We start from the raw sequence: 169,257 nt of genomic DNA, 5'->3' as shown, positions 1-169,257 counted from the left end.
ACATTTGATAATTTAAGTAATCAAGGACCGAAGTCCCTGGCACCTTCATCAAACGCCCACACTTATCGACTGTTAATTTTTAAAGAACTGTATTCGGTACTGCCTTGCTGTGTTCTGCGAATCGTTTTGTTCGTCAGCAGCAGAGAGATGAGATTATGCAGTGTTTCGCGATACTCGTCAACCTCTTTTTTGTTGCATCTCACTGCGCATATTGCACTTACGACACACCAACATTTTGGTTCAGTTGGTCTTTCGCAGTGCTCACTGCAGCGGGAGCCGAATTATAGCGAACCCCGGCGCGGGTAGGCAAGTGTCTTTTTGCGCCAGGGTTCGCCTGCGCTGCGGCTTACTCGGTCAGCGTCAGGTTCATGTAGTTGGGGTCGGCCTTGATCTTCTCCTGGGTGAAGGGCAGGATCGGCCACTCCTTGCGTGAGAAGGAACCCAGCTGGTCGGTGTAGTACGGGGAGCGCGGGTTGGTCGACTGGCCATAGGTAAGCACTGCCTGCGCGAGCGGACCGGTCTCGTCGAAGCCGACGGTCTGGATGTAGCTCTGTCCCCAGTGCACACCGTTGTAGCCGGTGGCGGTAAGACCGCCGCGCATGGTCAGCGAGTTGTAGGAGCCATCGATGTTGCCGATGCCGCCGTGCAGTGCGTAGCGCTTGCCGTTGCGGGTCTCGGTCTGGTAGTCGCCGAGGGCGCCGTCGAGCGGAATGCCGAACGACTGCAGCTTGAGCGCCGCATTCTTCAAGGCGGTCAACATCGCCGGCAGCGCGGCCTGCGCCACGCCATGCGGCGTGTTCACCGGGTCAGCCGGATTGAACGGTACCGCCCACTTGTTCGGAATGGCGGCGGCTGCCACCCAGAACTCGCGGAACAGCACTGCGCCGCGGCTGTCGACGTTGACCTTGCGGTCCCAGGCGCCGAGCGCCGCGCAGGCCTGCAGCAGTACCTGGTCGCTGCCGGCCGAACAGGCAGGCAGCAGTTCCGGCAGAACGAGTTCGGCGGCATGGACGCGGTTCGCATAGGCCAGGGTTTGCAGTTCCTGCAGTCCCATCTTCTTGCCCTGGGCGACCAGTTCCTCGATCTGCTTGAAGCCGATCCGCGTGCGCAAGTGCTGCTCGACGCCGACGCGGCCATACAGTGGCGAGAAGCCGAGCGGCGGCGCCCCCGTCAACAAGGCTGCCGGGTTGGTCAGCCAGTAGCTGTCGTTCGAGTTGGCGACGTAGTCGGTACGCAGCATCGACGGCGCATTGGCAGGCGAGAAAATGCCCGCCGGAGCGTTCGCGTCCTGGCCCCAGGCGCAACTGCTGCGCGAGCCATCGAACATCAAGGCCGCCTGCAGCAGCAGGCAGCCGTTGGCAAACTTGGTCGTTTCCATGTGCGGCACCACGCTGGCGTCGGCGAACAGCGCATTGCCGGCGCGGTCGGCCGCTACCGTGTTGACCCAGGGCAGGCCGATCACGGCGTCGAGCGAGGCCTTGATGCCTTGCACGCTGGCGGCCTTGCCGATGCCGAGCCATTGCTCGAGCATGCGGGTGTTGTGGCGGTTCGGGTCGGCCAGCACATAGGCATTGGTCGCGGTCCAGGTCATGCCCGCTTCCGGCCTGACGATCACGGCGCCCTGCTGGCTGAACCAGAAGGTCTTGCTGCGCCGTGCCAGCGTGCCGTCCGGCTGCAGTACGTCGACCGCCACCGTTTTCGAGCTCATCTTGACCGGCTTGCCGTCGTACAGGTAGATAGTGCCGCTGGCATCGCCCGGATCGAGCGCCAGGCGGAAGGTCGTGAAGTGGACCGCGGTGGTGACCGTATGGCTCCAGGCGATGTCCTTGTTAAAGCCGATGACGATCGCCGGAATGCCGCCGATGATGACGCCCATCGCATCGTAGCGGCCGGGCACGGTCAGGTGGGCCTGGTAAAAGCGGTCGGACGAGGTCCATGGATAGTGCGGATTGCCGAACAGCAGGCCACGGCCGTTGGCCGACAGATCCTTGCCGACCGCCAGCGCATTGCTGCCGATGCCCTGGCGATTGAATTTATCCAGCTGGGCCAGCAGGGATGACGGGTCGAGTTTTGCCTTGCCACCGCGCGCTGCGAGAACGCTGGCGACGCCGGGCGCCCGGCCGGCGGCCACGAAGTCTTTCGAGAACACCTGCCCCGATGCATGCAGGGCTTTTTCGGCCATGATCAAGTACATGTCGTCGACCGTGATCGTGCGCACCCACTTGGCGCCGTTGCAGGCGGCCGGATACTGTCCGACAAAGTTGGTCACATAGCGGTTGTAGCCTTCGACATAGCCTTCGACCAGCTCGCGCGGCTCGGCGCCGCCGGCGGCGTAGTTGGCGCGTAACTGGCTGATGTCGAGATAGCCCTTGAAGAAGAAATCGCTGTCTTCGTTCTTGAGGTCCATGAAACCGCTGGCGGCGCCGTATTCATCGCCTGTACGCGCCGGCGCCTTGGCCTCGCCGCCAAAGAATTGCGAGCGCTCGCCGCGTACGGTCAGTACGGTGTCGGCGAACATGCACAGGTTGTCCTGGGCGTAGGCATAGGCCAGTCCATAGCCGAGGCTGCGGAAATCGTTGGCGCGCACGTGGGGCACACCGTAGGTGGTGCGGGCGACGTCGACATTGATCCGGGACGCGGTAGCGATCGGCGGGGGTGGCGCGGCCGGGGTGACTGGGTCGTCCGAATCGCTGCTGCAGCCGGCCAGGACGACCAGGCAGCTAGCGGCGATACCCGCTGACAACGAAAGAGATGGGGATAGGCGGCGCTGTGGGGCGCCAGGCTGACGTTTCATGTTTAACGCTTTCTGCGGCCAGGCCGCTTGCGAGATGAAAAACGAATGAATTATTGACGCAGAGACACAGTGTCACTGCCTATCAGCATTTATTTCAACCTAGCGAGGTTGATGGGTTGTTCCACCTTACACCCGTGCCCGCTTTATTTCGCAACAAGAGCTGCAACAGCCATGGGCCGCACGGGCCTGGTCTTCATGCCGGCCGCGGCCATGGCGGCGCGCAACGCAGCGATACGCGCATCCATGGCGGGGTGCGAGGCGAAATAATGGGAGCCGGGGATGCCGCTCCCTTGCTTCTCGCGCAGCGCGCTGAAAAATTCGGTCGCGCCGCCGACATGCCCGTAGCGGCAATCGAGCACCCGCAGCGCCAGCGCGTCCGCCGCCGACTCGCGCGCACGCGAATAGCTGCTCTCGCCGATCTGCTGGGCCGGCGCCAGTACGCCGGCCAGTGCCGAATTGTCGCCCGTGACCAGGGCCGCCAGGCCGTACAGCACGATGCCCCTGCCCAGCGCACGCAGGTGGTCGCGGTGGGCAAGGTGTGCCAGCTCGTGCGCAAGCACGAAGGCCAGTCCGTTTTCCGACTTGACGTGATCGAGCAGCCCGGAAAACACATAGATGGTCCCGCCCGGCACCACCACCGCGTTCGGCGTGTCTGAATTGCTGAGGCGGACCTGCGCCGGCCCCACCAGGGCGATACAGGGGCGCAGACTGTCGACCAGCGCTTGCAGCTGCGCCTGACGCTGAATGTTGCCCTGAGACTGTCCCTCATAGGCCGGCATGTTGGCCGAGATAATCCGCGTCAGCGTCGCTTCGGCGCCCGGCTCCATCCGGTCGACGACGGCATCGACGAGCAGGCCCAGCAGCAAAAACCCGAGCATCGCCAGCGTCGCCAGCGCACCCAGAATCAGCATGAAATCCTTGAGAGGATGCTCCTGAGCGATGTTGTTATTTCGTTCCGGCAGCGAGGGCGTGTAGCGCATCTTCTGGCAGATGGGTGAAATACAGCGCCGTGCCATAGGCGAGCACTTCCACTGCGCTGATGTTGCCGCTGGACGTATCCGACAGCGGCGAGGTTTCCAGGCGCAGGTTGACGATCTCGTGCGCGCCGCGGCAGTTTTCCTTCAGCCGCAGCACGGCCTCCCGCTTGGCACGGTCGAGCAAGCTTTCGTGTGACTTGACCGGACCGCCGATGACGGTACGCAGTGCGGCTGCGGCGCGCTTGAAATAATCCGCCGCAACGACCGTTGCGCCGGTGACGAGCTCGCAGCGCCTGACTTCGCCCTCCGTGACAGGAAAGCGCCCCGCCGTCGTCGGCAAGTGCAACCAGGCCTGTTCGCGCGCGTGGATCGACCGGTAGTGGTGCTTCTCGGCGATCTGGCCAAAGACAAAGCCGAGGACGATCGGCACGCCCCAGACCAGCAGGAGAAAATAGGTGTCCATCTCAGCTGTGCACGGTCACCGCAGTGCCGTAGACATAAATTTCGGCGGCGCCGGCCGCGACCGACGAGGTCGAGAAGCGCACGTTGACAATGGCGTTCGCGCCCATCTGCTGCGCCTGGGCCTGCATGCGCTCGATCGCCTCCGTGCGCGACTCTTCCAGCAGTTCGGTGTAGCCGCGCAGCTCACCGCCGACGATGTTCTTCAGGCCAGCCATGATGTCGCGGCCGACATGCTTGGCGCGCACGGTACTGCCCGAAACGACGCCATGGCTGGCCGTGATCGTCATGCCCGGAACGGTTTCGATATTAGTCATGAACATGATGGCTTTCCTGTGATTGCCGAAGTAGCGGCTGAACGCATGCATTCTAAGCATGTTTCTTTGCTAATTGCAATTTGGAAAGCATAATCAAGGACCAGAACGACAGGCGAAAAAAAACCCCCGACCCGCACTATGCGCGATCTTGAGCGCGCATAGGCTGGTGGGGGTTTTTCTCTACTACATATAACTAGCCTGACGATAACCTACTTTCACACTGGTTGCAGCACTATCATCGGCGCAAAGTCGTTTCACGGTCCTGTTCGGGATGGGAAGGGGTGGGACCGACTTGCTATGGTCATCAGGCATAACTTGCTGGGAGGCTGTTCCACAACTGGGCAACAGATCCCTGAATTCCAAGGCCGCATTCTAACAGGCAAGTTCCCACGGCGCCAGCACTGATTGCAGCGCCAGCAGCGGCCAGCGCGTAAAATGCTTCCTTTGCCGATCCGCTCAGTACTCTGACACGCCTCCATGACCATCCTGCTGTCCACCCTCAACGCCCGCTATACCCACGCTTCGCTGGGGCTGCGCTACCTGCTGGCGAACATGGGGCCGCTGGCGCCCGAGACGCGCATCCAGGAATTTGTCATCGGCGCCAAGACCGCCGACCTGGTCGAGCGCCTGCTGCTGCACAGCCCGCGCATCGTCGGCTTCGGTGTGTATATATGGAATGTCGAGGAAACGACCAAACTCGTCGCCATGCTCAAGCGGGTCGCGCCCGAAGTCATCGTCGTGCTGGGCGGCCCCGAAGTATCGTACGAGACCAACGAACAGCCGATCGCGAAACTGGCCGACTACGTCGTCACCGGCTGGGGCGACGTGAGCTTCCCGCAGCTGTGCGCCGCCATCCTCGACGGACCGAAGCCGCTGATGAAGACGCACGCCGGGGTCCAGCCTCCGATGGCCGAGATCACCCTGCCCTATTCTTACTATAGCGATGAAGACATCGCCCACCGCACCCTGTACGTGGAAGCCTCGCGCGGCTGCCCCTTCAAATGCGAATTCTGCCTGTCGTCGCTGGATAAGACCGCCTGGCCCTTCCCGCTCGACGCTTTTCTGGCCCAGCTGGAAAGCCTGCACGCTCGCGGTGCGCGCCTGTTCAAGTTCGTCGACCGCACCTTCAACCTGAATGTGAAGACCAGCCAGCGGATCATGCAGTTTTTCCTGGATAAGCTGGAGGCCAACCCGGACGATCCGGTCTACGCCCACTTCGAACTCGTGCCCGACCACCTGCCGGACGCGCTGAAGGACACCATCGCCCGCTTCCCGCCGGGCGCGCTGCAGTTCGAGATCGGCATCCAGAGTTTCAATCCCGAAGTGCAGGCGCTGGTCAGCCGCAGGCAGGATAACGCCAAGGCTGCCGACAACATCCGCTGGCTGTGCCAGCACTCGCAGGCCCACCTGCACGTCGACCTGATCGCCGGCCTGCCCGGCGAGGACATCGCCAGTTTTGCGCGCGGCTTCGACCAGTTGGTGGGCCTGGGCGCGCACGAGATCCAGTTCGGCATCCTGAAGCGCCTGCGCGGCACGCCCATCATCCGCCATACCGAGCCGTACGCGATGGTCTACGACCCGGCTCCGCCCTACACCGTGCTGGCAACGAGCCTGATCGACTTCGCGTCGATGCAGCGCCTGGTGCGTTTCGCCCGCTACTGGGACCTGGTGGCCAACTCGGGGCGCTTCGCCCATACCCTGCCCGAGCTCCTGGGCGTGCGCCCGTTCGAAAACTTCATGGCCTTCTCGAACTGGATCTATACCAGGACCGATGCTACGCACCGCATCGCCCTCGAGAAGCTGGCGAAACTCGTCGTCGAGTGGCTGCAGGTCACCGGCATGGAGCGCGAGCGGGCGGCTGCGCTGGTGGCGAGCGACTATGCAGGCGGCATGGACCAGGGCAGGATAAAGGACAAGGAAAAGCCCTCGGCGACGGCGGCTGTGGCCGCGCCTTCCCGTCAACTTCGTCACCTTGCGGCCTGAGCACGCTAGGACTGCCCATGGCAGAGTCGGCCGATTCCTTTTACACTGCAACAATGCAGATTGAAAATACGCCAACATTGACGATTCACCCTTCCGCCGGCGGCGGGGCGCAATCTGTCATGGCAAGCGGCGTCTGGCAGGTGCACGCGCTCAGCCAGAAAGGCCAGCTCAAGGGCATCAATCGCCTGCTGGCGGGGCTGAAGAACAAGTCGCAGCTGGAATGGGACCTGACCGGCGTGGCCAGCATCGACCACATCGGCGCCCAGCTGTTGTGGAACGCCTGGGGCAAGAAGCGCCCGCCCAGGCTGCAGCTCGACCCGCTCCAGGAAGAATTATTTGCCCGTATCGAGAAGGCCAGCCGCCATAACCTGAAGCGCCATCGCGTCAGCCCGCTGAACTGGATCATCGTCCTCGGACGCGGCTTGCTCAGCTTTTTCGAGCACCTGCACGGCTTCGTCGAACTGATCGGGCGCCTGATCCAGGACCTGGGCCGCTTCATCCGCCGCCCGAACACCGGCCCCTGGCGCGAGATCTCGGCCAACATCTATCACTCCGGTTTCCAGGCGCTGGGCATCACGGCGCTGGTCGGCTTCCTGATCGGCGTGGTGCTCTCCTTCCTGTCGGCCCAGCAGCTGCGCCAGTTCGGCGGCGACATCTACCTGGTCGACATCCTCGGCATGGCCGTCATCCGCGAACTGGGTCCGCTGTTGGCGGCGATCCTGGTCGCAGGCCGCTCGGGCTCGTCGATTACCGCGCAGCTGGGCGTGATGCGGGTCAACGAGGAACTCGACGCCATGCTGGTGATGGGGATTTCGCACGGCTACCGGCTGATCATGCCGAAGGTGATCGCGCTGGCGATCGCGATGCCGCTGCTGGTGGTCTGGACCGACGCCATGGCCCTGATCGGCGGCGCCTCCTCGGCCAAGATCGAGCTCGGCATGTCCTTCCGCTACTTCCTGCAAAAGCTGCCGGATGCGGTACCGCTGGCGAACTACACGATCGGCCTCTTGAAAGGCATGACCTTCGGCGTCCTGATCGCACTGGTGTCCTGCCACTTCGGCCTGCGCATCAAGCCGAATACCGAAAGCCTGGGACGCGGTACCACCACCTCGGTGGTGACCTCGATCACCGTCGTGATCCTGGCCGACGCCGTGTTCGCGATCGTCTTCAGCGGGGTGGGTTTCCAATGACGGAGAATCAACGCTCCAGCGAGCGCGCACCCCAGCAGCTCAACGCCAGGCCGGAAGAAGACGTCGGCCCGCCGGTGGTTGAAATCCGCAACCTGTGGACCAAATTCGGCAAGACGGTAATTCACCAGGACCTGAACCTGGAAATCTACGCGGGCGAGATCCTGTCGATCGTCGGCGGCTCCGGCACCGGCAAGACCGTGCTGCTGCGGCAGATGCTGGGCCTGGAAAGGCCTTCGCGCGGCTGCGTCCGCGTGTTTGGCGAGGACATCAGCGAGGCCGGCCCCGAGCAGCTGCAGCGCATGCGCAACCACTGGGGCATGCTGTTCCAGCAGGGCGCGCTGTATTCGGCGCTGACCGTGTTCGACAATGTCGCCCAGCCGATGCGCGAACTGCGCGCGCTGCCCGAGGACGTGATCCGCGACGCCGTGCTGCTGAAAATGGATATGGTCGGGCTGGGCGCGGAACACGCGAACAAGATGCCGTCGGACCTGTCGGGCGGCATGATCAAGCGCGCGGCCCTGGCGCGCGCGCTGGCGCTGGAACCGCGTTTGCTGTTCCTGGACGAGCCGACCGCGGGCCTCGACCCCGACGCATCGGATGCGTTCGTCACGCTGATCCAGGCCCTGCACCGGGAACTGAAACTGACCGTGGTGATGGTCACCCACGACCTCGATACGCTGTTTGCGCTGTCGTCGCGCATCGCGGTCCTGGCCGACAAACACGTGCTGGCGGTCGGTCCGTCGCGCGACGTGCTGCGGGTGAACCATCCGTTCATCAAACAATTCTTCCTCGGCGGACGCGGTCAGCGGGCACTCGAAGTGCTCGATGAACGAGATGAGGCCTCTGAGGAAGCTGTTCGCGAGGAACCAAAGGAATAACATGGAAAACCGATCTTATGCCCTGATGACAGGCGTCTTCACGATTGCCTTGCTGGTTGCCACCGTGCTGGCCGGCCTCTGGCTGAACCGCGACAAGACCGAGCGCTCGCCCTATGAAATCGTCACCACCCAGTCGATTCCGGGCCTGAACCCGCAGGCCACCGTGCGCTACCGCGGCCTGGAAGTGGGCCGCGTCGAAGAGATCATCTTCGACCCGAAGGTCACCGGCCAGATCCTGATCAGCCTGTCGATCGAAGAAGGCTCGCCAATCACGACCACCACCTTCGCTTCGCTCGGCTACCAGGGCGTGACCGGTATCGCCTTCATCCAGCTCGACGACGACCGCACCGGCTCGCCGCTGCTGAAAACCGAGCCGCAGCAGGTCGGCCGCATTCCGCTGCGCCCGGGCCTGCTCGACCAGCTCGAAAAACGCGGCGTCGCCATCCTCGACCGCACCGAGCAGATCACCACGCGCATCAACAACCTGATGAGCGACGAAAACCAGGCAAAGATGATCGGCGCTTTTGATAACATCAGCAAGGCGGCCGAGGCCTACGGCAAGATCCCCGAGCAGCTCGGCCCGACGATCGACCGGCTGCCGGCGCTGGCGAACAAGGTCGACCAGAGCTTGACCTCCTTCGACACCTTTGCCAGCAGCGCCACCACCACCGTGCGCAATTACGACCGCCTGGCGACCGGCCTGCAGGCGCCGGACGGCCCGATCAACCGCCTGAACGAGGCCATCGGTTCGCTCCAGGGCGTCACCAGCGACCTGGAAGCGGAAACCCTGCCGCACCTGGTGCGCATGACCGACGAAGCGCGCACTGCCCTGCGCTCGGTGCGGCGCACTTCCGACGCCATCGGCGACCGCCCGCAAAGCATCCTGTTCGGCGGCCCCAACACGCAACCCGGCCCCGGCGAACCGGGCTTCGTCGCCCCGACCAAATGAGGACTGACCTGACCATGACCATGCCCCGCATCCTCGGCGCCGCCGCCCTTGTCCTCGCCGTCGCCGGCTGTTCTTCCACCGGCAAGGCGCCCGAAAATACGGCCTTCGATTTCGGCCCCCTCGGCGCACCCGTGGCCGCGGCCGCGCAGGCGCCGCGTCCCGCGCTTGCCGCCATCGTCGTGATGGACGCCACCGGCTCGCCCGCTTTCGAAAACGAGCGCATGGTCTACCGCCTGAACTACGACGATCCGCTGCAGGCGCGTACCTATGCCTATGCCCGCTGGGCCGCCAATCCGCTGCTGCTGGTGACCCAGCGCGTGAAATCGCGCCTGGCCCAGTCCGGCATCAAGGTACTCTCCGCAACCGACTCGAACACGAACGTGCCGGTGCTGCGGATCGAGATCGACGACTTCTCGCACAGCTTCGCCAGCGCCGCCCAGAGCGAAGGCGTGGTCGTGCTGCGCGCCTCGGTCTTCAACAGTCACTCTCTGCTCGACCAGAAAACCTTCAGCCGCGCCACTAGCGCGACCAGCGCGGACGCGCCTGGCGGCGCGCGTGCGCTGGCCGCCAGCACCGACGCCGCGACCGCCGACATCACTGCCTGGCTGGCCGGTATCGATACCCGCAAGCGATGACCGCACTTGAGCAGGAGATGGACGACAAGGAGATGAACGATACGCCGGTACCGAGCCAGGAGCGGCGCCGGCGCGGCTCGCCCATCTCGCGCGCGGCGCTGCTGGCCTACCTGCTCCTGATCGTCTACGCCAGCTGGTTCCCCTTTACCGGCTGGCGCAGCAACGGCCTGCCGCTGCTGTCGTTCATGAACCTGATCAAGCAGCGCTACTGGACCGGCTTCGACGTAGTGGTGAATATCGTCGGCTACGTGCCGCTCGGCGTGCTGCTGGTGCTGGCGCTGTATCCGCTGGTGCGCGGCGTGCGGGCGGCGCTGCTGGCGGCGATCATCGGCTTCCTGGTCTCGGGCACGATGGAAGCGGTGCAGAACTTCCTGCCCAGCCGCGTTCCCTCGAACCTCGACCTGCTGACCAATTCGGCGGGTGCGTTCATCGGCGCCTGCCTCGGCCCGCTGCTGGCGCGCGGCCTGCTCCTCGAAGGCCGCCTGAACCGGCTGCGCCAGCGCTGGTTCGCGCCGCATGCCAGCCAGGGACTGGTGCTGCTGGCGATGTGGCCGCTGGCCCAGATCTACCCGCAAAGCTTCCTGTTCGGGCATGGCCAGGTGCTGCCGATCGTCTCAGGCTGGCTGTCGAAACTGTTCGACGAAGACATCGACCTGGTCGCCATGCTGCGCCCGGGACCGGCCATGGGCGTCGAACAGTACTGGCTGTCGGAAACCATCATCACCGCTTGCGGGATGACCGGGGCCGCGCTGACCCTGCTCTGCCTGACGCGCAGGAACGCGCCGCGCTTTACGCTGGTGCTGGTGATGGTCGGCGCCGCGCTGTTCATGAAGGCCCTGGCCAGTTCGCTCCTGTTCCGGCCCGATAACGCCTTCGTCTGGATCACGCCCGGCGCAGAAGGCGGCTTCCTGATCGGGCTCATCATGCTGGCGGGCCTGGCGTTCGCGCCGCAACTGGCGCAGCGCCGGCTGGCGGTGGTGACCCTGATCCTGTCGCTGATCGTGGTCAACACGATTCCCGCGAATCCGTATTTCACGCTGACGCTGCAGGGTTGGGTCCAGGGAAAATTCCTGAACTTCAATGGCGCGGCCCAGTTCCTGTCGCTGATGTGGCCATTCTTCGCGCTGTGGTTCCTGCTGCTGCCCTCACACAAACTCAATCGCAGTTAAGATTGCGGCTGGCGCCAGACGCTTCTCCAGATAGGACTGACATGACCGACGAGAACAAACCTTTCTATGAACACCACGTGTTCTTCTGCATGAACGTGCGCGAGGGCTTCCAATGCCGCGAAAGCTGCGGCAAGGCGGGCGCCGAAGCAGCCAAGAAGCATGCGAAAAAGCGCATCAAGGCGCTCGATCTGAGCGCGCCCGGCAAGGTACGCATCAACGAGGCCGGCTGCATGGAGCGCTGCGAAGAAGGCCCGGTCCTGGTCGTCTACCCGCAAGGCACCTGGTACACCTATGTCGATACGAGCGACATCGACGACATCATCGACACGCATATCCTCGGCGGCCAGATCGTCGAACGGCTGAAAATCTGATCCCTGTCTCTCCAATTCGCTGAACTACATGAACAAGTTTTCAAAACGTTTTATCCTCGACGGCCCTGCGGGCAAGATGGAATGCATGCTCGACCTGCCGGAAGCGGCCCCGCGCGGCATCGCCCTGGTCGCCCACCCGCACCCGCTGTACGGCGGCACGATGGAAAACAAGGTGACGCAGACGCTGGCGCGCACTTTCGTTACGCTCGGCTATGCAACGGCGCGCTTCAATTTCCGCGGCGTCGGCCAGTCCGAGGGCGTGCATGACCGCGGCCACGGCGAAGTCGACGACATGGCCTTCATGATGGCCCACATGCAGGAACAGTATCCGGGCCTGCCGGTAGCGCTGTCGGGCTTTTCCTTCGGTACCTTTGTCCAGGCCCAGTTGCATGCGCGCCTGGTCAATAAGGGCCAGCCGCAGGCCATCGAGCGCATGGTGCTGGTCGGTTGTGCGGCCGGCAAGTGGCCGATGCCGCACGTGCCCGAGGACACGATCCTGATCCATGGCGAGCTTGACGATACGATCACCCTGCAGATGGTGTTCGACTGGGCGCGGCCGCAGGACATCCCGGTGATCGTGATTCCGGGCGCGGACCATTTCTTCCACAAGCGCCTCAATCCGATCAAAAATCTTGTCGTGCAGATGTGGCGGCGTGACAATTGAGAGCAGTGCTGGCCTATAATTAGCCACTTCTTTCAATTCATGCCGGTGAGCAATGCTCTCTGCAAGGTCCCGGCGTCCGCACCACCCTATTGACTCAACACTTTGCTCCCATGAAAAAACTGATTGCGGCCGTCGCCGCCAGCTTGCTGATGATGTCAGCGAGCGCGCAAACCGTGCCGGCCCCCCAGATTGCCGCCAAGTCGTGGCTGCTGCTCGACGCCACCAGCGGCCAGGTCATCGCCGCCCAGGACCCGAACCTGCGCATCGAGCCGGCATCGCTCTCGAAAATCATGACCGCCTACGTGACCTTCCAGGCCATCCGCGACAAGAAACTGGCCCTGAACACGCTGGTCAACGTCTCGCCACGTGCCTGGAAGGTCGATTCGAGCAGCTCGAAGATGTTCATCGACCCGGCCACCCCGGTCAGCGTGGACGACCTGCTGCACGGCCTGATGGTGCAGTCGGGTAACGACGCCGCCGTCGCCCTGGCCGAAGCCGTCGCCGGCGACGAAGGCACGTTTGTCGTGCTGATGAACCGCGAAGCCCAGCGCATGGGCCTGAAAAATACCCGCTTCGCCAATCCGCACGGCCTGCCGAGCCCGGACAATTTCTCGACTGCGAACGACCTGGCGCGCCTGGCGCAAAACGTGATCCGCGACTTCCCCGAGTTTTACAAGATCGATTCGGTCAAGCAGTTCACCTATAACAAGATCACCCAGCAGAACCGCAACCGCCTGCTCTGGCTCGATCCGACCGTGGACGGCATGAAGACCGGCCACACCGAATCGTCCGGCTACAGCATGATCGCCTCGGCACGCCGCCCGAACGGCGCCAGCGGCCAGCGCCGCCTGATTTCGGTGTTGTCCGGCGCCAGCTCCGATGGCGTGCGTACCCAGGAAAGCCAGAAGCTCCTGAACTGGGGCTTCCAGAACTTCGACACCGTCAAGCTGTACTCGAAGGGCCAGCCGATCGCCACGCCGGAAGTGTGGAAAGGCTCACAGCCGAACGTCAAGATCGGCTTTACCAACGACATCCTGGTGACGGTGCCGAAAGGCGTCGCCGGCAAGCTGAAACCTGTGCTCGAGCGCAAGGACCCGCTGGTGGCCCCGCTCGCCCGCAACGGCCGCGTCGGCACGCTGCGCATGATGGTCGACAACAAGCCGCTGCTGGTGCTGCCGGTCGTCGCCCTGGAAGAAGTGCAGGAAGCCAGCATTTTCGGGCGCGCCTGGGATTCGATGCGCTTGATGATCAAGTAAGTTTTTGCTGTCGCTGTCGTAGACAATGCCCGCCCGGTCCGCCCGGCGGGCATTTTTTGTTTAACCAAGGTGCGCCGCTATAATGCACAGTCTCCAACCGCACGAAACTCCCACCGATGATCCAGCCCGCCGCCCTGTCCTGCCCCCGCATCGCCACCCGCAAGGATGGCCTCGAACTGTCGCGCGTGGTTGCCGGCATGTGGCGGCTCGGCGAATGGAACATGCCGGTGCAGGCGCGCGTGGCGTTTATCGAGGAATGCATCGCGCTGGGCGTGACGAGTTTCGACCATGCCGACATCTACGGCAACTACGGCGTCGAGGCCCTGTTCGGCGAGGCGCTGCGCGCCCAGCCTTCGCTGCGCGCGCGCATCGAACTGGTCAGCAAGTGCGGCATCAAGCTGGTGTCGCCGCAGCGCCCCGGCCACACGATCCAGCACTACGACACCAGCGCCACCCACATCCTCGCGTCCGTCGACAACTCGCTGCGCGCGCTGCAGACCGGCCACCTCGACCTGCTGCTGATCCATCGTCCGGATCCGCTGATGGATTTCGACGAGGTCGCCGAAGCCTTCACCCGTCTCCAGCGCGAAGGCAAGGTGCGCCATGTCGGCGTGTCGAATTTCACGCGCCACCAGTTCGAGTCCCTGAATCGGCGGGTGCCGCTGGCCACCAACCAGGTCGAATTTTCTCCTCTGTGCACGGCGCCGATGTTCGACGAAACCTTCGACGGCCTGCAAGACCTCGGCATCGCGCCGATGGTCTGGTCGCCGCTCGGCGGCGGGCGCCTGTTTACCGGCGATGATGCCCACACCGTGCAGCTGCGCGCCTGCATCGAAGCCGTTGCCGAACGCATCGGGCAACCGTTTGCCAGCGTCGTGTTTGCCTGGATCATGGCGCTCCCGAGCCGGCCATTGCCGATCACCGGCAGCGGCAAGATCGCCTCGGTCGCCGCGGCGGTAGCCGCCACCGGCTTCACGCTCGAGCGCAGTGACTGGTTCGCCATCCTGCGCGCGGCGCGCGGCCACGGCGTCGCCTGAGGACACCATGGCGGAGCCGGTCAAGATCGTCGAGGGAAGTGCGCTGACGGCGCTGCAGAAGAAGGATTTGATGAACCGCCTGGCGCGCATCGAGGGCCAGTTGCGCGGGGTGCAGAAACTGATCGCGCTGGCGGCCGAGCCGGCGGACTGCGAAGCGGTCGCCCAGCAAATGGCGGCGGCGCGCAAGGCGCTCGACCGCTCGTTCGTGCAACTGCTGACGGCCACGGTCGTTACCCATAGCGAAGGCGCCGCAGACCTGGAAGGCGCGCGCGCCGTGGCTACCCGGCTGGCCGCGCTGCTCGACAAGTTCGCTTAAAGCTTTTCTTCGTCGTCGGAATACACCAAAGGCGGCGCCACGCCGCGCCAGCCGTTCAGCCATGCCAGGTTCAGCAGCAGTGTTGCGCCGATGTACAGCAGGAAGAACAACACGAAAAAGCGTGCCTGCAACATGATCAGGAGCAGGACAGCAGCACCAATCACGATTAAGATGCCTTTGGTCAGCTTTTGCTTGCTGCTAGGAAATCTCACCGTCGAGACCATCAGGGTACCTACCGCCACCATCAGCGCCATGATGGCAAAGGCGCCGGGAATACTGCGGATCGGATCGGGCCAGGCCACCACCACGGCAGCGACGCAGGCGGCGCCGGCGGTAATCGGCATGCCGACGAAATAGCGTGGATCGGTACGCCCGACCGAGACGTTGAAGCGCGCCAGGCGCAGTGCGCCGCAGGTGACGAAGATGAAGCAGGCCAGGCCGCCCATGCGCACGATGGTTGGGTGCGCGGCGCCGAGTTGGGCGAAGCCGTAGCAATACAGCAGCAGGCCGGGCGCGCAGCCGAAGTTCATGACATCGGCAATCGAATCGAGCTGCATGCCGAACTCGGACTGGGTGTTGGTGGCGCGGGCGACGAAACCGTCGAGCGCGTCGAACACGCCGGCCAGCACCAGCAGGATGGCGGCAAGCCGGAAGTCGCCGGGTGCGCCCACTTGCGCGTTGTCGACCGTGATGACGATGCTGCCGAAGCCGCAGGCGATCGACAGCAGCGTCACGAAACTCGGCAGGGCAAATTTGGCGCGCGCAAGGCGTGCGGACTGTGGAGATCGGTTCAATGCGTATCCGGTCAAATAGAGGTTGATCCTATTCTACAGGGCGCGCGGCCGGGATCGCGCACGCTGCTCGACGTCATGCGGGCGGGTTTTGTCCTAGAATGTGCCACTTTGGCTTTATTTAAGAATCAGGAGTACCGGAAATGAGCGACTTGCTGCGCGTGAGGATGATACTGGCGGGATGCGTGACTGCCCTGGCGCTGGCGGGTTGCGGTGGTGGTGGTGGCGGTGGCGATGAAACGAGCACGCCGACGCCGCCCCCGTCCGGGAATATCCCCCCGCCGGCGCAGCCGGTCATTCCCGCGCCGCTGCCGACACCGGTCATGCCCACGCCAGCCGCGCCCGGCTCACCTGTCCTGACCGGCAACATCGCCTTTGATGGACGCGAGTGGATCAATTTCCGTCGTACTCAAGTCGGCATGTCGACGCTGGCGCGCAATGCCCTGATCGACAATGCGGCCCAGGGCCACTCCGAATACCAGCGCATCAACAACACCATCACGCATGACCAGACGCCCGGCCGCCAGGGATTTACCGGCGCCACCCTGGCCGACCGGCTGCAGACGGCGGGTTATATCTTCAATACCCGCAACAGCCGTGCCTTCGGCGAAGTGATTTCCGCCACCAACAACGGCTCGGGTCACTACATGGCCGAGGAATTGATCACGGCGATCTATCACCGCTTCGTGATCTTCGAACCGGTATTCAAGGACATCGGCACCGGCGCGGCGACGACGAGTGCGGGCTATAACTACTTCACCGCCAATTTCACCGCCAACGACGGCTATGGGACGGGCCTGGCGCGCGGCCAAGTCGCGGTGTGGCCATTCGGCGGCCAGACCGCCGTGCCGCGCAACTTCTTCAGCGACACCGAGCAGCCCGACCCGGTGCCCAACCAGAACGAAGTCGGCTATCCAATCAGCGTGCACGCCAACATCGACGCCGCCATCATCGTGACCAGCTTTACCGTGCGTCCGCGTGGCGGCGCCGACATGCAGGTACGGCTGCTGACCCATGCGAACGACACCCACACCGGGCTCTCCTCGGCGGCGATCGTGCCGCTCGCGCGCCTGGCTCCAAACACGGTGTATGAAGTCAGCTTCGCCGGCACCGCCGGCGGCGTGCCGGTGACGCGCAGCTGGTCGTTCACGACCCTGTGACAGGCCGCGGCCCGTCCGGCGCCGTGTCGGTCATCGATGTCGAAGCCGGCGTCGAGCGCCTGATGGGCAACCGGGCAATCTACCTGCGCGCGCTGGCGCGCTTTCGCCTTGATTACCGCCATGCCGGCGCCGACCTGCGCGCCGCGCTCGCCAGCGGCGACATGGCGCGCGCGCAGCGCCTGGCGCATACGCTCAAGGGTGCGGCCGGGATGATCGAGGCGGGCGCCCTGTCCGCGGCCACGCTGGCGCTCGAGCAGGCCCTGCGCGGCGGCGAAGACGCCGTCGAGCCCCTGTTCCCGAGGGTCGATCAGGCCCTATCCGGGCTACTGCATGCACTCGATGGCATGGCGCCTGCGCTTGAGGACGTGGCGGTGGCGGCCGGCCCGGATTCGCGGACCAGGCTGCGCGCGCTGCTCGACATCGGCGATGGCGCCGCGGTCGACCTGGTCGCGGCGGCGCGCGCCGAACTGGCGGCGGAACTCGGGGAGCGGGAATATGACGTCTTGCGCGCGGCGGTGCTGGGCTTCGATTATGAACGCGCACTGGAACTGCTGGACCGGCCCGGGACGGCCGGGGAATAAGACAAGCAGCTAAGCTTGCTTACTTGGTAAATTCGGCTTCTTCGTCGAAAGCATCCGTACAATCCTTGCCGCAGAAGCGGCGCACGCTGTCCACCGGCTTTTCGCAATACCAGCACGAGCCCTTTGGCGGCAGGCTGAGCCGAGAGGGCCGCGTTTGCACAACGGTCCCGGCTGAAGCCATTGGCTCGGAGCCAGAACTGTCGCTCATCACACTGTTTTGTATCGTTTCCAAGGTCGCCTCCAACCACAGCACATCAATCCGTAAAGCAATATTACTGTGCGGAACGTCTCAAGACATGAGGCAACTCAATCAGAAGCCCGATGTCCGGCAGCGCTGCCACAGCCGTTCCTGATGCCCCAGTGTGCACTCAACCCGGCGCTGCCGCAACGTCGTTGTTGCCGACCTTTTCACGCTGCGGCAAGCATGCAACACCTCGCCTGACAGCAGCGATGAGCGTGTCGAAGCTGCCTCATTCAGCGCACTGGCGCGGGTTCCAGTGACACGCGCAAGCCATCTGCGGTAGTTGCGATCCGGGTCGGCACGTACTGCACGCCGGCATAGCGCAGCTCTTCCATGCGGAAGCTGTAGACGGGAATGTCGAGCAGGGCCCGGTCGAGCAGGCCGTTGGCGGCGCGCTCCAGCTGGCGCTGCACCGACGGGTCGATGCCGCTGACGGCAAAGCGTTCGATGCGCGGCTCGGTGAGATACACGCCGCTGCGCGCCTGGTCGATGCTGAGGCGGCCCGAGAAAGCCAGCGTGCCGGCAAGCGGGTTGCGCAGGAAAGATTGCGCGACGCTCGCGTCCACCGTCAGCGACACCCGGTCGCCAGGCAGTACATTCAACTGCGGACGCGACAGGCGCACGTCGAACAGCTGCAACAAGCGGTGGTCCAGCGGAAAGCGGCGGTCAAGCCCGGCTTGCAGCTTGTACAGCGGCAGGTCCACCTCGCGCGGACCGAGGATGCTGGCGCAGGATGCCAGCAAGGCGGCGCCGGAAATGGCCGCCAGGGCGACCAGCAGCTTGCGCCGCGCCTGCATGTTTTTCTCGAGCATGATTACTCCTCTGTTTGCTTACGAAGAGCCTAGCATGTCGGTGCAGGCGGATGGGTTCCTTCTTACTTCGTCACCACCACCGACGTGCTCGACACGTTGCCGGCAGCATCCCTGGCGACTGCCTTGATCGTGTGCGTGCCCTTGGCGACTTTCTGGGTGTTCCATTTGAACGACAGGCTGGCGCCATTGTTACTGGCGGCCAGGACGCCATCGATATACAGCTGGTTGATGATCCCGGCCGCACCGCTGTTGTCCGCCGATTGCACCATGATCGTGACCGTGCCGCTGATGCGTCCACCCACCGGACTGGTGATCTGGACCGTCGGCGCGGTGACATCGAGGGTCGGCGCAGGCGCCGGAGCGGGCTGGCTGATGGCAGTGCCCGCCTCATAGGAGCCGATGTCGAGCGCGCCGCTGACTGGCCGGGCATCGCTCAAGGCGCGATGTTTGTAATGGGCCAGCGGGACCAGCGACACCCCGGTGATCGACGATCCGGGATTGGTGCCGGCGTCGACCATCGGTGAACCAGCAGCCGGACGCAGATCGTAATTGGCGCGGTCGACAAAGGCCGGCGCCAGCGAGCGGTAATTGCTCCTGTCGATGGCCGCAGCCTGCGTACTCAGAGCCCCCACACCGGCGACCAGGTTGTTCTGGATGAGGACAGGGGTCGTGACGCCGCTGCCGACCATCACGAAGGTGCCGCGGGAACCGTCGTCGTTGAGGAAGGTATTGTTCACGACATACAGGTTCTGGCCAGGATTGGTCGCCCCCTCTTCGCCATACGCCAGCATCGCCGGATTCTGGTTAACAGCGGGTTGCTGGATGATGTTGCCGATCACGATAGCATTGCCGGCGTTGGGCAAATCGACTTCATAGCTCGGCTGTCCGCTGGCAGTCGTATTCGCCTGCCCGGCCGGCGTGCTGGAGAAGCGGTTGTAGGCAATCGTATTGGTCTGCGCGCGTGACTTCAGGTTGTGACCGATGTTCGCGTCATGCGAGTAGTTGTAGCGAAAAGTCAGGCTGCGCGCATTACCGATATAGATATTGTGCGAATAACCGTCGCCATGGCCATTGAAACCGAATTCGGAACGCTCGATCAGAATGTCCGACGCGGTATTCACCCCAGAGAGGATGCCGTTCTCGTTATTGTGCAAGAAGCTCGAGCGCAGCGTGAAGCCGGTGCCTTCCAGGCGCAGTGCCGCGCCATTCCGGTCGGCCACGCGCGCGCCGAACATTTCGACGTTCTCGATCGTGATGCCATTACCGATCACCACCCAGGTTCCTTTGCCCATGGCATTGGCGCCGCCCGCATCGATCTTCGGACGGCCATTCACGCCGCGGATCACGAGGTTATGGGCATAAATGCCGCAGACGTCGCCCACATAGGCAGTGGCGGCATCGATTTCGATGAGGTCACCGGCGGCAGCGGCGGCGAACGCCTTGCAGGGCGTGGCGAAGGCCTTGCCGTTACCGACCGTCAGGGTAGCGGCCGAGGAAACGCTGGCGACGGCGGAGCACAGCAGCACGCCGGCAGAGATGGCGGAGCGTACTGCGGACGAGGAAATCGACAAACGGCGAATCGTGGGCATCGTTGCTCCTGAGCTGATCAAAAATCGAGCCCGGATCTTCCCACGGATAAATTGATTGTCTACGGAAAAGTAAATCTTCGATAACGACAAAATGTCGGCCCGTTGTCCGAACCCAACAATTCAAATAGAAAATTTACCAAAAGTAAGACTACTTCGATACAGAATCTTGAGAGCGGGCTAAAAATCGTTAAGAGACAAGCACTTAGATATAGCAACAGATGTGCTGTGTACCTACCTGTGTACCAAAAAATCTGGCCAAAGAAGAACCGTAGTGTCTCCCAAGCGACGTTCGCTCCCATTGGATGCAACCCGGGCGAGTCGCCTTGCTTTGTCCGGCGCCAACCACATGCGGCGGCTCTAGACTTTGCACTACGCGGCCTGCTCGGGCATGTCGGGTAGTAGCTGTCGGAATCCGGCGTCGACCGGAGGACAACCAAATCGCAGGATCAAATCTGTTTTACCCTCCGGGGCATCATGTGGTCGCGACTTGGACGTGGCTGATCGATGTTGCTACTGCTAGGCCATTCTTCCAAGCCGTTACGTGACCCCTATCTCTACTATTGATAATGTATTTTATCAAGAGTAGAAACCGCTAGCGTTGTCAGCATCGAGCGACTCGAGTCGACGGCTGATTCATTTAGGTTTTAGCCGGCACTCGGCTGACTGCACAATCTCATTAAACGGCCAGCCTATGAACTTGTTGCAAGTTCTGCTACGCCTGGCCGCGGATATTGAACGCTCCCTCTGATCGTTGGTACTGTCGATCGCTAACCCCAGGCAGCGTCCGCTACCGACCCGAAGCGGACCTCATGCGCAGGTCAGATGCGGGTCAGCCAACGTTTCATTCGACTGCGAAGACATACCAAAACCACAAGCCAGAATAAGAAGGTCAGCAGGAAATCTACTTTTCTTATTTGATCGTCCCCTGTGAATCCCAAGATCAGCGAGACTGAACCACCGGGTGAAAGACCACGATTATCGACTAAGTACGCCAAAGGCCAGCCGGCCGCAACGAAAGTGCAACCAGCCTGGCAGTCTTCGCTCCCTAGAATCACTGCGTTCACTTCGCGCGGCACCAGACTGGAAAGCAGGGTCGCCAAAAGGGCTACCAAACAGTACACGATAGTTTTCTTCATTGTTCTCCGGCGACAATTGGAAGCGTTCTACCGTAAAAGGCCCCTTCTGGCCGGTTCAGACTTTCGGTAGCGTCCGTTTACGACCCAAAGCAGTCGTCAATGCGCTCTTTGGCCAAACTCCACTGCCACCGCTTCCATCGAACGCCCTTATTGCCATCATCTAAAAGCGATCCAAACCTGCGAAAAAAATGATGAAGTGGCTTTTCGTGAGGATTAATATATTGATCTAGTGTAATATTAGTTGAAAATATTTAAAAGGCCTAAAGTGTCAATTACAATTAACACACTCGCACCTTACGCTAGCTTCGTGGTGGCATATTCGACTAAAGCCGTGCCAGACTATAAATTGCTTCAAAGAAACCTTCGAGGATTCTTTCCTACAGCCTTGGGGCGCTTCAAGATCACCAATCTAAAAACGTCTGCCTATCCCGGGATTGCCTCAACTTTCGCGCTTCATGCAAAGGAGAAGCGGAAGGCTACTTGGGGAGGGGGTAATCAGGTGGAAGATCAGCTGAACCACCTAGTCTCATATTTTGCGCTTGAGCGCTTTGTCTTAATTTATATTAGCGATGCCGAGTTGAAGTCAGATGTGTATGACGCATTATTCGACGGTAGGCTCACCAACTGGCAACCTGCTGACGAGCGTGTGCTTGTCAACGCGTACATTACGGGAAGCACCCTTAAGACCCTTTGGCTTGGCGGTACACATCGGAATGTGTCAGTTCGTCCGAGCAGTAAGGTTATTAGTGGCCAAGACCTAGCGGATGCCATTGACCCGTTTGGTGACTCCACATTCGTGGCCGGAGCCGTTCGTTCGTCTAAGGCTGGGGTTAGCCTGAAGAGGAGTGGGGTATGGTTTCGACCAACTAAAGACTGGCAGGATTTTTCTGATATTTCAAAGACCGTCCTCGATTTGCTCATCGCGACTCAAACAAATATTGCGACACTATCGTCAGCAGTACATTGGGGACTTGCTACTCGAGTATTCGATTTTATTGACGTTGGGCCCGCGTACGACATTGAATGGGCGGATCCAGACACACTCAAGGGGAAAAATCGCTCCCGTAAGCTAGAGCAGCTAAGGCATCGCTTTGAAATCGAGATATCTTCTACAACGGTCGCTAACAAAGATGTCTCCGTGTTAGTGACTGAAGTTTCAAGTGGCGCGAGCTGTAACCTAGTCCTTCAGCCAGACTTCAATGCGGGGCGATTAGCGGTGGCGTTCTCGGGTACGTATCCTACACAGTTTACGGACCTTGTCGTGGGCATTACAGCAGACCCCGAACTGATAAGGGTGTACTACGATACTTGGCATACGATATCGGGCGCGAGCCTATGCTTGGCTACGGTTCAAGACCGTCCGTTCACCTTAGATTTTTGCGACTTCAATCGTGGCACTGGATACCATGTAGATCGAGAAAAACCGCCAGGAAAGTCGGTTCCTATTGCAAATATCCTTACAGCTGCCGATCTGAGCTTGTTCAAGTGGGTATTTAAAGATGGACTAGGGCAGCTCGGATTGTCGCAACCGACGCCTGGGCGTTGTTGGCTTTATTGTGATGACGGTGCCGGCGAGGTTGCGGACTTTATTCATATTGAACTTCCCTTGAATCCGGCAACGCAAAAACCAAAAATCGCGCTCATTCATGTGAAAGGCGCTAATAGCCGTAAGGCGACGCGGAGGATATCTGCCGGGGCGTATGAGGTTGTGACCGCGCAAGCAATGAAGAATCTTAGGCGCATGAGTTCCATTAGCATAATTCCTGATTTGACTGCGAGTGTTCGGAAGCATGGAGGAGTGAGAGTATGGGATCGGCCATGGAGCGTTGGCTTAACCTCTTCCTCTGCAGTTGGGAATGCCATGCTTGCGGCGCTGGCGAATATCACCGCAGACTGCGAATATCAGGTAATTGTTGTTCAACCTCACGTCTTGAAGAGCAAATATTTGACTGCAACCGGTCTCGCTGTGAACACGCCTTCGGTTCAACTGCGCAGCTTACTGTACGGAGCACATTTAATGGCGCAGGCAGCAGGCGCAAAATTTCGCGTAATCTCCGATCAACGTTAGATACCAAGATTTAGCACTTCCGCTTGTCAACCCTGTTGCGTGAAAACCACCTTTATAGGTGGTCCGCTTTTGGCCGGTTGCAGACCTATGGCAGCGTCTGATACGACCCGAAGCAGACGTGGTAACTAACTCATTTTTGCGAATAGAGACGATCCAAGCCCAGCTATTGCTTGGTATCGAGAGGCTCTTCGAGGTGTGCGAATCTTGAGAACTCCACGAGTAAAGTGCTGCCTCTTTCAAACAAAAGTTCGTGCACAAAGAGGCCGTTTGTTCCGAGTCGAATCTCATGCGTCAGTAAATCGCCATGCGCGGTATGACTATAGCGTGGCTCACCGGGCCTAGCGGGTGAGTCAAAAGAATATCGCTCAACTCCCGAGTACGTGAGATGAATAATTCGGTCGTGGTACGGCCCGAGAAGGGACAGCTTAACCTCGAGTTTTCTTATCTCGTTCCTACTGCCCGACGCAACTTCACGAACGGTCAGCGACTCAAGCCATGCGTCATGAAGCGACGAGGTGGAAGAGAGATCAAAATGACGCGAATCTGACGCAAAATCGTAGATGTGATCTGGAAGGTCACGCCTAATGGTCTGCAAGTACTCGAGATAGCGCGAGTAATCAATTCCCTCTACCTTGTCGTTAAGAATGTATTTCATCAGTCCTTGAGGCTATCGATTTCTACGTCCGCTCCTGGCCGATAGCGGACGTATTGTAGCGTCCGATTACGACACGAAGTAGCGATTCAATCCTTCAATTATTTTTCAACATACCACTGAATTTCGCTCGGCCCGCCGTAAGTGGAAAAATGGTTCTTGGCAGCTTCTAACGATGAGAAGTGAGGGCTAGTCGTACACACGTCTGTGGCCCTAAATTTCCAAAAGAACACGTCCCCACTCTCTGAAATTGCGTAGTCGATGTAATCTTCGTTGATAGTGCCAGCAACAGCGATCTCGATCGCCTCAATATCAGCGGAACTGTAGTCCCATGTTCGTTGCAATAAACGAACGCTGTACTGGTCTACTCCCTGATACGACCAAGTACCCTCGGCTAACAGACGATCTGCAAGAATAGTTGCTTCCCAATCGTTGCTAAACCTGGGCTGAAAGTTCATGTTTAACCTTCACCGGTGAAAACAAGGTCGAGACATCCTAAGTATGTTTTTTTTCTACGTCCGCTTCTGGCCGGGAGCAGGCATGGTGTAGGTCAAGCAACGCGCTAAAGCGGCATTTCACTTTGGCTAGCCGAGAGCCGTGGTTCTCGAAAATGGGTCGTGTACGGAAGTTATGCCGTTCGAAATTATTCGAAGTACTTCCAATCTCTGGGGTAGATCGGTAAAAGCTTCCCATCACTCAAAATGAAGGTTTGCATTTGTTCCCCCACGTACCCCCCCATCCGATTTTTTGCATTGTACTTGCAATGCGATAAGTAACCATATTTTGGTTCGTAGAGGTAATCCGCCCAGCCCTTGCGTGGCTCAGTACAAGCAATCATTGCCGAATAAGGATCGAAGAACCCAAATTCATTTCGCAGCAAATTTTCGAAATTAGCTCGACTTATTATAGGCCCGAAGTCCGCACGCCTCATCTCATATAATCCAGGCGGGGCAGTGCAAGCACTTATGGCAATACTCAGTAAAACGATTCCAGCTGTCGATCGCCAATTATAAATACGATAACTACGTTTCATTCTAGAAAAAGTATTCATTTTTTCCATTTTTGTTGAGGCGACTATTTAGGATCTTAATATTTAAATTTGACGTAGGGATGTTTTTCACATCTGAATTTGAAAGTAGAGCATTGATTGACGATGTTGCATACTCATTCCCGTCGTCTTTTACTATTTTCTTTGCCTTGACCCAAAGTTTTAAATCTTCTACCGTAAACGGATCAGGAAGTTGACCGTTCTCTACAGCTTCATGGACTTGTTTGATTAGAGGCATGGTCTTTCCTTAAGATTTCCGTGTTCGCCGCCACATGCTGCATTACGTTTTATTTTAGCTGACCGCGGACCTTTTGTACCGCCCGCTTACTACCAAATATGGTCATTGCATCGCTGACCAAGACTAGCGATTAACTAACTACAGCTGCAGACGATCAAGAAGCGGTAAGTCTACCCGAGTTGTTGCTAGATGGGAAAGTTTAGTCTCCAGGTTTCAGGCGGGCTGAAGGTCCGCTCCCGACCTATTGCGTTGAAAAACTCCGCTTAAGCTCGCGATCTTCGCGACCTGTCCCTGTCTAACCGGTCACGGACAGGGAGGCTGCGATGATGGGACGCCAGGCAACGAAGCGGGAGCTATTCGTGTCAGTCAGTCTAGACGAATATGTTCCCGAAGACCACTTGTTGAGGGCGGTAGACCGCTACCTCGACCTCAGCGAATTTCGCGCAAATCTCGCTGATTCATACAGCCATACCGGCCGGCCATCGATCGATCCCGAACTGATGGCCCGCATGCTGCTCATTGGCTATTGCTACGGGATCCGATCGGAACGTCGGCTGTGCGAAGAAGTCAGCATGAACCTGGCGTACCGCTGGTTCTGTCGCCTCGGCCTGAAAGACAAGGTGCCGGATCACTCGAGCTTTTCCAAGAATCGTCATGGCCGCTTCCGCGATCATGACGCCTTTCGCCAGTTGTTCGATTCCGTACTTCGACGCTGCATGGCCGAGGGTCTAGTACAAGGCGAGGGTTTTGCGACCGACGCCAGCATGATCAAAGCCGACGCGCAGCGACAACGTTCTTGCCCAGGTAATGCTGATATCGATTGGGGCAATCTGGAGCAGGCAAGCCGGCCTGTGCACGAGTATTTGGCCGCGTTGGAACAGGCTAATCCGGTGCCGCCTGCCCCGAAAAGGATCTCTCTGACTGACCCGGCATCGACCTGGACTGCCGCCGCCGGTCCGGCTATTTTTGCTTACTCGACAAATTACCTGATCGATCTGAAAGCGGGACTGATCGTCGACGTCGAGGCGTCGGCCGTGAACAAAATGGCCGAAGTCGAAGCGACCAAAATCATGATCGATCGCGTCGAAGAAAAGTTTGCTATCAAGCCTCAACGACTGGTGGGCGATACGAACTACGGTGTCGCTGCAATGCTGGGGTGGCTGGTCGATAAAAAGAAGATCGCCCTGCACGTTCCGGTATGGGATAAATCCCAGCACCACGACGGTACATTTAGCCGTAGCGATTTCATCTTCGATGGCAAAAACAACCGCTATATTTGCCCTGCCAGCAAGTATCTCCAGCCGCCTCGTCGTGGTGAGCCGAAAACACCATTTCGCTATCGGGCCAGCTTGAACGACTGTCGGGTTTGCGGCCTGAAACCAAAATACTGTCCCAACATGGTCGCCCGCAAGATCGACCGCAGTCCGCACGAACCCGCCCGCGATATCGCGCGTGCTATCGGCAAAACCGAGGCATATCGCCAGTCACGCCGGGAACGAAAGAAGGTTGAAATGCTGTTTTCCCACCTAAAACGCATTCTTAAACTGGGTCAATTACGCTTGCGTGGCCCCAGCGGCGCCCATGATGAGTTTCTGCTAGCAGCCACAGCCCAAAATCTTCGGCGAATGGCCAAAAAGCTGCTTTCAACCAAACAAAACATGCAACTAATGATCAGTTGAGCGGACCCGGCATTGCCTACGTCACGAATCTTTCCTGTACAGTTAATTCATCAGGACTGATCTTGCCTACAAGTTTTTCAACGCAATAGGTCGATAGCGGACGTGTAGCTCGCAGCAAGCAGCCTAAAGTTCTTGTCAAGCTTAAGGCTCCCACCGCTACAAACCATCGCAGTAAATAACTTCCCTTGACGTTAACAAGGCGGCCTCGGCGTTACAACTTTGGGCCTTGCCAGCAGCGGAGCCTAGGGCAGTCGGTTTTACGATACGCATCACGCTCGCGCGCGAGACGTCGTAGTCCCGAGCCAAGGCGCTGATCGACTCGCCTGTCTTGAATCTTGAAACCATCGCCGCGCGCTGCTCATCCGTCGTACTCGTTGGGCGTCCCAGGGCCTTGCCTTCAGCCTTCGCCCGGGCCAAGCCGGATTGGGTACGCTCGACCAGCAAATCACGCTCCATCTCAGCCATTGCCGCCAGCATGGTCAGCATTAACTTGCCGGCGGAGGACGTCAGGTCCAGTTTGCCTAGCTGCAGGACGATGACCTCGATGCGGCGCGCGGCCAGCATGTTGATCGTGGCGCCGACGTCCTGGGCATCCCGGCCGAGGCGATCGAGCTTCGACACCACAAGGGTCTCGCCGTCGCGGATCTTGTCGAGCAGGATGCGGAACTGGGCCCGCTGCAGCGCCGGCACCTTGCCGCTCACACCTTCGTCAGCAAACCAGTAGGCGACGTCGTAACCGGCGCGCTCCAGCTCGAGACGCTGGTTCTCGCTCTGCTGCTCTTTAGTGCTGACTCGACCGTATCCGAAAATTGCCATCTGGCTCTCCGCGTCTGTCCATTAGTGTCCAATAACGTTCAGTTTACATATGAACATGTGCAAAAGCCAGCAGCATATTTTGTGAACACCTCTCACCTATCGGCGGCAGACGTGTTCATAAACGGTCGATTGTGAACAGGTGGAAGAGACACCAATCCGTTTGATAACAGGCCAGATTCCTCACTGCAGTCAACGTGCTGGGAGTTGTGGGAGGCCAGCAAATACCTAGAGAAGCACCCCCAACGTCTCGGGACATGCTCTTTTGGTGGCGCTGCGCCCCTGCCTGAGGGATATAGGGGGTAGCCGTGGACACGATTTACTCGAGAGGCTGCCGGATTTTGGGTTTAAATAATCGACCTAAATTAAGAACCACGCGCAAATTCAACTATGATTATGGGTGTCAGAAAAACTTGGAACCTGAATGCCCCAATTTACAATCCCCTCACTCGGCACTTACGAATTTGACCGGTACCCGGACGAATGTCCTCTTTGCCATAAGCATGTGCACGCAACACTCAAGTTAGTGCAACTTATCGGCACCCCTGGACAATACGGCGCACGAGCAGAGATAGAGACGGTCTTCCTATGCCCAAACGATGACTGCAAGAGATACTTCCTGGCCTACTATAAGGAGTCGCGTAGCAACCACGATTATGGCAACCAGGAATTCAGGTTTAACGGCGCTGCCCCGTGGCTGCCAACGAAACCAATTGTCTTTGAGGGAATCAAGACGCTATCTCCGAGCTTCTACAAGATCTACGTACAGGCTACCGAAGCCGACATGCGGAAGCTCGACCAAGTCGCAGGAGTAGGATATCGCAAGGCTTTGGAGTTTCTGATAAAAGACTACTGCATTTCAAAGCGCCCCGAAGACGCAGATCGTATCAAAGCCTCGAAGCTTGGAGGCTGCATAAAAACCTATGTAAGCGATCAGAATATCAAGGATTGTGCAGAACTTGCCACATGGCTGGGCAACGACGAGACCCACTACGTCCGCGCTTGGGAGGACAAGGACATCAACGATCTGAAGGCTTTGCTGGGGCTGACTATGTCCTGGATTGAGACGAGTATCAAGACGGATCAATATCGTGAATCCATGTCGAACAGAGGAAAGTAGTCCTCTGCTTCCGGACCCTGCATCGCCAACTGGGGCGTGCAGGGGGCAACCCGCATTGGTATCGATTCGAAGGACAAACCGATTTTGCAATAAAATAATTCAAAATCGCAAGTATTCGCTGTATTGTGACAATTCAGCAACTTCCTACAGTCCTCCATGCCGACATTAAAAGTAACCTGCCCATCTTGCGGCAAGGCTGATGGCCTCCCACTGGTGTACGGGGATTACAACCTGCTGCCTGATGATGTTCGTTCACAGGTAGATCATGGACAGGTCCTCTGTGGTGGCGATTCCATCTCGATTGGTAACGATGGTCGACCAATGACCATGGCCTGCCCTGCTTGTGCCTGGGAGTGGCGTTGCTAAGGATGGCAAGTTAGAAGGAACAATCTTTTCTTTCCAACCTACCTAGACCGGAGTGATCTCCAGCCGGCTCGTGGGATTGGTCATCAGTTCGGCTGGGCAATCTGTAGTGGGACCTTTGGAGAAGCCGCCCGAGAGGCCCCGGAGAAGCCATCAATGGTGATCCGATCAGTTATCCAGCAGCAGTCTATTGGAGAGCCCTGGTGCGCACGAACGACCATCGCAACCTACAGCAGCTGCAGGTCTATTACAACGAGAGCGTTATAGATATTGCTGCGCGGCTCGATTAAAAAAAATAAATTAATTGCAGGACTAGGGAAGGGAATCATTTTGAAAGAGTATATTTCTAAGAATTTGTTTTTTTTGATTTTGACTGCAGCTGTTATTCTGTTGCTCATAGCATTTACCACCGGGTCAATTCCAAGCGAAAATCGATCCACGGTTTTAACCTCGTTACTCTCGACATTTATTGGTGCGAGCTTTGCATTCCATTTGAATACAGCGAAAGAGCGCCGAAAGGATGACGAGTCACGCATCGCTGCTCTGAGGATAGCGCTATTTATCCTCGCGCAGCAACAAAATTCAATTGTCGGCTTCTGGCAGATATTGCGGTCGTGGAAAGATCGTAAGGATAAGGGTTTAAACATGCGACCCATGATGGCGCCTGGTCAGTCGCATTTAAGGCAAGACTTAAATAAGCTCTCTTTCATGCTCGCCGATGAGCCGGCGTTATTGCTTGAGCTTTCTGTCGAGGACGATCGCTTTGCACAAGCTTTGACGGCTATTCAACAACATATGAAATTTCATGTAGAGGAGGTTCAACCTATCTTCGAAAAGATGCAACTAAATAATAAGTCACTAACAATCGACGAAATATGCAACGCGATGGGAGCGCGTATTTTTGAAACTGCTAGAGTATTAGCTGACAATGTTATTCAACACGTTGAAGAAACCAAATATAGCCTTGGTGCTATTGCACCAAAATTATTCGGCTACGCAAAAAAAGAATTCCCGAACGATAAATTCGTGAAAGTCAGCTTTGATCCAGAATCCTCAGAATGAATATGATAGGTTGCACAAGGAGACACCATGTTCATCACAAATAACCAGCACCCATGCATAGAGTTCAGCCCAGATCATGGTCAGCGGTCCCTACCCTCGTCCACTACTTTAGCGACAGGGCCAAACCTTTCAAGTCGGTCCTGCCGCCGCTGATCGAGGGCGCGGGAGGGGGCCAGGAGCGGGTGTTAATTGTTGGTCGCCCCTGAGCGAGGTGCTGGACGAGACGATCAGAATCCACCGCGAGCCGGACTGGCCTGACCAAGTCGTCGTTGATGAAAAGCACCGCGCTTTCTTCGAGGCCGTGAAGCAGTCGCTCGTAGTGGCGCTTGCGAAGATCGATCAAATCGAATTCGCGATCTTAGATGATCAGGACGGATGCTGATTCTAACCACAAACTTCAAACCACATATCTAAGCGATAAAACTTAATGTCATCATATCGAATCGGCATGCGTTACGAGCGTCTACTGATGCTTGCAGCACCAATCTCTTTAGCATGTATTCTGCTGGCTTTCGTCGCTTCGGCCTCGGATCTTGGCACGGCGAAACGACGATCTACGTGCCAGCAACTCGCGGCCCAACTGGTAGAAAAGAATCAGGTTGATCTACAACGAGAATACGACAAAAAACAGGTTATTGGAAAGACGATGTATTTTAATGAGTACTCGTCTGCACTAAGCATGCTTATGATTGAGCCGCGAGTCTACCAAGACTGCGACGATGATATTGCAAAAGTTGGCATCCATGAAGATATCTCGCCTAAAGACCTAGCTGCCAAACTAAAGAAACAGGCCACAGAAACAATCGAAACTTTCGAAAAGTCTCCGATTCGCTCCTATGGCGTAGAGATTCCCGAAAAGGCTACCATTTCCTTGTTTGGCACGCAAATAAAAATGGGGATCACGACGTCAATCCAAGTACTGCAGGTGGCACTTATACCAATATTGGTCTTGTGGCTGGGCAGTTTATACAACACACGCTATCGCGAAACGTCTCTAATTGATACAGCTGCTCAAATTTCAGACCTATATCCTCATTCTATTAACGTTTATGCCGTTGGCAGTCTTCCAAGCTTGCGGAAGAAGAGCTGGACAAATTATTATTGGAAGAAAACGATTCCATTTCTTCCAACCTTCTATCGAATCTTTATTCTTTCAATACTCATCCTACCCTCAACGGTGACTTATTCCATCAGTTTATACTTTTTAGCAGAGGGATTTGAGTGGTCGAAGATGGTACCTGCAGTTGTTGTGGCATGGTACACACTGATAAATCTCGGACTCGAAACTTTCCCTTGGCATTCAAGCAAAATTTTCCCTCCGCCAAGGTCCATGCAACGATCAGAGTGATTGATACACGCTGGCAAGCCAGACGCGATTGACTTTCTCGATGGTGCGCCGGCCGTCCAAGATAGCCGTATCTTCCGCTAAGCTATCACTATGATTAGCAAAGTCAGTTGAATTCTGTGCGTGGCTTGTCTAGTTCGGGCATCAGGCCGGTAAAAAGCTCATTCTCATGACAGTCAACGGACGGACATCACGTTGCTCAGTATTCAGGCGGGCGTTTTAACACGGGGGTTGCAACCAGCTGCCACAAGCCTAAGTAACGAAATCTATTTATAGTCCTACGGCTTGAATCGGATGCGTGACACAAAGCGTGATACATGTTGTGATACACTTGAGTTTCGGTCGCCAGAAAACCCATAGATATCAGTAACTTAGAAATGCCTCGGAGCTTGTTATGTTCCGGCTCCGGGCACCAATATTCATCCAAGTTTCGCTGATGACGGTGCAAATCCAATAGTTCCGCAATTCTGAGTTAATTCCGCAAAAGGTGCGGCGATCAGCTTCGCCGCATCAACATTACTGACCCCTCCTGGCGTACGCCGCACTGCTCTCCCCGCTCTCAGCCCCCCTAAAAAGCACCTCGTCGCCGTGCATCGTCACTAGTATCGCGCCGACGAGGACTCGGATGATCCGCTCCTGACGTGAGTTACCGTGCAGCGACATTCTGACCTCAGGCCCCCGCCGCACATTGAGAGCGTGAGCGCGCCGCTCGCGCCTTGGTCGGACTGAATATCCCGGTCGTGCTTGCGACGTATCGCTCCGATATTAACGATGAAGCACCTTGATCCAGTCGAGGAATGACCGAAGTCCGATTGGTATCCTACCTTGGCGTAATCGACTCGGAGAGTCGGGCAGGATAGGTGAAGTAGGCCCACCCGCGTAGCGTGTTGTCCTCCTTCCCTCCCCTTATTCGCACTCCGTGCTCAACGGGAATCCTGCTCTGCGAGGCCAGCCGGCTGCGCCGGCCAAAAGGGAGGTGATGATGAAAAGCCTGACACGGAAGGACAGCCCTGCCATCAAGGTCTACTGCATGCCGGAGGAGCGTGCGCAGTTGCAGGCCAAGGCTGCGGCCGCGCGTCATAGCGTGTCGAGCTACCTGCTGAATGTCGCGCTGGGCTACGGGGTCCGCTCCGCGCAGGACCACCGGCATGTTGAAGAATTCATTCGCGTCCACGGAGACCTCGGCCGTTTTGCCGGACTGTTCAAGCTATGGCTGACCAATGACGAGCGCACTGCGGTTGTCGGCGAATCGACCATCCGTGCTGTGCTGGAAAAAATCGAGGCGACACGGGACGAGCTGCGCGACGTGATCCGCGCGTTGGTGACGCCCGGTACCGGCCCCGACGAATTTTAGCGGCAAAATTCTCAGGCCTGATCATGATCGCCAAGCACATCCCCATGCATGCGGTGAAGAAGAGCGGCTTCGCCAGCCTGGTGCGCTACCTGACAGATACACAGGGCAAGCAGGAGCGGACGGGCGACATCAGGGTGAGCAACTGCATCGGCGACGACGTCGAAATGGCGACACTGGAAGTCCTGAATACGCAAGCGATGAACACGCGATCGCGGGCCGATAAAACCTACCATCTGATCGTCAGCTTCCGCTATGGAGAGGAACCTGAGGCTTCCCACCTGGCGTCGATCGAAGAGCGGATCTGCGATGCGCTTGGCTTCAGCGAACATCAGCGGGTCAGCGCGGTACACCACGACACCGACAACCGCCACCTGCACATTGCCATCAACAAGATTCACCCGACGCGCTTCACGATCCACGAGCCGTTCCACGCTTACCGGGCACTCGCCCGCGCGTGCGAAACGATCGAGGACGAATTTGGCCTGCGCAAGGATAACCACGTGCCGCACAAGGTGGGCGCAGAAAACCGTGCCGCGGACATGGAGCACTATGCCGGCATCGAAAGCCTGCTCGGGTGGATTCAGCGTGGATGCAAGGCGCAGATGCAGCAGGCGCAGTCGTGGGAGCAGCTGCATGCCGTCCTGTCCGCGAGTGGGCTGTGCCTGCACCCGCGCGCCAATGGCCTTGTGATTACTGCGGAAGACAGAACCACGATCAAGGCCAGCTCGGCGGGCCGTGAATTTTCCAAGCCAAAGCTGGAGCAGCGCTTCGGTCCCTTCCAGGCAGCACCGGAACAGGTGGCCGCACGGAAGCCTAAACGCCAATATGAAAAGCGCCCACTCAGCCTTCGAGCAGATACGGAGAAGCTTTTTGCTCAGTATGAGGCGGCACAGGTGCGGGCGAAGGAGGCTCGGGCGCGTGAATGGGAACGGCTACATATGCGCAAGGAGCGGAGGATCGAGGCGGCTTTGCGCAACGTTCGCTTGAAGCGCGCCACGCTGAAGCTCGCCAAAATGCCTCGTGACACCAAGAAGTTGATGTATCGCGCACTTACCAGCGCCCTGCGTGACGAGATCTCGGAAATCAAGCGCGAGTCCAGGCAGGAGCGCCTGAGCATCAGCCAGAAATGCCGGCAGTGCCAGTGGCTGGACTGGTTACGTCACCAGGCAGGAGCGGGTAACCCGGATGCACTTGCTAAGCTTCGCCGGCACAAGCCTACACGCGACCGAGCCGGCGATGGTATCAACGGCACTGTGCATCTTCCGTCGTCCGCTTCTCGTTGTCGCCACGACGGCGTGACCAGACAGGGAACGATCATCTACCGGGCCGGCGCAAGTGCGGTCAGGGATGAGGGGAATGCAATCCGTGTTTCGCGCGGCGCGGAACAAGACGCGATCGAAGTGGCCTTTCGGATGGCAATCGAACGATTCGGCAAGACGATCAACGTCCAGGGTTCTGACGCTTTCAAGGAACAAATCGTTATCGCAGCCGTTACCGCACACCTGCCGATTGTGTTTGACGACCTGGCGCTCGAACAACGCCGTCTGCAGCTCGCTGAACCAACCGCTACTCGAGCAAATCCGCCCTACGACGCCGGCATTCGCTCACCTGCCGCACGTGGCAGTGAAAGACCTGGACCGACGGCAGCTCGAGACGTCCATCCGCCGAATCCACGCGTTCCACAGAAAGGAAAAAGTACAGCGCCTGCTCGCAGCCGTCGATGATGCAGACTACGCACAGTCGTGTTGACTACGGCATGCTTTGAAAACGAGGCTGCCGGCTGATTTCAAACTGCCACCAAGAACGCGGCATGGCGCCCATTAGCAAGCGCCAGCCAAAGGCTCATGCAGCGTGAAAAATCGGCGTCACACTTCCGCTCTCAATCTGTGCCTGCACGAAGTCAGCCCACGCCTGAAGTATGGTGCGTCGTTGTTGTGCGTACTCCGCGCGGTTGTACACCCCTTTGATGCCAAGGATTTTGTGGGCGAGGGCCCGTTCGATGGCATCGGACGGATGACCCATTTCGTGCAGGTGTGTCGAGGCTGTGCGACGGAAATCATGGAGGACGAAATGCTGGACGTCGATCGACAGCGCGCGTACCGCTTGATTCAACGTACTACTGCTGATCGGTCGATCGGACGCCCCACGTGAACTGGGGAACACGTATTCCGATCCGCCGGCATAAGTCATGAGCTCCTTCAGCATGTCCATGGCCTGGCGCGAGAGATACACGCGATGTGGCTTGTCCTTCTTCATGCGCTCGGCCGGGATGTCCCAGATTGCTTCATCAAGATTGAACTCCGCCCACTTGGCTTCCGTGAGCTCCGTCTTCCGAACCATCGAAATGAGCAGGAGGTTCAAGGCGAGTTTGAGCGTACGGCGAATGTCCGAGGCGTAGATCGTCCTGAGCACAAGACCTATCTCCCACGCCTCGAGGACCCGGGTCCGGCTCGCCTCGGTGGCAATGAAGCGCGCGACCAGGGCTTGGGCCGGGTTAGTGTCTGCCAGCTGGCGCGCGATCGCAAAATCATACATGCGGCGGACTGCATTTCGCGTCAACAGCGCCATTTTTGGCGATCCCCTCGCCTTGATCTTGTCACACAAGGCCAGGATGTCCGCCGGCTTGACTTGAGTGAGGGGCATGTGGCCCAAGGCTGGAAACACGTCTTTCGTCATCAGGCGACGCAGTGTGGTGACATAGCTCGTCGACTTGCCTTCGACCTGCTCCTCAAGCCACTGTCCTCCAAAAGTCGCCACCGTGTTCCCCATCGCCGCCTTCGCCACCTGGGCGGCGCGCCTCGGAGAGTCGTTGCGGACAACCATCCCCGCCCACTGATCGCGACGTGCGCGTGCCTCGGCGAGACCTATTTGCGGATACGGGCCAATGGTGAGTGTGGGCTGACGCACGCCATGGAGCTGATACCGGTAACGCCAGATCTTGGAACCAGACGGCATCACCTCAAGCAGCAGTCCACCGAAGTCACTGACCCGGTAGCGCTCTGCTTTAGGCTTCAGTGCCTTGATCTTGGTATCGGTCAGGACGGCAGCTTGACGAGGCATGGGACACCTTTTAGGTACACACTCAGCAGCGTTTTTTCGCTCTGTGTACCTAACTGTGTACCTAAAACCGTCGGCTGTCTATGGAAGCCCCCGGACGAGCCCGGACTTCAGGTTGACATTTCTCATAGGAGAACCCAAAAAATTCCGGACGAGCCTGGACGTTTATGGATGAGCTCTCATTTGCCGATACAAAAGCGGCTGAAAATCACCCCCAGTAAATCGTCCGGCGTGAACGCGCCCGTAATGCTCGACAGCTGATCCTGCGCCAGGCGCAGTTCTTCGGCGAACAAGTCGAGCGACTGGTCATCCTGGGCCGCGTGCTGCGACGCCATGTCGAGATGCTGGCGCGCGCCGCGCAGGGCGATCAGGTGGCGCTCGCGCGCCAGGTAGAGCGACTCGCCGGTCTGCTGCCAGCCGGCGATGCGCAGCAATTCGCCGCGCAGCAGGTCGATGCCCAGCCCTTCGTTGGCCGACAGGTAGATATGGGTCGCGTCCGCCGCGCCCTCGACCGCGGCGCGGTGCCCGGACAGATCGATCTTGTTCCAGATGCGCACCACCGGCACGCCTTCCGGGAAAGCCGCGACGATGGTTTCATCGGCCGCGCTCGGCCCCAGGCTGGCGTCCAGCAGGTGCAGGATCACGTCGGCCTTGCCGACTTCGCCCCAGGTGCGCTCTATGCCGATCCGTTCGACCACGTCGATGCCCTCGTCGATCGCGCGGATGCCCGCGGTATCGATGATATTCAAGGGAATGCCTTCGATCTGGATCGTCTCGCTGACCTTGTCGCGCGTGGTGCCGGCAATCGGCGTGACGATCGCCACTTCCGCCCCCGCCAGCGCATTGAGCAAGGACGATTTACCGACGTTCGGCTGCCCGACCAGCACCACGTTCAGGCCCTCGCGCAACAAGGCGCCCTGCGCCGCCTGGCGGAACACGTGCTGGAGCGAATCGATGATGCCGTTCAATTGGCCGCGCGCATTCGATTTCTCGAGAAAATCGATTTCCTCTTCCGGAAAATCGAGCGTCGCCTCGACCAGCATGCGCAAGTTGATCGTCTGCTCGACCAGCCGGTGCACCACCTGCGAGAAGGCGCCCGACAGCGACTGCGAAGCCGAGCGCGCCGCCGCTTCGGTGGACGCGTCGATCAGGTCGGCCACGGCTTCGGCCTGGGCCAGGTCGAGCTTGTCGTTCAAATAGGCGCGGCGCGTGAATTCGCCGGGGTCGGCCAGGCGCAGGCCCGCGTCCGCACCCGCTTCCAGCACCCGCGCCAGCAGCATCTGCAGCACCACCGGCCCGCCGTGGCCGTGCAGTTCCAGCACGTCTTCGCCCGTGTACGAATGCGGCCCCGGGAAATACAGAGCCAGGCCCTGGTCGATGACGCTGCCGTCGCCTGATGTGAACGGGAGATAGGTGGCGTGCCGCGGCGCGAGCGTGGCGCCGGGGAACAGGGTGTCGATCAGGGCGCCGAGCGACTTGCCCGAGGCGCGCACGACGCCAATGCCGCCGCGTCCTGGTGCGGTGGCAATCGCGGCGATGGGAGAGGTAGTTAGCTTCATGGGGAAAATTGTAGATGATAAAAAAAGCCCGTGGGGTGCACGGGCTTCTTGTCGGGCGCGGTACGCTTACTTTTTGACAGTCTCGTACTTTTTCGTGATCACCCACTGCTGCGCGATCGACACCAGGTTATTGACCACCCAATACAGCACCAGACCCGACGGGAAGAACACGAACATGACCGAGAACGCCAGCGGCATGAACAGCATCATCTTCGCCTGCATCGGGTCGGCCGGTTGCGGGCTCAGCTTTTGCGTGATGAACATCGAGCCGGCGTACAGGACCGGCAGGATGAACCACGGGTCAGGCTGGGTCAGGTCGGTGATCCAGCCGATCCACGGCGCGCCGCGCATCTCGACCGAAGCCTGCAGCACATAGTACAGGGCCAGGAACACCGGCATCTGCACCAGGATCGGCAGGCAGCCGCCCAGCGGGTTGATCTTCTCGGCCTTGTACAGCTCCATCGTTGCCTGTTGCATCTTGACCGGGTCGGCTTTGTAGCGTTCGCGGATCGCCTGCATCTTCGGGGTCACCACGCGCATCTTCGCCATGCTGCGGTAGCCGGCGGCCGACAGCGGGAAGAAGGCCAGCTTGATCAGGATCGTGAAGGCGATAATGGTCCAGCCCCAGTTGCCCAGCAGCTCATGGATCTGGTCCATGACCCAGAACAGCGGCTTGGAGATGATCGCGAACATGCCGTAGTCCTTGACCAGTTCCAGGCCCGGGGTGATGGTTTCCAGGCGCTTCTCGTCCTGCGGGCCCGAATACAGGCGCGCCGTGTTCGAGACGGTTGCGCCCGGAGCGACGGTGCCCAGCGGCTGGACCGTGCCGATCGCGTACAGGTTGGTGGCCAGCTTCTTGGTGAAGATTTCACGCGGCGTGCTCTCGGTCGGGATGAAAGCCGACACGAAGAAGTGCTCCGACACCGCAATCCAGCCGCCGTTCGCCTTGGTGGCGTGTTCAGCCTGGCCTTTTTCGATATCGGCGAAACTCAGCTTCTTGTACTTGTCTTCCGGCGTCCACAGGGTCGGGCCGATGGCCACGCTTGGCATGAACCACGAACCACCCGGCGCCGGGTTGCCGTCGTGCTGCAGCTGCAGGTAGAGCGACGGCTGCACCGGCGCGGCGGTCAGGTTCGTCACGTCGTGGCGCACGTCGACGACGTAGTCGCCGCGTTTGAAGGTCAGCGTCTTGGTCAGCTTCACGCCGCCCTGCTCGGCTTCCAGCACGACCTGCACCGAATTGTTGCCGTCGAGCGTACGCACGCCAGGACGCGCCACGAAGGGCGTGTTGTGGTTCGGCAGCACGCCGGCTGGCGTCGTACCGATCAGGCCGGTCTGGCCGAGGTAGACGTTGTTGCCCGACACGTCGAACAGGACCTGGTTCTTGGTCTTGTCGTACTGGTCCGGATACTTCAGCAGCTCGAGGCGGCGGATCACGCCGCCGACGGTGTCGATCTCGGCCTTGACGACGTCGGTGCTGACGACGATGCGCTCGGCGCGCACCGCAACGGGCGCAGCCGGCATGCCGGGAGCGGCGGGCACGGCGCCCGGCACGGCGCCAGCTCCCACCGCGGGGGCAGGAACACCGGCGGTGCCGTTCGCGAGGCTGGCCGGCGCGATGGCCGGCGCGGTGGCAACCTTGGCCGGCGGCGGCGCCGGCGAGAACATCGACTGCTTACCGTTCGACACCATCCAGTTGTTCCACAGGATGACTAGCGAGACGGAAAAGACAATCCACAGAATGGTACGTTTGTTGATTTCCATTGAGGTATTGATCAGGAGTGGTTGCAACCGCAAGCGGCTGAGGGTGAATGCTTGTGCCCCTTGGGCGGCACGGGGTCGACACCACCGGCGTTCCATGGGTGGCAGCGGCCGAGGCGGCGCGCGGCCAGCCAGCTGCCGCGCAACGCACCATGGGTCTGGAGCGCCTCGATGGCATAGCTGGAACAAGACGGGTAAAAGCGGCAATTCTGTCCGAGCATCGGTGACAGCACGAGCCGGTAGGCGCGCAGGATCAGGATGAGGACATTTTTCATGGCGTTGCCGGCGCAGCAGGTGCAGCAGGTGCAGCAGACCCGGCCGCAGCCCGCGGACGCTGCGCAGATGGACGCTGTGATTCGATCAGGCGCGACAGTTCCGCGTGCAGCAGGCGTTTGAGCGCGCTGTTGGTCGCCGGACCGGCCTTGGTATTGACCGGACGCGCCAGGCGCACGATGCAATCGACGGCCTGGATGGCGTTCGTGCGGAACAGCTCGCGACAGATGCGCTTGATCGTATTGCGGGTGACGGCGCGCGGCGCGAAGCGCTTGGCCGCGACAATGCCCAGCCGCGCATGGGGCAGCGGGCTGGGCCGTGTGTACAACACGAAATGCGCGGATTTTTGCGCCGGCCGCAAACGAAAAACGGATGAGAATTCATCCGTTTTGAGAATGCGCCGAGCGCGCGCGAAGTCGTGCGAACCTTCGCCTGTCATGGCTGACCGCGGTCGATCAGGCACTACTGGCTTAGACAGCCAGACGCTTGCGGCCCTTGGCGCGGCGTGCGTTCAGAACCTGGCGGCCACCACGGGTAGCCATGCGTGCGCGGAAGCCGTGCGTGCGCTTGCGACGAACGACGGAAGGTTGGTAAGTACGTTTCATGGTGGTCTCGCTTAAAGCAAAATAGGATGCAAAATCGGGTCTGACATCGTTCGTCAGGAATCGGCGCAATGACAGTTCGCCGTTGTTGAGCCAGCGTCACGCCACAGCATTATCCGTGCATATCTACGCCATCAATGGACTGGCTGACAGGCAGGCGGACAGGGAACCCTGAATTAGACTCTATTTGCCCTGCCAGTGTCAAGGCGGCTGTTGTTTCTCCCCAGATTTTTAAGCTGGGATAACTCCGTCTTTATCCCCAGCCCGGGCGGCAAAATCTGGCGCTACCTGTGGATAACTTGAGCGAAGACGGGTAAAATAGCGTGTTACGTATCACGAAGCCGCACTCATGGAAAATTTTTGGCAGACCGCCTCAGCGCAGCTCGAACTCGAGCTGACGCCGCAGCAATACAGCGCATGGATCAAATCGCTCGTCGTCCTCGATTACGAAGACGGCAAGCTGCGCATTGCCGCGCCCAACCGCTTCAAGCTCGACTGGGTGAAGTCGCAGTTCGCCAACCGCATCACCGCGCTTGCCTGCCAGTACTGGGAAGCCCCGGTCGAAGTCCAGTTCGTGCTCGACCCGCGCCTGAACGTCAAAAAGCCGGACGCCGTGCGTCCTGCCCCGGCCAACACGCCGATGCCGGGCGAGCTGCGCGCCTCGCCGCACTCGATCGAGCCGCAGCCGAACCTGAACATCGCCAACTCGCCGAAACGCGAGCAGAGCCGCATCAATCCGGACCTGACTTTTGACAGTTTCGTGACCGGTAAGGCCAACCAGCTGGCGCGCGCCGCCGCCATCCAGGTCGCCAACAACCCGGGCGTGTCCTACAACCCGCTGTTCTTCTACGGCGGCGTCGGCCTCGGTAAGACCCACCTGATCCACGCGATCGGCAACCAGGTGATGGTCGACCAGCCAAACGCGCGCATCCGCTACATCCACGCCGAGCAGTACGTGCGCGACGTCGTCACCGCCTACCAGAGAAAAGGCTTCGACGACTTCAAGCACTACTACCACTCGCTCGACATGCTGTTGATCGACGATATTCAATTCTTTGGGGGCAAGAGCCGCACCCAGGAAGAGTTCTTCTATGCCTTCGAGGCGCTGATCGCCGCGAAAAAGCAGATCATCATCACGTCCGACACCTACCCGAAAGAGATCACCGGCATGGATGACCGCCTGATCTCGCGCTTCGACTCCGGCCTGACGGTCGCGATCGAACCGCCGGAACTGGAAATGCGCGTCGCGATTCTGCTGAAGAAGGCGCAATCCGAAGACGTGACGCTGTCGGACGATGTCGCCTTCTTTGTCGCCAAGCACTTGCGCTCGAACGTGCGCGAGCTGGAAGGCGCGCTGCGCAAGATCCTGGCCTACTCGCGTTTCCACGGCAAGGACATCACGATCGATGTCGTCAAGGAAGCCCTGAAGGATTTGCTGTCGGTGCAGAACCGTCAGATTTCGGTGGAAAACATCCAGAAGACGGTCGCCGATTTCTTCAACATCAAGGTGGCCGACATGTACTCGAAGCGGCGCCCGGCCAACATCGCCCGCCCGCGCCAGATCGCGATGTACCTGGCCAAGGAACTGACGCAAAAGAGCCTGCCGGAAATCGGCGAGCTGTTCGGCGGCCGCGACCACACCACGGTGCTGCACGCGGTGCGCAAGATCGCCGGCGACCGCCAGAAAAACCCCGAGTGCAACCACGAGCTGCACGTGCTGGAACAGACGCTGAAGGGCTGACCCGGGGCTGACCGGGGCTGCTCATCCGGCATAGCTGAGCCGGAGCTGGCATTTCGCCATGCTAAGCGGCAGAATAGTGCTTTAGAAATACTTTCATCTATTAAACCTTTCGAGGAACAATATGCAATTGGTCAAAACCACCCGAGACACACTTCTCCGGCCACTGCAGATCGTGAGCGGTATTGTCGAGCGTCGGCACACTATGCCGATTCTGGCCAATATCCTCATCCGCAAGGACGGCGAGAGCGTCTCCTTCCTGTCGACCGACACCGAAGTGCAGATCACGACGCTGGCCAACATCGGTTCCGGCGACGACATCACCGGCACCACGGTGGCCGCACGCAAGCTGCTCGACATCCTGCGCGCGCTGCCGGAATCGGGCGACGTCACGATGACGCTGGCAAACAAACGCCTGACCGTACAAAGCGGCAAGTCGCGCTTCGCGCTGCAGACGCTGGCGGCCGAGGAATTTCCGACCGTCTCCGTGGCCGACACCTACAACGCCACCGTCACGCTGCCGCAAAAAACGCTGAAGCACCTGTTTAATATGGTGCACTTCGCGATGGCCCAGCAAGACATCCGCTACTACCTGAACGGCCTGCTGCTGGTGCTGGACGGTAACAAGGTGATTGCCGTTGCTACCGACGGCCACCGCCTGGCTTTCTGCCAGGTACAGGCAGAACAGGAATTCGAGCGCCAGGAAGTCATCATCCCGCGCAAGACCATCATCGAACTGCAGCGCCTGCTGGAAGAAAGCGACGAGACCGTGCGCCTCGACATCGCCGCGTCGCAGGTAAAACTGACCTTTGCCGATATCGAGCTGGTGTCGAAACTGGTCGAGGGTAAATTCCCTGACTACACCCGCGTGATCCCGAAGGGCTATAAGAACGACTTCACGATCAGCCGCGACGAGTTGCTGCGCTCGCTGCAGCGCGCCGCGATCATGACCAGCGACAAGTTCAAGGGTGTGCGCTGCGTTATCACCCCCGGCAGCATGAAGATCAGCTCGACCAACGCCGACCAGGAAGAAGCGGTCGAAGAACTCGAAATCGACTACGGCGGTGACCAGATCGACATCGGCTTCAATGTCACCTACCTGCTCGACGTGCTGAACAACCTGAAATGCGACCAGATCAACATCGCCCTGGGCGACTCGAATTCGTCGGCCCTGATCTCGATTCCGGAAAATGGCGATTTTAAATATGTCGTCATGCCGATGCGGATTTAAGCAAGCGATCCGCAACCGGTAAGTCAGTCTGAATACACAGTTTTTTGAGAAAGTAGTCCATGTCCGATAACGCCAACAACATGCCCTCATCGCCGATGCAGTCGGACGATTACGGCGCTGCCTCGATTCAAATTCTGGAAGGCCTGGAAGCGGTTCGCAAGCGCCCGGGCATGTACATTGGCGACACCTCGGACGGCACCGGCCTGCACCACCTCGTGTTCGAGGTGCTCGATAACTCCATCGACGAGTCGCTGGCCGGCTACTGCACCGAAATCCATGTGACGATCCACGCCGACAATTCGATCTCGATCGTCGACAACGGCCGCGGCATTCCGACCGGCGTCAAGATGGACGACAAGCACGAGCCGAAACGCTCGGCGACCGAAATCGCCCTGACCGAACTGCACGCCGGCGGCAAATTCAACCAGAACTCGTACAAGGTTTCTGGCGGCCTGCACGGCGTGGGCGTGTCCTGCGTGAATGCACTGTCAAAACTGCTGGTCGTGACCGTGCGCCAGAAGGGCAAAGTGCACCAGATGGAATTCGTGCGCGGCGTGCCGCAAAACCGCGAAATCGAAATCGTCGACGGCTTCGAGGTCTCGCCGATGAAGGTGGTCGGCGAAAGCGACAAGCGCGGCACCGAAGTGCACTTCTGGGCCGACGAGGAAATTTTCACGCACGTCGAATTCCACTACGAGATCCTGTCGAAGCGGATCCGCGAGCTGTCCTTCCTGAACAACGGCGTCAACATTCGCCTGTCCGACCACCGCAACGGCAAGGAAGAAATCTTTGCCTTCGAAGGCGGCACCCGCGGCTTCGTCGAATACATCAACAAGACCAAGACCGTCCTGCACCCGACCGTGTTCCAGGCCACCGGCGAGCGCCAGTCCGACCAGAACACGAATATCGCGGTCGACGTATCGATGCAGTGGAACGACGCCTACAACGAGCAGGTGCTGTGCTTTACGAACAACATCCCGCAGCGGGACGGCGGCACCCACCTGACCGGTCTACGTGCGGCAATGACGCGCGTGATCAACAAATACATCGACGAGCACGATTTCGCGAAAAAGGCGAAAGTCGAAATCTCGGGCGACGACATGCGCGAAGGCCTGACCTGCGTGCTGTCCGTCAAAGTGCCGGAGCCAAAATTCTCGTCGCAGACCAAGGACAAGCTGGTGTCCTCGGAAGTGCGCGGCCCGGTCGAGGAAATCGTTGCGAAAACGCTCACAGACTTCCTGAACGAAAAGCCGAACGACGCCAAGATCATCTGCGGCAAGATCGTGGAAGCGGCCCGTGCCCGTGAAGCGGCACGCAAAGCGCGCGACCTGACGCGCCGCAAGGGCATCATGGACGGCCTCGGCCTGTCCTCGAAACTGGCGGACTGCCAGGAACGCGACCCGGCGCTGGCCGAACTGTACATCGTCGAGGGTGACTCGGCAGGCGGTTCCGCCAAGCAGGGCCGCGACCGCAAGTTCCAGGCCATCCTGCCGCTGCGCGGCAAGGTGCTGAACGTGGAAAAGGCGCGTTTCGAAAAGATGCTGTCGTCGGAGCAGATCACGACCCTGATCGCGACCCTCGGCACCTCGATCGGCCCGGACGAATTCAACGTCGACAAGCTGCGCTACCACCGCATCATCATCATGACCGACGCCGACGTCGACGGCGCCCACATCCGCACCCTGCTGCTGACCCTGTTCTACCGCCAGATGCCGCAACTGGTCGAGCGCGGCCACATCTACATCGCCCAGCCGCCGCTGTACAAGGTAAAGGCTGGCCGCGACGAGCGCTACCTGAAGGACGACGTCGAGGAAGCGAGCTACATGATGATGGTGGCGCTGAACGGCGCCTCACTGATCCCGCGCGAAGGCGTCGAGCCGATCAACGGTGAAGCGCTGGCCGAACTGGTACGCCAGTACAACCTGGCCAACGCCATCATGATGCGCCTGACCCGTGTGATCGACCGCGCCGCGCTGACCGCCATCATGAGCGGCGTCACGCTCGACATGATGACGATCGAGAACGCCGAGATCTCCGCCAAGGCGATGGAAGCGGCGATCAACGACCCGGCCGTACGCGTGGTCGTGCGCTCGGACGAACTGTCGGAAAAGCACGCCCTGCGCATCGAACGCATGCGCCACGGTAATATCTACGTGACCTCCATCGACGCCGACTTCGTCCTCAGCAACGACTACGCCGTGCTGGCCAACGCCGCCGCCACCTTCCAGGGCCTGATGGGCGAAGGCGCCATCATGCGCCGCGGCGAAGGCGAGAAGATGAAGGAATTCGCCGTCCGCGAATTCCACGAAGCGATGATCTGGCTGCGCGAAGAAGCCGAGCGCGGCGTCTCCAAACAGCGCTACAAGGGTCTGGGAGAGATGAACCCGGAGCAGCTGTGGGAAACCACGATGGATCCGAAAGTACGCCGCCTGCTGCGCGTGCAGATCGAAGACGCGATTGCCGCGGACCAGATCTTCACGACGCTGATGGGGGACGACGTGGAGCCGCGCAGGAACTTTATTGAGTCGAATGCGTTGAGGGCCGGGAACATCGACGTTTAAGTCGCCTCGCTCAATCAAAAAAGCCAAGCGTCGAGCTTGGCTTTTTTTTCAGCTGTCCTGTTCAGGAATCGACCGCACGACCAGGAATTGGTAGGCCATCGCGCCGAGGAAAGCGATGCCCGCGCCTGTCAGCAGGGCCGGTACAAACGACCAGGTCTGCGCAATAAAACCGGTAAGGATTGGCGCCAGCGCGCCGCCGATAAAGCCGCCGAAATTCTGAATTGCACCCAGTGACGCAATCCGGCTGCGCGGCGCCACCACGGTGACGAGCGACCAGGAGCAGGCCGAGGCAGCGTTGGCGAGGAAAATCACCATCGAGATGCAAGCGATGGCGAGCGTATTGCTCTCGACCAGGGCCGCCGGAATCGTGAACGCCACCATGCCCAGCATGGCCGCGACGACTGCCCTGCGCCGGCCGGTCAGCGGCGACTTTGAATTCCGCGCCACGCGATCCGACGCCCAGCCGGCAATCAGGGCGCCGGCGAAGCCGCAGGCAAAGGGAATCGAAGCGGCCAACCCCGCATAGGCAATGTCCATATTGCGCTCGGTGCGCAGATAACCCGGCAGCCAGGTCAGATACACCCAGTTCAGGTAGACCGACCCGGAAAAACCGAACAGCATTCCCCAGGTAGCGCGGTGCCGGAACAGGGCGCGCCAGGACGCGAAGGTCGTCTTTGGCGCTGGCTCTGCTGATTGTCCTGCGTCGAGGTAGGCAATCTCGGCTTCCGACATCTTCTCGCGCACCGGATCGCGATACAAGGCAACCCAGATCACTGCCGCGACCAGGCCCATCGCGCCAGTGACAAAGAAAGCCCAGTGCCAGCTCGTCGCGGCGATCAGGGGCGAGAGCAGCAAGGGCGCGAGCGCCACGCCCAGCGGCGACGCCGAATTGTAGACACCCGTCGGCGTGCCCCGTGCATGCAGCGGAAACCAGTTGCTGACAACCCGCGCCGCCGCCGGAAACTGCGGCGCCTCGCCAATCCCGAGCACGATGCGCGCGATCACGAACCAGCCGAAGGTCGAGACCAGTCCGCCGGCTGCCTGGGCCAGCGACCAGACCACTAGGCCCATGCCAAGCAGCCAGCGCGGGCCGATCTTGTCGACCAGGGCGCCGACCGGCAGCTGGCAGAGCGCATAGCTCCAGGAGAAGGCGGACAAGAGCAGGCCCATCTGACCGAGCGAGAGGCCGAGGTCTGCGCGGATGAACTCGTTGGCAACGGCAAGGGTGGCGCGGTCGAGGTAATTGATGACGCCGGTCAGTACTAGGAGCACGAGGGCCAGGTTTTGACGGCGGCGGATGTTAGGAGGGGTTGGGGCGTAGGTAGCGTTCATTGCAGGATGCTACCAAAGGTGCGTTGCTAGGTCGAAAGATATTCTTGTTGCTGCGTCCTGGTCTTCGTCACGCCAGTCCAAGCCGACTAGCAATTGCGATACTTGTCTCTTTAGACGGCGATAGTGACCTGAAACGTATCTCGTAATCAAATTCGAAAGATATTGAACAGATATTGAACAAAAAGTAGACTCAAGTGCTTCCCTAGCACTGGCTACGACATGTCCACTCCCCAAGAACTTCCTAGTACAAGCGCAGCCTCCTGGAGCAATGAGGAATTGATGAGCGCTGTGGAAGCTTACTTGCTCATGCTTCGCCTGGAACTCAAGGGTGAGCCATACAGCAAGGCGGAGGTTAACCGTCAACTACGGGATGGTCCACTCGCAAGCCGGACTAAAGCGTCGGTCGAATTCCGGATGCAGAATATTTCGGCGGCACTTTACGAGCTAAAAATGCCTTACATTGCTGGCTACCTCCCGGCCCGGAATATCGGCAGCGCCGTAAAGGAGAAAATGGTTGAGTTGCTACGTCAGACCGACATCGAATTTTTGACGACATACGTGCCTACGGCTGAACATGACTCCTTATCGGCGAAAGTTTCTTCGTTACGCAAGCTTGCGTTTCTCAAAATGCCAGCAGGCTCTAAGCATCCTCAGTTAGCCGTCAAGACAACGTCCAGCTTCGTGCGCGACCCAGCCGTCAAGGCGTGGGTTCTGGAAACCGCTAACGGGACTTGCGAGGGGTGCAACAGCCCCGCCCCATTCATCGGCAACGACGGATTACCCTACCTCGAGGTGCATCACGTGATGCCTCTCGCAAGCCACGGTTCGGATACCCCGACAAACGCAGTAGCCTTGTGCCCGAACTGCCACCGGCGCTGCGATTACGCCAATGACAGCGACGAATTTAAGCTGCGCTTGTACGAGAATATTCCTAGGCTACGTCTTGAGGTACCCGAGCCGATCGATGCCGGCACTTACGAGTCGATTGGCGCCGCTGAGACCTAGTCCTTCCGATTTCCAGCCCTTCCCGGCCGGCCAACGCTAACAACGCTTTCCGACGCCCTTTGTAGATTCTCTACTGAATACCGACTACCAGGCCTCGCAGCCCAGCAGGTCAACAACCACTATTGTCCCGACATGTCACCAGTATTGGCGGCAGATGTGGAAATTGGTGAGTTTTCCTGTGGTAACCTATTGCAACCATGTAAATGATTAGCCGGCCACGACGTGCCTCTCTTGGCGTTCTGTAGCGCCAGCGATGCTCTCCCGGTCCTGGCCCTGCCCCGACCAATGAAATTCGAATCCAAACTCAAACTCGCCGCAGCCGCCATCATCCTGGTCATGTCCACCGTGGCCGCCCTGCCGATGTTCGTGAATCACCAGGTAACGAACGTGATGGCCGAGCTGCGCAGCGCGTCGAACGTCGAGCGGCTGCAACTGACGCTGCTGGAACTCTTGCTCAACGCCGAGACCGCCCAGCGCGGTTTCATCATCACCGGCGACGAACGCTTCCTCGATCCCTACCACTCGGCGGTCAACGGGATTCCGGGCACCCAGGAAGAGCTGCGCCGGGAAATGACCAGTCCGCAGCAAATCGCGCGCGCGGCAGCGATCGAGGCGGCCACGCACACCAAGATGCAGGGGATCACGCACACCATCGCACTGCGCCGCCAGCAGGGTTTCGAGTCGGCCGCGGCGTTTATCGTCGCCGGTACCGGCAAGGCGCAGATGGACCTGCTGCGCAACCTGATCGGCAAAGAACTCGCGATCTACTCGCAGCAGCGCGTTGCGCTGGGCGACCGCTTGCTGGCCACGTCGAATTCGGCGGCCAACGCCAGCCTGGTGGCGACGCTGACGAATATCCTGTTCCTGGGCGGGGTGCTGATCGCCGCCTCGCGCGTGCTGCGCCAGCGCGACGCAGCCGAGCACAAGGCGAAGGGTGCGGCGGAGCAGGCGCGCGTGACGAGCGAACGTTTTTCAATGCAGAACGAGTTGCTGTTCCGCAGCGCCGAGCTGATGCACTCGCTCGAACTGGCAGAGACCATCGACGAATCGGCCGGGGTGATTGCCAGCTACCTGCCGCGCCTGCTGCCGAATCTGGCGGGCAGCCTGTACCTGTACAACAATTCGCGCGATGTGCTGGAACGCAAGGCGGGCTGGGGCGATGTCGAGGACGAGCCTGTCACCATCGAGGCGCTCGACTGCTGGGCCTTGCGGCGCGGTAGCCCGCACCAGTTTGGGGACGGGCAAGGCCTGGCTTGCCGGCATGCCGGCGAAAGTCAGGCTGACCGCCTGTGCCTGCCGCTGGTAACGCAGGGCGAGGTGATCGGTTGCCTGACGGTGACGGGACCTGCCCTGCTCGAACCGGGCGACGACCGCCGTGCCTGGATCGGCCAGCTTGCCGAGCAGCTGGGACTGGCGCTGAGCAATGTGCGGCTGCGCGTGTCGCTGCGCCAGCAGTCGATCGTCGATCCGCTCACGCAGCTCTACAACCGGCGCTACCTCGACGAAGTGCTTAAGCGCGAGCTGGCGCGTTCCGACCGCAAGGGCGCGCCGCTGAGCGTGCTGGTGCTCGACCTGGACCATTTCAAGCGCATCAACGACAGTTTCGGTCACGAAGCCGGCGACGCCGTCCTGCGCACGGTGGCACAGACGCTGCGCGAGAACATCCGGTCCTGCGACGTGGCTTGCCGCATGGGAGGCGAAGAAATGGTCGTGCTGCTGCCGGAATGCGGGATCGACCACGCGCTCAAACGCGCCGATGCGCTGCGTGTGGCGATTGCCGCCTGCGAGGTGCTGCACGACGGCCAGCGTATCGCGGCGACGGCCTCGATCGGGGTGGCTTCGTATCCGCAGCACGGCGGCGACGTGCGTGTCCTGGTGCATGCGGCCGACCTGGCGCTGTATCAGGCCAAGCACGAAGGGCGCAACTGCGTGCGCGCGGCGAAACAGGCGACGAATGGGCTGCTTCGCACGGCGTCGATACCGGGCGACGAGGTCGGCTACATCTAGGCAGGCGCAGTTACAGGATGAAGCGGTCCAGCCCCACGATCGCCGACACCGCCAGCGACGCCACCAGATAGCACAGGACCTGGTCCTTCCAGGTCAGCCCCAGGCGCTTGCTGCCTTTATACGCCAGCAGGATCAATCCTCCCGCCACCAGCACCGGCAAGGTCCACATGCCGAGGCCGAAATACATGCTCAGGCGCGCTTCGTCGTTCGGATGCATGACGCTCACCAGCCCCGCCACCAGTCTCATGAAGGCTGCCACATACAGGAATGCGAACGCTTTTTTCGAACCGCTACGCATGACCACAACATAGGCGACGATGCCCTGGACGATGGTCACCAGTGGCCCGGCGGCATCGGCCAGCGCGCGTTGCCAGTCCGCCGTGGCAGACAGATAGGTCACCGCGTTCAGGCCAAAACGCATCTCGAGGCCGAGCGCCGCCCCCATCAGCCAGTGGCCGCCTTCATGGATCAGGTTGGAAATAAGGAAAACGAGAACGAGCCAGAGGTAGAAGCGGGCCTTGAGTTTCATGAGCTAGCGGGTTGGAACGGCGGTGGATGAGAGTTGCGCTTGGAATGCCGTTCCAATGTACTGCTATTTTTGAAACTTTTCCAGTCCGCAATACACCAACTGCTTGCCGCCCCTACATCCGGTCCAGCAACTGCAACGCCGCCCGATCACTCATCACCAGCACCAGTTTCAACCTTGCCCGCGTCATCCCCACGAACAGTTTGCGCAGCACGACCTCACTCATGTCCTCGAAATCGATCTCGGTGAAAATCAGCGCCGGCGCCGATTGCCCCTTGAAGCGATACACCGATTCGGCCAGCAGTCCGCCGTCGCGGAACACCGGGTTGCCGAATAAATCGTAGTCGCCCGTGAACGATTTCAGGGTGTGGGCGTCGCTCAGCTTGTCGAGGTTCAGGATGGCCGAGCGCTCGCGTCCGCGGAACGAGCAGATCGCGATGTCGTGGCGGCCGAAACCGGCGGCCAGGCAGGACGTGACCGCGCGCCGGGTCTGGGCCAGCATCGCCTCGACGTCGCCTTCCGGATAGGTCATTTCCTCGATGTCGCCGCCTTTGAACGGGCTGCCCGCTTCCACCGGTTCGCGTGCGGCGCCGATCGATTTGAGCATTTGCACGATCTGGCGCGGGCTGCGGTAGTTGGTGTCGGAATGCAGTTTGACCCAGCCGGGGAGCGGCACCATCTGGCGGCCGTACAGGTTCTGGTCCGGGTCTTCGAGCCAGATGGCGCGTCCGTTTTCCTTCAGCATGCCGAGCACGATGTCACGCCAGGCGAGGGAAAAATCCTGGCCTTCGTCGACGATCAGCACGTCGAACTGCCAGGTTTCCGGCACGGTCACTTCGGCCAGCGCCTTTTCGATGTCGTTCCAGACCTCGGGCGAGGAATAGTCGGGCGTCACGTCCTGGGCGCGCATCCAGGCGTCGCACAGCATGTGGAAGGTGGAGACGCGCCCGCCCGGCGGCGCCAGGCGCTCGATGTGGTCGGCCAGCGGCCGGTTGAAGCAGACATATAAAGGACGCAGGCCGGCGTCGATCGCCGCCTGGTATTCGGCCAGCGCGAGTTGCGTCTTGCCGCTGCCGGCGGTGCCGACCACGCGCAGGCGGAAGGGTTCGAATTCGAGCCGGCGCGCCCAGGTAGCCAGGCCGCCCGAGAGGCGCGTCACCATCTTCGTGGCCGAGCCGATCATCGAGCTGGGGTCGGGGCGCAGGTTCAGGGTGTCGCCGAGAAAGCGCGCGACCTTGTCGAAGTCGTCGGTTTTATCCGTGACCGGCAGCGCCTCGCGGATGATTTTCGCGAGCCGCCCCTTGTTCGTGGCGTCGACGATGTGGCGCGGATCGATACCGGCCAGGTTCGGGTCGCGCACCGTGTAGTCGGGGGCGTACAGCAGGTAGTCGATCGACAGCTCTCCCTGGTAGCGCCTTGTCAGGCCCTCGATCGTGTGCAGGATGTGGGCGCGGATCTTGCGCGGCTTGCCCTGGAAGTTTTTGAATAAGCCATCGCGGCTTTCGTTGAGAAAGCCGGCCACCTGCTCGATCAGCAGCATGCGCCCGTTGGGGGCGACGATGATGAAGTCGACCTCGCCGTAGACCGAGAAACCTGCCTCGACGTTCGTCCAGTGGACGCCGTGGTAGATGTGGTAAGGCGTGTCGGAAAGACGCTGCTCGAGGAAGGCGAGCGTTTCGATTTCGCGCGTTGCATTTCCGGTGACGGACATCTCGCGCCAGCCGGCAGGATGGATTTGGGCCATGGGTTCGGAAATGCAGATAAAAGGATGACAATATTGTAAGGCCGATCAGGCCTGGCAAACACACTATTGATTCCTGTCGCTGAAAACTGTTGAGTTTCCATTGATGCTAGACTGCTCGCGCCACTTATCAGCCAGCTTCCATGCGCGAATCCGACTCTTCCCTGTTCAACGTCCTCACCTCGAGTGCGATCGTGACCGCCTCCTGCGTGCTGGGGCTGCTGTACTTCGGCCGCGACGTGCTCGAGCCGCTGGCGCTGGCGACAATTTTAAGCCTGATGCTGGCGCCGCTGATTCGCAGCCTGCGCCGTGTCGGGCTCGGGCGTTTGCCGGCGACCCTGGTGTCGGTGCTGCTGGCCGGCACCTGCGTGGTCGGCGCCGGCACCATCCTGGCCTTCCAGCTGGTTGAGGTGACGCGCGACCTGCCGCAATACCGCAAGGCGATCCGCTCGAAGATCGAGCGCGTGCGCGAAATCACCGAGCGCCCGTTCGCGCGACTGGAGGCTGAACTGAGCGCCGTGGCGCCGCAATCGCCGCTGACGCCCCTGCCCCCGGTCACGGTCAAGCGCGGCACCCTGAGCACCAGCGCGAACCAGCCCCTGCCGGTTGAAATCCGCGCGCCGCGTCCGACCACGCGCGACACGCTGGCGCGCCTGTTCTCCGCCACCTGGGGACCAGTCGGCGAGGCCGGCCTGGTGCTGGTGCTGCTGGTGTTTATTTTGCTGGAACACGAGTCCCTGCGCGACCGGGTGATCCGGCTGGCCGGCCAGGCCGAAATCAGCCGCACCGTGCGCGCCCTGTCCGACGCCACGCGCGGCGTGTCGCGCTTTTTCCTGTCGCAATTCATCATCAACCTGACCTTCGGGGCGCTGACCGGGGTGCTGCTGTGGGCCTTCGGCGTGCCGCATGCGGCATTGTGGGGTGCGCTGTCCGGCCTGCTGCGCTTCGTGCCCTACCTCGGCATCATGGTGGCGGGCGTGCTGATCGCCATTTTTGTCGCCGCCATCGATCCCGGCTGGACCCTGGCGCTGACCTGCCTGGCGATGTTCGTGTCGCTGGAACTGGTGGTGGCACACGTGGTCGAGCCGAAGGTGTACGGGCACAGTTCCGGCCTGTCGCCGCTGGCCGTGATCGTGTCGGCCCTGTTCTGGGGCGCGATGTGGGGCCCGGTCGGGCTGCTGCTGTCCACGCCGCTGACGCTGTGCCTGGTGGTGGCGGGGCGCCACGTGCGGGCGCTGGAGCCGATCACGATCCTGCTGGGCGACGTGCCGAACGTGAACGCGGCGCAGCGCTTTTACCAGCGCGTGCTGGGCGGCGAGCGCCACGCCATCATTTCCGATGCCAAGTCCTACCTGGGCCGCCACAGCTTTGCGCGCTATTGCGACCAGATCCTGCTGCCCGGCATCGCGCTGGCGGCCACCGAAGGCCGCAGCGGACAGATCGACGCCGGCCAGGAAGCGCGCATCCGCACCACCATCGCCGACGTCGCCGCCACGCTGACGCCGATTTCTGGGGCGCCGCCAAGCCGCAGGAAGGGGCGCGTGTCGCTGCTCGACGCGAATGTCGGCGCCCACCTGCGCAAGATGCGCGAGGAACGCCTGGGACGCTGGCAGGGCTCGCTCGACGTGCCCTCGCATTCGGTCGTGCTGTGCGCCGGCCTGGGCACCGAGCGCGACGACCTGCTGTGCGAATTGCTGGTGCGTTCCCTGCGCGAGCTCGGCGTCGATGCGCGCAGCGTGGTGCTGGGCCCGGACCAGGACAATCCCGGTCCTGACAAGGCCGACCTCGTCTCGACCGTGTTCCTCAGCTATCCGGTCGAAGCCACCCTCGAGCAATGGCAGCGCGTGGCCGACGAACTGCGCGCCGGGCTGCCGAATGCGCTCCTGGTCACGATTCGCCTGCCCTTCGGCGAGGCGGCAGCCAACCAGACGGCGGTGCAGGAACACGTCGACATGGTGCTGCGCTCGTTCGAGGAAAGCCTGGCCTTCGTGGTGCCCGAACGCACCGCCCAGAAGTGATGCCGGCGCCTCTGCACGCTTGTGCTGCATGCCCCGGCTCCGCTACCCTGCAAGCATGACTTATCGCCTCGCCATTTTCGACTTCGACGGCACGCTGGCCGACTCGTTCCCGTTTTTCCTCAGCGTGTTCAACGAGATTGCCGACCAGCTCGGCTTTCGCCGCATCGACCCGACCGAGGTGGAACACCTGCGCCATGCCGGCACGCGCGACATGATGCGCCATATCGGCATGCCGGCCTGGAAGCTGCCGCTGGCGGCGGCCAGTTTCAAGAAGCTGATGAGCCAGAACACGCACCGGATCCCGCTGTTTCCGCAGGTCGACCACGCCCTGCGCGAACTGGCGCACGGCGCCGTGAAACTGACGATCGTGTCCTCGAACTCGGAGCACAACGTGCGCCGCGTGCTGGGGCCCGACCTGGCCGCCCTGATCAGCCAGTACGAATGCGGCGCCTCGATCTTCGGCAAGACCGCGCGCATCCGCAAGGTATTGCAGCGCGCCGCCGTTGCCCCGGGCGCCGCGCTCTACGTCGGAGACCAGGCGCTCGATGCACAAGCGGCGCGCAAGGCCGGCGTCGCCTTTGCTGCCGTGCACTGGGGATATGCGCCGATCGAAGCCCTGCGCAAGCTGGCGCCGGAACACGAATTCGATTTGCCGGCCTCGCTGGTGGCGATTGCAACTTTACAGGCGAAGCGCGCGCAACCCTGAACCGGTCTTAGCCCTTCACGCACACAATCTGCTTCAAAGTGTGCACCACCTCCACCAGTTCGCTCTGGGCCCGCATGACGGCTTCGATGTCTTTATACGCCATCGGGATTTCGTCGATCACGCCTTCGTCCTTGCGCGACTCGACGCCCTCGGTGGCGCGCTCCATGTCGGCGCGCGTAAAGCGGCGCTTGGCCTCTGTGCGGCTCATGGTGCGGCCGGCGCCGTGGCTGCAGCTGTTGAAACTCTCGGGATTGCCCTTGCCGCGCACGATGAAACTCTTCGCGCCCATCGAGCCGGGAATGATGCCCAGCTCGCCCGCGCGCGCCGAGACCGCGCCCTTGCGGGTGATCATCACGTCGCGGCCGAAATGGCGTTCCTGCTGCACATAGTTGTGGTGGCAATTGACGGCTTCGACATGGGTGTCGAAGGGCTTGGTGATCACGCTGCGCACCGCGCGGATCAGGTTCTGCATCATCACTTCGCGGTTCACCAGCGCGAACTTCTGGGCCCAGCCGACAGCTTCGACGTAATCCTTGTAGTGCTGGGTGCCCTCCTCGAGATAGGCAAGATCCGCGTCGGGCAGGTTGATCATGTGGCGGCGCATGTCCTGCTTGGCCAGTTCGATGAAATGGGTGCCGATGGCATTGCCGACTCCGCGCGAGCCGGAGTGCAGCATCAGCCAGACCGCCCCTTCCTCGTCGAGGCAGATTTCGACGAAATGGTTGCCGCTGCCGAGGGTGCCGAGGTGCTTGTAGTTGTTGGTGCCGCGCAGCTTGGGCCATTTGCGGCACAGGGCGTCGAACTCGTCCTTCAGCCTGGCCCAGCCGGCGTCCACGGGCGGCGGCGGGTTGTCCCAGGAGCCGATGTCGCGCCCCTTCGCGTTGCGCGTTTTCGGCGACATGCCGTGCGGGATCGCCTGTTCGATGGCGCTGCGCAGCTTGGCCAGGCTGTCGGGCAGGTCCTGCGCGCGCAGCGTGGTCTTGGCGGCCATCATGCCGCAGCCGATATCGACCCCGACCGCCGCCGGGATCACCGCGCCGAGCGTCGGGATGACGCTGCCGATGGTCGAGCCTTTGCCGAGATGCACGTCCGGCATGACGGCGACGTGGTGGTAGATGAAGGGCATCTGCGCCAGCTTGGCGAGCTGCTCCCTGGCAGCGGCTTCGACGGGCACACCGCGGGTCCACATTTTGACGGGCTTGGCTTTATCGGCGCCGAGCAATTCGTAATCTGGCTGTTTCATCGTGATCTGCTTGAAGCGGCAACGGGTTCATCATCGCCGAATTTGCAAAACGGCGCAGTCCGGGAGGTGTCGGCGTGTTTAGTTGCACGGCGATAAAGGCGCGCTCTATACTCGGGCATGCGAAAATTTATTCTCCTGGCCCCGCTCCTGCTGGCCGGCTGCATCGACGGCTCGGCCACCTATTACATCGACGGCAACCAGCACGCCATTTCAGTGCGCGCGATGCAGGAATATTTCTGGAGCGATGCGGTGACGATCGACGTGCTCGCGGCGCGCATGCCGGATTGCCAGCGCCGCATCGCGCTGGGCACATTGCCGGCTGCAAGCCTGGAGCTGGAACTGTTCGCGTCCGGCGACAACGAGTACACGCTGCGCGCCGGCGACCAGGCCTGGCGCGTCGAAACGCAGGGATGCAGCCAGCTGGAAGCGCCCGAGCAGGTGACCGGGCAGCCGCTCGGCCTGTTCCACCTGGACGACGACAAGAAGTTGATTTTCGAAGCGGCCGCCGACGCGCCAAAGACCTGACTAGGGCCGCAGCCAGCCGCGTGCAATCGGCGCCGCCAGCACGCGCCGGTAGACATGCTGCATCAACCCCGCCAGGGCGCCCGCCACCGCCTGCCCGCTGCGGCTATTGGCCAGCACGGCCGCCACGCCCGACACGATCAAGGCGCACACCATGTCCAGCGGCCAATGCACACCGAGGAAGACGCGCGCCCAGCACACCAGCACCGACAGCGCCAGCAAGCCCTGGCCCAGGCGCTGCGCCTCGCGCAACCGGCACAGCATGAGTGCGATTGCCACCGACAACATGCTGGTCGCGTGGTCGCTCGGGAAGGAACTGTCCGGCGCGTGCTCCAGATAGGTCTGGCCGATGCCGACGACAAAGGGTCGCGGGTAATCCCACACCAGGCCGATGATCTTGCTCATCGTGAGGGCGATGACGGCGGCCAGCAAGGCGCGCACGGCCGCCTCGCGCTGCCCTGCCACACCATTGGTCCACATCAGCACCAGGCCAACGGGCATGATCATGATCACCCACTCGGCGGCGAAGCTGGCGCCGTGCAGCTGCCAGCCCGACAGATCGGGCCCGGCGTTGATGAGCGAAAACAGGGAGTGGTTGAGGGCGTCGAACATGGCTGAAATAAGCGAATGGCTGTATCTCAGCTTATTTCGGACAATTGATTCGCATGCATTGAAATCGCAACGGTCGGTAACATTGCAGTTGCCCCCAGACCGATGTCTGCTTAAGCGCACAGGTAGGTGCGCTGTCGGCGCCTCTCCCTGCAGACTTTCACTGCGGCCGCATCAGCCGATGCAGTTGCTCGATCTCCTTGTCGCGCCCGAGCTTGTCGAGCGTGTGCTCGAGCAGCGTGCGCTCGCCGTCACGCACCATCGTCCATTGGGTGAAATATTCGTGCACGGTGCGCCAGGGAGGAAACTCGCGCGGCAAACTGCGCCAGGCCGAGCCCGTGTGCAGGAAATACAGCACCGCGCAGTAGACGTCGTACAGGTCGTGCTTGCGCGGACGCGTTTTGCGGCGCGCCGCTTCGAGCATGTCGCGGACGAGATTGAACTGCTCGCGTGGAATGTCACTGGGAAATTCGGGCCTGGTCATGTCGTTCGCCCCAAAATATCTTTGAGGCGAAGTTTATGAACAGGTTCCCGGCGGGCGCGCGTGCGCCCTGTAAATCAGTCGCTTAGTCGCGCGCGAGCGCTAGGAATTCGGTGCGCAGCGCCAAATTCGGCTGCAGTTCGCCCAGCATGCACGAAGTAATCGTTTCCTCGCCCTGGGTGCGGATCCCGCGGCTTTCCATGCACATGTGGCGGCACTTGACGACGACGCCGACGGCCTTCGGTTCCAGCACTTCCATCAGCGCATTGGCGATCTGCATCGTCATGCGTTCCTGCACTTGCAGGCGCTTGGAAAAAATGTCGACCAGGCGGGTCAGTTTCGACAGTCCGACAATTTTTCCGTTCGGCAGGTAGCCGACCGTGGCCTTGCCGAAGAAGGGCGCCAGGTGGTGCTCGCAATGGCTGTAGACCGGGATGCCGCGCACCACGATCAGTTCGTTGTATTGCTCGGCGCCATCCTCGAAAGCCTTCAGCACTTCGACCGGGTTCTGGTCGTAACCCGAGGTCCAGTGCTTCCAGGCTTTGGTCACGCGCGCCGGCGTTTCATGCAAACCCGGGCGGTCAGGATCTTCACCCAGGCTGGTCAGCAAACGACGCCAGTCGTGTTCGGTGAATGCTTCTTTATCGGACATGGGAACCTTAAAAATGCGGCTAAAAATGCGATTGCCGCCAGTATATAGAAAATGCGCGGAAGCGCCCTGTCGCTGCCATTTTCTTGAGCAAACCGGACTCATCCGCCACACCCTTGCGCTAGCGTGAACAAACGACCCTGATAAATGGAGGCGGCCTATGTTCGGAAGCTCGGTATTGGAAGTGGCAATCGGATTGACGTTCTGTTACGGGACGGTGGCGCTGATCGTCGCCACCGTGCAGGAAGCGCTGGCGGCGGCCTTCCGGCTGCGTGCCAACACGCTGCTGGCGGGTATCAAAAGCATGCTCAACGATCCGCGTTTCGAGGCGCTGGCGCAAGCCGTTTATGCCCACCCGCTCGTCAATCCGCACAGCGACGGCAGCCGCGTCGACGAGCGCCACCTGGCGGCGCGGCCCTCCTACGTTGAACCGGCGCATTTCGCGATGGCCCTGATCGACAGCATCCAGACCATCCCGGGCGACTTCGCGCGCCTGCGGGCCGATATCGATGCGGTCGAAGATCCCCAGGTGCGGCTGGCGCTGCAAGCCCTGCATGCGCGTGCCGGCGGCGACCTAGAACGCTTCCAGCGCTCGCTGGCAAGCTGGTTCGACAATGCCATGCAGCGCGTCTCGGGCAGCTACAAACGCAAGCAGCTGCTGATCTCCTTCCTGCTGGCGCTGCTGCTGGCCATCCTGTTCAACATCGACAGCATCGCCCTGTTCCAGGCCCTGTGGCAGCAGCCGCAGCTGGCGGCCCACATCAGTGCGGCGCCGGGCGCGATCGACGCCCAGGCGCTGCAGCAACTGCTGGCGCTGCCAATCGGCTGGACCAGCTTTCCGCCGGTGCTGGGCACCGCTTTTGCGCTGCAGGCGGCCGGCTGGTGCGTGACCGCGGCCACCACCCTGTTCGGTGCGCCGTTCTGGTTCGACCTGCTGCAGCGCGCGGTGCAGTTGCGCAGCACGGGCACCCGCCCGAGCGATGCCGACCATCCACCGGCGCTGCCTGCCGCCGCCGTCAAGCCGGCCGAGGTGCGTACGGCGCCCGCCGCCTAGCTTGAACCTGGCCGGTACGCGTCGACCAGCACGCTCGACACCGAGATGTGCGGCACGCGTTCCGGCCACTCGTCATTCGGCCCGAACCAGCGGGCTTCGGCAATCTCGGCCGGATCGACGCGAATCTCGCCGCCCGCGTAGTCCGCGGTAAAGGCGATCATCAAGGAATGCGGGAAGGGCCATGACTGGCTCGCGAAATACTGCAAATTGGTCACCCGCAGCCCGACTTCCTCGTAGACCTCGCGGTGGACCGCTTCCTCGATCGATTCGCCCGCTTCCAGGAAGCCCGCCAGCGGCGTGAAGCGCTTCGCCGCCGACGCCACGTGCATCGCCAGCAGCACGCTGTCTCCCTTGCGGATCAGCACCATCATCGCCGGCGAGATGCGCGGGTAGGCCAGGTGCCCGCAGCTGCCGCATTTGAAACTGCGTTCGTGCCCCACCCGCGTCATCGGCTGGGCGCAGGCGCCGCAGAAGCGGTGGGTGCGCGCCCATTCCGCGATCTGCGCCGCGCGCCCGGCCAGGCCCGACATGGTGTCGTCGAACTCCCCGAAAAACAGCGAACGCAGGCCGCGCCAGGCGTAACCGGCCGGCACCGCCTCGTCCTCGCGCCAGCCGGCCTGGCAATAGCGCTCGCCCAGCAAACCGAGCGGCTGCAGCTTGCCTGGATCGAGGTCGAGCGCAGCAAGCGTGGCCGCGTCCGGCAGCGCCGCGTCGTGCTCGCGCACCAGCAGGCGGCCGCCATGGAACAGGAAAGTCAAGGGGTCGGGGTGAGGCTGGGGCGCCATCAGCGGCGTGAAGGTCGGGGGCGTATGCAGCATGTGGGGTCGCGAAGGAAAGGTCGGTAGACCATCATACCGCGAGCCAGCGCCATGCGCCGGCAAGCTCGGCTTCAGACCGCAAACGACCCGCCAAGTTTCGCAATTTTCCCCTTTCCCCGACCTACATCAGCCGCATGCGCCAGCCCGAACTATTCACTCTGCATGACGCTCCAAGTGCTGACTGGATCGCCCTGTCGCGTGAATAAAAACCGAGGAAAAATCGATGAACGACGCACCGGAGCTGCCCGCATGATCCATGCCTACCCCGGCCGCGCCAGCGTGCTGCCCGGCGAGCAGCTGGTGCTGCATGTCGCCACCGACAGCTGGCGCTTCCGCGTCCACTTCTACCGCTGGCGCGATGGTTTCGAGCTACTCCACAGCTCGCCGTGGCTGCCGGGCGAACGCGCACGCGAACGTGGCGCCGGCGACGACTGGGGCTGGCCCGCCTACCCATTTCCGGTACCGGCGGCCTGGTCTTCCAGCGTCGTCATCGCCCACTTCGAGGAAGCCGCAGGCAAGCGTCCGCTCTCGCTCGCTCTCGACTCCGCCAGCGCCTTGTTCGTCGTACGCGGGCAACCTGCCGATGCCTGGCGCGGCGGCATGCTCTACAAGCTGCCGCTGGCTACCTACCATGCCTATAATTTCAGCGGCGGCGGCTGCTACCACTGGAATCCTTCCCCCTCCAGCGAAGCGCGCGGCGCCCGGGTCTCGCTGCGCCGGCCCGGCGGCGGCATCGGCGGCCCGACCTGGGGCGCACCCGACCATTACGACGCCACCTCGGCGCGCCAGACCTTCGCCCACTGGGACGGCCGTTTCATCCGCTGGCTGGCGCGCCAGGGTTATACCCCGGAGTTCTGCACCGACCTCGACATCCATGCCGACCCGGCCCTGCTGCTGCGCTACCGACTGCTGATCTCGGCCGGCCACGACGCATACTGGACCGGGCCCACGCGCGACGCGGTCGAAGACTTCGTCGCCGCCGGCGGCAACCTCGCCTTCTTCGCGGCCAGGCTGTGTTGGTGGCGGGTGCACCCCGTCGACGATGGCCATGCGCTCGTGTGCCACCAGGGCGGGCCGCGTGGCGCTGCTGACCTCTGGTGGCCGGCCCACGGCGCGGGCCGGCCCGAAGACCGCCTGCTCGGGGGCAGTTACCGCCATGGCGGCAGCTGGTGGGTTGGCGCCCGCCACACGGCGGGCTTCATCGTCCAGCAGCCGGACCATTGGGTATTCGACGGCACGGGCCTGGCGCGTGGCGACGCTTTCGGCGCCGACACCTGGCCGCCGCTGGCCGGCTACGCATGCGATGGCGCACCCCTCGATGCTTTTGACCGCGCCAGCGGCGCCGCCACCCTGTCGGCCTGGGCTGACGAAAGCGGCACCCCCGACAGTTACCAGCTGCTCGCCGCCTGCCCGCTCGACCGGCGCTGGCAGGAATTGCCGCCGCGCGAGCGCCACGCCGCCGGTGAAGGCGTGCATGCCGCCACGCTCGGCCTGTTCGAACGCAGCGGTACCGTGTTTTGCGCCGGGACCACCGATTGGGCGCAGGTGCTGGCGGACGGACGCGACCGCAGGGTCGAACGCATCACCCGTAATGTGCTGGACCGCTTATTGCGGCATTGAAAACCCAACGGAGGTAACGGTGTCCCGGCGTCCACTGCTGCATCGACTCGAGGTCGAATCCCTGATCGTGTTTCGCGCGCTGCACCTGGGCGACATGCTGTGTGCGGTGCCCGCCCTGCGCGCCCTGCGCGCGTCCCTGCCGCGAGCGCGCATCACGCTGGTCGGCCTGCCGTGGGCGCGCCAGTTCGCCAAACGCTTTCACGCGTATATCGACGACTTCGCCGCCTTTCCCGGCCATCCGATGCTGCCGGAGCAGTCGATGCGCCACGAGGAACTCACGCCCTTCTACGCCCGCCTGTGCACGCGCCGCGCCACGGTGGCGCTGCAATTGCACGGCAACGGCGCCGTCACCAACGACATCGTGGCCGGTTTCGGCGCCCGTGCAATGGCCGGCTATTCCAATGGCGAGGCGGTGAACACGGAACGCACCGTCCTGTTCCCATGGCCGAAAGTGGGCGCCGAATCGGACCGCCTGCTGCAGCTGGTCGAGCGCCTCGGCGCCCGCGCGGCCGGCGACCATCTCGAGTTTCCGCTGGCGCAGGACGACCGCAAGGAGCTCGAGGCGAGCGGCATTGCCGCCAACCTGGCGCCCGGCAGCTACATCTGCGTGCACCCCGGCGCCCGCAAGCGCGACAAATGCTGGCCGGCGCAACGCTTTGCCGAGGTGGCGGACCGGCTGGCCGCCGAATTCGGCGTGGAGGTCGTCCTCACCGGCTCGGCCGACGAAGCCGAGCTCGCCAACGAAGTCGCCGGCCACATGCAGGCGCCGGCCGTGAATGCGGCGGCGCCGATCTCGCTCGGGGCGATGGCCGCGCTCATGAAGAACGCGCGCCTGCTGGTCTGCAACGACACCGGCGTGTCCCATATCGCCGCGGGCCTGCGCCTGAAAAGCGTGGTCATCTTCAGCAAGGCCGACATCGCGCGCTGGGCCCCGCTCGACCGCGACAAGCACCGCTGCATCTGGGACCCCGACGCCCAGCGCTCGGCCGCCGTCTTGCAGCATGCGCGCGCCCTCCTTGCCGGCACCGATCCGGGACGCCAGCGCACGGCGGGAATGTGGCCATATTGGTAGGCGACCATGCGGCTTTGTCTTCTCCGCGCCACAGTAAACGAGGAAAGCGGTGGCGCCGATTGCGGGTCAGGCGCCGCCGCCTCCTCGGGTGTACACTTTATTCAAGCGCAAAACAAAAGCAGTCTTTTTCCCCACCCGGTTCCACCCCTATCATGCGCAGCTTTGACACCCCGAGCGCGCCCTATCCGCGTCCGCAGATGGTGCGCCAGCAGTGGGCCAGCCTCGACGGCTGGTGGGAGTTCGACTTCGACGACGCCAACCTCGGCCTGGCCGGGCGCTGGTTCGACGGCCGCGAACTGCCCCAGCGGATCCTGGTGCCCTTCCCCTACCAATCCCGCACGTCCGGCATCGGCAGCCGCGAGATCCACGAAGTCATGTGGTACAGCCGAAGTTTCGAGGTCCCCGAAGGCTGGGACAGCGGCGCCCTGCTGCTGCATTTCGGCGCCGTCGATTACCGCGCCGACGTCTGGGTCAATGGCCGCGTGGCGGGCCGCAACCGCGGCGGCCACGTACCCTTCTCCTTCGACATCGCGCCCTACCTGCGGCGCGGCCAGAACCGCGTCACGGTGCGCGTCGAAGACCGCCAGGATCCCTACCAGCCGCGCGGCAAGCAGTCCGCCTCGGGCACGCCGGTGCGCATCTATTACTACTGCACCAGCGGCATCTGGCAAAACGTCTGGCTCGAACCGGTGCCGGCCCTGCGCATCGATTACCTGCGCGTGCTCGAGGCCCACCCGGACGGCACCCTGGCGCTGGCGGTGCACCTGCACGGCCCCTTCAACGACTGGGAGGCAGAGCTCGAGGTGTTCGACGATCTCGACTCGCGCCAGGTCTGCGCCGGCACCCGTACCAGCAGCCGCGCCGCCAGCCTCGAACTGCGCACCAGCATCCCTGAACCAAGACCATGGTCGCCGAACGCGCCGCACCTGTACGGCCTGCGGGTAAGGCTGCTGCACCGCGGCCAGCTGGTCGACAGCGTCGAGTCCTATGTCGGCCTGCGCTCGATCGAACTGAAGGACGGCTGGTTCCACCTGAACGGCAAGCGCACCTTCCTGCTGATGGCGCTCGACCAGGGTTACTGGCCCGATACCCTGCTGGCCGCGCCTTCGGACGAGGCCCTGCGCGAGGACGTGGCCTGGGCCAAGCGCTTCGGCTTCAACGGCGTGCGCAAGCACCAGAAGATCGAACACGAGCGCTGGCTCTACTGGTGCGACCGGCTCGGCCTGATGGTGTGGGAAGAAATGCCGAACGCGCGCTCCTGGTCGGAAGAATCCGAAGAGCGCCTCGAAATCGAATGGCTGCGCGCCGTCATGCGCGATGCCAACCACCCGGCCATCGTGGCCTGGGTGCCGGTGGTGGAAAGTTTTGGTTTTCCCGAACTCATCCGCCACCCGCACCAGCACGATTTCCTGGAACGGATGGTGTCGCGCACCCGCCTGGTCGACTCCACCCGCCCCGTGATCGACAACGACGGCTGGCAGCATACCGACGTGACCGACGTCTGCACCATCCACGATTATTCGCATCCGGTCGAAGCGCTGCTGGAACGCTATGCCAGCACGCGCCTGACCGGCCTGCCGCCCGAAACCGGCTGGCACAAGGCCAAGGCGCTGTTCCTGCCGGGCGCCCAGTACCGCGGCCAGCCGATCGTGTTTTCCGAAGTCGGCGGCTATCTGCTGGCGCCCGAAGGCCCGGAGCGGCGGCGCGACCGCCTGTACGATTCCTACGGCAACGTGAAAAACGACGACGAACTGGCGCAGCGCTATCGCACGCTGATGGAGGGACTGGCCTCGCTGCCCTTCCTCGCCGGGCTGTGCTATACCCAGCTGACCGACGTCGAGCACGAGCAGAACGGCATCCTGACGATCGACCGGGTGCCGCGCCTGCCGCCCGAACAGGTCGCGGACCTGCACCGGCAACTCTGGCCCGACATCTAGAGCACCAGCAAGCACACTCGCCGCTTCTCAAAAGATTGCAGATCGTCCAGAATAGCCCTACATTGAAGAATGGAGCTTATGGACAAGATCTCGTCGCTGGTCGGCCGCTACTCGTTTCGCGCCCGGGTGTTCTTCAATGGGGTCTTTTGCGACGCCAACGCGTTTGCCGAAGACACGTCGTCGGGCCAGCTGCACCTGGTGCGCCGCGGCTCCGTCATCTTCCGCCAGGAAGGTGTGCTTCCCTTGCGGGTCGATACGCCGGCGATGGTGTTTTATCCGCGCGGCAGCCCCCACCTGCTCGAGATTCCCGAAGGCGCCAGCGCCGAGCTGCTGTGCGCCCACATCTGTTTCGAGGACGGCGGCGCCAATCCGCTGGCGCGCGCGCTGCCGGAATGCCTGTACCTGCCCCTCTCGAGCGTGCCTGCGCTTGAACACACCCTCGAGCTGCTGTTCGCCGAGGCTTCCTGCGCCCACCAGGGCCGCGAGGTGATCCTTGACCGCCTGTGTGACGTCCTGATGATCCAGGTGCTGCGCCACGAATTCGAGCACGGCACGCTGTCGATCGGCTTGCTGGCCGGGCTCGCGGACCGCCAGCTGGCGCCGGCGCTGGGCGCGATCCACGAACGCCCGCACGAACCATGGCAAATCGAGACGCTCGCGCGCGAAGCCTGCATGTCGCGCGCGCGCTTTACCGAGCATTTCAGGAACGTGGTGGGCATGCCGCCGGGCGAATACCTGACCCGCTGGCGCATCGGCCTGGCCCAGGACTTGCTGCGCAAGGGCATGCCGGTCAAAGTAGTCAGCGCCCAGGCCGGCTATACGAGCGCACCGGCGTTTACCCGGGCGTTTACCGGCATGGTGGGCGCGTCGCCGCGCCAGTGGCTGAAAGAAGTGCCGGGCTGAGCCGCTTATTTCAATAGCCGGGTACGGCTGGCAACCAGGGCGATCACCAGCGCCAGGGCGCCGACATACCCGATTGCCATCTGCATGCCGACCTGGTGGGCGATGGCGCCGATCACCGGCGGGCCCATCAGGGTGCCGCTGTAGGCCATGCTGGCGACACCGGCCAGCGCCACCGGACCCAGGGCGCCGGCTGCGCTGAACACGAACGGGAACAGCAGCGACAGGCCCAGGCCGGCGACCGCGAAGCCGCCCAGTGCGCACACCGCGTTCGGCGACAGCACCGCGAAGAACAGGCCGGCGGCGGCCAGCAGCGCGCCGCTGCTCACCAGGCGCCGGGCGCCGAAGCGGACCTTCAGCTTGTCGCCCACCAGGCGCGATACCAGCATGGTGGCCGAAAAACAGGTCAGGCCGAGCGGCGCCATGCCGGCGCTGACATCGAAATGCTCTTTCAAGAACACGCCGCTCCAGTCGGCGATGCTGCCTTCCGACATCGACCCGAGGAAGCCCAACAGGCCCAGCAGCGCCACCGGACCGCGCGGCAGTGCAAACTTCTTCTTTTCGACCTGTTCGACCTCGTCGGCCTCGATCATCTGGCAGGCGCCCCACAGCACCACGGCCAGCGGACCGGCCAGCATGAGGAAGTGGGCGGCGGGCGCAATCTTGAGGCTGGCCATCAGGCTGCCCAGGGTGGCGCCAACCAGGCCGCCGGCGCAGGCCAGGCCGTGCAGCATCGACATTTCCGACTTGCCGCTGTCCTTTTCGCGCTTCGCCGCTGCCGCATTCATCGCCACATCGTAGACGCTGGCGGTGATGCCGAGCATCAGCACGGCCATCATCAGGCGCGACACGCTGGGCGCCATGCCGATCGACACCAGCACGCCCAGCAGGGCCAGGCCCGCCATCAGGAGCGACTTGCGCGCACCGAACCTGCCCATCAGGAAGGACGAGACCGGGAAGGACAGCAAGGCGCCGACGCCGCCGCACAGCAGCACCATCGACAGGGCCGAGTGCGACACCTGCACGCGCTCGGCAAGGGCGGGAATGCGGCCGGCCCACGAGCCCATCACCAGGCCAAACAGGGCGAACAGCAGCGGCAGGGCCGTGTTCTGGACGTGGACGACAACCAGGCGACGCGACGAAGAGACCGGGGTGGGGACAGCGGTAACAGAAGTGTGCATTTCTAATGAATTAATAAAATTGGCGCCTCAAAAAGCAAACGCCAACCTAGAAAACAGTTGGCGTCAGGAAGCTGATGGGCGGCAATTTTACGCAAGCGAAATGCGGGTTTCAATTGCCCTGTGGAAAATACGTATGCACGTTGCGTGAGAATCACAGTCAAAAAATCATGTGTCCGGTAAGGCTCTAACGGGCCGGCAATCGCCTGCCTGGCCGCTTCGGTTGCGCCACCTCACCATCGACGCGCCGCGCTCGCGGTAGCGTTAAAGCTTCCAATAGGAAACTTTTTGAGGAGATTGCGATGTCTCGTGCGTACTGGCCATTTCTCGTAACCAGCCTGCTGGCCGCCGCCGTCCAGGCAGCGCCCTACCCGAACGTGTATGGCGCGCCGCCGGAAGTGCTGCGCGGCGCCGACTGGTACCGGCAGTGCCTGCGCGTGGCAGGGCAAAAACCGCCGCGCGAGCAGCAGAACGCCACGCGCGCCGCCGGCGGCGAACGCTGCGACGCCGGCGCCCTGTATTACGACGCGCTCAATTCGCCGGAGTCAAACCGCGCCGACTGGGACAAAGTGCGTCGCTGCGCGGTGCGCACGGATGCCCACGGCGTGTTGATGATGCTGTACGCGAATGGCGCCGGCATGACGCCGAACTTCGACCTGGCGCTGAAATACGCCTGCAGCATCCAGAGTCCGGTCAACGAAATGAAGGCGCGCGTGCAGCATGTCCGGCGCCGCGCAAGCGGCGAGGACCGCGCCACGCTCGATGTCTGCGACGACGTCGTCAGCGCCGACATGCGCGGGCAGTGCGCTGCCGTGCGCGAGCGCCAGCGCGACAAGTCGCGCGCCGCCCAGCTGGCCACGATCGCGCGCGGCTGGAGCGAGAAGGAGCAGCTGGGCCTGGACATGGCGATGAAGGCCGCCCAGTATTTCGCCCAGCACCGCGTCGATTACGAAACCGACACCGGCAGCGGCGCCGCCCGCTCGCTGCAGCTCGATACCAAGGCGGCCGAGCTCGATACCTTCAGCGCCGACGTCCTCGATGCCGAAGCGGGCAAGGCGCCGCGCTTTTCGGAAGGCGAGTTCGCCGCCTTGGAGGACAAGATGAACGAGACCTACCGCCGCTTCATGCTGACCCGCCCCGCCAGCATTTCCTACCTCGGCACGATCCGCAAGACCGGCGTCGAGAAGACCCAGCGCGCCTGGCTCGCTTACCGCGACGCGATGGAACTGTTCGGGTCGATCCGCCATCCGCAGGTGCCGGGTTCCGGCTGGCGCGCCCTCCTCACCGCACGTCGCATCAAGCAGCTGACCGAACTCGATAACGCCGCCGCCGGGCGCTGATCGACACGTTTGCGGTAGGATATGCGCTCTGCATAGGGAGGAAACAACCATGAGCGCCAACCTGTTCGACATTCCGCTGCGCCGCCTCGAGGGCCAGCAAGCCACGCTCGGCGATTACCGCGGCAAGGTCCTACTGATCGTCAACGTCGCATCGCAATGCGGCCTCACGCCGCAGTACGCCGGCCTCGAAAAACTGTTCGAGAAATATGAAGAGCGCGGCCTGGTTGTCCTCGGCTTCCCCTGCAACGACTTCGGCGCCCAGGAGCCGGGCGACGAGGCCGAGATCGCCGACTTTTGCCAGCGTAACTACGGCGTGCGCTTTCCCATGTTCCAGAAACTCGAAGTCAACCGCGAGGCACGCCACCCGCTGTATCGCGAACTCGTCGCCGCCCAGCCGCAGGCGCGCCAGCTCGAGGGCAGCAGTTTCGCCGACAAGCTGGCTCAGCATGGCCTCTCCCCGAAGCACCCGTCGGACGTGATGTGGAATTTCGAGAAATTCCTGGTCGGCCGCGACGGCCAAGTGAGCGCCCGCTTCGCACCCGACGTCAAGCCCGACGATCCGGCGCTGGTGGCGGCGATCGAAGAGGCGCTGAGTTGACTGATGTTCAACGGTGGTGACATGATGGGATAGTTTTCGGTGCTGACGATGTCTCAGCACTACCCAATCACAGGAGAACGGTCATGTCGTATGTCGATGGTTTTGTTGTTCCCGTCCCCACCGCCAAGCTCGACGCGTATTGGGACATGTCCAGGAAATGCGCCGCGATCTGGCGCGAGTACGGTGCGCTCGAGTACCGCGAGTGCGTCGCCGACGATGTCAAACCCGGCAAACTGACCTCGTTTCCCCAGAGCGTGAACCTGGAAGAAGGGGAAGTCGTCGTGTTTTCGTGGATCGTCTACGAGTCGCGCGCCAAGCGTGACGAGGTCAACGACAAAGTCATGCAGGATCCGCGCATGGCGGAATTCATGAAGAACGAGAACATGCCCTTCGACGGCAAGCGCCTGATCTGGGGCGGGTTCCAGATGGTGCTCGACCTGTAGGCAGCCGGGCCCGCTGGCAAGCGCAAAAAAAGGCCTGCACTCGAATCGAGTGCAGGCCTTTTCGCTATGCAGGTCGCGCAAGCGGTCAGAACGGAATGTCGTCATCCATATCCGAGAAGTTCGGCGCCGGGCGCTGTGGCTGCGGACGGGCTGCCGGGGCCGCTGGCGCCTGGCGTGGGGCTGGACGCTGCTGTTGCTGCTGCGGCTCGTAGCCGCCGCCGTCATCCATGCCGCCGCCGTCGCCGCCCATGCCGGTACGGCCGCCGAGCATCTGCATGTTCTCGGCGACGATGTCGGTTGCGTAGCGCTCGATGCCGTCCTTGTCCGTGTACTTGCGGGTCTGCAGGCGGCCCTCCACATAGACCGACGAGCCCTTTTTCAGGTACTGACCGACGATCTCGGCCAGGCGGCCGAAGAACGAAATGCGGTGCCATTCGGTCAGCTCTTTCTGCTCGCCGGTGTTCTTGTCCTTCGACTTGAACGAGGTGGCGACCGCGATGTTCGCGATGGCGTCGCCGCTCGGCATGTAGCGGATTTCCGGATCGCGGCCGAGGTTACCGACGATGATGACCTTGTTAACTGATGCCATGGTGTGACTCCTTCAGGTGGTGTGAGCCCTGGCTCTGCACATGACTAAGCGCCAGGGAACTGTGGTGATTCAACACGCTATTATGAGGCTGAGCGGCGTGCGAGAAAAGCGTTTTTGATGGGTCAAAAAAGCACGTTTCCGCTGCCTTAAATGTGGGCAGTCAGCGTAAATTCCAGTCAGCCAAGCCCCTCAAGCACACATTTTCCAGATTTATTTACATGTCCTGAACAGTTTGTCATTGAACGGCGCCCGATGCAGCCCACATAGTGTCGGACGCTGCATCCCAGGACATGACAGGCTGGCATCGCTGGTACGGAAACCACTGGATAAATGTACAGCCGCAACAAAAACGCGTTAAACTAGTCGATTCCCCTGATTTTCTTGCTCACCGCGACAGTATCGTGCGCGGATCCGCACAAACTTATTGAAAGCCTGCCAACCTTAATGGAAGAAATTCGAATTCGTGGTGCCCGCACGCACAACCTCAAGAACATCAATCTTGACCTGCCGCGCAACAAGCTGATCGTCATCACGGGCCTGTCGGGCTCCGGCAAATCCTCGCTTGCCTTCGATACCCTGTATGCCGAAGGCCAGCGCCGTTACGTCGAGTCGCTGTCGGCCTATGCGCGCCAGTTCCTGCAGCTGATGGAAAAGCCGGACGTCGACCTGATCGAAGGCCTGTCGCCGGCGATCTCCATCGAGCAGAAGGCGACCTCGCACAATCCGCGCTCAACGGTGGGCACCGTCACCGAAATCCACGATTACCTGCGCCTGCTGTACGCCCGCGTCGGTACGCCGTACTGCCCGCAGCACCCGCACGAGCCGCTGGCCGCGCAAACCGTGTCGCAGATGGTCGATGCCGTGCTCGCCATGCCGGAAGGCACGAAGCTGATGATCCTGGCGCCGGTCGTGGCCGGCCGCAAGGGCGAGCACTCCGACCTGTTCGCGGCAATGCAGGCCCAGGGTTTCGTGCGCTTCCGGGTCCAGAGCGGCGTTGCTGCGGCCCGCATCGTCGAGATCGACGACCTGCCGAAACTGAAAAAGACCGAAAAGCACTCGATCGACGTCGTGATCGACCGCATCAAGGTCAATCCCGAGATCAAGCAGCGCGTCGCCGAAAGCTTCGAAACCGCCCTGCGCCTGGCCGATGGCCGCGCCGTCGCCTTCGAGATGGACAGCGAGCAGGCAACCGTGTTCTCGAACAAGTTTGCGTGCAACGTCTGCGGCTATTCGCTGCAGGAACTCGAGCCGCGCCTGTTCTCGTTCAACAACCCGATGGGCGCCTGCCAGGAATGCGACGGCCTCGGCCACATCGAGTTCTTCGATCCGAAGCGGGTCGTCGCCTTCCCCAACCTGTCGCTGGCCTCCGGCGCGGTGAAGGGCTGGGACCGCCGTAACCAGTTTTATTTCACGATGCTGTCGAACCTGGCTTCGCACTACGAGTTCGACCTCGACACGCCTTTCGAGCAGCTCCCGAAAGAGGCGCAGGACGCGGTGCTGTTCGGCTCCGGTAAATCGTCGATCCCATTCACCTATGTGAACGAGCGCGGGCGCACCGTGATCCGCGAGCACAGTTTCGAGGGCGTGGTGAACAACCTGCAGCGCCGTTACCGCGAATCGGACTCGATGGCGGTGAAGGAAGAACTGGCGAAATTCATCAACGAAAAGAAGTGTCCTTCCTGCGACGGCGCGCGCCTGCGCACCGAAGCGCGTTTCGTGAAAATCGGCCAGGGTGCGCAGCAGCGCGCGATTTATGAAGTGTCCGATAAACCCTTGCGCGACACGCTGGAGTTTTTCGAGACCCTGGTGCTGACCGGCGCCAAGAAGGACATCGCCGAGCGCGTGATCAAGGAAATCATCGCGCGCCTGAAATTCCTGAACAACGTCGGCCTCGATTACCTGTCGCTCGACCGCAGCGCCGACACGCTCTCGGGCGGCGAAGCGCAGCGCATCCGCCTGGCCTCGCAGATCGGTTCCGGCCTGACCGGCGTCATGTACGTGCTGGATGAGCCCTCGATCGGCCTGCACCAGCGCGACAACGACCGCCTGATCGGCACCCTGAAGCATTTGCGCGACATCGGCAACAGCGTGCTCGTGGTCGAGCACGATGAAGACGCGATCCGCACCGCCGACTACATCGTTGACATGGGTCCGGGCGCGGGCGTGCACGGCGGCCAGATCATCGCCGAAGGCACGCTCGAGCAGATCATGGCGAACGAGCATTCGATCACCGCCCAGTACCTGGACGGACGGCGCAAGATCGTGGTGCCGAAGAAGCGCACGCCGGCCAACCCCGAGCGCCAGCTCCTGATCACTAATGCCACCGGCAACAATCTGAAAGGCGAAACCCTGCGCCTGCCGGTGGGCCTGATGACCTGCATCACGGGCGTCTCGGGTTCCGGCAAGTCGACGCTGATCAACGACACGCTGTACCCGGCCCTGTCGCGCCACCTGTACGGCTCGCAGACGGAACCGGCGCCGCATGACGCGATCTATGGCCTGGAACACTTCGACAAGGTTATTTCGGTCGACCAGGCGCCGATCGGCCGCACCCCGCGCTCGAACCCGGCCACCTACACCGGCCTGTTCACGCCGATCCGCGACCTGTTTTCGACCGTGCCGACGGCCAAGGAACGCGGCTACTCCGCCGGACGCTTCTCGTTCAACGTCAAGGGCGGCCGCTGCGAAGCCTGCCAGGGCGATGGCGTGATCAAGGTCGAGATGCACTTCCTGCCGGACGTGTACGTGCCCTGCGATGTCTGCCACGGCAAGCGCTACAACCGCGAAACCCTGGAAGTGCACTACAAGGGCAAGAGCATCACCGAAGTGCTGGAGATGACGGTCGAGGACGCGCACGTGTTCTTCAAGCCGGTGCCGGTGATCGCACGCAAGCTGCAAACCCTGCTCGACGTCGGCCTCGGCTACATCAAGCTGGGCCAGAGCGCCACCACCCTGTCGGGCGGCGAGGCGCAGCGCGTAAAACTGTCGCTGGAACTGTCCAAGCGCGACACCGGCCGCACCCTGTACATCCTCGACGAGCCGACCACCGGCCTGCACTTCGCCGACATCGACCTGCTGCTGAAAGTCATCCACCGCCTGCGCGACCAGGGCAATACGCTGGCGATCATCGAGCACAACCTCGACGTGGTCAAGACGGCGGACTGGGTAGTCGACCTGGGACCGGAAGGCGGCGCCGGCGGCGGCCGGATCGTCGCCACCGGTACCCCGGAACAAGTGGCCGACAATCCGGAAAGCGTGACGGGCAAGTATTTAAAACCCTTGCTGGCGCTGCAAGCGGGCGCTTGAATAAGAAAAAGGGCAGTGCCACACGGCACTGCCCTTTTTCATGCGGACCGCAACATCGCGGCCGCCCTCCTCAGAAACTTGTTGCTTACTGCGCCAGCTGCTGCTCGAGCTTCTGCTTGGTCGCCACCAGCTCTTGCGGCAGGTGGTGCGCCAGCTTCTCGAACAGCTCGGTGTGCAGCTTGATCTCTTCGCGCCAGGCGTCCTGGTCGATCGAGGTGATCTGCTTGAACTGCTCTTCGCTGAAGTCGATGCCTTCCCAGTTCAGGTCGCTGTAGTTCGGCGAGGTGCCGAACAGGTGCTCGGTGCCGCCCTTGGCTTCGCCCTTGGTACGGTCGAGGATCCACTTCAGCACGCGCATGTTGTCGCCGTAGCCTGGCCACACGAACTGGCCGGCGTCGTCGGTACGGAACCAGTTGACGCAGAAGATCTTCGGCAATGCCTGCGGATTCTTTTCGCCGACTTTACGGCCCAGGTCGAGCCAGTGCTGGAAGTAGTCGCTCATGTTGTAGCCGATGAACGGCAGCATCGCGAACGGGTCACGGCGCACGACGCCCATCTGGCCGGCAGCGGCGGCGGTGGTTTCCGAACCCATGGCGGCAGCCATGTAGACGCCTTCGTTCCAGTCGCGCGCTTCGGTGACGAGCGGCACGGTGGTCGAGCGGCGGCCGCCGAAGATGAAGGCCGAGATCGGCACGCCGGCCGGGTCGTCCCAGGCCGGATCGATCACCGGGTTCTGGGTCGCGGCGACGGTAAAGCGCGCGTTCGGGTGGGCCGCCTTGGTGCCGGAGGCCGGGGTCCAGTCCTTGCCCTGCCAGTCGATCAGGTGGGCAGGCGCTTCTTTTGTCATGCCTTCCCACCAGACGTCGCCGTCATCGGTCAGCGCGACGTTGGTGAAGATGACGTTTTCGCGCAGCGAGGACATGCAGTTCGAATTGGTCTTGTCGTTGGTGCCCGGGGCCACGCCGAAATAACCCGCTTCCGGGTTGATCGCGACCAGGCGGCCATCGGCGCCCGGCTTGATCCAGGCGATGTCGTCGCCGATGGTGGTGACTTTCCAGCCATTGAACGAGGCTGGCGGGATCAGCATGGCGAAGTTGGTCTTGCCGCAGGCCGAAGGGAAGGCCGCCGCGACGTACTGCTTGTCGCCTTGCGGCGACTCGACGCCCAGGATCAGCATGTGTTCGGCCAGCCAGCCGGTGCCGCCCTGTTGCGCTTCCTGGTAACCCATGTTCGAGGCGATGCGGAGAGCAAAGCACTTCTTGCCCAGCAGCGCGTTGCCGCCGTAGCCCGAACCGAAGGACCAGATTTCGCGGGTTTCCGGATAGTGGACGATGTATTTGGTGTTGTTGCACGGCCAGGCGACGTCCTGCTCGCCGGCGGCCAGCGGCTTGCCGACGCTGTGCACGCAAGGCACGTAGTCGCCATCTTCGCCCAGCACGTCGTACACGGCGCGCCCCATGCGCGTCATGATGCGCATGTTGACGGCGACATAAGGCGAATCGGACAGCTCGATGCCGATGTGGGCGATCGGCGAACCCAGCGGGCCCATCGAGAACGGCACCACGTACATGGTGCGCCCCTGCATGCAGCCGTCGAACAGGCCGTTCAGCGTCGTGCGCATCTCGGCCGGGTCGGTCCAGTTGTTCGTCGGGCCGGCCTGTTCGGGCGTGGCCGAGCAGATATAGGTGCGATCTTCGACGCGGGCCACGTCTGACGGGTCGGACTGGGCCAGGTAGGAATTCGGGCGCAGTTCCGGGTTCAGGCGCTTCATCGTGCCGGCCTCGACCATGAGGGCGCACAGGCGGTCGTACTCTTCCTCGGAGCCGTCGCACCAGTAGATGGCGTCAGGCTTGGTCAGGGTGGCGATCTCCGCGACCCAATTGATGAGTTTCTGGTGCTTGATGTAAGCGGGGACGTTCAAAGCGGCGACGCCGCCCATCACGGGCTGGTTCATGGTACCTCCAACAATTAAGAATTCTGTCTGGTCCCGGGCATGGCAGGATCACCGTCTGCCCGGGACTGCGCTGCAGAATCCCTGGCTCTCTGTGGAGCGGCGTTACGGCGGTCATGTCGACGGCCTCGCTGGCGAGGCGCCATGGAACGAAATGCTACTGGGTCGGTGCTACTCGGTCTGTTATACACTTTGGTGGTGTCAAACCCTTAATATTCGGGCGATTGTACACCTGCCAAACCGGGATTCAAGCGCTTCAGACTGAAAAATGTAGGAAATATAGTTGACTAATGTAGTCGGCTACTCGGATTCCGAGGGAACCCGTTATTCTTTTACGTGCTCATCAATAACTTCGCTCAACTTCGATGAAAATAGCCATTCTCGACGATTACCAGAACGCCGTACCGGCCCTCGACTGTTACAAAATATTGGACGGCCACGAGGTCAAAGTGTTCACCAATTCCGCGCGCGGACTGGGGCAGCTGGCGATCCGTCTCGCGCCTTTCGAGGCGCTGGTCCTGATCCGCGAGCGCACCGCCTTCCCGGCCGCGCTCCTGAACAAGCTGCCGAATTTAAGGCTGATCTCGCAGACGGGCAAGGTGAGCGGCCACATCGACGTGGCGGCGGCATCGGCTCGCGGCATCGCGATTGCCGAAGGGATCGGTTCGCCGATCGCACCGGCCGAACTCACCTGGGCCTTGATCATGGCGGCCAGCCGCAAGATCGTGCCGTATGCAAACAATCTAAAAGACGGACTGTGGCAGATGGCCTCGACCAATCCCGGGCTCAACGGCCTGGGACGGTCGCTCAGCGGGCGCACCCTGGCAATCTGGAGTTATGGAAAAATCGGCAAGATGGTGGCCGGCTACGGCAAGGCCTTCGGAATGCGGGTGCTGGTCTGGGGCAGCGAGGCCAGCCGCCAGGCGGCGCTGGCCGATGGCTTCGAGGCGGCGCCCTCGCGCACAGCCTTCTTCGAGCAGGCCGACGTGCTGAGCCTGCACCTGCGGCTGAGCGACAGCACCCGCGGCGGCGTCACCGCAAGCGACCTGGCGCGCATGGAGCCGGACGCGCTGTTCGTCAATACCAGCCGCGCCGAACTGGTGGAGGCCGACGCATTGGCCGGCGCGCTGCAGGCCGGCCGGCCGGGCATGGCGGCGCTCGACGTGTTCGCGGACGAACCGCTGGCGCCAACAGATGCCCTGCTGCGCCTGCCGACCGTGCTGGCGACGCCGCACCTGGGGTATGTCGAGCAGGACAGTTACGAAATTTATTTCCGGGCGGCGTTCGAGAACGTGGTGAATTTTGCTGCGGGCAAGCCGACGAACATGTTGAATCCGGACGCGCTAATCAACGCAGCTCCGGCTCGCCCGTCAGATTGATGCGCCGCGCCGGCATGACGTGCGAGCGCGTCCACAATCCGGCCCAGCCGGGCGGCCAGCCGATGGCCGGCCCGGCATACGGCGGCAAGCCGGCGCGCACCGCCACCACGGGCACCGGCGGCGCCTCGATCAGTCCGCCACCAGCCGGGCGTTCGGTGTTCAGACTGTACATATAGCCTGGCAGCAGCGCGTCGCAGACCCCGGCAAACCAATCGGTGTGATCTTCGTCGCGTCCGAGCGCCTGGGCCAGGCCTTGCGGGTCGAATTTGGCGAGCGCGTGGATCAGCTCTTCGGTCGTGGCGCCGGGCAGGTCTCCCCAGCCCATCACCGGATTGTTGTTGTACTCGGCGCCCGAGCCGTACCAGCCCTCGCGCCAGGAGCGCTGCATCCAGTTGCGCTGCCCGGTAAACAGGTGCCAGCGCCAGTGCAGGCCGGAGGGCTTGGGCCAGGAATACAAGTAAAGCTTCTGGTAGCCGGCCTGGTGCAGCGCGCGCACCGCGGCCATCAGGCGCGCATGCGGCATGCGGTCGGGCGGCGTGCGCCGGAACAGGATCGGCTCGCCGTCGGCGTGCTGGACTTCGTCGGTGGACAGGTTGAGGTCGAGCGTGCGCGCTTCGTTGCCGAAACGGGCGGAGATCCAGCCAGTCAGCAGGTTGACGTGGGTAATGACGCCATAACCGCGATGACGGTGGAAGATAACAGTGCCTGGAGCTACGGGTTTCATGGAAGCAGTCTACTCATCCGATCCGGATGATTCTAGCGCAGTCACATATGGATACACTACCGATTGCGGCTATCATGAGCCACCTTTTTTTACTGCGTGTATAAACCGACATGACCCTGCGACTCATCGCCACCGGCGGCACCTTCGACAAACACTATAACGAACTGACGGGCGTGCTCGGCTTCGCCGACAGCCATTTGCCGGCCGTCATCGGCCGCGCGCGCATGACCATTCCGGTCGAGCTGCAACTGCTGCCCCTGCTCGATTCGCTCGACATGCAGGACGCCGACCGCCAGCGCGTGCTGGAAGCCTGCCAGGCGGCCACCGAGACGGCGATCGTCATCGTCCACGGCACCGACACCATGCCCGACACCGCCGCCGTCCTCGGCGCGGCCGCGCTCGGCAAGACGATCGTGCTGACCGGCGCCATGATTCCCTACGAGATCGCCAATTCGGACGCCCTCTTCAACCTCGGCTTCGCCTGCGGCGTCGCGCAGACCCTGCCGCCCGGCGTGTACGTGGGCATGAACGGCCAGGCCTTTGCCTGGGACAACGTGACCAAGAACCGCGCCGCCGGCGTGTTCCAGCCCTTGTAAAAGCAAAACGGACCCGTCAGGGTCCGTTGGCGGGGGCCAAGCTTGCTTACGCCTTCGCTTCCCCACCCAGTGCATCGACCAGGTCGGCCAGCATCTTCGCCAGTTCGCCCGTCATCAGCATGATGTCGTTGTCAAAACGCTCGTCGTCGCTGTTGGTGACGGTTTCGCCTTCCTTGATGACGTCGAGCGGCTTGATGCCCTTGATCGCCAGGGTTTCGGTGAGCACGAAGGACACGCGGCTGTTCCAGGTCATGGCCAGGCGGGTGCACTGCTTGCCGGCGGCGATGTGGCGGCGGATGTCTTCCGGATCGAGCGAGTGCTTCACGTAACGCACGGCGGCGCGGCTTTCGCCGGTGGCGCGCAGTTCGGTGTCCTGGTCGATCGTGAAGTTGTACGGCGCTTCATCCGCTTCCAGCCAGCCGGTCATGACGGCGACGGGCGAACTTTGCACGCGCAGCGACTCGAGCGGCATGCGGTCGACGGCTTTCAGCAGCAGCTTGATGACTTCGTCGGCTTTGGCCGGGCTGGCGGCATCGACCACCAGCCAGCCATTGACCGGGTCGATCCAGGTCCAGGTGTTGCTGCGGATCGTGAATGCGCGCGGCAGCAATTCTTCGGCCACGCGCTCCTTCAGTTCCTTCATCGCCTTTTTGCCCGGCGGGAAGCCCTGCTGCTCTTCCATCTCGGCCGCTTTGGCCTTGGCCACCTGGGTGATCACCGAGCCCGGCAGCAGCTTCTTTTCCGTGCCCAGCATCAGCAGCATCTGCTTGTTGACGACGTGCACCAGGCCGCCGTTCGGACGCGGCGTATCCCAGCCCTGACGCTGCAGTTCGTTGCTGTTGGCCGGCGTAAAGGCCAGGGGCGCGAGCGCCGCTTCCATTTGTTCAGGCGTAAAGGCCCACGGTGCGGGCAGGCGGTAGATCTGGAGATTCTTGAACCACATAGTTGCTTTCTCTTGTCTCGGTATTGCAGGGGAACGACATTCTACACGCTGATGCCGACGTATTTTCGGGTGGCAACAGCCGCTTTTTTAATGTGTTGCGTGTTCGTCAAACAGGCCCAGCTGCTCGACGTGTTCGGTGTCGCCCAGGCGCACGCCAACGCCCAGCAGGCGCACCGGGCGGCTGGCGCGCAGCCAGCCGGTTTCCATCAGCCGGGCGAAGGTCGGCAGGTGCGGCGCATGGCCCACGCACTCGACCGTCGTCTGCTGGAAGTCGGAAAATTTGATTTTCACGAATAACTTGTTGATGAATTTTTCCGCATCGTTGCGTTTGATCCGGCCCAGCAGGTGTTCCACCAGCTCGGGCAGCAGCGCCACGCAGGCCGCCAGGTCCGGCACGTCGACCGTGTACGTTTCCTCGGTGCTGATCGATTTTCTCTCGCGCTCGGGACTGACCTCGCGCTTGTCGATGCCGCGGCACAGGTCGTGCAGGCGCGCGCCAAAACTGCCGAAGTGGTGCTGCAGCTCCTGCATGCTCCAGCCGCGCAGGTCGAGACAGGTCTGCGCGCCCAGTTTATTCAGTTTCGCCGCGGTGACCTTGCCGACGCCATGCAGTTTTTTCACCGGCAGGCCGGAGACAAAGGCATCGACTTCTTCCGGGCGCACCAGGAACAGGCCGTCGGGCTTGTTCCAGTCGCTGGCGATTTTTGCCACAAACTTGTTCGGCGCCACGCCGGCCGAAGCGGTAATGCCGACGGTCTCGACGATGCGGCGCCGGATTTCCTGCGCGATCAGGGTCGCGCTGCCCTTGCAATGCGGCGAATTCGAGACGTCGAGATAGGCTTCGTCGAGCGACAGCGGTTCGACCAGGTCGGTGTAGTCGCTGTAGATCTGCATGATCTGGGTTGAAGCGATCCGGTATTTTTCCATCGCCGGCGGAATCACGATCAGCTCCGGGCACAGCTTCATGGCCTGGGCCGTGGCCATCGCCGAGTGGATGCCGAACACGCGCGCCTCGTAATTGCAGGTGGCCACCACGCCGCGCTGGTCGGCCCGGCCGCCGACGGCGAGCGGACGTCCGCGCAAGGACGGATCGTCGCGCATCTCGACCGACGCGTAGAAGCAGTCGCAATCGCAATGGATGATTTTACGTGCGGGCTCGTTCACTCTGGCGGAGGTGGCGGCGCTGGGGGCCGACTACTGTAATTCCGTACAGTATCTCGTCAATTGGAATTTGGTGCAAGGATTCCGTGACCGGATAAAAAAGAAGCGCGGCAAGCCGCGCTTCTTTCATCCTACGACTGCAGCAGCAATTACCAGCTCAGTTTCAGGCTGTACTTGCCGCTGGTGGCGCCGGTGCCGCCGCTGTAGTAACGCACGCGCACATAACGTGGCGAGGTGGCCGTGGTCGTGTTCGACACCGAAGCGGTGTCGGTCGCGCCCGCGCCGTTCTGGCTGGTGGCCAACTGGGTGCCCGCACTGTTATAGATGTACAGGTCGTAGTCGTTGGTGGTCGAACCCTGGGTCAGCGTTGCAGTCAGGGTCTTGCCGGCCGGGACCTGCACCACGAAGTAGTCGGTGTCGGTGGTGGTGCCGAGGTTGCCGTTGACCGTGGTGCCGCTGGTGCCGACGCCATTCGCGGTCGAGATCGTGTTGTTCGCTTCGACTTCCGAAGCCGTCGGGCCCGGGGCTGCCCCGGTGGCAGAGGCCACTGCAGCAGTTGCGTCGACGATACCGGTGCCGCAAGTCGTGCAGGTGCCAGGGAAGGCACGCGCCGTGCTCTTGAGCTTCGACTCGATTTCATCCGGGGTCAGCGCCGCATTACGGGCCAGCATCAGTGCAGCCACGCCGGCGACGTGTGGGGTCGCCATCGAGGTGCCCTGGTAGCCGGCGTAGTTGTCGGCGCCAGGGGTGCTGGTGCCGGCATTGAGCGTCGACAGGATGTAGCCGTTGGCGTCGCCGCCCGGGGCTGCGACGTCGACCACGGTGCCGTAGTTCGAGTACGGTGCGCGGGCGCCGTTGCGGTTGGTGGCGGCCACGGTCACGACGCCGGCGCAGTTGGCCGGGTTCGAGTTGCTGGCGTTCATGTTCTCGTTACCGGCGGCGACGATGACGACGGTGCCGCGCGAACGGGCGCTGTTGATCGCGTTCTGGGTGGTGGTGCCGCAGGCGCCGCCGCCGCCGAGCGACATGTTGATGACTTGCGCACGGGCTGCGATGTTCGGCACGCCGGTGACAGCGCCGCCCGAGGACCAGACGATCGAGTCGGCGATGTCGGAGGTGTAGCCGCCGCACTTGCCGAGCACGCGCACCGGCACGATCTTGGCGCCGTAGGCAACGCCGGCCACGCCGACGCCGTTGTTCGTCGCAGCGGCAATGGTGCCGGCCACGTGGGTGCCGTGCCAGCTCGAGCCCGATGCCGGGTCGCCGGCGGCGCACTCGTTGGCGGCGGTCCAGTCGCCCGGATCGGAAGCGTCGCTGTCGCGCCCGCCGCCGTCATTGGCGATCGTGGTGTCGGTAATGAAGTCGTAACCGGCCAGGATCTGGCCGGACAGGTCGGCGTGTGGACGGATACCGGTGTCGATGACGGCAACGCGCACGCCCGTGCCGGTCGAGCTGTCCCAGGCTGCCGGCAGGCGCAGGCCACCGGTGGCTTCGAAGTAGTGCCACTGCTGGGTGTACATCGGATCGGTCGGGGTGGCCATCTTGCGCAGGATGCGGTCAGGCTCGGCATATTCGACGGAAGCGTCGCGCGCCATCAGTTCCGCGGCCAGCGCCTCGGCTTCCTTCACCGACACCTTGCGGTCGATCTTCAGCACATGGGCGCCGGTGGCGGTGGTGCGCAGCGCCTTGAGCGTCCTGCCGAACTGCTGGCCGGCGCGGTCGGCGACCGACTGGCGCGCGGCGGTCATGGCCGGCGTGCCCTGGCCCTTGAACACGGCAGAGCCCGCATCCTTGTATTTCACGATCAGGCGGTCGGTATCGGGATTGATGGTAGTGGCGGCCTGGGCGGAACCCAGGGTGCCAACAGCGATGGAAACTGCGACTGCGACTTTCAACAAACTCGGGTGAATCGAATGCGTCGACTTCATTTTTATTGCCCTTTGTTGTGTAGTTTTCCGTCAAGGCGATATGCCTCGTTTTATGGTCACCGGTGTCTTACGTCGGCGTGCCCTCGACTGGCGGCTCAGAAAATGTACTGCGGAGAAAACATGCACGCTGGACATTTCTAATCGTGTGAGGCTTTTTAGCAACGTTTTCTATGGATTAATTAATGAAAACCTCTTTTATTTTGCAACTCATCCATTTCGCCAAATTAAGGCCAGCTTGTATTCATTATCATCGTCGCAACAATGATGACTTCGGGTTGCAGGCGGCGGCTGCGCCTGTTGACTGGAAGTCACTGCCGCCCAAGCGCTCATGAGCCGTTGCGCATATTTTTTCGGGAAACCCTTGCATATTCGCGAACCCATACGCTATGATTCGGGCCTCTTCAGACGCGATGACAAGCGTTGGATGACACTGAATACGGTGAGCCGGGCGCTTAGCTCAGTTGGTAGAGCGGATCCCTTACACGGATTAGGTCGGGAGTTCGAGCCTCTCAGCGCCCACCAGCATTCAGTAGTATCGAAGAATCGATCAGTAACAACGGAGCGGTAGTTCAGTTGGTTAGAATACCGGCCTGTCACGCCGGGGGTCGCGGGTTCGAGTCCCGTCCGCTCCGCCAGCATTAAAGTAAAAAGGTCCGACTTGTCGGGCCTTTTTGCTTTTCGCGATAAAGAGTGCTCCCCCTGCGGGGAGCACGGATTGGGACGAGAAGGGATTCCCCTGCAAGGGAATCCGCGGCCCGCGGGACGTGGGCGAGTCCCGTCCGCTCCGCCAGCATTAAAGCAAAAAGGTCCGACTTGTCGGGCCTTTTTGCTTTTTCAGATTCCTCTCCTGAATCCTACCGTCGAGCACCCTGCCCGGAAATCGCGTAAGCTCGCAGGCCGCGCAACCTGGAATACCCGTCCCCATGCAGCAAAACCGCGACCTCCCGCCCGTCATCGATACCAACGCCCTTGGCGTGCAGCTCTTCGAGAGCAGCCCCGACTGCGTGAAAGTGCTCAGCAGCGAAGGCAAGGTGCTGGCGATGAACCAGAACGGCATGTGCGCCATGGAGATCGACGACTTCAGCCTCTTTGCCGGCGCGGCATGGCGCTCGTTCTGGCCGCAGCAAAGCCAGGCGGCAATCGACGCGGCGATCACGCTGGCCCAGGCCGGCGGCACCGGCCATGTACAAGCCTTCTGCCCGACCGCCAAGGGTTCGCCGCGCTGGTGGGAAGTCGTCGTTACCGCGGTCCACGGCGACGACGGCCGGGTCCAGAACCTGCTGGCGGTGTCGCGCGATGTCAGCGCGCAGGTCGAAACCGAGGCGCAGCGCGAGCGTTTGCTCAAGGAAGTGCAAGCCGCCAATGCGCGCATGCTCGACATCTTCCGCCAGGCGCCGGCCTTCATGTGCGTACTGAATGGCCCGGACCATGTTTTCGAGCTGATCAACGAACGCTACCTGCAACTGGTCGGCAACCGCGACCTGGTGGGCCAGCCCATACGCCAGGCGCTGCCGGAAGTCGCCGGCCAGGGTTTCTTCGAACTGCTGGACGAGGTTTACCGCACCGGCGAGCCCTTCGTCGGGTCCGACATGGCCGTCATGCTCCAGCGCCATGCGGGTGCGCCGCTGGAACAGCGCTTCATCGACCTGGTCTATATGGCCTTGCGCGATGCCGACGGCGCGATCACGGGCCTGCTCGCCCATGGCGTCGACCAGACCGACCGCAAGCGCGCCGAGATGAAACTGTTCGACAGCCGCGAGCGCTTCGCCAAACTGGTCGCCCAGGCCGCCACCGGCGTCGTCGAGATGGATCCGCAGGGCCGCATCAGCCTCGTCAACCAGAAGTATTGCGACATGCTCGGCTATACCGAGGCCGAGCTGACCGGCATGAGCGTGATCGATGTCACGGCACCCGACGAGGTCGCGGCGACCGTGGAAGCGCTGGCCAGGCTGCGCCAGGGCGGACCCGGCTTCGTCATCGACAAGCATTACCTGCACAAGGACGGCCGCGCGATCCCGGCCACGTCCAGCATCAATGCGCTGCGCGGTCCGGCCGGTGAATACCAGGGCCTGGTGGCGATCGTGCTCGACACGACCGAAAGCCGACGCTCCGCCGAAAGCCTGCGCGCCAGCGAGGAACGCTACCGCACCCTGTTCGAGTCGATGGACCAGGGCTTCGCCATCATCGAGATGATCTTCGACGACAAGGAACAGCCGCTCGACTACCGTTTCCTCGAAATGAACGCCATGTTCGAGCGTCACACCGGCCTGGTCGATGCAAACGGCAAGACCGCACGAGAGGTGGCTCCGGGGCTCGACAGCTTCTGGTTCGATACTTACGGCCGGGTTGCCCTGACCGGCGAAGCGGTCCGCTTCGAGAACGAAGCGGCGGCAATGGGGCGCTGGTTCGACGTCTACGCCACCCGCCTCGGCGGATCCGGCAGCCGCAAGGTGGCGCTGCTGTTTTCCGACATCACGGCGCGCAAGCGCAATGACGAGCAGTTGCGCCGGCTGGCGGCCGACCTGTCGGATGCGGACCGCCGCAAGACCGAATTCCTGGCCACGCTGGCGCACGAACTGCGCAACCCGCTGGCGCCGATCCGCAACGGCCTCGGCGTCATGCGCATGACCGGCCACGGCGGAGGCCAGGGCGCCGCCACGCTGTCCAGGGTGCGCGAAATGATGGAGCGCCAGGTCGGTCATATGGTGCGCCTGATCGACGACCTGCTCGACGTGGCCCGCATCAGCGGCGGCAAGCTCGAACTCAAGCGCGAACGGGCCGACCTCACCACACTGCTGTCAAGCGCCGTGGAAACGAGCATGTCGCTGGTCGAAGCCGGCGAGCACCGCCTCGACATCGAGATGCCCGACGGCCCCTTGATGGTGGACGCCGATGTCACCCGGATCGCCCAGGTCGTCTCGAACCTGCTCAACAATGCAGCCAAGTACACCCCGAACGGCGGCCGCATCGTGCTGTCGCTGCGCCAGGATGGCGACACGGCGGTCATCGCGGTCGCCGACAACGGCGTCGGCCTGCCGGCCGACTCGCTGAAAAGCATTTTCGACATGTTCAAGCAGGTCGACCGCCACATCGAACGGGCCCAGGGAGGTCTCGGCATCGGGCTGTCGCTGGTGCGCCGCCTGGTCGAGATGCACGGCGGCTCGGTGACGGCCTCGAGTCCAGGGGCGGGCCAGGGCAGCAGCTTCGAGGTCAGGCTGCCGCTGGCGACTGGTGAACCGGGGGATGCGGAAAACGACGGGGCAGTGGATGCCGGCGCCGCGGGACAGCCAGAGGGCGTGCGCGTGCTGGTGGTGGACGACAATGTGGACGCCGCGCTCACCCTGTCGATGATCCTCGAAGTCAGCGGCCACACGACGCGGGTGGCCCACGACGGCCGCGCGGCGCTGGTGGCGGCCAAGGAATTCATGCCGCAGGTCGCCTTCCTCGATATCGGCATGCCCGGCCTGAACGGCTACGAAACCGCCAGCGCCCTGCGCCGCACGCCCGGACTCGAAGGCATGCTGCTGGTGGCCCTGACCGGTTGGGGAACCGACAGCGACCGCCAGCGCTCGAGCGAAGCGGGTTTTGACCATCACCTCACCAAACCGGCCCAGCTGCAAGCCGTGCAGGACCTGATCCTGAACCGCGCCGCCTGACCAGCCAGGCGCGCGCTAAGCGCGGCGCAGGCCGGTATCGGCCTCGACCCGGTTGCGCCCCGCATGCTTGGCCTGGTACAGCGCACGGTCGGCGCGCGCCAGTGCCGAAGCCAGGTCTTCCTCGGGGTCGATCACGACCAGGCCGATGCTGACCGTCATCGTGTAGCGGTTGCCGCAGGTGAGCAAGCGCGTCTCCATCACCTCATGGCGCAGGCGCTCGGCCGCGCCCTGGGCGCCGGCCAGGTCGGTGCCCGGCAAGACCAGCGCGAATTCCTCGCCGCCCAGACGCCCCAGGATGTCATGGCCGCGCAGCGTATCGCTGCAGGTGGTGGAAAACTTGATGAGCGCCTCGTCGCCGGTGGCATGGCCGAAGCGGTCGTTGATCTGCTTGAAATGGTCGATATCGAGCATCAGCAGCGCGATCGGCTGCACCTGGCGCAAAGCCAGCAGGCGCGCGGCATCGGCCTGCGCGAAAAAGGCGCGGCGGTTCAATAAGCCGGTCAGGTCGTCGGTGGTGGCCAGGCGTTCCATGCGCGCATCGTCGCGCTCCTTGCTCATCAGCAGGAAACCAAAACCGTTCACGATCAGCAGCATGTAGCCGGCAATATAGGCCAGCCCCTGCAACCAGGGCGCCGACCCGGCATCGAGCATCTCGACAAGGCCCCACAGCGTGAGCACGCCTCCGAAAAGAAGATCGTTGCCGCCAATCACACGTTGCAGCGCAGTCGCCCCCGGCAGCCGCGGGTGCAGCAGCACGGCGCCGACCAGGAAGGACCCGACGCCCAGGGCGGTGGACACGCCGGCGATCAGCTGCGCGTGGGCGAAGCCCGCCAGTGGCGAAGCGCAGGCCAGCAGCACGCCGAGGCCGGCCCCCGGGACCAGATAGGGGCGCAGCCGCGGGTAGCCGAAAAAGGCGGCGTAGGCCGCCACTTCGAGGCTCAGGCCTACGGCCCAGCCGGCCGATTCGATCACCGCCAGCACCGGCATGCCGTCGTCCGGACGGGCGCAGGCCAGCAACTGGGTAGCGCTGAAGACCAGGCGCGCCCACATCCAGGTGCGCAGCCCCGGAGTCGGCATGGTGCCGCGCATGTAAGCGGCCATCAGCACGGCAAACGACAGGTTGCCGATGCCAAGTACCAGCATGTAGGTATGGAGTTCGATTACCACGTATTCCCTGTGTACCCTGACGAACTGTCAACAAATATTTCCTAATGGAATTATATTACACGGTTTATTTTCAGGCAGGAGGCGCGATCGTCCGTTTTAGTACTGGTAAAGACAACCGATATTACACTGGCTTGCCTTACCGATAATGTTACGTCGTTCTTGAACAACAACAACAGAAAAAAGGCCAGCCCGTGCACGTTGCAGGGGCTGGCCTTCGTGTTTCCGCGGGCATCGGCCGCTTATTTGTGTTTGACCTTCGCCTTGGACTTGATGGTCGACAGGATCGACGGCCGCACGCCGGCAGGCGCCGCCGCGGCAGGAGCGCGCTCGACATTGCGGCGGGTCGACGCCGCCATGGATGGCATCTGCTTCGGCACGGGCAAGCCGCCCGGGCGCTTGCGCTCGGCGCCGGGAAGCGGCGCCGGCCGGCCGGCGTTGCGGGCGCCGGTCTCGCGCACGCCCGCGTCCGGGGTATCCTCGGACGGATGCCAGGCCGGCACCAGGTGGCGTTCGCCATTGCCGATCAGGTCTCCCCGGCCCATGCGCACCAGGGTCTCGCGCAGGATCGGCCAGTTGGCCGGGTGGTGGTAGCGCAGGAAGGCTTTATGGGCCTTGCGCATCTTGCCGCTGCGCGCCGTTTCCACGACTTCCGAATCGTCCGTGACTTTTTTCAACGGGTTCTTGCGGGTGTGGTACATCGTCGTCGCCATCGCCATCGGCGTCGGCGTGAAGGTCTGCACCTGGTCGAGTTTGAAGTTGTTCTTCTTGAGCCACAGCGCCAGGTTCAGCATGTCCTCTTCGGTGCTGCCCGGGTGGGCCGCGATGAAGTAAGGGATCAGGTACTGCTTCTTGCCGGCCTCGATCGAATACTTCTCGAACATGCGCTTGAACTCGTCGTAGGCGCCGATACCCGGCTTCATCATCTTCGAGAGCGTGCCGGACTCGGTATGCTCGGGCGCGATCTTCAGCAGGCCGCCCACGTGGTGGGTTACCAGTTCCTTCACGTATTCCGGCGAGCGCACCGCCAGGTCGTAGCGCAGGCCCGAGCCGATCAGGATTTTCTTGACGCCCGGGATGGCCCGCGCCTTGCGGTACAGCTGGATCAGCTTGCTGTGGTCGGTGCCGAGGTTGCTGCAAATCGTCGGATACACGCAGGACAGGCGGCGGCAGGATTCCTCGATGCTTTTTTCCTTGCAGGCCAGGCGGTACATGTTCGCCGTCGGCCCGCCGAGGTCGGTGATGGTGCCGGAAAAATTCTTGGTCGTGTCGCGGATCAGTTCAATCTCGCGCAGGATCGATGGCTCCGAGCGGCTCTGGATGATGCGCCCTTCGTGCTCGGTGATCGAACAGAAGGTGCAGCCGCCGAAGCAGCCGCGCATGATGTTGACCGAATAGCGGATCATTTCCCAGGCCGGGATGTGGGCCTTGCCGTAGCTCGGGTGCGGATTGCGCGCGTACGGCAAGTCGTACACGTTGTCCATCTCGTCCATGGCGAGCGGCAGCGGCGGCGCGTTCAGCCAGACGTCGCGGTCGCCGTGGTTCTGCACCAGCGCGCGCGCATTGCCCGGGTTCGACTCGAGGTGGAACACGCGCGACGCGTGCGCATACATCACCGGGTCGGCGCTGACGGTCTCGAAACTCGGCAGGCGCACCACGGTTTTCAAGGCCTTTTCGCGGGCGGCGGCTTGCCGCTCTTCGCGCGACAGGATGAAGACGGGTTTGGCCACAGGCTCCGGCGCGGCATTGTCGAGCGCGCAGGCGGTCGGGTCTTCCAGCGCCATCGCGTAGGGGTTGGTCTGCTTGTCGATGCGGCCCGGCACGTCCACGCGCGTGGAATTGTGCTCCGACCATTCGGCATCCGGCAGCCAGCCCGGCTGCACCAGGAAGGCGGTGCCGCGAATGTCGCGGATTTCCTTGATCGATTCGCCGGCGGCGATACGGCGCGTGACGTCGACCAGCGCGCGTTCGGCGTTACCGAAGATCAGCAAATCGGCTTTCGATTCGAACAGCACCGAGCGCCGTACCTTGTCCGACCAGTAATCGTAGTGGGCGATGCGGCGCAGCGAGGCTTCGATCGAACCGATCACGACCGGCACGCCCGGGTAGGCTTCGCGCACGCGCTGGGCATACACCGTCACCGCGCGGTCCGGCCGTTTATTCGGCTCGGCGTTCGGCGTATAGGCGTCGTCGGAACGGATTTTACGGTCGGCCGTGTAGCGGTTGACCATCGAGTCCATGTTGCCGGCGGTGATGCCCCAGTACAGGTTCGGCTTGCCGAGCGCGCGGAAGGGCTCGGCCGATTGCCAGTCCGGCTGGCTGATGATGCCGACCCGGTAGCCCTGCGCCTCGAGCAGGCGCCCGACCAGCGCCATGCCGAAGCTCGGATGGTCGATGTAGGCGTCGCCGGTCACCAGGATGACGTCGCACGAGTCCCAGCCCAGCGCATCCATTTCGGCGCGGGTCATCGGGAGGAAGGGCGCGGTCGCTGCGCGGCTGGAGCGTTTTGGAACGCTCGCAAAGAGATTGGCTGGGGTCATTGGCCGATATTCTACCGGAAAACGCTTTCCGGCGCTGTTCCCGGCACGGAAAATGGCTTATCTATCAATGACTTGTGGTTGAGCAGTCTTTCAACATAGGGCCTGAGAAAGCGCTCAGGGCAAGGCGCGGCGGCGAACACAGTACGCTAGTACGGCGAGACGCTGCAACGCCGCCATGAGCGCTTTGTCAGGTGCTATATGCCCATGCTGGCCAAGATATTGCCGAGCTGCTTGAGCGCCGCCGACACCGTCGGGTGGCGCACGTCGAAACGGGCGCTCAACTCCTGGGTGCGCGAGGCGAGACCATAGGTATTGGCGTCGAGGTCGGCTTCCTCGCGGCGCTCGAGCACCTGCTTGATGTCGCCGTCGAGCTGGCGCAGCAGCATTTGCAGTTCTTCGTCGACCTCGCCGGTGTCGGCGAGGCTGCGATGCAGGGTTTTGAGGTGCGCCTTCAGGTTCGAATCGTTTTCGTTCAGCATGTCGTCTCTCTCAAAGTGGGTCGCTCGTTGTTGTAAAGCGGGTGCCGAGGTACAACTGCTCGACCTGCTCGCGCGCCCATGGGGTGCGACGCAAGAATTTCAGGCTCGACTTGATGCTTGGGTCCTTCTGGAAACAATTAATCTCGACCCGCCGGCCGAGTCCCTCCCAGCCGTAGTGCTCGACAAGGCGGGTTAACAGGGATTCTAAAGTAATACCTTCGAGGGATTGAGCACGCATTGCCGGTTTGTTTCGCTAGTGGAGTCAGGGGCAGTGTATACGACGCGAAAAAAAGCGTGGAGTCAGGACTCCACCCTACGGACTGTAGGGTGGGGTCCCGACCCCACGCAGTATACCTTCCAGTCAATCGCGAAAAATTACTGGCCCGTCAAGCCACGACGCTCCAGCAGCGGCTTGACCTGCGCATTACGCCCGCTGAAACCACGGTACATCTGCATCGCGTCCATCGTGCCGCCGCGCGAGAGCAGGGTCTTGCGGAAGTGGTCGCCGTTCTTGCGGGTCAGGCCGCCGTTTTCCTTGAACCAGTTGACGGTGTCGGCGTCCAGCTTCTCGGCCCACAGGTAGCCGTAATAGCCGGCCGAGTAGCCGCCCGAGAAGGTGTGCGAGAAATAGGTCGTCCGGTAGCGCGGCGGCACCATCGCGAAGTCCACGCCTGCCTTCTTGAGTGCTTCAGCCTCGAAGGCGAGCACGTCGGTCGGGATCTGGTTCGGCGCCAGCTGGTGCCAGGCCTGGTCCAGCAGCGAGGCCGCCAGGTACTCGGTGGTGCGGAAGCCTTCGTTGAATTGCTGCGCGGCCTGTACCTTGTCGAGCAGTTCCTTCGGCATCGGCGCGCCGGTCTGGTAGTGTTTCGCGTAGTTGGCCAGCACTTCCGGCCAGGTCATCCACATCTCGTTCACTTGCGACGGGAACTCGACATAGTCGCGCGGCGTGCGTGTCAGGCGCGGGTATTTCACGTCCGAGAACATGCTGTGCAGCGCATGGCCGAACTCGTGGAAGGTCGTGCGTACTTCGTCGTAGGTGAGCAGGGTCGGCTCGCCCGCCGCCGGCTTCGGGATGTTCAGGTTGTTGGCGATCACCGGTCGCGTGCCCAGCAGTTTGCTCTGTCCGACCCAGGCGTTGGCCCAGGCGCCGCCACGCTTGGTCGAGCGCGCGTAGGGGTCGAGGGTGAAGATCGCCAGCTGCTTGCCGCCGACATCGAACACGTCGAACACCCGCACGTCGGCGTCGTAGGTCGGCAAGTCCTTGCGTTCCTTGAAGGTGATGCCGAATTCCTTGGTCGCAGCAAAAAACACGCCGTCGACCAGCACGCGGTTCAGCTCGAAGTAAGGCTTCAGTTGCGTCTCGTCGAACGCGTAACGCTCCTTGCGCACCTTGTCGCTGTAGAAGGCCCAGTCATGGGCGGCGGCCTGGAAGCCGCCCTTCTCGGCATCGATCGCTTTCTGGATCTCGGCCGCTTCGCGGCGGGCATTGGTCACGGCCGGCTTGGCGAATTCGGCCAGCAGGCTGTTGACGGCGCCCGTGTTCTTCGCGGTCTGGTCTTCCAGGTTGTAGGCGGCGAAGTTCGGATAGCCGAGCAGCGCGGCGCGTTCGGCGCGCAGCTTCGCGATCTGCAGCACTTCGTCGCGGTTGTCGAATTCACCGCCGCGCGAACCGCGTCCGAGCGATGCGGCCAGCAGCTTTTCGCGGGTGGCGCGGTTGGTCAGGACCGACAGGCCCGCCTGCTGGGTCGTGTTCACGACCGGGATCACGAACTTGCCGTCCATGCCGCGCTTCTTCGCTTCGGCCGCCGCCACGTCGATCTGCTTGTCCGACATGCCGGCCAGCTCGGCGCGGGTGTTCACTACCAGCGCCGAGGCATTCGCTTCCTTCAGCACGTTCTGGGCGAACTGGGTCGACAGGGCCGCCATCTGGCTGTTCATGCTCTTGAGTTTCTGCTTGTCGGCGTCGGACAGTTTGGCGCCGGCGCGCACAAAGTCGGTGTGGTAGCGCTCGATCAGATACTGCGATTCCGCGTCCAGGCCCAGCTTGATGCGCTTGTCGTACAGCGCCTTGATGCGGGCATACAGTTTCGGGTTCAGGCGGATCGCATCGCCGTGGGCCGACAGCTTCGGCGCCAGGTCCTTGTCGAGGGCGATCAGGGTGTCGTTCGTGTACGAACCGGTCAGGGTGCCGAAGGCGCTGCCGACGCGATTCAGGAGGCGGCCCGAACGCTCCATGGCGACGATGGTGTTCTCGAAAGTCGGCGCCGCCTTGTTGTTCGCGATCGTTTCCATCTCGGCTGCCTGCTGGCGCATGCCTTCGGCATAGGCCGGCGCGAAATGCTCGTTCCTGATCTTGTCCCAGGCCGGGTAGTTGAACGGCAGCGTGCTGACTTTCGCGAACGGGTTCGACGCGTCGAAAGGCATGGCCGCCTGGGCTTGCGCGGCTGGCATGGCTGGTGAGGCTGGCTGGGCCTGGGCCAGGCTGGCCATGGCGACGCCGACGGCGACGAGCAGGAGATGGGAACGGTTCATAGTGTCTCTTTTATTCAGTATGCATACATAAAAACGCGGACCTGATGTTGCCAGGTCCGCGCGCTTGAAACATCGATCAGTTCGCCGTCAAACCACGGCGTTCCAGCAGCGGCCCGATCACCGGATCGCGGCCGCGGAAAGAGCGGTACATCTCGGTGGCGTCCATGGTGCCGCCTTTCGACAATACCATCTTGCGGAAGCGGTCGCCTGCCTTGCGGTTCAGGCCACCGTTTTCCTTGAACCACTCGCCGGCGTCGGCATCGAGGCGCTCGGCCCACAGATAGCTGTAGTAACCGGCCGAGTAGCCGCCCGAGAACGCGTGCGAGAAGTAGGTCGAGCTGTAGCGCGGCGGGACCGGGCCGACGGCCAGGCCGGCATCCTTCAGGGCCTGCGCTTCAAACGCCTTGACATCGAGCGGGATGTCTTTCGAGCCGAGCTGGTGCCATTTCTGGTCGAGGGCGGCAGCGGCCAGGTATTCGGTCGTGCGATAACCCTCGTTGAACTTCTGCGATGCGCGCAGCTTGTCCAGCAGTTCCTTCGGCATCGGCGCGCCGGTCTGGTAGTGCTTGGCATAATTGGCCAGCACTTCAGGCCAGGCCATCCACATTTCGTAGACCTGCGACGGCAGTTCAACGTAATCGCGCGGCACGCTGGTACCCGAGAAGCGCGGGTATTTCACGTCCGAGAACCAGCCGTGGGTGGCGTGGCCAAATTCGTGGAAGGTGGTGCGCACTTCGTCCCAGGTCAGCAGGGTCGGCTCGCCGGCGGCCGGCTTGGCCAGGTTCAGGTTGTTGGTGATGACCGGCTTGTGGCCGAGCAGTTTGCTCTGGCTGACCAGGGCGCCCATCCAGGCGCCGCCGCGTTTGTTCGGACGCGCATACGGGTCGAAAGTGAAGATGGCCAGGTGCTTGCCGTCTTGTTCGAAGACGTCGAACACGCGCACGTCCGGATCGTAGACCGGCAGGTCCTTGCGTTCCTTGAAGGTGATGCCCCACAGCTGGTTGGCCGCGAAGAAGGTGCCGTTCAGGACGTTGTTCAGTTCGAAATACGGCTTGAGCTGGTTGGCGTCGAAGGCGTACTTGGCGGTGCGCACCTTGTCGCTGTAAAAATTCCAGTCGTGGGCGGCGACCTTGAAGCCACCTTTTTCGGCATCGATCAACGCCTGGATCTCGGCCGCTTCCTTGTTCACGTTGCGCACGGCCGGCACGGTGAGGTCGGCCAGCAGCTTGTTGACGGCGCCCGTGTTCTTCGCGGTCTGGTCTTCCAGCGAATAGGCGGCGTGGCTGTCGTAGCCGAGCAGCTCGGCGCGTTCGGCACGCAGGCGCGCCAGCTTCAGCACGGCGTCGCGGTTGTCGAACTCGCCGCCGCGCGAGCCGCGGATCATCGAGATGTTCAGCAGCTTTTCGCGGGTGGCGCGGTTGCTCAAGATCGACAGCGGCGCCTGCTGGGTGGTGTTTACGACCGGGATCACGAACTTGCCCGGCAAACCGCGCTTGGTCGCCTCGACGGCGGCCGCTTCGATGGCTTTTTCCGGCAGGCCGGCCAGTTCGGCGCGGGTGTCGACGACGAATGCCGATGCATTCACTTCCTTCAGCACGTTCTGGCTGAAGGCGGTCTGGAGGGTGGCGAGCTGGCTGTTATAGGCGCGCAGCTTGTCCTTGTCGGCGCTTGATAACCTGGCGCCGGCGCGCACGAAGTCCTTGTTGTAGCGCTCGATCAGGAATTTGGACTCGGCGTCCAGGTTCAGCTTGTTGCGCTTGTCGTAGATGGCCTTGATGCGCGCGTACAGTTTCGGATTGAGGCGGATGGCGTCGTTGTGCGCCGCCAGTTTCGGCGACATTTCCTTGTCCAGGGCCTGCAGGGTGTCGTTGGTATAGGAACCGATCAGGGTGCCGAAGGCTGCCTGTACGCGGTTCATCAACTGGCCCGAACGCTCCATCGCGACGATGGTGTTGTCAAAGGTCGGCGCCGCCTTGTTGTTGGCGATCGCTTCGACTTCCGCCGCTTCCTGGCGCATTGCCTCGGCAAAGGCCGGCGCAAAGTGCTCGTTCCGGATCTTGTCGAAATGCGGGTAACCGTATTGCAGGGTGCTCGGCTTGGCGAACGGGTTCGATGCTTCGAGCATCGAGGCGGGCTGGGCGTAAGCGAGGTTGGCGACTGCGACGCTCGCTGCGATCAGCAGCATGTGGGGACGATTCATGAAGTCTCTTTGTAGTGTGTTGCAAAAACACGCGGGCTTGGGACCCGCGTCTAGAAAATTAGTTGCCAGTCAGTCCGCGCCGCTCGAGCAGCGGCTCGATCACCGGATCGCGCCCGCGGAAATTGCGGAACAAGTCCATCGCCTCGGCGGTGCCGCCGCGCGAGAGCAGGGTCTTGCGGAAATGGTCGCCGTTCTTGCGCGACAGGCCGCCATTGGTCGTAAACCACTGGACCGTATCGGCGTCCAGTTTTTCGCTCCACAGATAGGCGTAATAGCCGGCCGAGTAGCCGCCGTTCATCGAGTGCGAGAAATAGGTCGTGCGATAGCGCGGCGGCACCGGTGCGAAGTCGACGCCGGCCTCTTTCAGGGCTGTCGCTTCAAACGCCAGGACGTCAGTCGGGATCTGCGCCGGGGTCAGCTGGTGCCAGCGCTGGTCGATCAGCGAGGCGGCCAGGTATTCGCTGGTCATGAAGCCCTGGTTGAATTTTTTCGAGGCGACGACTTTATCGAGCAGCGCTTTCGGCATCGGCGCGCCGGTCTTGTGGTGCTTGGCGTAATTGGCCAGCACTTCCGGCCAGATCGCCCACATTTCGTTGACCTGCGACGGATACTCGACGAAGTCGCGCGGCACGTTGGTGCCCGAAAAATAAGGGTATTTCACGTTCGAGAACATGCCGTGCAGCGCGTGGCCGAACTCGTGGAACATGGTGCGCACTTCGTCGTAGGTCAGCAAGCTCGGCTCGCCGGCAGCCGGCTTCGGGATGTTCTGGTGGTTGCCCACCACCGGCAGGCGGCCCAGCAGACTCGATTGCGACACGTATTCGTTCATCCAGGCGCCGCCCTGCTTGTTGCCGCGTGCGTAAGGGTCGAACAGGAAGATCGCCAGCTGCTTGCCGCCGACGTCGAACACGTCGAACACGCGCACATCGGGGTCGTAGGTCGGCAAGTCCTTGCGCTCCTTGAAGGTGATGCCGTATTCCTTGGTCGCCGCGAAAAACACGCCATTCACCAGCACGTTGTTCAGTTCAAAATACGGGCGCAGCTGGTTTTCGTCGAAGTTGTACTCGGCGGCGCGCACCTTGTCGGTATAAAAGGCCCAGTCGTGGGCGGCGATCTGGAAGCCGCCCTTCTGGGCATCGACGATCTTCTGCATCGCCGCCGCTTCCTTGCGCGCGTTGCCGATGGCCGGCTTGGCCAGTTCGGCCAGCAGTTTGTTCACGGCGGCCGGGTTCTTCGCCGTTTCCAGTTCCTGCGAATAGGCCGCGTAGTTCGGGTAGCCGAGCAGGACGGCGCGTTCGGCGCGCAGCTTTGCCAGCGCGAGGACCAGCTTGCGCGTGTCGAATTCGCCGCCACGGCTACCGCGGTTCATCGACGCGGCCTGCAGGCGCTCGCGCACCGATCGGTTGGTCAAGCTGGCCAGCGGCGGCTGGATCGTGGTGTTGGCGAGCGTCAGCACGAACTTGCCGTCCATGCCGCGTTTCTTCGCTTCCGCGGCGGCGGCGGTGATCTCGGCCTCCGACAGGCCGGCCAGCTCGGCGCGGGTATTGACCACCAGCGCCGACGCATTCGCTTCTTTCAGCACGCGCTGCGAGAAGTCCGATTGCAGCGAGGCGATCTGGCCGTTGTAGCCCTTCAGCTTTTCCTTGTCCGCATTCGACAGCTTGGCGCCGGCGCGCACGAAGTCCTTGTAGTAGCGCTCGAGCAGGTACTTCGATTCCGCATCCAGCCCCAGCTTGTCGCGCCGGGCGTGCAGGGTTTCGACGCGCTTGAACAGCTTCGGGTTCAGGTAGATCGCGTCGTTGTGCGCCGCCAGCTTGGGCGACATCTCGCGGTCGATCGCGTCCAGGCGGTCATTCGTATTTGCGGTCTGCAGGTTCGAGAACACGGCCGCCACGCGACCCAGCATCTGGCCCGAGCGCTCCATCGCGACGATGGTATTGTCGAAGGTCGGCGCCTTGGGATTGTTCGCGATGCTTTCCGCTTCGCGCAGCTCTTCGCGCATGCCGGCGGCGTAGGCCGGCAGGAAGTGCTCGTCCTTGATCTTGTCGAAGGCGGGGTAATGGAGCGGCAGCGCGCTTGGCCTGGCGAAGGGGTTCGATGCGTCGAGCACCATGGCCTTGCCCGCGCTGGCGGGTGCGGCGGCAGGGGCAGCAGCAGGGGTAGCTGAGGCCGTGCCGGCGAAGGCCAGGCTGGCGGCGATGATGAGCATTTGTGGACGTGTCATGGTCTCTCTCATGGACTCGAAAGGCTGCCCGCGGGATGGCCGCCGGCAGGTGCGCGCCAGATGATATCAGGCTTATCGCTGGGTCGGCACGCGGAAACAATGGCATACAATTTTGTATAGACAGGCGGATCTTTGATGGTCGCGCGCGGAAAACCATGCCAGCGTGTTGTCGCTGGTGCTCACACCTGGCTTGCGCTCGGTGCCGGCATCGACCAGCACGATGCGGTGGCAAGCTGCCCGTCGATTTTTCTTACAGACACGTCACTCAAAGCTTTTAACTAATCGCAGCATCTTGAAATTAAGGAAGATTTATTTTGGGCACATTTTTTGCTAAGGGCATCAACGCTGTAGCGCATCAGAAATGATCATGCGGCAGCAAGGCAAACCCGGCCAACCGGCCAAGAATGTTATCCAAAATTAAAAGGAAATAATGTGAAAAACCGTTTCATGTCGGCTGTCGTTCTCGCTGGTGCAAGCCTGTTCGCCGCCCTGCCGGCGCAGGCGATTCCGATCACGTATGACCTGGTGGATGTGCGCTTCTCGGACGGCACGGCCGCGACCGGGTCGTTCGTGTACGACGCCGACACCAAGTTTGGCGATGCCATCAACATCACCACCATGGCAGGCGCGATCCCTGCCTTTACCTACACCGCAGCCAACAGCCTGGTGGCAACCAACGGCTTCGATTCGAATTACATCATTTTTTTCCCGTCTGAAATCGTTCGCTATTTCAAGCTGGCATTCACCCAAGAACTGAGCAATGCAGGTGGCACCCGCGCGCTTGACCTGAGCAGCAGCCTGGAATGCAATAACTGCAACCCCTTCCGGTTCGTGGTCTCCGGCTCAGTGAGGGCGCAGGCCGCCGAAGTGCCTGAGCCAGGCAGCATCGCCCTGCTGTTCGCAGGTGCCGCCGGCTTCGCAGCTCTGCGTCGTCGTCGCCCCCGCCAATCGTAAGGACAGCGCCGGCAGCAGCTTACGCGGGTAATGTATTTGTGGAAGAAGACCATGCAGGCATCTGTCCGTTCGATGTCACGGATGGCTTGCGGCCGGTGCTGCGGATTGGAACTGAAATGATGCAGAGCAGCCTGGCTTTGAATCCGATGCTTCCCTACGGAAGCGTCGGATTTACCAGGACCGCCCGCTATCCAGACAGGAAGTCTGGATGGAGTTGCTGCTTAAAGTACTTTGCGTCCGCTGATCACGCGGATCAGGATGACGACGACGGCGATGACCAGCAGGATGTGAATCAGTCCGCCTGCCGAGAAGGAGGTGACCATACCGAGCAGCCACAGGATGACGAGGATAATAGCGATGGTATATAGCATGATGAGCTTTCTAATGAGGTTGGGCCGGACTGCAGGGAAAGACCTAGTGTTCCCGGCCTGTCCATGGAAACCATCTTGCTCCTGAAATAGAGGGCCATCGGTGCGTTGCCGAACGGAACACTTGTTTTTGTAATAATTTTTTAGCGCCATGCACGTGCTAGCATGGGCGTCTCTCCTCTGCCTACCCTCCATGCTCCCCCTCTTGCGCCCTTCATATGACGCCATCGTTGTCGGCAGCGGCCCGGGCGGCGCCAGCGTGGCGCGCGAGCTGGCCAGGTCCGGCATGCGGGTGCTGGTGCTGGAACAGGGCGGCGCCGAACCCTTGCAAGGCACCCTCAGCCAGATGGCGGCGATTGCCGCCGCCCCCGGCAAGGGCGCCTTTTTCCATCGCGACGCGTCGCTGCTGGTGGCCGGCATCACCGCCGGCGGCAGCTCGGCCATCAATTTTGCCACTGCCGCGCCGCCGCCGCAGGCCATGTTCGACCGCTACGGCATCGACCTGGCGCCGGCCCTGGCCGCCTTGCGCGCCGAACTGCCGATGGCGCCCCTGCCCGACAGCCTGATCGGGCCGATGGCCGCGCGCATGATGACGGCGGCGCGCGCCATGGGACTCGACTGGCAAAAGCTCGACAAGATGATCCGGCCCGAGGCCTGCCGCAGCGGCTGCTGGCGCTGCGTCTACGGCTGCCCCTTCGGCGCCAAGTGGACCGCGCGCGATTTCCTGGACGAGGCTTGCCGGCTGGGTGCGCAGCTGGCCGACCGGGCGCGCGTGCTGCGGGTGCTGGTGAAAGACGGGCGCGCCGCCGGCGTCGAACTGGAAGCCGGCGGCAAGCTGCGTACCGTAGCGGCGCCGCTGGTGGTGCTGGCTGGCGGCGGCCTGGGCAGCCCGCGCCTGCTGTACAGCTCAGGCCTGGGGCCGCGCCACGCTTCCTTCTTCAGCGATCCGGTGGTCGCCGTGATGGGCAGCGTGGACCAACTCGATGGCGGGGCCGAGGTGCCGATGGCGGGCGGGCTCTCGCTGCACGACGAGGGCATCGCGCTGGCCGACCTGACCTTGCCGCAGCCGATGTACGCGGCCTTTGCGGCGCAGGTCGGCCGGGTCGACCGCCTGTTCGCGCACCGCCGCACCCTGTCGATGATGGTCAAGATCCGCGACGAGATCGGCGGCAAGGTGGGCCCGCGCTGGGCCGACAAATCCTTGCAGGCGAGCGACCGCAGCAAGCTGGCGCGCGGCGTCCAGCTGGCCAGGGCGATCCTGCGCGAGGCCGGCGCCCATCACCTCTTCAAATCCTGGCATTTCGCGGCGCATCCGGGCGGCAGCGTGCGCATCGGCGCCGGGGTCGACGCCGATTTGCAGACGAGCACGCCGGGTCTGTACGTGTGCGATGCGTCGGTGATTCCCGAGCCCTGGGGCTTGCCGCCGACCCTGACCCTGCTGTGCCTGGGCAAGCGGCTCGGTGGCATGCTCGCTGCCTGATCAGGCGATCGACCCGAGTATCCCTTGTAGTTGCGTTATCTCGACCGGCTTGACCAGGTGATGGTCGAAACCGGCAGCCTTGCTCAGGATTTTATCGTGCGCTTGACCGTAACCGGTCAGGGCAATCATCAAGGCCGAGGCATGGCCCGGCAAATGACGCAGTTGCCTGGCGAGTTCATGTCCATCGATGATGGGCAGCCCGATATCCAGGATAAACACGTCGGTGGCAAGCGTCGATGCAGCGAGCGCCGCCAGCGCTGCCTGCGCATCGAAATACACGGTCGCCACATGCCCGCAGGCGCGCATGAGTGCCGCCAGCAGCTCGGCCGCATCCTCATTGTCGTCGACGATCACGACGTTCAGGGAGCGGTGCGCCGTTGCCTGCGCCTCGCCTGCCGCGTCGACGACAGGGGACGCTGGTGACGACAAGGGCAGGCCAACCGTCACCGTCGTCCCTTTCCCCGATCCGGCGCTGCTTGCCTGGACCGTGCCCCCGTGCAGGGTGACGATACTTTTGACCAGCGCCAGGCCCAGGCCCAGGCCGCCCTGCGACCGGTCCGGCGTGCGTTCGGCCTGGCTGAACAAATCGAAGATATGCGGCAGCAGCGCCGGATCGATGCCGCTGCCATTGTCCGACACCGAGATGATGGCCTGGCCCGGACCGACCTCGATCGCCACCGAGATCAAGCCATGCTGCGGCGTGTATTTGGCCGCGTTATTCAGCAGGTTCGAGACCACCTGGATCAGCCGCGTGCGGTCGCCATTGACCCAGGCCGACGCTGCCGCCGCGCGAGTATTGAGGACATGGCTGCGCGATTCGATCAGGGGCCTGGCTTGCTCGACGGCTGCGGCCAGCACGGTCTTCAGGTCGATCGCTTCCCGCTCGAGCTGGACCAGGCCGCGCGTGACACGCGACACGTCCAGCAGGTCGTCCACCAGTTCGGTCATGTGACGCACTTGCCGGACGATGATTTCGCCGGCCCGCGCCACTTGCACGCTGCTGCTGTTCGGCAGCAGCAGCAGCTGCGCGGCCGTGCTGATCGGCGCCAGCGGGTTGCGCAGTTCATGGGCGAGCATGGCCAGGAATTCGTCCTTGCGCCGGTTCGCTTCGGTCAACTCGTGCTCGGCATTCATGCGAGTGGTCTGGTCGACCATGATTCCGCGCACCGAGCTTGCATTGCCGGCCTCGTCGCATATCACCCTGCCCTTGGACTCGATCCAGATCGAACGGCCATCGTCGGGCCGGACGCGCCGCGTCAGCAGGCTGAATTCGGCACGGTCGGCGATGGCGCGATCCACGGCCTCTTTCAGCTTCTGGACATCATCCGGATGCACCGAGGCCCAGCCCTCGGATGCATCGCCCGTGGAATAGCCGAGCACCTCCATCGAGTTATCGGAATACTTGGCATGGCCTGTGTGCAGGTCCCATTCCCAGACCACCATGCGCCCTGCCGCCAGGCCATCGGCCAGCCATTGCTCGGTTTTGTGCAGGGCTTCCCTGATCGCGTGCAGCGACGACACATCGGTATTCGTCCCGAACCACTGCATGATCTCGCCATTCGCATTCTTCAATGGCGCCACCATGGTCAGGAAAGGTTTGTAACTGCCGTCCTTGCCCTTGATTGGAAACGTCATTTCGAAGGGGCTGCCGAGCTCCAGCGATTGCGTCCACAGCCTCAGCACACCGGGCAGGACAGCCGGATGATGCACGGCCTGCCATCCCCAGCCCGCCATGTCGCGCTCGACGGTGCCGGTATATTCATACCAGCGGTCGTTGTACCAGGTGATATGCCCGTCCGCGTTCGCCATCCAGGCCAGCTGGGGAATCGTATTGGCCAGCTGCTGCAGTCTGAGTTCGCTTTCCTCGAGCGCGCGTTTGCTCTGGACCAGGCTGGTGACATCGAAACCCTCGGCGAAGATGCCCTGGATATCACCGGCTTCGTTGCGGATGGGCTGATACACGAAACTGATGAAGTAATGCCGCGCAGGCTTGCCTGGGCCGCCGTCGACGCTGACGGGGACCGCCTCCCCCGTAAACACTTCGCCGGTTCGATATACCTGGTCCAGGAGTTCAAGCAAGCCTTGTTCGACGAACTCGGGCAAGGCTTCGCGTGCCTTGCGCCCGACCAGCTCGCGGTCACCGGCGAAAGCGCGGTAGTTTCGATTCGCCGACACGAACACGTGCTCGGGACCCTGGACCACGGCGACCATGCCTGGCGACTCGTTGAACAGGATGTGCAGGCGCCGGCTCTCTTCGGCCTGGGCGCGTTCGTCGATGATGCGCTGGGTCGTCTCGAACAGGTCGCACAGAATCCCGTTGACCACGCCATTTTCATGCAGGGGCGTGTAGGAAAAGCTGATCCAGGCGGTTTGCCCGGCGTCGCGTTCCAGCTTGAACGGCACGTTCTCGAGAAAGAAAGACTCGCCCTTCCATGCGCGTTCGACCAGGGGCTGGACGTCCAGCCAGACCTCGGCCCAGATCAGCGCCATCGGCTTGCCGAGCGCCGCCGGATGCTTGGCGCCCAGGATGGGAAGGTAGGCGTCGTTATACAGGAGGCTCAGGTCGGGACCCCAGACCAGGAATTTTGGCGTGGGCGAACTGAGCATGACGTCGACAAGCATGCGCAGGGTTGCGGGCCATGCGTCGACTGGGCCGAGGGTGGTCGACGCCCAGTCATGCTCGGCGATGTGGCGAGCGACGGGCGTGCGCGCGACAGGAAATGTGTGTGTGGGGACCAAGGGACTACCGCTCAAGGGAAGAGCATTGAAGTCTACCTGAGCGTTATCAAAAGAATCAACCTTCAATAATGCGGCGGCCGGTCGTTGCCCGGATTCTGCCCGGCTTCCTGCAGGCCGCGCAGGTGCTCGGCCAGCTTGTGCACCATGGTTTCGAGCTGGTCGATGCGGCGCGCCTGCTGGTAGACGGTCGTGTTCAGGGAATCGACCAGGTCTTCCTGCTGCGCCAGCTTGATTTCGATATCGACAAAACGGTCTTCGTGTTCCACGGTGTTTCCCTGCATGAACGAGGCCGGCATTATGACATCAGCTTGCCGACGTCCGGCTTCGGGGTATTCAGTAAAGCCTTCAGGCTGGCCAGGCGGTCCTTCGGCGTGATGACTTCAGACTCCATCGGCGCAGCCGTGCCCTCGTCGAGCGCCATTTCCTTGATGAAGCGCGACGGGTCGCAATGCACCAGTTCCCCCGCGCGTTTCCTCTTCTTGCACCAGGTCACCTGCAGCGTGCGCTGGGCACGCGTGATGCCGACGTACATCAGGCGCCGCTCTTCCTGGATGCGCGCCGCGATCTTTTCGATCGGGTCGTCGGCGTCGCCCTTGTGCGGCAGGATGCCCTCTTCCACGCCGACCAGGTAGACGTGCGGATATTCCAGGCCTTTCGAGGCATGCAGGGTCGACATGCGTACCGCGTCCTGCTCCTCGTCCTTGCCTTCCAACATCGACATCAGCGCCACCATCTGCGTCAGTTCCAGCAGGTTCTTTTCTTCGCCGGTGCCGTCGCGCCCGCCGTTGCCGCGTTCCTTCAGCCAGTTAATAAACTCCATCACGTTCTGCCACTTGCTCTGGGCCGCGCGGTCGTCGAAGTTTTCGTACAGGTAGTGCTCGTAGTTCATTTCCTTCATCATGTCGTCGAGCAGATCGGCCGCATTCTGTCCGCTCCCGGACGGCCCCGGACGGCTGGCGCGCGACTCGAGTTCATTGATGAAGTGGCAGAAATCGCGCAGCGGATGCAACTGGCGATCCTGCAGCTTTGCCTCGATGCCGCCTTTCAGCGCCGCCTCGAACAGCGAGCAATTCCACTGCTTGGAAAATTCCCCCAGCGCTTCGAGGGTGTTCATGCCGACCCCGCGTTTCGGCGTGGTGACGGCGCGAATGAAGGCCGGGTCGTCGCCCTCGTTGGCGATCAGGCGCAGGTAGGCGATGATGTCCTTGATTTCGGCCTTGTCGAAAAAGCTCTGGCCGCCGGAAATCGTGTACGGAATGCGCTCCTTGCGCAGCGCCTGCTCGATGATGCGCGCCTGGTGATTACCCCGGTACAGGATCGCGAAATCCGCCCACTTGTTCTTGCGCTGGAAGTGGTCCGACGAAATCATCATCGCCACCTGGTCGGCTTCCTGCTCGTCGCTCTGCATGCCCAGCACCTTGATCGGCTCGCCCAGGCCGTGTTCCGACCACAGCGCCTTTTCAAAGATCTTCGGGTTGTTGCCGATGACCGCATTGGCCGCCTGCAGGATGCGCGTGGTCGAGCGGTAGTTCTGCTCGAGTTTCACGAGACGCAGGTCCGGAAAGTCGGTCTGCAGGGTCTTCAGGTTTTCGACCGAAGCGCCGCGCCAGGCATAAATCGCCTGGTCGTCATCGCCGACGGCGGTGAACATCGGCTTCTTGCCGATGCCCGTCACCAGGAGCTTGACCAGTTCGTACTGGCAGGTATTCGTGTCCTGGTACTCGTCCATCAGCAGGTAGCGCAGTTTTCTTTGCCAGCGGTCGCGGATCGACTCGTTGTTGCGGAACAGTTCAACCGGCAGGCGGATCAAATCGTCGAAGTCGACTGCCTGGTAAGCGGCCAGGGTTGCCACATAGCTGCGGTAGATGCGGCCGGCCTGGGCCTCGTCCTCGTCTTTCGCGGCTTTGATGGCGTCTTCCGGGTCGACCAGGCCGTTCTTCCACAGCGAAATGGCGTTCTGGATGCGGCGGATTTCCTGCTTGTCGGTCGTCAGGCCAAGGTCGGACACGATGGTGTAGCAGTCGTCGCTGTCCATGATCGAAAAGCGGTCCTTCAAACCGACGCCGGCCGCGTCCTGGCGCAGGATTTTCACGCCCAGGGAGTGGAAGGTGGAAACGGTCAATTGCTTGGCCTGCTTGGGCTGTTTCAGCAATTTGGCGATGCGCTCCTGCATCTCGAGCGCCGCCTTGTTGGTAAACGTCAGCGCGGCGATGGTGCGCGGATCGTAGCCGCGTTCCTCGATCATGTAGGCGATCTTTTGCGTGATCACCCGCGTCTTGCCCGAGCCGGCGCCGGCCAGCACCAGGCAAGGGCCGTCGAGGTAGAGCACGGCTTCGCTTTGCGGCCCGTTCAGGCCGAACTTTGGTGCTGTGGACATGGGAAATATTCTTGAAGACAGCCGAGCATTGTAGCGAAGCCCCTCGGGCTGCGCGCTACAATGTTCAGCATGAAAAAATTGCTTGTTTTGCTGCTGGCATGGACGCTGGCATGCACCTTGACCTTGCCTGCCGCCGCACGCCCCCTGCTGGTCGCTGCTGCCAGCGATCTGGGCTATTGTATCGACGAACTCGTCGGCGCGTACCGGAAAACGGCGCCCGATGTCGAGCTCAAGGTGTCGCTTGGTGCGTCTGGCAACTTTTTTGCACAAATTCGCAACGGTGCGCCCTTCGGCGTATTTTTGTCCGCCGACATGGATTACCCGCGCCAGCTCGCCAGGCTCGGCGCGGCCGACGGCGCCACCTTGAGCCCGTACGCGATTGGCCGCATCGCCCTCTGGTCGACTGACCCGCGGATCGACCCGGCGCGCGGATTGGCTGCACTGGTACGCGACGAGCGGGTGCTGCGCGTGGCGATCGCCAACCCGGTCACGGCGCCGTATGGCCGCGCCGCCAAAGCCGCACTCGAACGCGACGGGCTGTGGGCGGCGGTGCAGCCGAAACTGGTGGTCGGCGAAAACATCGCCCAGACCGCGCAATTCGTCCAGACCGGCAACGCCCAGCTCGGCATCGTGTCGTACTCGACGCTGCACGCGACAAAACTGAAAGGCGTCGGCCGCCATGCGCTGCTTGCGCACGACAAGCTGGCGCCGATCGAACAGGGCGCCATCGTCACCAAAGCCGGGGCGGATCACCCGCATGCGGCGCGCTTCCTGCGCTTCCTGGCGTCGAACGAAGCCCGGGCGATCCTGGCGCGTCATGGTTTTGAGCTGCCCCCGGCACCGTCCATGGGCGCGGCCCGATGATCGACTGGCAGTTCCCGGCCGAGCTATGGGACGCCATCGGCCTGACCCTGCGCCTGGCCGCCGTGACCTCGATCGTGCTGCTGATCATCGGCATCCCGCTGGCCAACTGGCTGAACAACAGCAAGATGCGCGGCATCATTTTTGTCGAAACCCTGGTCAGCCTGCCGATCGTGCTGCCGCCCACCGTGATCGGCTTTTATTTGCTGATGCTGATGGCGCCGCAGCAGCCGGTCGGGGCGGCCTGGATGAATGTGTTCGGCCACCCGCTGCCGTTTTCCTTTGCCGGGCTGGTGGCCGGTTCCGTGCTCTACAGCCTGCCGTTTGCGGTACAGCCCTTCCAGGCCGCGTTTCGCGGCGTCGGGCGCGAGCTGGTGCAGTCGGCGCTGGCGCTGGGATTGACCAGGCGGCAAACCTTCTGGGCGATCGTCATGCCGCTGTCAAAACACGGCATCCTGACGGGCGTGTCGCTCAGCTTTGCGCACACGATGGGCGAGTTCGGGGTCGTATTGATGCTGGGCGGGAACATCCCGGGGCAGACACGGGTGGCCTCGATCGCCCTTTATGATGAAGCACAGAAGTTGAATTACGGCGCGGCGCACGCATATGCATTGGTATTGCTGGCGATTTCCTTCGCCATCCTGATCGGTATTGCATTTTTACAGCGCAGGCAGAACGCGATCCTGCTGTCGAACTAGAACATTTTACGAGTACGAGAACCAATGATATTTGAACACCTGATCGAAATTAACGACCCGCTCAACCCGTTGCTGCACACGATCACGCGCGAGCAGCTCTGGCGCGGCCTGGTGGTGCGCGCCGAAGCGCCGAAGCTGTTCATCCCCCACCTGGACGAGTGCACCATCGGCGAACGCGACAGCGGCGTCTTCAAGCGCACCCTGCGCTACGGCGACCTGGTCATCGAAGACACGGTCGTGCTGACCCCGCTGCAGGAAGTGCGTTTCGACGTCCCGGCCCAGGGAGATATCAGCGCCTCGAGCCTGAGCATGAAGATCGAAGCGCCCGACGAGTTCCAGCTGTTCGTGCGTTTCTGCTACGACGACCGCATGGCCGAAGCGACCGATTCCGCCAACAAGATGTACGAAGAATTCAAGAAGTCGGCCTACCAGGAAGCCGATATCGACACCGTGCGCATCGTGCGCCAGATGGCCGAGCAGGGGAAACTGGATGCGAGTTATTTGAACTGAGTTGAACTAAGTTCCCGGCTCCGAATCGGCCGCATCGGTCTGGCTGTCCCCTTTCGCCAGGTCGTGCGCCAGGTCGCGCAGCGCGGTGCGTACGCCTTCTTCGATCACCGGATGGTAGAAGGGCATGTCCAGCATCTGCGGCACCGTCAGGTGCGCTTGCACGGCCCAGGCCAGCAGGTGGGCGATGTGCTCGCCGCGCGGCGCGATCATCTCGGCGCCGAGGAAACGGCAGCTGCCGTACTCGGCGTACACGCGCAGCATGCCCTTGTTCTGCAACATCACCCGGCTGCGGCCCTGGTTCTCGAACGATACCTTGCCGATCGCGAACTTCGGCCGGCCGCCTTCGCACAGGTCGCGGTAGCTTTTACCGAGCGTGGCGATGTTCGGCTCGGTGAAGGCGACTCCCAGCATCGTGCGGCGCAGGCCCGGCCGCACGTCCGGATAGCGCCCCGCATTGTCGCCGGCGATCTTGCCGTGGTCGGCCGCCTCGGCCAGCAGTGGCAGCTCGTTGTTGGCGTCGCCCGCGATAAAAATGTGGCTGCTGCCGCACTGCATGGTGCGGCTGTCGAAGGCGGGCACCCCGTTCTCCTGCAATTGAACGCCGGTTTCCTCCAGCCCCAGGCCGTCCACGTTCGGCCTGCGCCCGGTGGCCACCAGCACATACTGGAAGCGCTCGCTCGTTTCCTTGCCGAGCGCGTCGCGCGTCGTCAGCAGGACCTCGTCGCCCTGCTCGCCCTTACATTGCTGTTCTGCGCGCACGACTTCGGTCTGGAAGCGCAGGTCGAGCTCCTCGCTCAGGGTGCGCCTGGCCGCGAGCAGCACCTCGGGGTCGCTCAGCTGGGCGACGCTGCCGCCGCGCGCGAACAGGCTCACGCGCACGCCCAGGCGACTGAGCGCCTGCCCCAGTTCCAGCCCGATCACGCCGGTGCCGATCACGGCCACCGAACGCGGTAGATCGTCCCAGTAAAACACGTCGTCGCTGGTGACGATGCCGGGGCCGACGTTTTGCAGCTGCGGCAACACCACCGGGGAGGAACCGGTGGCGATCACGATGCGGGCCGCTTCGATCTCGGTATGCTCGTCGATGCGCAAGGTATGCGGGCCGGTAAAGCGGGCGCGGCCACGGATGCGGTCCGTTTCCGGAAAACCCTCGACGCTTTCCAGGACAAAGCCGACAAAACGGTCGCGCTCACGCCGCACGCGCTCCATCACGGCGCGGCCGTCGATGCGCTTTTCGCCCGGATGCACACCGAAGCCTGGCGCCAGGTCGAGCATATGGGCGGCGTCGGCGGCGGCGATCAGGAGCTTGCTCGGCATGCAGCCGACGCGGGCGCAGGTAGTGCCGTAGGGTCCGCTTTCGATGACGACCGTGCGCGCGCCCTGGGCGACGGCGGCGCGGTAGGCCGACATCCCGGCGGTGCCGGTGCCGATGACGGCGACGTCGACTGTTAATTTGTTCATCACTCTCTCCAGCGGATTCATGACGGAACAATACGCGATTTTTCCGAAGCTGGCCGGCAACTGGCCAGCAGCCAGAATTTCGGAATATGAAATCTGCATATTTTTGCTGACATTTGACCATATTCGCGCCAGACTAGTCCGACATGTATTTACAGTCAAAGACCAGCCGGTCTTGCCTGTGGACTAGTTGCCTCTCTTATTTCGGGTAGCGCCTTGCCTTGACCGGCGCCGCGCTACCGCTTGCGCTTGCTGCAGGACGTTTTAAGGAGCTGTCATGCCATTCCCGTCGCTTTCGAGAACGCCAGGCCGGTCAATGCTCCTTGTGCTTGCCGCACTGCTCCCCGTTTTATCCGGATGCGGCCGCGGCGCAGCGAACGCCCCGGAGACCGCCCCGCCGCCGGCGGTATCGGTGGCGCCGGTGGTCCAGCGCGAGGTGCAGGAATTCGACGAGTTCACGGCCAGGCTGGAAGCGCCCGATACGGTCGAGGTGCGCTCGCGCGTGGCCGGCATGCTCACCAAGGTGCATTTCCGGGAAGGACAGCTGGTCAAGCGCGGCGATCCGCTGTTCACGGTCGATCCACGCACCTTCGCGGCCGACGTGGCGCGCGCCGATGCGCAGCGCGCAGCGGCCCGCACCCAGGTCGAGCTGAACCGCAGCGAACTGGCGCGCGCCGAAAAGCTGGTGGCCATCAAGGGTGTCAGTGCCCAGGAAATCGACCAGCTGCGCTCGGCGCTCCATACCGCCGCCTCGAATGCCAGGGCGGCCGAGGCGGCACTCGCGCAGGCCCGGCTGAACCTGGAATTCTCGCGCATCACGGCGCCGGTTTCCGGCCGCACCTCGCGCGCCAACGTAACCGCAGGCAACCTGGTGGGCGTGGCCGATCCGGTCCTGACCACGGTGGTGTCAAGCGACAAGGTGTACGCCTATTTCGACGCCAGCGAAGCGGTCTACCTGAAATACATGCGCGCCGCGCGCGAGGGCACCCGCCCTTCGTCGCGCGAGACGCCCAACCTGGTGCGGCTGGGCCTGGCCAACGAGGAAGGCTATCCGCACGCGGGCAAGATGGACTTTGTCGACAACCGCTTGAATCCGAATACCGCGTCGATCCGCGGCCGCGCCGTGTTCGACAACCGCGACGGCCTGTTTACTCCGGGCCTGTTCGCACGCATCAAGCTGGTCGGCAGCGGCAACTATGTGGCCAGGCTGGTCCCGGACCGCGCCATCAGCACCGACCAGACGCGCAAGGTCGTGCTGGTGGTGGGGAAGAACAACATCGTCGAGCAGCGCGAAGTCAGGACCGGCGCCGTGTTCGACGGCATGCGCGCGGTGACCGGCGTTAATCCGGGCGAGATGGTGATCGTCGACGGTTTGCTGCGCGCCTTCCCCGGCGCGCCCGTCACGCCGCAGGTGGTGAACATCGACGCCCAGGGCCGGCCACTGCCGCCGTCCGCGCCCGCCGCGCCCGCCGTGGCCAGGAACTAGGAGCGCCGATGGACATCTCGCGCTTTTTCATCGACCGCCCGCGCTTCGCCACGGTCCTGTCGGCCTTCATTTTCCTGACCGGCCTGCTGGCGATCTTCCAGCTCCCGATCTCGGAGTATCCCGAAGTGGCGCCGCCCCAGGTCGTGGTGCGCGCCCAGTTCCCGGGCGCCAATCCGCGCGTGATTTCGGAAACGGTCGCGGCGCCGCTCGAAGAGCAGATCAACGGCCTGCAGAACATGCTGTACTTCGAAAGCCAGGCAACCGCCGACGGCAGCATGACCCTGACCGTCACCTTCCGCGTCGGCACGGTGCCCGAGGACGCGGAAACGGCGGTGCAGAACCGCATCAACCGCGCCCTGCCGCGCCTGCCCGACATCGTGCGCCAGATCGGCGTGACGACCGAGAAGCAGGCCCCCAACCTGACCATGGTGGTGCACATGGTCAGCCCGGACAACAGCCGCGACGCGCTCTACCTGCGCAACTACGCCAACCTGAACGTGCGCGACAACCTGCTGCGCGTGCCCGGCATGGGCTCGGTGATCCTGTTCGGCGCCGGCGACTATGCCATGCGCATCTGGCTCAACCCGCCGGCACTGGCGGCGCGCGGCATGACCGCGGCCGACGTGATTGGCGCCGTGCGCGAGCAGAACGCCCAGGTCGCGGCCGGCGTGGTCGGTTCGCCGCCGACGCCTGAGGATACCGATTTCCAGCTGCAGGTCAACGCCCAGGGACGGCTGGCGCGCGAAGAGGATTTCGCCGACGTCATCGTGCGCAGCGACCCGGCCACCGGCGCCGTGGTGCGCGTGCGCGACGTCGGCCGGGTCGAGATGAGCGCCAACTCGTATTCGCTGCGCAGCCTGCTCAACAACAAGGAGGCGGCGGCGATTGCCATCTTCCAGTCGCCCGGCTCGAACGCGCTGCAGCTGTCGCAGGACGTGCGCGCCACCATGGAGCAGGCCAGGGCTTCCTTCCCAAAAGGGGTGTCCTACAACATCGTGTACGACCCCACCCGTTTCGTTCAGACCTCGATCGAAAAAGTGGTCAGCACCCTGGTCGAGGCGGTACTCCTGGTGGTGCTGGTGGTGATCGTCTTCCTGCAGACCTGGCGCGCTTCGGTGATCCCGCTGCTGGCAGTGCCGGTCTCGATCGTCGGCACCTTCGGCATGCTGCTGTTGCTGGGCTACTCGATCAATACGCTGACCCTGTTCGGCCTGGTGCTGGCGATCGGCATCGTGGTCGACGACGCCATCGTGGTGGTCGAGAACGTGGAGCGCAACATCCAGAAAGGCCTGACGCCGCACGAGGCCACCGTGAAAGCGATGCGTGAAGTCAGCGGACCGATCGTGGCGATCGCGCTGGTGCTGTGCGCCGTGTTCGTTCCGCTGACCTTCGTGCCCGGCCTGTCGGGCCAGTTCTACAAGCAGTTCGCGGCCACCATCGCCATCTCGACGGTGATCTCGGCGATCAACTCGCTGACCCTGTCGCCGGCGCTGGCGGCGTTGCTGCTGCGTCCCCATGACGCACCGAAGGACAAGGTGATGCTGGTGATGGACCGGCTGTTCGGCCGCTTCTTTCACTGGTTTAACTGCTTCTTCCAGCGCCGCAGCAAGCAGTATGGCAACGGCGTCACCGCCCTGCTGGCGCACAAGTCGCGCGCCATGCTGGTGTACGTCGTGCTGGCGGGCCTGACCGTCCTGCTGTTTGCGCGCACCCCGACCGGCTTCGTGCCGGCGCCGGACAAGCAGTACCTGATCGGCATCGCCCAACTGCCTGCCGGCGCCTCGCTGGCCCGCACCGAAAAAGTCATCCGCGACATGTCCGACATCGCCCTGAAGGTGCCCGGCATCGTCGATTCGATCGCTTTCCCGGGCCTGTCGATCGCCGGCTTCTCGGCCGCGCCGAACGAAGGCATCGTGTTCTTCGGGCTGGCGCCGTTCGAGCAGCGCACGGCTGCTGCGCTGTCGAAGGATGCCATCCTGGGGCGCGTCAACGGCGAGATCCAGGCCATCCAGGGCGCCCGCATGTTCGTCGTTCCGCCTCCGGCCGTGGACGGCCTGGGCAGCGCCGGCGGCTTCAAGCTGCAGATCCAGGACCGCGGCGGCCTGGGCGAGCAGGCGCTGTACGGCGCCGCCTGGGGCCTGCTCGGGCCCATCTACGGCAACCCGAACTCCACCATCGGCACGCCGTACTCCACGTACGACATCAACGTTCCCCAGCTGTTCGCCGACGTCGACCGCACCAAGGCCAAGCAGATGGGCGTGCCGCTGCAGGCCATCTACGATACCTTGCAGATCAACCTCGGCTCGCTGTACGTGAACGACTTCACCCGCTTCGGCAAGACCTACCAGGTGGTGGTGCAGGCCGACTCGCCGTTCCGCTCCCAGGCCGACAGCATCGCCCGCCTCGAGACCCGCAACGCCGCCGGACAAATGGTGCCGCTCGGCTCGGTGATGCAGGTGACGCCCACCTTCGGCCCGACCCGGGTCACCCGCTACAACGGCTTTCCCGCGGCCGACATCAACGGCGCGCCCAAGGCCGGCTTTTCGAGCGGCGAAGCGGAAGCCGAGATCGAGCAGCTGGTGCGCGCACTGCCGCGCGGCATGTCCTACGAGTGGACCGACCTCAGCTACCAAGACCGGCTGACCCGCTCGGTGACGCTGCCGGGGCTGGGCGTCGAAGTGCCGACCCTGGCGGCGGTGCTGCTGCTGTCGGTGGTGCTGGTGGTGCTGGTGCTCACAGCCCAGTACGAAAGCTGGTCGCTGCCGCTGGCCATCATCATGATCGTCCCGATGTGCATCCTATCGGCGCTGCTGGGCGTGCGGATCTCGAGCCTGCCGCCCTTCCACCAGACCGGCGACCTGAACCTGTTCACCCAGGTGGCGCTGGTGGTGCTGGTCGGCCTGGCCTGCAAGAACGCGATCCTGATCGTGGAATTCGCCAAGGAGCTCGAGGAGCGCGGCATGGCGATACGCGACGCCATCATCGAAGCCTGCCATCTGCGGCTGCGCCCGATCCTGATGACCTCGATCGCCTTCTGCGCCGGGGTGCTGCCGCTGATCCTCGGCAGCGGCGCCGGCGCCGAGATGCGCCGTTCGATGGGCATCGCGGTCTTCTCGGGCATGGTCGGCGTCACCCTGTTCGGCATTTTCCTGACCCCGGTGTTTTACTCGCTGCTGCGCGCCGGCACCGAAAAGCACCGCGCCCATGCCGCCGCCGTGCGGCACGAGATCGATGCCGCTGCCCACCCTTTCCACCCCGGTATCGACGATGCCGCACCAGGCAGGGAGCAGGCATGAGCGTGTCCCTGCGCATCGGGCGCGCCGGCGCCGTGACGCTCGGCGCGCTGGCGCTGGCCGCCTGTTCGCAGGCGCCCAGGCTGGCCCTGTTTTCGCCCCCCGCCCAGGAGCGCTTCGTGCATGCCCCGCAGGACGCGCAGTCGACCGAACCGGTCGGCGCGTTCTGGAACGGCTTTCGCGATCCGCTGCTCGACGACCTGGTGCGGCGCGCGCTCGCCGCCAACACCGATGTGCGCAGCGCCGCGGCCAGCCTGCGCGAAGCGCGCGCCATCAGCCGCGGCGCCGACGCCAACCTGCTGCCCAGCGCCGGCCTGGCGCTGGGCGCCGCGCGGGTACGTGCCCAGGACGACCTGGGGCTGACTTCCACCCGCAGCAACTACGCGGCCAACCTTGACCTGCTGTGGGAAGCCGACCTGTTCGGCGGCCTGGGCGATGCCCGCCGCGCCGCCCGCGCCGGCGTGCGCGCCGGCGCCGAGGCGGTGCGCGCGGCGCGCGTCAGCGTGGTGGCCGAAGTGGCGCGCAACTACTTCGAACTGCGCGGCCTGCAGCAGCAGCTGCGCGTGGCGCTGGCCTCGCTCGACACCCAGCAGCAGGCGCTGCGCCTGGTGGAGGCGCGCCTGGACGCCGGCCGCGGCACCGCGCTCGACACCGAGCGCGCCCGCGCACTGGTGCAGTCGACGGCGGCCAATGTGCCGGCCCTGGAAGCGTCCCTGATCCGCACCAGGCACCGCATCGCCGTGCTGTGCGGCCAGCCGCCGTCCACGCTCGACGCCGCGCTGGCGCTTGAACAGCCGCTGCCCGGGCTGCAGGCGTTCGCCCTGTCGGCAATCGGCTCGCCGGCCTCGCTGCTGCGGCGCCGTCCCGACATCCTGGCGGCCGAGGCCCAGGCCGCCGCCGCCGCGGCCCAGGCCGGCGTGGCGCGCAGCGCGCTGTTCCCGCGCGTGATCCTGGGCGGCACCCTCGGCCAGAACGCGTCGCGCCTGGGCGCCCTGGGCGACGGCGCCTCGTATGTCTACAACCTGGGCGCGCAGCTGACCTGGAACCTGCTCGACTTCGGCCGCATCCGGGCCCAGGTCGCGGCCGCCGACGCCCGCAACGAAGCAGCCATGATCGCCTACGAGCGCACCGTGCTGGCAGCGCTCGAGGAAACCGAGGGCGCGCTGGCCGCCTACACCCGCAGCCAGCGCCAGGCCGGCCTGCTGTTCGACGCTGCGCGCGCGTCGGAACAGGCGGCGCTGATCGCACGCGAGCGCTTCGCAGTCGGGTCCACCGATTTCCTGACGGTGCTCGATGCCGAGCGCGAGCTGCTGGCCGCGCGCGAGCGCCTGGCGCAATCGCAGACCGGCGCCGCCACCACCCTGGTGGCGGTGTACAAGGCGCTCGGCGGAGACTTTATAGCCCCCGGCGCGCCGGCCGGGCTCAGCGCTCCGTCTGGTTGACTTCGAAACTGTAGGGCACCTGGATCAGGGTATCGGCCGGAATCCCGGCCGGATGCGGATAGCGCGCCAGCGCGCGGTCGGCCACGCTGCCCAGTGCGGCCGCGAAACTGTCGCCCGCCCCCTGTGTCTTGCGGGCGCGCAGCTTATCGGCCCTGGCCCTGCCCAGGAGTTCGTATTCGCGCGATGCGCCGCGCTGCAGCTCGATGCGCGGCACACCAGGGAGGAAGCGCAGCGTGACGTCGCCGCCAATGCCGAGGCCAAGCGCCAGTTCCGGGTATTTCACCTCGGAGGACATGGTCGAGAGGACGCCGGCCACATAATTGCAGTAGGCGAGCCGCTCTTTTGGCCAGGCGGACAGTTCCGCGACAAAGCGGCCGGGATCGGCGGCGGCTTCGTTCGACACGGCGCAGGCCCGCACCACAAACCTGCGCGACTTCCCGGCCCACCAGAGCGCTGCGGCCATGTCCGGGCCGTTGACCGGATCCGCGTAACCGGCGGCCAGGCGCGCAGCCCCGTCAAGTTCACCGGCGTCCTGCGCCTGCACGTAGAAGCCCACCGCACGGTCCCAGTCGCGCTTGACGCAGATGCCGTTCTCGTACATCGATCCGGCCAGCAAGGACATTGCCGGATAGGCGTCTTCCAGGCCGCTGTTGAGCCGCTTGACGGCAGTCGGGCAGTCGCGGGCGGCGATGCTGGCGCGGACGGCGCCGACAGCCATGTTGCCGGCAGGGCTGCCGGCAAACGCCGCAGGCGCTGCCGCCAGCAGGAGGAGCAGGGAAGCGGTCATCGATGCGCGCACGGCAGGCCTTCGGGTGGGGTGAAGTAAGGACAGGACTTTAGCAGAGCGCAGGACGGGAATTCTCTCCATTCTTCACACTTGCAAAAGATCAGATATCGAGCGGATCCACTTCCAGCGACCAGCGCACGCGCGACTTCATCGCGCGCAGCAGGGCCAGCCACTCTTTCAAAAAAGCCTGCAGCGCCGGGCGCGAGTTCGATTCGACCAGCAACTGGGCGCGGTCGACGTTGTACACGCGCGTCATCGTCATCGGGATCGGATCGTTGATGGTGATCGCTTCGCTCGGCAGGCGCATCTCGAGCTTGATATCGCGTGCTTCTTCGAGGAAGGCGATGGCGGTCGCCAGCTCCGGCGCTTCCGCGCGCAGCAGCGCCTGGTACATGTAGGGCGGCAGCGCGGCCTGGTGGCGCTCTTCGAGCAGGTTCATGGCGAAGCGGTCGTAGTCGTGGCGCACCACGGCCGAATACAGCGGATGCGCGGCATAGCGGGTCTGGATCAGGACTTCCGAAGCCAGCCCGGCGCGCCCCGCCCTGCCCGCCACCTGCATCAACTGCGCGAACAGGCGCTCGCTGGCCCGATAGTCCTGCGAGAACAAGGCGGTGTCCGGATTCAGGATGCCGACCAGGGTCAGCTTCTTGAAATCGTGGCCCTTGGCGACCATCTGGGTGCCGATCAGGATGTCGACCTCGCCGCGGTGGACGGTGTCGAAGGCTTCCTGGGCGCTGCCCTTTTTGCGGGTCGAGTCGGCGTCGATGCGCAGGATGCGCGCCTCGGGGAACATCGCGGACAAGCCTTCCTCGAAGCGCTGGGTGCCGCGTCCGAGCGGTTGCAGGTCGACGTTGCCGCAAGTCGGGCAGTGGCGCGGGATGCGCAGCTCCAGGCTGCAGTGGTGGCAGCGCAGCCGGTGTTCGGGCTTGTGCAGCACCATGAACGAGGTGCAGCGGGTGCAGTTGCTGATCCAGCCGCAGGATTCGCAGGTGATCACGGGCGCATAGCCGCGCCGGTTCAGGAACAGCAGCGACTGCTCGCCGCGGTCCAGGCGCAGGCGCAGGGCCGCCATCAGGCCGGCGGTCAGGCCTTCCTTCGGCTTGTCGCGCTCCATGTCGATCACGCGCACGGTCGGCAGCACGGCGTCGCGCACGGCGCGCTCGCGCAGCTGCAACAGATCGTAGCGGCCGGTCTGGGCGTGGTGCCAGCTTTCCAGCGACGGCGTGGCCGACCCCAGCACGATCGGGATCGCCAGCTGGCGCGCCCGCCAGACGGCCAGGTCGCGCGCGGAATAGCGCAAGCCTTCCTGCTGCTTGTACGAAGGGTCGTGTTCTTCGTCGATGACGATCAGCTGCAGGTGCGGTAGCGAGGCCAGGATCGCCAGGCGCGTGCCCAGCACGATGCGCGCCTGGCCCTGGTGCGCGGCCAGCCAGTGCAGCATGCGTTCGCCTTCGGACAGGCTGCTGTGCAGGGTAGCAAGCAGCAAGCCGGGGAAGCGCGTGCGGATGTTGCCCTCGAGCTGGGGCGTCAGGTTGATCTCGGGGACCAGGATCAGGATCTGCGCTTGCGGATCGCGCGCCAGCACCTGGGCGCAGGCCTGCAGGTAGACCTCGGTCTTGCCGCTGCCGGTAACGCCGTAGAGCAGCGCCGGCGTGAAGCCGACGGCGCCGCCGATGGCGTCGGCCGCCGCTTGCTGTTCAGGGTTCAGGGGCGGCATGCCGAGCGGCGCCGGGTCGCCGGGCGGCGCCAGCTTCGCCATTTTTTTCAATGCGCGGTCGAGGGCGACGGTGGTTGGCAGGCGCAGGTTTTTCGGCAGGCCGGGCAGCGCCACCTCGCCCAGCGGACGCTGGTAATAGTCGGCCGCGAAGCTCGCCAGCGCCAGCCATTGCGGCAGCAAAGGCGGCAGCTGGCTGCGCACGGCGATCGCGTTTTTCAGTTTGTCGGCGGGGACGTCGCTGTCGGCGGCAATGGCGACGATCAGGCCGACGACCTCGCGGCGCCCGAAACTGACCAATGCCAGCTGGCCCACCTGCGGTGCAGCATCGGCTTCGTGCGGCCAGCCGTAGTCGAAAACGCTATTGAGCGGCGTGTCGAGCGCGATTTGAAGAATGCAGTACGACAATCTTGACCTTATACCCGAGGCTGTGGACAACTTTGTGGAGAATGAAGCGCTTGACCCATGCAGAAGTTTACGTTAAGTCAAATCCGCCCTCTTCCCATGAAAACTGGGGAAAAATAAATCACGCAAATTCAATGACTTAGCACCATCAAAGTAGTCCACAGTAACTAGCTTCCTGAACTGCAACGATTGTGTATAACTGTGTTTTTGCTTGCTGTAAATAGCCGACCGCTGTGAAGATTTAAACAATTATCTCCGATGCATACGGTAAGTGCTTGTCGGTGCAGGAGATTTTACTGATGACCTGTCCAGCCTGTTGATAACTTTGTGAACAAAGGTGAACAAGCTATCATTTCTGTGACGTAAAACTTGCTGCCAGACGGTTATTTATCCTGCATAAGCCAGATTAAATCGAATGTATTCAATGGCTTAGCAAGTTCGCAGGAATACTGTTCATGAGCACAGGCTGAAAAACCATAGTTTTACAACATGTGAACAAGTGTGATTTTTGTGCAGTGCGAATGCTGTCAAAGCGGTTCAGCGCCAGGCCTGCGCTTGCCGGACCGGCGCTGAGGGAATGCATTTTCAGGCGCCGCCGGCGCGCTGGCGGCGGCTGAAGTTGTGCACTGCTTCCACCATCGCCGTCACCGACTCCGGCGGAGTGAATTGCGAAATGCCGTGGCCGAGGTTGAACACGTGGCCGGAACCGTTCGATGGCGTCCCGTAGGCAGCGAGCGAGCGCTCGACTTCGGCGCGAATCTGCTCGGGGGCCGCGAACAGGATGGCCGGATCGAGGTTGCCCTGCAAGGCGACACGGTCCCCCACCAGCGCGCGGGCGCGGCCCAGGTTCACGGTCCAGTCCAGGCCGAGCGCATCGGCGCCGCAATTCGCCATTTCGTCGAGCCAGATGCCGCCGCCCTTGGTGAACACGATGGCCGGGATGCGCACGCCGTCTTTTTCGCGCTTCAGCTGGGCCAGGACCCGCTCCATGTAGCGCAGCGAGAATTCCTGGTAGGCGCCATCGGCCAGCGCACCGCCCCAGGAATCGAAGATCATCACCGCCTGGGCGCCGGCGTCGATCTGCGCGTTCAGGTACTGGGCGACGGCGGTCGCGTTGATGTCGAGGATGCGGTGCATCAGGTCCGGGCGCGCGTACAGCATCTTCTTGATGGTGTGGAATTCACGCGAGCCTTGTCCCTCGACCATGTAGCAGGCCAGGGTCCACGGGCTGCCGGAAAAGCCGATCAGCGGTACGCGGCCATTGATCTCGGTGCGGATCTGGGTGACGGCTTTGAACACATAGTCGAGCGAGTCCATGTCGGGCACCTGCAGCGCCATGACCTCCGCTTCCGTGCGCAGCGGGCGCTCGAACTTCGGACCTTCGCCATCGGCGAAGTACAGGCCCAGGCCCATCGCATCGGGCACGGTCAGGATGTCGGAGAACAGGATCGAGGCATCGAGCGCGAAGCGGTCGAGCGGCTGCAGCGTCACTTCGGTGGCATAGTCCGGGTTCTTGGCCAGGCCCAGGAAGGAACCGGCGCGGGCGCGCGTGGCGCGGTACTCCGGCAGGTAACGCCCCGCCTGCCGCATCAGCCACACCGGTGTGTACTCGGTCGGCTGGCGCAGCAGCGCGCGCAGGAAAGTATCGTTCTTGAGCGGGGCAAATTGTGGCATGGCTGGCAATAGTGGCTGCGGAGGACGGCTATTATCGCATCCTCCGCAGCTGGCGGGCAGTGGCGCGCGGCGCTAGCCGAGCACGTCGGCCCAGATGTGGCGGGCCCATGCCTCGGCGTCGCCGCCTTCCTGGGCCGAAGGGCGCTCGGACAGGAAACTGGCGCCCTGCGCCTGCATCCCCTGTTTTGCCGGATCGTAGCGGTACAGCGTCGAGATGCGCATTGCCTGCCGGTCGTCGATGAAGCTGTAGCAGGTGTTGGCAAAGGCCGGCAAGGGGTCGGGCGCCTCTCCCCGCATCAGGTCGACAATGGCGCGCGCACAGATCTTCGCCTGGGCATTGGCCATGTGCGCCGATTTGGGCAGGTTCGATTCGATGGCGTCCCCAATCACGTGCACACGCGGCAGCACCCGCGATTCATACGTGATGAAATCGACATCGCACCAGCGCCCCTCGCTGTTGGCCAGGCCGCAATCGAGCGCGATCCTGCCTGCACGCTGCGGCGCAATGATGTTCAGAACATCGGACCGGACCGTATCGAAGGCGGTGCTGACGGTGTTGGTCGCCACGTCCACTGCCTGCAACTCGCTGCCCGGCAGGTAGTCGATCATGCCCGGGTACAGATCGCGCCATGCGCGCTCGAACAGGGCGCGTTTCGAGGTAATCACGGGATTGGCATCGAGCACCACGACCTTCGAGCGGGGTTTGTATGTTTTCAGGTAGAACGCGGCCAGGCAGGTGCGTTCATAAGGCGCAGGCGGGCAGCGATATGGCTGCGCCGGAACGGCGATGGTGAACACGCCGCCATCGCGCATCGCTTCGAGCTGGCGGCGCAGGATGCGCGTTTGCGGCCCCGCCTTCCAGGCATGGGGAATCCGTTGCTGGGCGCCGGCCAGCCCGGGCAAGGCGTCGAAGATGAAATCGATGCCGGGGGCGAGGATCAGGCGGTCGTAAGCCAGTTTTTTACCGTCGACCAGGATGCGCGACCGGTCCGCATCGATTGCCGTCACGCTGCCGCGCATGAATTTGACGCCATGGTTGTGCAGCAGCCGATCATAGCCAAACGTGATGTGTTCGAGCCTTTTTTGGCCGCCGATCACCCGGTTGCTGACCGGGCAGGAGACAAAATCGGCGTTCCGGTCGACCAGGATGACCTCGATGCGCCCGCCGCTGAACGATCGCACATACCTGGCCGCCGTCGCGCCGCCAAAGCCGGCGCCGACAACCACGACCCGGCCAGGGGAGGCCTGACGCGGTTTGCCGAAGGCCGCCATCGAGACCAGGGCCGATCCGGCCAGCGCCATTTCGAGCACATCGCGCCTGCGCATCGGCTTTACTCCCATTCCAGGACCGGGTACAGCAGGTTGACGTTGCGCCGGTTGACGGCGTCGAACAACTGCCAGTGCGCCCGCTCGGAGGCGGCCGCGGTCGCCATGGTCTCCGTCATGCCGGCGCCCTGCCGGATGCTGGCGCGCACGTCGCGCAGCAGAGTCGTCAGGTAGCTGCGCTGCCTGGCCAGCGCGCCATGTTTGTCGCGGGTGACGGGGCCGTGCCCGGGGATGGTCGCGCGCGCCTTGATGGTGCGTAGAGCATCGATCGCGGCGAGCCAGCCCTGGACATCGCCATCGATCGACGGCGTGCGCTCGATGAAGAGCAGGTCGCCGGTCCACAGCGTGCCGCTGGCGGTATCGAACACGCTCAGGTCGTGGTTCGTATGGGCGTTCGGCCAGGCCGTCAATTCCAGCTGCCGCTTGCCGAGATCGAGGACCAGGCGCTGACTGACGGTTGCGGTCGGTGCGATCAGCCTGCTTTTTTCAGCGCCGCTGCCCAGTTGCTGTTTCAGGTTGCGCAGGTACAGGTCGCCGCGCGCGGCCATCGCCTGCGCCAGCCCGGCATGCCCGATGAATTGCGGCGGCGTACCGGAATCCATGAACGCGGCATTGCCGAAGACGTGATCGGGATGTCCATGCGTATTGATCACGTAGCGAATCGGCAGCCGGGTGATCCTGCGCAGCGCGTCCTTCAAGGCCATGCCGACGGCATAGGAGCCGCCCGTATCGATCACCGCGACGGCATCACGACCGACCACGAAGCCGATGTTGGCGATATCGCCATCGTAGCCCTCGTCGAAATCCTTGTGCTGCCCGATGTGCACATACACGCCCGGTGCAAGCTGCTGGAGGTGCAGCGGCGCTGCAGCGGCCTGCGCGGCTGCGCTGACGACGATCAGCCAGGCCACACGCAGCAGCGACCACATCTAACCTCCGACCTTGAGCGACTGGCGGAAGGTGGCGCCCTGGTTGTCGCGGATGACGACGTGCAGGGCGCCGGGCTGGTCGGCCAGGAAGCCGAACTGCAGCGAGGGATTTTCGCTGACGCCGATCGAGGTGTCCGCGGTCATGACCGGTTTGCCGTTATACGTGACGTCGATCTTGTCGATGAACCAGGCCGGCCGGAAGCCGTTCGTGTTCAGGTCACGCTGCAAGCCGGTGTACATCGGATGCTTGATCAGGAGCCGGGCCTGGTTGACGTCCCCGCGTTTGAATGGCCCGTCCAGCGCGATTTTCATCTTGCCGGCCGCCGCCGCCGTCTCCGCGTTGTCGCCGAGTGCGGGGCCGCCGCAACCGCCGGACGCCTTGACGGTCGTGGCGTTGACATACAGCTTGCCATCGTTCGATTCGGCCACGACGTGCACCGGCGACTCGGCGTCGAAGCGGATCCGGGTGGCCACTTCGGCCTTGCCGCTCTGCGGCTGGAAGTGAAACACCGCCGTCACGGGCACCGGATTGGCGTCGACGATGACGGTGACCTTTTTGATGTAGCGGCTTGCCGTCATCGGATGGTCGATGCTGAACGCGAAAGGCACCTGGTCGCCGGCGGCGGCGCGCGCGGGCGCGGTCAAGCGGATAAAAGGCGCCGCCTCGAGTTGTTTGCCAGGGAAGTAGGCAGCCTGCAAGGCCGCCCAGGATGGATTGTCCTCCTGGGCGAACGATGGCGGCGGCAAGGCTGACAAAGCCAGCATGGCCAGGCTCAGGAAAACGGACGCACAGCGCGCGCCCTGCAGACGAGTTTTCATCAAATCAACCTTTAGCCAGGAGTGGAGTCGATGTCACGATAACTATACCCCTGAAATCTTTTGTATGAATCGTATTTCACGGAGCACCCGACTGCGGCGTGCATGCGCAAACCGTCTTGTCGCAGGGTAGGCACGGGTCGGCGCATTCCGCTGGACCGGGCTCAAGCTGCTGCCTAAGGTGGAAGCTTCCACGCACGGGAGTTTCCATGCGCGTCCACCTGTCTTCCCTTCTTCTTGCCTGCTGCCTGGCCGGCCCGGCACACGCCGCCGATACCGTCGCCGCGGGCGCCCGCGCGGCCGATGTGGCGGCGATCCACGCCATCGTCGAGCAGTTCAAGACCGCCATCATCAAACGTGACGGCAAGACCCTCGGCAGCCTGTTCCTGCAAGACCACGACAGCTGGCTGTCGGTGGCCGACGAGGCGGTCTGGGCGAAGATCAAGGCCCGCTATCCGAAGGCACGCAAAGTGACGCCGTCGAGCTGGAAGAAGTTCGCCGAATTCATCCAGACGTCAGACAAGCCGATCGAAGAACGTTTTTATAACGTGCGCGTCGACACCAATGGTGCGGTCGCCTCGGTGTGGTTCGATTTCGATTTTCTCGAAGACGGCAAGGTGACCAACCGCGGCAGCGAGAGCTGGCAGATGGTGCGTGCGGAAAATGGCTGGAAGATCAGCTCGATGCTGTATTCGATGGGCGACTGAGGCGATAGAATAGCAACATACCAATTCGAAAAGCCAGCGTGAGAGTCGAAACGCCCCTGCTCGTCCCCGTGCTGGCCGCATTGCCGGTCGCCGCCTGCATGGCCATCCTCGGGCTGCCCGTCTTCGGCTACGAACATGCGGCGGCCTTCCGCAGCCTGTTCTTCGTCGCCTGCCTGGTATGGCTGGTTCCGCTGGCGCTGCTGCAGCGCGCCATGTGGCGCCGCGATTGGCCCTGGGTGCGCATGGCGCTGGTGCTGCTGGCGGCCAGCTATGCCATGTCGATCCTGAACGCCGTGCTGGGACAGCGCCTGGGGATCGCGCTCGGGCTGCAAAAGCACTACCGCTGGGATGAACTGGCCGAGGGCCTGGACGGCTGCTGGCTGGCCCTGATCGCGTTTTGCGCGGTGCATGCGGTGGCGGCCTACTACCTGTCGCTGCAGCAGGTGCGTTTGCATCTGGCCCAGGCCCAGGCCGCGGCGCGCGACGCCGAGCTGCGCGCGCTGCGCCTGCAGGTCAATCCGCACTTCCTGTTCAATTCCCTGAACGCGATCTCGGCGCTGGTCTCAAGCCAGTCGAACCGCGAGGCCAACCGCATGCTCGGCTGCGTGTCCGACTTCCTGCGCGCCACCCTCGCGCACGACGGCCGCCACGAGCATTCGCTGGCGGAAGAACTGGCCCTGCTCGACGCCTACCTGAAGATCGAACAGGCACGCCTCGGCGAACGCCTGTGCTTGAGCATGAAAGCCGGTCCCGGCCTGCTGGATAACGTGGTGCCCTACCTGATGCTGCAGCCCTTGGTCGAGAACGCGATCCGGCATGGCATCGCGCCGCTGTCGGCCCCCGGCCGGCTCGACATCCGTCTCGAGCGTGCCGGGGACCGCCTGCTGGTCGAGGTGCTGAACGACGGTCAGCAGCCGGCGCAGCCGGGATGCGGTATCGGCCTGCTCAACGTGAGGGAGCGTCTGCGCCATCTGTACGGCGACGAGCAGGCGGTCGAGGCGGGATGGACGCCGGACGGCCGCTTCGGCGTGCGCATCGCCATGCCCTTACGCAGCATGGAGGCGGCGGCATGACGATCCGGGTCGTCATCGTCGACGACGAACCGCTGGCCAGGCTGGCGGTCAAGCTGAGGCTGGCGCGGCGCGGCGGCTTCGCGCTGGTGGGCGAGTTCGGCGACGGCGACAGCGCTTACGCCGGTATCCTGGCGCTGCGGCCCGACCTGGTGTTCGTCGACGTCCAGATGCCGGGCAAGACCGGGCTCGAGCTGCTGGCCGCGCTGCCGCCGGCGCAGCGGCCGATGGCGATTCTGCTGACCGCCTACGACAGCTTCGCCGTGCAGGCGTTCGACCTGGCCGCGCTGGATTACCTGCTGAAACCGGTCGATGACGACCGCCTGGACGAAGCGCTGGACCGCGCGCAGCAGGCCTTTCCGTATCGCGCCCACGGCCGCACGCTGCCACCAGCGCCGCCGACGCTGCGCAGCTTCAGCGTGCGTGTCGGCGCGCGCACGGTGCTGGTGCCGGTTGCACAAGTCGAGCGCATCGAGGCCGATGGCGACTACGCCACCCTGCATGCCAACGGCAAGACCTGGCTGGTGCGCGAGCGCCTGCACAACCTGGCCATGCAGCTCGATCCGCGCCAGTTCCACCGCGTGCACCGCTCGACCATCGTACGGCTGGACATGGTCGCCGAGCTGCGCTCGCTGACCAACCGCGACGCCCTGCTGCGCCTGCATGACGGCAGCCTGCTGCGCGCCAGCCGCACCTATATGCCCGCGCTGGCGGAAGCACTCCAGCAGCTCGACAAGAAATCGGCATGACGCAGCTTCAAGCCACATCCGCCCGCTTCGCCGGGTTCGACATACCGGATCGAGGGCCAGGCGTCAGCATGCTGCGCTTCATAAATTCCCGGTCAATTGCGGTTGTGCGGTAGCGTCTGCTTCCCACAACGCAAAACGCCCGCTGTACTGCAGCGGGCGTTTTCACTTCTCACTAGCGGCAGGCTTACTTGCGGGCGCGCTGACGCGAACGTGCCAGACCGAGGCCGGCCAGCGCCACGCCGATGAGTGCCAGCGAACCAGGTTCTGGCACGTCGACTGGATTGCAGGTCGGGTCAGTCGGTGAGCAGGCAGCACGTGCGGCGGTGCCGATGAACAGCTGCTCGAAACCGTTGTTCAGATCACGGCCATAAGGTACTCCGTTGCCGCCGGTGCAATTGCCTGCTGCCGTGGCCGGATCGCAGCCGAGGCGCAGGTCCATATGCAGGGTATAGCCGGCCAGTTGTTCGGTCGACAAGCTATTGAACAGGCTGTCGAGTTGGCCATTGAGCTCAGGGAAAAGAATTGCGTAAGCAACATCTTCCGCACCCAGATTGTGGTTGACCGGTGCACCGGCACCAGGGGTCGCACAGTTGACAGGCGCACCAGCGATGTAGCAGATCGAGCCGCCCGACAGGACGTAGTCGGTATTGGCGTTGGTGCCGGCGATCGGGCCCGACCCGTCCGAGGTGTAAGTCGTCACATCGCCCATGAACGTACCGCCACCGCCCTGGGTGAACAAGTTGTAGGCCGAGTTGTTATTCGACAGTTCATACAGGCCAATCTGTTCACCGAGGTTGTTGGTGATCGTAAGCAGCGTCCAGGCGGCCAGGCTCTGCGTTGCACCCTGCGCAAGGTTGGTCTGATTGTTATTGAAGAAGAAGACCAGCTGATCGTTCAGCAGGAAGTTTTTCAGCGACGCCAGCGATGCATCCCAGGTGTTCACGCCATTGAAGGCGACGCTGCCGTTGGTGCCGTTATTGGGCGATACTGCCGTCGAGAAATAATTCGAACCACTGACGCCGTTTGGCGTGGCATATGCATTGTCCATGCCAGCGACATTCGTCGTCAGGCCAGCACCGTTGGAGCCGGTCGCAATGACGATCAAGTCCTTGATGGATCCTGGCGTCGAGCTGACATTGAATTGGCAGTTATTTTTATTTTCGCAACCCAAGGCCGCGGTTGGCAAGGAGTACGATTGCGCATCGCCATACTGAACATAGCGCTGTCCAGCAAGATCGACGATCGGATCCGCATTCGCGGTGCCGACGACGGTGACAGCAACCAAGGCTACGGCGAGCGTACTGAGGCAGTTTGAAACGGTCTTTTTCACGATGTCCCCTTTGAAATATGATTTGTAGTCAATGTGATTACCTACACCGTTAAGCATAAAACGTGCCATAGCTTAGCGAAATCAACAAAATCAACTACTTGGCATGCTATTTCACAATAATTTACATTTAACAAATACTATTAATGTAAAGAAATTCGATATGATTTTTGTGCAAGTTTCTGGTGTCGTGATTCTGAGTCTCGTGCTCGGCAGAAGTCTCGCCGATCAGGCATTCAAAATCGCCGCCGAGCAGACCGGCAAGGATTCGAGATCCAGGGGTAAATATTGTCTTGAAGGGCGATCGCACCCGCTGCAGCACGAATGCGATGCCACTCTGCCCGCTTACTTCCCGATCAGCACCGGCTCGCCAAAGCCCAGTTCCTTCATCCGCGGCAGCTGCGTCTTCGCATCACCCACCACCAGCCACACCATTTTCGACGGATCCAGGTATTTCTGCGACAAGGCCTGCACTTGCGGCAGCGTCATCGCCTTGACGATCCCTTCGCGTTCCTTGACGTAGTCGGCGCGCCAGCCGTATTTGCTGATGTTGTCGAGCATGCCCAGTTTGGCGCCGGCGGTCTCGAAGGCGCGCGCATTGCTCTTGACCAGGAAGTTCTTGGTCGTTTCCAGGTCGGCTGCCGAATAGCTCGAGCCGTAGTCCGCCAGGATCTGTTTGACCAGTTGGGTGGATTCGAGCGTGACGTTGCTGCGCACACCGCTGGCAATCACGAAGGGTCCGGCGCTCTTGCTGCCCGAGAAATTCGAATTGATGCCGTAGGTGTAGCCTTTACCTTCACGCAATTGCTGGGTCAGGCGCGACGCAAAGCCGCCGCCGCCCAGAATGTAATTGGTGACGGTAGCCGGGTAGTAATCCGCATCGGTGACCGGCAAGGCACGGTAGCCGACCTGGATCACCGATTGCTTGGCATCCGGCACATCGACAAAATACACGCGGGCAGGCGTCGGGGCGCTCACCGCCAGCGGGGCTGGCAGCGTGACGGCTTTCGCCTTCCACTCGCGCTCCAGCCCGGCCAGCGAACGCGCGACGGCCGCTTTCGGCAGCGGGCCGATCAAGTGCATGCGGGCGTTCGATGGCGACAGGTTGGCGCCGTAATATGCCTTCAGGTCCTCGATGCCGATCGCATTCACGGTCTCCGTCGTGCCGAGGATGTTGCGCGAGCGCGGATCTTCTTTTGCGTAGACCAGCTTGGCGAAATTGATGGCGGCCAGCGCGTTCGGGTCGGCGTCCTGCTGGCGAATCTGGCTCAGCACGCTTTGCTTGATGAGGGCAAATTCCTTCTCGTCCCAGCGCGGTTGCAACAGGATTTCCTGCACCAGGTCCAGGGTCGCCTGGTAGTTGCGCGCCAAGGTGGTCACGCTGATGCGCACGTCCTCGGCACGGGCCGCGACATTGATCGTCGCGCCCAGTTGCAGGATCGCTTCTTCCAGCTCTTGCGGGGTCTTCTTGGCGGTACCTTGCGTCATCATGCGCGCCATCAGGTTGGCGACGCCCACCTTGTCGAGCTTGTCGAGCAGCAGGCCGCCGTCGATCGCGATGTCGAACTGCACCAGCGGCACTTCGGCGTTTTCGATACCCAGCACGCGCATGCCGTTGGAAAGCTGGGTGTCCCACACCGGCGGCACCTTCAGCGCCGGGGTCGGCCCGTAGCCGGGTTCCTTGCTGCGGTCGAAACTGGAGGCGGTTCTGGTATAGGCCGCATCGGCGCTGGCGTCGACTGCCGTTTCCGCGCCCTGCACCACTTTTTCTTCGACGACTTCGGCCTTGGCCGAGCCGCTCAGGGCCAGCGCCAGCTTGCCTTTCGGGACGAAACTGGTCGCGACATACGGCTTGCCCTTGATATACGTGTCGTACACGCGGCGCACGTCGGCCGGGGTCACCGCCATCGTCTTCTTGACGCCTTCGGTCACATAGCCCGGATTGCCGGTCAAATAATTGTATTCGGCCAGCAGCGCCGATTTGCCCAGCACGCTGGACACCGTGTTGTAGAAGCGGGTCTCGAGGCCGGCCTTGATGCGGTTCAGGTCCTTCTCGGCGATGCCTTCTTTTTCGAATTTGACGAAGGCCTTGTCGACTTCGGCGGCTACCGCATCCAGCGGCTTGTTTTCGAAGGCACGGATGCGCAGCATGAACTGGCCCGCCAGTTCCGAGGTCTGGTTACCGATTTGCACGTTCGGCGCCAGCTTGCTGTCTTCCACCAGCACCTTGTAGAAAGGCGCGCGCTTGGTCTGCGACAGGTATTCGGCCAGCACTTCGAGCGCATACGAGTCCGGGTGCAGGTCGGGAACCGTTGGCCAGGCCATGGTCAGTTCGGGCAGTTTCGCGAAATTGTCTTCGTGGGCCAGTTTCACCGTTTGCTTGACCACGCCGGGGCGCTTGGCCATCGGCTTGATGGTCTCGCCACGCTTGATCTCGGAAAAATATTTTTCGACCCATTTGCGCGCTTGCACCGGATCGAAGTCGCCGGCCAGCACCAGGGTCACGTTGTTCGGCACGTACCAGAGACGGAAGAATTCCTTGACGTCGTCGAGCTGGGCATTCTGCAAGTCGTCCAGGGAACCGATGACTTGCCAGTTGTATGGATGGTCAACCGGATACAGGGCCTTGTTGATGACGTAACGGGTGTGGCCGTAGGGCGCGTTGTCCACGCCCTGGCGCTTCTCGTTCTTGACGACCTGTTTTTCCTTGGCCAGGACCGGATCGGTGACGGTATTGATGAACCAGCCGAGCTTGTCCGCTTCGGCCCAGATCATTTTTTCCAGCGCATCCTTCGGCACCGTCTGCAGGTAGTTGGTGCGGTCCTGCGAGGTCGAGCCATTGGCGCCGGAGCCGCCGATGCGCGCCGTCATCTTGTCGAGGCCGCCCTTGCCGAGGTTTTCCGATTCCAGGAACAGCAGGTGTTCGAACAGGTGGGCAAAGCCGGTGCGGCCGGCTTTTTCACGGCTCGAGCCCACGTGCGCGGTGAGGTTGACGGCTACCACAGGATCGGAGCGGTCGATATGGAAGATCACTTCCAGGCCATTGGGCAGCGTGAACTTCTGGAAGTCCACTTTCAGGGCCGCCTTCGGCGCCGAGGTTTTCGGCACGGCGGCCTGGGCCGGCACCAGTGCGGTCGAGGTGAAAGCGGCGGCGACCAACAGGGTCAGGGGAAGAATCTTCATGCAATCAGGTCCTCGGAATGGAAAAAGAGGCGCCATAAAGCGCCTGGGGCTGCTGGATAGTATTGTAATTTCTTGATTGCTACAACGTCGACCAGGGTCCGGCAGGGGGCGTGGTAGGTATGCGGTGTGGCAGGAGAATGGCGGCGATCGCATTCGGGCCGTGGCGCTGCTGAATAGTGTCGCGCAAGCTGAGGCTTAAATCAGACATCTTAAGCGTTAGCTCAGCAATGAGCCCTACACTTCCAGGCTACTCAGGGATTGGGAAGGTGCCACATGCACTCTCGTAGGGATCGGCTCGCAGCGCAAAAAGTCCAGGTCGCCCTGGTATTCCAGAAGATGCTGGGCAAGGATGAGGCGCGTGCCTATCTCATCGAGAACAATTTTGCGGAAGCGAGTATCGACAGAATCCTGAATGGCGACGCGACGCGCAAGCGTGCAATCCCCGTTCGCAACGCAGGAAGCGTGACCCTGCGCGGCAAGGCGCCAGTGCCGCCCGGCGTACTGGCGCCCATCGATCAGCAGTGGCGTGACAGCAAGCGCCGGGCTGCGATTAAATGTGATTGACCTTCGGGGTCTTCGCTTGGCCACGGGCCTGCCTGTCGGGACATACGCGGCCTGAAGCGACCCTCTCCCTGACGACTTACTCCTTCGGCGGATTACCCGTGTACAACTCGTCATCCTCCGTGGTGTACTGCTCCCACAAGTCCATGACGAAATCCTCCAGCCACCAGAAGAGGCTGAAGAGCGCGAAGATGATGTATACCCAGAACCACACCTTGTCCGGATACGGCGTGCTGTAGGCCAGAAAATACTTTTCGACTGCAAACGAGATGCCATAGGCAGAGACCACCCCGCCAAGCCGGAAATTGCGCTTTTCGTCGGGGCTGAACTGGTGGCGCTTGAAGTAGGCCAGGGCCTTTTTGTAACGCATCATGCATTTCTCTCCAAGCCGCTTAATAGCTGATGCTGATCGCGTTCAGCATGCCCACGGCGATCGACAGCGTCGCCAGCAGGATTGCAGGGGCGACCTTGCGTTCGCGGATGCAATTACCGCAGCCATTCATCTTGTGCAGGATCTGGAACAGGATCATCTGCACCACGCCGGTGATGGCCGCCCATTTCGCCATCTCGACCAGGCTGTGGGTGTAGAAGATCGCGGCCATCAGCGGGAAAATGAAGCCGAGGATGGCGCCCGAGAAAGCGACCGACGCGGCGACGTTGCCTTCGCGGACCTCGCGGAACTCGTTATAGGGCGTCGTGACCGAATAGATGACCATGAAGGCGGTGAGCAGGGCGACTGCCGTGAGCAGATAGCCAATGAAATTGATGAAGCCTGGATCGATGGTGTAGCCGGACATGTTGTTTCCTTTTATTCGAAGTAGTGTGGAACGAAGTTGCTCATATTGGTTGTAATCGGGTTGGCATCCTCGCGGATGCACATGCCCGCTGCCGCATCGCCTACCACCCAGGCGCCGATGACGGGATAGAAGCCATCGTGTTGTTTCAGTTCGATGAGCTGCTGCAGGATGTAACCTTCCGCGCCGTACTCCTGCTCCTGGCCCCTGGCGATCTCCTTGCCGTCCCGCAGCAGGGAAATGTTGGCGCCTTCGCGCGAGAAGAGGGGCTTGCGCGCGTACGACCTGAAGCCGGCGGGAAGGATCTCGTGCTCGAAGTAGGCCGGAAGCAGCAGGCGGTGGCCCGGATACAGCTTCCAGAGGATGGGCAGGATGGCTTTGGTCGAGAACATCGCTTTCCACAAGGGCTCTACGAGCTGCGTGTTCGTGTTCAGCAGGTGCACGCCGAAGTCTTCGCGCATCATCCATTCGAGCGGATAGAGCTTGAAGAGGATGTCGATCTGCTGATCGTCCTGGTCGACGAAATAGCCCGTACTGTGGTCAAAGCCGAGGCCTTCGGTGAAGACGTGCTTGACATCGAAACCCGCCTGCACCGCGGTGTCCATCAGGTAGTGCACGCAGATCCAGTCTTCCTCGTTATCCGAAACCGAGGCGAAGTGGATACGCCGCGGCAGCGGACCGGTCGGACGGCGCTTCGTGACGACCGTGTTCCATTGCGCCACCAGCTTGTCGTGCAGGGAGTTGTACTGGTCGGCGTGGGGCTTGACGTCTTCCAGCCAGTCCCATTGCGACACGGCGCTCTCGAGCAGCGATGTCGGCGTATCGGCATTGAACTCCAACATCTTCGGCCAGCCCTCGCCATCGAAGGCAAAGTCGAAACGGCCATACAGCGTCGGATCCTCGTTGCGCCACGACGCAGCGACAGTATCGTGGAACCGGGGCGGAATGCCGAGCGAGCCGAGCAGGCGATTGTTCACCACATACTCGCCCGCCTCTTCCAGCATGTGCAGCAACTCGTTGGTAGCCGACTCGATGCGGCCTACCTGCAGGCTGGTAAATTTGTATGCCGCCGATTCTTTCCAGTAGTTGTCCCACGCGTGGAAGGACAGGCCGCGCGATTCCAGCCGCAGCGCCTTGTTGGCGCGCTCGTCCAGCTTGACTCGTTGCATGCCTAGCCTCCGAAGGAGCCACGGCTGCGGCCGCCGCCGAAGCCGCCGCGAGCAATGGACGGGGAACGGTAGGACGACACGTCATTGCGGGTGACGATGGTGCTGCGCCCTGGCGCGATTGCCGCTGCGCCGGAAGCGTCGGCCCGGTGGCTGTTGTATGCGCCGTAGCTGCTTGGCACGGCGCGGGCGCGGCCCTTGCGGTCGATGAGGTAAGGCGTGCGCTTGCCGTGGCTATAAAAATAGCGGGGACCAAAATAGACGCCGCCGCTACGCTCGCACTCATCGTCGTCCCAGTCACGCTCGCACTCTTGCATCGTCGAGTACGCATCCTGGCGCGTCTCTGCTACTTGTTGCTGGGGCTGCTCGTCAGCGACATCGGGCGTGCAAGCGCTCAGGAGCGCAGTCGACCCGAGCAGAAGAAGCGGTACCGCTTTCGATTTTTTCATTTTTTTTATGGGATTAAGAAGTCCTGAAGCTGAGCTGCTTCTGCTTCGGCGGGTCGCCAGCCACTTTCGACACCGCCTACCTGGCCGAGGTAGGCCAGGGATTCATTGAGAATAAAATTGTGATCGACATCCTCCGGCTCGATCACTCCCTCCGAGGGATGCAGCAACATCCACTTGATCGATGCGACGATCGTCGCGACGACCTGCATCGATGTCGCGTTGTTATACGGCGCCAGCGATTTGGCTTGCTCGACAGTCAGGGTCGAACCATACCAATAGGCGCCGCTATCGTGGATCAGCAGCGCACCGAGTTCGTCCTGTCCAGTCACAGGATTTTGCATGACCGTTTTCTCGACTGCGCCCGGATTCTCGGTCTTGCTCCTGAGGCGATCGATCATCGCCATGGCTTTCTCGCATGGCCGGTATGCGTAATAGACGGTGGGGCAATACTTGGGTTCGCGCAGCGTCAGCATCGCTGCAATGGAGTGCGCCTCGTGGTGCGACACGAGATGCGCTTCCTGCTCACCGGCCGAGGGGACCCAGGAGCGGACCCTGGTATCCAATCCGGTCCTTCCGGGCATATAGACGCTGCCGGGGCCATCGAAGCTCATCACGTCATTGCGCGGCCCTTCATGCGATCCCCATCCCATTTCGACAGGCTGGTGACAAAGCTCTGCAATGAAACCATCCACCGACCAGGTATTCACAAAGGTATTAGCGGGGTAGCGCAGCCGATCGTCCTGGGTATCGCATTCGGCGATCTGCACCGTGGTGACGCCAAGGTCCATTGCCAGCGTCGCGTAATTGCCGTGAAACGCGGCGCCTTTAATCAGCGCGAGCTCCTCCAGACCCTTTTTCACGAAATGCGTGATCAGGCCGGGATTCGCACCATTCGCCACCAGGGCAGTCGCCTGCCCCTTCCCCCGCAAACGCAACGCCTGCTGTCGCAACGCGTAATTAGTCAACTCCCCGGCTTGATATCCGCCCTCCCAGGGTTCCAGGCAGGTATCGAGGTACATCACCCGATTCTCGCGGCACCATGTCATCAGAGCGAGCGATGACACATTCACGGACACGTTGATCAGCAGGTCGCCAGGACCAAGGGCCGCTGCGAGAACATCCTGGAAGTTATCCGCTTTTAATGGATGCAGTGTGAACAGCACGCCGTATTGCCGCGCCACGTCGACGCCGCGATTATCGGCAGCAAATGCGCGAATCGACGCCAGTTCCGGGAAATGACGACGCAACATGGGGGTCAGCGCCTGGCCAATGCTTCCATATCCAATCAGGACTATTTTCAATTTCCATTACCAATCGATTGCCACCTTAAGGCCTAAAGCCAGCCAATTCTCTCAAGGTGTTAATTCCACCCGTCATTTTTTCTTTCCAAAGTTTATCTTTGAATTTAAGTGTCGGCAATATTTACACTTGCGGTCGTTGTAAATATAGCGAAATGCAATATTCATAGGCAGCATTAACGATGGCACGATTTATGCAATGTCGATTAAATGCGGCGATTTCGTCAATTCCAGGCAGAAGTCTCTGCAAGGGAGACGGTGATACTGCCGATAATTGATTTTTTTGACACATAAAAATTACCCAGGAGATGCATCATGGTTCATTGTGCTGTCCGTCGTAGCAATTTTCGGTTCCTACTCGCCGCTGTCAGTTGTCCTCTCCTGGCCGTGCTGGCCACCTTGCCGGCGCATGCTTCGAGCCACCGCGAAGCACCATTTGTCGCAACCCAGCCGAAGATCGACGGTACCGATCTGTATGCTTTCAATAGCTATGAGCAAGGCCGTTCAGAATATGTCACGTTAATCGCTAACTATCAGCCCCTGCAGGATCCGTTCGGTGGCCCGAATTATTTCAAGATGGATCCAAACGCCATCTATGAAATTCACATCGATAACAACGGCGACGCAAAAGAAGACCTGACCTTTCAATTCCGCTTCCAGAACGTCTTCAACCGGATCGCGCTGCCCATCGGCGACCAGAGCGTTCCCATCCCGCTGACGCAGGCGGGTCAGGTCGAGGGACCGAATTCGCCGGCCCTGAACGTCAACGAGCGCTTCACCGTGACACTGATCCGCGGCGACCGGCGCAGCGGCCAGGCGGCGACCTTGTCGCGGGTGGGTACCGGGGGCACGACTTTCGACAAGCCGGTCGACAACATTGGCACCAAGACCATTCCGGAATATGCGGCCTATGCGAACCAGCATATCTATTCGGTTGCGATTCCCGGTTGCTTGATTCCGGGCCGCGTCTTCGCCGGACAGCGGCGCGAAGGCTTCGCCGTCAACCTCGGAACCATTTTCGACCTGATCAACGCGCCGCTGTCGGTGATTACCGATCCGGCTTTGATCAACGCGGCGCCGAATCCGCTGGCAAACAAGAACATCACCTCGCTTGCGGTCGAGGTTCACAAGAGCTGCCTGTTGTCCACGACGACATCCGATCCGGTCATCGGCACCTGGACCACCTCCAGCATCCGCCAGAGCCAGCTGGTCAATGCAAATCCGCCGTCCGGGCATCAAACCACGATCAGCTATGGTGGCGCTTTCGTGCAAGTGTCGCGGCTCGGCATGCCGCTCGTGAACGAAGTGATCATCGGCCTGCCCGAGAAGGACCGCTTCAATGGCGCGCTGCCGCAAAACGATGGCCAGTTCGCCACCTATGTCACCAATCCGACACTGCCAAGGCTGGTCGAGATTGCCATGGGACTGACTGCCGGTAGCGCTGCGCCGCGCAACCTCCCGCGCCTGGATCTGGTCAACACCTTCCTGACCGGCATTGCAGGCGTGAATCGACCGCTGAACCCGGTGCCGTCCGAAATGCTGCGCTTGAACACGGCAATTCCCGCCGTAGCCTTTCCCCAGCAAAACCGGCTGGGTATCGTCGGCAACATGCTCGCGGGCGGCTCGGACAATGCCGGCTATCCAAACGGCCGCCGGCCCAAGGATGACGTGGTAGATATTTCCCTGATCGCGGCGATGGGTGGCCTGTGCCTGGCAAACGGGAATAACAATGCCCTCGGCTTCGGCGCCGCATGCAACCCTTCCGCCGTGCCTTTGGGTGCGACCGCTCTCCGGCTACATGACGCTGTCGACCAGGCGGTACAGCCCTTCCTGTCGGGCTTCCCTTACCTGAACACGCCCCTTCCCGGCGCTCAATAAAATCCACTACGGAGTCTCATATGAAATTATGCATTCGATCATTGGCAGCGGCACTGGTTCTTGGCGCGAGCCAGGTTGCCGGGGCCGCCGTAATCAACTTTAACGATCCCGCCCTCATCGACATCGACAACGACACCGGCCGCGCCACCTACCGTGAAAGCGGCTTCGCCCTCACCGGCGAGGCAGGCGGCTTCCTGACGATCGACGGGCTGGGCGCCGCGATGACGAGCGCCCTGGTACTGATCAATGGCAATACGGTCAGCCTCATGGCAGACGCTGGAGGCGAGTTCAGCTTTTCACGCCTGTTGGCGGGACGCCTGGATGCCCAAACCGCGGCAATGCTCAGCATCACCGGCATCTTCGGCGATGGCAGGCAGCTCAACACCATGTATGCGCTATCGGACCTGTCCAGCCTGTCGGTGCCGACCTGGCGCGGGCTGACGGCACTGCGCTTCATGGCCACCGGCGACCTGGTGATCGATGACATCGGGGTCGATGTCGCCGCCACCGACGTGCCGGAACCGGCATCGGCTGCGATGCTGCTGCTGGGTATGGGAGCGCTGCTCGGGGCACGCAGCGCGGCGGCCGCGCGGCTGCGGCGCAGGAAAGCGCAGGTCGGCATCTCGTAGCCCGCCAGCTGGCGGAGCTGCAGTCGATCTCGTTCATCGCCAGATCGACGGCGTTTCGCCGGCTCGGGTCCGATTCCCCAAGGCCAGCGGGCCTTGGCGGCGCAATTCTGATGCGCCCGCATAACCTGGAGTATGAAAATGCTAGACAGCGTCTCATCGGGACAGACCTACGAACCAAATCGCTTGCTTGACGCTTTGATGCAGAAGATGCACTTGAAAAACGACGCTGCCCTGTCCCGTATGCTCGAAGTGGCTGCGCCGGTCATCAGCAAAATTCGCCACCACCATTTGCCGGTCAGCTCCTCGCTCTTGATCCGCATGCATGAGGCTACCGGCCTGACTGTCGGCGACCTGCGCTTCCTGATGGGGGATCGTCGCCGCAAGTATCGCCTGTCGGACGCACAGGGACGGCCAAAGTCAGCAGTTGGTGCGGGCGTCGTCCACCAATAGCCTGCAGGCGAATAATCGACCGGGCCACCGCCGCGCGGGATAGGGCCGGCGGCGGTATCGTGGACGCCGTCCCGCAGCGCGGCTTCTGCTGCGCTTTTGAAAAACGTCGGGGATAACAGGACGCCAATTGTCGGCGCCCTTTACAGCTCAACAATAAAAAGAGCGCTCGCGCTGTGACTAACTAACTGATTGTTCAGTAGTTCGGGGTTTCGGCACGCGATTTGCTTAGGCAATCAATGCACGCCACGCCTGCGTGCCAATGACAACATATTGGAGAGAATGCACATCGCTTGCAGCATGCGCCGTTCGGGCGCGACCATCCTTGCAGCTTTCGCACTCGGCGGCCTGAGTTTGCCCGCTTGCGCCACCACCATCCTGTTTGTCGGCAACAGCTTCACTTACGGCGATCCGGCCGGCGCCCGGCCACCGACTGTCCAAGCCTATCGGCCGGGCACGGTGACCGACCTGAATGGCTCGAACATCGGCGGCGTGCCGGCGCTGTTCAAGGCGATGACGCTGCAGGCGGGCCTGAACTACGACGTGAGCCTGGAGACCCAGCCCGGTTCCGGCCTCGATTTTCACTATAACAACCGGTTCAACACCATCGTCAAACCCTGGGACATCGTGCTGCTCCAGAGTTTCAGTACGCTGGACGCGGCCCGGCCGGGCAATCCCGAGACGCTGATCCGGTATTCGGGCCTGCTCGCCAATGCCTTCCTCGCGCAAAACCCGAACGTCGACGTGCGCCTGACCGCGACATGGTCGCGCGCCGACCTGACCTACCGGAACACGACCAGCCCCTGGTATGGCGCATCGATCTACAAGATGGCCCAGGATGTGCGCGCGGGCTACAACGCGGCCGATGCCGCGTCGAACATCATCGGCGACGTGATTCCGGTGGGTGAGGCCTGGAACCGGGCAATCGCGGGCGGTCTCGCCGACGCCAATCCGTATGACGGCATCGGCGCCGGCCAGATCAATCTGTGGGCGCCCGACGCTTACCATGGCAGCAACTACGGTTATTACCTGGAAGCGCTCACCATCTTCGGTAACGTTACCGGACTCGACCCGCGTTCGCTGGGCGGCACCGACTACACTGCGCGCGACCTCGGCATCACCCCCGAGATCGCACGAGCCCTGCAGGCGTTCGCGGCAGCGCAGCTGGAGGCCGAAGAAGTGCCGGAACCGGGCACGCTGGCCATGTTCGCCACGCTGGCCGGACTGATGGTCGCGGTGCGCCGCCGCCATGCGGGCATGGATGGCGGGAGCCGGCGCAAGGGGCTGATGTCGTTTCCTCGTGATGCAATGCCGGTGCAGGCCGGCATTCACGGCAGGCGCACCATGCAGCACGCGCCTGCGCGACTCTGCCTCTCCTGCCGCGCTCTTATAATGGCGTTCCACCTTCTTGGACCACGACGCCATGACCCAGCCGAACCGCAAACAGGCCGCTCCCTGCGGCACCTGGACTTCCCCGATCAGCGCCGCCCTGGTGGCGGCCGGCGCCACGCCGCTGTCGCAGGTCGCCCTCGACGGGCTTGATGTGCTGTGGCTGGCCGGGCGCGCCAGCGAAGCCGGGCGCACCACGCTGCAGCGCCTGCACAAGGATGCCGATACGGGTGATGTCGCGGAACTCACGCCGGCTCCCTTCAACGTGCGTTCGCGCGTGCACGAATACGGCGGCGGCGCGTATGCGGTCGACAAGGGCACGGTCTGGTTCTCGCATTTCGCGGACAATCACCTCTACCAGGTCGAGGCCGGTGGCGAACCGGTCATGATCACGAAGGAAGAGGCGGTGCGCTATGCCGACTTCGTGCCCGACCGTCCAAGGAATCGCCTGGTCGCGGTGCGCGAAGACCACCTGGCCGGCGAAGCCCATCCGGTTAACACGATCTGCGCGGTCGGTTTCGATGGCAGCGAGACCATCCTGGTCGACGGCAACGATTTTTATGCGGCGCCGCGCCTGTCGCCGGACGGGCGGCGCCTGGCCTGGCTGTGCTGGGACCACCCGCGCATGCCGTGGCAGGGCACCGAGCTGTGGGTGGCCGACGTGCTCGATGACGGCACCCTGGTCGACGGCCGCCTGATCGCCGGCGGCATGGACGAATCGATCTGCCAGCCCGAATGGTCGCCGGGCGGCCTGCTGCACTTCGTGTCCGACCGCAGCGGCTGGTGGAATTTGTACCGCTTCGACGATGGCGTCGTGCATCCGCTGTGCCCGCGCGAAGCGGAATTCGGCGGGCCGCACTGGACCTTCGGCGGTTCGCTCTACGGCTTCCGCTCGGATGAGGAAATCGTCTGCACCTATATCGAGGACGGCGTCAGCCGCCTGGCACGCTTGTCGACCCAGGGCTGCACTCTCACCCCGATCGACACGCCCTACGAGGAAATCCGCGAGCTGCGCGTCTCGTCCCAGACAGTTGCCGTGCTGGCCGGCTCGCCCACGATCGCGCTCGAGCTGGCGCTGATCGACCCGGAGTCGGGACAGCGCAGCGTGCTGGCGCAGTCGAGCGTCGACCTGCCGGACGTTGGCTACCTGTCGGTGCCGCGCAGCATCCGCTACCGCAGCGCCAACGGGCGCACGGCCTATGCTTTCCACTACGCGCCGGCAAACAAGGATGTCGAAGCGCTGCCGGGCGAACTGCCGCCGCTGATCGTGATCGGCCACGGCGGCCCGACCAGCATGGCGGCCAGCACCCTGAAACTCGCCACCCAGTTCTGGACCAGCCGCGGCTTCGCCGTGCTCGACGTGAACTATGGCGGCAGCACCGGTTTCGGGCGTGCCTACCGCGACCTGCTCAAGGGCCAGTGGGGCGTCATCGATGTCGAGGATTGCGTGGCCGGCGCACGGCACCTGGCGGAAACCGGATTGGCCGATCCGCAGCGCCTCCTGATTCGCGGCAGCAGCGCCGGCGGCCTGACCACCCTGTGCGCCCTCACCTTCCACGACGTTTTCAAGGCCGGCGCCAGCTATTACGGCGTGTCCGACCTGGCCGGGCTGGACGCCGATTCGCACAAGTTCGAGTCGCACTACACCGATTACCTGATCGCGCCGAAACCGCAGTCCGAGCAGCTCTACCGCGAACGCTCGCCGATCCACCACACCGATGCGTTAAGCCGCCCGATGATCTTCTTCCAGGGGCTCGACGACAAGGTGGTGCCGCCGCAGCAGTCGGAAACCATGGTCGACGCCCTGCGCGCGCGCAGCGTGCCGGTGGCTTACATCACCCTGGAGGGCGAAGGCCACGGCTTCCGCAAGGCCGACAGCGTCGTGCGCACCCTGGAGGCGGAACTCGCCTTTTACCTGCGCGTGTTCGGTATTCCACTGCCGGCCGGGCTGCCTTCCCTGGACATCGAGAATCTCGCTGCATGACCGAAACGCAGTTGCCCGACACCTTCGCTGCCTGCACGGCGCACCAGAAGCTGATCCTCGGCGTGCTGGCCCTGGCCGGCGAGCCCTTCGGCCGCACGCGCCTGCGGGAACACCTCGAGCCGCTCGGCGAATTCACGTCGGAAGACGCCTTGACGGACGAGCTGGCGCTGTTGCGCGAGCGCGGGCTGGTGGCCGAACTGGCCTCGCGCGGCACGGTCGTCGCGCCAGGGGCGGCCTGGCCGGCGCTCGACTATCTGCTGCGCAGTGGCCGCTTCACCGAGCTGCGCGAAGTCTTCGAGATGGCCAGCCCGCTGCGGCGCGACTGGCAGGGCCATCCCGTGCTGCGCAGCTACCGCCAGGGCCTGTCCCTGCTGCGCATGGCGCTGGCCGGCGGCGACGGCCCGAAGACGGTGGCGCCGCTGCTGGGCGCCTGCCTGCGCTGCCACGAAGCGGCCTACCTGCACCCGCTGGTCGAGATCTGCGCGCGTCCCTTCGAGCCGGGCCTGGTCGAGCGCATCAACCCGGCGCTGCGCGACGACGTGCTGGCGGTCCTGGTCGAGCATGCCCAGCGCGAGCCGCTCGTCGCGCCCGCCATCCGTGCGTATGCCGAAAGCCATGTCGCCCAGGGTGGCGCGGCAATGGCGCTGCGCGTGGCGCTGGCCGAGCACCTGGTCCTGTGCGGGCGCCTGGACGATGCCGAGGCCCTGCTGTTTGACATCGACGATTCGACCGCCCTGTTCTTTCGCAGCGTGCTGCTGCTGCGCGAGCACCTCGACGAAGCGCTGGCCGGCTTCGACGCCGCCCTGAAACTGCTGCGCCGCGAGACCGGCAGGAGAAAAGCCGTCTTCGGCGGCATCGGCGGCCACCTGTATGTCGCCGCCCTGCTGCGCCGCGCCGACCCGAAGCACCAGAAGGCGGCCGAGGGCTATCTCGACAGCGCCACGCGCGCCGTGCAAAGCCACGACACAGCCGTCTACCAGCAACTGTCGATGCTGCGCCAGATCCGCGGCGGCACGGTCGACGCCGACGTGCTGCCCTCGCGTAACTGGGAAACGGCGCTGCAGCCGGTGATGTTCCGCGCCCTGCTGCACTGGTGGCTCGGCATGCCGCAGCTGTCGAGCCAGCGCGCCCGCCTGGAAGAAGCGCTGGTGCAGTCGGAAACGGCCGGTTTCGATTTCCTCAGCGCCCAGGTGGCCGCCCTGCTGGGCCAGATCGGCGCGGCCGGCGCCGTGCAGCACGAGCAGCGCGCCATCGCCCTGCGCCAGCAGCACCGATTTACCGACATGAGCCACTGGTTCGAGCGCGAGCAGCCTTGGGAGCGCCAGCTCAACGCGCTGATCAACCTGCAGCCGGCAGTCACTGTCGAAGTGGTGAAAGAGTCGCGCCTGGTCTGGCTGATCCGCCATGACCCGCACCTGGGCGTGCAGGAAATCGAACCGCGCGAGCAGAAGCGCGATACCCAGGGCGCCTGGAGCCGCGGCCGTCCGGTCGGCCTGAAACGCCTGATCGAAGGCGGCGCCACCCTCGACTTCCTCACCGCCCAGGATTTACTGGTCGTCTCGACCATCGGCGCCGCGCGCCAGTACTACAGCAGCGGCTTGCGCTACGAATTCGACCTCGACAAGGCGCTGGCGGCCCTGATCGGCCACCCCTTGCTGTTCTGGTTCGAGTCGCCCGGCACCCGGGTCGAACTGCTGCCGGGCGAACCGGAGCTGCTGGTGAAAGCGGCGCGCGCGCACGTGACGATCACCCTCAACCCGCCCCTGCGCGAGGGCAGCGGCGACGTCGTCGTCACGCGCGAGACGCCGACCCGCCTGCGCGTGGTGCGCATTCGCGACGAGCACCGCCGCATCGGCGCCATCGTCGGCGAGGCGCTGGTGGTGCCGCTCGAAGCCGAGGTGCGGGTGCTGCAGGCAATCGGCGCGATTTCCTCGATCGTCACCGTGCAGTCAGACATCGGCGCCAGCGCCGCCGACATCGAACGGATCGACGCCGACGCGCGCCTGCACGTGCACCTGCTGCCCTACCAGCAGGGCCTGCGCATGCGCATCCTGGTGCGCCCGCTCCCGAACACCGGCGCCTACTACGCGCCCGGCAGCGGCGCCGAGCGCGTGATCGCCGATTTCAATGGCGTGCGCACCGAAGCGAAGCGCAACCTGAACGCCGAGCGCGAGGCCGAGCGCGCGCTGATCGGCGCCTGCCATGCGCTGGAAGGGGCCGAGCCGGAGCACGACGAATGGCTGCTCGGTTCGCCCATCCAGTGCCTGGAACTGGTGAGCGAATTGCAGGAGTTCGACGCTGCGCAAGTGCTGATCGCCTGGCCCGAGGGCGAGCCTTTCCGCGTCAGCAAGAAGGTGACGGCGAAATCGGTGCGCATGAATATCAAGCGCGACAAGGACTGGTTCGCGGCCAATGGCGAGGTCGTGATCGACGAGGGCCGCGTGATGGACCTGCGCGAGCTGCTCGACAAGGTGCGCGCCGGGGACGGGCGTTTTGTCGCGCTCGGCGACAACCAGTTCATGGCGCTGACGAACGAGCTGCACCGCCGATTGCTCGACGTCGCCGCCTTTACCGACGCCGACGGCGAGGTATTGCGCGTGCACCCGCTGGCCAGCTCGGCGCTGGAAGACCTGGCCTCGTCCGCCGGGCAGGTCGAAGCCGACAGGGCCTGGCGCGCGCACCTCAAAAAAATGGCGGACACGGCGAAATACGAACCGCAGCTGCCGTCCACCCTGCAGGCCGAGCTGCGCGACTACCAGCGCGAGGGTTTCGAGTGGCTGGCGCGCCTGGCGCACTGGGGCGTGGGCGCCTGCCTGGCCGACGACATGGGCCTCGGCAAAACGCTGCAGGCGCTGGCCCTGATCCTGCTGCGCGCGCCGAACGGCCCGACCCTGGTGGTGGCGCCGACCACGGTCTGCACCAACTGGATCGCGGAAAGCGCGCGCTTCGCGCCGACCTTGAACATCGAACTGTTCGGCCCCGGCGACCGCGCCGCGATGCTGGAGCAAGCCGGTCCCTTCGACGTGATCGTTGCCAGTTACGGCCTGCTGCAGCTGGAAGCGCCGCTGTTCGCCAAAAAGCAGTGGCACACCATCGTGATGGACGAGGCCCAGGCGTTTAAAAACGCCATGACGCGGCGCTCGCAGGCGGTGATGGCGCTGCAGGGGGATTTTCGGATGGTGGCCACCGGCACGCCGCTGGAAAACCACCTGGGCGAACTCTGGAACCTGTTCCGCTTCATCAATCCGGGCCTGCTCGGCAGCCCGGACCAGTTCCAGCTGCGCTTTGCCGGCCCCATCGAAAAGGCCCAGGACAAACGTGCCGAAGCGGGCGCCCGGGCCCGCCTGCGGCGCCTGACCCAGCCCTTCATTCTGCGCCGCACGAAAAGCCAGGTGCTGACCGAACTGCCGCCGCGCACCGAGATCGTGCTGCCGGTTGAACTCAGCAAGGAAGAGATGGCCCTGTACGAGTCGCTGCGCCGCGAAGCGCTGGATAAACTGGCCTCGCTGGAGGCGCCGCAGAACCAGAAATCGATCGCGATCCTGGCCGAGATGATGCGGCTGCGGCGCGCCGTCTGCAATCCGGAACTGGTGGCGCCCGGCCTGGGCATCGCCAGCAGCAAGCTGGCCGCTTTTGCCCACCTGGTCGAAGGGCTGCTGGAAAACCGCCACAAGGCGCTGGTGTTCAGCCAGTTCGTGGATCACCTGTCCTTGATTCGCAAGCACCTCGATGCGCGCGGCATCCGCTACCAGTACCTCGATGGCGCGACCTCGATGCAGGAGCGCAAACGGCGGGTCGACGCCTTCCAGGCCGGAGAGGGCGATTTGTTCCTGATCAGCCTGAAGGCGGGCGGGGTCGGCATCAACCTCACCGCCGCCGACTACGTGATCCACATGGACCCGTGGTGGAATCCGGCGGTGGAAGACCAGGCCTCGGACCGCGCGCACCGCATGGGGCAGCTGCGCCCGGTAACGATCTACCGCCTGGTCGCGCGCCACACGATCGAGGAAGGCATCGTCGACCTGCACCGCCACAAGCGCGACCTGGCCGAAAGCCTGCTCGAAGGCGGCGACGTCTCGGCGCGCATGGCGGCAAGCGACATGCTGGCGATGCTGCACCAGGGGCTGGGCGAGTCCTCTGGCGTACGCGTCCGATCCATGTGATGATTCCGCTTTTGTAACGGAACATCTCCATGGACGAACAGAACGCGCCCGCCGCTCCGGCTGCCCAGGTCATCGGCGAAAAGTCGTGGCTGGCCTATGCCGGCGTCGCGGCGCTGGCGGCCATCCTGTTCGGCGTGCTGCTGCCGGCCGCCTTCCTGTGGAACGAGACGGCCGCGCTGGCGGTGCTGATCGTGTCGGCGCTGCTGGTGACCTATGAATTCCTGTATGTACGCAGCGTCCAGCTGTACATGGACGACCTCGGGGTCTGGGTGCACGCCGGCGTGCTGCCCTGGAAAACCGGGATCAAGGGCGTCAAGTGGCGCGACATGGACGAAGCGACTTATTTCAATGGCTTCAAAAGCTGGCTGACACGCTCGTACACGATCCGCGTCGGCCACCGTTTTACGCACCGCAGCGAAATCGTCCTCACGAATATCGCGCGCGGCAAACAAGCCGTCGCCTTGCTCAACGCGCGCCACCAGGCCTTGATCCGCGCGGGTGTGATCGATTGACGGGGCTGGCGAACGTCGAGGAAGCGCTGGTTTTCGTGCGCGAGCACGGCGTGGTGCTCGCGTCGGCGCGCGGCCCGGTGCCGACACTCACCCATGCCATCGTCGGCGCGCCGATCGGCGGCAGCTGGTGGGGCCATCCCGAAGGCAAGCGCATCTTCGCCGTGCTGCAGGCAGTCAGCCTGGACCCGGAGCTGCTCGTGTGCCGGCTGGTCGAGCATAAAATCACGCTGATACACCGGCGCCTGTGGCCGGCCCTGGTCGCCGCCGCGCCCCTGTTCGAGCGCACCGGCCTGGCGCGCGTGACGCAGGTGCACACGGCGCGCGGCCATCATCAAAACCAGGTCGTGCCGTTTCCCGACTGGGTCCCGCCCGAGGTCGCGCAGGCGGCCAGCCTGTTGCAACCCGCCGCGGCCCTGGCCGCACTGGGCTCGGCATTTGCGACACCAGCGAAACCGCGCAAGCCGCGCTAAAAATGCTAATCTGGCGCGCTGCTGCATAGGGCAGAGCCGCGTCGCCCACCCGACTTCACATATTTACGGGCCGAATACATGATCAAAACAAAACTTGCGCTGGCCGCCATCATCGCCAGCCTCGCACTGGCGCCAGCTGCTGCGAAACCGACCAAATCCTCCAAGCCGAAAGCGGCCAAGGTGGTCAAATCCAAAAGTTCCGCCAAGCGCCTGGCCGCGCCCAAGGCCAAAGCCAGGCTCACCAAGGCGGACGCCAAGGCGGGCGTAAAAGGCAAAGGCAAAGCCGTTGCCGCGACTGCCGCCGCCACCGCGGCCGTGGCGGCCAGCGCCGTCGAGGACAACGCGCAGGCGCCGTCGCCGGCACCGGCATCGAACGAAAAGCGCCTCGACCGCCGCGCCGACACGCTCGCCATGCAATACCTCACCGCCTTGTGGCGCGTCGATCCGGAAGGCGCCATCGGCGTCGGCAAGTTCGAAGCGGCCGCCAGTCTGACCATTCCCGACGCGCCGACGCGCGCCAAAAAGCTCGCGTTTGCCAACGAATGGCTGGAAAAACTGCGCAAGCTCGACACCCGCCAGCTGTCGCCGCGCCAGCGTACCGACCTCGCGCTCCTGGTCAACAAGCTGGAGACGGACCGCTGGCGTTTGACGACCCTGCGCGAATTCGAGTGGAACCCGTCGATCTACAACATCGCCCAGCCGCTCGACCTGATCCTGAACACCGAGTACGCCGCCAAGCCGCAGCGCCTGCGCACCATCCTCAAGCGGCTGGCGAACGTGCCGGCGTATTACCAGGCGGCCCAGGCCAGCATCGCCAACCCGACGCGCGAGCACACCCAGCTGGCGATCTCGCAGGCGCCGGGCACGCTGGTGGTGCTGGCCGACCTCGGCCAGGCAGCGCAAGGCTCGATCCTGAATGCCCAGGAAAAGGCGCTGTTCGCGCGCCGCATCGCCAGCGCCGGCAGCGCCGTGCTGGCGTATGTCGACTTCCTGACGAACCTGGAAACGACCCAGGCGCAAAGCGGGACTGCGCGCCCGTTCAAGCTCGGCAAGGCCCTGTACGAACAGAAGTTCGCGCTCGAGATCCAGTCGGCCAGCAGCGCCGAGCAGACCTATCGCAAGGCCCTGACCGCGCGCGAAGAACTTCTCACCCGCATGAACACGATCTCGGACGAGCTCTGGCCGCGCTACATGGCGGGAACGGCGAAACCGCGCGACCGTTTCCAGAAGATCGGCATGCTGATCGATAAGCTCTCAAGCCGCCACGTCGCGCGCGAAAACTTCTTCCCCGAGATCCGCCGCCAGATCCCGCTGCTGCACGACTGGGTGGTCAAGAACGACCTGCTCACGCTCGACCCGGGCAAGCCGCTGGAGGTGCGCGAAACGCCGATGTACCAGCGCGGCGTGGCCGGCGCCAGCATCGACGCCCCGGGCCCTTACCGCCCGAAGGACAAGACCTGGTACAACGTGACGCCGCTCGACGGCTTGTCGAACGAGCAGGCCGAAAGCAGCCTGCGCGAATACAACGAGTGGATCCTGCAGATCCTGAACATCCACGAAGCGATTCCCGGCCACTACGCCCAGCTGGTGCATGCAAACCGCTCGCCTTCGCTGGTCAAATCCCTGTTCGGGAACGGCGCAATGGTCGAGGGCTGGGCCGTGTACGGCGAACGCATGATGCTCGAATCGGGCTATGGCGGGAATGCGCCCGAAATGTGGCTGATGTACTCGAAGTGGAATTTGCGCAGCGTCACCAACACCATCCTCGACTACTCGGTGCACGTGAACGGCATGGGCCGCGAGGAAGCGCTCGACCTGTTGACGCGCCAGGCCTTCCAGACGCGCCAGGAAGCGACCGAAAAATGGCGCCGCGTGCAGCTGTCGTCGGTGCAGCTGACCAGCTACTTCAGCGGCTACGAACAGATCATGGAATTGCGCGAGCAGCGCCGCCAGCAATTGGGCGAGCGCTTCAACCAGAAGCAGTTCCACGACCAGTTCCTCAGCTACGGCAACGCGCCGGTGAAGATGATCGCGGAGCTGATGCGCGACTAAGCAGCGTCGTTGCATGCCAGGCAAACCGGGACCATGTGTCCCGGTTTTTCGTTGTTGAGCTGCGGAAATGGAAATATTTGGTCAATTTGTCAGCTATACGCAACAGCCATGTAAGAAATCCGAAAGTATTGCGGTGGATCATGGGTAAGCTTTGCCGTAACGCACATGCTTCTGAGAAACCGAACACGTGAAAAGCTAGAATTCGCAGCATCGTAAAAAAATGCATGGTGACGTTAGCGTTTTGCAGCAGCTCGTTTTTGTCCTGAAAGACAACGAGAACGGCGTTTCGGAAAACCCCATATTAATCACCGGAGACCATCAATGAAAAAGACTATCCTGGCCATCGCCATGTTATCCCTCGCGCCGCTGGCGGCACAGGCACAGACGAGCGTGACGATCTACGGCGTCGCCGATGCTTCGATCAACAGCGAAGATGCGGACGCGCCTGGCGTCGGCCGCCGCACCGCGATCAGTTCGGGCACCCAGTCCACCAGCCGCATCGGTTTCCGCGGCACTGAGGACCTGGGCAATGGTCTGAAGGCACTCTTCAACATCGAAGCCGGTGTCGCCGTCGACAGCGGCGCCGCCGATGCCGCCGGCCTGTTCCAGCGCCGCGCCGTTGTCGGCCTGCAAGGCAAGTTCGGCACCGTCACCGTCGGCCGCGAGTACAGCCCGGTCGCCATCGTGATCCTGGCCAGCGATCCACTGGGCCACGGCTTCTATGGTTCGAGCCTGGCCGGCTTCGGCGCCAACCGCGCGACCCGCCGTCTGTCGAACTCGGTCAACTACAAGAGCGAGGCCATGAGCGGCTTCTCGGCCCTGGCTGCATACAGCGCGGGCGAGCGCACGCCGAGCGACCCATCCGGCAACCTGGTCGGTGGCGGTCTCGAATACCGCAACGGCCCGGTCTACCTGGGAGCGGCCTATCACCAGGTCGAGCGCCTGACGATCGGCGACGACAAGGAACTGGGCTTCGGCGCGGGTTACACCTTCGGCGCCTTCGAACTGCGCGGCAGCTACATGCGTACCGACCTGATCGGTCCGAACAACGCGTACAAGCACTACATCGTGGGCGGCAACTTCACCGCCGGCCCGAACAAGTTCTTCATCGCCGCACACCAGCAGCGCCAGGACGCAGGCAACGGCCGCGGCAAGGGTTTCACGCTGGCCTACAGCTATAACCTGTCCAAGCGCACCAACCTGTACAGCACCTACGCCCGCGTGAACAACAACGGTACCGGCAACTTCGGCCTGGCCTCGGCAGGCGGCGCCTTCAACCCGCCGGCCACCGCCTTCGGCGCCGATCCGTCGGTGTTCAACGTCGGCGTGCGCCACTCGTTCTAAGCACGCAGCCAGCAGCGGACCGGCCTGCCGGTCCGCTGTGCAAAACCGCACAAGCGGCGTGCCTGCGCTCCGCTTGTGCACAATTTCCGCAGGTCTAGAATCAGTTGGCGACGCAGTGTGCAATTTCACTGTCGCGACAATAAAACTGATAATCGGAGACCAGCCATGCATACCCTTCCTTCGCCCACCTCCTAGCCCCCCACGGCTGCCTTTTTTTCCCTTTGTGCCACGTCCCGGTACGGCCTCCTTGCGCCACCGCGTTTCCGCTCGCCCGGGCTTTTTGCAGTGTTTTACACGCAACGGAGGTTCACCATGGCTTTTTCCTTCCCTCAGGCAGCCCGCCAGGCTCTCCTGCTCGCCGCGCTCGCTCCCTGGCTTGGCGCCCAGGCCCAGGTGCAGGCCGGTCCCGGCGCCTGGAGCGGCAACCAGACCTGGGCCACCGACACCGTCAACGGCGGCGCGCTGACCGGCTACTACTACTGGCCGTCGACCGCGCCCACCCTGGCCGGCAAGCGCGCCCTGGTGCTGGTGCTGCACGGCTGCGCCCAGACCGCGGCCGGCGACATCATCGACGGCACGTCCGACAAGGGCTATAACTGGAAAGGCGCCGCCGACAGCACCGGCGCCGTGATCCTGGCCCCGAACGCGACCGGCAACGTCTACAACTTTCACTGTTGGGACTGGGCCAAATCCACGCACAGTCGCAGCACCGGGCACAGCGGCGTGCTGCTCGACCTGATCAACCGTTTTGTCAGCAATCCGCAGTACGCGATCGATCCGAAGCAGGTGTACGTCACCGGCCTGTCCTCAGGCGGCGCCGAGACGATGGTGCTGGGCTGCCTGGCGCCGGACATTTTTGCCGGCATCGGCATCAATGCGGGCCCGGCGCTGGGTGCGTCTTCCAGCCAGATCGGCACGGTGCCGGCCGGCGTCACTGCCACGAGCGCCGGCAACAACTGCAAGAACCTGGCCGGCGCCAATGCGCCGCAGTTCGCCACCCAAGTGGCCAGCGTGATCTGGGGCACCAACGACTACACGGTGGCGCAGGGCTATGGCCCGCTCGACGCGGCGGCCATGCGCGTCGCCTACGGCGGCACCTACACCAAGGGCGCGGCCACCAGCGTGCCGACCGGCGGCAGCAACATCCCGCATACGGACGCGAACGGCAAGCTGCGCACCTCGGAAATCACGGTCACCGGGATGGGCCACGCCTGGCCGGCCGGCGCCGGCGGCCAGAACGCCAACTACGTCGACGCCACCAAGGTGAACTATCCGGCCTTCGTGATGGACTTCTGGTTCAGGAACAACCTGCGCGTGGCGCGGGCGGCAGCGCCGACCATGACGTCCTGCAGCGCCAGCGTCTCCGGCGCCACCGTGACGGTCAACGGCACCGCGGCCGGTACCATCGGCAGCTACCAGGTGGTGCTGAACGGGCCGACGCCGGTGAACGATGCGGCCGCCGGCAGCGGCGCAAGCTTCAGCAAGGCGTATTCGGCGCGCGCCGACGGCTATTACAGCGGCAGCGTCACGGCCACCGACAGCACGACCGGACTCAGCTCGAACGCCTGCGCCATCGCCCAATTCCTGGTCGGGACGGCGCCAGCATTGCAGGCCCCGGCCGGCCTGGCGGTCGGCGCGCGCACCGCCAGCAGCATCGCGCTGAGCTGGAATGCGTCGAACGGCGCGGTCGGCTACAACGTCTACCGCAACGGCACCAAAGTCAATGCGGCGGCAGTGGCATCGGCCAGTTATACCGATACCGGCCTGGCGGCGGCCACCAGCTACACCTATGCAGTCTCGGCGCTCGGCAACGGCGGGGTGGAAAGCGCGCGCTCGGCAACGGTGAGCGCCAGCACGACGTCGGGTTTCGCCTGCACCACGACCACTGCCAGCAATTACGCCCATGTGACGGCGGGACGTGCCTACAACAGCGGCGGCTATGCGCTGGCGAATGGTTCGAACCAGAACATGGGGCTGAACAACACGTTTTATACGAGCACGCTGGCGCAGACCGCGGCCGGCTATTACGTCATCGGCAACTGCCCCTGATGCCGGGCGCGCTGCTGCTGATGCTCGCCGCGGCCATGCCCGTGGCAGCCGACGCCGCGGGGCAGTTGCCGCCCTGGCTGGCGGGTAGCTGGGGAACGGCGGAGTCGCTGCATGCGGGCAGCACTAGGCAAACCGAACTGTACCTGGAGGCGGACGGTTTTGGCGTGATGGGCGCCTCGTCCGCTCCGGCCAGGCGCCTCGACGGCGCCGAAGCAGGCAAACCGGACGCGCGTGCGATCATCGGTTTGCCGGTGCGGGCGACGTTCGACGGCAGTACGCTGGTCATTCGCCCCTTCCTGCCACCGGGAAGGAAGGCAGGCCAGGATATCGTTTGCCGCTATGACGCAGCCGGCCCGAGCCTGGCATGCGTCGACGTGGAGGGCAGCATGCGGCGCCGCAGCGACACGGTGCCGGCCGAGGCAGGCGCCATCATCGAAGCGCTACGGCGCCCACCCGCCGCAAACAGCCGCTGAATCAGTAGCCGACCGCGCCCACGCCGGCGCTCAGCATCCAGCCGGCCAGCAGCAGGAAGGCCATCGACATCGCGAACAGCACCGAGATGCGGCGGTTGGCGACGCCGTCCTCGAACAGCGCCGGCTTGCCGTAGCCGAAGCCGACGTAATAGGCGTAGAACACGGTGGCCATATAGTGGATGGCGCCGAAGGTCTCGCCCAGTTCGCCTTTGCGCGGATGCTCGATCAGCAGGTGCGACAGCGCGACCAGCGTGACGTAGACGATCGATGCGCCCAGCGGCGGCAGGTACAGACCCATCTGCTCGACCCAGCGCTGCAGGCCGGGACGCTTGCGCGCCAAAAAGGGCAGGATCAGGTTGTGGGTCAGGCCGGCGACCACGATCAGTTTCAGCAGCACGTTCTTGTGCAGGCTGCCGCTGCCCACGGCCAGGTTGTGCAGGTTGGTTTCGGCCTGGCGGTTATTTTGCAGGAAGAATTCCGACGAGGTGATGTTCAGCACGCGCTGGAACCAGCTGATTTCTTCGAGCGCGGCCAGCGCCACCAGCGCCGTCAGGCCGCCCAGTACCAGCAGTTCGAACTTCGTGCTGCCTGGCTGGCGCCAGCGTTCGACGAACACAAAGCCCAGCAGGGCCGCAGTGGCCGTGAAGGCGAGGAACTGCATCCATTCGACGATCCCATCCTCCACCAGCAGGCGCCCCAGGGCGCGTTCGTCGCCGGACCAGGCCAGGGCCAGGCCAAGGATGAAGACGTTGATGGCGATCGCCATGAGGATCACCGGATGTGTATGCCATTTCCTGTTTGCCACCAACTACTCCTTATTGCTTGAAAATTGTTCGATCGGGACCGGCCGCAGGCCCGGTACGCCGGCGATCCGGCGGTCGGCGAGCCGGCGGTCGGCGAGCCGACGCAAGGCGCGCCTGGCCAGCGTGACCAGCGCCCAGCCCCATAACAGCGGGTCGAGCACGGCATCCCACAGGTTGCCGGTCGGCAGGCGCAGCAGGGTAAACAGCAGCAGCGCGCCCAGCAGCGCCAGGTGCTGGCGCCCGCCGCGCCCGCGCAGCAGCGCCAGCACGCAGCCAAGCATTGCGACCAGCGCCACGACCGGCGCCCCGACCGGGCCGAAGCCCGCATAATAATAGCCTTGCGACAGCCAGCCGATGGCGTCGAGGTAGAGCGCCAGGCCGGCAATGGCGATCGTGGCCGCCAGCGAGAGCGGCATCGGATAGCTTATTTGCGCACCCTGCCAGCGCGCGTGCAGCGCCAGCAGGCACAGTCCCAACAGCATGCCGCTCGGGTACTGGAAGGCCAGGCCCATCCAGTACGCGGGCGAGGCCTCGCCCGGCAGCGCCATCGCCACGGCAATCGCCGCCAGCAGCGCGCCGAAGACCGCGCGCGGCAAGCGCCGCGCTTGCGGCCACAGGGCCAGCAGCATGCTGGCAATGACGATGCCCCAGGCCACGCGGCCATAGGCGATTTGCCAGGCCAGATCGGGCAAACTCATTAGATACTCTCCCCGGTCTTGATACGGTAGGCGCGGTAAGCGATCGCCTGGCGCTGGTGGGTATAGGTCACGTGCAATTCGTCGCCGACCTGGTGCATGGTCGGGTAGGAGAATTCGTCGCCGGCCTTGCCGCTGGCGATGTCGTCGATGGTGCGCCAGGCATGGCCGTCGCTCGACATCGACAGGCGCAGGATGCTGCGCGAGGAGCCGCCTGCGACCACGTGGTTATGCAGCATGAGTAATTCGCCGCTTGTCAGGCGGATCACGGCGAGCGAGGTGCTGTGGTTGGGCAGGTCGAGCGCCGGCAGGTCTTGCCAGCTGGCGCCGCCGTCGCGGCTGGAGGCGTGCTGCACGCGCTGCTCGTCGCTGGCGTCGCGCATCCAGGCGCGTACTTCGGTGTTCGAGATCGGCACGATCGCCGGCTGCAGCGTCGACATGCGCGCGCCGATGCGCCCCAGGCGGGTCGGTTCGCCGCTGGCGTCGAAGGCCATCAGCATCGGATACTTGATGCCCAGTTCGAAATACACCGGCAGCCACCAGCCGCCATCGGCCAGGGCCACCGGTGAGGTACGCACCAGCACGCTGGTATTGAACAGGGGCGACAGCGGCAGCACGCGGTGCACCGCGAAATTCACGCCGGCATCCGGTGACACCATGTGGACGACGCGCGACGCGGCCCAGCCGCCCAGGCCGGTGGCCACGACATACAGGTGGACCTTGCCGTCGGGCGCAGTCCAGGCCACCGGATTGCCGATGCGGCGCACGCCAAAGCCGAGTGCGCGGCCGAGCGACTCGCGGCTGGCCACTTCCCAGGGCCTGCCCCAGCTGCCGTCGATGGTGCGCGCGGCATACACCTTGACGTCGGGGCCGCTCTCGCGGCTGCCGGCCCACCAGAAGGCCAGCATCCCGCCAGGCACGGTCGCCAAGGCGCTCGCATGGGCGGACGGGGCATTGGGCGGCGTCGGAATCAGCGCATTGGCGATTTCAGTCAGGCTCGCCCGGGCAGGCGAGGCGCCGGCGCCCATGCTCATTGCCGAGGGCGTCGGCGCGGCTCGGGTCCAGCGCAACGTTTCGGCGCCGAAGGCGGCGAGCACGGCGAGGGCGCAGGCAGCAAGGGTACGCCGGGAATGGCCGGGAAAAAAGTTCTGGGAAAGATGCATTGGAAACGCCGGCGCCACCGGTCTTGACCGGTCGAAACATCGATTTTATCCCGAACTGCCGGGAAAGTGCCGGGAAGTAAGCGGAAACAGCGTGGCGGGTGGCCGATCCGAGGCGCAAGCGGAGAGTATGATGGCCGATTGCTCACATTGAACCATCGGATTGACCATGAACCAGGACGGACAACTTACCCCAGGCGCGCTCGACGCGCTGCGCGCGCGCTTCGAGGAACAATCGCGCACCGCGCACACCTATTACACGGTCATGCACGCGATCAAGGGCGTTCTGGGCAATGACGATGCGGCCAACGACTGGATGAATGCCAAGCTGCCAGCCTGCGATGGCAAGACGCCGGCCGAACTGGTGGCCGAGGGCCGCGCCGACGCCGTGCTGGAACAGATCCGGGCTTTGACGCCCTGAAGATCAGCGCAGGTGTGCGATCTCGACCGAACCTTTTTCGTCGAAAATCGGGCACTCCTCGGCCAGGCGTACAGCGTGGTTGAAGTCGCTGGCGGCGATGATCGCATAGCCGGACAAGGCGCTGCTGCTCAGCTTGGGGCCGATCAGCCGGGTCGGTACTTCGACACTGCCGTGACTCAAGGCGCCGCGGTCGACCAGGGCTTCTCCGAGCCCGTCGAACCAGGCATTCCAGTTCTCGGTCTGATGCTGCGGGCCTTCGGCTTCGCCGATGGTGGCACCGCGAAACACGATCAAAAATTTTTCCATGCTGCTTCCCTTGCGCTGAGCTTGTGCACGCGGCGACGCGCCCCGTGCTTTACCTTAAACCAAGCGGCTCAGCGGTGACGCACGGTATCCCGGGAATGGCGATACCGTGCCGGTGTGACGGGTTCAGGACTTGTACTTCACGGCGCAGCCATACGGACGCGTCGTCGCCTGCGCCACGTTTTCGCCTTTCAGCACCGATTCCATCGCCGTTTTAAACAGGGGGTCGGCCTTCTCGATATCGGCCGGCTTGTTCGAGGCGATGCTGTCGATCCCGCCGGCGTAGCGTAGTATCCCCTTGGCATCGATGACGAACATGTGCGGCGTGGTGCGCGCGTCGTAGGATTTGCCGATCGTGCCCCCGGCATCGAGCAACACCGCGGTCGGCATCGCCTGGCGGCTGGCCGTCAGCTCGTCGGCCTTGGCGCCCGCCACATGGCCCTGCTCGCCAGGCGCGGAGGAGATCACGCTCAGCCACACGACGCCCGCCCCCTTTGCCTGTTTCTGCAAGGCTTGCATGTTCGACGATTTGTAGTGCTTCTGCACGTAAGGGCATTCATGGTTGGTCCATTCCAGCACCACGACCTTGCCCTTGAAATCGGACAGTTTGTGTTGCTGGCCTTTGCTGTCGACCGCCACGAAGGCAGGCGCGGCTTGCCCGACCGCGGGCGCCGCCATGGCCGGCAAGGCGCCCGCCAGGGCCGCCGTCATTACAGTAATGCGCAACAGGGCGCGGCGTGAAAGACTGTTCATGAAATCCCCTTGGTAAAAGTGCGTGGTGGAGTACTACTGCTTGAAAGACTCGGTAACGATTGCCTGGGTCAGCACCGGCGGCAAGACCACCGGCGCCTTGCCCGGCGCGTAATACGCATAAAACGGCAGGCCATCGCGTCCGAACGATTGCAAAAAGCGCGTGATGGCGGGATCGCGATTGGTCCAGTCGCCCTTCATGTAGACGACATTCTGCTCCTGCATGGCCTGCCGCACGGCGGGCGTCGACAAGGTCGTGCGTTCGTTGACCAGGCAGGTGATGCACCAGGCGGCGGTCATGTTGACGAACACCGGCTTGCCCTCGGCGCGCAGGCTGGCCAAACGCTCGGCGCTGTAGGCCTCGGCCTTGCCGGCCTGGGGCGCGGACGCAGAGGCAGCCGCCATCGGCGGTGCGGCCTGCAGGGTCGCCATCAAGCCGACCAGCCCGGCAGAGCAGGCCAGCGCAATGCCGCGCGGCCACCATGACTTGTTGACGCTTTGCTGCGACAGGCCGACCAGCCAGGCCACCAGGCCAACCAGGATGGTCCCGGCCAGGGCCATGCGCAGGCCGGCCTCGCCCGCCTGCTGGGCCAGCACCCACAACAGCCAGGCGGCGGTGGCGTACATCGGAAAGGCCATGGCCTGGCGCAGCCGCACCATCCACATGCCGGGCCGCGGCAGGCGCTGCGCCAGCGCCGGGAACAGTCCCAGCAACAGGAAAGGCAGCGCCAGGCCGAGGCCCATCATCGCAAACACGACCAGGCTGTACAGGGCCGGCGCCACCAGCGCCGAACCGATCGCCGCGCCCATGAAGGGCGCGGTGCAGGGCGTGGCCACCAGCACCGCCAGCAAGCCGGTGAAGAAGCTGCCGGCGTGTCCCTTGCGCTGCGCCAGGCCATGGCCGGCGCCGGCGAGCGTTGCGCCTACCTCGAACACGCCGGACAGGTTCAGGCCGATCGCCAGCATCAGCCAGCACATCGCCGCCACGAACAGCGGCGACTGGAACTGGAAGCCCCAGCCGACAGCGCTGCCGCCGGCACGCACGGCGAGCAAGACCAGCGCCAGCGCCATGAATGCAGCGAGCACCCCGAGGGTGTAGAACAGGCCGGACAGGCGCACCTCGCGGCGGTCGCCGCCGGACATGCCGGCCAGGGCCGCCGCCTTGATCGCCAGCACCGGAAATACGCAAGGCATCAGGTTCAGGATCAGGCCGCCGAGGAAAGCGAAACCGGCCATTTGCCAGAGCGGCAAGGCCGGCGCCAGTTCACTGGCGGCGGCAGTTGCAGCGGCAGTTCCAGCAGTGGCGGCGGGCGTCGCCAGTTCCAGCGTGAACCAGCGTTTCTGGCCGCCACCATCGGTAATGCGCAGCAGCCCTTGCGAGCTTGCCGGTGTATATGCCTGGCCCTTCCTGAGCGTCAGGTGCATGGCGCCCTGCCCCACAGTCAAAGGCTGCTCGGCAACGTGGTCGACGATGCCCCAGGTTTCCGGGAAATACAGCGCCGATTGCACCGACTGCGGCGAGATGCCCTCGCCCTTGATCGTCAATTGCAGTGTCGGCTGGCCGGCCTTGACCGACACTTGCCAGGGCAGCGCCTGCGGCCGCCGATCGTCCGCCGTGCCGAACAGGGCGCGCAGCGCCGCGCTTGCCGGGCGCCCACTCGCCTCCACCGGCAGGCTCAAGGCGAATTTGCCTTCTTCCGGAATGCATTCCTTTTCGCAGACCACCCAGTCGGCATTCGCGGCGATCAGCAGCCGGCTGCCGGGTTGCGCATCGCGCGGGACGGTCAAGCGCATCGGAAAGACGATCTCGTTCTCGTAACCATAGCTGGCCACCGGCCCGATGATGAAGCGATCCGGTCCGGGCCAGTCGATGGCGCCGACCGTGGCGCCTTTCGGCAAGGTAAACGCGATGTTCGGCGGCGAGCCCGCATCGCCAGGATTTTTCCAGTAGGTATGCCAACCCGGCGCCAGGCGCTGGCGCAGGCCGATGCGCAGGGTTTGTCCCGGGCTGACGGCGGCCTGTTCGCTCACCAGCGTTACCGTGGCGCGCGGACTCGTCTGCACATTGCTTTCTTCGGCGAACGCCGGCGCCGGCAGCAGCAGGGCAAGCAACAGGGCGACGAAGGGGAACATTCCGCGCATGACGAAGTGAGTAATGGAGAGTGGACAGTCCCTGCAAAACTAACACGTTGCCATACGCTTGAGCAATCGGCAAGCGCCCGAATCGGAAATCAGGCCGGCTCTTCCGGCGCCTGCGTCATGCGCACGAACAGCGGCGCGACCAGCAGGCCCAGTTCGAAGAGCAGGCACATCGGAATGGCGAGGGCCAGCTGGCTGACCACGTCCGGCGGCGTGACGATGGCGGCAATCACGAAAGCGCCGACGATCAGGTAGGGACGGATTTCCTTGAGCTTTTCGATGCTGACGATGCCCATGCGCACCAGGATGATGACCACCACCGGCACTTCGAAGGTGGCCCCGAAGGCCAGGCACATAGACATCACGAAATCGAGGTAGTTCTCGATGTCCGGCATCACCGCGATCGAGGACGGGGCGAATTCGGCAATGAAGTGGAACACGCGCCCGAACACCAGGAAATAGCAAAACGCGACGCCGGCGATGAACAGCCCGGACGACGAGATGACCAGCGGCAGCACCAGGCGTTTTTCGTGGGCGTACAGGCCGGGTGCGACAAAGGCCCACAGCTGGTAGAACACCCAGGGCAGCGCGACGATCAGCGCGAACATCAGCGTCACCTTCATCGGCACCAGGAAGGGCGAGACGATGCCGGTGGCGATCATGGTCGCTCCGGGCGGCAGCGACTGCAGCATCGGGGTGGCGAGGAAGTCGTACACCTCCTTCGGTCCCGGCCAGATCATCAAGCCGATGCAGACGATGGCCACGCCAATAATGGCCTTGACCAGGCGGTCGCGCAGTTCGATCAGGTGGGAGATGAAGGTTTCTTCGACTGGCGCTTCTTCGGTCATTTAAAAGAAAGAACTATTGGATTTGAGGCCCGGACGGAACTTGCGCACGCGCGCGGCGCCCGACAGTACCCGGGTCTTGCCGCCGTGGCGGTTCTTGTACCACGCAGGAATGGCCGAGGAACGCACCAGCTTCTTGCGCCTGAAATCCTTCGCCTTGCGCTCGAGGTCGCCCAGACTGGCGGGCGGAGGCGGCGCGCCGGGCTGGAAGTCGCCATTCCAGGCCGACTCGACGTCCTTCATGCTGCTGGAAAAGTGGTGCTCGACATCGGACTGGAACTCGCTCGCGGTATCGTGCACTTCCTTGGACAGGTTGCGCAACTCGTCGAGCTCGATCTCGCGGCTGACCTCGGACTTGACGTCGTGCAGGTAGCGCTGGGCGCGCCCGTACAGGGTGCCCGCCATGCGCGCCACTTTCGGCAACTTTTCAGGGCCGATCACGATCAGCGCCACCACACCGATGATGGCGATCTTCGACAGTCCCAGGTCAATCATGGAGCAAGCATCCGCTTACGAACGGTGCTTTTCGCGGGTTTCGACGTCGATCGTCGTCTTGTCCCCGACTTGCTGGGTGGTATGGGTCGTGTGGACCGTCGCATCCGGCGTGACAACGGTCTTGTCTTCGTCGCCCTTGACGCCATCCTTGAAGCCTTTGACGGCCTTGCCGATGTCGGAACCGACATTCCCCAGTTTTTTGGTGCCGAACAGCAGTACCACCACGACCAGCACGATTACCCAGTGCCAAATGCTCATTGAACCCATCATTATCTCCTCGGCGGGCGCAGGCGCCCTTCAATCAGTGAAGCCTACCGTACCAGTATAAGCGATGCAGCGCATCCGTGGCCGGTTCGGCATGTTGGCGGTAAGTATCAAGTCCCCAGGCCGCGCCACGGGCGGGGGCCGCCGTAGACGTGCATATGCAGGTGATACACCTCTTGCCCGCCGTTCGGCCCGGTATTGATCAAGGTTTTGAAACCGCCGCTGCGCTTGCCTTCAGCGTCCGTCGTCACGGCAATACCGTGTTCGGCGGCCAGCTTCGGCGCCAGCGCCAGCATCCGGCCGAGCACCGCGGTGTGCTCCTCGGTGACGTCCGACAGCGTGCTGACGTGCTGCTTCGGGATCACCAGCAGGTGCACCGGCGCGGCCGGGTTGATGTCCTTGAAGGCGAGCACCTCGTCGTCTTCAAAGATGATGTCGGCCGGAATCTGCCTGGCGACGATCTTGCAGAAAATGCAGTTATCCATAATGCCTCCAGCGAAGTCAGTGTTATTCATGGTACATGCGAACGATGACGCGGCAATGACCGCTCCCCAGACTTACGCGTCTGCACGGGAAGCTTTTTCTTCGAGCCCCGAAATACCTTCGCGTCGGGCCAGCTCATCGAGCACCTGTTGCGGCGTGAGGTCGAACTTTGCCAGCAGCACCAGCGAATGGAACCACAGGTCCGCGCATTCATACAGCAGCTTGGTTGAATCGCCGGAAACGCGCGCATCCTTGGCGGCCATTACGGTTTCCGTTGCTTCCTCGCCGATCTTCTTGAGGATGGCGTCGTCGCCCTTGGCGAACAGTTTGGCGACATACGAGCTGGCCGGGTCGCCGCCGTTTTCCGGCTTGCGCGATTCGATGACCTGGGCCAGGCGGGCAAGCGTGGTGCTCATGGCGTCTTTTTCGGGTTGGTGTAGATGGTGTCGGGGTCTTGCAGCACGGGATCGACCGCCTGCCAGTCCTCGCCGTCGAATTTCTGGAAGAAGCAGGAGTGGCGGCCGGTGTGGCAGGCGATGCCGCCACGCTGCTCGATCTTCAGCAAGACCACGTCTTCGTCGCAGTCGAGGCGCATTTCCAGCACCTTCTGGGTGTGGCCGGACTCTTCGCCCTTGTGCCAGAGTTTTTTACGCGAGCGGCTCCAGTACACGGCTTCGCCGGTCTCGACGGTGCGCGCCAGGGCGTCGCGGTTCATCCAGGCGAACATCAGGATGTCGCCGCTGGCCGCTTCCTGGGCGATCACCGGCACCAGGCCGTTTTCATCCCAGCGCACTTTTTTCAGCCATTTCGCGTTGGCGGCCAGCGTTGTCGATGGATTGGTCATGCTTACTCCAGGCGCATCGGGATGCCGAGATTGGCCATGAAGCGCTTGGCTTCGCCCACCGTGTGCTGCCCGTAATGAAAAATGGAAGCGGCCAGTACCGCATCCGCATGGCCTTCCAGCACGCCGTCGGCCAGGTCTTGCAGGCTGCCGACGCCGCCCGAGGCGACCACGGAAATGCCGACCGCGTCCGACACGGCGCGTGTCAGGCCAAGGTCGAAACCGGACTTGGTGCCGTCGCGGTCCATGCTGGTGAGCAGCAGCTCGCCGGCGCCGAGCGCTTCCAGCCGCTTGGCCCACTCGACCGCATCGAGGCCGGTGGCATTGCGGCCGCCATGGGTGAACACTTCCCATTTGCCCGGCGCGACCTGCTTGGCGTCGATGGCGACCACGATGCACTGGGCGCCGTGCTTCTGCGAGCTTTCATACACCAGCTGCGGGTTCTGCACGGCCGAGGTGTTCATCGACACCTTGTCGGCGCCGGCGTTGAGCAGGCGCCGCACGTCTTCGACCTTGCGCACGCCGCCGCCGACGGTCAAGGGAATGAAGACGGTGGCGGCGACCCGCTCGATGATCGGCAGGATCAGGTCGCGGCCGTCGCTCGATGCGGTGATGTCGAGGAAGGTGAGCTCGTCGGCGCCCTGCCCGTCGTAGCGGCGCGCGATCTCGACCGGATCGCCGGCATCGCGCAGTTCAGTGAAATTGACGCCCTTGACGACACGACCGCCGGTCACGTCGAGGCAGGGGATGATGCGTTTTGCCAGCATAAGTGTCGGTGAGCCCTCAGGCTTCTTCGCCCGCGGTGAGTTCGTCGGCGCGCAACTGGGCCGAGGCCAGGTCGAGCGTGCCTTCATAGATCGAACGGCCGCAGATCACGCCCTCGATGCCTTCGTCCTGCACCGCGCACAGCGCCTCGACGTCGGCCAGGTTGTGCAGCCCGCCGGAAGCGATGACGGGGATGCGCACGGCCTGCGCCAGGCGCACCGTCGCTTCGATGTTGATGCCGCCCATCATGCCGTCGCGGCCGATGTCGGTGTAGATGATCGATTCGACGCCGTAGCCCTCGAATTTCTGCGCCAAGTCGATCACTTCGTGGCCGCTCATCTTGCTCCAGCCATCGGTGGCGACCTTGCCGTCTTTCGCGTCGAGGCCGACGATGATCGATCCCGGGAAGGCGCCGCAGGCGTCGTGCAGGAAGCCGGGGTTTTTGACGGCGGCGGTGCCGACGATGATGTAGGTGATGCCGTCGTCGAGGTAGCGCTCGATGGTGTCGAGGTCGCGGATGCCGCCGCCCAGCTGCACCGGGATTTCGTCGATGCCGTTTTCCTGGGCGAACTCCTGGACGACCTGGATGATCGATTTGATGGCCGGCTCGTTCTTCGGCTTGCCCGCGAAGGCCCCGTTCAGGTCGACCAGGTGCAGGCGGCGCGCGCCCTTCTTGAGCCAGTGCAGCGCCATTTCGGCGGGGTCTTCGGAGAAGACGGTGGCGAGGTCCATATCGCCCTGTTTCAGGCGAACGCAGTGACCGTCTTTCAGGTCGATGGCGGGGATCAGCAGCATGGTCGTTGTCGCTAAATTAGCTTTGAGTGAACGGTGACGTGAACGCAGGTGCGTTCACGGATTCCAGTGGATGAAGTTCCGGTACAGGCGCAGGCCGGCGGCCGCGCTTTTCTCGGGGTGGAACTGGGTCGCGACGATGTTCTCGCGCGCTACGGCGCAGGCATAGGCGCCGCCGTAATCGGCTTCGCCAATGGTGTCGCTGTCAAGCTCGGGCACCACGTAATAGCTGTGCACGAAATAAAAATAGCTGCCGTCCTCGACACCTTCCCAGAGCGGATGCGCGCGCGTCTGGCGTACGCGGTTCCAGCCCATTTGCGGCACTTTGAAACGCGAGCCGTCGGCTTGCAGCTTGCCGTCCAATTGAAAGCGCACCACCTTGCCCGGCAACAGGCCCAGGCCCGGCGTACCCTCGTTTTCCTCGCTCTCGTCGAACAGCATCTGCTCGCCGACGCAGACACCCATGGTCGGACGGTTTTTCATCGCGCGCAGCAAGGCTTCCTCGGCGCCGGATTCGCGCAGGCTGCGCATGCAGTCGCGCATCGCGCCCTGCCCCGGCAGCACGATGCGGTCGGCCGCATCGATGTCGGCCGGCTTGTTCGAGACCAGGATGTCGGCGTCCGGCGCCGCGGCCCGCAGCGCCTGCGCCACCGAGCGCAGGTTGCCCAGGCCATCGACCACAACAATCTTGTTCGTCATGGCGCTTACAGGGAGCCTTTGGTCGAAGGGATGATGCCGGCGGCGCGCTCATCCAACGTGGTGGCCATCCGCAGCGCGCGCCCGAACGCTTTAAAGACCGTTTCGCACTGGTGGTGCGCATTCACGCCGCGCAGGTTGTCGATGTGCAGGGTCACGCCGGCGTGGTTCACGAAGCCGCGGAAAAATTCGCCGGTCAGATCGACGTCGAAGCCGCCGATCATGGCGCGCGTCCAGGGGATGTGCATTTCCAGGCCCGGGCGGCCCGAGAAATCGATGACCACGCGCGACAAGGCTTCGTCGAGCGGCACGTAGGAATGGCCGTAGCGGGTCATGCCCTTCTTGTCGCCGACCGCCTTGGCGATCGCCATGCCGAGCGTGATGCCGGTGTCCTCGACCGTGTGGTGGGCGTCGATGTGCAGGTCACCCACGGCCTCGACTTCCAGGTCGATCATGCCGTGGCGGGCGATCTGGTCGAGCATGTGGTCGAGGAAGGGCACGCCGGTATTGAGCTTCTGGCGGCCAGTACCGTCGAGGTTGAGCGAGACGCGGATCTGCGTTTCGTTGGTGTTGCGGGTGATGTCTGCGGTGCGGGTCATTAAGATGCTCGTCGAATCAGGCGCCGGGCTGGAGGGCTGCCTTCAGGCCATTCAGGAATGCGGAATTTTCTTCCGGTGTACTGACCGTGACACGAATGCAATTGGCCAGCATTGGCATTTTACTCAAATTTTTGATTAGCACCTTCTCGGACAGCAGTTTCTCGCAGACCGTATCGGCATTTGGCACGCGCAGCGCGATGAAATTCGCGCTGGACGTAAATACTTCGACCCCGGGCAGGGCCGCCAGTTCGGCCGACAGCAGCGCGCGCTCGGCGTTGATCGCCTCGGCCTGGGCGTCGAGCACCTCGACGTGCTCCAGCACGAACTCGGCCGCCACTTGGGTGAGGACGTTGACGTTGTAGGGCGGGCGCACCTTCTCGAATTCGGCCAGCAGCTGCGGCGCCGCGCTCATGTAGCCGAGGCGGATGCCGGCCAGGCCCAGCTTGGACACGGTGCGCATCACGATCAGGTTTTCGAATTCGGGCAGGCGGTCCATGAAGGTCTGGCGCGCGAAGGGTTGATAGGCTTCGTCGAGCACGGCGATGCCGTTTTCTCCCAGCGCCGCCAGGATCGCTTCGATGTCTTCGACTGCGTACAGGTTGCCGGTCGGGTTGTTCGGATAGGCCAGGAAGACCACGGCCGGCTGGTGCAGGGCAATCGCGGCCAGCATCGCTTCCATGTCGAGCGAAAAGTCCTTGTTCAACTTCACGCCGACAAAATCGGCCCCGGCAAACTGGGCCGAACGTGCGTACATGACAAAGGCGGGCACCGGCGCCAGCACGGTGGCGCGCCGTTTCTGGTTGGCCACCGTGGTGACCACGATCTGGATCAGCTCATCGGATCCGTTGCCGAGCATGACGTCGTAGCCGGCCGGGATGCCGAGCTTGTCGCAGACCTTGGCCTTGAGCGTGGCGTAGGAGCCGCGCGGATAACGGTTCAGCACCGCATCGGCCAGGCGCTGGCCCAGCTCGTCGCGCAGCGCGCGCGGCAGCGTGTACGGGTTTTCCATCTGGTCGAGCATGATGAAGCCGTCGGCGTCGGCCACGGCGTAGGCGACGTTGGCGCGGACATCCTCGCGGATGACGTTGGCGATCAGGTTGTCGATAAAGCTCATGCTTCTTCCTCGGTGGCGGGATTGGTTGCCTTGGCGGCGCGGATGGCGGCCTTGGCCTCGCGCGCGATGCTCTTGCGCTGCTTGATGGTCAAGTTCGGCGTGTTCGATGCCAGGCGCGCTTCGATGATGGCGCAGTATTCCGGGTTGAGCTCGAAACCGGCGTACCGGCGCCCGGTGTTGCGCGCGGCGATGGCCGTGGTGCCGCTGCCCATGAAGGGGTCGAGCACGACCCCGCCCGGCGGACAGGAGGCCTTGATCATGCGCTCGATGATCTCGAGCGGCTTCTGGGTCGGATGGTCGGCGCGTTCCGGATGCTCGCGGTGCAGGCGCGACACGCTCCATACGTCCTTCGGGTTGTAGCCGACTTCCAGCCATTTGGCGCCGACGAAAATCGAGCGCGAACGCGCCTTCTTGGTGGCCTCGTCATACGGGATGCGCACCGCGTCGAGATCGAAATAATAATCCTTGCGCTTCACAAAAAACCCGATCGTGTCGTGCACCGACGAAAAGCTGCGCACGCTGCCGCCCATCGAGGGTACGCGCCGGTCCCAGATGATCTCGTTCATCATCGTCATGCGCTTTTTCAGCATGACGAAGATCTCGGGTGCGAAGCGCCAGGTCAGGAAGATGTACAGGCTGCCGTTGGCGCTCAGCTTGGGCAGCGCCGCCGTGACCCACTCCTCGGTCCAGGCCAGGTAGGCTTCGACGCTTTGCTGGTCGGAGCCGTTGCCGTAGTCCTTGCCGAGATTGTAGGGCGGGTCGGTCAGGATCAGGTCAACGGCGCCGTCGGGGATGCGCGCCAGTCCCGCCAGCGCATCCTCGCAAAAGACCTGGTTGACCCAGTCCGTCATGACGGTTTGATTCGCAGCTCCGCGCTGCGCGCGTGTGCTTGCAGGCCTTCGCCATACGCGATCTCGGCGGCGACCTTGCCCAGGGTCTGGGCGCCCGCCTCACTCACTTCGATCATCGACGAGCGTTTCTGGAAATCGTAGACGCCCAGCGGCGACGAAAAGCGCGCCGTGCGCGAAGTCGGCAGCACGTGGTTCGGGCCGCAGCAGTAGTCGCCCAGTGACTCCGACGAGAAGCGGCCCAGGAAAATGGCGCCGGCATGGCGGATCTGCTCGGCCCACTGGCGCGGGTTCTCGGCCGAGATCTCGAGGTGTTCGGCGGCGATGTCGTTGGCGATCGCGCAGGCCTCGGCCATGTCGCGCACTTTGACCAGTGCGCCGCGGTCGGTCAGCGAGGTGACGATCGTGTCGCGCCGGGTCATGGTCGGCAGCAGCTTGTGGATGCTCGCTTCGACCCGGGCGATGTAATCGGCGTCGGGACAGAGCAGGATCGCCTGCGCCAGTTCGTCGTGCTCGGCCTGCGAGAACAGGTCCATCGCGACCCAGTCCGGATCGGTGGTGCCGTCGCACAGCACCAGGATTTCGGAGGGACCGGCGATCATGTCGATGCCGACCGTGCCGAACACGCGGCGCTTGGCGGCGGCGACATAGGCGTTGCCGGGACCGACGATTTTATCGACCGCCGGAATCGTTTCGGTGCCATAAGCCAGGGCGCCGACCGCCTGGGCGCCGCCGATGGTGATCACGCGCGTCACGCCGGCGATCGCGGCGGCCGCCAGCACGAACTGGTTTTTGACGCCGTCCGGGGTCGGCACCACCATGACGATGTCCTTGACGCCGGCCACCTTGGCGGGAATCGCATTCATCAGTACCGACGAGGGGTAGGTGGCCTTGCCGCCGGGGACGTAGATGCCGACCCGGTCGAGCGGGGTGACGCGCTGGCCGAGGGTGGTGCCGTCAGGCTCGGTGTAGGTAAAACCGCTCAGCTCCTGCTTCTGGCGCTCGTGGAAGACGCGGATGCGTTCGGCGGCCGTCTGCAGGGCCGCGCGCTGGGCGTCCGGCAGGCTGCTTAGTGCCGCCTGCAGTTCGTCCTGGCCCAGGTCGAAGGCGGCCATGCTGGTGGCGTCCACGCGGTCGAAACGGTTGGTGTACGCCAGCACCGCCGCGTCGCCGCGCGCCTTCACGTCGCGCAGGATGCCGGCCACGCTGGACTCGATCGCATCGTCGGTCGCCGCCTCGAAGGCGAGCAGCGCATGCAGCTGCTGCTGGAAGCCCTCGTGGGTGGAATCGAGTTTGCGGATCCGGATCGACATGGTCAGCCTTGTAGTGTGGAGGCCCGTTCGAAGGCCTCGATGATGGGTTGCAGGCGCGCGCGCTTAAGTTTCAAGGCGGCCTGGTTCACGACCAGGCGCGAGGAAATGTCCATGATCTTTTCGACTTCCACCAGGTTGTTCGCGCGCAGGGTGTTGCCGGTCGAGACCACGTCGACGATGGCGTCCGACAGCCCGACCAGCGGCGCCAGCTCCATCGAGCCGTACAGTTTGATGAGGTCGACGTGCACGCCCTTCGCCGCGAAGTGCTGGCGCGCGGTATTCACGAACTTGGTCGCCACGCGCAGGCGCGCGCCCTGGCGCACGGCGCTGGCGTAATCGAAGCCGGCGTTCACCGCCACCGACATGCGGCAGCTGGCGATGTTCAAATCGACCGGCTGGTACATCCCCTCGCCGCCATGCTCGAGCAGCACGTCCTTGCCGGCCACGCCGAAGTCGGCAGCGCCGTACTGGACGTAGGTCGGCACGTCGCTGGCGCGCACGATCAGCACCCGCACTTGCGGGTCGTTGGTCGGCAGGATCAGCTTGCGCGAGGTCTCCGGGTTTTCCAGCACCCGGATGCCGGCCGCTTCGAGCAGCGGCAGCGTGTCCTCGAAAATCCGGCCTTTCGACAGCGCCAGGATCAGGCCATCGTCAGGCGATTGGGTTGCGATCGTCATACCGATTATTTGATGCGCACGATGTCCGCGCCCACCTTCGACAGCTTGACTTCCATGCGGTCGTAGCCACGGTCGAGGTGATAGATGCGGTCGATCACGGTCGTGCCCTGGGCCGCCATGGCGGCGATCACCAGCGAGGCCGAGGCGCGCAGGTCGGTCGCCATCACTTGGGCGCCGACCAGGCGCTCGACGCCCTTGATGAAGGCGGTATTCCCTTCGGTGGTAATGGACGCGCCGAGGCGGTTCATCTCCTGCACATGCATGAAGCGGTTCTCGAAAATGGTCTCCGTCACCTGGCTCGGGCCGGCGGCAATCGTATTGACCGCCATGAACTGGGCCTGCATGTCGGTCGGGAAGCCCGGATATTCGGTGGTGCGGAAGGACACCGGCCGCGGGCGCGCATCCATGCGGGCGCGGATGGTGTTTTGCTGAACGTCGAGCTGGACGCCCACTTCGCGCAATTTATCGAGCGCGACATCGAAGATGTCAGTGCGGGTATTGGTCAGCAGGATGTCGCCGCCGGTGGCCGCCACCGCGCACAGGAAAGTGGCCGCTTCGATGCGGTCGGAAATCACGGCGTGCTTCGCGCCATGCAGTTCGCTCACGCCCTGAATCACCAGGCGGTCGGTGCCGATGCCGTCGATCCTGGCGCCCATCGCCACCAGCAGATTGGCCAGGTCGGTCACTTCCGGCTCGCGCGCGGCGTTTTCCAGGATCGTCTCACCGTCGGCCAGGGTCGCGGCCATCAGCAAATTCTCGGTGCCGGTGACGGTGATCATGTCGGTCAGGATGCGCGCACCCTTGAGCTTTTTCGCCTTGGCGTAGATGTAGCCGCCTTCGATCGTGATCTCGGCGCCCATCTGGCGCAGGCCCTTGATGTGCTGGTCGACGGGACGCGAACCGATCGCGCAGCCGCCCGGCAGCGACACCTTGGCTTCGCCGAAGCGCGCCAGCAGGGGACCGAGCACCAGGATCGACGCGCGCATGGTCTTCACCAGTTCATACGGCGCTTCCAGGCTGCTGATGTTGGCGCCGTTCAGCGTCACGTTTTCGTCGTCTTGACTGACTTTCAAACCGGTCTGCTCAAGCAGGCGCAGGATGGTTTTCACGTCGTGCAGGCGCGGCACGTTCGACAGTTCGAGGTCGCCGCTAGTGAGCAGGCCGGCGCACAGGATCGGCAGCGCCGCGTTCTTGGCGCCGGATACCGCGATTTCGCCGTTCAGGGGTTTGCCGCCAACGATCTGGAGTTTGTCCATGCTCAGCCTCCGTATTCTTCAGGGGTCAGGGTTTTCATCGACAGCGCGTGGATCTCTTCGCGCATGCGGTCGCCGAGCGCCGCATACACCAGCTGATGACGCTGGATCGGGCGCTTGCCGGCAAAGGCCGGCGACACGATCAGGGCCGAGAAATGGCGTCCATCGCCCTCGACCTGCAGGTGCGTGCATTGCAGGCCGTTTTCGATGTAGCTGTGGATCAGTTCTGGAGTGGTCGACACGATAATTCCTAAATAATTAATCTGCAGCGCGTTTATCTTGCTCAGTGGCGCAGCTTGTAGCCGTGCCGCAGCAAATTGATCGCCACCACCGCCAGTACCGCGAAGAACGCGGAGACGACGGCGAGGCTGGTCCACGGCGAAATGTCCGACTGGCCGAAGAAGCCGCGGCGGAACCCGTCAATCATATAAAAGAACGGGTTGAAATGCGAGACCGCCTGCCAGAAGGGCGGCAGCGAGTGGATCGAATAGAACACGCCGGCAAGGAAGGTGGCCGGCACGATCAGGAAATTCTGGAAAGCGGCGAGCTGGTCGAATTTATCGGCCCAGATGCCGGCGATCACGCCCAGCGTTCCCAGGATGGCCGCGCCCAGCAGCGCGAACACGATGATCCACACCGGCTCGGCAAAACTGAGGTGCGCGAACCAGGCAGTGATTGCAAACACGCCGGCCCCGACCACGACGCCGCGCACCACCGACGCCGATACGTAGGCGAGCAGGATTTCCCAGTGCGACAGCGGCGGCAACAGGATGAACACCAGATTGCCGGTGATTTTGGATTGAATGAGCGAGGACGAGGCATTCGAAAAGGCGTTCTGCAGCACGCTCATCATCACCAGGCCCGGCACCAGGAAGGCGGTATAGCTTACGCCCGGATACACCTCGACCCGGCCTTCGAGCACATGGCCGAAGATCAGCAGGTACAGCATCGCGGTCAGGATCGGCGCGGCCACGGTTTGCGTGGCGACCT

At 63.1% G+C, this 169,257-nt stretch carries 147 protein-coding genes, 2 tRNA genes, 1 rRNA gene and 1 pseudogene (1 of these 151 only partly in view); 69 read left to right on the top strand and 82 right to left on the bottom strand.

Annotation, left to right across the window (positions count from 1 at the left end; translation table 11 throughout):
• Positions 1 to 346: 346 nt before the first annotated feature.
• The 5 genes from AC56KZ_RS14340 to rrf form a co-directional block, all read right to left on the bottom strand.
• Positions 347 to 2,794, bottom strand: a complete 2,448-nt coding sequence (locus tag AC56KZ_RS14340) for a penicillin acylase family protein (protein ID WP_497162847.1) — start codon at positions 2,792 to 2,794, stop codon at positions 347 to 349.
• 143 nt (positions 2,795 to 2,937) lie between these two features.
• The gene (locus AC56KZ_RS14335) at positions 2,938 to 3,705 is read right to left on the bottom strand and encodes a M48 family metallopeptidase (RefSeq protein WP_497162846.1); all 768 of its coding nucleotides are present in this window, start codon (positions 3,703 to 3,705) and stop codon (positions 2,938 to 2,940) included.
• Between the two features lie 34 nt (positions 3,706 to 3,739).
• On the bottom strand, positions 3,740 to 4,234 hold the full coding sequence (locus AC56KZ_RS14330; RefSeq protein ID WP_497162845.1) for a YbjQ family protein: 495 nt from the start codon (positions 4,232 to 4,234) through the stop codon (positions 3,740 to 3,742).
• A 1-nt stretch (position 4,235) separates the two neighbouring features.
• Complete coding sequence (locus AC56KZ_RS14325; RefSeq protein WP_497162844.1) at positions 4,236 to 4,553, bottom strand: YbjQ family protein; 318 nt, start codon at positions 4,551 to 4,553, stop codon at positions 4,236 to 4,238.
• Positions 4,554 to 4,743: 190 nt separating this feature from the next.
• Positions 4,744 to 4,856: ribosomal RNA gene (gene rrf, locus AC56KZ_RS14320) — 5S ribosomal RNA — on the bottom strand.
• A gap of 168 nt (positions 4,857 to 5,024) precedes the next feature.
• Between rrf and AC56KZ_RS14315 the strand changes: the two genes are divergently transcribed.
• The 11 genes from AC56KZ_RS14315 (at position 5,025) to AC56KZ_RS14265 (ending at position 14,995) form a co-directional block, all read left to right on the top strand.
• Entirely contained in the window at positions 5,025 to 6,530 is a 1,506-nt protein-coding gene (locus AC56KZ_RS14315) for a B12-binding domain-containing radical SAM protein (RefSeq protein WP_497162843.1), read from the top strand.
• Positions 6,531 to 6,583: 53 nt separating this feature from the next.
• On the top strand, positions 6,584 to 7,720 hold the full coding sequence (locus AC56KZ_RS14310; RefSeq protein WP_497162842.1) for an MlaE family ABC transporter permease: 1,137 nt from the start codon (positions 6,584 to 6,586) through the stop codon (positions 7,718 to 7,720).
• Positions 7,717 to 8,598 (top strand): ABC transporter ATP-binding protein, encoded by an 882-nt coding sequence (locus tag AC56KZ_RS14305; RefSeq protein ID WP_497162841.1) that lies wholly within the window; start codon positions 7,717 to 7,719, stop codon positions 8,596 to 8,598. Before AC56KZ_RS14310 ends, AC56KZ_RS14305 begins: the two co-directional genes overlap by 4 nt.
• Position 8,599: 1 nt before the next feature.
• On the top strand, positions 8,600 to 9,547 hold the full coding sequence (locus tag AC56KZ_RS14300; protein ID WP_497162840.1) for an MlaD family protein: 948 nt from the start codon (positions 8,600 to 8,602) through the stop codon (positions 9,545 to 9,547).
• 14 nt (positions 9,548 to 9,561) lie between these two features.
• Positions 9,562 to 10,182 carry an ABC-type transport auxiliary lipoprotein family protein gene (locus AC56KZ_RS14295; RefSeq protein WP_497162839.1) on the top strand — a complete coding sequence of 207 codons (621 nt, stop codon included), beginning with the start codon at positions 9,562 to 9,564 and terminating at the stop codon, positions 10,180 to 10,182.
• Positions 10,183 to 10,214: 32 nt separating this feature from the next.
• Complete coding sequence (locus AC56KZ_RS14290; protein WP_497162856.1) at positions 10,215 to 11,351, top strand: VanZ family protein; 1,137 nt, start codon at positions 10,215 to 10,217, stop codon at positions 11,349 to 11,351.
• 41 nt (positions 11,352 to 11,392) lie between these two features.
• A complete protein-coding gene (locus AC56KZ_RS14285) occupies positions 11,393 to 11,722 on the top strand; it encodes a (2Fe-2S) ferredoxin domain-containing protein (protein ID WP_497162838.1) in 330 nt (109 codons plus the stop codon).
• Positions 11,723 to 11,750: 28 nt separating this feature from the next.
• A complete protein-coding gene (locus AC56KZ_RS14280) occupies positions 11,751 to 12,386 on the top strand; it encodes an alpha/beta hydrolase (protein WP_497162837.1) in 636 nt (211 codons plus the stop codon).
• A 110-nt stretch (positions 12,387 to 12,496) separates the two neighbouring features.
• Positions 12,497 to 13,642 (top strand): D-alanyl-D-alanine carboxypeptidase family protein, encoded by a 1,146-nt coding sequence (locus AC56KZ_RS14275; protein ID WP_497162836.1) that lies wholly within the window; start codon positions 12,497 to 12,499, stop codon positions 13,640 to 13,642.
• A gap of 116 nt (positions 13,643 to 13,758) precedes the next feature.
• The gene (locus AC56KZ_RS14270; RefSeq protein ID WP_497162835.1) at positions 13,759 to 14,679 is read left to right on the top strand and encodes an aldo/keto reductase; all 921 of its coding nucleotides are present in this window, start codon (positions 13,759 to 13,761) and stop codon (positions 14,677 to 14,679) included.
• Between the two features lie 7 nt (positions 14,680 to 14,686).
• Positions 14,687 to 14,995: a metal-sensitive transcriptional regulator gene (locus tag AC56KZ_RS14265; RefSeq protein WP_497162834.1), complete on the top strand. Its 309-nt coding sequence runs from the start codon at positions 14,687 to 14,689 to the stop codon at positions 14,993 to 14,995.
• Here the strand turns inward: AC56KZ_RS14265 and pssA are convergent.
• Complete coding sequence (gene pssA, locus AC56KZ_RS14260) at positions 14,992 to 15,789, bottom strand: CDP-diacylglycerol--serine O-phosphatidyltransferase (RefSeq protein WP_497162833.1); 798 nt, start codon at positions 15,787 to 15,789, stop codon at positions 14,992 to 14,994. The genes AC56KZ_RS14265 and pssA overlap by 4 nt on opposite strands.
• A 140-nt stretch (positions 15,790 to 15,929) precedes the next feature.
• Here pssA and AC56KZ_RS14255 point away from each other — a divergent pair, with 140 nt between their 5' ends.
• Both AC56KZ_RS14255 and AC56KZ_RS14250 read left to right on the top strand, forming a co-directional pair.
• On the top strand, positions 15,930 to 16,946 hold the full coding sequence (locus AC56KZ_RS14255) for a CAP domain-containing protein (RefSeq protein ID WP_497162832.1): 1,017 nt from the start codon (positions 15,930 to 15,932) through the stop codon (positions 16,944 to 16,946).
• Positions 16,943 to 17,527 (top strand): Hpt domain-containing protein, encoded by a 585-nt coding sequence (locus AC56KZ_RS14250; protein WP_497162831.1) that lies wholly within the window; start codon positions 16,943 to 16,945, stop codon positions 17,525 to 17,527. Before AC56KZ_RS14255 ends, AC56KZ_RS14250 begins: the two co-directional genes overlap by 4 nt.
• A 19-nt stretch (positions 17,528 to 17,546) precedes the next feature.
• On the opposite strand, the gene AC56KZ_RS14245 is transcribed toward AC56KZ_RS14250, so the two are convergent.
• The 4 genes from AC56KZ_RS14245 to AC56KZ_RS14230 form a co-directional block, all read right to left on the bottom strand.
• Complete coding sequence (locus AC56KZ_RS14245; protein WP_497162830.1) at positions 17,547 to 17,759, bottom strand: hypothetical protein; 213 nt, start codon at positions 17,757 to 17,759, stop codon at positions 17,547 to 17,549.
• A gap of 242 nt (positions 17,760 to 18,001) precedes the next feature.
• Positions 18,002 to 18,580 carry a DUF1439 domain-containing protein gene (locus AC56KZ_RS14240; RefSeq protein WP_497162829.1) on the bottom strand — a complete coding sequence of 193 codons (579 nt, stop codon included), beginning with the start codon at positions 18,578 to 18,580 and terminating at the stop codon, positions 18,002 to 18,004.
• Positions 18,581 to 18,642: 62 nt separating this feature from the next.
• The gene (locus AC56KZ_RS14235; RefSeq protein WP_497162828.1) at positions 18,643 to 20,169 is read right to left on the bottom strand and encodes an Ig-like domain-containing protein; all 1,527 of its coding nucleotides are present in this window, start codon (positions 20,167 to 20,169) and stop codon (positions 18,643 to 18,645) included.
• Between the two features lie 818 nt (positions 20,170 to 20,987).
• On the bottom strand, positions 20,988 to 21,305 hold the full coding sequence (locus AC56KZ_RS14230) for a hypothetical protein (RefSeq protein WP_497162827.1): 318 nt from the start codon (positions 21,303 to 21,305) through the stop codon (positions 20,988 to 20,990).
• Between the two features lie 331 nt (positions 21,306 to 21,636).
• Between AC56KZ_RS14230 and AC56KZ_RS14225 the strand changes: the two genes are divergently transcribed.
• Positions 21,637 to 23,373, top strand: a complete 1,737-nt coding sequence (locus AC56KZ_RS14225) for a hypothetical protein (RefSeq protein ID WP_497162826.1) — start codon at positions 21,637 to 21,639, stop codon at positions 23,371 to 23,373.
• A gap of 753 nt (positions 23,374 to 24,126) precedes the next feature.
• Here AC56KZ_RS14225 and AC56KZ_RS14220 read toward each other — a convergent pair.
• Entirely contained in the window at positions 24,127 to 24,483 is a 357-nt protein-coding gene (locus tag AC56KZ_RS14220) for a hypothetical protein (protein ID WP_497162825.1), read from the bottom strand.
• A gap of 576 nt (positions 24,484 to 25,059) precedes the next feature.
• Positions 25,060 to 25,311, bottom strand: coding sequence for a hypothetical protein (locus AC56KZ_RS14215; RefSeq protein WP_497162824.1), 252 nt, complete (start codon positions 25,309 to 25,311; stop codon positions 25,060 to 25,062).
• 323 nt (positions 25,312 to 25,634) lie between these two features.
• Here AC56KZ_RS14215 and AC56KZ_RS14210 point away from each other — a divergent pair, with 323 nt between their 5' ends.
• The gene (locus tag AC56KZ_RS14210) at positions 25,635 to 26,990 is read left to right on the top strand and encodes a transposase (RefSeq protein WP_497162823.1); all 1,356 of its coding nucleotides are present in this window, start codon (positions 25,635 to 25,637) and stop codon (positions 26,988 to 26,990) included.
• 156 nt (positions 26,991 to 27,146) lie between these two features.
• Here the strand turns inward: AC56KZ_RS14210 and AC56KZ_RS14205 are convergent, their stop codons facing one another.
• Positions 27,147 to 27,806 (bottom strand): recombinase family protein, encoded by a 660-nt coding sequence (locus tag AC56KZ_RS14205; protein WP_497162822.1) that lies wholly within the window; start codon positions 27,804 to 27,806, stop codon positions 27,147 to 27,149.
• Between the two features lie 421 nt (positions 27,807 to 28,227).
• Here AC56KZ_RS14205 and AC56KZ_RS14200 point away from each other — a divergent pair, with 421 nt between their 5' ends.
• From AC56KZ_RS14200 to traI, 6 genes are all read left to right on the top strand, one after another.
• Complete coding sequence (locus AC56KZ_RS14200) at positions 28,228 to 28,923, top strand: hypothetical protein (protein ID WP_497162821.1); 696 nt, start codon at positions 28,228 to 28,230, stop codon at positions 28,921 to 28,923.
• Between the two features lie 693 nt (positions 28,924 to 29,616).
• Positions 29,617 to 30,348 carry a hypothetical protein gene (locus AC56KZ_RS14195; protein ID WP_497162820.1) on the top strand — a complete coding sequence of 244 codons (732 nt, stop codon included), beginning with the start codon at positions 29,617 to 29,619 and terminating at the stop codon, positions 30,346 to 30,348.
• Between the two features lie 211 nt (positions 30,349 to 30,559).
• Positions 30,560 to 30,730 carry a hypothetical protein gene (locus tag AC56KZ_RS14190; protein ID WP_497162819.1) on the top strand — a complete coding sequence of 57 codons (171 nt, stop codon included), beginning with the start codon at positions 30,560 to 30,562 and terminating at the stop codon, positions 30,728 to 30,730.
• A 66-nt stretch (positions 30,731 to 30,796) separates the two neighbouring features.
• The gene (locus tag AC56KZ_RS14185) at positions 30,797 to 31,696 is read left to right on the top strand and encodes a hypothetical protein (RefSeq protein ID WP_497162818.1); all 900 of its coding nucleotides are present in this window, start codon (positions 30,797 to 30,799) and stop codon (positions 31,694 to 31,696) included.
• A 979-nt stretch (positions 31,697 to 32,675) separates the two neighbouring features.
• Complete coding sequence (gene traJ, locus AC56KZ_RS14180; RefSeq protein WP_497162817.1) at positions 32,676 to 33,047, top strand: conjugal transfer transcriptional regulator TraJ; 372 nt, start codon at positions 32,676 to 32,678, stop codon at positions 33,045 to 33,047.
• A 23-nt stretch (positions 33,048 to 33,070) separates the two neighbouring features.
• Positions 33,071 to 34,771, top strand: a complete 1,701-nt coding sequence (gene traI / locus AC56KZ_RS14175; protein ID WP_497162816.1) for a TraI/MobA(P) family conjugative relaxase — start codon at positions 33,071 to 33,073, stop codon at positions 34,769 to 34,771.
• Between the two features lie 118 nt (positions 34,772 to 34,889).
• Here traI and AC56KZ_RS14170 read toward each other — a convergent pair whose 3' ends face one another.
• From AC56KZ_RS14170 to rpmH, 6 genes are all read right to left on the bottom strand, one after another.
• Positions 34,890 to 36,107, bottom strand: a complete 1,218-nt coding sequence (locus tag AC56KZ_RS14170) for a tyrosine-type recombinase/integrase (RefSeq protein ID WP_497162815.1) — start codon at positions 36,105 to 36,107, stop codon at positions 34,890 to 34,892.
• A gap of 176 nt (positions 36,108 to 36,283) precedes the next feature.
• The gene (gene mnmE / locus AC56KZ_RS14165; RefSeq protein WP_497162814.1) at positions 36,284 to 37,663 is read right to left on the bottom strand and encodes a tRNA uridine-5-carboxymethylaminomethyl(34) synthesis GTPase MnmE; all 1,380 of its coding nucleotides are present in this window, start codon (positions 37,661 to 37,663) and stop codon (positions 36,284 to 36,286) included.
• A 66-nt stretch (positions 37,664 to 37,729) separates the two neighbouring features.
• Entirely contained in the window at positions 37,730 to 39,427 is a 1,698-nt protein-coding gene (gene yidC, locus AC56KZ_RS14160) for a membrane protein insertase YidC (protein ID WP_497162813.1), read from the bottom strand.
• 11 nt (positions 39,428 to 39,438) lie between these two features.
• Complete coding sequence (yidD, locus tag AC56KZ_RS14155; protein ID WP_497162812.1) at positions 39,439 to 39,699, bottom strand: membrane protein insertion efficiency factor YidD; 261 nt, start codon at positions 39,697 to 39,699, stop codon at positions 39,439 to 39,441.
• Positions 39,696 to 40,136 carry a ribonuclease P protein component gene (gene rnpA, locus AC56KZ_RS14150; protein WP_497162811.1) on the bottom strand — a complete coding sequence of 147 codons (441 nt, stop codon included), beginning with the start codon at positions 40,134 to 40,136 and terminating at the stop codon, positions 39,696 to 39,698. Before rnpA ends, yidD begins: the two co-directional genes overlap by 4 nt.
• Before the next feature lie 31 nt (positions 40,137 to 40,167).
• The gene (rpmH, locus tag AC56KZ_RS14145) at positions 40,168 to 40,302 is read right to left on the bottom strand and encodes a 50S ribosomal protein L34 (RefSeq protein WP_040378179.1); all 135 of its coding nucleotides are present in this window, start codon (positions 40,300 to 40,302) and stop codon (positions 40,168 to 40,170) included.
• Positions 40,303 to 40,648: 346 nt separating this feature from the next.
• On the opposite strand from rpmH, the gene dnaA reads away from it, so the two are divergent.
• The 3 genes from dnaA (at position 40,649) to gyrB (ending at position 45,829) form a co-directional block, all read left to right on the top strand.
• Positions 40,649 to 42,040: a chromosomal replication initiator protein DnaA gene (gene dnaA, locus AC56KZ_RS14140; RefSeq protein WP_497162810.1), complete on the top strand. Its 1,392-nt coding sequence runs from the start codon at positions 40,649 to 40,651 to the stop codon at positions 42,038 to 42,040.
• Positions 42,041 to 42,161: 121 nt separating this feature from the next.
• Positions 42,162 to 43,268, top strand: coding sequence for a DNA polymerase III subunit beta (dnaN, locus tag AC56KZ_RS14135; protein ID WP_497162809.1), 1,107 nt, complete (start codon positions 42,162 to 42,164; stop codon positions 43,266 to 43,268).
• 59 nt (positions 43,269 to 43,327) lie between these two features.
• Positions 43,328 to 45,829 carry a DNA topoisomerase (ATP-hydrolyzing) subunit B gene (gene gyrB, locus AC56KZ_RS14130; protein WP_497162808.1) on the top strand — a complete coding sequence of 834 codons (2,502 nt, stop codon included), beginning with the start codon at positions 43,328 to 43,330 and terminating at the stop codon, positions 45,827 to 45,829.
• Positions 45,830 to 45,877: 48 nt separating this feature from the next.
• On the opposite strand, the gene AC56KZ_RS14125 is transcribed toward gyrB, so the two are convergent.
• A complete protein-coding gene (locus tag AC56KZ_RS14125) occupies positions 45,878 to 47,161 on the bottom strand; it encodes an MFS transporter (protein ID WP_497162807.1) in 1,284 nt (427 codons plus the stop codon).
• A 219-nt stretch (positions 47,162 to 47,380) separates the two neighbouring features.
• Here AC56KZ_RS14125 and AC56KZ_RS14120 point away from each other — a divergent pair, with 219 nt between their 5' ends.
• Both AC56KZ_RS14120 and AC56KZ_RS14115 read left to right on the top strand, forming a co-directional pair.
• Entirely contained in the window at positions 47,381 to 48,166 is a 786-nt protein-coding gene (locus tag AC56KZ_RS14120; protein ID WP_497162806.1) for an HNH endonuclease, read from the top strand.
• A 285-nt stretch (positions 48,167 to 48,451) separates the two neighbouring features.
• Positions 48,452 to 50,173: a diguanylate cyclase gene (locus AC56KZ_RS14115; protein WP_497162805.1), complete on the top strand. Its 1,722-nt coding sequence runs from the start codon at positions 48,452 to 48,454 to the stop codon at positions 50,171 to 50,173.
• Between the two features lie 10 nt (positions 50,174 to 50,183).
• On the opposite strand, the gene AC56KZ_RS14110 is transcribed toward AC56KZ_RS14115, so the two are convergent.
• On the bottom strand, positions 50,184 to 50,702 hold the full coding sequence (locus tag AC56KZ_RS14110; protein WP_497162804.1) for a hypothetical protein: 519 nt from the start codon (positions 50,700 to 50,702) through the stop codon (positions 50,184 to 50,186).
• Positions 50,703 to 50,814: 112 nt separating this feature from the next.
• Positions 50,815 to 52,443, bottom strand: coding sequence for an ATP-binding domain-containing protein (locus AC56KZ_RS14105; RefSeq protein WP_497162803.1), 1,629 nt, complete (start codon positions 52,441 to 52,443; stop codon positions 50,815 to 50,817).
• A 140-nt stretch (positions 52,444 to 52,583) separates the two neighbouring features.
• Here AC56KZ_RS14105 and AC56KZ_RS14100 point away from each other — a divergent pair, with 140 nt between their 5' ends.
• Entirely contained in the window at positions 52,584 to 54,458 is a 1,875-nt protein-coding gene (locus AC56KZ_RS14100) for an AI-2E family transporter (RefSeq protein ID WP_497162802.1), read from the top strand.
• Between the two features lie 55 nt (positions 54,459 to 54,513).
• Positions 54,514 to 55,164, top strand: a complete 651-nt coding sequence (locus AC56KZ_RS14095) for an HAD hydrolase-like protein (RefSeq protein ID WP_497162801.1) — start codon at positions 54,514 to 54,516, stop codon at positions 55,162 to 55,164.
• Positions 55,165 to 55,171: 7 nt separating this feature from the next.
• Here the strand turns inward: AC56KZ_RS14095 and AC56KZ_RS14090 are convergent, their stop codons facing one another.
• Positions 55,172 to 56,407: an RtcB family protein gene (locus AC56KZ_RS14090; protein WP_497162800.1), complete on the bottom strand. Its 1,236-nt coding sequence runs from the start codon at positions 56,405 to 56,407 to the stop codon at positions 55,172 to 55,174.
• A gap of 117 nt (positions 56,408 to 56,524) precedes the next feature.
• Here AC56KZ_RS14090 and AC56KZ_RS14085 point away from each other — a divergent pair, with 117 nt between their 5' ends.
• Positions 56,525 to 56,932, top strand: a complete 408-nt coding sequence (locus AC56KZ_RS14085) for a hypothetical protein (protein WP_497162799.1) — start codon at positions 56,525 to 56,527, stop codon at positions 56,930 to 56,932.
• Here the strand turns inward: AC56KZ_RS14085 and AC56KZ_RS14080 are convergent, their stop codons facing one another.
• The 3 genes and pseudogenes from AC56KZ_RS14080 to folE form a co-directional block, all read right to left on the bottom strand.
• Positions 56,933 to 57,541 (bottom strand): phosphatase PAP2 family protein, encoded by a 609-nt coding sequence (locus AC56KZ_RS14080; protein ID WP_497162798.1) that lies wholly within the window; start codon positions 57,539 to 57,541, stop codon positions 56,933 to 56,935.
• A 205-nt stretch (positions 57,542 to 57,746) separates the two neighbouring features.
• Positions 57,747 to 58,022 (bottom strand): annotated as a pseudogene (locus tag AC56KZ_RS14075) (transposase); the annotation flags it as partial.
• A gap of 82 nt (positions 58,023 to 58,104) precedes the next feature.
• Positions 58,105 to 58,671, bottom strand: coding sequence for a GTP cyclohydrolase I FolE (folE, locus tag AC56KZ_RS14070; protein ID WP_497162797.1), 567 nt, complete (start codon positions 58,669 to 58,671; stop codon positions 58,105 to 58,107).
• Between the two features lie 193 nt (positions 58,672 to 58,864).
• On the opposite strand from folE, the gene AC56KZ_RS14065 reads away from it, so the two are divergent.
• Positions 58,865 to 59,722, top strand: a complete 858-nt coding sequence (locus AC56KZ_RS14065; protein WP_497162796.1) for a hypothetical protein — start codon at positions 58,865 to 58,867, stop codon at positions 59,720 to 59,722.
• Here AC56KZ_RS14065 and nudC read toward each other — a convergent pair.
• Entirely contained in the window at positions 59,719 to 60,540 is an 822-nt protein-coding gene (gene nudC, locus AC56KZ_RS14060) for an NAD(+) diphosphatase (RefSeq protein WP_497162795.1), read from the bottom strand. The two genes, AC56KZ_RS14065 and nudC, sit on opposite strands and share 4 nt — an antisense overlap.
• Positions 60,541 to 60,789: 249 nt before the next feature.
• Between nudC and AC56KZ_RS14055 the strand changes: the two genes are divergently transcribed.
• The 4 genes from AC56KZ_RS14055 to AC56KZ_RS14040 all read left to right on the top strand — a co-directional run bounded on the left by AC56KZ_RS14055 (position 60,790) and on the right by AC56KZ_RS14040 (position 66,072).
• Positions 60,790 to 62,160, top strand: coding sequence for a N,N-dimethylformamidase beta subunit family domain-containing protein (locus tag AC56KZ_RS14055; protein WP_497162794.1), 1,371 nt, complete (start codon positions 60,790 to 60,792; stop codon positions 62,158 to 62,160).
• A gap of 19 nt (positions 62,161 to 62,179) precedes the next feature.
• Positions 62,180 to 63,232 carry a glycosyltransferase family 9 protein gene (locus tag AC56KZ_RS14050; protein ID WP_497162793.1) on the top strand — a complete coding sequence of 351 codons (1,053 nt, stop codon included), beginning with the start codon at positions 62,180 to 62,182 and terminating at the stop codon, positions 63,230 to 63,232.
• 152 nt (positions 63,233 to 63,384) lie between these two features.
• Positions 63,385 to 65,169, top strand: coding sequence for a glycoside hydrolase family 2 protein (locus AC56KZ_RS14045; RefSeq protein WP_497162792.1), 1,785 nt, complete (start codon positions 63,385 to 63,387; stop codon positions 65,167 to 65,169).
• Between the two features lie 78 nt (positions 65,170 to 65,247).
• Entirely contained in the window at positions 65,248 to 66,072 is an 825-nt protein-coding gene (locus tag AC56KZ_RS14040) for a cupin domain-containing protein (RefSeq protein WP_497162791.1), read from the top strand.
• 5 nt (positions 66,073 to 66,077) lie between these two features.
• Here the strand turns inward: AC56KZ_RS14040 and AC56KZ_RS14035 are convergent, their stop codons facing one another.
• A complete protein-coding gene (locus AC56KZ_RS14035) occupies positions 66,078 to 67,250 on the bottom strand; it encodes an MFS transporter (protein ID WP_497162790.1) in 1,173 nt (390 codons plus the stop codon).
• 299 nt (positions 67,251 to 67,549) lie between these two features.
• Here AC56KZ_RS14035 and AC56KZ_RS14030 point away from each other — a divergent pair, with 299 nt between their 5' ends.
• The 3 genes from AC56KZ_RS14030 (at position 67,550) to AC56KZ_RS14020 (ending at position 69,628) form a co-directional block, all read left to right on the top strand.
• The gene (locus tag AC56KZ_RS14030) at positions 67,550 to 68,587 is read left to right on the top strand and encodes a lysozyme inhibitor LprI family protein (protein WP_497162789.1); all 1,038 of its coding nucleotides are present in this window, start codon (positions 67,550 to 67,552) and stop codon (positions 68,585 to 68,587) included.
• 49 nt (positions 68,588 to 68,636) lie between these two features.
• A complete protein-coding gene (locus AC56KZ_RS14025; RefSeq protein ID WP_497162788.1) occupies positions 68,637 to 69,185 on the top strand; it encodes a glutathione peroxidase in 549 nt (182 codons plus the stop codon).
• Between the two features lie 83 nt (positions 69,186 to 69,268).
• Entirely contained in the window at positions 69,269 to 69,628 is a 360-nt protein-coding gene (locus tag AC56KZ_RS14020; protein WP_497162787.1) for a DUF1428 domain-containing protein, read from the top strand.
• 85 nt (positions 69,629 to 69,713) lie between these two features.
• Here AC56KZ_RS14020 and ssb read toward each other — a convergent pair whose 3' ends face one another.
• Entirely contained in the window at positions 69,714 to 70,217 is a 504-nt protein-coding gene (gene ssb, locus AC56KZ_RS14015; protein WP_497162786.1) for a single-stranded DNA-binding protein, read from the bottom strand.
• 444 nt (positions 70,218 to 70,661) lie between these two features.
• Here ssb and uvrA point away from each other — a divergent pair, with 444 nt between their 5' ends.
• Positions 70,662 to 73,523 carry an excinuclease ABC subunit UvrA gene (uvrA, locus tag AC56KZ_RS14010; protein WP_497162785.1) on the top strand — a complete coding sequence of 954 codons (2,862 nt, stop codon included), beginning with the start codon at positions 70,662 to 70,664 and terminating at the stop codon, positions 73,521 to 73,523.
• An 85-nt stretch (positions 73,524 to 73,608) separates the two neighbouring features.
• On the opposite strand, the gene AC56KZ_RS14005 is transcribed toward uvrA, so the two are convergent.
• A complete protein-coding gene (locus AC56KZ_RS14005; RefSeq protein WP_497162784.1) occupies positions 73,609 to 75,477 on the bottom strand; it encodes a phosphoenolpyruvate carboxykinase (GTP) in 1,869 nt (622 codons plus the stop codon).
• A gap of 362 nt (positions 75,478 to 75,839) precedes the next feature.
• On the opposite strand from AC56KZ_RS14005, the gene AC56KZ_RS14000 reads away from it, so the two are divergent.
• The gene (locus AC56KZ_RS14000; protein WP_497162783.1) at positions 75,840 to 76,853 is read left to right on the top strand and encodes a D-2-hydroxyacid dehydrogenase family protein; all 1,014 of its coding nucleotides are present in this window, start codon (positions 75,840 to 75,842) and stop codon (positions 76,851 to 76,853) included.
• Here the strand turns inward: AC56KZ_RS14000 and AC56KZ_RS13995 are convergent.
• Positions 76,822 to 77,577 carry an L-asparaginase gene (locus AC56KZ_RS13995; protein WP_497162782.1) on the bottom strand — a complete coding sequence of 252 codons (756 nt, stop codon included), beginning with the start codon at positions 77,575 to 77,577 and terminating at the stop codon, positions 76,822 to 76,824. The two genes, AC56KZ_RS14000 and AC56KZ_RS13995, sit on opposite strands and share 32 nt — an antisense overlap.
• A gap of 110 nt (positions 77,578 to 77,687) precedes the next feature.
• On the opposite strand from AC56KZ_RS13995, the gene AC56KZ_RS13990 reads away from it, so the two are divergent.
• On the top strand, positions 77,688 to 78,173 hold the full coding sequence (locus AC56KZ_RS13990; protein ID WP_497162781.1) for an asparaginase domain-containing protein: 486 nt from the start codon (positions 77,688 to 77,690) through the stop codon (positions 78,171 to 78,173).
• 46 nt (positions 78,174 to 78,219) lie between these two features.
• On the opposite strand, the gene AC56KZ_RS13985 is transcribed toward AC56KZ_RS13990, so the two are convergent.
• From AC56KZ_RS13985 to AC56KZ_RS13975, 3 genes are all read right to left on the bottom strand, one after another.
• Positions 78,220 to 79,116, bottom strand: coding sequence for a recombination-associated protein RdgC (locus AC56KZ_RS13985; protein WP_497162780.1), 897 nt, complete (start codon positions 79,114 to 79,116; stop codon positions 78,220 to 78,222).
• Between the two features lie 87 nt (positions 79,117 to 79,203).
• Positions 79,204 to 80,280: a DNA polymerase IV gene (gene dinB / locus AC56KZ_RS13980; protein ID WP_497162779.1), complete on the bottom strand. Its 1,077-nt coding sequence runs from the start codon at positions 80,278 to 80,280 to the stop codon at positions 79,204 to 79,206.
• A 146-nt stretch (positions 80,281 to 80,426) separates the two neighbouring features.
• Entirely contained in the window at positions 80,427 to 82,172 is a 1,746-nt protein-coding gene (locus tag AC56KZ_RS13975) for a S8 family peptidase (protein WP_497162778.1), read from the bottom strand.
• A 215-nt stretch (positions 82,173 to 82,387) separates the two neighbouring features.
• Between AC56KZ_RS13975 and AC56KZ_RS13970 the strand changes: the two genes are divergently transcribed.
• From AC56KZ_RS13970 to AC56KZ_RS13955, 4 genes are all read left to right on the top strand, one after another.
• Entirely contained in the window at positions 82,388 to 82,537 is a 150-nt protein-coding gene (locus tag AC56KZ_RS13970) for a hypothetical protein (RefSeq protein ID WP_497162777.1), read from the top strand.
• A gap of 114 nt (positions 82,538 to 82,651) precedes the next feature.
• Positions 82,652 to 82,727: transfer RNA gene (locus AC56KZ_RS13965), tRNA-Val, on the top strand.
• A gap of 36 nt (positions 82,728 to 82,763) precedes the next feature.
• Positions 82,764 to 82,840 (top strand) — tRNA-Asp (locus AC56KZ_RS13960).
• Positions 82,841 to 83,128: 288 nt separating this feature from the next.
• Complete coding sequence (locus AC56KZ_RS13955; RefSeq protein WP_497162776.1) at positions 83,129 to 85,861, top strand: PAS domain-containing hybrid sensor histidine kinase/response regulator; 2,733 nt, start codon at positions 83,129 to 83,131, stop codon at positions 85,859 to 85,861.
• Between the two features lie 15 nt (positions 85,862 to 85,876).
• Here AC56KZ_RS13955 and AC56KZ_RS13950 read toward each other — a convergent pair whose 3' ends face one another.
• The 7 genes from AC56KZ_RS13950 to AC56KZ_RS13920 form a co-directional block, all read right to left on the bottom strand.
• On the bottom strand, positions 85,877 to 87,028 hold the full coding sequence (locus AC56KZ_RS13950; RefSeq protein WP_497162775.1) for a GGDEF domain-containing protein: 1,152 nt from the start codon (positions 87,026 to 87,028) through the stop codon (positions 85,877 to 85,879).
• 239 nt (positions 87,029 to 87,267) lie between these two features.
• Complete coding sequence (locus AC56KZ_RS13945) at positions 87,268 to 89,565, bottom strand: YgiQ family radical SAM protein (protein WP_497162774.1); 2,298 nt, start codon at positions 89,563 to 89,565, stop codon at positions 87,268 to 87,270.
• A 194-nt stretch (positions 89,566 to 89,759) separates the two neighbouring features.
• Positions 89,760 to 90,044, bottom strand: coding sequence for a DUF4404 family protein (locus AC56KZ_RS13940; RefSeq protein ID WP_497162773.1), 285 nt, complete (start codon positions 90,042 to 90,044; stop codon positions 89,760 to 89,762).
• A gap of 10 nt (positions 90,045 to 90,054) precedes the next feature.
• Entirely contained in the window at positions 90,055 to 90,282 is a 228-nt protein-coding gene (locus tag AC56KZ_RS13935) for a VF530 family protein (protein ID WP_497162772.1), read from the bottom strand.
• Between the two features lie 137 nt (positions 90,283 to 90,419).
• Entirely contained in the window at positions 90,420 to 92,576 is a 2,157-nt protein-coding gene (locus tag AC56KZ_RS13930; protein WP_497162771.1) for a M3 family metallopeptidase, read from the bottom strand.
• A gap of 76 nt (positions 92,577 to 92,652) precedes the next feature.
• Positions 92,653 to 94,776, bottom strand: a complete 2,124-nt coding sequence (locus AC56KZ_RS13925; protein ID WP_497162770.1) for a M3 family metallopeptidase — start codon at positions 94,774 to 94,776, stop codon at positions 92,653 to 92,655.
• 58 nt (positions 94,777 to 94,834) lie between these two features.
• Positions 94,835 to 97,000: a M3 family metallopeptidase gene (locus tag AC56KZ_RS13920; protein ID WP_497162769.1), complete on the bottom strand. Its 2,166-nt coding sequence runs from the start codon at positions 96,998 to 97,000 to the stop codon at positions 94,835 to 94,837.
• 432 nt (positions 97,001 to 97,432) lie between these two features.
• Here AC56KZ_RS13920 and AC56KZ_RS13915 point away from each other — a divergent pair, with 432 nt between their 5' ends.
• A complete protein-coding gene (locus AC56KZ_RS13915) occupies positions 97,433 to 97,954 on the top strand; it encodes a PEP-CTERM sorting domain-containing protein (protein ID WP_497162768.1) in 522 nt (173 codons plus the stop codon).
• Between the two features lie 221 nt (positions 97,955 to 98,175).
• Here AC56KZ_RS13915 and AC56KZ_RS13910 read toward each other — a convergent pair whose 3' ends face one another.
• Complete coding sequence (locus tag AC56KZ_RS13910; protein WP_497162767.1) at positions 98,176 to 98,325, bottom strand: lmo0937 family membrane protein; 150 nt, start codon at positions 98,323 to 98,325, stop codon at positions 98,176 to 98,178.
• Between the two features lie 190 nt (positions 98,326 to 98,515).
• Between AC56KZ_RS13910 and AC56KZ_RS13905 the strand changes: the two genes are divergently transcribed.
• Entirely contained in the window at positions 98,516 to 99,802 is a 1,287-nt protein-coding gene (locus AC56KZ_RS13905) for an FAD-dependent oxidoreductase (RefSeq protein ID WP_497162766.1), read from the top strand.
• On the opposite strand, the gene AC56KZ_RS13900 is transcribed toward AC56KZ_RS13905, so the two are convergent.
• The 3 genes from AC56KZ_RS13900 to AC56KZ_RS13890 all read right to left on the bottom strand — a co-directional run bounded on the left by AC56KZ_RS13900 (position 99,803) and on the right by AC56KZ_RS13890 (position 104,918).
• Complete coding sequence (locus AC56KZ_RS13900) at positions 99,803 to 102,541, bottom strand: hybrid sensor histidine kinase/response regulator (RefSeq protein WP_497162765.1); 2,739 nt, start codon at positions 102,539 to 102,541, stop codon at positions 99,803 to 99,805.
• A gap of 62 nt (positions 102,542 to 102,603) precedes the next feature.
• Entirely contained in the window at positions 102,604 to 102,822 is a 219-nt protein-coding gene (locus AC56KZ_RS13895; RefSeq protein ID WP_497162764.1) for a SlyX family protein, read from the bottom strand.
• Positions 102,823 to 102,836: 14 nt separating this feature from the next.
• Positions 102,837 to 104,918, bottom strand: a complete 2,082-nt coding sequence (locus AC56KZ_RS13890) for a UvrD-helicase domain-containing protein (protein WP_497162763.1) — start codon at positions 104,916 to 104,918, stop codon at positions 102,837 to 102,839.
• A 69-nt stretch (positions 104,919 to 104,987) separates the two neighbouring features.
• Here AC56KZ_RS13890 and modA point away from each other — a divergent pair, with 69 nt between their 5' ends.
• Genes modA through AC56KZ_RS13875 form a run of 3 tightly spaced genes read left to right on the top strand, consistent with a single transcriptional unit; the run spans position 104,988 to position 106,987 of the window.
• Entirely contained in the window at positions 104,988 to 105,782 is a 795-nt protein-coding gene (gene modA, locus AC56KZ_RS13885) for a molybdate ABC transporter substrate-binding protein (RefSeq protein WP_497162762.1), read from the top strand.
• Positions 105,779 to 106,477 carry a molybdate ABC transporter permease subunit gene (gene modB, locus AC56KZ_RS13880; RefSeq protein ID WP_497162761.1) on the top strand — a complete coding sequence of 233 codons (699 nt, stop codon included), beginning with the start codon at positions 105,779 to 105,781 and terminating at the stop codon, positions 106,475 to 106,477. Before modA ends, modB begins: the two co-directional genes overlap by 4 nt.
• A gap of 24 nt (positions 106,478 to 106,501) precedes the next feature.
• Complete coding sequence (locus AC56KZ_RS13875) at positions 106,502 to 106,987, top strand: SRPBCC family protein (protein ID WP_497162760.1); 486 nt, start codon at positions 106,502 to 106,504, stop codon at positions 106,985 to 106,987.
• A 6-nt stretch (positions 106,988 to 106,993) separates the two neighbouring features.
• Here the strand turns inward: AC56KZ_RS13875 and AC56KZ_RS13870 are convergent, their stop codons facing one another.
• Positions 106,994 to 108,448, bottom strand: coding sequence for a dihydrolipoyl dehydrogenase (locus AC56KZ_RS13870; protein WP_497162759.1), 1,455 nt, complete (start codon positions 108,446 to 108,448; stop codon positions 106,994 to 106,996).
• A 313-nt stretch (positions 108,449 to 108,761) separates the two neighbouring features.
• Between AC56KZ_RS13870 and AC56KZ_RS13865 the strand changes: the two genes are divergently transcribed.
• Genes AC56KZ_RS13865 through AC56KZ_RS13855 form a run of 3 tightly spaced genes read left to right on the top strand, consistent with a single transcriptional unit; the run spans position 108,762 to position 114,666 of the window.
• The gene (locus AC56KZ_RS13865) at positions 108,762 to 109,931 is read left to right on the top strand and encodes an efflux RND transporter periplasmic adaptor subunit (protein WP_497162758.1); all 1,170 of its coding nucleotides are present in this window, start codon (positions 108,762 to 108,764) and stop codon (positions 109,929 to 109,931) included.
• An 8-nt stretch (positions 109,932 to 109,939) separates the two neighbouring features.
• On the top strand, positions 109,940 to 113,227 hold the full coding sequence (locus AC56KZ_RS13860) for an efflux RND transporter permease subunit (protein ID WP_497162757.1): 3,288 nt from the start codon (positions 109,940 to 109,942) through the stop codon (positions 113,225 to 113,227).
• Positions 113,224 to 114,666 (top strand): efflux transporter outer membrane subunit, encoded by a 1,443-nt coding sequence (locus AC56KZ_RS13855; protein ID WP_497162756.1) that lies wholly within the window; start codon positions 113,224 to 113,226, stop codon positions 114,664 to 114,666. Before AC56KZ_RS13860 ends, AC56KZ_RS13855 begins: the two co-directional genes overlap by 4 nt.
• On the opposite strand, the gene AC56KZ_RS13850 is transcribed toward AC56KZ_RS13855, so the two are convergent.
• From AC56KZ_RS13850 to AC56KZ_RS13825, 6 genes are all read right to left on the bottom strand, one after another.
• On the bottom strand, positions 114,647 to 115,465 hold the full coding sequence (locus AC56KZ_RS13850; RefSeq protein WP_497162755.1) for a hypothetical protein: 819 nt from the start codon (positions 115,463 to 115,465) through the stop codon (positions 114,647 to 114,649). The genes AC56KZ_RS13855 and AC56KZ_RS13850 overlap by 20 nt on opposite strands.
• 88 nt (positions 115,466 to 115,553) lie before the next feature.
• Positions 115,554 to 117,575, bottom strand: coding sequence for a primosomal protein N' (locus AC56KZ_RS13845; protein WP_497162754.1), 2,022 nt, complete (start codon positions 117,573 to 117,575; stop codon positions 115,554 to 115,556).
• A gap of 582 nt (positions 117,576 to 118,157) precedes the next feature.
• Positions 118,158 to 119,246 (bottom strand): uroporphyrinogen decarboxylase, encoded by a 1,089-nt coding sequence (hemE, locus tag AC56KZ_RS13840; protein WP_497162753.1) that lies wholly within the window; start codon positions 119,244 to 119,246, stop codon positions 118,158 to 118,160.
• Positions 119,247 to 119,318: 72 nt separating this feature from the next.
• Positions 119,319 to 120,572: an FCSD flavin-binding domain-containing protein gene (locus tag AC56KZ_RS13835; RefSeq protein ID WP_497162752.1), complete on the bottom strand. Its 1,254-nt coding sequence runs from the start codon at positions 120,570 to 120,572 to the stop codon at positions 119,319 to 119,321.
• Positions 120,573 to 120,577: 5 nt separating this feature from the next.
• Positions 120,578 to 121,501, bottom strand: coding sequence for a quinoprotein relay system zinc metallohydrolase 2 (locus AC56KZ_RS13830; protein ID WP_497162751.1), 924 nt, complete (start codon positions 121,499 to 121,501; stop codon positions 120,578 to 120,580).
• Positions 121,502 to 122,320, bottom strand: a complete 819-nt coding sequence (locus AC56KZ_RS13825) for a quinoprotein dehydrogenase-associated SoxYZ-like carrier (RefSeq protein WP_497162750.1) — start codon at positions 122,318 to 122,320, stop codon at positions 121,502 to 121,504.
• A 206-nt stretch (positions 122,321 to 122,526) separates the two neighbouring features.
• Here AC56KZ_RS13825 and AC56KZ_RS13820 point away from each other — a divergent pair, with 206 nt between their 5' ends.
• From AC56KZ_RS13820 to AC56KZ_RS13810, 3 genes are read left to right on the top strand one after another with little or no spacing between them, the layout of a single operon-like run.
• Positions 122,527 to 123,024 (top strand): nuclear transport factor 2 family protein, encoded by a 498-nt coding sequence (locus AC56KZ_RS13820; protein WP_497162749.1) that lies wholly within the window; start codon positions 122,527 to 122,529, stop codon positions 123,022 to 123,024.
• Positions 123,025 to 123,062: 38 nt separating this feature from the next.
• Complete coding sequence (locus tag AC56KZ_RS13815; protein WP_497162748.1) at positions 123,063 to 124,097, top strand: sensor histidine kinase; 1,035 nt, start codon at positions 123,063 to 123,065, stop codon at positions 124,095 to 124,097.
• The gene (locus tag AC56KZ_RS13810; RefSeq protein WP_497162747.1) at positions 124,094 to 124,843 is read left to right on the top strand and encodes a LytR/AlgR family response regulator transcription factor; all 750 of its coding nucleotides are present in this window, start codon (positions 124,094 to 124,096) and stop codon (positions 124,841 to 124,843) included. Before AC56KZ_RS13815 ends, AC56KZ_RS13810 begins: the two co-directional genes overlap by 4 nt.
• A gap of 184 nt (positions 124,844 to 125,027) precedes the next feature.
• Here the strand turns inward: AC56KZ_RS13810 and AC56KZ_RS13805 are convergent, their stop codons facing one another.
• Together AC56KZ_RS13805 and AC56KZ_RS13800 are read right to left on the bottom strand one after the other, a co-directional pair.
• Entirely contained in the window at positions 125,028 to 126,173 is a 1,146-nt protein-coding gene (locus AC56KZ_RS13805) for a PEP-CTERM sorting domain-containing protein (RefSeq protein WP_497162746.1), read from the bottom strand.
• 342 nt (positions 126,174 to 126,515) lie between these two features.
• Positions 126,516 to 129,353: a M16 family metallopeptidase gene (locus AC56KZ_RS13800; protein WP_497162745.1), complete on the bottom strand. Its 2,838-nt coding sequence runs from the start codon at positions 129,351 to 129,353 to the stop codon at positions 126,516 to 126,518.
• Positions 129,354 to 129,689: 336 nt separating this feature from the next.
• Between AC56KZ_RS13800 and AC56KZ_RS13795 the strand changes: the two genes are divergently transcribed.
• Entirely contained in the window at positions 129,690 to 129,917 is a 228-nt protein-coding gene (locus AC56KZ_RS13795; RefSeq protein ID WP_497162744.1) for a hypothetical protein, read from the top strand.
• A gap of 76 nt (positions 129,918 to 129,993) precedes the next feature.
• Here the strand turns inward: AC56KZ_RS13795 and AC56KZ_RS13790 are convergent, their stop codons facing one another.
• Genes AC56KZ_RS13790 through AC56KZ_RS13770 form a run of 5 tightly spaced genes read right to left on the bottom strand, consistent with a single transcriptional unit; the run spans position 129,994 to position 133,624 of the window.
• Positions 129,994 to 130,287: a hypothetical protein gene (locus AC56KZ_RS13790; protein ID WP_497162743.1), complete on the bottom strand. Its 294-nt coding sequence runs from the start codon at positions 130,285 to 130,287 to the stop codon at positions 129,994 to 129,996.
• 19 nt (positions 130,288 to 130,306) lie between these two features.
• Positions 130,307 to 130,711 carry a DUF350 domain-containing protein gene (locus AC56KZ_RS13785; protein ID WP_497162742.1) on the bottom strand — a complete coding sequence of 135 codons (405 nt, stop codon included), beginning with the start codon at positions 130,709 to 130,711 and terminating at the stop codon, positions 130,307 to 130,309.
• A gap of 11 nt (positions 130,712 to 130,722) precedes the next feature.
• Complete coding sequence (locus tag AC56KZ_RS13780) at positions 130,723 to 131,877, bottom strand: glutathionylspermidine synthase family protein (protein ID WP_497162741.1); 1,155 nt, start codon at positions 131,875 to 131,877, stop codon at positions 130,723 to 130,725.
• Positions 131,878 to 131,879: 2 nt separating this feature from the next.
• A complete protein-coding gene (locus tag AC56KZ_RS13775; RefSeq protein ID WP_497162740.1) occupies positions 131,880 to 132,323 on the bottom strand; it encodes a hypothetical protein in 444 nt (147 codons plus the stop codon).
• 5 nt (positions 132,324 to 132,328) lie between these two features.
• Complete coding sequence (locus tag AC56KZ_RS13770; protein WP_497162739.1) at positions 132,329 to 133,624, bottom strand: saccharopine dehydrogenase NADP-binding domain-containing protein; 1,296 nt, start codon at positions 133,622 to 133,624, stop codon at positions 132,329 to 132,331.
• A gap of 312 nt (positions 133,625 to 133,936) precedes the next feature.
• Between AC56KZ_RS13770 and AC56KZ_RS13765 the strand changes: the two genes are divergently transcribed.
• From AC56KZ_RS13765 to AC56KZ_RS13710, 12 genes are all read left to right on the top strand, one after another.
• Positions 133,937 to 135,499: a DUF4331 domain-containing protein gene (locus tag AC56KZ_RS13765; RefSeq protein ID WP_497162738.1), complete on the top strand. Its 1,563-nt coding sequence runs from the start codon at positions 133,937 to 133,939 to the stop codon at positions 135,497 to 135,499.
• Positions 135,500 to 135,519: 20 nt separating this feature from the next.
• Positions 135,520 to 136,128 carry a hypothetical protein gene (locus tag AC56KZ_RS13760; RefSeq protein ID WP_497162737.1) on the top strand — a complete coding sequence of 203 codons (609 nt, stop codon included), beginning with the start codon at positions 135,520 to 135,522 and terminating at the stop codon, positions 136,126 to 136,128.
• 138 nt (positions 136,129 to 136,266) lie between these two features.
• Entirely contained in the window at positions 136,267 to 136,578 is a 312-nt protein-coding gene (locus AC56KZ_RS13755; protein WP_497162736.1) for a hypothetical protein, read from the top strand.
• Positions 136,579 to 136,857: 279 nt separating this feature from the next.
• Positions 136,858 to 138,117, top strand: coding sequence for a PEP-CTERM sorting domain-containing protein (locus AC56KZ_RS13750; RefSeq protein WP_497162735.1), 1,260 nt, complete (start codon positions 136,858 to 136,860; stop codon positions 138,115 to 138,117).
• The gene (locus tag AC56KZ_RS13745; protein ID WP_497162734.1) at positions 137,999 to 139,948 is read left to right on the top strand and encodes a dipeptidyl-peptidase 5; all 1,950 of its coding nucleotides are present in this window, start codon (positions 137,999 to 138,001) and stop codon (positions 139,946 to 139,948) included. Before AC56KZ_RS13750 ends, AC56KZ_RS13745 begins: the two co-directional genes overlap by 119 nt.
• Positions 139,945 to 144,111, top strand: coding sequence for an SNF2-related protein (locus tag AC56KZ_RS13740; protein ID WP_497162733.1), 4,167 nt, complete (start codon positions 139,945 to 139,947; stop codon positions 144,109 to 144,111). Before AC56KZ_RS13745 ends, AC56KZ_RS13740 begins: the two co-directional genes overlap by 4 nt.
• A gap of 29 nt (positions 144,112 to 144,140) precedes the next feature.
• Entirely contained in the window at positions 144,141 to 144,623 is a 483-nt protein-coding gene (locus AC56KZ_RS13735; protein WP_497162732.1) for a hypothetical protein, read from the top strand.
• Positions 144,620 to 145,093, top strand: a complete 474-nt coding sequence (locus tag AC56KZ_RS13730; protein ID WP_497162731.1) for a hypothetical protein — start codon at positions 144,620 to 144,622, stop codon at positions 145,091 to 145,093. Before AC56KZ_RS13735 ends, AC56KZ_RS13730 begins: the two co-directional genes overlap by 4 nt.
• A gap of 78 nt (positions 145,094 to 145,171) precedes the next feature.
• Positions 145,172 to 147,145: a DUF885 domain-containing protein gene (locus tag AC56KZ_RS13725; protein WP_497162730.1), complete on the top strand. Its 1,974-nt coding sequence runs from the start codon at positions 145,172 to 145,174 to the stop codon at positions 147,143 to 147,145.
• Positions 147,146 to 147,466: 321 nt separating this feature from the next.
• On the top strand, positions 147,467 to 148,489 hold the full coding sequence (locus AC56KZ_RS13720) for a porin (RefSeq protein WP_497162729.1): 1,023 nt from the start codon (positions 147,467 to 147,469) through the stop codon (positions 148,487 to 148,489).
• A 312-nt stretch (positions 148,490 to 148,801) separates the two neighbouring features.
• A complete protein-coding gene (locus tag AC56KZ_RS13715) occupies positions 148,802 to 150,538 on the top strand; it encodes an extracellular catalytic domain type 1 short-chain-length polyhydroxyalkanoate depolymerase (protein ID WP_497162728.1) in 1,737 nt (578 codons plus the stop codon).
• Positions 150,538 to 151,011 (top strand): hypothetical protein, encoded by a 474-nt coding sequence (locus tag AC56KZ_RS13710; RefSeq protein WP_497162727.1) that lies wholly within the window; start codon positions 150,538 to 150,540, stop codon positions 151,009 to 151,011. Before AC56KZ_RS13715 ends, AC56KZ_RS13710 begins: the two co-directional genes overlap by 1 nt.
• 1 nt (position 151,012) lies before the next feature.
• Here AC56KZ_RS13710 and AC56KZ_RS13705 read toward each other — a convergent pair whose 3' ends face one another.
• From AC56KZ_RS13705 to AC56KZ_RS13695, 3 genes are read right to left on the bottom strand one after another with little or no spacing between them, the layout of a single operon-like run.
• Positions 151,013 to 151,816 carry a hypothetical protein gene (locus tag AC56KZ_RS13705; RefSeq protein ID WP_497162726.1) on the bottom strand — a complete coding sequence of 268 codons (804 nt, stop codon included), beginning with the start codon at positions 151,814 to 151,816 and terminating at the stop codon, positions 151,013 to 151,015.
• 3 nt (positions 151,817 to 151,819) lie between these two features.
• Complete coding sequence (locus AC56KZ_RS13700) at positions 151,820 to 152,512, bottom strand: hypothetical protein (RefSeq protein WP_497162725.1); 693 nt, start codon at positions 152,510 to 152,512, stop codon at positions 151,820 to 151,822.
• A complete protein-coding gene (locus AC56KZ_RS13695) occupies positions 152,512 to 153,672 on the bottom strand; it encodes an exo-alpha-sialidase (RefSeq protein WP_497162724.1) in 1,161 nt (386 codons plus the stop codon). Before AC56KZ_RS13695 ends, AC56KZ_RS13700 begins: the two co-directional genes overlap by 1 nt.
• Before the next feature lie 166 nt (positions 153,673 to 153,838).
• Between AC56KZ_RS13695 and AC56KZ_RS13690 the strand changes: the two genes are divergently transcribed.
• The gene (locus AC56KZ_RS13690; RefSeq protein WP_497162723.1) at positions 153,839 to 154,090 is read left to right on the top strand and encodes an MbcA/ParS/Xre antitoxin family protein; all 252 of its coding nucleotides are present in this window, start codon (positions 153,839 to 153,841) and stop codon (positions 154,088 to 154,090) included.
• A gap of 3 nt (positions 154,091 to 154,093) precedes the next feature.
• Here the strand turns inward: AC56KZ_RS13690 and AC56KZ_RS13685 are convergent, their stop codons facing one another.
• The 20 genes from AC56KZ_RS13685 to AC56KZ_RS13590 all read right to left on the bottom strand — a co-directional run.
• Positions 154,094 to 154,396, bottom strand: a complete 303-nt coding sequence (locus AC56KZ_RS13685; RefSeq protein WP_497162722.1) for a YciI family protein — start codon at positions 154,394 to 154,396, stop codon at positions 154,094 to 154,096.
• A 123-nt stretch (positions 154,397 to 154,519) separates the two neighbouring features.
• Positions 154,520 to 155,146 carry a redoxin domain-containing protein gene (locus AC56KZ_RS13680; protein ID WP_497162721.1) on the bottom strand — a complete coding sequence of 209 codons (627 nt, stop codon included), beginning with the start codon at positions 155,144 to 155,146 and terminating at the stop codon, positions 154,520 to 154,522.
• Between the two features lie 33 nt (positions 155,147 to 155,179).
• Complete coding sequence (locus AC56KZ_RS13675; protein WP_497162720.1) at positions 155,180 to 157,285, bottom strand: protein-disulfide reductase DsbD family protein; 2,106 nt, start codon at positions 157,283 to 157,285, stop codon at positions 155,180 to 155,182.
• 89 nt (positions 157,286 to 157,374) lie between these two features.
• Positions 157,375 to 158,130: a twin-arginine translocase subunit TatC gene (tatC, locus tag AC56KZ_RS13670; RefSeq protein ID WP_497162719.1), complete on the bottom strand. Its 756-nt coding sequence runs from the start codon at positions 158,128 to 158,130 to the stop codon at positions 157,375 to 157,377.
• Complete coding sequence (gene tatB, locus AC56KZ_RS13665) at positions 158,131 to 158,622, bottom strand: Sec-independent protein translocase protein TatB (protein WP_497162718.1); 492 nt, start codon at positions 158,620 to 158,622, stop codon at positions 158,131 to 158,133.
• A gap of 15 nt (positions 158,623 to 158,637) precedes the next feature.
• Positions 158,638 to 158,889 carry a Sec-independent protein translocase subunit TatA gene (gene tatA, locus AC56KZ_RS13660; RefSeq protein WP_497162717.1) on the bottom strand — a complete coding sequence of 84 codons (252 nt, stop codon included), beginning with the start codon at positions 158,887 to 158,889 and terminating at the stop codon, positions 158,638 to 158,640.
• 107 nt (positions 158,890 to 158,996) lie between these two features.
• Positions 158,997 to 159,371 (bottom strand): histidine triad nucleotide-binding protein, encoded by a 375-nt coding sequence (locus tag AC56KZ_RS13655; RefSeq protein WP_497162716.1) that lies wholly within the window; start codon positions 159,369 to 159,371, stop codon positions 158,997 to 158,999.
• 72 nt (positions 159,372 to 159,443) lie between these two features.
• Positions 159,444 to 159,785 carry a phosphoribosyl-ATP diphosphatase gene (locus tag AC56KZ_RS13650; RefSeq protein ID WP_497162715.1) on the bottom strand — a complete coding sequence of 114 codons (342 nt, stop codon included), beginning with the start codon at positions 159,783 to 159,785 and terminating at the stop codon, positions 159,444 to 159,446.
• Positions 159,782 to 160,192, bottom strand: a complete 411-nt coding sequence (hisI, locus tag AC56KZ_RS13645; protein ID WP_497162855.1) for a phosphoribosyl-AMP cyclohydrolase — start codon at positions 160,190 to 160,192, stop codon at positions 159,782 to 159,784. Before hisI ends, AC56KZ_RS13650 begins: the two co-directional genes overlap by 4 nt.
• Before the next feature lie 23 nt (positions 160,193 to 160,215).
• Entirely contained in the window at positions 160,216 to 160,977 is a 762-nt protein-coding gene (gene hisF / locus AC56KZ_RS13640; protein WP_497162714.1) for an imidazole glycerol phosphate synthase subunit HisF, read from the bottom strand.
• A gap of 16 nt (positions 160,978 to 160,993) precedes the next feature.
• Complete coding sequence (hisA, locus tag AC56KZ_RS13635) at positions 160,994 to 161,770, bottom strand: 1-(5-phosphoribosyl)-5-[(5-phosphoribosylamino)methylideneamino]imidazole-4-carboxamide isomerase (protein ID WP_497162713.1); 777 nt, start codon at positions 161,768 to 161,770, stop codon at positions 160,994 to 160,996.
• A 54-nt stretch (positions 161,771 to 161,824) separates the two neighbouring features.
• Positions 161,825 to 162,466 carry an imidazole glycerol phosphate synthase subunit HisH gene (gene hisH / locus AC56KZ_RS13630; RefSeq protein ID WP_497162712.1) on the bottom strand — a complete coding sequence of 214 codons (642 nt, stop codon included), beginning with the start codon at positions 162,464 to 162,466 and terminating at the stop codon, positions 161,825 to 161,827.
• A 5-nt stretch (positions 162,467 to 162,471) separates the two neighbouring features.
• Positions 162,472 to 163,062, bottom strand: coding sequence for an imidazoleglycerol-phosphate dehydratase HisB (gene hisB / locus AC56KZ_RS13625; RefSeq protein WP_497162711.1), 591 nt, complete (start codon positions 163,060 to 163,062; stop codon positions 162,472 to 162,474).
• A gap of 16 nt (positions 163,063 to 163,078) precedes the next feature.
• Positions 163,079 to 164,176 carry a histidinol-phosphate transaminase gene (gene hisC, locus AC56KZ_RS13620; protein WP_497162710.1) on the bottom strand — a complete coding sequence of 366 codons (1,098 nt, stop codon included), beginning with the start codon at positions 164,174 to 164,176 and terminating at the stop codon, positions 163,079 to 163,081.
• Positions 164,173 to 165,027 (bottom strand): DNA-methyltransferase, encoded by an 855-nt coding sequence (locus tag AC56KZ_RS13615; protein WP_497162709.1) that lies wholly within the window; start codon positions 165,025 to 165,027, stop codon positions 164,173 to 164,175. The genes hisC and AC56KZ_RS13615 overlap by 4 nt, the downstream gene beginning before the upstream one ends.
• Positions 165,024 to 166,337: a histidinol dehydrogenase gene (hisD, locus tag AC56KZ_RS13610; protein ID WP_497162708.1), complete on the bottom strand. Its 1,314-nt coding sequence runs from the start codon at positions 166,335 to 166,337 to the stop codon at positions 165,024 to 165,026. Before hisD ends, AC56KZ_RS13615 begins: the two co-directional genes overlap by 4 nt.
• A 2-nt stretch (positions 166,338 to 166,339) precedes the next feature.
• On the bottom strand, positions 166,340 to 167,014 hold the full coding sequence (gene hisG, locus AC56KZ_RS13605) for an ATP phosphoribosyltransferase (RefSeq protein WP_497162707.1): 675 nt from the start codon (positions 167,012 to 167,014) through the stop codon (positions 166,340 to 166,342).
• Between the two features lie 5 nt (positions 167,015 to 167,019).
• Positions 167,020 to 168,270 (bottom strand): UDP-N-acetylglucosamine 1-carboxyvinyltransferase, encoded by a 1,251-nt coding sequence (gene murA / locus AC56KZ_RS13600; protein ID WP_497162706.1) that lies wholly within the window; start codon positions 168,268 to 168,270, stop codon positions 167,020 to 167,022.
• A gap of 2 nt (positions 168,271 to 168,272) precedes the next feature.
• Positions 168,273 to 168,509 carry a BolA family protein gene (locus tag AC56KZ_RS13595; protein ID WP_056341013.1) on the bottom strand — a complete coding sequence of 79 codons (237 nt, stop codon included), beginning with the start codon at positions 168,507 to 168,509 and terminating at the stop codon, positions 168,273 to 168,275.
• A gap of 41 nt (positions 168,510 to 168,550) precedes the next feature.
• Positions 168,551 to 169,257, bottom strand: partial view of an ABC transporter permease gene (locus AC56KZ_RS13590; RefSeq protein ID WP_497162705.1) — the 3' portion only. Its footprint extends 61 nt past the window's final position; only the last 707 of its 768 coding nucleotides appear in the window; the start codon falls outside the window, past its right edge — the gene reads right to left on this strand; its stop codon occupies positions 168,551 to 168,553.

The sequence above is a fragment of the Telluria sp. LT2P34 genome, assembly GCF_059685915.1.
The sequence above is the reverse complement of the archived record's forward strand: the minus strand, read 5'-3'. Positions and strand labels throughout refer to the sequence as shown.

Coding starts and splice junctions, on each gene's coding strand:
- AC56KZ_RS14275 (WP_497162836.1), top strand. CDS start 12,497: ATGAAAAAACTGATTGCGGCCGTCGCCGCCAGCTTGCTGATGATGTCA.
- AC56KZ_RS13795 (WP_497162744.1), top strand. CDS start 129,690: ATGCTGGGCAAGGATGAGGCGCGTGCCTATCTCATCGAGAACAATTTT.
- rpmH (WP_040378179.1), bottom strand. CDS start 40,302: ATGAAACGTACTTACCAACCTTCCGTCGTTCGTCGCAAGCGCACGCAC.
- AC56KZ_RS14170 (WP_497162815.1), bottom strand. CDS start 36,107: ATGCCTCGTCAAGCTGCCGTCCTGACCGATACCAAGATCAAGGCACTG.
- AC56KZ_RS14020 (WP_497162787.1), top strand. CDS start 69,269: ATGTCGTATGTCGATGGTTTTGTTGTTCCCGTCCCCACCGCCAAGCTC.
- hisH (WP_497162712.1), bottom strand. CDS start 162,466: ATGACGAACAAGATTGTTGTGGTCGATGGCCTGGGCAACCTGCGCTCG.
- AC56KZ_RS13955 (WP_497162776.1), top strand. CDS start 83,129: ATGCAGCAAAACCGCGACCTCCCGCCCGTCATCGATACCAACGCCCTT.
- AC56KZ_RS13995 (WP_497162782.1), bottom strand. CDS start 77,577: ATGAAACCCGTAGCTCCAGGCACTGTTATCTTCCACCGTCATCGCGGT.
- AC56KZ_RS13700 (WP_497162725.1), bottom strand. CDS start 152,512: ATGAGTTTGCCCGATCTGGCCTGGCAAATCGCCTATGGCCGCGTGGCC.
- AC56KZ_RS14105 (WP_497162803.1), bottom strand. CDS start 52,443: ATGGCCCAAATCCATCCTGCCGGCTGGCGCGAGATGTCCGTCACCGGA.
- AC56KZ_RS14200 (WP_497162821.1), top strand. CDS start 28,228: ATGCCCCAATTTACAATCCCCTCACTCGGCACTTACGAATTTGACCGG.
- AC56KZ_RS13945 (WP_497162774.1), bottom strand. CDS start 89,565: ATGACCCCAGCCAATCTCTTTGCGAGCGTTCCAAAACGCTCCAGCCGC.
- uvrA (WP_497162785.1), top strand. CDS start 70,662: ATGGAAGAAATTCGAATTCGTGGTGCCCGCACGCACAACCTCAAGAAC.
- AC56KZ_RS14255 (WP_497162832.1), top strand. CDS start 15,930: ATGAGCGACTTGCTGCGCGTGAGGATGATACTGGCGGGATGCGTGACT.
- AC56KZ_RS13820 (WP_497162749.1), top strand. CDS start 122,527: ATGCGCGTCCACCTGTCTTCCCTTCTTCTTGCCTGCTGCCTGGCCGGC.
- AC56KZ_RS13790 (WP_497162743.1), bottom strand. CDS start 130,287: ATGATGCGTTACAAAAAGGCCCTGGCCTACTTCAAGCGCCACCAGTTC.
- AC56KZ_RS14100 (WP_497162802.1), top strand. CDS start 52,584: ATGCGCGAATCCGACTCTTCCCTGTTCAACGTCCTCACCTCGAGTGCG.
- AC56KZ_RS14330 (WP_497162845.1), bottom strand. CDS start 4,234: ATGGACACCTATTTTCTCCTGCTGGTCTGGGGCGTGCCGATCGTCCTC.
- modB (WP_497162761.1), top strand. CDS start 105,779: ATGATCGACTGGCAGTTCCCGGCCGAGCTATGGGACGCCATCGGCCTG.
- hemE (WP_497162753.1), bottom strand. CDS start 119,246: ATGCCACAATTTGCCCCGCTCAAGAACGATACTTTCCTGCGCGCGCTG.
- AC56KZ_RS13825 (WP_497162750.1), bottom strand. CDS start 122,320: ATGAAAACTCGTCTGCAGGGCGCGCGCTGTGCGTCCGTTTTCCTGAGC.
- AC56KZ_RS13890 (WP_497162763.1), bottom strand. CDS start 104,918: ATGTCCACAGCACCAAAGTTCGGCCTGAACGGGCCGCAAAGCGAAGCC.
- AC56KZ_RS14305 (WP_497162841.1), top strand. CDS start 7,717: ATGACGGAGAATCAACGCTCCAGCGAGCGCGCACCCCAGCAGCTCAAC.
- tatC (WP_497162719.1), bottom strand. CDS start 158,130: ATGACCGAAGAAGCGCCAGTCGAAGAAACCTTCATCTCCCACCTGATC.
- AC56KZ_RS14265 (WP_497162834.1), top strand. CDS start 14,687: ATGGCGGAGCCGGTCAAGATCGTCGAGGGAAGTGCGCTGACGGCGCTG.
- AC56KZ_RS13780 (WP_497162741.1), bottom strand. CDS start 131,877: ATGCAACGAGTCAAGCTGGACGAGCGCGCCAACAAGGCGCTGCGGCTG.
- AC56KZ_RS13775 (WP_497162740.1), bottom strand. CDS start 132,323: ATGAAAAAATCGAAAGCGGTACCGCTTCTTCTGCTCGGGTCGACTGCG.
- AC56KZ_RS14290 (WP_497162856.1), top strand. CDS start 10,215: ATGAACGATACGCCGGTACCGAGCCAGGAGCGGCGCCGGCGCGGCTCG.
- traJ (WP_497162817.1), top strand. CDS start 32,676: ATGAAAAGCCTGACACGGAAGGACAGCCCTGCCATCAAGGTCTACTGC.
- AC56KZ_RS14185 (WP_497162818.1), top strand. CDS start 30,797: ATGCGTTACGAGCGTCTACTGATGCTTGCAGCACCAATCTCTTTAGCA.
- AC56KZ_RS13835 (WP_497162752.1), bottom strand. CDS start 120,572: ATGCGCAGGCGCGATGTGCTCGAAATGGCGCTGGCCGGATCGGCCCTG.
- AC56KZ_RS13970 (WP_497162777.1), top strand. CDS start 82,388: ATGAAAACCTCTTTTATTTTGCAACTCATCCATTTCGCCAAATTAAGG.
- murA (WP_497162706.1), bottom strand. CDS start 168,270: ATGGACAAACTCCAGATCGTTGGCGGCAAACCCCTGAACGGCGAAATC.
- AC56KZ_RS14280 (WP_497162837.1), top strand. CDS start 11,751: ATGAACAAGTTTTCAAAACGTTTTATCCTCGACGGCCCTGCGGGCAAG.
- ssb (WP_497162786.1), bottom strand. CDS start 70,217: ATGGCATCAGTTAACAAGGTCATCATCGTCGGTAACCTCGGCCGCGAT.
- AC56KZ_RS14335 (WP_497162846.1), bottom strand. CDS start 3,705: ATGCTGATTCTGGGTGCGCTGGCGACGCTGGCGATGCTCGGGTTTTTG.
- AC56KZ_RS13830 (WP_497162751.1), bottom strand. CDS start 121,501: ATGTGGTCGCTGCTGCGTGTGGCCTGGCTGATCGTCGTCAGCGCAGCC.
- AC56KZ_RS13725 (WP_497162730.1), top strand. CDS start 145,172: ATGATCAAAACAAAACTTGCGCTGGCCGCCATCATCGCCAGCCTCGCA.
- rnpA (WP_497162811.1), bottom strand. CDS start 40,136: ATGACAGGCGAAGGTTCGCACGACTTCGCGCGCGCTCGGCGCATTCTC.
- AC56KZ_RS13870 (WP_497162759.1), bottom strand. CDS start 108,448: ATGAACAAATTAACAGTCGACGTCGCCGTCATCGGCACCGGCACCGCC.
- hisB (WP_497162711.1), bottom strand. CDS start 163,062: ATGACCCGCACCGCAGACATCACCCGCAACACCAACGAAACGCAGATC.
- hisG (WP_497162707.1), bottom strand. CDS start 167,014: ATGACGATCGCAACCCAATCGCCTGACGATGGCCTGATCCTGGCGCTG.
- AC56KZ_RS14325 (WP_497162844.1), bottom strand. CDS start 4,553: ATGTTCATGACTAATATCGAAACCGTTCCGGGCATGACGATCACGGCC.
- AC56KZ_RS14040 (WP_497162791.1), top strand. CDS start 65,248: ATGGACAAGATCTCGTCGCTGGTCGGCCGCTACTCGTTTCGCGCCCGG.
- AC56KZ_RS13655 (WP_497162716.1), bottom strand. CDS start 159,371: ATGGATAACTGCATTTTCTGCAAGATCGTCGCCAGGCAGATTCCGGCC.
- AC56KZ_RS14080 (WP_497162798.1), bottom strand. CDS start 57,541: ATGTTCGACGCCCTCAACCACTCCCTGTTTTCGCTCATCAACGCCGGG.
- folE (WP_497162797.1), bottom strand. CDS start 58,671: ATGTCCGATAAAGAAGCATTCACCGAACACGACTGGCGTCGTTTGCTG.
- AC56KZ_RS13930 (WP_497162771.1), bottom strand. CDS start 92,576: ATGAACCGTTCCCATCTCCTGCTCGTCGCCGTCGGCGTCGCCATGGCC.
- AC56KZ_RS13865 (WP_497162758.1), top strand. CDS start 108,762: ATGCTCCTTGTGCTTGCCGCACTGCTCCCCGTTTTATCCGGATGCGGC.
- dnaA (WP_497162810.1), top strand. CDS start 40,649: ATGGAAAATTTTTGGCAGACCGCCTCAGCGCAGCTCGAACTCGAGCTG.
- AC56KZ_RS14090 (WP_497162800.1), bottom strand. CDS start 56,407: ATGAAACAGCCAGATTACGAATTGCTCGGCGCCGATAAAGCCAAGCCC.
- AC56KZ_RS14300 (WP_497162840.1), top strand. CDS start 8,600: ATGGAAAACCGATCTTATGCCCTGATGACAGGCGTCTTCACGATTGCC.
- AC56KZ_RS13935 (WP_497162772.1), bottom strand. CDS start 90,282: ATGCGTGCTCAATCCCTCGAAGGTATTACTTTAGAATCCCTGTTAACC.
- AC56KZ_RS14230 (WP_497162827.1), bottom strand. CDS start 21,305: ATGAAGAAAACTATCGTGTACTGTTTGGTAGCCCTTTTGGCGACCCTG.
- tatB (WP_497162718.1), bottom strand. CDS start 158,622: ATGATTGACCTGGGACTGTCGAAGATCGCCATCATCGGTGTGGTGGCG.
- tatA (WP_497162717.1), bottom strand. CDS start 158,889: ATGGGTTCAATGAGCATTTGGCACTGGGTAATCGTGCTGGTCGTGGTG.
- AC56KZ_RS13695 (WP_497162724.1), bottom strand. CDS start 153,672: ATGCATCTTTCCCAGAACTTTTTTCCCGGCCATTCCCGGCGTACCCTT.
- AC56KZ_RS13895 (WP_497162764.1), bottom strand. CDS start 102,822: ATGCAGGGAAACACCGTGGAACACGAAGACCGTTTTGTCGATATCGAA.
- AC56KZ_RS13940 (WP_497162773.1), bottom strand. CDS start 90,044: ATGCTGAACGAAAACGATTCGAACCTGAAGGCGCACCTCAAAACCCTG.
- AC56KZ_RS14120 (WP_497162806.1), top strand. CDS start 47,381: ATGTCCACTCCCCAAGAACTTCCTAGTACAAGCGCAGCCTCCTGGAGC.
- AC56KZ_RS13910 (WP_497162767.1), bottom strand. CDS start 98,325: ATGCTATATACCATCGCTATTATCCTCGTCATCCTGTGGCTGCTCGGT.
- AC56KZ_RS14055 (WP_497162794.1), top strand. CDS start 60,790: ATGATCCATGCCTACCCCGGCCGCGCCAGCGTGCTGCCCGGCGAGCAG.
- AC56KZ_RS13920 (WP_497162769.1), bottom strand. CDS start 97,000: ATGACACGTCCACAAATGCTCATCATCGCCGCCAGCCTGGCCTTCGCC.
- AC56KZ_RS14270 (WP_497162835.1), top strand. CDS start 13,759: ATGATCCAGCCCGCCGCCCTGTCCTGCCCCCGCATCGCCACCCGCAAG.
- AC56KZ_RS13690 (WP_497162723.1), top strand. CDS start 153,839: ATGAACCAGGACGGACAACTTACCCCAGGCGCGCTCGACGCGCTGCGC.
- AC56KZ_RS13685 (WP_497162722.1), bottom strand. CDS start 154,396: ATGGAAAAATTTTTGATCGTGTTTCGCGGTGCCACCATCGGCGAAGCC.
- AC56KZ_RS13875 (WP_497162760.1), top strand. CDS start 106,502: ATGATATTTGAACACCTGATCGAAATTAACGACCCGCTCAACCCGTTG.
- AC56KZ_RS14295 (WP_497162839.1), top strand. CDS start 9,562: ATGACCATGCCCCGCATCCTCGGCGCCGCCGCCCTTGTCCTCGCCGTC.
- yidD (WP_497162812.1), bottom strand. CDS start 39,699: ATGAAAAATGTCCTCATCCTGATCCTGCGCGCCTACCGGCTCGTGCTG.
- AC56KZ_RS13680 (WP_497162721.1), bottom strand. CDS start 155,146: ATGAACAGTCTTTCACGCCGCGCCCTGTTGCGCATTACTGTAATGACG.
- AC56KZ_RS13710 (WP_497162727.1), top strand. CDS start 150,538: ATGCCGGGCGCGCTGCTGCTGATGCTCGCCGCGGCCATGCCCGTGGCA.
- mnmE (WP_497162814.1), bottom strand. CDS start 37,663: ATGAAGCTAACTACCTCTCCCATCGCCGCGATTGCCACCGCACCAGGA.
- AC56KZ_RS14110 (WP_497162804.1), bottom strand. CDS start 50,702: ATGAAACTCAAGGCCCGCTTCTACCTCTGGCTCGTTCTCGTTTTCCTT.
- AC56KZ_RS14125 (WP_497162807.1), bottom strand. CDS start 47,161: ATGAACGCTACCTACGCCCCAACCCCTCCTAACATCCGCCGCCGTCAA.
- AC56KZ_RS14005 (WP_497162784.1), bottom strand. CDS start 75,477: ATGAACCAGCCCGTGATGGGCGGCGTCGCCGCTTTGAACGTCCCCGCT.
- AC56KZ_RS13925 (WP_497162770.1), bottom strand. CDS start 94,776: ATGAATCGTCCCCACATGCTGCTGATCGCAGCGAGCGTCGCAGTCGCC.
- AC56KZ_RS13990 (WP_497162781.1), top strand. CDS start 77,688: ATGACCCTGCGACTCATCGCCACCGGCGGCACCTTCGACAAACACTAT.
- AC56KZ_RS14030 (WP_497162789.1), top strand. CDS start 67,550: ATGTCTCGTGCGTACTGGCCATTTCTCGTAACCAGCCTGCTGGCCGCC.
- AC56KZ_RS13745 (WP_497162734.1), top strand. CDS start 137,999: ATGACCCAGCCGAACCGCAAACAGGCCGCTCCCTGCGGCACCTGGACT.
- AC56KZ_RS13755 (WP_497162736.1), top strand. CDS start 136,267: ATGCTAGACAGCGTCTCATCGGGACAGACCTACGAACCAAATCGCTTG.
- AC56KZ_RS13740 (WP_497162733.1), top strand. CDS start 139,945: ATGACCGAAACGCAGTTGCCCGACACCTTCGCTGCCTGCACGGCGCAC.
- hisF (WP_497162714.1), bottom strand. CDS start 160,977: ATGCTGGCAAAACGCATCATCCCCTGCCTCGACGTGACCGGCGGTCGT.
- AC56KZ_RS14240 (WP_497162829.1), bottom strand. CDS start 18,580: ATGCTCGAGAAAAACATGCAGGCGCGGCGCAAGCTGCTGGTCGCCCTG.
- gyrB (WP_497162808.1), top strand. CDS start 43,328: ATGTCCGATAACGCCAACAACATGCCCTCATCGCCGATGCAGTCGGAC.
- AC56KZ_RS13985 (WP_497162780.1), bottom strand. CDS start 79,116: ATGTGGTTCAAGAATCTCCAGATCTACCGCCTGCCCGCACCGTGGGCC.
- AC56KZ_RS13860 (WP_497162757.1), top strand. CDS start 109,940: ATGGACATCTCGCGCTTTTTCATCGACCGCCCGCGCTTCGCCACGGTC.
- AC56KZ_RS14085 (WP_497162799.1), top strand. CDS start 56,525: ATGCGAAAATTTATTCTCCTGGCCCCGCTCCTGCTGGCCGGCTGCATC.
- AC56KZ_RS14045 (WP_497162792.1), top strand. CDS start 63,385: ATGCGCAGCTTTGACACCCCGAGCGCGCCCTATCCGCGTCCGCAGATG.
- AC56KZ_RS14035 (WP_497162790.1), bottom strand. CDS start 67,250: ATGCACACTTCTGTTACCGCTGTCCCCACCCCGGTCTCTTCGTCGCGT.
- AC56KZ_RS13765 (WP_497162738.1), top strand. CDS start 133,937: ATGGTTCATTGTGCTGTCCGTCGTAGCAATTTTCGGTTCCTACTCGCC.
- AC56KZ_RS13735 (WP_497162732.1), top strand. CDS start 144,141: ATGGACGAACAGAACGCGCCCGCCGCTCCGGCTGCCCAGGTCATCGGC.
- dnaN (WP_497162809.1), top strand. CDS start 42,162: ATGCAATTGGTCAAAACCACCCGAGACACACTTCTCCGGCCACTGCAG.
- AC56KZ_RS13720 (WP_497162729.1), top strand. CDS start 147,467: ATGAAAAAGACTATCCTGGCCATCGCCATGTTATCCCTCGCGCCGCTG.
- AC56KZ_RS13760 (WP_497162737.1), top strand. CDS start 135,520: ATGAAATTATGCATTCGATCATTGGCAGCGGCACTGGTTCTTGGCGCG.
- AC56KZ_RS13785 (WP_497162742.1), bottom strand. CDS start 130,711: ATGTCCGGCTACACCATCGATCCAGGCTTCATCAATTTCATTGGCTAT.
- AC56KZ_RS13650 (WP_497162715.1), bottom strand. CDS start 159,785: ATGAGCACCACGCTTGCCCGCCTGGCCCAGGTCATCGAATCGCGCAAG.
- AC56KZ_RS14205 (WP_497162822.1), bottom strand. CDS start 27,806: ATGGCAATTTTCGGATACGGTCGAGTCAGCACTAAAGAGCAGCAGAGC.
- AC56KZ_RS14215 (WP_497162824.1), bottom strand. CDS start 25,311: ATGCCTCTAATCAAACAAGTCCATGAAGCTGTAGAGAACGGTCAACTT.
- AC56KZ_RS13800 (WP_497162745.1), bottom strand. CDS start 129,353: ATGAAGATTCTTCCCCTGACCCTGTTGGTCGCCGCCGCTTTCACCTCG.
- hisA (WP_497162713.1), bottom strand. CDS start 161,770: ATGCTGCTGATCCCCGCCATCGACCTGAAAGACGGTCACTGCGTTCGC.
- AC56KZ_RS14310 (WP_497162842.1), top strand. CDS start 6,584: ATGCAGATTGAAAATACGCCAACATTGACGATTCACCCTTCCGCCGGC.
- AC56KZ_RS13855 (WP_497162756.1), top strand. CDS start 113,224: ATGAGCGTGTCCCTGCGCATCGGGCGCGCCGGCGCCGTGACGCTCGGC.
- AC56KZ_RS13905 (WP_497162766.1), top strand. CDS start 98,516: ATGCTCCCCCTCTTGCGCCCTTCATATGACGCCATCGTTGTCGGCAGC.
- nudC (WP_497162795.1), bottom strand. CDS start 60,540: ATGCTGCATACGCCCCCGACCTTCACGCCGCTGATGGCGCCCCAGCCT.
- AC56KZ_RS14210 (WP_497162823.1), top strand. CDS start 25,635: ATGATGGGACGCCAGGCAACGAAGCGGGAGCTATTCGTGTCAGTCAGT.
- AC56KZ_RS14315 (WP_497162843.1), top strand. CDS start 5,025: ATGACCATCCTGCTGTCCACCCTCAACGCCCGCTATACCCACGCTTCG.
- AC56KZ_RS13715 (WP_497162728.1), top strand. CDS start 148,802: ATGGCTTTTTCCTTCCCTCAGGCAGCCCGCCAGGCTCTCCTGCTCGCC.
- AC56KZ_RS14025 (WP_497162788.1), top strand. CDS start 68,637: ATGAGCGCCAACCTGTTCGACATTCCGCTGCGCCGCCTCGAGGGCCAG.
- AC56KZ_RS14115 (WP_497162805.1), top strand. CDS start 48,452: ATGAAATTCGAATCCAAACTCAAACTCGCCGCAGCCGCCATCATCCTG.
- modA (WP_497162762.1), top strand. CDS start 104,988: ATGAAAAAATTGCTTGTTTTGCTGCTGGCATGGACGCTGGCATGCACC.
- traI (WP_497162816.1), top strand. CDS start 33,071: ATGATCGCCAAGCACATCCCCATGCATGCGGTGAAGAAGAGCGGCTTC.
- AC56KZ_RS13615 (WP_497162709.1), bottom strand. CDS start 165,027: ATGACGGACTGGGTCAACCAGGTCTTTTGCGAGGATGCGCTGGCGGGA.
- yidC (WP_497162813.1), bottom strand. CDS start 39,427: ATGGAAATCAACAAACGTACCATTCTGTGGATTGTCTTTTCCGTCTCG.
- AC56KZ_RS14220 (WP_497162825.1), bottom strand. CDS start 24,483: ATGAACTTTCAGCCCAGGTTTAGCAACGATTGGGAAGCAACTATTCTT.
- AC56KZ_RS14285 (WP_497162838.1), top strand. CDS start 11,393: ATGACCGACGAGAACAAACCTTTCTATGAACACCACGTGTTCTTCTGC.
- AC56KZ_RS13810 (WP_497162747.1), top strand. CDS start 124,094: ATGACGATCCGGGTCGTCATCGTCGACGACGAACCGCTGGCCAGGCTG.
- AC56KZ_RS14000 (WP_497162783.1), top strand. CDS start 75,840: ATGAAAATAGCCATTCTCGACGATTACCAGAACGCCGTACCGGCCCTC.
- AC56KZ_RS13675 (WP_497162720.1), bottom strand. CDS start 157,285: ATGCGCGGAATGTTCCCCTTCGTCGCCCTGTTGCTTGCCCTGCTGCTG.
- hisC (WP_497162710.1), bottom strand. CDS start 164,176: ATGAGCTTTATCGACAACCTGATCGCCAACGTCATCCGCGAGGATGTC.
- AC56KZ_RS14235 (WP_497162828.1), bottom strand. CDS start 20,169: ATGCCCACGATTCGCCGTTTGTCGATTTCCTCGTCCGCAGTACGCTCC.
- AC56KZ_RS14340 (WP_497162847.1), bottom strand. CDS start 2,794: ATGAAACGTCAGCCTGGCGCCCCACAGCGCCGCCTATCCCCATCTCTT.
- hisD (WP_497162708.1), bottom strand. CDS start 166,337: ATGTCGATCCGGATCCGCAAACTCGATTCCACCCACGAGGGCTTCCAG.
- AC56KZ_RS14095 (WP_497162801.1), top strand. CDS start 54,514: ATGACTTATCGCCTCGCCATTTTCGACTTCGACGGCACGCTGGCCGAC.
- AC56KZ_RS13750 (WP_497162735.1), top strand. CDS start 136,858: ATGCACATCGCTTGCAGCATGCGCCGTTCGGGCGCGACCATCCTTGCA.